This is a genomic window from Devosia enhydra, assembly GCF_900119845.1.
In the GTDB taxonomy this organism is placed as follows: domain Bacteria; phylum Pseudomonadota; class Alphaproteobacteria; order Rhizobiales; family Devosiaceae; genus FPKU01.
This window is the reverse complement of record NZ_FPKU01000002.1, coordinates 509,969-731,950: the sequence shown is the minus strand read 5'-3', so window position 1 is coordinate 731,950 and position 221,982 is coordinate 509,969. Positions and strand designations below refer to the sequence as shown.

Below are 221,982 nucleotides of genomic sequence, written 5' to 3'. Positions count from 1 at the left end.
TTATAGGATGTCAGGATATCGTGAATGCCAGCAATCTGCGAAAAGAAGATATTATCCCACAGGCGGACCGCGTTTGATGCAAGCCGATTGTTGAGAACGCTTTCGCTACCAGTTGCCTCTTCAGACCGCTCTTCGACACGCCAGAGTAACACTTCGGCGCCGACGCACAAGAGATCGCTGGAGCGGTAGATCGGTTGAGCCGCAAAGGGCGTCGAATACCTCTGCACCTGCGATGTTGAGCCTCCAACATGACCAATTGGGGCAACCACCGAGCCGCGGGACGCCCCTTGCAGAGCAAGAGACTCGACAATTTTGTTTAAATGCAATATAGAAAATGGCTTGGCCAGCAAACCCACGACTTCGACGGAGAGCGATTTCGTATAGACCGCCGCCGAGGAGAGCAGATCCTGCCCTCTTCCGCTGATGAACACAACCGTGGGACGGCATGCAGGGTCAACGGAATTGATGACGTCCACATAGCTCCAGCGATCAAGGTCGAGATCACAGATCACCAGATCCGCCCTGAGTTCTCCTCGCCACCCCTTCACGTCGTTCAGATCTGCAATCGATACGTCTAGGGAAGCAGACGTCAGCGCCGTCCGCATTTCATCGGCAAGTTCCGAATTGTCCTCAAATATTACGACTTTCATTTTTCCTCCGCCGTATGATCCGGCAGGTGCGCTCTGATGATTTCATCCAGTTCCAGGACCGAAACAGGCTTAAATAGCGTTCGGACTGGGCAGCACACAGATTTTGGAAGGCTGTAGACGATAGACCCTGTGACGAGGATAATCACATTTGGCTTCGGGATCGAACGGTTCCCTTCAAAGAACCGGACAATTTGCAAGAAATCGCCATCCGAGAAAGATCGGTCAACGATTAAAGCGGCCAAGCGATCCCTCCGGCGGCTAAGGTTTTCGAGGACGGAGAATACGCTGCTGCACGTCGTCGTCGACCATCCGAAGAGGCGAAGACCTAGAGAAACTTCATCGAGGAAATCGACTTCATCATCGGCTATTAGGACGTCAATTAACATGAGTATCGCCGGCTACGGGAAGGGTTACCAGTACCGCTACCCCGGTAGCGAAGGACCTTAGTCTGATGGTGCCGCCCATCGCGGTGACACCCGCCTTCGTGATCGCCAATCCGAGGCCCGAACCCGCCGACCCCTTGGTCGTGGCGAAGGGAGCGAACGGGTCTGCAGCAACCTGTGCGCTGAGGCCGCCGGCATTGTCGAGTATGGCGATGACCACGCGTCGGGAAACGCGCTTTAGCTTTATGGAGACGGTCTTGCCTTCACGAGGCCTTGCGCGAAACGCTTCCACCGCATTGTAGAGAATATTGACCAGCACCTGCTCGAAGAGGTGGCCATCTCCAAGAACCTTCGCGAACCGATCCCGGATATCCAGGTGCAGGGCGACCTGTTCAGCCCGCATGGTGTCGGCCACATAGCCTATGGCGTTGTTCAGGCGATCCTTGACGATAAACGGGGCATCGCCGTCATCCGGAGGCATGACGTAGCGTTGAATCTGCGAGACGATACGACCGGCCCGAGCCGCGTGGTTCGCTATACGCTCGAGCTTGGCCAGTGCCGCCTCCATGCTGTTTGGAGAATGCGACCTCAGGAGCAGCAGACCATTTTCAGCTGCTGCGCGAATTACGGCCAATGGCTGGTTCAGTTCATGCGCAACCGCACCCGTGATGTGCCCCAAGGTTATCATTCGCGCCGTCTCTGCCGCCTTGATGACCTCAACGCCGGTCGATCCCAGGTCCTGGACATAGACGACATACTTCTCAGTGGACCAATCGGGATAAACGACCCGTATGTTCAGGCGACGCCCCAAGCCCTCCTCGTTGACCAGCGTCAGCTGCGCTTCGCCCGAACTCATGGCCGGAACGGAGCCCTCCCCCGCCATTTTCTCTCGAATTTCGCCAACGCACCGCATCAGCTCATCCATCGATGGTCCGCCAAGCGCATCGACGCGAGCGTTCTTGGTGAGTGGCGTATCGCTGACTTGGCTGAGGATCATTACCCCGGAGGGTATGGTGTCGAGCAGGCGGTTCAAATCATTGATCGCATTGCGCTCATCGGCAATGGCTACCGCCAGCCTCTCGTTCAGGCGCTGCGATCTCCAGAGCTGAAGGAGGTTCAGGCCATATCCCAAAAACAGAGATGCGATGAGCAGTATCAGGGCCGGCCTAGTTCTTGAACCGGCAATGATCTCCTGACGACGTTGCATCTCCGTACTGTACAGGACCATATCAGCCAGCATCATGTTGATGGATGTTCCGATCGGTCTGAGACTCGTCGCGATCCTCTGGAGATCCGCTGGCGTCGAGGCTGAGTGTCGGGCAGCCCGCAATTCGGAAAGCATTGCACGCGAAACCTTGCTGTGCGTGCTCATCGTCTCCTGATAGCCATCGGGAATAGCAAGGGGCGCGTTGGCAGTGCGGACCGCCAGTATGTCGATACGAGACACAAAGATGGCGAGCCGCAACTCAGCATGATCGAGATCGTCATCGTCGATATCAGTCTGGCGGGTAACAAGCGCATCGAAGGCGCCCATCAGACGAGCATGCTCAAGAGAGGCCTGGTGCACATCCCACTGGGTGGACGTCTGTACATCCCGAAGCACATCGAGTTGTTCAGTGTGAGCTGTATAGCTCATATAGGCGACAAAGGCGAAAGGGATGACCTGCAGGACCGCCAAAGCCGGCAGGATGCGCCACAGAACGTTCAACGAACGCGGACCTCAATCAGCTGCCAAATCATCCAGGATGTCGTCTGGATCTGATGAGACTGAGGCGTATTGTCGAGATCAAAGATAAGCCAGTAGGGGCCCTTGTCTTCGACTGCCATCGGTGCGCCGTTCATGCGGGTCGAAACTATGGGCTCGAACGCGGCGACATCCTGAGCCCTCAGCGTGACGGAATAATCGTTAAGGGCCCGGAGGGTGATGCTCGAAAATGAACTTACTCCGGCTTGGGCAATCACCGCGCTCAACCTAGGTCCTGAGAAGGTATAAGGTTCTTCGGTCCATGGCGTGGATGTCTTGATCTCAGACTGGGTCAAGGCATCGAGGTCTTTGAGGGCGAACTCGGTGAGTGCTCCTGTCGCCTCGCTTGAAAGCGAAAGCGTAAGCGGCGAGGACAAAGCGCCCAAACCGCTGCCGAGGAGCAGGAAGGCAGCTAGAATAGTCAATTTCATAGTACTCTCCGATCCCTTTCAGTTACGATTGAGTTGTGCTGGGCGGATCACCCAGGCAGCCCGCTTACGTAGATTCTCGGAGCGCTACGAATTTGCTTTGCTTTTGCCGAGCCTCGCACGAGATCTCGAGTTATCCTTCCGTTGGCCTCGTTTGCTTTCGATGAGTATCTAGATCGATAACATTATTCGTTATTCCTCTCCGCGCGGTAGAGTCAAATAACTCCCGAGCGATCTCTTGTATAATCGATGGAACGTCGGATTCTGGGAAATCGCGCTGGAGTAATACGCCCCTCTGTATCATAGTTTCAGCCAGTGTTATAGTATCCGATTGTGAAAACCATAACGTATAAAGCAAATCCTCTAGGGATACCTTTATATAGGCCCGTTCTATAGCGTGTATATCCATGGTTAGTGCCTCTTGTACACCCGTGCTTAGTCGTTCTAACTCGACGGCGCGCTCTTGGCGCTACGTCCTGAAGTCCGGCTTCGCTAGGTGTCATTTTTAGTCGAGACGGAGCAGGTTTTCGGTTGGGTTCCCAATTATCAATGTCGACGCTTGCGGTGCGAGCTTTCGTTGCCAAATTGGCAGGAAATTTGAACCACTCGCCTTACGATCAGGATCATGAACCTTCGCTACCATTAACCGACTTGTGCCCAAGGGTGAGTGCCTTCGACGTCAGGAGCTTGGATCGAGCTCTTGGAAAACCAGCGCTGACGACTTAGAGAGGCGATCAACTGAGGTCCCGCGGCGGTTTGGTAAACGCAACGCCCAGCTTTTAACGCTTGGGCTGTCGTTGCTCCAATAGCATCTCACTTTAACGCAACATGTGACCTAAGACCTTAAAACTCCGCTCGCACTCCATCTGAAACCATATCGCCTAAGGGCGTTTTGGCGCGCTATATCCCTGCCGACGCAAAGGGTGTGCTTTTCATCTGTATAAGACTGGGCGCGAACTGAACGTCACTGTGACTTCGCGGGTGCCAGCATTGCGATCGCCGACTTAACAAGCCCAACCGAGAAGCTCTTTGCCGAGTCCCGCAGGGCAGCGTAAATGGTCAAGAGCGGCGCCGGTGTTACTCATTGGGCGTGGGTCACCGGCGCCGCCCACCGTGTGCACGGCGAGCGCATCTACGCTCAAGCAAACCGACCTATCAAGTCGCGCCATCCGGGAATTGAACCAATTTGGATGCTTCTCCGGGAGCATGTGTCAACCGGGCAGTTGCGACCTCTCGGACCGCTCGGGGCGTATTCACCTCAACCTCGGGCGCGTTGGGCCAAGCTGCGGACGCGCTCAGTACGCCCACAACAGTCCGGCCATATCCGCGCAGGTTATGGCGTTGTCCATCATTTGATACTGTTCCCGATGCTGCACAACTGATTGAACAGCAAAGAAGGGAGCGCGCCATATTACGATGAATCGCGCTATTATTAGCTGTCCACAAATCATACTATTTTGCCGTGGTCCAAATAGTGCGATTCTGATCAATTTGCATGCCATGGCACCGATCCTGCGACGGCGCTCAAGGACGATCAAACGTCCATTTTTAACGCGACCGCTCGGCTTGGAGTAAGTGTGATGGGCGTCTATATCAACAGAGCCTACGTCTATATTCCTGAACGACCAGGGGGCTATTGCTCAATTAATTCTTTAATGATTATCTCAGAAAGATGCGTGTCAATAGTCACTTTCTGGCGTTCTGTATCATTTTATAGTTGACATTGTCGCATATATAGTGCATACTCTTATTGCTCATCCAGGAGACAGGAAAGGAATTTGAATGAACGAAATTGTTTTTGATCGCCTAATTGACGAAAAAGAATGTCGAAAGCTGACGACGTTGGGGCGAACCACGCGGTATCGCCTGCGGGATATAGGCTTGTTCCCTGAACCTGTGGCCATTTCGCCAGGCCGGAGGGCTTATCGCCTCAGCGAGATCCAAGCATGGATTGCAGGTAAATGGGTACATAGAAGTAATAGGGGTAAATAGAGGAGCCACGATTATGTGTTTATAGCTATTTCAAGATATTCATGACGTTTAATCGTCATTTATAATAACATTGCATAGAAATCTAAATTATAGAGAACCATCTATGATCAATATCATATTAACAAAAAAACTTAAAGGAATAGAGAATGGGAATGGATGTATTTGGAAATAAGCCAAAAAGCGAAAATGGTGAGTACTTTCGGAACAATGTGTGGTTTTGGCACCCTCTGGCGGAATACGCATGCAAGGTAGCTCCGGAAATTACCTCGGCATGCCGCTATTGGCACACCAACGACGGCGACGGACTTGACGACGAAAGGTCGGTCGCACTCGCCGATACGCTAATGCTCCGAGTTGCCAGCGGCCACGCTGCTAATTGGGAGTTGGAGTTCGCAGCTCAACAAGCGAGGCTGCCAAGGGAGCCATGCCGGAGGTGCGGTGGAACCGGGACGCTTCCTGCCAGCATGCATCTCAACGGCAGCTACGCGAACGCCGGCGGCAGCGGGTGCGACAATTGCGAAGGCACCGGACAAGTCGACCCTTGGGAGGTAAACTACCAATTCACCACTGACAACGTCGTCAAATTTGTCGCGTTCCTTCGCGACTGCGGGGGCTTTGAGATTTGGTGACTATCTACGGGCAGCGCGCATAGCGCTGCCCATAACACATACTACAGCAGACGGGCTCCTCATGCAGACCACCTTCCCGGCTCAGCAGCTGAAGGTTCAGCATAGTACGTTCTTCCGGGATGCTGCGGCTTCGAGGAGGCGGCGTTGCTCCTCGCGGACAGGGGAATGTGCTACATCGCGGGATGTAAACCGCCAGGCCCTTGGGCGTCGTGGGCATCCACCTCAATGGCTTGAGCAATTATTGCCAACTCCCCGAGACGATCAAAGGGGCCTTAAACCATTTGATAAGCAAAGACTACGCAGTTTCTCCCCTTTCTCTTGGCCGCATAAAGCGCCCTGTCAGCTGCAGACAGCAAAGTAACGGTTGGCCCATTTCTTTCATGTAGCATGGCAATTCCTATGCTGGCGGTGATGGTCAGCCGATGACCTTCTGCCTCTATAGTCATATCTTCAATCGTCGCACGGACCCTAGACGCTATCGAAAAGGCGAGCTCAGCGGAGACCCCGGGAAGAATCATGCAAAATTCCTCACCGCCATAGCGTCCGACATAGTCGGACTTGCGAATAGTGCTTTCGAGCAAACGGCCCACGCTGGCCAAAACTGCGTCCCCGGTCCCATGCCCGTAAGTATCATTAATAGTCTTGAAGTGATCAAGGTCTACCATCAGCACCGCGAGGTTGGTCTGATGTTTTTCGGCATCCGCGATTTCCAGCTCCGCAACGCGCAATATGGTGGCTCTGTTGAGTGTCCCGGTGAGCGTGTCTATCGACGCTTGCCGGCGCAGCTCCAGATGATGAATCGCTAATGCGGCTAAGTTCTCAAGGCTGGAGAGCTGGTCGGGCGTCACCGATCTCGGGTTTGGATCGAAGACGCATAACGCTCCCAGTGGGTAGGCATCAGAACTGGCAAGGGGGACGCCAGCGTAAAACCGTACTTTAGGCGTATCGAGGACGAATGGATTGTTGGCGAAACGCGGATCGTGTTCTGCGTCATCGACTACCATTGGCCCTGCCGCCCGGATGGTATGAGTGCAAAAAGACGTTTGCCTTGGTGTTTCCGCCTCGGCAATTCCCCGGCGCGATATAAAGAACTGGCGGTCGCGATCAATGAGCGAAATGGCCGCCGATTCAGAACCCAGCAGCGTCTGTGCAAGCTTGACGATCCGATCTAGATCACTGTCGGTGGCGGCATCGAGCAACCCGTAGCGCCTGACAGCGGCAATTCGTTCGTCATCGTAGCTCGGCGCAATCATCATTGGCGTCCAGATCGCAGATTGATATTTGGGCTTCAGCGCAATACCCGGCGTCGTTTAAACGGTTGCTCCTTTTGCCGAGCGCCGGTGCGAGCTCAAACGCCGTGGCGCGCCACCAAGCGCTTCCGCGAGAAATCCCGCAACATCGTCCGGATGCATCGGCCTGCTGAAGAGATAGCCCTGTCCATAGTCACACCCCCAGGATGTCAGAAGAATCGCTTCTGCTTCCGTCTCGACCCCCTCAGCAACTGTCGAGAGCCCCATCGTTTTGGCAAGGCCGATCATCGCCCGCACGATCTCCTTTCCCTTATCATTCTTGCGCATGCCTGAGACGAAGGACCGATCGATTTTGAGCTCATCAACGGGGAGCGTCTGAAGATGCACCAGAGACGCATAACCGGTGCCAAAATCATCGAGCGACAGGCTAATGCCCTGATCCTTGAAGTCCTGCAGTTTCCAGAGAATAACGTCCTCGAGCTCATCAAGGAGAACACGCTCGGTAATCTCGAGCTTGACGCTCCAGCGGGGCAGACCGTTGCGGTCTAGGCGATCAAGCAGAGCGGCAGTAAACTCCGGATTGACAATATTGTCCGTTGCCATGTTGAGGGAGACCCTTTGGAAGGCCACACCAGCCTGTTGCCAACGCGCCATTTGATCAACAACGCACTCGACCATACGCAGCCCGATGGCATCGGCCAATCTAGGGTCATCTAGCGCAGATCTGATCGTTGTCGGAGGCAAGACGCCTTGCTTGGGATGACGAATCCGCAGGAGTGCTTCCCAACTGTGCGGCCTTCGCGTCTCCAGAGAAAGGATAGGTTGGAAATATGGCTCGACCCAACCTTCACGGAGGGACAATCTTGCAAACTCGAACTCCTCAGCGCGAGCTGTGGCGTTACTGCGGATTCTGGGGTCGAAAAGTTTAACGGAGCCTTTCCCCGAAGATTTAGCAGCGTACAGTGCTAGATCGGCTCGTTTAAAAACTTCATCAGCGTTCTCATCGGATCGCCCGAGCGCGCAGCCTACACTCGCCCGGCAGGATCGCGCCTTCTTATTGGCGCGCATCCGCACGTCGAGGCCAATACCGATCTCGTTGCCGCGCTTCATAAGGCAGTCATCGGAAAAGGCGAGTTCCGTGATGATGGCAAACTCATCTCCTCCTAGCCGAAAAACCTGCTCACCAGGCTCACAGACAGACATCAGATAGCGGGCGAATAGACGGAGCACCGCATCCCCTGTGCGGTGACCATGCCGGTCATTAACAAGCTTGAAGTCGTCCATATCCAGAACCATCAGCCCTACCGGATGTGAGGCTGTATCGAGGGAACGACGGAGCTGATCCACAAAGCGCCGGCGGTTAGGCAATCCCGTAAGGTCGTCGTAGTAGGCGTGCCGCTGAAGCCTTTGCTCGGCAACGAAACGGTCGTGAATGTCGTCCGCCGCACCATACCAGCGCAGAATCCGTCCATTGTCATCAAAGCGAGGAAAGGCGCGCGCCCTGACCCACCGATAGGAGCCATTTGCCAGACTTATACGGTAGGACGCATCGAGCGGGGTGCCCGACGCCAGCGCATGTTCCCATTTCTTAATCGTCGGCTCCACATCATCAGGATGGAGCGAGGAAAGCCAGCCGTCCCCAAGTGCCTTTTCACCGCTAATGCCAGTCGCCTCAGCCCATTTACTTGAGACACTGAGGATCTTCCCTGCAGGATCTGCAGTCCAGGGTATCTGGGGATTTAATTCAACTGTAACTCGGTAATGTTCCTCGCTCTCGCGCAAGGCCTCGAGGATGCGAGCCCGCTCGATGGCGAGCGACGCAAGCCGTCGGAGACGATCCATCTCTCTTTGCTCGTGGGAACCCGGCTGACGGCTATCCTTAAAGTAGAATCCAAACGAAGCGATGACCTTGCCGGCAGCGTCAAAAACAGGGCGTGACCAACAGGCCTTGTAGCCGAGGGCCAGAATGGGACCCCGCCAACCGTCCCATAAGGGGTCCGTCCCAATGTCCCAACTAATTACATCGCGATTTTCGTAGACAGCGGTCCCACAGGAGCCGGCCCGTGCGTCCACGCGCAGCGCCTTGATGTCTTTATACATGTCAGGCGGGAACTTGGGCGCGATGCCAGCCTCGAAATGCTCGACATCCTTGTCTACCAGCAAGATACTGGCAGCTGCACCCGGAAGCTGCTTTTCGGCTGCCCGGCAGAGCTCGGCCAGCACCTCACGCAACTCGGCACCTGAAGACACCAAATCAAGCACGCGGCTCTGCGCGGCGTCCCGCGTCTCCGTGGTCAGCCAATCATGGGCGTCGATAGCGCAGCCGATCCACTTCTCACCCCCGATGTGGCGAGCGTTGAGCACGTGTCGATGGTAGACGCCGTCGTAACGGCGCACGCGGATTTCGGCCTGGATCTCACTTCTGCCGGCGCTGTTAAGCGGAATCTGAGCATAAAATACAGCGACATCAGCGGGGTGAATGGCGTCGAGCCAGCCATGGCCGAGCCCCGCCTCACGCTGCATGCCGGTGAACTCGCGCCAGCGGTCATTATTGAACTCGACCATACCTTGAGAATCTGAAATCCAGACGATTCCAGGTATGGCGCGTGTCAGCGTTTCGAAGAGCCCATCAACCATCGTTCGACCTGTGCTCCAGCGTACTGCCTTCACAATGGGCACACTGGAGTTAATAGCGGCTTCAACCCAAGCGCAATGCTTTATGGAAGCAAGGTAGCGGAGAGAGCCAGGCCTGAAAGAGGCCGCGGTGCCCCAAGCTTGCCGCTATTGCATTCACCGAGCCGCCCTAGCTGGCGCGAGCGCGCGTACGAAAGTGACTGGACGCGCAAAAGGTGGGCGCTAACGCAAAGCGTGCACAGATGAGAGCGCAACGACTCTTTTTGCGGCACCAGTATGCAGTGTTGCTTGGCTCACCGCTAATTTCGTAGGGACGAACGACGCCCTCACGCGAAAAAGCTTGATGGCATCGCCACATCCTTGGAACGCCGGTGCCGGGAGGATCTCGGATATGCCCGCCATGAAATGACTGGGCAATCTATTCTCAAATCATCCCAGCCATCGTCGCAGCCTGAAGCCATGTGGATAGTTGTCGCCCCAGCATGAAAGTGCAATCTTGCCATTGCACCGTTGACAAAATCGTGCTCCGCAAATGGCCATGATCGAAGACGAGTTTGCGATAGCCGTAGCCGAGACCACACCTGCCATGCTGTGGATGGGCGATGCGCTTGGTCGTTGCGTTTTCCTGAACAGCGCCCTTCGGCGTTTCTGGGGCGTTGACCCCCAACATCTGGATCAGTTCGACTGGACGTCGACGCTCCATCCCGACGACATCGAGTTATTGAGCAAGCCGTTTGGCGAGGCCATGGCCGCCCATACCCCATTCACGATTGAGGCGCGCTACAAGCGGGCCGATGGAGTCTTTCGGATTATGCGGACGGAGGCCAATCCGCGCTTCGGCCATGACGGCGCCTTCCTCGGCATGACGGGGTTGAACATTGATGTCACCGAGCAACGACACGCGGAACAGCAGTCGCGGTACCTCATGGGTGAGTTGAACCATCGGACCAAGAACCTATTGGCGGTTGTCATGGCGATCGCGCGAGCGACGGCAAAGAGTACTGATCCCCAGCGCTTTCTGGATACCTTTTCGTCGAGACTATCTGGCCTTGCTTCCAGCAACGATCTGCTCGTCGCGAGAGATTGGAGTTCTGTGTCCTTAAGCGATCTTGTGACGAGCCAGCTGCAGACCATTTCCATGGAGAAAGATGAACGCGTGGCATTCGGCGGTCCGAATATTTCCGTCTGCCCACAGCACGCACAGACGGTTGGGATGGCACTCCATGAGTTGGCAACGAACAGCCTGAAATATGGTGCGCTGTCTGAACCGCATGGCCGTTTGAGGGTAGTCTGGCATACGACCGGCCGGGAGCACTGGCGGTTAGAATGGCGCGAGACTGTGAAGCGAACTTTGTCTGCTCCGGAAAGGAGGGGCTTCGGGCATGTTGTCATGGTCGACATGGTGGAGCACGCCGTCGGAGGTAAGGTTCATCTGCAGTTTGAGCCACACGGGGTGATATGGAGCTTGGATGTCTGAGACCGATGCGCGCAGCCGGGTCAACCATCGGGAGCTGCAACGTTCCCGTGTTTTTGCCGCATAGAGGCAGCTGCAAGTGTCTTCGCATCAGCTCGGCTATTTGAGGCCGCGCAAATGCAAAGTGCGATCAGTTCACGACGTTCAGCACCCTCAGCGTGTCGAAACAGGATGGAGAGCGAAAGTCCTTGATCAAGCTCCAAGATGAGGCAAATCTGGTTTTGCGCCCACCTCAGGGACCCGCGGTCAAAACTGGTCTCGTGACGCCCCCTAACCTCAGGAACACCGTTATGAAAGCCCTTTCATTCGCATTGGTAGCGGCATTCCTGCCCCTTCCAGCGCTGGCTCAAACCATAGGCAATTCAACTGCGGAAGCGCCGCTGATCAAGGCTAGCGCACCCGAGGACGTTGCCTCAGAGATGCAGCGGCTCGGCTACAGGGCGCAATTGACCACCGATAACGTTGGCGACCCGCAGATCAAGTCGGCCGCTGGTGGGTCAAATTTCCTCGTATGGTTCTATGACTGCCAAGATGGCAATGAGTGTGGCTCCATTCAGTTCTCGGTGGGATTTGATACGCCCAGCGGACTCGATCTCGCAGTCGCGAACGAATGGAACCAACAAAACCGATATGGGAAAGCGCACCTTGACGACGAGCGCGATCCCTATGTCCAAATGGACATCGCGATCAACGGAGGCATGAGCCCTGAACTGTTCGCCGATAATCTCAAGCTTTGGGAAGATATAGTCGCGCGATTTAAACAGCACATTGATTGGTGAAATGGGGCTAGGCTCACCCGCTTCAACGCGGGTGAGCCCAAGCGACCTGCTGGGAGGGATGCGCCAGGTTGACAAGTGCGGATCTGACTATAAGAACTGGCGCTGGCTGCGGGGAGATGGCATCAGCGATTGAGCCACCGCGCCCTCACTCGACAGCCCCACAATCACCGGCGTTGACAGTTTGGACCCGAGGCGGGACTAGGCTCAGCCTACCAAGCGATCACGCGGCGACGACGCATGAGAATGCTTACCAACACACTTCCTAAGCCTTCCTGATCACAAATCGCAGGCTCGCGGATTGCTGCGATTTCGACACCCAATCCATGGCCGCTAGTCGCCGCAAAGTGTGAAACATCTATCATTGCCAACAGATCCGTCCATATAACAGGCATTGTTTCCCCCGATTGCATTTCATCAGTGGGCTGCATTTTGATGAAGCCTATGCATCGTCACAGACTGATGAGATGTGCCGAGGTTAATTCCGTTTCCCCGAACCAGCGGTAGATGCAGGGTGTATTGGGGTAGTCGATGCTGGATGCCTTGGGATGCTGGATGCCGGGGTCGCCCTTCATCTTGTAGTGCCCAACCAGTACAGGTGGCGCATCCATCGGGTAGATCGCTGCGATCACATCCGAGGGCAGTTCCGACTGGGGGAGTTCATCGGGATTGGGAACTGACAGGGACGCTTGGGGCCATGTCCTGGCGCCGGCATTCCACCAGGCCAAGCGGACCTCCTTGCGCGGGTTTCCATGGTAATCATGGAAGAGGCAACCTTCTGGAAGCGGAACCTCCGGTCCCGTGACCAGAGATTTTACAGCTCTGCCGAAGGGAGTAGCGCCACTCGCAATCTCAGCAAGGTCTTCTCGTTTCAAGAACCCATCAGGTCTGCGCTTACGGATTTCCGATATGTGCAAATCAGACCAGCAGGCATGAGAAATGCGCAACCCGTCGACCTCGATCCACAGCGGGAGAGTCTCCAGGAACCAATCTGTCCATTCCAGTGCCTGTGGTGTGCCGACACCAAATGCCTCGATAAAGCTGCGGTGCTGCCTCTGGTTCTTTGAACTGTGAGCGCGCAGTGGGGAACCGTCGGGCCCTGCGGAGTGGTACAGGAGTGCGTTCAGTTCGTGATTGCCCATGACTGCACGCGCCCTAGCTTCCGCAATCAATTTGCGGGCAGTTTCGAGCACGCGAAGGTCTGACGCTGCTGTGACATCCTTGCTCGCATCCACGAAATCTCCGAGAAACAGGATCATGCTGTTCTTATGTGTGCGCTGCAGTGATACGTTCAGGCGCTCGATGTCTGCATGAATATCCGGGATGATTGTGAAGCGTACCAAATAGGTCTCTTGTCCGATGGACGATAGAGCTGAACGGAAGAATGTTTCAGAATTATGGAAACATCGCGAGTGTCAGGTGATGCCATTGCCTCAGATCGTGTTCTTGTGCAGTGAGTGCATCGATCGCGTTTTGCAGTTCACTGATCGTCGTGGCCTTTTTGACATAGGATTGAGCCACGTTAACACGGGATTCCGGTGCCCGCTTGCTCAGGTCATAGCCTCCCGCAAGCAAACCTTTTTGCAGTGATGTACGGAGTTGCTCCAGCTTCGTTGAGAGGCGAATGATCCGATGGGCACGGGACATGTTCGGAAACTGCTCAAGAAACCGTCTCTGCAAATAATCGTCCGAAAACAGCAACCAGTTGGAGTAGACAGCGGACTTTAGGGGAACGTAAGTTCGCGTCTCGATCAGGCGCCATGCATTATGCAAATCAGGCGTGGTGCTGAGCCATCGGTACTGGTGCCCTCCGATGACCTCTCTGATCTGGGCGAGGTCGGTAACAGCTCTTGCTTGACTGCTCTTGTCCGATTTTTCTATCGCAAAATACGGTATATTGAGGACTTTTCTCCGTCCAAATGCAATCATTGCATCTCCATATCTGATGACAAATTTGGGGTATTGATATTATAGGAAACCAGAAATGCTGCATAATCAGCATTCTGTACCTTTCTGCATCATGCAATAGAGTGATTATGTGCGAATGCACTAATGGGTGTTTTCGCCTTCATGCTGATGCGTTTGCATGAACTCCGCAAATGCGGCATCCGCCTTTTGATTGGTCAGGGCGACTGCTGCAATCAGATCTGCATAATGTTTAACCGTTTCGAGGCCATTGACCACATTGAGACGTATCGTCGTGCCCGTGGGATTGCTGCCTTCAAAATCAGTGGCGTGATGCCATCTGACGACCCGTTGGTCTGGCATTGGCAAGAACTGGAATGCACCGACGCGCATTTTTGAGTTTATGGTGGACAGCAGTAGCTGCATCTGTTCACTTTGTGACTCTTTCACGCTCATGTATCGCATATAGATATAGATATCGATCATGTCGTTGTTGTAGGCTTCAACGATCAGCAGGCAATAATTGCCACCGACTGAGACCGATGTGGTTACGTGGGCGAAATCCTGATCGAAATCATACGCGACCTCATCGTCCCACTCCATTTCCGCGAGAAAGGTCTTGAGGGCGATATCGTGTTTGAATGCGATGGTATTGCTCGTCATTAATGCTCCTGGTGCTGTTGAAGGGATTCGGTGAGAGGCATATCCATCATCCCCTGATGGATTTGCTGAACAGACGGTCTGCAATGAGGTGAAGTTCGCGACTTTTTGAGATGCTGTTGCGCCAGCGTAGCGGAATGGCGGAGTTGCCATAGAGTGCCCCAGAGAGCTGCCCTGTGATTGCTGCAGTGGTATCGGCATCTTCGCGCAAATTGGCAGCCATGAGCACCGCACTCTCGAAAGTGGTTGTCTGATCCACGCACCAGAGTGAGGCTTCGAGAGCATCGAGGACGTAGCCGGTGCCGCGTATTTCGGAGCGCCTCTTGGACGTCCAGCTGCCAGAGGCGATTTCGCTGACCTTGGTTGTGTAGGTGCCGGTTCGCGAGCGCAGGACCTCTGACTTGGGTTTGCCGGCGATCGCGTCAGCGAGGATTTCACAAAACAGGATGCAGGCCTCGATTGCTTCAGGAGCCCCATGGGTGACCCTGCTCTGATCGGCAGCAACCTGAGCCATGACGCCTGCGCTATTCCAGTATCGAATGGCCACAGGTGACACGCGCATCAGCGAGCCATTGCCTGCAGTTGAGGGATCAGTGGGCCCGGAGAACGGGTCTCCAGTGCGTTCATGATGATGCAGTGCCGAGCGTGTCGTCAGACCGATATCAAAGCATTGGCCCGTGCTGGAATACCTCCCCTGTCGCCACCAGGAGACAAATCGATCCGCCAGGTCATGGGGTTTGAAGGTCTCTGTGGATGCCAGACTGTCTGCCAGGGCCCAGGCCATCGCGGTGTCATCGGTCCACTGTCCGACCGCCAGACCAAAGGGTCCACCCCCCACCATGTCTGTCAGAGGTGGGGCATGATCATCTCGAGGAGCGAACTCGAGTGTGGTGCCAATGGCATCACCGACTGCCAGACCGATGAGGGCGCCAACTGCCCGGTCTCGATGCGCGTGTGTGTTCTGCGATACCGGGGGCACGCGGACAGTACTGAGGACGTGGTCCTCCTGTTGTCTCGTCTCGATGGCTCCGGGACGAACGGAGCGAACCAGTTCGATGGCAGACTGAGGGTCGACCCCAAGTTCGACCAGAAGCCGTGCAACTATTGTCCCTGCCCGACCAAGGCCTCCCTTGCAGTGCACCAGGACGTTGAGGCCATTGCGCAGTTTTGTCCGCAGGGCCTCGCCCACGCTCAACCAGGCCTCTTCAAAGGCCTCATCGGGAACTGAGACATCAACGATGGGGAGGTGGAACCAGTCTATGTCCCTTTGGGTCACCCGCTGCCCCAGATGAGGCACCTGCAGCTCATCAAGCTCGAAGGGCTCCAGGAGGGTCAGAACCGCTGCTGCGTTCCAGGCGACTATGATGTCGAGATCAGCATCCAGGTCTCGGTCCCAGGGACCGCTGACGCTGTCGCTCTGCTTTTTTCCTGGACAGAAGGTGATGCCAAGCGAACCGTGACCATGGCCAAGGCCTATTGTTGCAATCCGCAGGGGGGGTGTTTCGCTGGTTTTGATCGATGACCTCATGAATTGAATGGCATGGCCGTGCAGGGCAAATCACATGGACTTGCCTGCGCGCAAAGAGTGAAAATGGAGAAGACCTAAACGTAGCAGAAATAAGCGAATTTTGCAACGGGACGAGGCGCTGAAGGGAATGGATTTGGTGCTTGGTACCGTATGGTCCATGCAGAAAACGCCTGGAACAGAGTTGGCAGTGACTGTGAGGAACGGTCAAACCGATGATCTCGTAGAACGACGAGGTGATCGAGATCATGAGGAGGCGAGATGGGGGCGTTCACCAGAACTTATGAGGTCAAGATCCGGATTGCCGGTTTTGCCCAGGACGTGCGGGTCGATGCAGATTCACCACAAGTGGCACTCGAGATGGTCAAGAGGCAGTACGGTAACCCCCAGATCCTGATGCCGCCGCGTGTTGTTCGGTAACTCTGGATACGGAAGACCAGGAGCAACGATCGTTGGGGTTGTCCCTCGGTCATAGAGCGGAACCTGGATCTCAGGTCAGACGTGGTTCTGGCAGACTGGACTGTGGCGATGAGGGGAGTTCTGACCTGATCTCTGAACAGCAGAGATGGGGACGCACGCACCGTTCACAATCGAGGTGAACATTCGGGAGTCTGGTTGCGAACGAGACGGACTCAAGTGCCAGGGACCGTTCAGACCAGTGGTTTGTAGGTGTCCTGATCGCTAGCCAGCATAGAAATAGAAAATAAAAAAAGGGACGCCTATAGGCGCCCCCATTAGTAGAATTGCGAAAGCATATTACTAAAATACAAATATATGCCGCTCGCTTATGTAGGGCTACCGAGCGCCTTCGCAGATATATGGTCATTTACTGCAGTAAGCGACGCACCCCCAGCGTCGCTTTTTTACCGATAATCCGAATCTGCGTCTTCGATCGGTTCGGCGCCATAATTGGCAGAGGTCTTATTGTTTCCGATGGTGCCGCTGCCAATTACACCGATATAGAAGTCCGACCAATCATACGCTTCCGGGGCATCGGTCGCGGATTTCGACCATAGCAGGGCGAAAGTTAGTCCGAGAGTCGTACGCACTGACAGAGTCATGTTATTTGCCTTCGTCCAGCCAGTGCGTTTTCTTGCTAAATTTCTTGGAGTTGCCCGTCAATCGGGATACTCTTCCAATCTGGGCTGAATACGGGGTAATGAGCGCCATTCTGGCAGAAATTGTGATGGCGATTCTAGCGACGATAGTTCGGCAAGTCTTTTCAGGAACCACGCGTCTTGAGGTGCTCCCTCAAATCTCTTCCACCCATAAGTTGAGTACGGGGTTGTCATGAGCAGGCGCCCTGGCAAAGTGCTGCTCGAGGGACATTCGGTCACCGTGACCTTCGAGGTGCTCCTGAGGGAATGCTGTGCTGCGTTCGCCGGAGCCGTTGGTCAAACAGTGAGTGTGACGACCATTCATCATCCGATGCTGGTCATGGGGTAATCGACCTGTCTCAAAGGCGATTTCACCCACTGCAATCGATGACCAGACCCTTGAATTATGGGTGCGTCGCTGCGGCGCTTCGGCTTTGGCTATGCGGCATTTGGTCAAACAGCGTCGCGTTGCCGTTCAAGGCCATGATGCCGGTGGTGCGGAACAGCTTGGTTGCGTAGCTGACGACCCCGCCAAGGTTGTGGGTGATGGGACGTGCATCGACGCTCTTGAGAGGCAGCAAAGGTTGAGTGCCGTCGCTGTATCGGAAGCGTGTGATGCTCTGGAAGCGTTGCTGAGACAGCGTTTCGAACGATGGCAAGATGGTGGGGTCGATAAAGATGATCGAGTGGATATGGGGCCACTCGGACATTGCTAATTGCGATGGGCTCACGGATTGGCGGGAGCCAGGGATGTCTAGGAAATCGAAACTTCTGGGTTGAAGGTGACGTTTTCCTGGTCTCTGGTAATTTTTAATCAGGGCAGAAACGAGCCTGATATAAAACAGGGCATTAAGTTGGAAGATGCGATGGCACATCGTTGGTGCATCGCGATAACCGGTACTATAGAAATCTTTCGTCAAAAAGTATGGTCTTAATGTCGGTTTTTGTTGTGCGTAAGTGACGATATGTTGTTGGTAATGGTCGCGAAATCCGGGACCTTTCAGGTGAAGTGTCATTAATGAATCCATATGTTAAGTAATTATAGGTAATAGAAGACATTAGCGACGAAAAGTCGCTTTGGGCATATCAGAATAGGAATTATGAGAATGAAGAATTCCTCATTCTCTCTGTTCCAATAATTTCTTTGAATAGGACAATTATAAGGTATATTGTCAATCAAGTCAACATTATTTATAATACCGCGAGCCCGTGTTTGCGATTTCCGCAAAGCGATCGTGCCGGTGTCCGAATGGGGGGAGGCGGGGCAAGGCGACTCTGTCGTGCCCACCGCATGCATCGCGTTCGTTCAAAGAGCACGCGCAGGTGGCAAGCCAGTGGCCCTGCTCAGGGTAAACGGGGCGAATGTGGTATGAAATGTGGGTTGAAAATACGGGCCAAAACATAAGAAATTGTTTTGACTGCACAATCTTCAGATAGGTGGCGGAGAGGGAGGGATTCGAACCCCCGGTGGAGTTGCCCCCACGCCGCATTTCGAGTGCGGTGCATTCGACCACTCTGCCACCTCTCCGCGAGGTCTGCACTTGGCCCTGAAGGCCGGTCGAGACGGGGTGGCTTATGGCATAGCGCGACCGGCCCTGCAACACCCTTGCGCAGTCTCATGCCGATCTGGTGGATCGCCAGAGCCAGGCGGTCAATCCCCAACCGTCAGCTGCAAGGCCTCGCCTCAACTGCCGCATCAAAGAGCGCGAAAGGACCGTCTCCACAGGCGAGCTGCGCGTGGCGGTGGCGCAAACCAAGCCTTGGAACGGATGCCCGACGGCGCGTCCGATCCGCGCATGCGTCTGTGCTTTTTGGGGCCGTGCTCTGACTTTGAGCCGGGAGGTGGTGTAGCGTTGCCAGACACGAGGACAATCGAGCGCAATGGCCACACTGAACGCACAGCGCGACGAGCCGGCCCGCCTTTTCGTCTATGGCACGCTGCGCGACCCCGAACTGCTGATGCGGCTGCTCGGCAGGCCGGTGCCGCACACTGCGCTGCTGCCGGCCGCAGCGCCCGGCTGGCGGGCCGTCGCCCTTGCGCGCCACCCCTGGCCGGTGCTGGCGCGCAGCCCGGGCCACGCCGCCGAGGGTCTGCTGGTCCTCGGGCTCACGGCCTTCGAGCGCGACCTGCTCGATGCCTGGGAGGGGGAGGGCTACCGGCGGCTGCCCCTGCCCGTGATGGTGGAGGCCGAACTCTTCGAGGCCGATGCCTACCTGCCGGTGAGCCCGCCGTCGCTTTCGGCGCCGGACTGGGACTTCGCCCGATGGCAACTGAACCACCGGGCCGCCGCACTCGTTAGCGCAGGGGCGGAGGCCGAAACCCTGCGGCTGCGGCTCATCGCCCTGCGCCCGCACTGAACCCTGTTTGAGGACATGTCATGATCACACCCGATATCATCGCAACGGGCCTGGGTGATGTGGTGCTGCAGCCCGTCCATCATGCCACGTTCATGCTGAGCTGGGGCGAGAACAGCATCGTCTTCGATCCCGTCGGCGGGACAGCGCGGCTCGCGGGCCTGCCGCGGCCCGATCTCGTCATCCTCACCCATGAACACCCGGACCATTATGACGAGGCAACGCTGCTGGCGCTGGCCGAGCAGGGTCCTCTCGACATCATCGCTTCCCCCGGCACCCATGCGCTGCTGCCCGATGCCCTCAAAACACGGGCCACGCGGCTGGCCAATGGCGAGACGGTTGAAAAGCTCGGGGTCGTGATCGACGCGGTGCCGGCCTACAACACCACGCCCGAGCGGCTGCAATTCCATCCGCGCGGGCTGGTCAACGGCTATGTGCTCGATTTCGGCGGCACCCGCATCTACAATGCCAGCGACACCGAAGTGACGCCGGAACTGGCCGGCATGACCGACATCGCCGTCGCGCTGGTGCCGATGAACCTGCCCTATACCATGACGGGACCGCAGGCTGCCGAAGGCGTCAGGCAGTTCCGGCCGCGCATCGTCTACCCCTTCCATTATCTGGGTGGCAGGGAGGACGAGGTCTTCGCCAAAGCACTCGAAGGCGAGGCCGGCATCGAGGTGCGCCTGCGCGACTGGTACGAAGGCCAGTAGAGGGGTTCACATCCGCTGTCGCTCGGCGCCCCAAGGAGGCCGATCGACAGCGGATGGTATAAAGGCCTCAGACCCCGCCCATCCGGCAGACCACCGCCCACTCGGCCTCGGTGACAGGGGATACCGAGAGCCGGGAGAGCTTGACCAGCGCGATATTTTCGAGCTCGGGCGTCGCCTTGATCTCGGCCAGCGTGACAGGGCGGGCGAAAGGCTTGACGGCGGCGACATCGACGCACTCCCACACCACCTTGCCGTCCTTGAGCTCGGCGGTGGAATCGGGATGGGCCTCGGCCACCACTTTCATGATGCCGACGATCTCCTTGCCGATATTGGAGTGGTAGAAGAAGGCCTGGTCACCCGTCTTCATCGCCTTCATGTGGTTGCGGGCGGCATAATTGCGCACCCCATGCCACTCCTCGGTCTCGCCGCGACCGGTCTTGGCCACGAGGTCGTCGAAGGAAAAGACGTCCGGCTCGGACTTCATCAGCCAATAGGCCATTACTGCCCCCGGCCGGTGGGGTTGTTGATGCCCCAATTCCAGCGGCGCACCTGGTAGCTCTCGAACACGCCCTCGACCACGAAGGGATCCTGGGCGGCCATCGCCTCGGCCTCGGCCTGGCTCTGCGCCTCGATCACCATCAGCGAGCCGCAGGGCTGGCCGGCGCTGTCGATGAAGGGGCCGGCGAAGACCAGCTTGTCGCCCAGCGTATCGAGATGCTTGAGATGGGTGGGGCGAACCGCCATGCGATGGTCGACGCCATCGGGCTTGTCCTCGGCGATGATGGCGAAAAGCATCTCTCAGTCCTCTCTCTTGAGCGGCCGCGACATGAGGCCGGAAACGATATCTGCGATGGCGGCGCGGCCCGACAGCAGGAGCACCACGGCATCGATGAGCGGCACATCGACGCCCTGGCGCCGCGCGATGGCCTGCGCGACAGGCGCTGTGAAGACGCCCTCGGCCAGCGGCCGACGGCCTTCAACGAGGATTTCGCCGCGCCCCAGCGCGAGGCCGGTGGCATAGTTGCGCGATTGCGCCGAGGTGCAGGAAAGGGTGAGATCGCCGAGCCCGGCAAGCCCGGTCAGCGTTCCGGCATTGCCGCCCAGCGCCACCACCAGCCGCGCCATTTCGGCAAACGCCCGGGCGATCAGCGCCGCCCGTGCCGACGCCCCGAGCCCCGCGCCTTCGACGGCGCCGCAGGCCAGCGCATAGACGTTCTTGAGCCCGCCCGCGAGCTCGACACCGATCATGTCTCCCGCCGCATAGAGCCGCAGGCCGGGCCCGGCGAGAGCGGCGGCGACGGCATCGGCCATGGCCCCGTCCGGGCTCGCAAGCGTCACGGCCGTGGGCCGGCCGGCGGCCACATCCTCGGCAAAGCTCGGGCCCGAGAGCACCAGCGGGGTTGCCGTGGGCACGAGATCGAGCAGGATCTCGCTCTGGCGCCTCAGCGTTCCGGCCTCGAGGCCCTTGGCCGAAAGCACGACCGGCAGCCCGCCCAGCATCCGGCCATGCACCCCGAGCGCCGCCGCGCTCTGCTGGGCCGGCACGGCGAGAATGGCGAGATCGACATCGGCCGGAAGCGCCAGCGCCGCCACCAGCCCCGCATCGAGCGGCAGAGCGCCAAGCGCCCGGCTGTTGGTGTGGCGCGTATTGATCTCGGCGACCTGTTCGGGATCGCGGCAGACGAGGGTGACACGGCGCCCCGCCACCGCCGACGCCTGGGCGAGGGCGGTGCCCCATGAGCCGGCGCCGATCACCGCGACATTCTTGATTGCTTCAGGCTGCATGGGAAATCCGCATGCCGGGGTCATCGAGCGGCCAGCGCGGCCGTGCGGGCAGGTCGAGCCCGTCGCTGCGGCCCAGAGCCAGCCTCTCGGCCCCGGCCCAGGCGATCATCGCGCCATTGTCGGTGCAAAGCGCGATCGGGGGCACCACCAGCCGGGCGCCAGCCTTTTCGGCCACGGCGCCGAGCGCAGCGGCGATGGCCCGGTTTGCCGCGACCCCGCCGGCAACCACGAGGGTGGGCGTCGCATCAGGCAGGGCAGCGGCGAACCGCGCGAGCGCGGCAGCCGAGCGCTTCGCCACGATTTCGACCACGGCCGCCTGGAAGCTGGCGCAGAGATCGGCGGCATCCTGATCGGTGAGCGGCGCCGCGTCCTCGGCGGCGAGCCGCACCGCCGTCTTGAGGCCGGAAAAGGAAAAATCGAGCCGCGCCTCGCCCATCAGCGGGCGCGGCAGGCGGAAGCGCCGCGGATCGCCCGACCGCGCCAGCGCTTCGACGCGCGGACCGCCGGGCAGCCCGAGATCGAGCATCTTGGCGACCTTGTCGAAGGCTTCGCCCAGCGCATCGTCGATGGTGCCGCCCCAGCGCTCGTAATCGCCCACCCCGCGCACCAGCACGAACTGGCTGTGCCCCCCCGAGACCAGGAGCATGAGATAGGGGAACTCGACCCCGTCGGTCAGCCGCGCGGTCAGCGCATGGCCTTCGAGATGGTTGACCCCGATGAATTTCAGCCCTGCCGCCGCCGCCAGCGCCTTGCCGGTGGTCAGACCCACCAGCACGCCCCCGATCAGCCCCGGCCCGGCGGTGGCCGCGATGGCATCGAGATCGCCGAGCGCCACCCCGGCTTCGTCGAGCGCACGCGCGATGATGCCGTCGAGATGGCTGACATGGGCGCGCGCGGCCAGCTCCGGCACCACGCCGCCGAAGGCGGCATGTTCTTCCACCTGCGAGCGCACGATGTTGGAGAAGATGGTGCCCCGGCCGTCCGCATCGCGCAGAACCACCGAGGCGGCGGTTTCGTCGCAGCTGGTCTCGATGCCCAGAATCTTCATGCGCGCTTGCCCGCCGGGGGGGAACGGTCTACTGCGTCCCCGAAGACGATGGCCTACAATAGGATGGTACGGCTTTGCAATCGCCCCCGCCCTTCCTGCGCATCGGCACCCGCGGCTCGCCGCTCGCCCTGGCCCAGGCCCATCAGACGCGCGACCGGCTTTCGGCCCTGCACGGGGTGGAGCCCGATCGCATCGCGATCATCCCCATCAGCACCGGTGGAGATCGCCTCACCGACGTGCCGCTGTCGGCCTTTGGCGGCAAGGGCCTGTTCTCGCGCGAGATCGAGGCGGCGCTTGCCGAGGGCATCATCGATATCGGCGTGCATTCGAGCAAGGACATGGCGACGACCCTGCCGCCCGGGCTCGTGATGCCGGTCTTTCTCGAGCGCGAGGACGTGCGCGACGCCTTCATCTCGCTGGGTCACGCCAATCTCGAATCGCTGCCCGAGGGGGCGCTGTTCGGGACATCCTCCATCCGCCGCGCGGCGCAGATCCTGCGGGCCCGGCCCGACCTTGCGATCGTGCCGTTCCGGGGCAATGTGCAGACGCGCCTGCGCAAGCTCGGAGAGGGCGTGGCGGAGGCGACGCTGCTGGCCGGGGCCGGGCTCAACCGGCTCGACATGGCCGACCGCATCCGCCACTGGCTCGACCCCGAGATCTTCCTGCCGGCGCCGGCGCAGGGGGCCATCGGCATCGAGCATCGCGCCGACGACCACCGCACCGCCGATATCGTGGCGCCGCTCAATCACCCCGAAACCGCCCGCGCGGTGAAGGCCGAGCGCGCCATGCTGCAGATCCTCGACGGCTCCTGCCGCACACCTATCGGGGCGCTCACCACCTGGCGCGGGCCGCAGCTGATGCTGGTGGCCGAACTCGTATCGCCCGATGGCCGCATCACCATCAAGGCCGAGGGGCCTTTGGGCGAGGACACCGCCCAGGCCGATGGCGCGGCTGTCGGCCGCATGCTCAAGGATCGCGCCGGGCCTGACTTCGTTAAGGTGTTTTCGCCATAGTGACGTCATGGTCCGCATGCTGGTCACCCGCCCAGAGCCCGAAGCGAGCGACACCGCGCAACGGCTTGCCGCCCTCGATATCGAGGCGGTGATCGCCCCGTTGCTGCGGGCGCGCGTGCTCGCCACGAGCCTGCCCGACCCGCGCGGCTTTTCGGCCATCGCCGTGACCAGCGCCGCAGCCCTGCGCGCCCTCGCCGAACGCGATGCGATCGCGCCCTATCGCGGGCTGCCGCTCTTTGCCGTGGGTGAAAAAACCGCCCGAACCGCACGGGAGATGGGGTTTTCGTCGGTCGAGATCGCCGGCGGCACGCTCGGGCACCTCGTCGAAAAGCTCGCCCATGCCGGGCTCGGCGGGCCGGTATTCTATCCCGCTGCCCGCGATCTTTCGGGCGATCTCGCCCGGTCCCTGGCCCCTTATGGCGTGATGGTGATTACAACCCGCGTCTACGCCATGGATGCGGCCGATGCCCTGCCCGAGCCCGTCGCCGCCGATCTGGCGGGCGGCGCCATCGACGCGGCGCTGTTTTATTCGCGCCGCACGGCGGAAACCTTCGTCCGGCTGGCAGCCCCGATCATGGGTCCGGTGGAACGCAGGCGCCTTGGTGCGCTTTGTCTCTCCGAGGCCATTGCCGAACCGCTGATTGACGCCCATTTCGTCCGGGTCGGGCTTGCCGACAGCCCGGGCGAACAGGCCATGATGCGACTGGCCCTGTCGTTTTCGCGCGATGGGGGCCTGTCGTGACGGCCCGAACCGAAAGGACCTGACCCTATGGCCGAGCGCAAATCGGGGCCCGTCAAGCCTCCGATGATCGATCTGGAAGCCCGCCCGGCAAGCCCGAAGGGCAAGGACGCCATGGGCGGGGCAGCACCGACCCCGGAACCGGCTGCGCCGACCGCAGCGCCGGTCGAAACTGCGCACGAACCCGTCGCGGCGGAGAACGCCGTGCCGCCCGCCCCGCCGGCAGAACCGGCGGCGTCGCTTACGACTGACAAGCCTGCGCCTGAGGCGCCGGCGACCGCCCCTCGCCCGGAACCAGCTGCACCCCAAGAGACGGAAACCGCCTCTGCTGCGGATCGCGGCGATCGCAAGCGCACGCCACCGCCGCCGCCGCCTCCACCTCCGCCTCCGGTCGCACCGGCGCTCCGCCGCGAGGGCGTCGGCCCGGCGGGACTGGCCGCGACGGCGCTCGTTGGCGGCGTGCTAGGGCTCGCCATCAGCCTGGGCCTGGCCTCGGCCGGGCTCTGGCCGCAGCCCGAGCCCGATGCCCGCCTCGCGCAGCTCTATGGCGCGTTGCCCGAGATCGAGACTCTGCCACAGATCGATGAGCGACTGGGCGCCCTCGATGCCGGCCTTGCGGGCCAGACCGAGCAGCTCGGCGCGCTGTCATCGGCCCAATCGGCGCTCGAGACCGAGCTGAACGAGGGGCTCGCGCGGGTGACGGGGGTGGCCGAGGCGGCGCGCTTCGATCCCTCCACCCTGCCCCCGCCGGCCGATCTCTCGGGCCTGCGCAACGATCTCAATGCCCTCTCCGCCAGGCTCGATGCGATCGCGGCGGGCGCGTCCCCCGCCGACGCCACGGCGATGGGGGAAAGCCTTGCCGCCCTCGAACAGCGGCTAGCGGCGGCAGAGGCCGCCCTGGCTGCGAGCGCGGCACGGGCCGAGGAAACCGAGGCACGCCTCGCGGAGCTCACCCCCGCCGCTCCGCCGGCCGAGACAGCGCAGCAGAGCCTGGATGCACAACTGCGCCTGCCCCTGCTGCTTTCGGGGCTCGAGGCAGCGCTGGCAGCCGGCCGGCCCTTTGCCAGCGAACTCCAGGGCCTTGTCTCGATCAGAAGCGACCTGCCGGCCTCCGAGGCACTGACCGGGGCCGCCGCCATCGGCCTGCCCCGCCCCGACACCCTCTCGGCGCGGTTTGAATCGCTCCTGCCGGCCATCATTGCGGCCGGTACAAGGACTGAGACAGGCGACTGGGTGTCGGATGCCCTCGCATGGGGCCGGGCTCTGCTCGCCCTCCGCCCTGCCTCCGAACAGGCCGGCGATACGCCCGAGGCGGTGCTGAGCCGGCTCGAAGCCGCCATCGCCCGCCGCGACTATGCCGCCGCACGCGACCTCTTTGCGGCCCTGCCCGCGCCGATGCGGGAGGCAGCCGCGCCCCTGCCGGCCGAGATCGCAGCGCTGGCCGAGGCGGATGCGCTGATCGCCGCCCTGCGGGCCGGCGCCACGACGGAGACCGCCTCATGATCCGGCTCGCGCTCTGGATCGTCTTTTCGCTGGTCGTCGCCGCCGGCATCGCCTGGCTCATCGGCCTGCCCGGCACGATGACGCTCGAAGTGGCCGGGTATCGCATGCAGCCGCGTCTCGGGGTTGCGGCCGCCGTCTCGATCGGCCTCATCGCCCTGACCATCCTCGTCTGGACCATCGTCCGCCGCGTGATCGACGCGCCCCGCCATTTTGCCCGCATGGCGCGGGAACGGCGTCGCGAACGCGCCATGGTTGCTCTTTCCGATGGCTTCATCGCGCTGTCGGCCGGCGACGCGCATCGCGCCCGCCGCCTCGCCCGCGACGCCCGCTCCAGCCTGCCCGAAAATGCCGCAGCCCAGCTGCTCGAGGCCAAGGCCGACCTGGCGCTGGGCAACATGCACGCGGCCCGCGAGCACTATCGCGCGCTGATCGCCGACCGGCGGACCGCGCTTGCCGCCCTTTCGGGGCTCTACGAACAGGCCCGCGCGCAAGGGCGGCACGATGCGGCGCTGACCTTCGCGCAAAAGGCGGTGGCGATCGCGCCCGCCCCCTGGGCGAGCGAAGCGGTGCTCGACGATCTGACGCGGCGCGGCCAGTGGCAGGCGGCGCTCGATCATCTTTCAGCCGAACCGGCCGTGAGCCGCGAGGACAAGATGCGCAAGCGGCGCAAGCAGGCGCTGATCGAAACGGCCCGCGCCCGCGAGGCCGAGCCGAGCGAGCCGCTGCGGGCCCTCGATCATGCGCTGGCTGCCCTCAAGCTCCTGCCCGATTTCGTGCCGGCAGCGCTGATCGCCGCGCGCATCCAGTCCAACCGGGGCGAAGCCCGCCGCGCCATGAGCCTGCTGCGCCGGGTCTGGCGCGCCACCTCGCACCCCGATATCGCAGCCCTTTATGCGGCCGCCGTGCCCGGCGCCTCGGCCGTCGACCGGCTCAAGCGCGTCACCGAGCTCATCGACCAGCCGCCGCCCAACCGGGCTGCGGCCATCGTTCTGGCGCGTGCAGCGGTCGATGCCTTCGAATGGTCTACCGCCCGCAATGCCCTCGCCCCCTACGTCTCGAGCGATGCCACACAGGCGCTCTGCCTTTTGATGGCAGAGATCGAGGAAGGGCAGTCGGGCGACCATGGCAAGGCGCGTGAATGGCTCTCCCGCGCCGTGCGTGCACCGCGCGATCCCACCTGGACGGCAGACGGGCTCACCGCCGAGGAATGGGAGCCGGTCTCGCCGGTCACCGGTAAGCTCGATGCCTTCGAATGGCGCGTGCCCATCGGTGCCACCGGCCTGCAGCGCAGCCCCGCCCCGGTCGCGCCGCCCTCGGGCACCACCGTCGCCGTCCCGGCCGGAGACGCCACGGGCAGCACCGCACTCGCGCTCTCGACCCGCTGACCCCGCATGGAGCATTTCCGGGTGGAGGGACACCGGTCCGCGTCCGGGAGCGCGACGAGACAAGTCGGAACCGAGCTGGAGCTTTGCGCCGTTACAAGGAAACGGTGAGAGCTCTAGCCCCTTGCGTCGATGCCAGAGCGCGGTTACAAGACCGCCATTCCGGGCCCGCCCGGCGCCGCTTTAGCTCAGTTGGTAGAGCACATCATTCGTAATGATGGGGTCGCGTGTTCGAGTCACGCAAGCGGCACCACTTCCTTCTTTCAGCTTCAATATTGACCACCCTGAGCTCCGCTCGGGGCAGCCATAGGCTTGCCGATTTTCGTGATCGGCATGGTAAGCATATCATTGTTGATGCAGCATCGGAATTCTGCTTCCTCCTTTTCGGGGGACTTAAATGCCGAAACTTTTTTCCTGTTACATTAACCTTGCCACGCGTCCGGACCGAAGATCTTTCATCGAAGAGCAACTAACACTGCTTGGTCTTGAAGCCCGGCGCATCGAGGCCACCACGCCTGAACGCGTGCCTGCGGACATTGCCCGCAGGCACTGCGTTCCCGACAATCCTTTGGGCCTCGCGCGCTCCGAACTTGCCTGCACTATGAGTCATCTTGAGGCGTGGAGCCTGTTTCTGGTTTCCGATGCGGATCGATGCCTCGTTATCGAGGACGATGCCGACCTCTCCAATTGCTTCGTCGCGACACTGAGGGACCTGCTCAACGCAGATAACCTGCCCAGTCTCGTCAAACTGGATGCGGTCGATGGCCCCCGGCGGCTCGGCGAGCCCGAAGCGAGGTTAGGCCGCTTCCAGCTCCGGCGCATGTATTCTGTGACCCACAACACGACCTGCTACCTGATCGACCGCGCCACGGCGGCCAATCTTCTGGGCGAGCGATCCTATCTGGGGGTGCCGATCGACCTGGCCCTGTTCGATCCTTACGGTCCGTTGCGGCGCCGCCTCAGGCCCTACCAGCTCGTGCCGGGCATCGCGCGAGCCCGTATCGCCGAGCAGCGGCCGGGCGATCCCATCGCGCTCAGCGATATCGCCAGCACGCGGGCCAGCGCCGCCTTCCATGCACGCTCGGCCAAAGGATTGTCACTGACCTGGCGGCGGCTGGTGAAGGGCGCGGCGGCGGAGCTCAATGCGGGCTCCTCGAAATTCATGCAGGATTACGTGCTGGGCATCCGCAAGCACCACATCCTGTTCGTCGACGAGCAGTGACAGCGGCACCCTCGCCGCCGGCGGCAAAGGCGCTCAGCCCGCTGCCTGGCCGATCTCGGCGGCCAGCGCCAGGGCGCTCATGCAGACCTCCTCGATGCGGCTCGCGGAGGCCCAGTCGCCCGTGGCGGCGATGCCTGCGCCGAGATCGAGAAAAGGGCCGGGGCGCCGCGTGCGCGCAATGATCGCCGAGCGCCAGCGATGTGCCTTGACCGTTTCGGCCTGCGCCAGATCGAGATCGGGCAGCGCCGCCTGCAGCGCGGCAAGCAATGGCGCACTGAGCGTATCGGCCGCCGCATCCGCCATCGGGGCTGACCAGCCTGCCCTTGTATGAGCCACGAGCGTCGTGACCGATGCGTCGCGGCCCGGCTTGCTGGAATCGACCGAGATCCATTTGATCGGCCCGTCCATGACCTTGGCGGCGATCCAGTCGAGCGGCGAGGGGATGGGCAACCCCACCATCAGGGCATGGCAGGGCTTGAGCGAGGCACCTGCTCCGATTCCCGCCGCCTCTGGCCGCGCGGCGAACAGGGCGGCCGTCTGATGCGGCGTGGTGCTCGAGACAACCAGATCGAAGACGCCGAGCGCTACGCCGCGCGTGTCGAACAACTCCGTCGGGCCGCGCCCTGCCGCGAGCGGCGCGACATCGACGCCCGCCCGCAGATCGAGCCCGGAGGCGAGCCGCCGCGCCAAGCCATTCATGCCGGGCGCAAAAACGTGGTGCACCTCGCTCCAATGGCGCGGGCCGGTGACCCGCCCGCCCTCGATATTGACGACAGGGCCCGACCATCGGGCCACGCATCCTTCAGCTGCGAAGGGCACGAGCCAGTCGCGGAAGGCCGGCGTGCGGATGGTGAAGCACTGCGCGCCATGGTCGAAGGCGAAGCGCCCCTCGCGGCGCGTCGATGAGCGACCGCCGGGGCCGCGCCCTTTTTCGAAAACCACGACCTCGCAGCGATCGCGCAGCGCATGTGCCAGGGTGAGCCCGCCCAGCCCCGCACCGATCACGGCAATCCGCAGACCCATTCCACGCCCCCTGACACTCATGGCGCGGATAGCCGGCCTGTCGTTTGCCTTACGGCACCAGTCGCGAGGCCGATCACCCCCGCGCGAGCATCTGCGCGGGAGCCACGCGTGCGCCGGTGCGGGCCGCCTCCTCGATGGCAGCGACAGTGGCAAGCGCCATCATGCCATCAGCGCCGTCGACCAGAGGCTTTGCCTCGCCCCGCACCACGGCGAGGAAATTGTCGAGCTGGCGCACATAGCAGCTGGCATGGTCATGGGCGAGATGGGTGCGCGTCAGCGGATGGCGCCAGTCGCCATCGCCCTCGTGGCGCCAGAGATCCATGCTCGGCACCGACAATGTGGCCTTTTCGCCTCCGATGAAGAAGCAATCGCCCGGCTGATGGGCGAGATAGAGGGCCTGGCAGGCGGCCGTATCCCAGCCATAGGGCGAGGGCACTGCATCTGAGAGGGTGAAGGTGCCGAGCGCCCCCGATGCAAAGCGCATCAGCACGACCACCGTGTCTTCCACGGCAAAACCGCGCGCGCTGTTGGCGCTCATCGCCTGCACGCTCTCGATATCGCCGCAGAGATAGCGCAAGAGGTCGATGTCGTGGATGAGATTGATCAGCATCGGCCCGCCGCCGGCCTCGCGCCGCCAGGCGACATCGAAATAGTCGCGCGGCTTTTTCGCCATCCACATGCCGTTGACCGCAAGGATGCGGCCGAGCTGCCCCTCGGCGATGGTGGCCCGGGCACGCTGGATATCGGGCGCATGCCGACGATGGTGGCCAACCTGGATGGGTATGTCGGCTGCCGTGCCGGCGGCGACCAGCGCCTGTGCCGCAGTGATCGTATCGGCCACCGGCTTTTCCATGAAGAGCGGCAGGCCGGCGCCGATCACCGCCTGCCCTGCTGCGAGGTGAAGCGCATTGGGCAGGGCGACGATGACAGCATCAAGCCGGGCCTCGGCGAGGAGCGCCCGATAGTCCGAATAGAACGGCACGCCGAGCTCTGACGCGAAGCCGGCAGCGGCAGGGCCGATATCGGCGATCGCGGCGAGTTCGGCGCGGGGATGCGCGGTGATGAAGCGGGCATGCTCCCGCCCGATGAGCCCGGCCCCGAACAATCCGATGCGCACCCGGTCCATTGCGCCCTCCCCTCGAATATTGAGGAGAGAGTGCAATGGCGCGCGCCGTTTCACAATCGCCCGGCGTTCCGCCCCACGGTCCGCTGCGCGATGTGGGAAGGGCCGCCTTTCGGGCGACCCTTGCTGTCTAGCTGCCGGTGCGGCGTTCTTCGTCAGTGCCCAGCGCATCCTCGAGCGGCATATCCGCATCGCCGAGGCGCACTCGCGTGGGCAGGCCCATGCGTCCGAGCAGGTCGAGGAAGGGCGCGGGCGGCAATTCCTCGACATTGACCATGCGATGCGCATCCCAGGTGCCATCTGCGACGAGCATCGCCGCAGCCACGGGCGGCACGCCGGCGGTGTAGGAGATCGCCTGGCTGCCGGTCTCGCGATAGCAGTCGGCATGGTCGCAGATATTGTAGAGCAGCATCTCGCGCGGGGTTCCGTTCCAGCTGCCCCTCATCAGATTGCCGATCCACGTCTTGCCCTCATAGGTGGGGGCAAGCGAAGCCGGATCGGGCAGCACCGCCTTCACCAGCTTGAGCGGCACCACCTCGAGCCCCTCGGCGGTCTTCACGGGCTTTTCCGACAACAGGCCCAACGAGTTGAGCACGGTGAAGACATTGATGTAATGGGCGCCGAACCCCATCCAGAAGCGGATATTGGGCACATCGAGATTGGCCGAGAGCGAGTGCAGCTCGTCATGGCCGGTGAGATAGGTGGTCTGGTTGCCCACCACCGGTAGATCGTCCTGCCGGCTGACCTCGAACATCCGATTGGGCGTCCACTGGCCCTGCTGCCAGCTCCAGACCGTGCCGGTAAACTCGCGGAAATTGATCTCGGGGTCGAAATTGGTTGCGAAATAGCGGCCATGGCTGCCGGCATTGACATCGATGATGTCCATGCTCTCGATCGCGTCGAAATAGCGCTCGGCGGCCAGCGCCGCATAGGCATTGACCACGCCGGGATCGAAGCCCGCACCCAGAATGGCTGTCACCCCGCGCTGCTTGCAGGCCTGTTTCCGCTGCCATTCATGGTTGGCGTACCAGGGTGGGCTCTCGCAGACCTTGTCGGGATCTTCGTGGATGGCCGTGTCGATATAGGCCGCGCCGGTTTCAAGGCAGGCTTCGAGGATCGACATGTTGAGAAAGGCCGAACCCACATTGATGACGATCTGGGCGCGGGTGCGCTCGATCAGCGCGCGGGTCGCGGAAATATCGGTTGCATCGAGCGCATGGGCGGCAAGGATGCCGGGGCGCTTCAGCGCCTTGTGCTCGAGGATGGACTGAATGATACGGTGGCATTTTTCCACCGTACGGGAAGCGATGTGGATGTCGCCCAGCACGTCATTGTGCTGCGCCGCCTTATGCGCGACGACCTGGCCCACACCTCCGGCGCCGATGATGAGAATGTTCTTTTTCAATTGTCACGAGACACCTTCGCTAGCGGTTTCAGGACATGATCATGCCGCCCTCAGGAGAGGCTGGCGACATAATCCTCGAATGTGAACGCGCGCACGCGTTCGACCTCGCCACCGGGCCGCCTGATCGCGATGGCGGGCATGCGGACCCCGTTGAACCAGTTCTTCTTGACCATGGTGTAGCCGGCCGCGTTGAGGATCGAGACGCGGTCACCCACCCGGAGCGGCGCTTCGAAGCGGCCCTCCCCGAAGATGTCTCCGGCAAGGCAGGAGTTGCCGCACACCTGGTAGATATGATCCCCGCGCGCCGGCGCAATGGCAGCCTCCTGCTGGTACATCAGCAGGTCGAGCATATGCGCCTCGGCCGAGGCATCGACGATGGCGATGCGGCCCTCGTTCTCGACGATGTCGAGCACGCTGGTCTCGAGGGTCGCGGCATTGGTCACGAGCGTATCGCCCGGCTCGAGATAGACGGTGACGCCATAGCGCTCCGCAAAGCCCCTGAGCCGGTCCGCCAGCGCATCGAGATCATAGCCGGGCGCGGTGAAGTGGATGCCCCCGCCCAGGCTCACCCAGTCGAGCTGCGAGAGGATCGCGCCATAGCCTTCTTCGATCCGGCCGAGAAGCGCATCGAAGCTTTCGAACGCATCGTTCTCGCAATTGCAGTGCAGCATGACCCCGGTGATGCGATCGAGCACGGCGGCGATCCGCGCAGGATCGCGCTCGCCCAGCCGGCTCATCGGCCGCGCCGGATCGGCGAGGAGGAAATGGCTGTGGCTCACCCCCGGATTGACACGCAATCCCAGTGGCTTGCCCTGCGCCTGCGCGCCAAAGCGCTCGAGCTGGGCGATGGAATTGAAGATCACCTTGTCGGCGTGGTCGACCACCGCAGCGAATTCATCGTCCGCATAGGCCACGGAATAGGCGTGCGTTTCCTTGCCGAACTTCTCCCGACCCAGCCGCACCTCGTTGAGCGAGGATGAGGTGGTGCCATCGAGCGCCGGCGCCATGATGTCGAACACCGACCAGGTGGCAAAGCATTTGAGCGCGAGCAGGAGCCTCGCGCCCGAGCGTGCGCGCAGCCTTTCGGCGATGGCCAGATTGGCGCGCAGCGCCACTTCGTCGATGAGATAATAAGGCGTCGGAATGGACAGTTCCGGCTCCCCCTATCGGTGCTACGGGCGTTTGGAACGCTGGCCATCGCATATGGAGGCCCCCCCTGCAACCCCATCCGGCGCATGGAGGCTGTTCGCCGCGGCTCACCGCGCCGAGAGGGTCTCGCCCTGCCGTGGTTCGCCCCGGCGCACGACATAGTCGGTGAACTGGGCCGGCAGGCCTTCGCCATTGGCGAGATCGGGGGTCGTCTGCAGGTGGAAATGCAGGTGCGGCTAGCTGCTGTTGCCGCTGTTGCCGCAAAGCCCGAGCCGGTCGCCAACCGACACGCTGTCCCCGGCAGCCACCGCGACGCTCCCGGCCCGGAGATGCGCGAGAAAGGCGAATTCGCTGTTGCCCAGATCGAGCACCACGTGATTGCCGGCCGGATTGTGCGGATCCATCGTGCCGATGGGCTGGTCGGGCAGCCCATCGATCGCGGCCACCACCGTGCCGGCGGCGGGGGCCAGAATAGGCTCGCCCCAGCAATGATAGCTCTCGAGCCTGTCGGCCGGCCCTTCATGCGAAACCCCGTCGCGCAGGATCAGCGCATCGATAGCAAAGCGCTGCGCCGGGTCCGCGCCGTGATAATTCTCGGCAAGGCTGCGCCCACCCCAGACCAGCGTCCACTCACCCGCAAAGGGCAGGCGCAGGCTGGCCTTGGTCTGGTAGTCGAGAAAGCGGCTTTCAGCCAACACGGCGACGGGGCGGACATAAAAGCCCGAAACCTGCCCCTCGGGGGACAGCGCCCACTGCATGACGATATCGGGGTCGGCCTCCGACCAGCGGCCGGTGCGCAGATAGACGTCATGCCCCTCGACCTGCTCCACCTCTTCCGTCAACACCTCGGTCTCTTCGCCAAGGCTGCCGGAAAGCTGCTCGCGAAAGGCGGCCAGCGCTTCGAGCGTGCCGAAGGCGGACTGCATCTCGTCCGTCATGCGGCTCCACACCGCCTGATGCTCGCCCTCAAGGAAGGCCTCGCTGAGCGTGCGACCCTGCGAGAGGATATCGGCATCGGCGGCAAAGACCACGGAGGACAGGCAGAGGCTGGCGATCGCGACGAGGATGGACGAGCGGCGCATGGATACTCCCGATGGTGGTGAGGCCAATCGTCGGAGCGGCCGATCCGTTCTACTGGATGCTCGCGGCTTCGAGATAGCGCGAGAAGGCCCAGCCGCTGCGCCCATCGGGGGCGGTGATGCGCAGCCAGTTGCCCTGCACCTCGGCGACATCGACGACGCTGCCACGCGGCAGGCTGAAAAGCGTCCCGCCCTGGCCCGGCCGCGACCGGATATTGAGCGAAGACGCTACGATGCGGTGCGGGCGGGAGGGCTTTGCAGCCACTTCGGCGGCAGGGGCGGGCAAGGCCGCCTGCATGACGCTGGCGCGCGCCTCGACAACCGCCGGGGTGGCCCTTGCCACGTTGAAATCGGCAGCCTTCCGGTCGGGCAGGGGCATGGCATAGGACTGGCGCACATCGGCACGGGCCGCCGACTTGATGGACACCATCGACCCGGCCGCCTGGGCCGAAAACCCGACAGCCCCGCCGATAACGATCAGCGATGCCATGAGCACGCCGGCATAGCGCCCGGCCGAGAGGAGCCGCGCCCGGCGCAGATCCGGCGAAACGGAAGCGGTGGGAACCGACGCGGCCTGAGTGTCAGGCGCCTGAACATCCTGCGCCTGCGTGTCCGGCGCCTGACTGCCTTGCGTCTTGATGTCGGCCGTCTGGCTTGCCGGCTGCGTGTCCATGTCCCACCTCCTTGTTGACACAAGTAAGGCGGGACCGGGCAGAAAGTTCCGGAGCGATTACTCCGGAACGACGCGCACCGCGCCCTGGGCGGCGTTCGAGACCATCGCGGCATAGGCCCGCAATGCAGCCGAGACCTTGCGCGGGCGAGGTGCCGCCGGCTTCCAGCCTGCCGCATCCTGCCGGGTGCGGCGCTCGGCCAGCACCGCATCCTCGACGCGCAGGGAGATGGTGCGGGCGGGGATATCGATGTCGATCATGTCCCCTTCCTCGACGAGGCCGATGAGCCCGCCTTCGGCCGCCTCGGGCGAGACGTGCCCGATGGAAAGACCCGAGGTGCCGCCGGAGAAACGCCCATCGGTGATGAGCGCGCAGGCCTTGCCCAGCCCCATCGATTTCAGATAGCTCGTGGGGTAGAGCATTTCCTGCATGCCGGGCCCGCCCTTGGGACCCTCATAGCGGATCACCACCACATCGCCGGCCTTGATGTCCTTGGAAAGGATGCGCTTGACCGCATCGTCCTGGCTTTCGCAGACGCGCGCCGGGCCCGAGAATTTGAGGATCGATTCATCGACGCCCGCGGTCTTGACCACGCAACCCTCGAGCGCCAGGTTGCCGGTGAGCACCGCCAGCCCGCCATCCTTGGAGAAGGCATGCTCCACCGAGCGGATGGCGCCGGTCTCGCGATCGAGATCGAGCTCCTTGAACCGGCTCGCCTGGCTGAAAGCCACCTGTGTGCGCTTGCCGCCGGGCGCCGCCTTGAAGAGCGTCGCCGTCGCCTCGTCGTCGCGCACCCGCATGATGTCCCAGCGGTCGATGGCTTCGCCCAGCGTCGCCTCATGCACGGTGGGCACGTCGCGATGAAGGAGACCGCCGCGATCGAGTTCGCCCAATATGCCGAAGATGCCGCCGGCCCGGTGCACATCCTCGATATGCACGTCCTGCACCGCCGGGGCCACCTTGCAGACACAGGGCACCTGGCGCGACAGCCGGTCGATATCGTCCATGGTGAAATCCACCCCGCCCTCGCGCGCGATGGCGAGGATGTGCAGGATGGTGTTGGTCGAGCCGCCCATGGCGATGTCGAGCGTCATGGCGTTCTCGAACGCCGCCTTGGTGGCGATGGCGCGCGGGTTGAGGCCCTTTTCCTCGACCTCGTAATGGAGCCGCGCCATCTCGACGATGCGGCGGCCGGCCTGGCGGAAGAGCTTCTCGCGATCGGCATGGGTGGCAAGGATGGTGCCGTTGCCCGGCAGGCTCAGCCCCAGCGCCTCGGTGAGGCAGTTCATCGAGTTGGCGGTGAACATGCCCGAGCAGGAGCCGCAGGTGGGGCAGGCATTGCGCTCGAATTCGCTCACCTGCTCGTCGGTGTAGCGGCTGTCGGCAGCCACCACCATGGCATCGATGAGATCGACGGCATGCTCGATATTGTCGATGCGCACCTTGCCCGCTTCCATCGGCCCGCCCGAAACGAAGATCGCCGGAACGTCGAGCCGCATGGCGGCCATCAGCATGCCGGGGGTGATCTTGTCGCAATTGGAGATGCACACGATGGCGTCGGCGCAATGGGCATTGACCATGTATTCGACGCTGTCGGCGATGATCTCGCGGCTGGGCAGCGAATAGAGCATGCCGTCATGGCCCATGGCGATGCCGTCATCGACGGCAATGGTGTTGAATTCCTTGGCCACGCCGCCCGCTGCCTCGATCTCGCGGGCAACCAGCTGCCCGAGATCCTTGAGGTGCACATGGCCGGGCACGAACTGGGTGAAGGAATTGACCACCGCGATGATCGGCTTGCCGAAATCGCCATCCTTCATGCCCGTGGCGCGCCACAGGCTGCGGGCACCGGCCATGTTGCGGCCATGGGTGGTCGTGCGGGAGCGGTACTGGGGCATTCTCGTCATCCACCTGAGAGGGGGCGCAGCGCAAAGCGCCGCGGCGCCGAAATTTGAGGCAATGTTCTAGAGCGCAACGCCGCAGGCGCCAACCCCAGCCCGGGGCCGATCCGTCCACTGGCGGTCAATTTTTGGCGCGCGGACGCCGGGCAAAGAGCCAGACCCCGATGAGCACGAGCCCGGTTCCGGCAAGGTGAAAGGGGGTGAACGCCTCGCCCAGCACGAGCACGGCGAGCCCCACCGTCGCCACGGGCGAAATGTTGCCGACCACCGCGGTGCGTTCTGAGCCCACGAGCCCGATGGCCCAGGAGATGCAATAGGCGGGCAGCACGGTGGAAAAGAGCCCGATGCCGACCATCAGGCTCAACTCATAACCCGTCACCGCCAGCGCGGAGATGGGGTGGGTCAGAAGGAAATGAGCAAACACCAGTACGCCGGCCGCCGACATCGCGACCGAGGTGAAGAGCTGCGCGCCCATCCGATCAATCAGCGGCTTGGCGAGGATCTGGTAGCCGGCATAGGCGATGGCCGATCCCAGCGCCAGGGCCGACCCGAGCAGCACCGTATCGCCGGCCACCCGAAAATCATGCAGGAAGATCAGCATGATGCCGCAATAGCTCAGCACCAGCGCCAGCACCATCGGCAGGGTCACCTTGCGCCTGAACAGCACGACCCCGAACAGCACGACGAAGAAGGGATAGGTGAGCAGGATCAGCCGGTCGAGCTGGGCAGAGATATATTCGAGCGCGGCAAAATCGAAATAGGAGGCGAGGTAATAGCCCAGGACGCCGACCCCGCCGGCCTTGGCGAGGGTTGCCCGGTCGGGCAGCGCCGTGCCACCCCTGCCTGTCGCGCGCGCCCTTTGCCGCCAGCTCCAGAGCCCCACCCCGGCAAAGATTGGCACCGAGACCAGCATGCGCCAGGCCAGTGTCGTCACCGCGTCGATGCCCTCGGCCAGCGCCAGCTTGACGATGATGCCCTTGGTGGCAAAGAGCGCGGCGCCCGCAATGGCGAGGACGAGCCCGAGCGTCTGGCGGGAGGGTTCGGACTGGGGCTGGGCTGGCGCGGTCATGGGGTCTGCGGCAGCCTCGGCGGGCCGCCGCCCATCGGGGAGACGATCCTGCCTCTACACCCGCGCGCCTGATGATGAAAGCCGTCTCATCCCCTTGGATGGGCGCTGCGATAGGCCGAAAGCAGCCGATCGCTGTCGACGGCGGTATAGATCTGCGTGGTCGAGAGCGAGGCGTGGCCCAAAAGCTCCTGGATCGAGCGCAGGTCGCCGCCCTTGGCGAGGAGGTGGGTGGCAAAGGAATGGCGCAGGGCATGCGGGGTGGCCGAAGCCGGCAGGCCCAGGGCACCGCGCAATTGCTCCATCCGCAACTGGATGATGCGTGGCGACAGCACCCCGCCCTTGACGCCGCGAAAGAGCGGCTGGCGCGGGCCGGGCTTGAAGGGCGAAAGCCCCTGATAGCGCGCGATAGCGGCCTTGACCGGGGCGATCAGCGGCACGAGCCGCGTCTTGCCGCCCTTGCCCGTCACTCGGAGGGCGCTGCCCTCGAGATCGGCTGCGGTGATCGCCAGAGCCTCGGAAATACGCAGGCCCGCCCCGTAGCAGAGCGCGATCACCGCCATGTCGCGCGCCGCGACCCACTCCACGGGCTCAAGCTCGGCAACCACCGCGATGCTGGCCTTGGCCTCGGCCACAGACACCGGCTTGGGCAGGGATTTCTTCTGGCGCGGTGCCCGCACCAGATTGAGGGCTTCTCCGCTGCCCACCCCCTCGCGCTCGAGATAGCCGAAAAAGCTCTTGATGCCGGACAATTGCCGGGCGAGCGAGCGCGACCCGACTGCACCATTGCGCCGCTCGGCCATGAAGGCCCGAATATCGGGGGCGCCAATGGCTGCCAGCCCATCAAGCCCGACGGGGCCGCCGTGATACTCGGCCAGAAACGCAAGAAACTGCGCCACGTCGCGCCGATAGGCCTCGACGGTGAGGGGCGCCAGCCGGCGCACCGCGGAGAGGTGCCGCTCCCAGCCGGCAAGATGGGTCTGGACGGCGGCGTCGATGGCAAAGGCTGTCTCGGTCATGCGGCAAGTCTAGCCCCATCCGGTTGCCGATGTGTATCGGCGCCCGTGAAAACAGGTGTTGCAACTGTGCACCACCTCGGCCCGCCTCGGTGTCCGGGATGGAACACGCCCCCGTGAGGCGCCTTATCTCTGCCGAACCGCCACAGTATCGACGCTTCATGACCAATTGGCGCACATGGTTGCTTGCGGCTTTCGCCGTTATCCTCATGGCCGGGCCGAGCCTGACGCTCGGCGCGCGCACAGCCATGGCCGCGGCTCTGCAGCCCCAGCCCGTCGAGGCGGTCCGGCCCGTGCAGCCTCTCGTCAAGCCATGCCTCGTCTTCGGCGGCAGTCGCGTTTTCGGCTGCGTGCTGGGGATTGCGCCGGTGATGCCGCAGCTCGAGCGTCAGGCGGGCAGTGCGGGAGCGCCGTCGATCCGCACGACCCCGGCTGCCCTTGCCCAGCCGGCCCCCGCGGTCGAGTTGCCCCCGCCCCGAGGCCTCGCCTGACCCGACGCTTCCCTTTCGCCCTCTCTGCGCGGCTTCGGCCAGCGCCAAAGGACTTTCGATCATGACTTCCCCCCGCCTCGGCCGCCGCAGCTTCATGCTGGGCGCCGCCAGCCTCTCCGCCCTCGCCCTTGCCGGCTGCGCCTCGGGCAGCCGCCGGATCGCCGCCGTGCCGGTCGACCCCCGCGCGTCGATCCCGCCCGATGTGCTGGCCATGTATGGCGCCATGCCCGAGGAGCAGTTCCCCATTCCGGCGGCGCGTATCGAGCTCGTCGATCCCATGTATTGGCGCCAGGAGGTGGCCGACCCCACCGGCGAACGCCCGGGCACCGTGGTGGTCGATACGGCCAACCGCTTCCTCTACCATGTCGCCGAGGGCGGCCGGGCCATGCGCTATGGCGTTGGAATCGGGCGCGACGGCTTCTCCTGGTCGGGCCGCGCCCGCATCGCCTACAAGCGCAAATGGCCGACCTGGACACCGCCCGCAGAGATGATCGCGCGCGAACCCTATCTCGAGCCCTATCGCCGCGGCATGCCCCCGGGGATCGAGAACCCGCTCGGCGCAAGGGCGCTCTATATCTTCGAGGGCGGTCGCGACACCATCTATCGCCTGCACGGCAATCCCGACGAGCGTTCGATCGGGCAGGCCGTGTCCTCGGGCTGCGTGCGCCTGCTCAACCAGGACGTGATCGACCTCTACAACCGCGTCAAGGACGGGTCGCCGATCCTCGTCGCCTGATCGCGGGCTGCATCACGCTCCGGGCGGGTTGGCCGAATCGGCTGCCCGCCCCTATGGTTCGCCCGTGAACAAAACGGGCACCTCATGCTGATCGCCCCAGATATCGTCGCTGTCATGGTCGGGGTCGCCGTCGAGGGCCCCTACTCCTACCGCGTGCCCCACGGCATGGACGTGCGGCGCGGATCCATCGTCGCCGTGCCGCTCGGGCCACGCCTCGTCTTCGGCGTCGTCTGGGGCGAGCCCAAGGATCAGGTAGCCCATAACCGGCTGCGCGACATTGCCCATGTCTATGACGTGCCGCCCCTCTCCGAGGAGTTGCTGAGGACCATCGACTGGGTGGCCCGCTATACGCTGGCGCCTCCGGGCATGGTGCTGCGCGGCGTCTTGCGTTCAAGCGAGGCGCTCGACCCCGAAAAGCCGGTCACCGCCTATCGCAGGACGGAAACCGTCCCCGATCGCATGACCGACGCGCGGGCCCGTGTGCTCGAGCTTCTCGCCGATGGCCAGGCCTGGCCCAAGACGGCGCTGGTCGGGGCGTCGGGAGTGTCGCCTTCGGTGATCGAGGGGCTGGAGCGGTCGGGCGCGCTCGAAAGGCTGGCCCTGCCCGCCCCGCCGGTGGTGATGCCGCCCGATCCCGAGGCCGCCCCGGCTGCCCTTTCGCCCGACCAGCAGGGCGCGCTCGACACCATCCGCACCCTGTCCGCCGACGCCTTCGGGGTGGCGCTGCTCGATGGCGTCACCGGCAGCGGCAAGACCGAAGTGTTCTTCGAAACGGTGGCGGACACGCTGCGGGCCGGTCGGCAGGCGCTGATCCTGATGCCCGAGATCGCCCTGACCCATGCGTTTCTTGATCGATTCGCGCGCCGATTCGGCGCCAGACCCGCGGAATGGCATTCGGGCATGACGCCCATCCAGCGCGCCCGCACCTGGCGGGGGGTGATCGAGGGCAAGGTACGGGCCGTGGTCGGGGCGCGCTCTTCGCTCTTCCTGCCGTTTCGCGAGCTTGGCCTCATCGTGCTCGATGAAGAGCATGACGGCGCCTACAAGCAGGCCGAGGGCGTCAACTACCACGCCCGCGACATGGCGGTGGTCCGCGCCCGCTTCGCCGAGGCTCGCGTGGTGCTGGCCTCCGCCACCCCGTCGGTCGAATCGCGCAACAATGCCGACCAGGGCCGCTACGCTTATGTGCGCATGGCCTCGCGCTTCGCCGAGGCACGGCTGCCCGACATCAACGCCCTCGACATGCGCGAAGACCCGCCCGAGCCCGGCCAGTGGATCGCGCCGCGTCTTGCCCGCGAGGTCTTCGCCACGCTCGACCGGGGCGAACAGGCGCTGCTGTTCTTGAACCGGCGCGGCTATGCGCCGCTGACGCTCTGCAAGCAGTGCGGCCACCAGTACCAGTGCCCCGATTGCTCGACCTGGCTCGTGGAGCACCGCTTTCGCGGCGTGCTGATGTGCCACCATTGCGGCCATGAGCAGAAGACGCCGGTCAATTGCGGCGCCTGCGGGGCCGAAAAGAGCCTCGTGCCCATCGGCCCCGGCATCGAGCGTGTCGCCGAGGAGGCCGCCCTGCGCTTCCCCGATGCGCGGCGGGTGATCCTCTCCTCGGACATGGGCTCGAACGCGCAGTTGCGCGAGCGCTTCGTCGAGGTGGCGCGCGGCGACTACGACCTCATCATCGGCACGCAGTTGGTCGCCAAGGGCCATCATTTCGAAAAACTGACGCTGGTAGGCGTGCTCGACGCCGATCTGGGGCTCGCCCATGGCGATCCGCGCGCGGCCGAAAAGACCTTCCAGATCCTCACCCAGGTGACCGGGCGGGCAGGCCGGGTGGGCAGATCGGGCCGGGCCTTCCTCCAGACCTATCATCCGCACCACCCGGTGATGGAAGCCTTGGTCAAGGCCGATCGCGAGGCCTTCTACGCCCATGAAGTGGCGGCGCGGCGCGAGGGCGGGCTGCCGCCCTTCGGCAGGCTCGCCGCCCTCGTGGTCTCGGCCTCAGAGCATGACGTGGCGATGGCGCACGCAAAGCGGCTCCTCGCGCAAGCGCCGGCCGCGGAGGGCCTGAGGCTCTTCGGCCCCGCCGACGCCCCCCTCGCCATGATCCGCGGCCGCCACCGCGTGCGCCTGCTGGCCCAGAGCCCGCGCGACTTCGACCTGTCCGGCTATGTCCGCTTCTGGCTCACGGGTGCCGACCGACCGACCGGCAACCTCAAGGTCCAGGTGGATATCGATCCGCAAAGCTTCTTCTGAGGATTTTTGTATATACAGAAATTGCAACCGGATCGCGGACGCGCTATAAGGGGGGACGCGGCGTGGACTTCGAATGGGACGAAGCCAAGAACGCGAGCAACCGTGCCAAGCATGGCGTGGATTTCTCGCTGGCGCTGGAGTTTGATTGGAGCGAGGCGTTCGTCAGGCCCGATAGCCGGCTCGACTATGGCGAGGATCGCGCAGTGGCCTACGGCAAGGCCCGGGACGGCCTGCTTTATGTCATCGTATTCACCTGGCGCGGCACCATGATCCGCGTCATCAGCGTCAGGCGCTTCGGCAGGAAGGACCACCTCCATTATGGGAAAACATGAAAAGAATGCCGAGCTGGTCTATGGCGAACCCGATGAGGAAAGTCCGGAACTGACTGCCGAGACCGCAAGGCAGCTCGTACCCGCCAGCCAGTTCTTCGCAGAGCGCGGGCTGAAGCTGCCGGGGCGGCCGCCCTCGGCCGATGCCAAGCTGGCCGTTTCGCTGCGGCTCGACCGCGATATCGTGGAGGCCTTCAAGGCCGACGGGCCGGGCTGGCAGACGCGGATCAACGCCGCCCTGCGCCAGAGCCTTGGCCGCAAAGACGGACCCGCCTGAGCCTGCGCTCGCGTGTCCCGGCGGTGCGACATTTTCGCGCCCCGATGAAATGCCGGTGCAAGCCTTGCAGCCGCGCGGCCCCATGTGATAGTGGGGGCGCGACTTTCGAGGGCCCGGGGACGGCCCCCGTGCCTAATGACATCGTCACGTCACCGAGCCGCCCGGCATGAGCAATCCCCGCGGGCGTCCGGGCTACGTGAAACAAGGGGTAAAGCGGCATTGGCAGATCAGGTATCGATACTGGCCCAGATCGCCCGGCCCTACGCGGCCGCGCTGTTCGATCTGGCCGCGGCCGACGGGCGGATCGACGCCGTGGAGGCCGAGCTCAGCGCACTTGACCGTCTGGCTGCGGAAAGTGCCGACTTCGCGCGCTATCTGGCCTCTCCGGTCATCAAGGCCGAGGAGAAGTCCGCGGCCCTCGAGCCGATCCTCAGCGCCGCCGGCGCCGGCCCGCTGGTGGGCAATCTGCTGCGCGTCGTGGCCCGCAATGGCCGCCTCTTCGCGCTCCCCGCCATCGTCAGCGCGTACAGGAGCCTTGCCGCCGAAGCGCGCGGCGAGACCACCGCTGACGTCACCTCTGCCGCGCCGCTGACCAGCGACCAGCGCGCCGCCCTCGCCGAGACGCTGAAAGCCAGCATCGGCAAGACCGTTTCCCTCAATGAGCATGTCGACGCCTCGCTGATCGGCGGCCTTGTCGTCAAGGTCGGCTCCCGCATGATCGACAGCTCGCTCAAGACCAAACTGTCCCAGATGAAGATCGCCATGAAAGAGGTCGGATAATGGATATCAAAGCCGCGGAAATTTCTGCGATCCTCAAGGACCAGATCCGGAATTTCGGCCAGGAGGCCTCGGTATCCGAAGTCGGCCAGGTGCTGTCGGTGGGCGACGGTATCGCCCGCGTCTACGGCCTCGACCAGTGCCAGGCCGGTGAGCTCGTCGAGTTCCCGGGCGGCATCAAGGGCATGGCGCTGAACCTCGAGACCGACAATGTCGGCGTCGTGATCTTCGGCGACGACCGCTCGATCAAGGAAGGCGACACCGTCAAGCGCACCGGCGCCATCGTGGACACCCCGGTGGGCAAGGGTCTTCTGGGCCGCGTGGTCGATGGCCTGGGCAATCCGATCGACGGCAAGGGTCCGATCCAGTACACCGAGCGTCGCCGTGTCGACGTCAAGGCCCCCGGCATTCTGCCGCGCAAGTCGGTGCATGAGCCGATGTCGACCGGCCTCAAGGCCATCGATGCGATGATCCCGATCGGGCGCGGCCAGCGCGAGCTCGTCATCGGCGACCGCCAGACCGGCAAGACCGCCATCGTTCTTGACACCTTCCTCAACCAGAAGCCGGCCCACGACGCCAACGCGTCCGAAACCGACAAGCTCTACTGCATCTATGTCGCGGTGGGCCAGAAGCGCTCGACGGTTGCCCAGTTCGTGCGCCAGCTCGAAGAGGCCGGCGCGCTCGAATATTCCGTGGTGATCGCCGCCACCGCGTCGGACCCGGCGCCGCTCCAGTACATCGCGCCCTTCACCGGCTGCGCCATCGGCGAGTGGTTCCGCGACAACGGCATGCATGCCGTGATCGCCTATGACGATCTGACCAAACAGGCCGTCGCCTACCGCCAGATGTCGCTGCTGCTGCGCCGTCCGCCGGGCCGCGAAGCCTATCCGGGCGACGTGTTCTACCTGCATTCGCGCCTGCTCGAGCGTGCCGCCAAGCTCAACGAAGATCACGGGTTGGGCTCGCTCACCGCGCTGCCGATCATCGAGACGCAGGCCAACGACGTGTCGGCCTATATCCCGACCAACGTGATCTCGATCACCGACGGCCAGATCTTCCTCGAGACCAACCTCTTCTTCCAGGGCATTCGCCCCGCCGTGAACGTCGGTCTCTCGGTGTCGCGCGTAGGCTCCTCGGCCCAGATCAAGGCGATGAAGCAGGTGGCCGGCTCGATCAAGGGCGAGCTCAGCCAGTATCGCGAGATGGCGGCCTTCGCGCAGTTCGGTTCCGATCTCGACGCTGCGACCCAGCGCCTGCTCAACCGCGGCGCCCGCCTCACCGAGCTGCTCAAGCAGCCCCAGTTCTCCCCGCTCAAGACAGAAGAGCAGGTCGTGGTGATCTTTGCCGGCATCAACGGCTATCTCGACGACCTGCCGGTCTCCAAGGTCGGGGATTTCGAGCGCACCGTGCTCTCGGCCTTCCGCTCCAAGCATGCCGATATCCTCTCGGCCATCGCCACCCAGAAGGCGCTTTCGGACGATCTGCGCACGCAGGTCAAGACCGCGCTCGACGCCATCAAGAAGACCTACGCGGGCTGAGCCCCAGGGAGACGATGGGCTCATGCCGTCGCTGAAGGACCTAAAGAACCGGATTTCCTCGGTCAAATCGACCCAGAAGATCACCAAGGCCATGCAGATGGTCGCCGCCGCAAAACTGCGCCGCGCGCAGGAGGCTGCCACGGCCGCGCGCCCCTATGCGGATCGCATGGCCGAGGTCCTCTCGGCCCTGGGCGCCGCCTATGCCGGGCGCGATGGCGCTCCGGCGCTGCTTTCTGGCACGGGCCGCGACCAGGTGCACCTGCTCGTGGTCGCCACCGGCGAGCGCGGGCTTGCCGGCGGCTTCAACTCCTCTATCGTGCGGCTGGCGCGTGACCATGCGAGCCGCCTGATCAAGGACGGCAAGACGGTGAAGATCCTCACCGTCGGGCGCAAGGGCAACGACATCCTCAAGCGCACCTATGCCAGCAACATCGTGGGCACGGTGTCGTTCCGCGACGTCAAGTCGATCGGCTACGCCAATGCGCAGTCGGTGGGCGAGAAGATCCTGGCCATGTACGAGGCCGGTGAGTTCGACGTCGCCACGCTGTTCTATGCCGGGTTCCGCTCGGTGATCAGCCAGGTGCCGACGGCCACCCAGCTGATTCCGGCCAAGCTCGACACCGCGCCGGGCGCCGCAACCCCTGCCCCCTCGCTGGTCTATGAGTACGAGCCCGGCGAGGAGGAGATCCTCAAGGATCTCCTGCCGCGCAACATCTCGGTGCAGATCTTCCGGGCCATGCTCGAAAACCAGGCGTCGTTCTACGGCGCCCAGATGACGGCCATGGACAACGCCACGCGCAATGCCGGCGACATGATCCGCAAGCTTCAGCTGCTCTACAACCGGCAGCGCCAGGCCCAGATCACCAAGGAACTCATCGAAATCATTTCGGGCGCCGAGGCGCTCTAGTCAGACGAGGTACCAGAAAATGGCCCGAGAAGCCTCTGCAGCCACTCTTTCCGGCAATGGCCGCATCGCCCAGGTGATCGGCGCGGTCGTGGACGTCGCCTTCGATGGCGAACTTCCCGCGATTCTCACCGCTCTTGAAGTCGACAACAACGGCAATCGGGTCGTGCTCGAAGTCGCCCAGCACCTGGGCGGCAACACCGTGCGCACCATCGCCATGGACACCACCGAAGGCCTCGTGCGCGGCGCCCCGGTGACCAATACCGGTGCAGCCATCTCGGTGCCGGTCGGCGAATCGACGCTCGGCCGCATCATGAACGTCATCGGCGAGCCGATCGACGAAGCCGGCCCGGTTCCGGCCGCGCTGCGCCGCGAGATCCACCAGAAGGCGCCCGAATTCGTCGAGCAGAGCCCCGAGGCCGAAGTGCTCGTCACCGGCATCAAGGTGGTGGACCTGATCGCTCCCTACGCACGCGGCGGCAAGATCGGCCTCTTCGGCGGCGCCGGCGTGGGCAAGACGGTGCTGATCCAGGAGCTGATCAACAACGTCGCCAAGGCCCATGGTGGCTATTCGGTGTTCGCTGGCGTCGGTGAGCGTACCCGCGAGGGCAACGACCTCTACCACGAAATGATCGAATCGGGCGTGAACAAGGACCCCAAAGAGAACGGTGGCTCGACCGCCGGCTCCAAATGCGCCCTTGTGTTCGGCCAGATGAACGAGCCCCCGGGGGCCCGTGCCCGCGTGGCGCTGACCGGCCTCACCGTCGCCGAATATTTCCGCGACCAGGGCCAGGACGTGCTGTTCTTCGTGGACAACATCTTCCGCTTCACCCAGGCCGGTGCCGAGATGTCGGCGCTTCTGGGCCGCATTCCCTCCGCCGTGGGTTACCAGCCGACGCTGGCCACCGACATGGGCGCGATGCAGGAACGCATCACCACCACCACCAAGGGCTCGATCACCTCGGTGCAGGCCGTGTATGTGCCGGCCGACGACATCACCGACCCGGCCCCCGCCTCCACCTTCGCCCACCTCGATGCCACCACCGTGCTCGATCGCTCGATCTCGGAAAAGGGCATCTACCCGGCCGTGGACCCGCTCGGGTCGACCTCGCGCATTCTCGACCCGCAGGTCGTGGGCGAGGAGCACTACCAGGTGGCCCGTTCGGTGCAGCAGATCCTGCAGCGCTACAAGGCTCTCCAGGACATCATCGCGATCCTGGGCATGGACGAGCTCTCCGAAGAGGACAAGCTCACCGTGGCGCGCGCCCGCAAGATCGAGCGCTTCATGAGCCAGCCCTTCGACGTGGCCGAAGTGTTCACCGGCTCGCCGGGCGTGTTCGTGCAGCTCGCCGACACCATCAAGGGCTTCAAGGGCCTCGTGGCCGGCGAATACGACCACCTGCCCGAAGCGGCCTTCTACATGGTCGGCACCATCGAGGATGCCGTCAAAAAGGCCCAGAAGCTGGCTGCCCAGGCCGCCTGAGCCCGATAAGGCGGGGCGCCCTCCGGCGCCCCGATGATCTCTTCCGGGCGCGATGCCCGACATCTGGATGAGTGCAATGGCCGAAGGCTTCAAGATCGACATCGTCTCGCCCGAGCGCCTCGTGGTGTCGGCCACCGCCCAGGCGGTCACCGTGCCCGGTTCGGAAGGCTATCTCACCGTCATGGCGCAGCATTCCCCGCTGATGACGACGCTGAAGCCCGGCTTCATCACCGTCACCGAGCTGTCGGGCACGAGCCACCGCTTCTTCGTGACCGGCGGGTTCGCCGACGTGACCCCCGCTTCGCTCACCATCCTCGCCGAGGATGCGCGCCCGGCCGCCGAGTTCGACCGTGCCGAGATCGAAGCCAGGATCGCCGAGGCCCAGGCCGCCGCCAACGCCGCCCCGCCCGAGAGCCGCAACGCGCTGCAGGCCATCGCCGATGACTGGCGCAACCTGCTGCTCGACGCGTCGGTCAACACCAGCGTCGCTCACTGAGCGACAAAGGCAGATAGAATGACGAAGGCCGGCGCGAGCCGGCCTTTTGCTTTTGCCTCAAGCCAACGCCGCGGCGACAAGGGCCTTTGCGTGCAGCCCGGTGGTGTCGTAGGTGGGGATCGGTGAGACGGCGTCGTCGATGAGCATGCCGATCTCGGTGCATCCCAGGATGACGGCCTCGGCGCCTCGGGCCTTGAGGCGCTCGATCGCCGTGACATAGAGGCGGCGGGACTCGTCGCGGATGATGCCGCGACACAGCTCCTCATAGATGATGCCGTTGAGATTGGTGACATCGACCTCGGGCACGAGGACGGTGAAGCCGGCAGCTTCGAGCCGGGCGCGGTAGAAGGGCTGTTCGAGGGTGAAGCGCGTGCCTAAAAGGCCGACCGTTTCATAGCCATCCTCGGCAAGCGCTGCCGCCGTCGGGTCGGCGATGTGAAGAAACGGCACCGAAAGCCGCGCCGTGATCGCATCGGCAACGATATGCATGGTGTTGGTGGCAAGCCCGATGATTCCCGCCCCGGCCCGCTCGAGCCCGACCGCGACATCGGCCAGCTGCGCCCCCGCGCCCTGCCAGTCCCCTGCCCGCTGCATCGCCTCGATGGGGGCGAAATCGACCGAATGCAGGATGACGGGCGCCGAATGCAGGCCCCCGAGGCGGACAGCCGTCTCGCGGTTGAGCGCGGCGTAATAATGCGCGCTCGATTCCCAGCTCATGCCGCCGATGAGGCCGATAGTCTTCATGCGCCCTGCCGCACCAGTTCGGGCAGCCCGGCAAAGCCCGAGACGATTTTCTCGTAGGCCTCTCGCTTGAACGGCACGATGAGGTCCGGAAGGCTCGACAGGTCTTCCCAGCGCCAGGCATCGAACTCGGCGGGAAATTCGCCGCCGCCGGGCGCGAGCACGTCGATCTCGCTGTCGTCGCCGGTAAGCCTGAAGGCGAACCAGCGCTGGCGCTGGCCCCGATACTTGCCCTTGAGCGCGATGCCGAGATCGGCATCGGGCAGGTCGTAATAGATCCAGTCGGGCAATTCGGCGATGAACCGCACCGAGCGGACGGAGGTCTCCTCCCAGAGCTCGCGCAGCGCGGCCTCGCGCGCCGTCTCGCCCTTGTCCATGCCGCCCTGCGGCATCTGCCAGGGCCGCTGGGTCTCCTCCGCCCCTTCGGGCACCACTATGCCCTGCCGCCGGCCGATGAACACCTGCCCCTCTGCATTAAAGAGCGCGATGCCGACGCAATCGCGATAGGGCAGGGATTGGCGGTCGGGCGGGGTTTTGGGCATGCTCATCTCACTTCATCAGGGCGCTGGCGGGCACCAGTTCGAAACCGCGGGCTGACAGCCCGGCGGCCCATTCGCTGACCGCAGCGATCGAAACCGGCAGCGCCGAGAACACCCCCAGCGCCGCGCCTCCGGCCTGCGCGTCGGCCTCGAGCGCCGAGAGCGCGGCGGCGATGGCCGCGCGCGAGGGGTCGGAATCCACCGTCCGGCTGGCGCGAACGAAGGGCACGCCATTGGTCCCGGCCAGCTGCGGCGCGACGGTGCGGTTCGAGGCGCCGTCATCGATGTAGCCGAGCCCGCGCGTTGCGACCTCCTCCATGATCGGCCCGAGATCGGCGGCCGAGGCGGTGAAACGGGCGCCCATATTGTTGACGATGCCGGCATAGCCGCCAAAGCTCGCCATCACGGTATAGAGCTTGTCGATGCTCTGGCGCGGCGTCTGCCCGGTCAGGAGCGTATCGGGGCCCGGATCGTTGTTGGGATAGTCGAAGGGCTCCATCGGCACTTCGAGAAAGAGCTCATGCCCCTCGGCCCGGGCTGCGGCAACGGTGGTCGGGAGCGTGCGGCCATAGGGCGCAAAGCCGAGGCTCACCTCATCGGGCAAGGCCGAGATGGCATCGAGCGTGCCGCGCTCGTTGAGCCCGAGCCCGGTGACCAGCAGCGCCACGCGCGGCCGGCCGCCCTCCCCTGTTGCGGGAGCGGGCCGCCGATAGGCATCGAAGGGCCTGCGCCCGGCAGCGGCGCGCGGCAGGGGGCCCAGCGCGGTCTCCTCGACGAGATCGCCATAAAGGCCGCGCTCGTCGACGAGCTGAGGGGAGCCCGCCGGATCGGTAACAACGATATCAGCGTTCTCGCGCACGAGCAGGTCGACCGGCGTTTCGGGATCGGCCGTGATGGTGACGGGGCCCGACAGGGCCTGCTGCACGGGGTTGGTGCCGGTCTCGACGCTGACCGGCGCGCTCGCCTGCGGCCTTCCGCCCTGTGGATCATCGACGAGCACGATGCGGGCGGCAACGCCGGCTACGATCAGAACGCTGACACCAAGCATCAGCCGCCCCCAGGGTAAGCGCTGCATGCCGAGCCGCAAACCGGCCCGGTTCCGGCGACTGCGCGGTTTCAGCGGCGTATCGAGATCGCCCGCCATCACTCAGCTCCCTTTGCGGGCCCGAAACGCCTGACGATGGACGGCCGACCGCACCAGGCTCATGGCTTCTTCGCAGGTGAGAGCGGCAGGATCAAGCTTGTAGGGGCAGGAAGGCGGACCCGTTTGCGGGCCCGCCTCAATTGCGGGGCTCTCCTTGCGGATCAGCTGGCCGGCTTGGGCGGGAAGAGATCGCTCGTCTCTTCGCCATTGATCAGCCTGAGCGCATACTGGAGCTGAGCATCCTCGGCGCGATCGGCCGGGACATAGACCGAGGAGCCGGCGACTTCCGCCTCGGGATCCTCGTTCTCGCCGCTGATATGGCCGGCAAGCCCGGCCTCGCCCTTGATCTCGTCGCGGCCCTGCAACTCCTCGGGCACCACCTGGCGCACCTCGATGTCGGGGGTGATGCCAAGAGCCTGGATCGAGCGGTTGTTGGGCGTATAGTAGCGCGCCGTGGTCAGCCGCATGGCGCCATTGGGCCCGAGCGAAATGATCGACTGCACCGAGCCCTTGCCGAAGGAGCGCGTACCCACGAGCGTCGCGCGCTTGTGATCCTGCAACGCACCGGCGACGATCTCGGCGGCGGAGGCCGAACCGCCATTGATCAGCACCACCATCGGCACATCGGCGATGCGCTGGTCGATGGCGTCGGGGCGCGCGTCGTAGCGGGCGCTTTCCTGCGGTCCGCGACCGCGCGTCAGAACCACCGAGCCCTGCTTGAGGAAGGCATCGGCGACCTTGACCGACTGGTCGACGAGCCCGCCCGGATTGTTGCGCAGATCGAGGATGATGCCCTTGGGCGCCACGCCGTCGCGCTGGGCATAGGCGGCCGTGATGGCCTGCTCGATGCCGACATAGGCCTGCTCGGAGAAGCGCAGCAGCCGCAGCACGGCAACATCGCCCTCCATCGACCAGCGCACGGCGCGCATGGCGATGACGGCGCGTTCGAGCTCGAAGCTCAGGGGATCGGTGACCCCTTCGCGTACCACGGTGACCTTGATCTTGGAGCCGACCGGCCCGCGCATCTTCTTGACGGCGTCATCGAGGCTGAGGCCCATGACCTGTTGGCCATCGAGCTCGACGATGAAGTCGTTGGCAAGGATGCCGGCGCGTGCGGCAGGCGTCTCGTCGATGGGCGAAACCACCTTGATCACGCCTTCTTCCATCGTGACCTCGATGCCCAGGCCACCGAACTCGCCGGAGGTATCCTCCTGCACGTCTTCATAGCTCGTGGGCGAGAGATAGCCCGAATGCGGGTCGAGCGAGGTCAGCATGCCCTGGATGGCGGCGCGGATCAGCTCGCGCTCGTCGGGGGCCTCGACATATTCGGAGCGGATGCGATCGAACACTTCGCCGAACAGGCTGAGATCGGAATAGATCTCGTCGGGCGCGCGCGTCGTGGCAGCCGCTTCCTGCTGCTGCGCCAGAAGATGCGGCGCAAAGGGCACGAGAAGGGCGAGCGCGGCAACAGCCGCTGCGGCACGAATGGGCGTCAGGCGCATGAGGTTTTATCCACTCTCGATCTCGGTCTGGGCGCGGGCCCACCATCCGCTGGGATCAACGGGGGCGCTGTTCCGTCGCAATTCAATATAGAGCGTCGGACGGGAGACGCCAGCGCTCGTGGCCACGGTTCGGCCAATTGTGCGTGAACCCATCACGCCCACCGGCTCGCCCATCATTACGAACTGACCCACCGATACGGTTGTCTCGGCAAGGCCCGCAAGCAATATGGTGTAGTCCTGACCGGCATTGAGAATGACGATCTGGCCATAATTGAGGTAATCGCCGACATAGAGCACATGGCCATCGGCGGGGGCCACCACCTGCGCATCGGGGCGCGTAACCACCGAGACGCCGCTCGAAATGCCGCCGAACCCGTCGCCCGCGCCATATTCGATGACCGTCACACCGCTCGCGGGCAGGGGCATGTAGCCGCGCAGGGCGGCGAAGGGCACGGCGGGGGCCTGCCGGTCGGTATTGGCGAGCGCGGTGCGGATCGTTTCGGCATCGAGCCGCGGCGCGCTGGCGCCGGCCTCTGCGGCAGCCGTGGCCGAGGCGGCGGTGGCGAGCGCGCTGGCGCGCTGGGCCAGCGCGTCGATAGCCTGCCGCAGCGTTGCCGCCTGCGCCACGAGGGCGTTGGCCGCCTCTTCCTCGGCGGCGAGTTCGGCGGTCTTTTGCTCCTCGCCCTGCCGCCGCGCCGCGATCAGCGTGCCGATGCGCAGCTGTTCTTCTTCGAGAATGGTGAAATTGGCGCGCAGCGTCGCCTCTTCCTCCTGGGCAGCAGCCTTGATGTCGGAAAGACGGACGAGATCGGCGGTGACCGCTTCGGCCTGGGCCTTGAGCTGGGGCAGGATGGCGGAAATGAGGATTGCCGAGCGCGCCGAACCCAGCGCATCGGAGGGATCGACGATGAGCGCCGGCGGGGGATTGCGCGAGATCCGCTCGAGTGCGGCGAGCACGCTCGCGACATTGCGGTCGGCCCCGTCGAGCCGGCCGCGCACCTCAAGCTCGGCGGCGATCAGTTCGCCCAGCCGCTGCTCCATGGCGCCGATCTCGATTTCGGCAAGGCGCACGCGCTGGGCGGCGGCGATGAGGGCGGCATTCTGCTGGGCGCGGTCGCCCTGCATCTGGGCGATTTCAGCACGCAGGGCATCGACCCGCTCCTGGCTGAGCGAAATGGAAGCCTCGATCTCCTCGAGCGCCGTCTCGCGGGCGGCAAGCTCGGCCTCAGGGCCGGCGGGGACGGCTGGCGCGATCTCATTGGCCGGCGATGGCGCGGCGTCAGGGGCGACCGGCGCCGGGTTGGAAATTTCGGGCACGGGTGCACCGGCGGCGTCCGGCCCCGAAGTCTGGGCAAGGAGCGGCAGGCTCGCCCACCCCGTCGCGAGGGCGAGCAAGAGAGCCTTGAGAACGGGTGCGGTGGCCTTGCGCATCTGGCCCTTGAGGAGAATCGTGCCCCGAACCCTATCAGGTCCATGGTTAACGAGATGTGGAGCGCGGCTTTGCCCGGCCAATGTGACCGGGATGGGGCGACAGAGCCCCGGAGTGCTCACGCCCGGTGATAGGGATGGCCAGAGAGAATGGTCGTCGTGCGATAGAGCTGCTCGGCCAGCATGATGCGCACGAGCTGATGGGGCCAGGTCAGGGGCGAGAACGAAAGCTTCATTTCGGCCTCGGCCATGAGCGCGGGGTCGAGCCCGTCCGCCCCGCCGATGACGAAGGCGAGGCCGGGCCGGCTGGCATCGCGCCATGAAGCGATCCGGCGGGCGAGCGTTTCCGAGCCGATGGCCTCGCCGCGCTCGTCGAGCACCACCAGCATCCCGCCCTCGGGCCGGAAGCGCCGCAATGCCTGCGCTTCCTCGGCCTTGCGCTGCGGGGCACTGCCGGCCCGCGATTCCGGGGCCTCGTGGACGGAGAAGTCGCTGAGCCCGAGCGCCCGGCCGGTGGCGCGCGCCCGCTCGAGATAGCGCTCGACGAGCAGGCGCTCCGGCCCGTCCTTCATCCGCCCGATGGCGAGGATCTGCGCCTTCACCGGTCGGTGAGGCCCAGCTGCATGTGCACCACGTCGAGCCAGCGATCGAATTTGAGGCCGAGCCCGGTGAAGCGCCCGGCGATGCGGAAGCCCAGCTTTTCGTGCAGCGCGATCGAGCCGGCACTGTCGGCGGTGATGACGCCCAGCATCTGGGTGAAGCCGAAGGCCTTGCTCTCGGCGATCAGCTGCTCGAGCAGCGCCCGGCCGATCCCCTGCCCGTGATGGCCGTCGCGCACATAGACGGAATCCTCGCAGGTGAACCGATAGGCCGGCCGGTCGCGATAGGTGGAGGCATAGGCATAGCCTAAAAGCGTGCCGTCCTCGCTTTCCGCGACGATGATGGGATGGCCCAGCGACCCCATCTTGGCGAATTTTTCGGCCATGGCCGATTGCGGGGGACAGGTGAGATCGAAGGTCGCCACCGAGGTCAGGACGTAATGGTGGTAGATCTCGGTGATCGCCGCGATGTCCTCGGGGCGATAGGGGCGGAGCGTGAAGGCGGGCACGACGGTTTATCCTGAAAAGACAAGGGCCGCGGTCACATTAGACCGCGGCCCCGAGGACTGCCAATCGGTGTTTATGATGAGATTATTCGCGGTTGCCGAACAGGCGCAGCAGCATCATGAACAGGTTGATGAAGTCCAGGTAGAGGCTCAGCGCGCCCATGATGGCGCCCTTGGCGAGGCTTTCAGCCGAGAAGGCGTCCGAATAGCTCTCCTTGATCTTCTGGGTGTCATAGGCGGTGAGGCCGGTGAAGATCAGCACGCCGATGACCGAGATCGCGAAATCGAGCATGGTGGAACCCATGAAGATGTTCACGATCGAGGCGATGATGATGCCGATCAGGCCCATCATCAGGAAGTTGCCCATGCCCGTCAGGTCGCGCTTGGTGGTGTAGCCGTAAAGGCTCATCGCGCCGAAGGTGGCGGCGGTGATGAAGAACACCTTGGCGATCGAGGCGCCGGTATAGACGAGGAAGATCGACGAGAGCGACAGCCCCATCACGGCAGCGAAGGCCCAGAAGGTGGCCTGTGCGGCGGGCACCGAGAGCTTGTTGATGCCAAAGCTCAGCACCAGCACGAAGGCCAGCGGCGACAGCATGATGACCCAGGCCAGCGGGCTGCCATAGAGCAGCTCGGCATTGGCCGGGCTCGACATGGCCCACTGGCTGGTGAAATAGGCAACAAGGCCGGTGACCACGAGGCCCAGGCCCATATAGTTGTAGACCTTCAGCATATAGCCGCGAAGGCCTTCATCGATGACCGCGGCGGATCCAGTCCTCGCGGCAATTGTCGGTCGGTCGAATTGTGCCATGGTCGTCAGTTTCCCTTCGGTAGACGCAGTGCCTGGCAAGCATGTCAGCCATGCATCCAGAGTTATGGGGAATATGAGGACATCCCGGCCCCAATACAAGAGAAACCGGCAGCGCTTTCCGAACGTTAATGTCGCACGGCACTGTGTCGCGGCGGTACGTTCCAGCCGCGTCGGCACCGCCCTCCCAACGCCACGACGCGGGCGCCGTGCTTGCCGGTCGCGGAGGGGGCCGTTACGGTCTGGCTCATGCGTCGGCGAATCGGCCCGGCGCCAAAGGAGGATGGACGAAATGCCCAGACTCTTTACCGGCATCGAGGTGCCGCCGGAGGTGGCGTTCCTTCTCTCGCTCAAGCGCGGCGGGCTGCCGGGCGCCCGCTGGATCGACCCTGACAACTACCACATCACCCTGCGCTTTATCGGCGATGTCGACCGCATCACCGCCAATGAGGTGGTCGACAGCCTCGACCGGCTCGCCATGAGCGAGGCCTTTTCGATCAGGCTCGATCATCTGGGCGTCTTTGGCGGCGACAAGCCCCGCGCGCTTTATGCCGGGGTCGAGAACAACGCCGCTCTCCACCACCTGCAGGCGGCTCAGGAGCGGGTGCTGCAACGGCTCGGGCTGGCGCCCGATGGCCGGCGCTTCGTGCCGCATGTCTCGCTGGCGCGCCTCAAGGGCATAAGCGCCACGGACATGGCGCAGTTCATCGCCGCAGGCGGGCAGTTCCAGCCCATGAGCTTCGAGGTCAGGCGCTTCGTGCTCTATTCGAGCCGGGATTCCGTCGGCGGCGGCCCCTATCGGGTCGAGGAGACTTACCCGCTCGCCGCCTGCCCGGACGCTGCCGACGACCCCGCGCACATGCCGGCTTGAGCCTCTCTTTCGGCTGCGTTAAGCCTTGCTTAAGCATGGCGGGGCAAACAGGAAGCGGGCGCGTCCGCGGGCGTCAAATTGCCGTCACGATTGGCGCTAATGTCGCCAATTAAATCAAATGCGGGCGGGCCTTGAGAGCTTGATAACGATGACGTGTCAGGCTGAAGGCGCTCGGGATCATTCGCGGATCCTGACAACAAAGAAGAGTGGGCGATGACAACCAAGTCGATCGGGCCGGCGAAGGCCTTGTTTGCAGGCCTTGTCATGTTGGCGGGCGTGGCCCCTGCCGGCGCGCAGGAGGCAACCAATCTGGGGACCTTCACCAACTGGACGGTGTGGCGCGCCCAGGACAGCAGCGGCACCCTCTGCTACATTTCGAGCCAGCCGCAATCGACCCAGCCGGCCAATGTGCGACGCGACCCCATTCACTTCCTCGTGGTGATGCGCAAGGGCCTGGGCACCCGCAACGAAGTGCAGAGCCTTCTGGGCTACCCGCTCGCCAGCGAGCCCCTGCCCACCGCCGAGGTCGACGGGCGCAGCTACAACATGCTGCCCGAAGGCGAGGCGGCTTGGCTCGCAAGCGAAGCCGACGAAAGCAGCTTCGTGGCAGCGCTCAAGGCCGGCTCGCGCCTCGTGGTCAAGGGCCGCTCGCAGCGCGGCACCAACACAGCCGACACCTATTCGCTTTCGGGCGTTACCGCCGCGATCACCGAGATGGAGAAGGCCTGCGCCTGACGGGGCAAGCCTCGGCGCGGCAACCTTTATCGGCCAGAGCCGTTGCCATGGCTGTGCCTCGCGCAATGGCGCAGTGTCGTCCGACAGATGGCATCCGGCGGCGGACCGGGTGACACGGGGGCGGCAAGGCTGATAGTCGAGGCATGACGGCGCTGTCGGCTTAAGGCGGGCAGGCCAGTCATTGGCGCCCCTGATCCGTGTGGGGCGCTGCATGGAGTTGAAAGACAGCATGACGCCCAGCCTTCGCGACCTCGCCCTTGCCCTTGTTGCGGCCTCCTTTGCCGGCCTGGCCCTTGCCAGCCCCGCCTCGGCGCAATCGGCCCGGCTTCTGGGCGAATTCCGCGACTGGTCGTCCTTTTCCGCTTCCGAAGGAGCGGGCGCCATGTGCTTCATGATGACCCGCCCCATCGAGACCACGCCGCTGCCCGACGGCATGGGCGAGGCCTATCTCTATCTCACCAACCGCTCGTCGGAAGGCGTGCGCAACGAGTTCAACCTCGTGGCCGGTTTCCCCCTCGCGCCCGATGCCGGAGCGACAGTGAGCGTGGGCGGCCAGATCTTCGACCTCTTCACCGAGCGCGACGCGGCCTGGCTGCTCGATCCGAGCCAGGGGTCCAACTTGGCAAGCGCCATAAGGGCCGGCAGTTCGCTGGTGGTCGATGCCACGAGCGAGCGCGGCATCAAGATCCGCCAGACCTATTCGCTTTCGGGCGCCACCGCCGCCTCGCGGGCTCTAGACGGCTGCTGACGGACATCCCTGGAAGCTCTCTCCGGTCAGGCAAGGCTTGCCTCTGCGCCCTGCGCATCCCATATGCGCGCGGCGCGCTTTGTGCTTTTTTTCGGATCATGCTATGGGCGCGGCATGAGGCCGTAGGCGATCCGCCCGCGGTGCCCACCCCCTCCCACGATCGAGACCGCCCATGAGCATCGCCCTCGACCTGAGCCATATCGCCCGCCCGGCCGCCAGCCCGGCGCCGTTGCGGACCGGCCTTGTGGGTCTTGATCGCTCTGGCCTGCGCAGCGCCCTCGGCACGATCGGGCTCGACGAGCGCGAAGCCCGCATGCGCGCCAGCCAATTGTGGAACTGGATCTATCATCGCGGCGTCACCGATTTCGACGCCATGACCAACATCGCCAAGCCGGTGCGCCAGAAGCTGGCCGACGCCTTCGACATCGCGCGACCCGAAATCGTCACTGAGCAGGTGTCGATGGATGGCACGCGCAAATGGCTGTTCCGCTATCGCGATGCGCAGAAGCCCAACATGCCGCCCGTCGAGATCGAGACGGTCTATATCCCCGAGGAGGATCGCGGCACGCTCTGCGTCTCCTCGCAGGTGGGCTGCACGCTGACCTGCTCGTTCTGCCACACCGGCACGCAGAAGCTGGTGCGCAACCTGACGGCGGGCGAGATTCTCGGCCAGATCCTGATGGCGCGCGAGCGGCTGGGCGATTTCCCCGGCGGCGAGCGGCCCGATGATGGCGGCCTCGTGCCCTCGGGCGAAAGCCGCGCCATCACCAATATCGTGATGATGGGCATGGGCGAGCCGCTCTACAATTACGACAATGTGAAACAGGCGTTGCTGATCGCGTCTGACGAAGCCGGCATCTCGCTCTCCAAGCGCCGCATCACGCTCTCGACCTCGGGCGTCGTGCCGCAGATCGAGCCGACCGGGCGCGAGATCGGGGTGATGCTGGCGATTTCGCTGCATGCGGTGCGCGACGAGCTGCGCGACATTCTCGTGCCGATCAACAAGAAGTGGCCGCTGGCCGAGCTTCTCGCCGCCTGCCGCGCCTATCCGGGCCTCTCGAACGCCCGCCGCATCACCTTCGAATATGTGATGCTCAAGGACATCAACGACAGCGACGCCGATGCGCGCGAACTGGTGCGGCTGCTCGCCGGTATTCCGGCCAAGATCAACCTCATCCCGTTCAACCCCTGGCCGGGCACCAATTACGATTGCTCGAGCTCCTCGCGCATCGAGCGCTTCGCCGACATCGTCAATCGCGCCGGCTATGCCAGCCCCGTCCGCACCCCGCGCGGCCGCGACATCTTCGCCGCCTGCGGGCAATTGAAGAGCGAGACCGAGCGGCTGAGCAAGAAGGAGCGCGAGGCGCTGGAGGCCTAGATGGCAGAAACGGGCGCGGGCGATCCGCTCTGTCCGCTCTGCCTCAGGCCCATTCCGAAGGGCGCCCGCGCCAGCCGCCACCACCTCGTGCCGCGGCTGAGGGGCGGCACGCACAAGGGCACGGTGCTCTTGCACCAGATCTGCCACAGCGCCATCCACGCCCGTTTCACGGAAACCGAACTCGCCCGCGAACTCGCCGATATCGAGGCGCTGCGCGCCCATCCCTCAATGGCGGAATTTCTCGCCTGGGTGGCAGGCCGCCCGCCTGATTTCCATGCCCGCACTCGGATCAGGGGCGGCGGCTGGCGGGCGCGGCGCTGACAATTACTTCCGCAGAATGACCCACACCGCGTGGATGAGGCCGGGGAAATAGCCCAGCAGGGTCAGGAGGATGTTGAGCCAGAACTGCAGGCCGAGCCCGACCTGGAGGAAGACCCCCACCGGCGGGATGATAACCGACAGGATGATGCGCAGAACGTCCATGAGACAGGCCCCCGTGTTTTGAAGGGCATGCAACGCGATGACCGGCGCAATCGTTCCACCGGGTCGGCCTATTCCCCCGTTATCCAGTCGATGCGGCTGCGCCCCCGACCCTCGTCCGAAAGAAGATCGGCGAGGATCGGCAGAAGGCTCGCCATCTCATCCTCGAGCACGAAGGGCGGATTGACCACCACCATCCCGGTGCCGTGGAGGCGCGGCGGGTCGGATGGCGGGCGCAATGTCAGCTCGAGCCGGAGGATGCGCGGGATGGCGGTCGCTTCAAGCGACCGGACATAGGCCGAGACCTCCGCCGGATCCTTGATCGGATACCAGAAGGCATAGATGCCGCCCGGCCAGCGCTTGTGCGCCTTGACCAGCCCCGAAACCATGCGCGCGAACTCGCCCTTTTCCTCGAAGGGCGGATCGACGAGCACCAGCCCGCGCTTTTCCTTGGGCGGCAGATGCGTGCCGAGCGCCGCCCAGCCATCGAGATGGGTGACGCGCGTCTGGATATCGCCGGCAAAGTTATCGCGCAGCGCCTCGGCATCGGCGGGGTGCAGCTCGAGCGCCATCAGCCGGTCCTGCGCGCGCAGCAGGCGGCGGGTGATCATCGGCGAGCCGGGATAGAACCGCAGATCGCCATCGGGGTTGAAGCCGCGCACCACATCGAGATAGGGGGCGAGCAGGGCTGCCGGCGCCTCGGGCAAATCTGCCGCCATCAGCCGGCCGATACCCTCGCGCCATTCCCCGGTGCGGTTGGCGTCATCGCCAAAAAGATCGTAGAGCCCGATGCCGGCATGGGTATCGATGACCCGGAACGCCGCCTCCTTGCGCATCAGATAGGCGAGGATGCGGGTGAGGATCACATGCTTGACGACATCGGCGAAATTGCCGGCATGGAAGCTGTGGCGATAATTCATCGGCTCACTTGCGCGCTTCGGCAAACAGGATCGTGGCGGCAAAGGCGGTGAACACGGCCGCGAACGTCCAGTTCAACGCCCGCTGCACCACCACGTTGCGGGTGAGGATGCCGGCCAGCGCGCCGGCCGCCAGGACGGTCGCCACCGCCAGCGGGATCGAGACGATGATGAATTCGAGCCCCAGAAAGATGAGCTTCTGCGGCGCCGCCGGATCGTGCCGATCGACGAACTGGGGCAGGAAGGTGATGAAGAACAGCACGACCTTCGGGTTGAGCAGGTTGATGCCCACCCCGGTCAGATAGCTCTCCAGCACCGAAGGCGTGCGCGGCGCCTTCTGCGCCACGCGGATGCCCCCGCCATGGCGCAGCGCCTGCCAGGCCAGCCACAGCAGATAACCGGCCCCGACGATCTTGAGCACGAAGAAGGCAGCCGGCGCCGCCACGATCAGCACCGAGATACCGAGCGCCACCAGCATGGTGTGCACGAGAATGCCCGACATCGCCCCCGCCGCCGTTGCCATACCATGGGCCCGCCCGTAATTGACGGCGCGCGAAATCTGCAGCGCCATGTCCGGGCCCGGCGTGATGGCGAGCACGATGGTGGCGAGCGCGAAGGCGAGGATGACCGACAGGTCGGGCAGGAAGGTCGGCATGGCGGGGTCCGGAATTTTGCGGCCGGACAATTGCACGCGCGCGGCTTGCTGACTAGGGTGCCGCCGAATTCCGGGGCCGGCGCGCCCCCTCAAACGGGCTGAACCAAACCATGGCCAAAGATATCAAGAAAATCGTGCTGTCCTATTCGGGCGGCCTCGACACCTCGATCATGCTGAAGTGGCTGCAGGAGCACTACCAGGCCGAGATCGTCACCTTCACCGCCGACCTCGGCCAGGGCGAGGAACTCGAGCCGGCCCGCAAGAAGGCCGAGATGTTCGGCCTCAAGGATATCCGCATCGTCGATGTGCGCGAGGAATTCGTGCGCGACTTCGTGTTCCCGATGTTCCGCGCCAACGCGCTTTATGAGGGCCAGTACCTGCTCGGCACCTCGATCGCCCGCCCGGTGATCGCCAAGCACCTCGTCGAGATCGCGCGCGAGACCGGCGCCGACGCCATCGCCCATGGCGCTACCGGCAAGGGCAACGACCAGGTGCGGTTCGAACTGACAGCCAATGCGCTGATGCCGGGCCTCAAGGTCATCGCACCGTGGCGCGAATGGGATCTGCGCTCGCGCACCGCGCTTCTGAGCTATGCCGAGCAGCACCAGATCCCCATCGCCAAGGACAAGCGCGGCGAGGCGCCCTTCTCGGTGGATGCCAACCTCTTGCACACCTCCTCCGAAGGCATGGTGCTCGAAGACCCGGCCGTGCCCTTCCCCGACTATGTGCCCCAGCGCACCGTCGATCCGGAAAAGGCGCCCGACCAGCCCGAAATCATCACCATCGGGTTCGAGAAGGGCGATGCCGTCTCGGTCAATGGCGTGGCGCTGTCGCCGGCCGAGCTGCTCACCAAGCTCAACGAGCTGGGCGGCAAGCATGGCGTGGGCCGGCTCGACCTCGTCGAAAACCGCTTCGTGGGCATGAAGAGCCGCGGGCTCTACGAAACCCCGGGCGGCACTATCCTGCTGGCGGCGCATCGCGGCATCGAATCGATCACGCTCGATCGCGGTGAGGCGCATCTCAAGGATGAGCTGATGCCCAAATATGCCGAGCTCATCTATAACGGCTTCTGGTTCAGCCCTGAGCGCGAGATGCTGCAGGCGCTCATCGACAAGAGCCAGGAGTATGTGGCGGGCGAAGTGACGGTCAAGCTCTACAAGGGTTCGGCCAGCGTCATCGCGCGCACCTCGCCCAACTCGCTCTACTCGATGGATCTCGTGACCTTCGAGGAAGGCGCGGTGGCCTATGACCATCACGATGCTGAAGGCTTCATCCGCCTCAATGGCCTGAGGCTCAAGACCTGGGCGGCCCGCAACGCCGCTGCCGCGCGCAAGTAAAGTCAATCAAGTCGATCGCGCTCTTCCGCTGGGAGGGCGCGATCAACTTCGCTGTCTTGCTTTAAGCCTTCTTAAGCGACGCTCCTTAGCGTAAATTCCATCATGCCCACGGCCATGAGGACGCCCCCACGGTGATCGCGACGGAGCTCGGCACCGCCTTCCGGTCCGATGAAGCGCTGCTGCTCGATGCCGCGCTCGAAACCATGCCTTATGGCTTTTGCGTGTGGAGCCCGGATTTCCGGCTCGTCATGTGGAACCGCAATTATTGCAGCCTTTATGGCTTCCCGCCGGATCGCATCACGCTCGGCATGCCGCTCGATGCCGTGGTCCGGCTCTCGATCGAGCTTGGCAACCATCCCGGCCTCAGCGCCGAGGCGTTCCTCACCGCCTACAAAAAGGAATTGCTCGACAATCGCGGCGGCGCGCGCGCCAAGAGCCAGGAGCGGGCTTCGGGCGGCCGCGTCATCGAGACCGGCCATGTCTTCGCGCCGGGCCTGGGCTGGGTCGTGACCCATGAGGACGTGACCGAGGAGATCGCCACCAGCGAACTCGTCCAGCGCCGCAAGCGCGAGCTCGAACGGCAGAACATGCGGCTCGACGCAGCGGTCAACAACATCTCTCAGGGCCTCTCGATGTTCGATGCCATGGGGCGGCTGGTGATATCGAACCAGCCCTTCCAGCGCATCTACGAGCTGCCCGAGACGCTCCTTGCCCCCGGCACCACCTTCGATGCGATCATGGCGTATCTGTTCGCCCAGGGCATGAACCCCGGCACCGCGCCCGATGCCTATCTGCGCTGGCGCCGGACGATGATCGCCAATGGCGAGTTCGGCAAGACGGTGCACGAGTTCAGGAACCGCACCATCATGGTGCAGCACCACCCCACCCGCGATGGCGGCTGGGTCACCACTCATGAGGACATCACCGAGCAGCGGCAGCAGGAAGCCCGCATCCGCCACCTCGCGCGCCACGACGCACTGACGGAGCTGCCCAACCGCATCCAGTTCCTCGAGGAGATGGCGGCGATCGAGCCGCTGATCGAGCGGGGGGAGAAAGCGGCGGTGCTGTGCGTCGATCTCGACCATTTCAAGCTCATCAACGACACGCTGGGCCATGCGGTGGGCGATGCGCTGCTCAAGCAGGCCTCGGCGCGACTCTGGGGCACGACGCGCGAAAACGACGTGCTGGCCCGCATCGGGGGCGACGAGTTCACCCTGCTGATCCGCCCCATCGAGCGCCCCTCGGACGCGGCCGCCGTGGCCGACCGCATCGTCAAGGCGATGGCGATGCCGTTTTCCATCGAGGGCAACCTCGTGTCGATCGGCGCCAGCGTCGGCATCGCGCTGGCGCCCGACGATGGGTCGGACGCCGATACGCTGATGAAGAATGCCGATCTGGCCCTCTACAAGGCCAAGTCCGAGGGCCGCTCGACCTTTCACTTCTTCGAGCCGGGCATGGATGCCGCCATCCAGAAGCGCCGCACCATCGAGACGGGGCTGCGCACGGCGCTCGAGGACAAGAGCTTCCGCCTCGCCTTCCAGCCGCTCTTCGGGCTGCGGGAAAACCGCATCACCGGCTTCGAGGCGCTGCTGCGCTGGCACCATCCCGAGCGCGGCGAAATCTCGCCCGGCGAATTCATTCCCGCCGCCGAGGAGACGGGGCTGATCGTGCCGATCGGGGACTGGGTCTTGCGCGAGGCGTGCAAGGTGGCGGCCGGCTGGCCGGGCCGGCAGCGCGTGGCGGTCAACCTCTCGCCCGTGCAGTTCAAGAACCCCCAGCTCTACGAAACCGTGCAGCAGGCCCTTGCCGACAGCGGGCTGTCGCCGAGCCGGCTCGAGCTCGAAATCACCGAATCGCTGCTGCTCATCGACAATGACAGCAACGCCCGCACCCTCCATCGCCTGCGGGCGCTGGGCGTACGCGTCTCGATGGACGATTTCGGCACCGGCTATTCCTCGCTCTCTTACCTGCGGAGCTTCCCGTTCGACCGCATCAAGATCGACCGCTCCTTCATGCGCGATCTCGAAAGCCGGCCCGACAGCCGCGCCATCATCCGCGCCGTCATCGGGCTCGGCCGCAGCCTGGGCATGCAGGTCACCGCCGAGGGCGTCGAGACACGCGAGCAGCTCGACGCCATGCGCGAGGACGGCATGACCGAGATCCAGGGATTTCTCATCTCTGCCGCCGTCCCACCCGAGGCCATTGCCGGCCTGCTCGCCCGCGATCCCCTCGCATCGGCACGCTAGGGGCTCGTGAAGCGAAGGCGACACCGGTTCGCTGCCTCGAAACGGGGGACGAGTTCCGGCGCCGGATCCGCCGCTGCGACGGCCGGCGAGCCCCTGCTGACGCGCTTGTGCAAGCGAGCCCTGCGCCGGGCACGCTTGTGGGAAAGGGCGACTTCCTGTAAGGCAGCGCGCGAATGGGCCGCCGGAGGTGGCCTCGCCCTTACCCAGCATGGTGCCGCGACCGCCCTGACCCCCGATCATCGGACGGCCGGACCCATCCCAATCGGGCAGACGCCCGGGACAAAGACATGAGCCTCAGGAACATCGCCATCATCGCGCACGTCGACCATGGCAAGACGACCCTGATCGACGTGCTGCTCAAGCAATCCGGCGCCTTCCGTGACAATCAGCGCGTCGAAGAGCGCGCCATGGACAGCAACGACCTCGAGCGCGAGCGCGGCATCACCATCCTTGCCAAGGTCACCTCGCTGGTCTGGAAGGACACACGCATCAACATCGTGGATACACCCGGCCACGCCGATTTCGGCGGCGAGGTGGAGCGCATCCTCTCGATGGTGGATGGCGTGGTGATCCTCGTGGACGCCGCCGAAGGCCCGATGCCGCAGACCAAGTTCGTTCTGGGCAAGGCCCTGGCGCAGGGCCTGCGCCCCATCGTTGCGATCAACAAGATCGACCGCCCCGACGAGCGCCATCTCGAAGTGCTAGAGGAGATCTTCGATCTCTTCATCGCGCTCGATGCCAGCCCCGAGCAGCTCGATTTCCCCGTGCTCTACGGCGCCGCCAAGCATGGCTGGATGTCGGCCCAGCCCGAGGGCCCCAAGGAAAGCCTGGCGCCGCTCCTCGACAAGGTCATCGAATACGTGCCCGAGCCCAAGGTGGAAGAGGGCCCGTTCCGCATGCTGGTCACCACCATCGAGCGCAACCCGTTCCTCGGCCGCGTGCTGACCGGGCGGGTGTTCTCCGGTTCGGTCAAGGCCGGCGATGCCATCCATTCGCTCGGCCGTGACGGCAAGGAAGTGGAAAAGGGCCGCGTCTCCAAGGTGCTGGCCTTCCGCGGCCTCGAGCGCACTCCGGTGGATGTGGCCGAAGCCGGCGATATCGTCGCCATCGCCGGGCTCGAGACCACCACCGTGGCCGACACCCTGACCATCCCCTCGGTCAACACCCCGCTGCCCTCGCTGCCCATCGACCCGCCCACCCTCTCGGTCACCTTCCGCATCAATGACGGTCCGCTGGCCGGCCGCGAAGGCGACAAGGTGCAGTCCCGCGTCATCCGCGAGCGCCTGATGCGCGAGGCCGAAGGCAATGTCGCCATCAAGATCACCGAAGGCGAGGACAATGACAGCTTCGAGGTCGCCGGCCGCGGCGAACTCCAGCTCGCCGTGCTCATCGAGAACATGCGCCGCGAAGGCTTCGAGCTGACCATCGGCCGTCCGCGCGTCGTGATCCGCGAGGAAAACGGCCAGAAGCTCGAGCCGATCGAGGAAGTCATCATCGACGTCGATGACGAGCATTCGGGCGTCGTCGTCCAGAAGCTCACCGAGCGCAAGGGCGAACTTGCCGACATGCGCCCCTCGGGCGTCGGCCGTACGCGCCTGCGCTTTTACGTGCCCACCCGCTCGCTGATCGGCTACCAGCCCGAGCTGCTCTCGGACACCCGCGGCACGGCGATCTTCAACCGCCTGTTCCACGAATACCAGCCCTACAAGGGCGCCCTGCCCGGCCGCCGCACCGGCGTGCTGATCTCGAACGGCACCGGCCAGTCGGTGGCCTATGCCATGTGGAACCTCGAAGATCGCGGGCCGATGATGATCGACCCCGGCGTCGACATCTACGAGGGCATGATCATCGGCGAGCACACGCGCGAGAACGACCTCGAGGTCAACGCGCTCAAGGGCAAGCAGCTGACCAATATCCGCACCACCTCCAAGGACGAGGCGGTGCGCCTGACCCCGCCCAAGAAGCTCACGCTTGAGCAGTCGCTGGGCTATATCGCCGACGACGAATATGTCGAGGTGACGCCCAAGTCGATCCGCCTGCGCAAGATCGCGCTCGACCCCAATGAGCGCAAGAAGCTGATGCGCGCCTCCAAGGCGAGCTGAGCTTTTCCACACCTTCGGGAAGGCCCTTTCGGGGCCTTCCTCCGGGGCCGTGCGAGGCTCCGGCCTGTCGTCCAAATCCGCATGAGGCTCAATGACCGACTGGATCATCGGAACCATCACCGAGCTCGGCTATCTCGGCATCTTCCTCGTGATGCTGGCCGAGTCGCTCTTTCCGCCGATCCCGTCGGAGTTGATCATCCCCTTTGCCGGCTATGCCGCCGCCAATGGCGATCTGAGCCTTTTTGGCGTACTCGCGACCGCGACGCTGGGAGCGGTGATCGGCATGCTGCCCTGGTATTTCGCCGGCCGCATCTTCGGGCTTACCCGGGTGCAATGGCTGGCCGACCGCTTCGGGCGGTTCATGGCGATGAATTCCGACGAGATCGACATCGCCGTCGCCTGGTTCAAGCGCTATGGCCCGATCATCGTGCTTTTCGGGCGCCTGGTGCCCCTGATCCGCACGCTGATCTCGATCCCGGCCGGCCTGTCGCGCATGCCACTGCCGCTCTTTCTCCTCGCCTCGACCGCCGGCGCGCTCATCTGGAACACCTTCCTCACCATGGCGGGGTTCCTGCTGCACGAGCATTACCATGTGATCGAGGTGGTGCTCGATCCCTTGAGCTACATCGTGCTCGGCCTCGTGGTGCTGCTCTATCTCTTCCGCGTCATCACCTGGAAGCCGGCCCGCGCTGAGCGCGAACAGCCTTAACGCATCAGAAATGCCGCGGACGCGCGCTTCGCAGTCTGCAACGCCGTTCGCATTGTGCAAACGCGGCGCCGGGCGCGTTAACGCCTCTGCCCATCCGTCAGACCCCGTTATGCCCCGGCTGCCGGGGCCCCGACGGAATTACCCCCAAAGCCATGGTTAATGGCACGCTTCGTGCATTTGAGAGGACGTGCCCGGAAAAGGTTGTGCGTACCGGGCACCAGTCAGTCTTTTGAGGCCCGTCAGCTTGACCCCTGGCGGGCCTTTCTCTTTCCGCCTCCGCGCCAACGGCCCCAGGATGTTTGCCCTTTGGCCGGCGAGCCCCTAAATAGGGTCAGTTGTGGCCGGAGCCTTCCATGCGCGTCATTCTCGAACTCATCCTCATCATCCTCGACATCTACGGGTGGGTGCTGCTGGCCATGATCATCATGAGCTGGCTGATCTCCTTCAACGTCGTCAACACGCGCAACCAGTTCGTCGCGACGGTGTGGCGCATCCTCAACCAGCTGACCGAGCCGGTGCTGGGGCCGATCCGCCGGGCGCTGCCGAATTTCTCGGGGCTCGATCTCTCCCCGATCGTCGTGTTCCTCGGCATTTTCCTCATCCGCCGGGTGATCGAGCTCTATATCTATCCCAATGTGTTCTAGGCCTGGGCGGCGCGCCTGTCGGTAATCCCCCCTCACCCGTTCCGCCTGTTGCCGGACGGGCTTCGGCTTGTCCTGCGCGTCACCCCCAATGCCGGGGCGGACCGGATCGAGGCCATCGAGACGCGTGACGATGGCACATGCGTGCTGCGCGTGCGCGTCCGGGCCGTGCCGGATCGCGGCCGCGCCAACGCCGCCGTGCTTGCGCTGCTTGCCGAGAGGCTCGGACTCACCCGCACCAGCCTTGCGATCGTCTCGGGCGAGACGGCGCGCATCAAGCAGGTCGCCATCACCGGCGATCCCACGATGCTGGCGGAGCGGATCATGGCGCTCGTCACCCCGGACTGAGCCGCCGCCCGACGCTGCGGCAAATCATCGCGATTCCAATTGCGTAGCCGGCAATGATTCGGCACTCTCAAACCTGGAGGGACGCTGGGAGGCGATTCACCGCCGCCCATCGGCCTGGGGAGACAGGGACCGAGGGGGTTCTAGGTGACTTTATTGCTCTGGCTGATCGTGGGCGCAGGCGCGCTTTCGATTGTTTATGGCGTGGTGACGACCCGCGCCCTCATGGCAGCGGATGCCGGCTCGGCCCGCATGCAGGAGATTTCGGCGGCGGTGCGCGAAGGCGCCTCGGCCTATCTCCGGCGCCAGTACATCACCATCGCCATCGTCGGCGTCGTGATCTTCATTCTGGCCTTCGTGCTTTTAGGCGGTCACGCCGCCATCGGCTTCCTCATCGGCGCCGTGCTCTCGGGCGTGGCGGGCTTCATCGGCATGAACGTCTCGGTGCGTGCCAATGTGCGCGTGGCCCAGGCGGCGACGAAATCGCTCGCCGGCGGGCTCGATCTCGCCTTCAAGTCCGGCGCGGTCACCGGCCTGCTGGTCGCCGGCCTCGGCCTTCTGGGCGTGACGCTCTATTTCATCGTGCTCACCCAGTTCATGGGCATCGCACCCACCAGCCGCACCGTGATCGATGCGCTGGTGGCTCTGGGCTTCGGCGCCTCGCTGATCTCGATCTTCGCGCGACTGGGCGGCGGCATCTTCACCAAGGGCGCCGATGTCGGCGGCGACATGGTGGGCAAGGTGGAAGCCGGCATCCCCGAGGATGATCCGCGCAACCCCGCCACCATCGCCGACAATGTGGGCGACAATGTCGGGGACTGCGCCGGCATGGCCGCTGACCTGTTCGAGACCTATGTGGTCACCGCCGTCGCCACCATGGTGCTGGCAGCCATCGTGCTGCCCGAGGAATTCCGCCTCATGGGCATGGTTCTGCCTCTCGCCATCGGCGGGGCCTGCGTCATCACCTCGATCATCGGCACCTATTTCGTCAAGCTGGGTGGCGACAACAACATCATGAACGCCCTCTACAAGGGGCTCATCGCCACCGGCGTGCTCTCGCTCGTGGCGCTGGTGCCAGTGCTCTGGATGGTGTTCGGCAACATGAATGCCGCGATCGCCACCTCGACCGCGACCTTCACGCCCTGGAGCTTGTTCTGGTGCGGGGTGGCCGGTCTCGTGATCACCGGCCTCATCATCGTCATCACCGAATATTACACCGGCACCAACAAGCGGCCGGTCAACTCCATCGCCGAGGCCTCGGTGACCGGGCACGGCACCAACGTCATCCAGGGCCTCGCCGTCTCACTCGAATCCACCGCCCTGCCGGCGCTGGTCATCATCGTCGGCATCATCGTCACCTACAATCTGGCGGGGCTCTTCGGCATCGCCTTTGCCGTCACCACCATGCTGGCGCTGGCCGGCATGATCGTGGCGCTCGACGCCTTCGGCCCGGTGACCGACAATGCCGGCGGCATCGCCGAAATGGCCGGCCTGCCCAAGGAGGTGCGCAAGAACACCGATGCGCTCGATGCCGTGGGCAACACCACCAAGGCCGTCACCAAGGGCTATGCCATCGGTTCGGCAGGCCTCGGGGCGCTCGTGCTCTTTGCCGCCTATACGCAGGACCTGATCTACTTCGCCGGCCTGCCCGATGCCCCGGCGATCTTTGCCGGCATGGGCACGCTCACCTTCTCGCTGGCCGACCCCTATGTCGTGGTGGGCCTGCTGTTCGGCGGGCTCCTGCCCTTCCTCTTCGGAGGCATGTCGATGACCGCCGTGGGCCGCGCCGCCCAGTCGGTGGTGGTCGAGGTGCGGCGCCAGTTCAAGGCCGATCCCGGCATCATGGCGGGCACATCCAAGCCCGACTATGCCCGCGCCGTGGATATGCTGACCAAGGCCGCGATCAAGGAAATGATCGTGCCCTCGCTGCTGCCGGTGCTCTCGCCCATCGCGATCTTTGCCGCGATCTACTGGATCGCCGGGGCCGCCGCGGCCTTCTCGGCGCTCGGGGCCATGCTCATGGGCGTGATCGTCACCGGCCTTTTCGTCGCCATCTCGATGACGGCGGGCGGCGGCGCCTGGGACAATGCCAAGAAGAGCTTCGAGGATGGCTTCACCGACAGCCAGGGGGTGACCCATTACAAGGGTTCGGACGCCCACAAGGCCTCGGTGACCGGCGACACCGTCGGCGATCCCTACAAGGACACGGCCGGCCCGGCCGTCAACCCGATGATCAAGATCACCAACATCGTGGCCCTGCTGCTCATCGCCGTGCTCGCCCATCTGGGGTGAGCCGGACTCTGCGCCTGAGGGAGAGGGCCGGTCGCCGACCGGCTCTCTTCTTGTATTCAGAGCTCCGCGAAAGATCGCGGAAGCCGCTCCGCCATCCGGAAACGTGACACGACCGAGGATTGGGCTTTAACGCGCCAGCACCTGGATTTCCCGATTGGCGCGGGCAAGGCGGTCGGCGAGGCTGCGGCCCACGGCCAGGGCGAGCGCCAGGTGCAGGCGGGGATCGCTGGCCTCGATATCGGCGAGGGTGGCGCCGGACAGAAGCAGCACCTCGCCATCGGTCTGGGCGATGACATCGGCTGTGCGCCGCGCGCTGCCGAACAGCGCCAGCTCCCCGAAGACATTGCCCGGATCGATCGTGCTGATGCGTCGCCGCTTGCCGCCATCCACGGCGATCGACACGGTCACCCGGCCTGATGTGAGGAAAAACAGCGCTGTCGCCTGCGAGCCGGCGGCAATCAGCACCTCCCCCGCCTTGACCGCGCGTGGACAGAGGATGCCCGCGAGCCTGGCCCGCAGATCATCGGGCCATTCCGCCAGCAGCGCGAAGCTTTCGATCGGCACCTGCTCGGGTGCCGCCTGCTCCTGGGGTATGACGCGGGCGAGCAGCACGTCCTCGAAATGCTCCAGCGCTTCGTCCACTGCCGGAAAGCCATTGGCCCCGCCCAACTCCCGCAGGCGGGGCGATCCACTCACCACCGCCAGCTCGGTTGCAGAGCCGGCAAAGGCTGCGGCAAAGCTCGCCAGCAGCGCCTCGGCCACCCCATCCACCCGGCGCACGCGCGACATGTCGAGAATGATGCAGGCAAGGCTGCCGAGGTCGGTGCGGATGCGGCGGGTGATCGCCTCGGCTTCCATGAAATGCACGTCCCCCTGCAGCTCGACCACCCCGATGGCATGCCCGTAATGATCGAGCGCATCGATCTCGGCCCTGCGCCGCACTCGGCTGGAGCGGATATCGGTGCCCCGATAGATGCGGCGGATCGGGCTCTGGCGCTGCCCCCTATCCTCGAACAGATGCAGCCGGAAGCTGCGCGAGATATCCTCGCAGACCTTGACCCCGCGCTCGGAATTGCCCACCGCATCGAGCCGGGGCGAGAAGGTGCCGATGCCCAGATGGCCGGGCAGCACCGCCGCGATGCCGCCCCCGACGCCGCTCTTGGCCGGCAGGCCGACATCGAACTGCCAGCCCCCGGCATAATCATACATGCCGCAGGTGTTCATCACCGAAAGCACGGCGCGCACATTGTCAGACGAAAGCGCGCGCTCCCCGGTCACCGGATTGACCCCGCCATTGGCGAGCGTCGCCCCGATCAGTGCCAGGTCCACCGTATCCACCAGCAGCGAGCATTGCCGGAAATAGAGATCGAGATGGGCATCGACATCCCCGTCGATCATGCCGAAATTGAGCTCGAGATAGGCGATGGCGCGGTTGCGGTGGCCTGTGAGGCTTTCGGAGCGATAGACATCCTCGTCGATCTCGAGCCGGCGGCCCACGAAGCGCTCGAAAGTCTCGAGGATGCGCGCGAAACGCTCGGCATGGTCGGCGCCCTTGACCAGCGCGGTCGCCGCGATCGCCCCGGCATTGACCATCGGGTTGAAAGGGCGGTTGTTGCGCTCGTCAAAGGCGATGGAGTTGAAGGCTTCGCCCGAGGGCTCCACCCCGATGCGCTTGAGCACCGCCTCGCGGCCATGCTCCTCGAGCGCCATGCCGTAGATCAGCGGCTTGGAGATGGACTGGATGGTGAAGCGCGCCTTGGTGTCGCCAGCCTCGTAGATGTGCCCGTCCATGGTGACGAAGGCGAGCCCGAAGAGATCGGGCGCGATGCGCGTCAGTTCCGGGATGTAATCGGCCAGCTTGCCGGTTCGGTTCGCCTTGTGCCTGTCGTGAAGTGTCTGCAGATAGGAATCGACCGGCAAGGCAAATGCCATGGTGCTCAAATCCGTCCGTTGCCCCCAAATGGGGGACGTTAGGGGACGGCGCGCGGCGAGGCAATCACCGAGGATGGCCCGGCCGGCGGATGGCAGCCATTCGCCGCCGGCAGGGCCCTGAAGACCGCGATCGCTTCGGCTCAATGAGGCTCATGCGCGTCGGCGACACCCAGGAGCCAGTAGCCGGCCGCCTTGACCCATTCGGGGTTGAAGCCGCGCACCTCTACGAGATGGGCGCGCAGCGCCCTTGCAGCATTGGCTTCGCCGGCAATAAAGCCATAGGCATCGCCCTGCGGCAGCGCGCCGAGCGCGGCCACCGCATCGAGCAGATGCGTCCCCGTTCCCGCCGGCGCTCCATTGCGATGCACCCAGATGAGGGCAAGATCGGCGCGCGTGGCAATCGGCTGCTCCTCGCCGGCATCGGCCACCTCGATCACGGCCACCGCCTTTGCCCCTTGCGGCAACTCCTCGAGGCGGCGCGCTATGGCGGGAAGCCCCGCCTCGTCGCCGGCGAGGAAATACCAGTCAAAGGCAAAAGGCACGATCAGCGAGCCGCGCGGCCCGCCGATAACGAGCTTCTGCCCGATCGCGGCATTGGCCGCCCAGCTTGCCGCCGGACCATCGCCATGCAGCACGAAATCGATGGCGAGGGTGTTGGCGACAGGATCGTGGAGGCGCGGCGTATAATCGCGCATCTGCGGACGCGGCTGGCCTGCGGGAAACTGCAGCCCGTTGGGCCCCAGCTCGGGCAGCACCGGTGCCTTGCCGGGCTCGGGGAAGAACACTTTCACATGGTCGGCATGGCCGGGGCTCGAAAATCCGGCAAGATCGGCGCCCGACAGCGTGATGCGGCGCATGCGCGGGGTGATGTCGTGGACCCCGACGACCTCGAGAATGCGGATGCGGGTATCGTGGCGCAGGCGCTGGAGGGTGCGGTCCATCATCTTTTTCCTGATTGTCATGATCAGGATTTAGCGCTCCCCTCAGGCCGCGACAAGGGCCACCCCGTGCCCTCCGGTCCGTGTGGGGGCTGTCCCCGCCTGCCCGGGGCGGCTATCCTTGTCCGCGACACGAACAGGAGGATGCTGCCCCGATGACGCCGCACAACCACGCCAAGCCCGGTGATTATGCCCCGGCCGTTCTTTTGCCGGGCGATCCGCTGCGCGCCAAATGGATCGCCGAGACGTTCCTTGCCGATGTGCGGCAGGTCAACAGCGTGCGCAACTGCCTCGGCTTCACCGGCACCTGGCAGGGCAAGCCCGTCTCGGTGCAGGCCACGGGCATGGGCCAGCCCTCGCTCTCGATCTATGTGCATGAGCTGATCAACAGTTATGGCGTCGAAACGCTGATCCGCGTCGGAACCTGCGGCGGGCTCAACGCCAGGGTCAAGGTGCGAGACCTGATCCTGGCGCAGGCGGCCACCACCGACAGCAGCATCGTACGCGACCGGTTCGGGCCCTATAATTTCGCCCCCATCGGCGATTTCGGCCTCCTGCGCGATGCCGCCGCGCGGGCCGAGGCCAAGGGCATGCGCTACCATGTGGGCAACATGCTCTCGTCCGATATCTTCTACCATGCCGAGCCGGGTCTCGAAGGCTATGGCACGCTGCCGGCCCATGGCATCATCGGGGTGGAGATGGAGGCGGCCGCCCTCTACACGCTGGCCGCGCGCTTCGACAAGCGGGCGCTGACCATCTGCACCATGACCGACTGCCTCATCACCAAGGCCGAGATCGACGCCGAGCAGCGCCAGACTTCGCTCAGGGACATGGTCACCATCGCCCTCGACGTCGCCATCGCCGCCTGAGGGCCAGGAAGGCCTCGACAAAGAGTCCTCAAGGTGAGGAGCGCCTGTCGGCGCGTCTTGAACCATGGGGGCGGGCAGCGCCGTACTTGTCCACCCACCGGGTCGTCCATGCGAAAGCAGGAACATCTGTTCATAGGCGAGCCCTGCGAAACGGGGTCCCTGCTTCTCACAAGCGGCAAGACCCCTCACCCTGACCCTCTCCCTGGCGGGGAGAGGGACGCAGGAGCCAGAGAATGCCGGACGATGGCGATCTTAATGTGGGACGCAACCCCATCACCCGGTAAACCCACCATCATCACCTCTCTCGTCACGCAAACGTCAGCGAGGGTGTCTTAACCCTCGCTGCGGCTGCCGCTTTCTTGCCGGCATCGGCGTGTTAACGTCGGGGTAAGGTCCGGTCCCGGGCCGGGGGCGAGAAAGGGCCGTGCCGATGCAGCTCAAGAGCAATGTGGTGCGCCTCGGCGAAACGGTGCGCGGCGTCGAGACCATGACGCGGTTTGCCCTCGCGGTGCTCGCCCTTGCCTCGGGCGTCTACACCTATCTTGGCGTGCGCAGCCTGCTCGACGGGTCCGCCACCTTCGTGTTTTTCGCCGCCATCATCTATTCGGCCGCCGTGTCGGTCGCGATCTATGCGTTCTGGAGCTTCATGCTGCGCTTCGTGCCCCTCGTGGTCGATGCGGCGCAGCGGGCGGCGATGTTCCTCGTCATGGCCATCGGCTGCGTGATGATCGTGGCGATGTCGAGCTGGCTCAATGCCGCCGCGCTCGCCGGATCCGCGGCGCTCGAGCAGCATCTGGCCGTGACGCTCGAGGGCTATGTCGGGGATCTCGATGCCGCCCATGGCAATGCGCTTGCCGCCCAGTCGCTGCTGCCCGACGTGCAGCGCGCCTCCGAGCGCTTCACCCGTCTTGCCGCCGACGAGCGGGCCTCGGGCGCTCTGACCGGTACCTCCGGGTCCGGCAGCGTTGTGCAGCTGCTCTCGCAGATGAGCGCGCAGATGAACGAGCTCGGCGCCTCGATCACCGGCTCGCGCCCCGAGGTTGCAGCCCTGTTCGAGACCGGCTCGGGGCATCTGGCGCGCATGCGCGAGCTGGTCTCCGCACCCGGCCCGGTCGAGCCCCGCGCCGACCAGTTCGCCGCAGAAGTGGTGCAGTTGACGGCAGTGATTTCGGCCCTGCAGGAAACCGGCGTCGCCCCCTCGGTCAAGCGCGCCGCGCAGGATCTGTCACTGGGCTTCATCGCGCCGGTGGCCGATGGCGGGGATGCGAGCCTCGTGGTGCGGCAGGATCAGGTGATGCAGACCGTGCGCGATTCCGTCACCGCGCAATCGGCCGCGCTCTCGCAGGCCGCCGACGAAATCCTCGCCGAACCCCGCGTCGAACCGCGCCGCTTCGTGCCGCTCTCCACCGCCGAAGCGGTGCTGCGCTACTGGAGCGACTTCCTGCCCTCCTGGGCCGGTGCCATCTCGATCGACCTGCTGCCCGTGGTGCTCGTGCTGGTGCTGATGCTGGTCAACGATGCCATGCGCCGCGAGGCCAATGCGGTCGATGATGCCGATACCGTCTCTGCCGGCGAGATGCTGCGGGCCCTGCGGCTCTATCAGGACATGACGGGGCAGAAGCCCGGGGAGGCCAATCTCGGCGCCCTTGCCGCCATCGCGCAACCGGCGCCCCCGCGCGATGCGGTGGTGGCCGAGCCGACCCCCGTCCCTCCCCCGGCCGCGCCGGTTGCAGCACAGACGCCCCCCGCCGCCCATCCTGTCGCCGAGGCCAGCGAAGCCGTGGTGACCCCCATCGATGTCAACCAGCGCAAGCGCAGCGATGGCCCGGTCCGCTCCTGAGGCCTTCGACGGCGTCGAGGAGGCTCCGCCGCGGCGGGGTCTGGCGCGGCTCGCCGACATCGATGATGGCGCCATCCTGCGGGTCGCGTTCTTCGCGCTCCTCGCCGGAACCGCCGGCGTGCTGTGGCTCGATTATGGCGAGTTGACCGGGCTTGAGCCCGCCAGCCTCTTTGCGCCGCAGACCCCGATCCTGCCCGCCTTCGAGACCGAGGGGCCCGAAAGCCCTGACGGCCCGAGCGTCACCACCGACCCGGAAACCCTGCGCGCCCCGGCCCAGATCGCCCTCACTGCCGGCGGGCTCCTCACCGTTATCGGCACCATCGATCCGGGCGCCGCGGAGCGCTTTGCCGCGGAAGTCGAGGCGCGCGGTGAATATGTCGAGGCGGTGGTGCTCGATTCCCCCGGCGGCTCGGTGGTCGATGCCCTGGCCATGGGCCGGCTCATCCGCGAAAAGGGCTTTATCACCCGCGTCGCTGCCGGCAGCCTCTGCGCCTCGTCCTGCCCGCTGGTGCTTGCGGGGGGCGCCGAGCGCGAGGCCTCGCCCGAAGCGGCGATCGGGGTACACCAGATCTACGCGGCCGAAGCGCCCGATCCGGCCACCGACAGCCTGCGTTCGAGCCGGCGGGCCATGGCCGACGCCCAGGCCACCACCGCCCGCATCTCGCGCTATCTCGACGATATGGGCATTGCCCCAACCCTCTGGGTCCACGCCCTCGAGACCCCGCCCGATCGCCTTTACTATTTCTCCCCTGAAGAACTCGTCGATCTGAAGCTCGTGACAAGGCTCGACCAGCGTTTCGCCGGTTTGCCGAGCCGTTGAGGATCTGCACCTCGTTGTGGTGCTGCGCCCCCGGACGACGAGCCTTGTCGTCTCCGCCAGGGTGTAGGCTGCTTTACATGACTGCTGCCGCATGCGCCAAACGACCGTCACCTTACGCTTCGGGCAACGCGCCACTATTGATCCGCGGACAAAGCGCTGCATAGTGTGCTCTGGAGGGAGATTGCCAGTGGATGATGGTCGCATTGCATCGCTTACGCTGAAACAGCTGGAGATACTCGCCGCAGTGGGCACGGCCGGCTCCATTACGCAGGCGGCGCGTCGAACGGGTCTGTCGCAGCCCACCGTGTCCCATCATATCAGCCGGCTGGAGGCGGTTCTGGGCGCCCAGCTGATCATACGCGGCCGAGGCAACGAGCTCGAACTGACCCCGGCGGGCGAATACTGGCTGCGCTGCGCGCGCGAGGTGCTGGGATCTCTTAACCAGATGGTCGAGCATCATTCAGGCCAGTTTGCTCCCGACCAGGTGGTGCTTCGTTTCGGGGCCACTCCGACATTGCGCGGGCGCTTTCTCGGGGCAGCCGCCCGAATGGCCGTCTCGGACCCTCGTTTCAAGCGTTTCGAATCGGTCTGGGCGCTCAACTCCGAAGATGTCGTCGAGCAGTTGCACCTTCACCAGATCAATTGCGCCGTGGTCTCCGCCCGCAGCATCAGGAGCGATGAGGCGACGCTGTCCATAACCCCGCTTTTTTTCGACAAGGTCGCGCTGGTCTCCCCGCGTGCGATCTCGCGCGACCTGATGACCGAGGCCTTCATGTGCCGGCGGGCGCCTCCACCGGGGCCGGGCGATGCGCTGACCCGCTATGTCGATGTGGGTAGGGGCGCGCTGGTTTCGTCGCGGGAAGACGAGCACTGGTATCGGACCAATTTGCCGTTCGCGATGCCCTATTTCGCGACCCCCACGCATCTGGCGGCCATCGAATTCGTCGCCGAAGGGCTCGCGACCTGCCTCACGCCCCTGAGCCAGTTGCCGGGCCTGCAAGCCGGCACGCTCAACCGTCTCAACATCTTCGAGCTGGACCACATGGGAGAGGATATCGTGCTGGCCATGCCGCGGCATCTGCTGAGCATTCCCGCCTTTTCGGCGTTTCGCGACGCTCTGGTCTCCTTCGCCCGGATGGAATTCAGCACGCACATGATGCCGACATCCGTGATCACGGCTGCCGACTGCAAGGCCAATCTCGCGCAGTGGCGCCGCGAAAGGCAGGCTTCTCTGCTGCCCACCGGAGAGCTGCAGCGCTAGAGACCAGTCCGCCGATCAGGCGGGCAGGAGCGTCAGTTCGGCCTCTTCGCGGTAGACCCTGCCGCCCGTCTCCAGCCATTCGAAGCCGACGGGGCCAGTCCGGAGTGGCCGGATCTCGAAGGCGAAATAGGGATTGGTGGAAACCGCCGGCTCGGGATTGATGCGGACCGCTTCCTGCCCGTCGACAAGACATGACATGCGCTCGATGATGCGCAGGGGCACCCACTGATTGTTGGGACCGAGCCGCAGGCCGGTTTCCATGGGATGGGATATGAGCGACCGTACCGTCGCAGCATCGCCGGCGCGTGCCGTAGCGGGCACCGAGATGCGCGGCCGGGGAACGAAATCATCGGCAAGGGCAGATCCCGGCCCGGCATTGGCGCAGGCCCCGAATGTGACGCCGATGCTGGCTTCCGCCTGCCGGAAGCTGCCATCGGGCATCCCCGCCAGCACCACGACACGCTGCGAGCCATCGAGCCTGATACGCGTCGAGAGCACGGGACGCGCGGCACCTGCCATGAATCGGGCCGACAGCACCTTCGGCCGGGGGTTTTCTGTGGCAAAGACATGCACGGCGACAGGGCCCCGGGCCGGATCGGCGTCGATCTCGAAGCCGAACGGCACCACCGTGCCGGCATCGCTATGGGCGGGCAGCTGGATGCTGATGGCGCCCTCCGCCACCGGCGCGCCACGGGTGATCTGGCGGATCTCGTAGGCGACATCGCTCTCTCTGGCGCGTGCGGGCTGCGGTGCGGCCAGCAGCGCGGCGCCGGTCCCGAGCAGGAACCGGCGCCGTGACATCTGCGGGATCAAGGCCATCGGGCTCTCCGGTGGAGGGCCGGAGCGGGGCCGGCCTCCATGGGTGCTGTCACGCCAGATTCTGCCGGCCGAACGGCATGCGGTTGAGCCACTGTCCGGTCAGCTTGTAGACGGCATGGGCGAGTGCCGGAGGCGGCGGTCCCATGGGCGGCTCGCCGGCCTCCGAGAAGCGCTCGCCATTGGAAAGCCCCTCGAAATGGACATGGATCTCGAGCGGCAGGGAGGGATCGTTCTGCCGGGCCAGGCGATAGCTGTCGAGATTGCCTTCGACCACGCGGCCATTATTGAGGTTGATCTCCTCATGCATGGCCGCGCCAAGGGTCATGACCACGCCCCCTTCCAGCATCTGGCGCACCGCATCCTCATTGATCAGGCTGCCCAGATCGACGGCCAGATCGACGCGCGGAATGTAGATATCGCCGCGTCTCGAGACTTCGGCGGTAACGACCGTCGCGACCGTGGTGCCCGAGAAGCCGACCGGCGCGGTCGATGAATACCCGCCCATGCCCCAGTTGCCGATGGCCACGCCCTGCGCAATACCGCGACCCTGATCGGTGCCCCAGCCGGACTTTTCCTTGACGAGGTCCAGAAGCCTGATCCAGGCGGGATCCTCGAATTCCGCCAGGAGCGTCTTGCGGTATTCGATGGCGTCGATTCCCGCCTTTTCGGCGCACTGGTTGATGAAGCTTTCCAGCATGAAGCAGTTCGAGTTCCAGCCCGGCCCGCGCCAGGGCCCGGTCAGAAGGTTCGAGTTGACGTTCTGGGTCTGGATCAGCCAGTTGGGTACGGCGAGCCTGTAGGGCGAGTTGGCGATGCCCATATGGCCAGCCCCGGCGCCGGCGATGCTCGATTTGATTGCCTTTGGCATGCCGCTCTCGTCGAGCTTTGCGGTAAACCGCCCCGCCATTACCTGGCGGTAACGCCCCTGCCGCATCGATTCCTCGCGCGACCAGACGACCTTGACCGGGACCCCGGGCATCGTCTTGGCCACGGCCACGACCATGCGGGTGTCATCATTGTAGACACGCCGACCGAAGCCGGTTCCGACCCAGGTCTGGTTGACCAGCACCTTCTCGGGATGGAGCCCGGTTTCGTCGGCACCCACGAACAGAGCCTGCTGGGTGTGCTGGGTGGGCAGCCACATCTCGAGGCGATCGGCCTCGACGAGCGCCGTTCCGTTCAGCGGCTCCATGGTGAAGTGGTCCATGTAGGGCGTCAGGAATTCGGCCTCCACATCGGCCGCGTCGCCGATCTCGGCCTCCGCATCGCCCTCGGCAACCACGATGTTGGGGTCGACCGGATTGGTCAGCCGATCCGAGAGGTGGTCATAGAAGGTCTGGGTGCTGGTCCAGCGCGCGCCCTCGCCCGCCTCCCACTCGACGGGCATCAGGTCGAGGGCGGTCTGGGCTTCCCAGTAGCTGTCGGCGATCACCGCGATGGCGGCCTGCGGGCCATTCTGGCTGGCCGTGAGACCAAACGGCGCACGAAAGCCCTCGGGCAGGCCGGCCCGGGGTTCGTCGGGGTCGACCACCGCGACGCCGCGCACGCCGGACAGGCCACGCACCGCTTCGAAATCATAGCTCTTGAGGCGCCCGCCCTGCACCGGCGACTGCCGGAGGGCCGCATAGACCATGCCGGGCAATTTGAGGTCGATGCCATAGACGGTCGAGCCGTTCATGATCATCGGCATCTGCAGCTTGTTGCGAGACTGCTTGCCAAGGACGGCCCAGTCGGCGCGTGGCTTGGGCGCCGGCTCCTCGGCCAGTTCCACGGTGGCGGCCTTTTCGGCCACCTCGCCATAGGTGAGGGTGCGGCCGTCGGCATGCCGCAGCCTGCCCTCTTCCACCGTCACGTCGGCGACCGCGGCGCTCCACTCCTCGGCCGCCGCCTGCCGCAGCCGCTCGCGGGTGCTGGCGGCAAGCTGAAGGAGTTCATGCAGTTTCTCGGGCTCCGTCGACCGGCCGGAGAAATAGGCGAGATAGCCCGAGGTCGAATATTTTCCACCTTCGGCGAGATCGCGCTCGGGGGGAATGTACTCGCCCCGGACCAGCGACCAGTCGAGCGGCAATTCCTCCGATATGATCATCGGGTTGGCCGTGAACGTCCCGTTGCCGATGTCGGGCGTCGTGGACCGCACCGTGACGATATTGTCCGGGCCGATGGAGAGATAGGCGGTGAACTCCGTGCCCTCACCGCCTTCCCAGGGCTTGGCGCTGGTCGCGGCCATGCTCTCGCGATAGGGCGTAAGCCCGATCATCAGCCCGCCGCCAAGAGCGAGCGTCGAGAGAACAAACTGCCGACGGTTGACCGAAAGCGGGCGGTGGCGGATTGCAAGTTTTCCCATGAGTGCCATCGGGTCCTCCTCAGGCCAGTTCCGCGGCGCGATGCACCGCCGAACGAATGCGCAGATAGGTGCCGCACCGGCACACATTGTCCATCGCCTGGTCGATCTGGGCGTCGGTTGGATTGGGGCTTTGCGCCAGAAGCGCCGCGGCGGCCATCATCTGACCCGATTGGCAATAGCCGCATTGCGCCACGTTGAGCTCGGTCCACGCCCGCTGCACGGGATGGCTGGAATCGGCCGACAGGCCCTCGATGGTAACGACCGACTGCCCGACGGCGCGGGCAAGCGGGGTGTTGCAGGAGCGGACCGCCTGCCCGTCTATATGCACGGTACAGGCGCCGCACTGGTTGATGCCGCAGCCATATTTGGTGCCGGTCAGGCCGATCTTGTCACGCAATACCCACAGAAGCGGCATTGATGGATCAGCATCGACCTCGTGCGACTGGCCATTGACATTGATTGTTACTGCCATCCCCTCACTCCCTTTACGACGATTATGGCGATGAATGCGCGTTGGAGCCTTTCACAGCTTCATCAAGATGTCTTCGATGCGCGGCATAGCTCTTCTCGATAGGGCTGAGCCTGCGCGTCGTCGCGGCATAAGATTTCGATGGGCGCGCGGAACGGCCTGTGGAGATCAACGTTAGCTTTCATATTGGCGCTCAATGCGCCTTCTGAGGGGAGGATGAAATGGACAAGGCAAGAGGTGGGGACAAGCACAGAGTTCTGACGCGGCCCGGCGACATTCAGGCCTGGGTGACGGCACGCCGGGGTTTGCCGGCGATCCGGCGGGTGCCCGACCATACCGGGGCCGTGCGCGCCAAGCTGGCGCTGCGTTTCGGATCCCTGCCGGTGCGGCCCCAGCAGGCCCCCAGCCTCGACGATGGCATGAGCCCCTGCTCGTGGTCGGCCTGGCTGGCCGAACTCGAACGCCAGCAGCTGGCCCTCAAGGTCGGCGGTCAGGCGCCCGAAGGCTGCGAGATCGTCGACCGCAAGAGCCTCAACTGAGGCGTTCCGGGTAAAGCCGATACTGCCTCACCCGCGGCAAAAAGCGACGGCCGATCAGGCCGCCAGCGCGGGGGCGCGCGCTTCGAGCCCGAAGGCCTCGGCGACCAGTTCATACGACCGGCGGCGCTTGGCATAAGAGTGCAGCGTCGTCGTGATCATCACCTCGTCGGCGCCGGTCTCTGCCAGCTTGGCCTCGATCTCGGCCTTGACCGTCTGCGGCCCGCCGATGATCCAGAGCGGCCGCTGGTTGGCGATGATGGCCTTTTCGCGCTCGGTATAAGGATGGGCGGCCGCCTCTTCGGGCGAGACCAGCTTGCGGATCTGGCCCGAATGGAAGAGCGCCCAGCTCAGGGCCTGCGAGCCGGCCAGGAACTCGGCCTCCTCATCGGTTTCCGCGCAGATCACCGAGAGGCAGACGATGGCGTGCGGCGCCTTCAGCTGCCGGCTGGCCTCGAAACCCCGCCGATAGGCTGCAATCGCCGGTCCGCCGGGCGTTGCCGAAAAATGCGCCGCAAAGGCATAGCCCAGCCCCATCTGGCCGGCCGCATGGGCGCTCGATCCCGATGATCCCAAAAGATGGATGGGCGGCAGGCTGACCCCGCCGGGCGAGGCGAGAAGCCGCGAGAACGGATGGTCGGGCGGAAAGCCTTCCTCGTCAAAGGCGATCATCTCGGCGAAATAGGCCGAAAACTCCTCGCCCCCGCCGGTGCGCAGCGCCTGCATGGCGAGCCGGTCACCCCCCGGCGCCCGCCCCAGTCCCAGATCGATGCGCCCGGGATGCAGCGCCTCGAGGGTGCGGAACGCTTCGACGATGCGCAGCGGCTGATGGTTGAGCAGCATGATGCCGCCCGACCCCACCCGGATCGTCGAGGTGGCGGCCGCCGAATTGGCGATGAGGAGCTCGGGCGCCGCCGAACCGATCGACGGCATGCCGTGATGCTCGGCATACCAGACGCGGGTATAGCCCAGCGCCTCGGCTGTCTGCGCGAGCCGCGCGGTCTCCCTCAGCGCTTCGGGCGTGGAAACGCCCTCCGCAATGGGCGCGAGATCGAGGACCGAAAGGGCGACGGACATGGGCAGGCTCCAGACCAGTATGACCCTCGCTATATCGGCACTCGACGATGAAAGACAACCTCCGGCGCGCTAAAAGCTGCTGGCCGGTAGTCTGGCGTTACGGGTGGTCGTTGCGCGCAGGTGACGCAATGGCAGCGGAATTCACCCTTGGGATCGGCTGCGATTGACAGACCGCCACGGCCGGGGCTTTGATCGCTCGAGCTCAGGGGCAGTGTCATGATCATGCGTATCCTCGTCCAGACGGCCATCGCGGCCCTTTTCGCGCTTGCGATGCCGCTGGCGGTGCAGGCTCAGGCCCTGCCAATCGACGAGATCCGGGGCGGGCTCTTCGCGCACAGCGTCGACGAGCCGGGCCCCGACGATGCCTTCTGGAACGTGACGCGCATCCAGGATGCCAATGTCGAGCTGCTCTTCACGCCGCTGCAGGGCGATATCTGGAGCGTGATCGGCTCGCCCCGCCCGCATCTGGGCGCGACGATCAATCTGGGCGGGCTCGAAAGCATGGTCTATGGCGGCCTCTCCTGGACCTGGCACGTCTTCGATACCCCGCTCTTTGTCGAAGGCACCTTCGGCGCGGCACTGAGCAATGGCGCCGAGACCGGCGCGATCTATCCGGCGCGCAATCTGGGCTGCCCCTTCCTCTTCCGCGAAAGCGCCAGCCTCGGCTACCAGGTCACCCAGGAAGCAAGCGTGATGCTCACCCTCGAGCATGCCTCGCACGCCTATCTCTGCGGCGAGGAAAATCGCGGCCTCACCAATCTGGGCGTCCGCTTCGGCATGAAGTTCTGATGCGCCATATCGGCACCGTGCCGATCCTGCGCAGTTTCGATGCGGCCAAGGCACGCGAGTTCTATCTCGGCTTTCTGGGCATGAGCCTCGACTGGGAGCATCGCTTCGCGCCCGAGGCCCCGCTCTACATGCAGGTGAGCCGCAACGGCCTCGTCCTGCACCTGTCCGAGCATCATGGCGATGCGACCCCCGGCTCCCATATCCGGGTCGAGATCGAGGGGGTCGAGGCTCTCCATCGCGAGCTCCTCGAAAAGCGCTATGCCAGCAACCGGCCCGGGCTCGAACGGCCCGAATGGGGTGGGCTCGAAGTGACGGTCACCGACCCTGCGAGCAACTGCATCACCTTCTTTTCCCGCTGAACCCCGGCCGACAAAGACCTAAGCCGCCTCGCCGGCGACAAAGCCCGAGGCCCAGGCCCACTGGAAGTTGTAGCCGCCAAGCCAGCCGGTCACATCGACAGCCTCGCCGATGAAATGGAGCCCCGGCACGCCCTTGGCTTCCATCGTCCGGGCATCGAGCCCGTCGGTGTTGATGCCGCCAAGGGTCACCTCGGCGGTGCGATAGCCCTCGGTTCCGACGGGCTTCAGCGACCAGCGGTTGACCCGCTCCATCACCGCCATCAGCTTCTTGTCGGAAAAATCGCCCACCATGCCGGGCATTTCGAGATCTTCGCCCACGAGCTGGGCCAGCCGCTTGGGCAGGAAGGCGCTGAGCACGGTCTGGATGGCGAGGCGCGGCGTATCGCGCCTCGCGGCCTTCAAGCGATCGAGCCCGTTGCCGTCGGGCATGAGGTCGACGCCGATCGCCTCGCCCTCGCGCCAATAGGATGAAATCTGCAGGATCGCCGGGCCCGAGAGCCCACGATGGGTAAAGAGCAGCGCCTCGGTGAAGCCGGTCTTGCCATGGCTCACCCGCGCCTCGGTGGAAACCCCGGCGAGCGGCGACAGCCTTGCGAGGGCGCCGGGCTCGAAGGTCAAGGGCACGAGGGCCGGCCGCGTTTCGGTGACGGCCAGGCCGAACTGTTCGGCGAGGCGATAGGCAAAGCCCGTCGCGCCCATCTTGGGGATCGACTTGCCGCCGGTGGCGATGATCAGCCGGTCGGTCGCCAGCACGCCCGCGCCGGTCCGCACGAGAAAGCCCTCGCCCGCGCGCTCCACCGCCTCGATGGGCGTCGAGAGCCGGAGCGCGCCGCCTGCGGCACGCAGATCCTCGACCAGCATGCCGACGATCTGGGTGGCCGAGCCATCACAGAAGAGCTGGCCCAGCGCCTTTTCGTGCCAGGCGATGCCGCGCCGGTCGACCATGGCAATGAAATCGGCGGGGGTGAAGCGCGACAGGGCCGAGAGCGCGAAACGCGGGTTCTGCGACAGGAACCGGTCGCGCCCGAGCTTGCCCGTGGCGTTGACATTGGTGAAGTTGCAGCGCCCGCCCCCGGAGATGCGGATCTTTTCGCCCGGATCGCGGGCGTGGTCGAGCACCAGCACCCGGCGACCGCGCCGCCCGGCCCGGATCCCGGCCATGAGGCCGGCAGCGCCGGCTCCGATGATGATGACTTCGTGCTTGTCCATGCGATCCCGTATCCTGCCTGTCCGTCGCGGCGACGCGCCCCGGTCGGGGGCCGCATTTACCATCCGCGCTGAGGGTTCGTTCACCAGAACCGCCTAGGCTCATGCTGGGCTATGGCAAAAGCGTCGCATCGGCAAGCCACATGAGAGCCTTGCCGAATTTGCGCTTGAACCGCACCATGGGCTCGGGTGATATCCGCCGGGCATATTAAGGCATAAGGGGTGACGATCATGGTCAGGACATCGGCAGCGCTGGTCGGAGCCCTCATGGTTTGCGCCACCCCCGCCCTGGCACAGGATTTCGGGCAGGATTTCGGCCTCTCGGAAATCCGCGTCGGCCCGATGTTCCACGGGCTCGAAGCCACGAGCGAATCGCTGCTCAACCCCTTCGAGACCGGCCAGCTCGAGGATGTCAGCTTCGAGATCCTGTGGCGCACCCCGGATATCGATGCGCTCTACTGGCTCGGCTCGCCGCGCCCCGCCGTCGGGGGCACGCTCAATCTCAAGGGCCGCGAGCAGATGGTGCATGCCGGGCTCAACTGGCATCTGCCGATCTTTGACACACCGTTCTGGGTCGAAGGCGGCCTCGGGCTCGCCGCCATCAGCGGCTATACCCATGATGCCCCGCCCGGCTACCGCAATCTGGGCTGCCACGTCACCGGCTATTTCCAGGGCAGCATCGGCGCCGATATCGGGGACGACTGGACGGCGATGCTGACGGTCGAGCATTCGAGCCATGCCTGGCTCTGTAATCCGGAAAATTCGGGGCTCAACTCCCTGGGCGTCCGCATCGGCTACAAGTTCTGAGACGACGCGCCTGACGAGGGACACCGGACCTTCGAGCGGCCTTTGAGGCAGAGGCATTGCCACGCGCTGCATTGACACGCGGGCGGAAACCGCTAGAAACGCCATCGTCGATGCGGAAAGGGCCCCTCATGGCCACGGGATCGTTCTCGAACACTGCCCAGGGCATCCGGATCGCCATCCGGACCGGGCTTGCGTTCGTCCCGCCGCTTCCGGTCAAAACCACCGCCAAAACCCGCTAGCCGATCCCCGGGCCGTGCCCCTGCCGGGGAGCGGCTCAAGCCATGTGGCCGGGGACCTCAAAGGTCCGCGCGGGGCAACAAGGCAAAAAGGAACATCCCATGGGCTATCGTGTCGCCGTCGTCGGTGCCACCGGCAATGTCGGGCGTGAAATGCTCAACATTCTGGATGAGCGCAAGTTTCCCGCCAGCGAAGTCATCGCACTGGCCTCCTCGCGCTCGACCGGGCAGGAGGTGAGCTTCGGCGACAGGCGCCTCAAGTGCCGCAACCTCGCCGATTTCGATTTTTCAGGCGTCGATTTCGCCCTGATGAGCGCCGGCTCGACGGTCTCGAAGGAATACGCCACCCGCATCGGTGAAACCGGCTGCATGGTGATCGATAATTCGAGCTACTGGCGCTACCATTCCGATGTTCCGCTCATCGTGCCGGAAGTGAACGGCCATGTGCTCGACGCCTATATGGCGCAGGCCAACCGCCGCAACATCATCGCCAACCCCAATTGCTCCACCGCCCAGATGGTGGTGGCATTGAAGCCCCTGCATGATCTGGCGACCATCAAGCGCGTCGTGGTCTCGACCTACCAGTCGGTCTCGGGCGCCGGCAAGGAAGGCATCGACGAGCTCTACGACCAGACCAAGGGCATGTTCGTTACCGACAAGCCCAGCCCCAGGAAGTTCCCCAAGCAGATCGCCTTCAACGTCATCCCCCATATCGATGTGTTCATGGAGGATGGCTACACCAAGGAAGAGTGGAAGATGCTGGCCGAGACCAAGAAGATCCTCGATCCCAAGATCAAGGTGACGGCGACGGCGGTGCGCGTGCCGGTCTTTGTGGGGCATTCGGAGGCCATCAACCTCGAATTCGAAAACCCGATCAGCCCCGACGAGGCCCGCGATGCGCTGCGCGAGGCGCCCGGCATCATGGTCGTCGACAAGCGCGAGCCCGGTGGCTACATCACGCCGGTCGAATGCGTAGGTGACTACAACACCTTCGTCTCCCGCATCCGTGAGGATGTGACGGTGGAAAACGGCCTCGCCCTGTGGGTGGTCAGCGATAATCTGCGCAAGGGCGCGGCACTCAACGCCATCCAGATCGCCGAGACGCTGATCGAACGCGGGCTGATCAAGCGCGCCGCCTGATCGCCATCCCTCATTCTGCGCAGACAAAAAAGGCCGCCCGTGAGGGCGGCCTTTCGTTCAGGCTCAGCGAACCGATCAGTTCGAGGTGTTGCTCGGGGTCGATTCGCGGCTTTCGTTGGTGGTCGGCGCCTCGGCAGACCCCGTGGCGAGGGCGAGGAACGCCTCGAACTCGGTCTCATCGAGATTGCCGTCCGCATTGGCGTCAGCCTGGGTGAAGAAATCAGGCGCGATGCCGGGCGCAGCGGCCTCAGCTTCTTCGAGCGAGATCATGCCATCGCCATTGGTGTCAGCACCGGCGAAGGTCATCGTGTCGGCGGCGGGCGCCGGGGCGGTCGTGGCCATCTGGGCATAGGCCGGGGCGGCCAGACCAGCGAGAAGTCCGATAGCGGCGACGGAGCCGAGAATCTTCTTCATTTTTGTTTCCTTTCTCTGTTGCTTAAAAGACAGGGAATGCCTGTCTCACAGTCGCAGGGAGGAAACAGCGACAGCGCCACCTAAGTTCCAGGAGCGCGCGAAATTATGCAGTCGAAACAATGTGATCGCTGAAGGCGGCGCTTTTTGGGAACAGCAAAGGGTTCCGCCGAAGTGATCAGGTCTCGTGGTCGTGAACGAGCGACCGATCTTCGGGCTCGGGGCTGGGGCGGGTGAAATCGCCGCTCTCGCTATCCATCACCCAGAGCTCGCCGGTCGAAATATCGAACCAGGCGCCATGCACCTTGAGCGCGCCCTGCGCCTCGAGCGCCCGCACATAGGGAAACGTCCTGAGATTGGCGATAGAATTGCGGATCGAATGGCGCTCGAGCAGGGTCTGCCGTTCGGCGGTGGTGAGGAAGCTGTAGCGGCTCACCTCCTCGGCCACCGGACCCAGAAGGCTCATCCACTTGCCGATGAAGTCGCCTTCATCGAGCGGATCGGGGCTGGTGAGGGCGGCATGGATGCCCCCGCACCGGCCATGGCCCATGATCACCACATCCGTAATGCCCAGTCCCTTGACGGCGAACTCGATCGCCGCCGACGTGCCGTGCTGGCCGCCATCGGGCGCATAGGGCGGCACGAGATTGGCGACGTTGCGCAGCACGAACAGCTCGCCGGGGCCGCAATCGAAGATCGTCTCGGGCGCCGCCCGGCTGTCGCAGCAGGCGATGACCATGGTCGTCGGCTTCTGGCCGGAGGCAGCCAGTTCGCGATATTGCTCGTTGCGGTTCCGGTAGACGCCCGCCATGAAGGTGCGGTAACCGGAGAGAAGGCGCGTCGGGAAGCTGTGCATGGCTCTCGATTAGTGCCAGAGCAGCAAAACTTCAACTCCTCCCTTCGGCGCGACAAGCAGAGCGGACATGCAGATTTACAGGTTCCTGACCGGCGACGATGATTCGGCCTTCTGCCATAAGGTGACCAAGGCCCTGTCGGAAGGCTGGGTGCTGCAGGGCTCGCCCACCTATGCCTATGACCCCACCTCAAAGAAAATGCGCTGCGGGCAGGCGGTGACGCGGGTGGTCGCCGACCAGCCCTACGACCCGGACAAGAAGCTCATCGACTATCGCTGAACCCGGCGCTCGTCCCGGTCATCTCGCCCGAAAGCGCCAGGTGCTGGAGCAGCAGGATGGTCTTGGCATCGATGATGCGGCCATGGGCGATCATCGTCATCGCCTCGGCAAAGGCCATTTCCACCACTTCGATCGCCTCGGTTTCCTCGGCCAGCCCCCCGCCCGGCCCGATGCGATCGGCGGCGGTGTAGGGCGCGATATAGCAGCTGACCTTCTCGGTCAGCGAGCCAGGGCTCGGATAGGTCGCGAACGCAAGGCGCATCGGCCCCAGAGCGAGCCCGGTCTCCTCGGCCGCCTCGCGGCGGGCGGCGGCTTCTGGCGCATCGGCATCCAGAAGTCCCGCCGGCACCTCGAGCAGCCAGCCCTCATCACCGCACAGATGCGGCGGCAGCCGGAACTGGCGCACCAGCATCACGCAGCCGCTTGCCCTGTCATAGGGCAGCACGCAGGCGGCATGGCCATGGTCATAGATCTCGCGCACCTGCCGGACCGTGGCGCCATCGCCCGTCGCAAGATCGATGGTGGTGCTGGTGATCCGGCCCCAGCCCACAAAGACCTCGGCATGGGCGATGATGGTTACCCCGTCGCGCGTCTTGTCCCCAAAATCAGAACTGGTCATGGCGCTGCGCCCCTGGGTTTTCGCGACAGACCCATGCCATGGCGGGATGCCGGGCACCAGATGAACCGGGTGTGAATCCTGCCTTCAGCCGGGGTCAACCCGCACTCTGCCAAAACGGTCCCAGACAGCGGCAGCCCTCCTTGGCAGACCGCATGGACGACGGAGGCCGATCATGGATGGGATTGCGATGAGGAATGCCCCGGCCATGACCCTTGCGCCCTGTCGCACCGGCAGCGGGGGCACGGCCCCCGCGCCGATCCCCCCGGCGACAGAGACTGTGGCAAAAGAAATCGGGGCGCCCGAAATGCGCCACCGGGTCATCGGGCTCCTGGTCGGGCTCTCGCTTCTTGCAACGAGCGCTGCTGGTCGTCCCGACGATACGCCGCCGACGGCATCGCCGGATCGCCATATTCTGGCCTAAAGTTTACCTCCGCGCGACCTTTCTGCCTTTGACGCGCCGGTCCGGCATCGCTAGAAGTCTCGAACCTTTCCAAACTGGCGCGGAGCCAAGGCGCTCCCCGCTCGGCTCGCGAGGCCTCATGTCGGCTCGACCCCGTCCCCTTTCTCCTCACCTGCAGGTCTATCGCTGGACCATCACCATGGCCATGTCGATCGTGCATCGCGCGACGGGCATCGCCAATGCGGCGGGCTTCGTGCTGCTGGTCCTCTGGCTCGTGGCGGCAGCCGCCGGCGACCCGATGTTCGGCGCCGTCAACGGCCTCTTCGGCAGCTGGTTCGGGCAGCTTGTGCTCTTTGGCTTCACATGGAGCCTCACCCACCACATGCTGGGCGGCATCCGTCATTTCATCTGGGATACCGGCGCCATGATGGAGCCCGGCCGCCGCGAGGCCATCGCCTGGGCGACGCTTGTCGGCTCGGTGGTGATCACCCTCGTCATCTGGCTCGTATTCGTGTGGGTAGGCTGAGATGCGCGAACAGTTGATCACCAAGGACACCATCGCCGATCCGCGCACCCGCTATGGCGCGGCCAAGGCGTCGACGCGACATTTCATGACCCAGCGCGTGACGGGGGCGATCAACATCGTCTTCCTGCTGCTGCTGCTGTTCGTGGTCGTGCGCCTTGCCGGCGCCGACCGGGCGGGCGCGGTCGCGCTCATCGGCACGCCATGGATCGGCCTGCCTCTGGCCCTGCTCATCGTCAACGTCGCGATCCACATCCGCAACGGCATGCGCGACGTGCTCGAGGATTATTTTGCGGGCAGCACCTACACTCTCTTGATGACACTCACCACGCTGTTCAGCGTCGTGGTCGGCGCGCTCGGCGCCCTCTGCGTGCTCAAGCTGGTGTTCTGGGGTTAGTCTGAGCATGGCAAGTTACGAACTCATCGACCATGAATTCGATGTGGTGGTCGTCGGCGCCGGTGGCGCCGGCCTTCGCGCGACGCTCGGCATGGCCGAACAGGGGTTCAATACCGCCTGCGTCACCAAGGTGTTCCCCACCCGCAGCCACACCGTCGCGGCCCAGGGCGGCATCGCCGCCTCGCTCAAGAACATGGGGCCCGACAGCTGGCAGTGGCACATGTACGACACCGTCAAGGGGTCGGACTGGCTGGGCGACAACGACGCGATGGAATATCTGGCGCGCGAGGCGCCCGCCGCCGTCTACGAGCTCGAGCATTACGGCGTGCCGTTTTCGCGCACCGAAGACGGACGCATCTACCAGCGGCCCTTTGGCGGGCACATGACCGAATTCGGAGACGGGCCGCCGGTGCAGCGCACCTGCGCGGCCGCCGACCGCACCGGCCACGCCATCCTCCACACGCTCTATGGCCAGTCGCTGCGGCACAACGCCCAGTTCTTCATCGAATATTTCGCCATCGACCTGATCATGGGCGATGACGGCGCCTGCCAGGGCATCATCGCCTGGAAGCTCGACGATGGCACGCTGCACCGGTTCCGCGCCAAGCTCGTGGTGCTGGCGACGGGCGGCTATGGACGCGCCTATTTCTCGGCGACCTCGGCCCATACCTGCACCGGCGACGGCAACGGAATGGTGGCGCGCGCCGGCCTGCCCTTGCAGGACATGGAATTCGTGCAGTTCCACCCCACCGGCATCTACGGGGCCGGCTGCCTCATCACCGAGGGCGCGCGTGGCGAAGGCGGCTATCTCGTCAATTCCGAGGGCGAGCGCTTCATGGAGCGGTATGCGCCAAACGCCAAGGATCTGGCGAGCCGCGACGTGGTTTCGCGCTGCATGACGCTCGAGATCCGCGAAGGCCGCGGCGTGGGCCCCAAGAAGGACCACATCTTCCTCCATCTCGACCATCTCGATCCCAAGGTGCTGCATGAGCGTCTGCCGGGCATCTCGGAATCGGCCAAGATCTTCGCCGGCGTCGACCTCACCCGCGAGCCCATCCCGGTGCTGCCCACCGTGCACTACAATATGGGCGGCATCCCCGCGAACTATCATGGCGAGGTCATCGACCCTGCCCGCGGTGGCCCCGATGCGACCGTGCCGGGCCTGATGGCCGTGGGCGAAGCTGCCTGCGCCTCGGTGCACGGCGCCAACCGCCTGGGCTCGAATTCGCTGACCGACCTCGTGGTCTTCGGGCGCGCCGCAGCCCTTCGCGCCGGCAAGGTGCTCGACCGCAAGGCGAGGATCCCCTCCGTCAACCGCCTCGCCGACGAGCGCATCCTCGCCCGCTTCGACCGGCTGCGCCACGCCAATGGCTCGGTGCCGACCGCCGAGCTGCGCGAGACCATGCAGCGCAGCATGCAGGAGGATGCGGCCGTGTTCCGCACCGCCGAAAGCCTCAAGTCGGGCGTCGAGCGCATGAGCGCGCTCTATCCGGGCCTCAAGGACCTCAAGGTGCATGACCGCTCGCTGATCTGGAACTCCGACCTCGTGGAAACCCTCGAGCTCGAGAACCTGATGGCTTCGGCGATCACCACTGTGGTTTCGGCGGAGGCGCGCAAGGAAAGCCGTGGCGCCCACGCCCATGAGGACTTCCCCGATCGCGACGACGTCAACTGGCGCAAGCATACCCTCGCCTGGGTCGACGATGACGGCCGCGTGCGCCTCGACTACCGCCCCGTGCATGTCGATCCGCTGACCCCGGAAGCCGAAGGCGGCATCCCCCTCAAGAAGATCGCGCCCAAGGCGCGCGTCTACTAGGGAGATCCCGATGTGCCAGATGTGCGAGGAATACGAAGCGGAGCTCCGCCGGATGGAGGCTGCAAGGCTTTCCCGTGCAAAAGAGGCGCAGGCCGCCAAGGCAACGCCGCTGGCCGCCGCACCGCCTGCAAGTCCGGAAGATCAGCGATGAAACACGCGCTACCCGTTTCGCTGATTGCTGGCGTCGCCCTGTGGCCATTGGCTGCCGTTGCTGCCCCCACCGCGGCGCAGAAGGCGGAATTCTACTCCGTCTGCATGGGCATCAGCGGCGACGCGGCCTTGTGTGGCTGCAAGGCCGATGCGGCGATGACGCTCGTCGATGAGCGCATGATGGGTTATGTGATCGCCGGCATGAAGGGCGCGGGCAATGCGCCCGCCGATATCCAGAAGCGGTGGAACGGCTACGTCGCCGAGAGCAACCGCGTCTGCAAGCCGGGTTATTGAGAAGGTAGGTCGGGCCATGGTCGAGTTGAGGCTTCCCAAGAATTCGCAGATCCGCACGGGCAAGACCTGGCCGAAACCGGCCGGCGCCACGCGGCTGCGCGAGTTCAAGATCTACCGCTACGATCCCGATACCGGTGACAATCCGCGCACCGATACCTATTTCGTCGATCTCGACGATTGCGGACCGATGGTGCTCGACGGGCTCTTGTGGATCAAGAACAAGGTCGACCCCACGCTCACGCTGCGCCGTTCGTGCCGCGAGGGCATCTGCGGGTCGTGCTCGATGAATATCGACGGGCTCAACACGCTCGCCTGCACCAAGGGCATGTCCGAGATTTCGGGCACCATCGCGATCTATCCGCTGCCGCACATGCCGGTGATCAAGGATCTGGTGCCCGATCTCTCCACCTTCTACGCCCAGCACCGGTCGGTCGAGCCCTGGCTCAAGACCACCGATGCCGCCCCGGACAAGGAATGGCTGCAGTCGCGCGCCGATCGCGAGAAGCTCGACGGGCTCTATGAGTGCATCCTGTGCGCCTGCTGCTCCACCTCCTGCCCCTCCTATTGGTGGAATGGCGAGAAATATCTCGGCCCTGCCGTTCTGCTGCAGGCCTATCGCTGGCTGATCGACAGCCGCGACCAGACCACGTCCGAGCGGCTCGACAATCTTGAAGACCCCTTCAAGCTCTATCGCTGCCACACCATCATGAACTGCTCGAAGGCCTGCCCCAAGGGCCTCAACCCGGCCAAGGCCATTGCCGAGATCAAGAAGATGATGATCGAGCGCAAGGCCGCCTGAGGCCTGGCAGCATGTACGAAACCGTCGCCGAGATCGCAGATCCCTCGCAGGCCCGCGTGCTGATCACGGCGCTCAAGGCGCATGGTTTTCATCCCCTTGAAGGCGGCGAGAACGGGCTGCCCGGCCTGCCGGGCGTCTACGGTCCGAGGGGCATCGCGATCGCCGTGCCAGACGCCGAGGCGAGCGACGCGCGGCTGCTGCTGGCCGATCTCATTGCGGACATGGGCGGCCCGGAAACGGGCGGAGTCGTAACTTAGCCACATTGATCGGACCAAAAGGCCACGAGCCCCGTCTGTTTCGGGGCGGCAGGCGCATCATTGGCCGGTTGAACGACACGGACGCTTCGCGCTATATGCGAAATCCGAGTGCGAGGCCAAGTTGCGGTGGCGGCGGACCCTAGTCCTTTGTGGAGCAGTGCATGACCAGACTGGCGCGCAACAGCGCAGCGCTCGCGACCCTCCTCGTTGCGGCGGTCACGCTTTCGGCCTGCAGCAGCACCGGTTCGGGTGCGGTGACGGCCCATAACATGGCGCCCGAGCCGGCAATGCCGGTCATCGATTCGGCCGTGGCCACCGCCAGCCTTCCGCCCATCGGGCCGGATGGGCAGGTGACGCAGGCGCCGCTTGGCCAACCCATGCAGCAGGGCGCCATCGGCACGCCGGTCTATGGCCAGCAATTCCCGCAGAACCCGCAGGCCTATCCGCAGCAATATCCGCCGCAGGTGGCGGGCGGCCAGCCGGTCTATGGCCAGCCCACGATCTCGAGCCTCCCCAACCCGGGCGCGCCGGTGGTCTATCCGCCGATGGGCGATCCGCTCGCGCCGGCACCGGGCGTGGCGAGCGCCGATCCCTCCTTCGTTACGCTTGATGCGGTGGGCAGCATGCCCAATACCGGGGCGCGCGACCTTTCGGGCGGCCTCACCGTCGCCAAGCTCCTTGGTGGCTGGACCATCGTTTCAGGCCCCGACCAGTGCCGGCTGAACCTGACGCAGACCGCGAAATCGGGCACCAGCCGCTATCGGGCCTCGAGCCCGGGCTGCACCATGCCCGGCCTCAAGGTCGTCGCGTCCTGGCAGCTGGCCGGCAACCAAGTGCAGCTGTTCGATGAAAACAACGACATCGTCGCTCAGCTGATGCTGTCGGGCAACCGCTTCATCGGCGTGCTCTCGGGCGGCCAGGGCATCTCGATGGTCGGCTGACCGGTGGCCTCCCCGGAGGGTCCCGTAGGCTCGGCGCTTGCGCGCCTTGTCGCCGATGGCGTGCTGACGCCCGATCCAAAACAGGCCGAGGCCGCGCGCCTTCTCGACAGTATCGAGGCGGGGCTTTCGGCGCCGGGCAGAATGCTGTTCGGCTTTTCCCTGGGCTCGAAAGACCCGGTCAGGGGCGCCTATCTCGTCGGCGATGTGGGGCGCGGCAAGACGCTCCTAATGGATCTCTTCGTTGCCCATACGCGTGAAAAGCGCGTGCGGCGCGTGCATTTCCATCATTTCATGGATGAGGTGCATGCCGAAATCGCCGCCTTCCGCGCCACCCCGCGCGGCAAGGATGGCAAGGCCGACCCCATCGCCCATGTGGTCAAAGGCATTCTCGCCCGCACGCGACTCCTCTGCCTCGATGAATTCCAGGTCACCGACATCACCAATGCGATGATCCTGGGACGGCTGTTCGAGCAGCTCTTTGCCGGCGGCGTCGTGCTCGTCACCACCTCCAACGTCCTGCCGCGCGAGCTCTACCGCAACGGGCTCAACCGCCAGCTCTTTTTGCCCTTTATCGGCCTGCTCGAAGCCCATGTCAGCGTCATGACGCTCGATGGCGAGACCGACTACCGCCGGCTCAAATTTGCCGGCCGCGCCGTGTTCCATATCGGCAGGGGCCCGGAAGCGCGGGCGGCGATGGACCGGCTCTGGCAGGCCTTCACCGGCGGTGCGGACAGCGCGCCCACCACGGTGGAATCGTTGGGCCGCAAGATCCCCGTGCCCGAAGCGGCCCTCGGGGTGGCGCGGTTTCCGTTTTCGGCGCTGTGCGAAACCCCGCTCGGGGCGCGCGACTATATCCGCCTCGCCGAGCGCTTCGACGCGCTGGTGATCGACGATGTGCCGCAGTTCGACCGCACCCGCTCGAACGCTGCCAAGCGCTTCATCCTGCTCGTCGATACGCTCTACGACATGGGCATCAAGCTCGCCGCCAGCTTTGCCACTCCGCTCGAAGCGCTGGGCGCCGACCGCGACACGCAGTTCGAATTTGCCCGCACCCTGTCCCGGCTCCTCGAAATGCAGTCAGAAACCTATCTCGAAGCGCCGCGTCGTGATGCCGTCACCGCCGAGAGCCCGGCCGAGCCCGCCGCAGCATCCTGAGGCCCGAACGCCCCCTGCGACACTAAGCCCTACGGCTGACTTGCGCAGGTCATGTCTTGGCATTATGAGGGGCCGCAATTTCCACACTATGTGACGGGACGACGGCTCATGGCGCGCAAGAAGATCGCACTCATCGGAGCGGGGCAGATCGGGGGCACTCTGGCGCATCTGGTTGCGCTCAAGGAACTCGGCGACGTTGTTCTGTTCGACATCGTCGATGGCGTGCCGCAGGGCAAGGCGCTCGACCTGTCGCAGTCGGGCCCGGTCGATGGCTTCAACTCCACCATCAAGGGCACCTCCGAATACAAGGACATCGAAGGCGCCGACGTGGTGATCGTCACCGCCGGCGTGCCGCGCAAGCCCGGCATGAGCCGCGATGACCTGCTCGAGATCAACCTCAAGGTGATGGAGCAGGTGGGCGCCGGCATCGCCAAATACGCCCCCAACGCCTTCGTCATCTGCATCACCAACCCGCTCGATGCCATGGTCTGGGCGCTGCAGAAGTTCTCGGGCCTGCCGGCGAGCCGCGTCATCGGCATGGCGGGCGTGCTGGATTCGGCGCGTTTCCGCCACTTCATCGCCGACGAGCTCAAGGTCTCGGTCGAAGACGTCTCGGCCTTCGTGCTCGGCGGCCATGGCGACACCATGGTGCCCTTGGCCCGCTACTCCACCGTCGCCGGCATTCCGCTCACCGACCTCGTCAAGATGGGTTGGATGAGCAAGGAAAAGCTCGAGCAGATCATCCAGCGCACCCGTGATGGCGGCGCCGAGATCGTCGGGCTGCTCAAGACCGGTTCGGCCTTCTATGCCCCGGCCGCCTCCGCCATCGCCATGGCCGAGAGCTATCTCAAGGACAAGAAGCGCGTGCTGCCCGCCGCCGCCTATCTTTCGGGCGAATATGGCGTCAAGGACACCTATGTCGGCGTGCCGGTGGTGATCGGCGCCAACGGGGCCGAAAAGATCGTCGAGATCGCGCTCAACGGCGCCGAGCAGAAGGCTTTCGACAAATCCGTCGCCTCGGTGCACGGGCTGGTCGAAGCCTGCAAGAAGATCGCGCCCAAGCTGGCGTAACACCCAGGGCGCGTACGGCCCCCTCACCCGACGCGGCGCGTCGGCCTCTCCTTCCAAGGAGGGGCGCAGGGGGAACCGGATCGCGCCTCCAGCCCCGCCTCTCTTTCCAAAAGGAGAGGTCGGATCGCATCGCGATCCCGGTGAGGGGCCCTTGAACACTTCGCGTCGGGAGACGGTCAAATGAACATCCACGAACACCAGGCCAAGGCGCTGCTCAAGGATTATGGCGCGCCCGTCGCGGCCGGCGTCGCCATCTTCTCGGCCGACGAGGCCGAGGCTGCCGCCCGCTCACTTCCCGGCCCGCTCTATGTGGTCAAGAGCCAGATCCATGCCGGCGGCCGTGGCAAGGGCAAGTTCAAGGAACTGGGTCCCGATGCCAAGGGCGGCGTGCGCCTTGCCCGCTCAGTTGAGGATGTCGTGGCTGCGGCCCGCGAGATGCTGGGCAACACGCTCGTGACCAAGCAGACCGGCCCGGCCGGCAAGCAGGTCAACCGCCTTTATATCGAGGACGGCGCCGATATCGCCCGCGAGCTCTACTGCTCGCTCCTGGTCGATCGCGGCACCGGCCGCGTCTCCTTCGTCGTCTCCACCGAAGGCGGCATGGATATCGAGGCGGTGGCCGAGCATACGCCTGAAAAGATCATCACGGTCGCCATCGACCCGACAGCCGGCGTCACCGCCGCCGATATCGCCGCCATCAATGCGGCGCTCAAGCTCGAGGGCGCTGCCGCCGAGGACGCCAAGTCGCTGTTCCCGGCCCTCTACAAGGCCTTCACCGACAAGGACATGAGCCTTCTCGAGGTGAACCCGCTGATCGTGCTCACGGACGGGCATCTGCGCGTTCTCGATGCCAAGGTCAGCTTCGACAACAATGCCGGCTTCCGCCACGAGGAATTGAAGCCGCTGCGCGACATGTCCGAAGAGGACGACAAGGAGATCGAGGCGTCCAAATACGACCTCGCCTATGTCGCGCTCGAAGGCAATATCGGCTGCATGGTCAATGGCGCCGGCCTTGCCATGGCGACCATGGACATCATCAAGCTCTATGGCGCCGAGCCGGCGAACTTCCTCGATGTGGGCGGCGGCGCCTCCAAGGAGAAGGTCACCGCGGCGTTCAAGATCATCACCGCCGACCCCAACGTCAAAGGCATCCTCGTCAACATCTTCGGCGGCATCATGCGCTGCGACGTCATTGCCGAGGGCGTCATCGCCGCGGTCAAGGAAGTCGGGCTCACCGTGCCGCTGGTGGTTCGCCTCGAAGGCACCCGCGTCAAGGAAGGCAAGGCCATTCTCGACCAGTCGGGCCTCAACGTCATCTCGGCCGATGATCTCGACGATGCGGCCCAGAAGATCGTCAAGGCGGTGGGGAGCCAGGGCTGATGCAATGGGGCGGGGCAGGCGCGGTTGGCCTTCTGGCGGCTCTTGCCGCCATGCCCGCTGCCGCCCAGCCGGCCCCGTCCGCCTATGACCTGGCCTTCGTGGCGGAATTCGAGCAGGCCTGCGTTCCGGGCCGCCTCGGCTACCAGACGAGCCTCGATGCCGCCCGCGATGCCGGCTGGACCCCGACCACCGCAGACGCCCATCCCGAACTCGCCGCCGTGATGGCGGTGGGCGAGGCGGCGGCGCTCGACCCCGAGCTCGAGGCGACCTTCGCCTATACCGTCCACGCCAAATCCATCGAGGGCCTGCCGCATTTCCTCGTGGTCAGCACCACCTCCGCGGTGATCAGCGATCCCGACGATCCCTGGATCCAGACCGGGTGCTATCTCTATAATTTCGATGCCACCTCCCCGCTCGACCCGGCCCCCGTCACCGCGCTCATCGGCAATCCGATCAGCGCCACGCGCGAGGGTGAAGGCGCCACAAGCGTCATCTGGGGCCCGCCCTGCCCGATGCCGATGACCGGCGACACCTATCTGAGCTACATCGCCGAGGGCAGCCCGCTGACTGCGCAGGTTCCCATGACCGGCATCGCGCTCAACTTCACGACCACCGCGCTTGCCGAAGGCGAGCCGGTTCCCGAACCCTATTGCTGAAGGCACCCGCCTCCAGCCCCAAAGCCTCCAGCCCAAGCGAGCCAGCCCATGTCCATTCTCGTCAACAAAGACACCAAGGTCCTCGTACAGGGTCTGACCGGCAAGACCGGCACGTTCCATACCGAACAGGCGCTGGCCTATTACGGCACCCAGATGGTCGGGGGCACCCACCCCAAGAAGGGCGGCGAGACCTGGCAGTCGGGCCTTGACGGCACCGAACTGCCGATCTTCGCCTCGGTCGCCGAGGGCAAGGCGCGCACCGGCGCCAATGCCTCGGTGATCTACGTGCCCCCCGCAGGCGCCGCCGCCGCCATCGAGGAAGCCATCGATGCGGAAATTCCGCTCATCGTCTGCATCACCGAAGGCGTGCCGGTGCTCGACATGGTGCGGGTCAAGGCCAAGCTCGAAAAAAGCAAGTCGCGCCTCATCGGCCCCAACTGCCCCGGCGTGCTGACGCCCGAGGAATGCAAGATCGGCATCATGCCGGGCTCGATCTTCTCGAAGGGCTCGGTGGGCATCGTCTCGCGCTCGGGCACGCTGACCTATGAGGCGGTGTTCCAGACCACCAATGTCGGCCTTGGCCAGACCACCGCGGTCGGCATCGGCGGCGACCCGGTCAAAGGCACCGAATTCATCGACATGCTCGAAATGTTCCTCGCCGACGAGGCCACCAAGTCGATCATCATGATCGGCGAGATCGGCGGCTCGGCCGAGGAGGACGCGGCGCAGTTCCTCATCGACGAGGCAAAGAAGGGCCGCAAGAAGCCGATGGCGGGCTTCATTGCCGGCGTCACCGCGCCTCCGGGCCGCACCATGGGCCATGCCGGCGCGGTCATTTCGGGCGGCAAGGGCGGGGCTGCCGACAAGATTGCGGCGATGGAAGCGGCCGGCATCAAGGTTTCGCCATCTCCGGCGCGGATAGGTGCAACGCTCGCCGAAGTCCTCAAGGGCTGAGAGCCGGGCCGATCGCGGTTGCAATCACCGTGGTCATTGACGACATTCTAACCCGAGGCGGCGACAGTGCCGCCCTGCCGGCGAGTTCACGAGCCGGCGCATAAAGAAGGACGCGGGGTGGGCGACCCCCGGCAGGACCATGACACGACAGGACCAGAACGACGCGTTCTTGCGCACTTCCTTCCTCTATGGCGGCAATGCCGCCTATATCGAGGATCTCTATGCGCGGTTCAAAGCCGACCCCAAGAGCATCGACCCGACCTGGGCCCAGTTCTTCGAGGGGCTGTCCGATACCGGGGCTGATGCGAAGGCCAATGCCGAGGGCCCGTCCTGGCAGCGGCGCGACTGGCCGCAGGCCGCCGGTGGCGACCTCGTCGCCGCGCTCGACGGCAATTGGGGCGAAATCGCCGTGAAGGCCGAAAAGGCGCTGGTCAAGAAGGCCGCCGCCGAGAAGGCCCCCGCTCCCGATCCGGTCGACGTGTTGCGCGCCACCCGCGACTCGATCCGCGCCATCATGATGATCCGCGCCTTCCGCATGCGCGGGCACCTGCATGCCGATCTCGATCCGCTGAAGCTGCGCAAGGAGGAGCCGGCCTCCGAGCTCGATCCGCGCAGCTACGGCTTTTCGGAAGCCGATTACGACCGCAAGATCTTCATCGACAACTATCTCGGGCTCGAATACGCGACCCTGCCCGAGATGCTCACCATCCTGCAGCGCACCTATTGCGGCACGGTGGGCGTGGAATTCATGCACATCTCCGATCCCGAGGCCAAGCAGTGGCTGCAGGAGCGGATCGAGGGGCCGGACAAGGAAATCTCCTTCACCCCCGAGGGCAAGAAGGCCATCCTCAACAAGCTCGTCGAGGCCGAGGGCTTCGAGAAGTTCATCGACGTCAAATATACCGGCACCAAGCGTTTCGGCCTCGATGGCGGTGAATCGCTCATTCCGGCCCTCGAGCAGATCATCAAGCGCGGCGGCGCGCTGGGGGTTAAGGACATCGTCCTGGGCATGGCCCATCGCGGCCGCCTCAACGTTCTGACCCAGGTGCTGGCCAAGCCGCACCGCGCGCTCTTCCACGAATTCAAGGGCGGCGCCTTCTACCCCGAGGAAGTCGAGGGTTCGGGCGACGTCAAATACCACCTGGGCGCCTCGGCCGACCGGAGCTTCGACGACAACGAAGTGCACCTGTCGCTCACCGCCAACCCCTCCCATCTCGAGATCGTCGATCCCGTGGTGCTGGGCAAGGCGCGCGCCAAGCAGGACCAGCGCTCCTCGGTCGATGGCCGCTTCATCTTCGATACGCGCCAGACCGACCGTTCGGTGGTGCTGCCGCTGCTCATCCATGGCGATGCGGCCTTTGCCGGCCAGGGCGTCGTGGCCGAATGCCTCGGCCTTTCGGGCCTCAAGGGACACCGGACCGGCGGGTCGATCCATTTCGTGATCAACAACCAGATCGGCTTTACCACCTCGCCGATCTATTCGCGCTCCTCGCCCTACCCCACCGATGTCGCCAAGATGATCGAGGCGCCGGTGTTCCACGTCAATGGCGACGATCCGGAAGCGGTGGTGTTCGTGGCCAAGGTGGCCACCGAATTCCGTCAGCGCTTCGGCCGGCCGGTGGTGATCGACATGATCTGCTACCGCCGCTTCGGGCACAATGAGGGCGACGAGCCCAGCTTCACCCAGCCCCTGATGTACTCCAAGATCCGCTCGCACAAGTCGACGCTGGAGCTCTATTCGGAGCGGCTGATGGCCGAAGGCCTTTTGACCCAGGCCGAGATCGACCAGATGAAGGCCGACTGGCGCGCCCATCTCGAGGCCGAGTTCGAGGCCGGCCAGAACTTCCGCCCCAACAAGGCCGACTGGCTCGATGGCGTCTGGAAGGACATCAAGACCGCTGAGCTTGATGGTCCGCGTCGCGGCCAGACGGGCCTGCCCATCGAGGATCTGGTGAGCCTCGGCACCCGGCTTTCGCGCGTGCCCGAGGGGTTCAACATCCACCGCACCGTCAAGCGCTTCATGGACAATCGCCTCGCGGCGATCGAGTCCGGCGAGGGCATCGACTGGGCCACGGCCGAGGCGCTGGCCTTCGGTTCGCTGCTCGAGCAGGGCGCCCCGGTGCGTCTTTCGGGGCAGGATGTGGAGCGCGGCACCTTCAGCCAGCGCCATTCGGTGCTCTACGACCAGCAGACCGACGAGACCTATGTGCCGCTCAACAGCCTGTCCGAAGGCCAGGCGCGTTACGAGGTCATCAATTCGATGCTCTCGGAAGAGGCGGTGCTGGGCTTCGAATATGGCTATTCGCTCGCCGAGCCGCGCGCGCTGACGCTGTGGGAAGCCCAGTTCGGCGACTTCGTCAACGGCGCCCAGGTGGTCATCGACCAGTTCATCTCCTCGGGCGAGCGCAAGTGGTTCCGCATGTCGGGCCTAGTGATGCTCCTGCCCCATGGCTATGAGGGTCAGGGCCCCGAGCATTCCTCGGCGCGCCCCGAGCGCTTCCTGCAGTCCTGCGCCGAAGACAACATGCAGGTCGCCAACTGCACGACGCCGGCCAACTACTTCCACATCCTGCGCCGGCAGCTCAATCGCGACTTCCGCAAGCCGCTCGTGCTGTTCACGCCCAAGAGCCTCCTGCGCCACAAGCGTGCGGTCTCCGGCCTCGTCGAACTGGGCCCGGACTCCTGCTTCCATCGCCTGCTCTGGGACGATGCCGAAGCCCCGGGCGCGCCCAAGACCACCATCAAGCTCGCCGCCGACGAGAAGATCCGCCGCGTCGTGCTGTGCACCGGCAAGGTCTATTACGACCTGCTCGAGGACCGCGAGAAGAAGGGCATCGACGATGTCTATCTGCTGCGCGTCGAGCAGCTCTATCCCTTCCCGGCCAAGGCGCTGCTCGACGAGCTCAACCGTTTCCCCGGCGCCGAGATTTTCTGGTGCCAGGAAGAGCCCAAGAATATGGGCGCCTGGGCTTTCGTGCAGCCCTATGTCGACTGGGTGATGGACCAGATGGGTCGCGGCGGCGAGCGGCTCCATTATGTCGGCCGGCCGGCCGCGGCATCACCTGCCACCGGGCTCATGCGCACCCATTTGCAGCAATTGCAGACCTTCCTCGACGAAGCGTTTGCGCAGTAAGGAACGAACGGCGATGTCCACCGAAATCCGCGTGCCCACGCTGGGCGAGAGCGTCACCGAAGCCACCATCGGGCAGTGGTTCAAGAAGGTCGGCGACACTGTTTCCGCCGATGAGCCGGTGGTCGAACTCGAGACCGACAAGGTCACCATCGAAGTCCCGGCCCCGGCCTCGGGCGTGCTCGAAGCCATCGCCGCCAATCCGGGCGATACCGTCAATGTCGGGGCGCTGATTGGCGCCATCTCCGCCGGTGGCGCCAAGCCTGCGGCGGCTCCGGCACCTGCTACCGAAAAGCCGGCTCCCGCCGCTGCCGCCCCGCAGGTCGCGCAGGCGGCCCCGGCTTCGGCGCCTGCCGCTCCGGCCACAAGCATGCCGGCCGCCCCTGCCGCCGCCAAGATCGCCGCCGATAACGGGCTCGACACCGCCGCCATCGCCGGTTCGGGCAAGCGCGGCCAGGTGCTGAAGGAAGACGTTCTGGCTGCCGCGCGCCAACCGGCTCCCGCCGCCGCGCCCCAAGCTGCCGCACCCCAGCCCGCTCCGGCTGCGGCAAAGGCCGCCCCGGCTCCGGCCCCCGCTGCTGTCCCCGCCCAGGCCCCGCGCGCCACCGACGAGGCCGGTCGCGAGGAGCGGGTCAAGATGACCCGCCTGCGCCAGACCATCGCGCGTCGCCTCAAGGATGCGCAGAACACCGCCGCCATGCTCACCACCTTCAACGAGGTGGACATGAAGCCGGTGATGGAGCTGCGCAACCGCTACAAGGACCTGTTCGAGAAAAAGCATGGCGTGAAGCTCGGCTTCATGGGCTTTTTCACCAAGGCCGTCGTGCATGCGCTCAAGGAGATCCCGGCGGTCAATGCCGAGATCGATGGCGATGCCATCATCTACAAGAACTACGCCCATATCGGGGTCGCCGTCGGCACCGAGAAGGGCCTCGTCGTGCCGGTGGTGCGCGATGCCGACCAGATGTCGATCGCCGAGATCGAAAAGGACATCACCCGGCTGGGCAAGGCCGCCCGCGATGGCGCCCTCACCATGGCCGACATGCAGGGCGGCACCTTCACCATCTCCAATGGCGGCGTCTATGGCTCGCTGATGTCGACGCCCATCCTCAATGCCCCGCAATCGGGCATTCTGGGCATGCACAAGATCCAGGAGCGGCCGGTGGTGGTCGAGGGCCAGATCGTGGTCCGCCCGATGATGTATCTGGCCTTGAGCTACGATCACCGCATCGTCGACGGCAAGGAAGCGGTGACCTTCCTCGTCCGCGTTAAGGAAAGCCTCGAATCCCCCGAGCGCCTCGTGCTCGACCTCTGATCTGCCGAAGGGCCCGCGTGTTGCGGGCCCTTCGTTTTTGCGCCAAGCTTTTCCCTCGGGCCGGCGTCACAGATGCTGCCGGATATCGGGGGAACAGAATGCGCGCCATGCTTTTTGCTGCGCTGTCGATGCTTGCAGCCGGGCCCGCGCTGGCCCAGACCGACGATCGCATCCTCAATGATGTCTTCGCGGTGCTGCGCGGCGAGGCCATCCTCGATCAGACGCGCCAGCTTTGCCTCGATTTCGCCGATACCGACCTCTCGGCCGATTTCGTCGACTGGCGCGCCCGCAATGACGAGACGCTGCGCCTCGCCAATCTCCTCCTCATCCGCCGCCCCGGCCTCGAACCGGGCATGCTCGACACGCTGCGCGCGGAGGCCGAGAGCGAAGCGGGCGCCAGCTTCGGGCGCGAAGCCGACCGTCCCGCCTTCTGCGAAGAGATGGGCGAGGCCATGGCGCTCGAGGCGCTCGACCTCAAGGCCTGGTTCCCGCGCCAGACCACCCGCATGTCCGAAGCACTCGCCGGCAAATGGCCACCCCTCGATCTCACCGATGTGCCACCTGTTGAAGACGCCATCGAGGTCAAGCAGCTGTTCTTTGCCATGCAGGACGGGCTCGTGCGCTGCGGCGTGCTGTTTCCCCCGGCCGCGCCCTACGATGCAGCCTATGCCGAGTGGGAGGCGCGCAATTCCTACACACGCGATCTCGCCGATCGCGTGCTCGAGAACTGGGGCGCGCTCCATCCACAGCGCTGGGCCGATGCCCGCGACGAAGCCGGCGCCATCGTCGATGAAACCTTCGCCGACAAGGACGCCGCCCGCGCCCAGTGCGAACGCACCCTGACCCAGGTGCCTTCGGGCGAACTCGATATCGACCAGCAACGCCCCGAACTCTTCGACAGCGTCCGCCGCAACGCCGAGATCATGCCGTGACCCGCTTCACGCGCCGGTGGCGCTCACAGGGGCGCGCAGGGATGGCGGCATGGGCGGCGGTCAGTCTCATGCTGTTCGGGCTCGCGGTGTGGTCCGGCCCCGCCGAGGCCCAGACCGATGATCGCGTGATGAACGACGTGCTGCTTTTGATCAAGGAGGATGCCGCGCTCGCGGCTCTCGATACGGAATGCGCGCAGCTTCTGGGGGATGCGGACATTGCCCGTTCCTTTGCCGCCCAACGCGAGCGCATGGCGCCCTGGCGTATCGTTTCAGCCGCGCTGATCGGCACGCGTGGAACCCTGCCGCCGGGCGGCGCGGAGGCCGCGCGCGAAGCGGGACAGGCGGTTTTTGCAGCCGACTGGGCGCGGCGCGAGGATAAGCCCGGCCATTGCCGCACCATGGCGCTCGCGCTCGACGCCGGCGTACTCGATCATCCTTCGGCCTATCCGGCCGAAACCGCGCGCCTGCTCGAGGCGCATGCCGGCAGGCTGCCGGTTCTCGATGTCGCGGGCTCGCCCGCCGTCGCCCATGCCGCCGAAATCAAGGCGATGTTTTATCGCGAGGAGGCGCTGTTCGCGCGCTGCGGCGCTCTCGACCCGCCGGCCGAACCCTATCGCAAGGCCGGCAGGACGTGGGCGATAGAGAATTCCCATGCCGAAATCCTCGTCGACCAGATCCTCGACAATTGGGGTGCCAAGGCGCCCGGGCGCGTTGCCGAGGGGCGCAGGCGTGCCGAGGCCGAGGCAGAAGCGCAACTGACCGGAAGCGAGCCTGCAGCATTTTGCGCCGAACTCATGCGCGCCGCTGCGGCCGGGGAGCGCGATATCGCGGTCACCCACTACGATGCCATCCTCCGCCTGCAACGCGATGCCGAGGTGATACCGTGAAAACTCCGATGGCCCTTGCGCTGGCCGCCCTGCTGGCCGGCGCTGTGCCCGCCCTCGCCCTCGATTGCGGCTTCGATCATGCCATTTACGGGCAGGATGACAGCAGCAGCGAACTCTGGTTCGAGCCTGTCGATCCCGCCATGGGCGACGGCCAGGCCAATGCCTTTACCCTGAGGCTCGCCGATTTCCGTCGCCCGCTGGTGGGCGCCGTCGTCTGGCCCGACGAGGAGGCCGAGCGCCCCGTCGCCAGCCTCACGCTCGATTGCCCGGCCGAGGCGGCGCCCGATGCGTCCTGCCCCATCTGGCAGGGAACGCTCTATGCGGTTTTCGCCGATGGCGGGGTGCTGCTCGCCCCCGATGCGCGCGACCCCGCCCCCCCAACCCTCATCCTCGCCGATCTCGGCCCCGCGATCCGCGCCGGCAACGGCCGGTTCGGCTATGAGACCGACGAGCCGGTCTGGGATGTCTTCACCCTCAAGGCCTGCGGCACATGAAAAGCACCCTCACCGCTCTCGCTGTCACCCTCGCCCTCACCGCCCCGGTCTTTGCCGAGGACGTCTGCCCCATGGAGCGCGCCCTTTATACCGAGCGCGACCAGGGCTATGGGCTGAGCTTCTTTGCCCCCACCAATCGCGACATGGCCAACACCTCGCTGCGCTTTTTCGTGGTGCGGCCGGGCGATGACCGCAATCTCTCGGGCACCATCAGCGGCAATATGGGGGTGAGCCGCGATACCGGCGTCGTCCGCCGCGATTGCCCGGAGGACAAGGCGCCCGCCGACATCACCGACGCCGAATGGGAGGCCTGCACCTACTGGACAGGCGTGGTCTACGCGCTGGTCGATGGCGGCGCCGAAATGCTGCCCTTTGGCGACGAGCCGGCGCCGCCCGCCATCCTCCTCACCGATTTCGGCCGCCAGATCCGCTATTCCGGGCTGCTCGACGGGCCGGCCGAGACGCCATGGGATGTCTTCACCCTCAATGGCTGCCGCTGGTAGTGCTTTCTGGTGAGCCGCGCGGTTTCGACTTTCTTCCGCGCCCCGGCTGGGTTAACCGAGAACCACGCCCCATATAGGGGTAATCGACGGAAAGGGTGCCGGTTGAGAGGGCGCCCATGACGGGGCTCGGAACAGATGGCGGAACAGTTTGACCTCACGGTAATCGGCAGCGGCCCGGGCGGCTATGTCTGCGCAATCCGCGCGGCGCAGCTGGGCATGAAGGTCGCAGTGGTCGAGAAGTGGCCGACGCTGGGCGGCACCTGCCTCAATATCGGCTGCATTCCCTCCAAGGCGCTGCTGCATGCGTCCGAACTGTTCGAGGAAGCCACGCACTCCTTTGCCAGCCTCGGCATCGATGTCGGGGCCCCGCGCCTCGATCTCAAGCGCATGTTGGGCCACAAGGACGATACCGTCGCCGCAAATGTCAGCGGCGTCGAATTCCTGTTCAAGAAGAACAAGATCACCCGCTTTACCGGCATGGGCTCCATCGAGACGGCCGGCAAGGTCATCGTCACCTCGGGCGAGGGCGAGCGCCAGACCATCGAGACCAAGTCGATCGTCATCGCCTCGGGCTCGGTTTCGGCCAGCCTGCCCGGCATCGTGATCGACGAGGACAAGATCGTCTCCTCCACCGGCGCCATCGCGCTCCCCGAAGTGCCGGCGCGGCTCCTCGTCATCGGGGCCGGCGTCATCGGGCTCGAGCTCGGCTCGGTCTGGGGCCGGCTCGGCGCCAAGGTCACCGTGGTGGAATATTTCGACCGCATCCTGCCCGGCATGGATGGCGAAGTGGCCCGGCAGATGCAGCGCATCCTGCAAAAGCAGGGCATGGCCTTCAAGCTCTCGAGCAAGGTGTCGGGCCTCACCCGCAGCGATACCGGCACGGTCGTCGCCGAAATCCAGCCCGCCGCCGGCGGCGCAGCGGAAGCCCATGAGTTCGACGTGGCGCTCGTGGCCATCGGCCGCAAGCCCTATACCGAGGGGCTGGGGCTGGCCGAAGCCGGCGTCGCGCTCGACGAGCGCGGCCGCGTGCGGACGGACGCGCACTACAAGACCTCGGTGGATGGCATCTATGCCATCGGCGACGTCATCGTCGGCCCCATGCTGGCCCACAAGGCCGAAGACGAGGGCATCGCGGTGGCCGAAATCCTCGCCGGTCAGCATGGCCACGTCAATTACGGCGTGATCCCTGCCGTGGTCTACACCAACCCGGAAGTGGCCTCGGTCGGCAAGACCGAAGAGGAACTCAAGGCCGAGGGCATCGACTACAAGGTCGGCAAGTTCCCCTTCACCGCCAATGGCCGCGCCAAGGCGATGCAGGCGAGCCAGGGCTTCGTCAAGATCCTCGCCGATGTCGCGACCGATCGGGTGTTGGGCGCCCATATCGTGGCCAAGAACGCCGGCGAGATCATCCACGAGCTGGCCGTGCTGATGGAGTTCGGCGGATCCGCCGAGGATCTGGCGCGCACCACCCATGCCCATCCCACCCTCTCCGAGGCGGTGCGCGAAGCCGCGCTGATGTGCGGGGATGGCGCCATCCATATCTGACGCCGAAAAGGCGCGCGCCGCACGGATCGCGGGGCGCCTTCCGCTCGGGCCCGTGCCGGCCGTGCCCGGGCTTTTGCTCCACCTCGCAACGCCGCAGAGCCGACTCTCCGATCTCCTCGGCCCCGGTGGCCAAACGCCCTATTGGGCCTATCTCTGGGCCGGTGGGCTGGCGCTCGCGGCCCATATCCTGGCCCACCCCGAAACGGTCGCTGATCGTGACGTTGTCGATTTCGGCGCCGGCAGCGGGCTTGTGGGGCTGGTGGCGGCCCGTGCCGGCGCTGCCTCGGTCACCGCCATCGAACCCGATGTCCTGGCGCGCGCAGCCATCGCGCTCAACGCGGCGGCCAATAACGCCCGTCTCCGCATCGTGCCGCCGGCCGACTGGGTGCCCGAGCCAGGCAGCCTAATTCTGGCCGGCGACGTCTTTTACGCCCCCGCCGTCGCGCGCCAAAGCCTCGCCACCCTCCGCCGCGCCGCCCATGCCGGCGCCGATATCCTCATCGGCGACCCCGGCCGCCGCGACCTGCCGCTGAACCACCTCACCCCCGTCGCCGCCTACCCGGTCCCCGATTTCGGCAGCGGCAACACCCTTGTGGAAGCTACCCTCTACCGCCTGGGCGGCCGATTGCCGTCGTAAGCCCGTCGAACCACGCGGGTGGGATGAGCGCCCGCCGATTCCACTGGGGACAGGTACGGCGCTGCCCCGCCCCCATGGTTCGAGACGCGGCTAAAGCCGCTCCTCTCCATGAGGTCTCTCCCGCACTTCAAAGCGGCCCTCATCCTGAGGAGCCCCGCAGGGGCGTCTCGAAGGACGAGGGCCAGGCGCAAATGCCTCGGCCTCTGCGTCCCCTCTCCCCGCCGGGGAGAGGGACAGGGTAAGGGGGCCCGCGATCTCGCGTATGGCAAGGCCCCCTCACCCGGCGCTCCGCGCCGACCTCTCCCCCAAAGGGAGAGGTGAAGGGCGCACGCCGCCCGCTCCCGGCCGCCCCGACCTTCCCCCACCCCCAAATGCGTCACGCCCCTCCGGCTGCACCCCCGCCGGCACCAATGGCGCTTGTGCGCGTTGCCTCACGGGGCGCATGCTCCTATATGGACGAAATCGTGAGACCGAGGAGCTTCCCAGCATGAGCACGCGCATCTTCATCGACGGGGAAGCCGGCACCACCGGCCTGCAGATCCGCGAGCGGCTGGCCGGGCGCAGCGACCTCACCCTGCTTTCCATCGACCACGACAGGCGCAAGGACCTGTCCGAGCGCAAGCGGCTGCTCAATGCCGCCGACATCGCCATTCTCTGCCTGCCCGACGATGCGGCAAAAGAGAGCGTGGCGATGATCGAGAACGGCACCACGCGCGTCATCGATGCCTCGACCGCCCATCGGGTCGCCGAGGGCTGGACCTATGGCTTTGCCGAGATGGACAAGGCCCAGGGCGCCGCCATCGCCGCCGCGCGCTTCATCGCCAATCCCGGGTGCTGGCCGCAGGGGCTGATCGCCGCCATGCGGCCGCTGATCGGGGCCGGGCTCGTGCCGGCCGACCAGCCGATCGCCTATCACGGCATTTCGGGCTATTCGGGCGGCGGGCGCTCGATGATCGAGGAGTATGAGGCGGCCGGCACTTCGGCCAGCCAGTACATGCCCTATGCGCTGACCTTCGGGCACAAGCACCTGCCCGAAATGACCGCCTATGGCCGCCTCGCCCGCACGCCGCTGTTCGAACCCGTGGTGGGCAATTTTGCGCAGGGGATGACCACCTCGGTGCCGCTGCTGCTCGAAACCCTGCCGCGCGTGCCCACGGGCGCCGAGCTGCATGCGGCGCTGGCCGATCATTTCGCCGCCATTCCGGGCAGCTTCGTCACGGTCGCCCCCTATGATTCGGCGCTGGGCAAGACGGCGGCACTCGACCCGCAGGCCCATAACGGCACCAACGCCATGACCCTGCACGTCTTTGCCAATGACAGGCGAGCCCAGGCGGTGATCGTTGCGGTCTACGACAATCTGGGCAAGGGCGCTTCGGGCGCGGCCGTGCAGAACCTCAACCTGATGATCGGCGCCGATCCGGCCCTCGGGCTCTGAAGCGGGCTCGCGCCCCGTTTGACCGGGGCGCCACAGCCATGCGAGGCTGGATGGTACCAAGGGGGCCCTGCCGATGACGCATGTCGAGACTTCCCTCCGCTCGGTCCTCGTCCACTGCGAGGGGCTGCCCCGCACCGCCTTCGCAGCGGACGAGACGCTGATCGGCGAAGGCCCGGCAACGGGCCGGATGTTCATCCTCGCCTCGGGCACCATCGCGGTGCTGCGCAACGAGACCGTCGTGGCGCGGATCGCCGAGCCAGGCGCGGTGTTTGGCGAGATGGCGGCGTTTCTCGGCGGCGACCACACCGCGACGGTGCGGGCGGAAACGCCCGTCGAAGCCTTCGTGATCGAGGATGCCCGCGCCTATCTGCAGGGTCATCCCGAAATCGTCTTCCACGTCGCTTCGATCCTTGCCGGCCGCCTGCAGCAGGCCACCACCTATCTCGCCGACCTCAAGCGGCAGTTCGCCGACCGCGACGATCATTTCGGCATGGTCGACGAAGTGCTCGAAGCGCTCGTGCAGCGCCAGCGCCCCCGGGCGCGCGTCGGGTCGGAGCTCGCCGAGGATCCGCGGCTCTAAAGGCGCTCAAGCCCCGGCCGGCAGGCGCGGCGCCATCCAGGCCGGCATGGCGGTCAGCATGTCGAGCGGCCGCACCAAGGGCTTGTCGAGCCGCACCGTCTCGGCGCCCTCGAGGGAGAACCACGCCGCTTCCCCGGCTACAAGGTCGATGGCCACGGTACAGGGCGTGGGGCCGATCTGCCGGCCGGCATTGAAGAGCCAGGTCTCCCCGATGCGATCGACCCACGAGCCGTTGCGCGAGAACGGCGCTTCGTGCACATGGCCCGAAAGCACCATCTGCGGCGCGAAGCGCTCGACCCATTCGGCAAGCTCGCGATCGCCATAGGAGCGGCTGCCGTTCCAGCTGGTCTGGCTGCCGCTGGGCGGGGCGTGGTTGACCCAGATCCACTGCCGGCCCCGCCGCTGCGTCCGGGCCGCCTCGATCTGCGCCCCGATCTCGGCCAGCGTCAGGGGGCCATCCCACCAGGGACAGAGGGTGAAGTCGGCGTCCCCGATGGTGATCGTCTCGCCATCGGCCGGCACGTCGAGATCGGCGAGCGCCGAGAGCCACCCTGCCTGGCGTTCGCCATTGGCGCCGATGACGTCGAGATCGTGGTTGCCCGAGCACACGATGAGCCGCGTCCGTGCCCGGATGCGCTTGAGATAGGCCAGCACCACCACGATCTGCGCTTCGGGATCGACCATCGAGGAGAGCTCGAGCAGGTCGCCGGAAATGACCACCAGATCATACTCGGCGGCGACCTTGAGCACCCAGTCGAGCTGGGGCAGCGTGTAATGGAGATCGGCCACCAGCAACAGCTTCATCATCGCCCCCCAAACATCGCCGCACTTGACCCGGGCCCGCCAGATGCGTCATTAGACGCCCTCGGTACCAGTCATCCTTTTCGCAGTCCGCCGCGCCTGAAGCCTCGGCCTCGCCGCGCCGGTCCCCCGGGGAACGCCATGGAAAAGTTCACGACCCTCACGGGTGTAGCCGCCCCGCTGCCGATCATCAATGTCGATACCGACATGATCATCCCCAAGCAGTACCTCAAGACCATCAAGCGCACCGGCCTGGGCACCGCCCTCTTTTCCGAGATGCGCTACAATGAGGATGGCAGCGAGAACCCCGATTTCGTGCTCAACAAGCCTGGCTATCGCGGCGCGCAGATCATCGTGGCGGGTGACAATTTCGGCTGCGGCTCGAGCCGCGAGCACGCGCCCTGGGCGCTGCTGGATTTCGGCGTGCGCTGCGTGATTTCCACGAGTTTCGCCGACATCTTCTACAACAACTGCTTCAAGAACGGCATCCTGCCGATCGTCGTCTCGCCCGAGCAGCTGGCGCTGCTGATGGATGATGCCGAGCGCGGCGCCAACGCCACGATGACGGTCGACCTCGAAGCCCAGACCATTCGCGGCCCCGATGGCGGCGAGATCCGTTTCGATATCGATCCGGCCCGCAAGCAGGTGCTGCTCGAAGGGCTCGACGACATCGCCGCGACCCTCAAGAGCAACGCCTCCATCGCGGGCTTTGAGCAGACCATGGCGGCCCAGCGCCCCTGGCTCTGAGCGCCGAGCCGAGCCTGACGCATAAAAAGGCGGGTCGCCCCTCGGCGCCCGCCTTTTGCACGTCTGGTCTTTGCCAAGCCCTCAGCGGCCAAGACCTCAGCGGCCAAGACCTGCGCGCAGGTTGAGCTGCGGCTGGAAGACATATGGAGTGGGGTGCACTTCGTCGCACTGGTTCATGCCGTTCTCGGCACAACTCTGGGCGTGATTGGTCTTGTTGCAGGACGAAATGACGCGGTCATAGCACTTGGCGAGGTCCCCGGCGGCGGCCTGCGCCGAGCCATAGCTCACAAGGGTAAAGAGCGCGAAGGCGGCGATACGGATGGTGGTGGTCATGACTGTCTCTCCTCTTTGACGCCGGGCTCGTTGTCCCGGTCTGATGGAGAGACCTTGCCCCACCGGCCTTGAACTCCTCCTGAGCTGCCCGTTCACGCCGGATTTACCTGCTCGCTTGCGTCCCCCCTCCGATTGGCGCTAAGGGGTCGCAAGAGCTAAAAGGCGCGCGCAAAGGACGGTCATGGCCCACTCCCTGTTTCTGCTTCCCGGCGACGGCATCGGCACCGAGATCATGGCAGAGGTCGAAAAGATCATCGCCTGGCTCAACAGCCAGGGCGAAACCGATTTCACCCTCGATACCGGTCTGGCCGGCGGTGCCGCCTACGACGCCCATGGCGTGGCGATCTCCGAAGAGGACATGCAGAAGGCGCTGGCCGCCGATGCCGTGATCTTCGGCGCGGTCGGGGGCCCCAAGTGGGACAATGTGCCCTATGAGCACCGGCCCGAGGCGGCGCTGCTGCGCCTGCGCAAGGAGCTCGGCGTCTTTGCCAATCTGCGCCCCGCCATCTGCTATCCGGCCCTCGCCGATGCCTCCTCGCTCAAGCGCGAGCTGGTCGAAGGCCTCGACATCCTCATCGTGCGCGAGCTCACCGGCGGGGTCTATTTCGGCGAGCCCAAGCAGATCATCGATCTGGGCAACGGCCAGAAGCGCGCCATCGATACCCAGGTCTACGAGACCTACGAGATCGACCGCATCGCGCGGGTCGCCTTCGACCTCGCCCGCACCCGCAAGAACAAGGTGCATTCGGCCGACAAGAAGAACGTCATGAAGTCCGGCGTGTTCTGGGACGAAGTGGTGCGCTCGGTCGGCAAGGAATATCCCGACGTGCAGCTCAACCACATCCTGGCCGACAATGCCGCGATGCAGCTGGTGCGCAACCCCAAGCAGTTCGACGTGATGGTCACCGATAATCTCTTCGGCGATATCCTGTCGGACGTTGCCGCCATGCTCACCGGCTCGCTCGGCATGCTGCCCTCGGCCTCGCTCGGGGCGCCCGATCCGGTCAGCGGCAAGCGCAAGGCCTTCTACGAGCCCGTGCATGGCTCGGCCCCCGACATCGCCGGCAAGGGCATCGCCAACCCCATCGCCATGGTGGCGAGCTTTGCCATGGCGCTGCGCTATTCCTTCGGCATGATCGAACTGGCCAACCGCGTCGAGGCTGCGATCTCGGCTGTTCTGGCCGATGGCCTCCGCACCGGCGATATCGCCCAGGACAATCGCCGCACCGTCGGCACCGAGGAAATGGGCGCCGCCATTCTCGGCAAGCTCAAGGCCTGATCGTCACAACGGCCGGCAGGCCGCTCAGGCCTGCCGCAGCTTGATCGTCGGCGTTGGTTCGGCGTTCGCCTCGGGCACCACAGCGGGGGCGGCAACCGCGGTCGCGACGCGGTCGCGGCCCTGGCTCTTGGCGCGATAGAGCGCCGCGTCGGCCCGGCGCCTCAGATCGGCCAGGCTCGTTTCGCCGTCGCCTTCCGATACACCGAAACTGGCTGTGACCCTGAGGGTATCCGGCAGGGTCTCGGGCATCAGCCCCGCCATGGCACTGCGGACGCTTTCGGCAAAAAGCCGCGCCGTGGTCAGATTGGCGCCGGAGAGGAAGATGGCGAACTCCTCGCCCCCCATCCGCCCCACCACCCAGCGGTCCGAGGCCGTGCCGCGCAGCACGGCGCCGAACCACTCTATCACCCGGTCGCCCGCCTCATGGCCATGGGTATCGTTGATCGACTTGAAGTGGTCGAGGTCTGCCACCACCATCGCGGTCGGCACCCCGGTGCGCTGGGCTGCATCGAGCAAGGCGCTGGCATGGGCATCAAAGCCCCGACGGTTGTAGAGGCCCGAAAGCGCATCGGTCTCCGAGCGCAGGGTGATTTCCACGAGCATGTCACGCACGAGGATGAGCAGCAGCATGAGCCCTGTGGTCAGCGCCACGATGGTGCCCATGGTCTGGGAGTAAAGGGCGTAGGTGGTGGCGATGTAATCCTGCGGGCTCGTGCCGGCGCCCCCGGTGAACGTCGCGACGAACGGTTTTGAGAGATATTGCAGTGCGCCCATGACCATCAGCCCGGCAAGCACCATGTCGAGCCGGTCGATGCGGCGGCTGGTGAGGATCATGATGGCAATGGCGATATGCATCGCGGCAAAAGGCGCCTGGTAGAGCATCATGCGCGCAAACGAGCCGCGCTCGAAATCGTAGCTGATGGCCCCGGAGGCGATGCCGAGCACGACAAGCGCAGCCAGCAGTTCCCAGGGAATGGCCTTGCGATAGCGCTCGGCAATGCCGGCCACCGCCGCCGCGAGGCTGAGGTGAAAAAGCGAGAAGCCTATCGAATAGGTCAGACGCGGATCGCCCTGGAAGGGCAGGATGAACTCGCTGACCACATAGAGCGAGGCGACGAGATAGGTGAGGCCGAACCACAAGGGAACGCGGGATCGCCCACGCCATGCAAGCACCATGAAGGTGATGGCGAACAGGCCCGCGACGAACACGTTGATGGCGAGAACAAAACTGGCCGCACCCATGAGGCACATCCTTCCATTCGTGCGCGGACATTAGGCTCGCGCACAGAACACCCCGTTAATGCGTCGTGACAATTTAGCGGATGGGCTCGAAAACGATGAGATCGTGAACGGATTCGAAACGGGGGAACGGCTCTTCGAGCACGAGCGTGCCCGCCTCGCCCAGCGCTGCGAGACACCCTACGATGTCGCGCTCAGGATCATCGCCATAGCCATTGGGCGGATCCTGGTTGTAGTGGCCGGCCCCGACCATCAGCACACCCTCGCCGCCCGCATGGAGGGCGCCGGTAAAGTTCTGCGAGCCGGTGAGCTTGACCACCGACAATGCGTCTCCCTCGGCCCGTATGGCGCAGCGGAACCAGCCATAGACCGTGAGGTCCGTGATGCCGCCGAGCTTGATGGTGCGGCAGCGATAATCGCCGGGCAGGGTTTCGAGGGCAGGGCGAGAGGGCGCCGTCGACAGCAGGCCCGCAACGAGGTCGCGGTCGGCAGCCGAGGTGGCGCGCAGGGCCTGGGCCAGCCCGCGGCTGCGCGCCTCGGCCAGACTGGATATGCGGTCCTTGTCGGTGTCGGAAAGCCTTATGCCCTCTGGTACGGCGCAGGCGGCAAAGGCGGGCAGCACGGACCCGAGCATGAGGCTGGCCGTGACCACGGACCGGAAAAAGGGGTTCATCATCGTCGACTCCTTGCTTGCACGTCTTTCGGACAGCTCTAGTCGGCCTTGATCAGGGTCAAGGCTGAAACTTCATCACCGTGAGAGCGTTGAGGTGAACCCGACCTGAACACCTGGAGCGTCCCCATGTCCAAGATCCTCACCGACCGCACCGCCATCCGCCAATGGGCCGAAGCCCGGGCCGGCAGCCCCGTCGTGATGGAAGCACCCGATGGCACGGGCACGCGCACCGTGGTGCAGCTGGCCTTTGGACAGGAGGCGCTCAACACCGGGGAAAGCCAGTACCAGGATCGGCCCGGTGGGTTCGAGCTCGTATCCTGGGACGACTGGTTCGCAGCCCTCGAGGCCGAGGGGCTCGCCATCCGCGTTTCGGACGACGAGGCGGGCGGGAGCGAGGCCGAATATGACTTCGTGCCGCGCGAGGAAGCCTGAGAGCCCTGGAGGCGAAGCGGCCACCGCTTCGCCATCCGCAAAGGCGACGGACGGGCGGTTCCCCCTTCAGTCCGTCGCGAACCGCACCATCACCGGCACGTGGTCGGAGGGCTTGTCGCTCCAGCCCCTGGCCTCGCGGATGATCTGCGCATGCTCGGCATGCTCGGCAAGGTCGGGGGTGGACCAGATATGGTCGAGCCGCCGGCCGCGATCTGAGGCATCCCAGTCCTTGGCCCGATAGCTCCACCACGAATAGAGCTTCTGGTCGAACGGAATATGCTTGCGCACGAGGTCGACCCAGCCACTGCCCCCGGTCAGCAGCGCGTTGAGCGCCTCGGTCTCGACCGGGGTGTGACTCACCACATTGAGCAGCTGCTTGTGGCTCCACACGTCGTTCTCATGCGGGGCGACGTTAAAATCGCCCACGATGATATGGCCGCGCGCAAAGACCGGCTCGCAGAACCAGGTGCCCAGCTCCGAGAGAAAGCCGAGCTTGTGCCTGAACTTGGGATTGATCTCGGGATCGGGCTCGTCCCCGCCGGCGGGAATATAGAAATTGTGCACCGTCACCGGCCCGCGCCCGAAATCGAGCAGCGCCGACACATGGCGCGAATCCGGGATTTCGCAGAACATCCGGCTTGAAATGTCGGTCAAGGGGAAGCGCGAGACGATCGCCACCCCGTGATAGCCCTTCTGCCCATGCACGGCCTGGTGGACATAGCCGGCAGCCGCGAAAGCATCGCGCGGGAACTGGTCGTTCTGGCACTTGATCTCCTGCAGGCACAGGATATCGGGGCCGAACCGGTCGATGAAATCGAGCACCAGCGGCAGCCTGAGGCGGACCGAATTGATGTTCCAGGTGGCAAGGGTTGTGGGCATGAAGACGCCGGTTTGAGGTGGGCGCACCCTTTATGGCGAGGCGGGGCGCGATTGCAACCCCGCCATCCCGCTCAGCGCGAGCCCGGCTCGACAGCCTTGTAGGTCGCCGGCCAGGCAAAGAAATTGGCCGGGATATCGACATCCTTCTGCACGTCATAGAGCGAGAAGGTCAGCTCCGCCCCCGACGGCTCCACCAGCGTCCATTGCTTGAGATCGAGGCTCGCCTCGTCGAACACCAGCGACACGCGCACAAGGCCGGCCGGCGTCTGGTCCTCGAGCGTGACGATCACATAGCCCTCCGAGCGATCGAACGCGACGATGTTGGTCGTCATCAGGTTGATCGCCGAATCGAGGAAACTGCGCAGCGGGATGGCATCCTGCGGATAGGCGTATTGCGTCTCTTCCTGCCGGTTGATGACGTAGAAGCCACGCCCCACCGAGATGATTTCCTCGCGGCTCGGCGGATTGTAGCGGAAGCGCACCTTGCCCGGCCGCTCGATGAAGAACGTGCCCTCGATCCGGTCGCCGCGCGTATCGATCTGCAGGAAGCGCCCCGCCATGGTGCGGATGGCGCTGTTATGGGCGCTGATATCGTTGATGGTCCCGACATCCTCGGCGGCCAGCGGAATGCTCGGCTGGGCCATCGCCGTGGCGGGCAGAAGGGTGAAGGCGGCGGCAAAAGCGAGGAGATCGCGTCTTTTCATGATGTCTGGCCTCAACGAGAAGGGCATGCTGCAATCGGGTAGGGTGCAATTGCGGCAGGAGCACGAAGGTTCCCGCCCCCATCGCGCTATGGCTTGGCACGAGCCGCACCCAGGTCGTGAAAGTCGATGAAGTCATCGACAAGGAGCCTGAGGAAGGCCGCGATATCGGGCAGCCGTGCGACCAGTTCCCACCCCTCCGAGGCATAGTCGTGGATGATCAGCACCTCACCCGCTTTGCCGGCATACAGGCACGCGACATCGTCATTGTCCTGGCGCCGGGCGAAGGGCACGAGCCCGCCATAGCGCGGATAGCGCTCGTTGATGCCGAAATAGACGGCGTAGAGCAGATTGTCCTCGAGGGGATACCAGGGCACGAAATCGGTCATGCCATGGGCGAGAATGGTGTGGAAGGCCTCCGGATAGCGGAAGCCTGAAGGCAGGTCGGACGCTGAAACGAGCAATTCTGGCATGGACCCTTCCCCGATAAGGGGCCGAGCCTGCCGCGATTTGCCGCCCGGCACAAGCGCGCCGGGATCAGCTCCCGGCGTCGCTTGCGTTCTTGACGCGCTGCCGCTTGCCGCGAGCGATCTCGGTATCGAGTGCTGAAAGCTTGTGGTCCCAGAAGACGCGGAAGCACGAAAGCCAGTCGTCGATATCGCGCAAAGGGCTCGTGTCGAGCTGGTAGATCCGCCGCGTGCCCTCGGCCCTCACCGTGGCAAAGCCGCTCTCGCGCAGAACCTTGAGATGCTGGCTGACCCCGGCCTGCGAGATGCCGAACTCGGCGACGATCACCTCCACCACCTGCCCCGAACTGCTCTCGCCCTCGGCGAGCAGTTCGAGGATGCGGCGGCGCACCGGATCGCCGAGAACGTCGAAAGCGTGCATCAGGCCTCCAGCGGTGGCTCGCCCGAGTAGAAGCGCCGCGTCGCCTCGGCGGCACGCATCGCCTGATCGGGCTCGTCCCCGCCATCGATTGAGGCGCGGCCCCAATCGGCGCTCGCTTCGCGAACGAGCTCCTTGGCTTCGGGCGAAGTCTCCCAGCCGCCAGGGCCTTCGGCCCGCACATCGTCCGCGGGGCGCTGCAGATGCTCGGAAAGCCCGAGCAGCCCGAGTTCCCAGCCCACCCCGCCGGCACCGGCGCCATATTGATCCCAATGCGGATTGGGATGGGGCGCGATATGGTGGATCTCGAGGCGCGTGCCATTGCCCTCCGGCCTGAGATGGACCTCGATCCAGCTGACATGGCCCATGAATTCCCAGGTGCCGGCATAATGCCGCGGCGCCTCGCAGGCCGTGATCGTGCCCGAGGCATTGCCCTCGACCGCGAAGCGCCCGCCCAGCGTGAGCTCGCCGGTGACGGGCGAGAACCAGCGTGCAAGACGTCCGGCATCGGTCACCGCATCCCAGAGATCCTCGATATCGGTGTCATAGACCCGCGAGGCGATGAGGTCCTTGGCGGTCTGCCCGTCACGGGTGACGTTGCGGACCTCGCGATGCATGGCGCCTAGATGGGCGGCGATGTCGAAGCTCATGCGGCTCTCCCTACTTCAATTGAGGCTTATATAAGCCTAAACTTAAATAGAGTCAAGGGCGTTGGATGCCGCCAGCGACGATGGGGGTATCGCTGCCGCAGGTTTCGACGGCGGCGCGGATCACCTGGCTGTGCTCGGCGGTGGTCAGCGAGAAGCCCTCACCGGTGCCGCCGGCTGCAAAGAGCACGGTGGCGCCATAGGGCATCAGCCATTCGAGACGGCTGCGATAGCTGCCTTCGTTGAAATCGCCATTCTCATGAAAATCGGTGAGCGGAAAGCTCATCAGCCCCGACGAGAGCAGGGTGCGCAGTTCGGTGGGGCTGAAGGCGGAGCGGCCCGTTCTGGTGGTGGCTGGCGCGGCGCTGGCAAGATCGAGGGTCACAGGAAAACGTCCTTGTGGCGGCCGGCTCGAAGGCGCGAGAGCCCGGCCGGGACGGGAGAGGGATCAGCCCAGCAAATGGGCGTCGATGTAATCGAAATCGATGTCCTGCCCGAGCCCGGGCAGGGTCGGCAGGGCGACATTGCCATCGGCATCGAGCGGATCGACCGGCGCCTTGAGATAGGCGGGCGCGCTGTCGTAATCGAAATGCGGATGCAGCAGGCCGCGCTCATACCAGCGGCAGTTCTTGGCGATGGCGGTGCAGATCAGGTTGACGATGCCATTGCCATGCACCTCGCAATCCATGCCGAAGGCTTCGGCCAGATGCATCGACTTGATCGCCGGGGTGATGCCGCCGACGTCATAAGGGCCGGATCGCAGGATGTCGCAGGCCTTGTAGAGGATCCAGTCGGCACGGGAGAAATTCTTGCCGCCTGCCGATTCCGGCCCGAGGATCGGGATATCGAGATTTTCGGTGAGCCAGGCATAGGACGCGATGGAATCTTCCTCCATCGGCTCCTCGAACCAGGCGAAGCCCAGCTTTTCGAGCCCGCGTCCGAGTTCATAGGCCTCCATGCGGGAGTACCAGTGATAAGGATCGAGCATCAGCGCGATATCGGGGCCGACGGCCTCGCGCACGGCGGCGCAGGCGGTGAGGTCGCGCTTGACGTCGGGAGCGCCGGCCAAAGGCGGCATCCAGGTATGGAGCTTGATGCCCTTGTAGCCGCGGGCCACGAGCTGCTCGGCAAAGCGCGCATAGTCTTCGGGGGTCGCAAGCCCGCCGGGAATATCGTCGCCGCACATGGTCGAGGCATAGGCGGGCACGCTGTCGCGATAGGCGCCGATGAGCTTGTGCACCGGCAGGCCGAGCTTGCGGCCGGCCAGATCCCAGAGCGCGGCATCGACAATGGCCAGGGTCCGGTCGGAAAGCTGCATGCCCGACCCACGCTGCCAATGCGCCAGATCCTGCCACAGCCGCTCGCGATCGAACGGGTTCTGGCCCAGCAGCACCTTCTTGACGAATTTTTCGATGAGGAAGGGCCGCACCGGCTCGGGCGCCGAGAAATGATGGCCTTCCGACCCGTCATCGCAAACGATGGTGAGAAGGGCGAGCTGGGCCGGGGTTTCAGGCCCCGGATGGGAATGGCCGGCGCTGTCGGGCACCTTGCGCGTGGTGTAACGGAACACCCTGACCCTGACATCGACGATCTTCACCGCCCCAACTCCTCATGTTCACGACATGCGGATGTTGTATGATGACTGATGACGACGGGTCAAGCCTCGGCGAGCGCGTAATGCCTGAGCTTGTCGGGATCGAACGAGAACCCCCAGCCCGGCCGGTCGGGAACGACCACCGCGCCATCGACCATGTCGAGGCTTTCACGGTAGAGCGGGGCATACCAGTCGACATGCTCAAGGCTGTGCACGCCATCGATGGCGCCCAGCAGCTGCAGGCTCTGCTCGGGGAAGAGGTGTGACGAGATCGGCAGGCCGTGGGACGCGGCCAGCGCCGCCACCTTGAGGAATTCGCTGGGGCCGCCGACGCGTTGCAGATCGGGCATCAGGATATCGGCCGCGCCCGTCTCGATAAGACGGCGAAAGCCGAAGCGCGTATAATCGTTCTCACCCGAAGCCAACGGCATGGAGAGCGCGCGCCGCACTTCGGCGGAGGCTTCGAGATCATGGGCCGGCACCGGCTCCTCGAACCAGGCGACGTCATAGGCCTCCATCTGCCGGGCGAGCGCGATAGCGCCCTTGACGGACATGCCCTGATTGGCATCGACCATCAGCCCGATATGGGGGCCGACGGCCTTACGCAGCGCGGCAAGCCGGGGAAGATCGATGCCTGCATCGCCCGCGAGCCGCAGCTTCATCGCGGTGAAGCCTTCGGCGCAGAAGCGCTCGGCTTCGGCCACGAGTTCGGGGATCGACTGTGTGAGCCAGAGCCCGCCACTGGCATAGGTGGGCACGCGCGCGCGCCGCCGGCCGATGAGCCGTGAGATGGAGAGGCCGTGGCGGCGTCCGCGCAGATCCCACATCGCGCCATCGAGCGCCGAAATGCCCATGATCGAGACGCCGGAAAAGCCGATGAAATTGATGCGCTTCCACGCCTCGGCCCAGAAGCCTTCGGTATCGTCGGGGTCGCGCCCGACAATGGCGCCTTCAAGCACATGCACCATCGCATCGAGGAGCTTGAGCTGCTCGGGGCGGATGGTGAAGATGAGGTTTTCTCCGCTCAGCCCCTCGTCGGTATCGAGGAAGATGGCGAGATAGGAGAAGGCCGAGATGGTGGCGGTGGCATTGCCGATGGGCCGCTCGAGGGTTCGCCGCAACGGCACGGTCCTGATCCCGGTTATCTTCACGCTCTGGCTCCCTTGCCCTCAAGTCGTACTATGTCTTACATCTGCCGCGCCCCGTCGCCAACGGGGTGGAGATGCCGGGCAGGGAGTTTTACAGCATGCGCATTCTGGTTACCGGCGGCAGTGGCCGCGTCGGCCGCTTCGTGGTCCGCGAGCTGGCTTCGGCCGGCCATGAGGTGACGAGCCTCGATTTTTCGGTCAGCCAGCGGATCGCCGGGGTGCGGCACATGACCGGCGATGTCTCGCGCTTCGAGGATATCCATGGCGCGCTAGCCTATGCGCGGGCTGAGGCGGTGGTGCATCTGGCCGCCTGGAGCGACCCCGGCATCGTGGCCGATACGCGCACCTATCGCGACAATGTGGCGGGGGCGTTCAACGTGCTCGAAGCCGCGCACGGGCTGGGGCTCAAGCGCGTGATCCTCGCCTCGAGCGCGCAGGTTTATGGCTTTGCCGGGCAGGGCCCGCTCTATGCGCCGGTGGATGAGGAGCATCCGCTGCGGCCGCTCAACTCCTATGCGCTGGCCAAGATCGCCTCCGAGCAGGCCGGCGCCTATTTCGCGACCCAGAAGGGGCTCAACGTCCTCTCGTTCCGCATCATGGGGGCGCGCGACCCGGCCGACCTGCCCGCCGAGATGGACACCGCCGCCGCCGATCCGGAGGGCGGCCGGTTCCTGCTCTGGACGCGCTCGGACGGGCGCGACATCGCGCTCGCCTGCCGGCTGGCGCTGGAGGCTGATGCCGTGCCGTCGGGGGTCTACAACATCACTGGGGCGGTCAATCTGATGGAGGAGGATGCCGCGGCGCTCGTTGCGCGCTGGTGCCCCGAGGCCGAAATCCGGCCGGGTCTCAAAGGCGCGATCTCGCCGATGAGCATAGAGAAGGCGCGAAACGCCTTCGGCTACCAGCCGCGCTACAATTGGACGCGCAACCGACGCCCGGAGTGAGGATCGGGGCTGACCCTACCGGCCCTCGGCCTCGGCTTCCGCCTCGAGGGCTTCCATGTCGTCGTCGGAAAAGCCGAAATGGTGACCGATCTCGTGGATCAGCACATGGCTGACCACGGCGCCGAGCGTTTCCTCATGCTCGGCCCAGTAGTCGAGGATGGCGCGGCGATAGAGCACGACATGGTTGGGCATCTGCCCCGTGGCCGGCACCGCGCCAGCCTCATGCATGCCGATACCCTGGAAGAGCCCCATGAGGTCGAACGGGCTCTCGATGCCCAGCTCTTCCAGCACCTCGTCCTCGGCAAATTCGGCAACGGCGCAGGTCACCCCGGCGGAGAGCCCGCGAAACGGCTCCGGCAGGCTCTCGAGCGCCGCGATCGCCAAGGCCTCGATATCATCGAGCGATGGCGCCATGGTTTGGGACCAGCGGTTGAGGTCAGCATCGGGCATGGGAGCTCCTGTCGAAGGGAAGCGCCGGGGCACAAACGGAGGTCCCCGTTTTCACGGGGGACGACCCGGTGGCGGGCCGGGACGCCGGATGGATAACCCGGCGCTGACAGGCTCAGCTCAGCCCTTGGGCCACTCGCGGATATCGACGAAATGCCCCGAGACCGCGGCGGCGGCGGCCATGGCGGGGGAGACCAGGTGCGTCCGCCCTTTGAAGCCCTGGCGGCCCTCGAAATTGCGGTTGGAGGTCGAGGCGCAGCGTTCCTGCGGCTTGAGCTTGTCGGGGTTCATGGCGAGGCACATCGAGCAGCCCGGTTCCCGCCACTCGAAGCCGGCGGCCTTGAAGATCTGATCGAGCCCTTCGGCCTCGGCCTGTTCCTTGACCAGCCCCGAACCCGGCACCACCATGGCGCTGACACTGGCCGCCACGCTGCGGCCCTTGACCACGGCGGCGGCGGCGCGCAGGTCCTCGATCCGGCCATTGGTGCACGAGCCGATGAAGACCCGGTCGATGGCGATATCGGTGATCTTCGTGCCGGGCTTCAGGCCCATATAGTCGAGCGCGCGCCATTTGGACTTGCGGCGGTTCTCGTCGGCGATCTGGTCGGGATCGGGCACGGCCCCGGTCACCGAGATCACGTCCTCGGGCGAGGAGCCCCAGGAGACGATGGGCGGCAGGTTCGCGGCGTCGAGCACCACCACCTTGTCGAAATGGGCGCCCTCATCGGTATAGAGCGTCTTCCAGTAGTCGAGCGCCATGTCCCACGCCTTGCCCTTGGGGGCGCGCGGGCGATCCTTCACATAGGCGAAGGTCTTCTCGTCGGGGGCGATGAGCCCGGCGCGGGCGCCGCCCTCGATGGTCATGTTGCAGACCGTCATGCGGCCTTCCATCGAGAGCGAACGGATGGCTTCGCCGGCGAATTCTATGACATGGCCGGTGCCGCCCGCCGTGCCGATCTCCCCGATGATGGCGAGGATGATGTCCTTGGCGGTGACGCCTTCGGGCAATTGCCCGTCGACGCGCACCAGCATGTTCTTGGCCTTCTGCTGGATCAGCGTCTGGGTGGCGAGCACATGCTCCACCTCCGAGGTGCCGATGCCATGGGCCAGCGCGCCGAACGCGCCATGGGTCGAGGTATGGCTGTCCCCGCACACGATGGTCATGCCGGGCAGGGTGAAGCCCTGTTCCGGGCCCACGATGTGCACGATGCCCTGCCGCTTGTCGAAGGGGTCGTAATATTCGATGCCGAAATCGCGGGTGTTCTCGGCCAGCGTCTCGATCTGGATGGCGCTTTCCGGGTCCGGATTGGGCAGCGAGCGATCGGTGGTGGGCACGTTGTGGTCGACCACCGCCAGCGTACGCTCGGGCGCCCGTACCTTGCGGCCATTGAGGCGCAGGCCCTCGAAGGCCTGCGGGCTCGTCACCTCATGGACCAGATGGCGGTCAATATAGAGAAGGCCCGTGCCGTCTTCGTTGATGCCGACCAGGTGATCGTCCCAGATCTTGTCATAAAGCGTACGTGCCATCGGAGCGCAGGTCCCAAATTTGGCTGGGGAAAAGTCAGAGTTGGCTATCTAAGCCGCAGGGTCGGGCCGGTCAAGGACGCCGGGGCGCCAAACCGGCCAGTGCGGCAGGGATATCGCGGTCCATTGCGCGATCCTTAGTGGGGTGCGCAGCCCGCCCTCCGGCACGGGCACGCCCTTATGCCTACTCGACTTTCCGGCGCCGACGGGCCAGTGTGGGCATCGGGGAACGGGGCGATCAGAACGACGAGGCTTGGGATGGCGAGCATGGAGCCGCCCTTCGAGACACGCGCGGCGCTGATCGCGCGGACGCGGCGGCTCGTCGACAGCGAGCCCAATTTCGCGCGCTTTCTGCTGGCCACCGTCAAGGCCACCGACCCGGCGGACCTCTCGCTCTATTCGGCTGAGGCGCTCGAAGCCTATCTGCGCCAGACCTATGCCCGCATCGGCAAGCGCGACGGGGCCCAGCGGCGCGTCTATGTGCTGCCCGGCCGCCATCCGGGCGATCCCGATATCGTTGAGGCCTTCACCACCGACGCGCCCTTCATCGTCGACAGCGTGCTGGCCGCGATCCGCGCCCTGGGCGGGGTCATCCGCTACATGTCGCATCCGGTGCTCAATCTCGATCCGCAGTCGCACCGGCTGCTCGATGCGCCCTCGGGCGATTCGGTCGCCGAAAGCGTGCTTACCGTGCATATCGATCCTCTGGGCGACGATGCGCGGCGGGCGGCGCTCGGGGCAGAGCTCGAGCAGGTCCTCGCCGATGTGGCGCTTGCCGTTACCGGCTGGAAGCCGATGCTGGCGCGCCTCACCGGGCTCGTTGAGGGCCTCAGGACCAGCCCGCCCCGCGTGCCCTCCGCGGTTCTGGCCGAAGCCATCGATTTCCTCGGCTGGCTGGCCGAGGGCAATTTCATCTTCCTCGGCCTGCGCGAATACCGGCTCGAAGGCCTCGCCGAGGAGGCGCGCCTCGTGCCCATCGAGGGCAGCGGGCTTGGGATCCTCGCCGACCCCGCCCGGCGCTTCCTGCGCGCGGGCGCCGACTGGGTCGAGATGACCCCGCAGCACGCGGCTTTCCTTGTCGAGCCCGACCCGGTGATGGTCACCAAGGCCAATATCCGCTCGCGCGTGCACCGGCGGGTCCATCTCGATTATATCGGGGTCAAGCTCTACGGGGCCGACGGGCGCGCCACGGGCGAGTTGCGCATCGTGGGGCTCTTCACCTCCGCATCGCTCGCCACCCATCCCGCCGAGATCCCGCTCGTGCGCCGCAAGGTCGCCGAGGTCAAGCGGCGGGCCGGGCACGATCCGGCGAGCCATTCGGGCAAGGCGCTGCATTACGCCCTCGATACCTATCCGCGTGAGGAGCTCTTCCAGATCGCGGAGGACCAGCTCTTCGAATTCGCCGCCGAGATCGCGGCTCTGGCCGACCGCCCCCGCGTGCGCGTGCTGCCGCGGCCCGATCGGTTCGACAATTTCGTCTCCGTGCTGGTCTATGTGCCGCGCGAGCGCTTCTCCTCGGAGCTGCGCGAGCGCATCGGGGCCTTGCTCGCCGAGGCCTATGGCGGGCGCGTATCGGCCTTCGTGCCGCATTTCCCCGAAAGCGACCTCGTCCGGGTGCATTTCATCATCGGGCGCGATGGCGGCCCGGCACCCACGCCGCGGCGCGAGGCGCTCGAGGCCGGCGTCACCGCGCTGATGGCAGGCTTTGGCGAGCGGCTCGCCGCCGAGCGCCAGGCGCCGCCCGATGTCGCCGACTATGCCGAGGCCTTCACCCCCGCCTACCAGTCGCGCCACAGCCCGGCCGAAGCCTTGGCCGATATCGCGACCATCCGCGCGCTGGGCGACCGCTTCGATGCCGACCGCACCATCGCGCTGCGGCTGATTGCCGGTGAGGCGGGTTCGGCGCGCATCGGCCTCAGGCTCTTTCACCGCAGCACCCCGGTGCCGCTTTCGGACCGGGTGCCGATGCTGGAGCATTTCGGCTTCCGCGTCATCGACGAGCGCACCTATGTGATCACCCCGCGCGGGCAGCCCGAATGCTACCTGCACGACATGGATCTCGATCTGCCGGCCGCTCTTGCCTCAGGGGGGCTTGCCGCAGAGGGTCTTCCAGACACCGGCCTTGTCGAGGAAGCCATCCTCGCCGTGTGGTCGGGAGAGGCCGAAAATGACGGGCTCAACGCCCTCACCCTCCTTGCCGGCCTTCCCTTTGTCGATGTGGCGATCCTGCGCGCCCTCGCCCGCTATCTCCGGCAGGTGGGCGTCACCTATTCGCGCGCCTATTTCGCCCAGGTGCTGGCCAGCCATCACGAGGCCGCCTCGGCCCTCGTCACGCTCTTTCACACCCTTCACGACGAAGGCTTTGCCGGCAATCGCGAGCGCGCCGAACATCAGGCGCGTGAAACGCTCGGAGCGATCCTGTCGCGCATCAGCGTGCTCGACGAGGATCGCATCGTGCGCCGCCTCGCCAATCTCGTCGAAGCCACCTTGCGCACCAATGCCTTCCAGCGCGGCCCCGACGGCGCGCGTCGCCCGGCGCTGAGCTTCAAGTTCGATTGCAACAAGCTCTCGGACCTGCCCGAGCCACGGCCCTATCGCGAGATCTTCGTTTCATCCCCGCGTGTGGAAGGCATCCACCTGCGCATGGGCGCCATCGCGCGCGGCGGCATCCGCTGGTCCGATCGCCCGGAGGATTTCCGCACCGAGGTCCTGGCTCTGGCCAAAGCCCAGCAGGAAAAGAACGCCATCATCGTGCCGGTCGGCGCCAAGGGCGCCTTCGTGCCCCGCCTGCCGGTGCCGCCGGGCGATCGCGACGCGGTGCTCCGCGAGGGCATGGAGTGCTACCGTATCTTCATTTCCAGCCTTCTCGATCTCACCGACACTCTCGATGGTGAGACCGTGGTGCCCCCGCCCGATATCGTGCGCCATGATGGCGACGATCCGTACCTGGTGGTTGCGGCCGACAAGGGCACGGCGCGGTTTTCCGACCTCGCCAATGCGATTGCCGCCGAGCACGGCTTCTGGCTCGGGGATGCCTTCGCCTCGGGCGGCTCGGCCGGCTACGACCACAAGGCGATGGGCATCACCGCGCGCGGCGGCTGGGAGGCGGTCAAGCGCCATTTCCGCGAGATGGACCGCGATATCGCCGCCTCGAGCTTCTCGGTGGCCGGGGTGGGTGACATGTCGGGCGATGTCTTCGGCAACGCCATGCTGCTTTCCGATCGCATCCGGCTCGTCGCCGCCTTCGATCATCGCGACATCTTCATCGATCCCGACCCCGATCCCGAACGCAGCTTCGCCGAAAGGCGGCGCCTGTTCGACCTGCCGCGCTCGAGCTGGCAGGATTACGACAAGTCGGTGCTCTCCCATGGCGGGGGCATCTATCCGCGCAGCGCCAAGACGGTGCCGCTGTTTGCCGAGGCCCGCAGGCTCCTGGGGCTGGGGCAAGGCGATCTCACCCCCAACCAGGTGATGCGCGCCATATTGCGCGCGCCTGTCGACCTCATGTGGTTCGGGGGGATCGGCACCTATGTCCGGGGCGATGCCGAGACCGATGCGGAGGCCGGCGACAAGACCAACGACGCCATCCGCGTCGCAGCTTCCGAACTGGGCGCCAAGGTGGTGGGCGAGGGTGCCAATCTCGCCGTCACCCAGCAGGGCCGCATCGATTTCGCGCGGGCCGGTGGCCGCATCAACACCGATGCCATCGACAATTCGGCCGGGGTCAATTCCTCCGATCTCGAGGTCAACATCAAGATTGCCTTCGGGCCGCTCCTGCGCTCGGGCTCGATGAGCCGGGCCGAGCGCAACGACCTTCTGGTGCAGATGACCGATGAGGTGAGGGCGCTGTGCCTCGCCAACACCTATCAGCAGACCCTCGCCCTCTCGATCGCCCGGCATCGCGGGCTTTCCGTCTTCCCCGATCATCGCGCGCTGATCGCGGCGCTCGAGACCGAGGGCAGGCTCAACCGCCGCGTCTCCGTGCTGCCCGAGGATGCGGCTCTGGGCCAGCGCGCCGCAGCGGGCGAAGGTCTCTCCCGGCCCGAGCTTGCCGTGCTGCTGGCCAATGCCAAGCTCTCCCTGCACGACCAGCTGCTCGAAAGCGACGTGCCCGACGAGCCCTATCTCGCCCGCCAGCTGCTCGCCTATTTCCCCACCCTTCTCGTGCGCAAGCATGAGGATCTGGTGACCGGCCACCGGCTGCGCCGCGAGATCATCGCCACCGTGCTCGCCAACGCCATGATCAATCGCGGCGGGCCGTCCTTCCTGTTCGAGATGACGAGGGCCACCAGCGCCAATGCGGGCCGGGTGGCGCGCGCCTTCGCGGTGGCGCGCGATGCCTTCGGCATCGAGGATCTCTGGCGGCAGGTGGACGGGCTCGATGGCGCGCTGTCGGGGGAGACCCAGCTCGCCCTTTATGCCGAAATCCAGCGTCTTCTCGCCCGCACCACCTTATGGTTCCTGCGCAATGGCGATCTGGCGCAGCCGCTTGCCGAACTGGTGCTCGTCTATGCCGAAGGCGTCACCGACGTCCTCAACCTCCTGCCGACGCTCCTGCCCCCCAGCCTGGCCCGTCCCATCGCCGAGGCAGCCGGCCGCTTCGAGGCCGGCGGGGCCGGCAAGACCATCGCCCGCCGCATCGCCGAACTGCCCGCCCTTGCCATGAGCGCCGATATCGCGCTGGTGGCGGCGCGCTGCGGCGTCCGCGTCGGAGAGGCGGCGCAGGCCTTTTTCGGCGTGCTCGAGACCTTCGGGCTCGGCAAGGTACTCATCGAGGGCGACGGCATCGTTCTGGCCGACCGCTTCGACCGCATGGCGCTCGACCGGGCCTTGGCCAATCTCATGCGCGCCTTGCGCGATCTCTCCGCCGATGTCCTTGATGAAGCCGACGGGCGCGTCCCCGTGCCCACGCGCCTTGCGGCCTGGGCCGAGCGCCAGCCCGAGACCATAGCCCGGCTCGCCGAGCAGGTGCGCGGCCTCACCCAGGGCGAAATGACCGTCTCGCGCCTCTCGGTGGCGGCTGGGCTTCTCTCAGATCTGGCTCGCAGCGCCTGAGGCGCGGCGCAGGGCCAGCCGTTCGGCCTTGCGCTTGCGGGCCTTGGTCACCAGCGTTCGCGTCACGAGGTAGAATGTCGCGAAGGTCACCAGCGCCACCGGGATCGCGCCGATGATCATCGCGTGCAGGACCGGCCAGAGCCCGGCAAAGCCTTCGGAAAACATCTGCGCCACGAGATCGGTGACATTGGCATCAGCCATGATGCTGTCGGCGGTCCGCTGGTCGCCAGGCAGGATGACCTTGCCGATCTGGTAGCTCAAGGCAAAGAAGATCGGGAAGGTAAAGGGGTTGCCGAACGCCGTTCCGATGGCCGCCGCCAGCATGTTGCCGCGCATGAAGAAGGCGAGCACGAACCCGAGAATGAAGTGGAAGCCGATGAAGGGGAAGACGGAGACCGCGGCGCCCGAAGCGATGCCTGCGGCGATCGCGTGCGGGCTCGCCCGGAGCCGCTGGGCACGCCGGGCCAGGTAGATCGTGTAGCGTTTAGGGCCCATGCTGGGCCAGATGAACTCCTTGAGCCGCTCCAGCCTTGAACCCATGAATCTCTCCCCGTGATGGTCGAACCTTACCGACCGGGACCGGGCAGGGGCAAACGCCATCTCGTCGCGGGCCTGGGCGAAGCTGTCAGCGCACCACCGCCAGCTTGGGCTCCAGCACGCGCAGCACCTGCGCGAGGTCGTGACCGCGCCTCAGGATGCGCCCATCCTGCCCGGTGACGACATACTGGCCCTGCCGGTTCCTCAGGCGCGGGTTCTTCTCGATGACATAGAGCGGGCGTTCCGAATTGCGCCGGTAGATCGAGAACAGGGCCCGCTCGCGCAGGAAATCCATGGCATAGTCGCGCCACTCGCCGGCCGCGACATGGCGGCCATAAAGGTTGAGGATCTGCATCAGCTCCTGTCGGTTGAAACTGACCGCCTCGGGCGCGCGCGATCCCCCGAACCCCACGGCATTGGGAAATTCGACCAGCTGCCCGGCTGGCCGCTGCGGATTGTCCACCGATCCGGCACTCCGTTACACGATCGTCATGATTGCGAGTTTCGCATACGGATGCAAGCCGGACGGGTTACGGGCCACGAGCCTTCCGAGGCTCAGGTGCGCCGGATGGGCAGAGCGCCCAGAATCTTCCCCTCAAGATTCCCCAGTTCCGTCACAATCCGTCCCTTGTCCCGCCAGAATGGGCCGGCATCTTCTCATCATTGCCAATCGAGAGGCACCCGGGCCGACCGAGCCCCCAATCAGACGCCCGGGTGCCGCTCGACCTCCAAAGACCCATGCACACGTCTTTCAGACCCCCGCCAAGCCCCCGGCGGGGGTTTTGTTTTGCAGAGGCCTGCATCGGATGGGAGGGAAAAGGAGAGGCGGCCGGCGTTCAGTGAACGAAGCTGGCTGCGCCGAGAATGGAGCCGGGCAGGCCGTTCTCTTCCGATTGCACCAGCACCGCCGCGCCATCGGCACGCGCGCCCAGCACTTCGGCCAGCGGCAGTTTCAGATGCGTGCCGGTCTCGGGCTCCCACATGCCCAGAAGCTGCCGCCCGGTAACGATGTGGGTATAGTCCATGCGCTTGCCGCTGTTTTCCCCGCGCTCGATCTCGACACTCTCGCGCGCCTTGAAGGTCACGAGCCAGATCACCCCCTCGGGCGCGCCGGGACGCTCCTCGATATCGACATGCAGCATGCCCGAGGCTTCGATCATGGTGACGGGCACGGAAAGGCTGGCCTTGCCCAGCGCCGCCTCAACCTCGCCCTTGCGGGAGGCGACGACGCCCTCGCGGCCATTGACCACCATCTGCGGGGTATAGATGCGGGTCGAGCCCCAGCTTTCGGCATAGGCCCGCTGCCGGTCCGAATGCGCCTTCTGCCCGAACGTATCGGGCCAGCCGATATAGTCCCAGTAATCGACGTGATAGGCCAGCGCGATGATCTCGGGCCGTTCCCCCAGCGTCGACAGCATGGCATCGGCGGGCGGACAGGACGAGCAGCCCTGGCTCGTGAACAGCTCCACCACCGCCTTGGGCGCCGTGCGGATCTCGCCGGCAAGCGCGGGCTGCGCAGCGCCAAGGGCGAGCATCAGCAGAATGGGGCGAAAAAGGGCTGCGGGACGGGATCTCATGCGCCGAAGTCTTAGGCGCGCCATCCGGGTCGGGCGAGTCAATTCGTCGTGTGAGCGGCCCGGGCTGACCCCGGGCCGTCACAGGTCGATCAGGCCGCGACGAGGTTGCGCAGCACGTAGTGCAGGATGCCGCCATGGCGGTAGTAGTCGAGCTCGTTGATCGTATCGATGCGGCAGAGCGTGCGGATCTCGTCGATGCGGCCATCGGGGCGCACCACCTTGACGATCACCTCCGACCGGGGGGTCAGCCCTTCCAGCCCCTCGATCGAGACGCTTTCGGCGCCCTCGATCTTGTGGCTCTGCCAGCTCTCGCCATCGGCGAACTGCAGGGGCAGCACGCCCATGCCGATGAGGTTGGAGCGGTGGATGCGCTCGAAGCTCTGCGCGATCACGGCGCGCACGCCCAGAAGGCGCGTGCCCTTGGCCGCCCAGTCGCGCGACGAGCCGGTGCCGTATTCCTTGCCGGCAAAGATCACCAGCGGGGTCTCGGACTTCATGTACGACATGGCCGCATCATAGATCGGCATCACATCGCCATTGGGGCCCTTGGTGAAGCCGCCCTCGACGCCGGGCACCATCTGGTTCTTGATGCGGATATTGGCAAACGTGCCGCGCATCATCACTTCATGGTTGCCGCGACGGGCGCCATAGGAGTTGAAATCGCGCGGGGCGACCTGCCGCTCCACCAGATACTTGCCCGCCGGGGTGCCGGCCTTGAACGAACCGGCCGGGGAGATGTGGTCGGTGGTGATGGAATCGAGGAAGAGCCCGAGGACGCGTGCGTCCTTGATGTCGGTCACCGCATCGGGCTCCATCTTCAGCCCCTCGAAATAGGGCGGGTTCTGGACATAGGTGGAGCTGGAATTCCAGCCATAGGTCTCCCCGCCTTCCACGGCGATGTTCTGCCACATCTGGTCGCCCTTGAAGACGTCCGAATAGCGGCCGGTGAACATCTGCGGAGTGATCACCTTGCGCACGATCTCGGCCACCTCGGCATTGCTTGGCCAGATGTCCTTGAGATAGACCGGCTTGCCATCGGTGCTCGTGCCGATGGGGTCGGTGGTGAGGTTGACATCGAGCGAGCCGGCGATCGCATAGGCCACCACCAGCGGGGGGCTGGCGAGATAGTTGGCCCGCACGTCCGGGTTCACGCGGCCTTCGAAATTGCGGTTGCCCGACAGCACCGAGGCGGCGACCAGGTCGTGTTCGGTGATGGCCTCGGAGATGGCCTGCGGCAGCGGCCCGGAATTGCCGATGCAGGTGGTGCAACCATAACCCACAAGGTTGAACCCGAGCGCGTCGAGGTCCTCCTGCAGGCCCGAAGCGGTCAGATAGTCGGTCACAACCTGCGATCCGGGCGCCAGCGAGGTCTTGACCCACGGCTTGCGGTTGAGCCCGAGCGCGCGGGCCTTGCGGGCCACGAGGCCAGCGGCGACCAGCACGTTGGGGTTCGAGGTGTTGGTGCAGGAGGTGATCGCGGCAATCACCACGTCGCCATCGGCGAGCCCGTGATCGGCACCCTTGACCGGCACGCGCGCTTCTTCGGGGATGTCGTGGACGCCGGTGGCGCCCTCATCGACGAAGCGCGATTCGTCCTTGCTGGTCGGCAGCTTGGTGCGGTCCTTGCGGCCGCCGGCGATCTCCTTGAGCGCCTCGGCGAATTTCGGCGCCGCATCGGTCAGGGCCACGCGGTCCTGCGGGCGCTTGGGGCCCGAAAGCGAGGGCACCACGGTGGTGAGATCGAGTTCGAGCGTGTCGGTGAACACCGGATCGGGCGAGCTCGTCTCGCGGAACATGCCCTGGGCGCGCGAATAGGCCTCGACGAGCGCGATGCGGTCGGCATCGCGGCCCGAGGTGGTGAGATAGGCCAGCGTATCGGCATCCACCGGGAAGAAACCGCAGGTGGCGCCATATTCGGGGGCCATGTTGGCGATCGTCGCCTGGTCCTCGAGGCTGAGATAATCGAGGCCGGGGCCGTAGAATTCGACGAACTTGCCGACCACGCCCTTCTTGCGCAGCATCTCGGTGACGGTCAGCACCAGGTCGGTGGCGGTGATGCCCTCGTTGATGCGGCCCGTCATGCGGAAGCCGACGACTTCGGGGATCAGCATGGTGATGGGCTGGCCCAGCATCGCCGCCTCGGCCTCGATGCCGCCCACGCCCCAGCCGAGCACGGCAAGGCCGTTGACCATGGTGGTGTGGCTGTCCGTGCCCACCAGCGTATCGGGATAGGCGATGGTCTCGCCATTTTCCGTCTTGGTCCAAACCGTCTGGGCCAGGTATTCGAGATTGACCTGGTGGCAGATGCCGGTGCCGGGGGGCACGACGCGGAAGTTGTCGAAGGCTTTCTGCCCCCAGCGCAGGAATTCGTAGCGCTCGCCATTGCGCTCGTATTCGAGCTCCACATTCTCGGAGAAGGCGGTGGGCGTGCCGAACAGGTCCACCATCACCGAATGGTCGATGACGAGGTCGACCGGCACCAGCGGGTTGATCTTCTGCGGGTCGGCGCCGAGCTTGGCGGTGGCATCGCGCATGGCGGCAAGATCGACCACCGCCGGAACGCCGGTGAAATCCTGCATCAGCACACGCGCGGGGCGGTAGGAAATTTCATGGTCGGAGGTGCGCGTCTCGAGCCATTTGGCCACCGCCAGGATGTCCTCGCGGGTAACGGTGCGGCCATCCTCGAAGCGCAGGAGGTTTTCCAGCACCACCTTCATCGAGTGGGGCAGGCGGGAAATGCCGGCAAGACCGTTCTTCTCTGCGTCGGGCAGCGAGAAATAGGTGTAGGTCTTGCCCCCCACGTTAAGGGTCTTGCGGGACTTGAAGCTGTCGAGGGATGTGCCTGTCACGGGAGAGCCTGCCATCGCTAGGGTTTTTGCCGAGGGCGTCTCTCTTGGGGACCAGGCCGGTAGGGGCCGTGGCGATCAGCGGACGCCTTAGTCTTTGCTGGAAACATTCCAATCTCCCGGGCTTATAGAGAAACAATTTCGCCCTTGCCAGTGCCGACGTGATGGCTCACCAAGTCGGCCCATGCCGAATGCCCATCCAAAGCCCCTGCAATTGCCGCCCATCCGCCTCGCCGCCGCCGGCCTTGCTGCCCGGCGGGGCGAGCGGCTGCTGTTTTCCGGGCTCGATTTCACCCTCGCCCCCGGCCAGTTGCTGCTGATCACCGGGCCCAATGGCGCGGGCAAGACGACGCTTTTGCGGCTCGTGGCTGGCGCGCTCACCCCCGAGGACGGCACGCTCGTCTGGCAGGGCATCGACGAGGACGCGCGCCCGCAGGCCCTCATGCACCTTCTCTCCCACCGCACCGCCATCAAGCCGCGCCTGACGCTGAGCGAGGACCTCGCCTTCTGGCAGGCGGTCAACGGGCCGGGCCCCGATGCGTTCGAGGCGCTCGATCGGGTCGGCCTCGGCGGTCTCGACTGGCTCGAAGCCGGCCTGCTCTCGGCCGGCCAGCAGAGGCGGCTGGCGCTGGCCCGCCTGATCGTCTCGCCGCGGCCGGTCTGGCTGCTCGACGAACCCACCGCCGCCCTCGATGCGGAGGGCGATGCCATGGTCGCGGCACTTCTGGCCGATCATCTCGGCCAGGGCGGGCTGGCGCTTTGCGCCACACATCTGCCCCTCGCGCTCGAGGGCGCCGATATTGTGAGGCTGCGGCTGGGGGCGCCGCGATGACCGGGTTTTTTGCCCTCATCGCCCGCGAGATCCGCCTCTCCACACGGCGCGGCGGCGAGGCGCTGACCCTCGTGATGTTCTTTGTCATGGTGACGGCGCTCTTTCCCTTCGCGGTCGGCCCCGATCGCGAACTGCTCGCCCGCCTCGCGCCCGGCATCGTCTGGACGTCGGCGCTGCTCGCCATGCTGCTCGGGCTCGACCGCATCTTTCGCGACGATCACGCGGATGGCTCGCTCGCGCTGCTCAATCATGGGCAACTGCCGCTCGAAGCGGTGGTTGGCGCAAAAGTGATCGCGCACTGGCTGCTCACCGCCCTGCCACTGATCGTCGCCACCCCGGTGCTCGCCGTGCTGCTCGGCATGGATGTCGAAGGCTGGGGGCGCTCGGCGCTGTCGCTCTTGTGCGGCACCCCGGCGCTGACGGGGCTCGGCGTTCTGGGCGCGGCGACCACCGCCGGGCTCAGGCGTGGCGGGCTGGTGGCGCCGATCCTCATCCTGCCGCTCGCCGTGCCGGTGCTGATCTTCGGGGTGGCCGCGGCCGAGGGCGGCATTCTCGCGCCGACGCTGTTTCTCCTCGCCATCAGCCTCCTGACCTGCGCGCTTTCGCCCTTCCTGGGGGCGCTTGCCTTGCGCGCGGGCGACGATTAAGTCTGCGCCGTCATGACCGCTCCACTCCGCGATGCCCGATCCGCAGCGCCCCGGCCCGCAACGGGCTTTCTGGGCTGGCTCGATCGCATCGGCCATCCCGGCCGCTTTCTCGGCTGGTCGGGCCGGCTCGTGCTGCCCCTCACGGTTCTCACCCTGCTCGGCCTCGGGCTCGGGCTCTGGCTCGCCTTCTTCGGCTCGCCGGCCGACTACCAGATGGGCGATACGGTGCGCATCATGTATGTGCATGTGCCCAGCGCCTGGCTCAGCCAGTTCGTCTATGGCGGCATGGCGGTTGCGGCTCTCGGCACGCTGGTCTGGCGACATCCCCTCGCCGATGTCGCGGCCAGGACCTCCGCCCCGCTCGGCGCCGCCTTCACCGCGCTGGCGCTCTATACCGGGTCGCTCTGGGGCCGGCCGACCTGGGGCACGTTCTGGGAGTGGGACGGGCGGATGACCTCCACCCTCCTGATGCTGTTCATCTATCTGGGGCTGATCGCGCTCTGGCGCGCCTTCGACGATCCGCTGCGCGCCGGCCGCGTCGTCGCCGTCGCCACCCTGATCGGGGCGCTGAACATCCCCATCGTCAAATTCTCGGTGGATTGGTGGAGTTCGCTGCACCAGCCCGCCAGCGTCTTCGTTGCCGGGGGCCCGCGCATGCCCGGCTCGATCCTCGCCCCGCTGCTGGTGATGACGCTGAGCTTTACCCTGCTCTTTGTCGTCCTGCAGATTTCCGGCATGCGCAGCGAGATCCTCGCCCGCCGCGCCGATGGCATGGCCCGTCGTGCCGCCCGTCCCGAGCCCGACGCACAGGCAACCCCATGATCGCGCTCGGCGAACACGCTCAGTACATCGCCTTCGCCTATGCCGGGGTCGCGCTGGTGCTCGGCGGGCTCGTCGCCCGCGCCATCCTCGCCGATCGCTCGGTCAGGCGCCGCATCGCCGCGCTCGAGGCGCGCGGCATCCGCCGTCGCTCCGAAGAGGGCTGATCCGATGCGCTTCCTTCTGCTGCTCGCGCCGCTGGCGGTTCTCCTGCTGCTGGTGGGGGTCTTCGCCATCAGCCTCGATCGCGATCCCGGCCTCGTGCGTTCGGTGCTCATCGATCGCCCGGCCCCGCAATTTTCGCTCGCGCCAGTCGAGGGGCTTGCGACCCCGGGTTTCGATCGCGCTGCGCTGCTGGGCGAAGCCTCCGTGGTCAACGTCTTTGCCAGCTGGTGCATTCCCTGCCGCGACGAGCATCCCCAGCTGATCCGTCTGGCCGAGGAGACCGGCGTTCGCCTGTTCGGGCTCAACCAGAAGGATGCGCCCGAAAACGCCCGCGCCTTCCTCACCGAACTCGGCAATCCCTATGCCGCCATCGGCGCCGATGGCGACGGGCGCGCCTCGATCGAATGGGGCGTCTATGGCGTGCCCGAAACCTTCGTGGTCAATGCCCAGGGCATCGTCACCTTCAAGCATGTGGGCCCCATCACGCCGCAGAGCCTTGTCGAGGATGTCATCCCCGCCGTGCGCGCGGCCCAGGCTGCGCGCTGAAGCAGGCCCGGCCGGGAACCGCAGGGCCCGCCCGGCCGTTCCTCCTCCACAAGAACACTGGAGGACGACATGTACGGCAATCTGTTGCGCGACATTCGCGAAGGCATGAACGTTTACGATCGTGACCAGCACAAGATCGGCACCGTCGAGTGGGTCAAGTTCGGCGACGACGACCCATCCACCCCGGAAGTCGAGGCCACCACGTCGAGCGAGCCGCCGCGCCGCGACAGCCTCATCGACAATATCGCCGAGGCCTTTTCACCCGACGAGATCCCCGAGCCGCTGCGCCAGAAGCTGCTTCAGCAGGGCTTCGTGCGTCTCGATACCAGCGGCCTCTTCGCCTCAGACCGCTACATCCTGCCCGACCAGATCCTCGGGGTCACCGACGACAAGGTGACGCTCAACGTCACCAAGGACGAACTGGTCAAGCGCTGACCTCGCCCTTGCGGGGCGTTTCCGGGCGAAGGGGAAACGCGAGAGAGCAAAGACATGGAGCTTTTCGCCGTTTCAAGGAAACGGTGGAAAGCTCTGGATGCAACTGGGCGCCGCAGGACGGCGCCCTTTTTCGTGGCCGATAGGACCATCATCCCGGCCCATCCGGTGTCTGGCTCCCGACAGACGAGAGCACGCCAACGGGGGCACAGGCCCTCAGACGCTTGGCGTCAGCGGCGGGATGGCCGGTTCTTCGGGGTCCGGGGCGTATTTCGTCAGAAGCGGCAGTTGCAGCATCGAGAACACGATGGTCAGCGGCATGATGCCCCAGACCTTGAAGGCGACCCAGAAATCGGTCGAAAAATACCGCCAGACCACTTCGTTGAGCACGGCCAGAACGAAGAAGAAAATCCCCCAGCGCAGCGTCAGCTGATACCAGCCGGCCGGCTTGAGCTTGTAGACATCCCCGAACACATAGCGCAGCAGCGACTGGCCAAAAAGCAGCCCGCCCAGCAGCACCGAGCCGAACAGCACATTGGTGATGGTGGGCTTCATCTTGATGAAGGTGTCGTCCTGCAGCCAGAGCGTCAGCCCGCCGAACACCAGCACCACCGCGCCGGTGACGAGCGGCATCACCGCCACGCGCTTGAGGATGAGCCAGGAGGCGATGAGCGAGATCACCATCGCGCCCATGAACCACGCCGTGGCCACGAAGATATCGGCCCGCGCGTTCATGAAGAAGAACACCACCAGCGGCCCGAGTTCGAGCCCGAGCTTGGTCAGCTGGGGGCGCAATTCGGCCCAGTTGACGTCATCGCTGCCGGCCCCGCCCTTGCCTGCCGTCGCGCTGTCGGGTTTCGTGCTCATGCATGCTCCTTTGCCGGCTGGTGCGGCATCAGCCCGAGGATTGGGCCGATTTTGTGTTGGCCCGTCACCGCGCCGCAGTCCCGGCGATGGCGCGGGCAAAATCCTCAGCCGAGAACGGCTCGATATTGTCGACGCCCTCGCCGACCCCGATGAAATGCACCGGCAGCCGGTGCTTTTGCGCAATCGCAACGAGAATGCCGCCCCGCGCCGTGCCATCGAGCTTGGTCATCACCAGCCCGGTGACCCCGGCGCGCCGGCCGAAGATCTCCACCTGGTTGAGCGCGTTCTGCCCCGTGGTCGCGTCCAGCGTCAGAAGCGTGGCATGCGGGGCTTCGGGATCGATCTTCTTGATCACCCGGATGATCTTTTCGAGCTCGGCCATCAGCTCGTCGCGGTTCTGCAGGCGCCCGGCGGTGTCGATCACCAGCACGTCGGCGCCATCGGCGCGGGCCTTTTCCATCGCGTCATAGGCAAGGCCCGAGGCATCCGAGCCGGGCGCGCGCGCAATCACTTCGGCGCCGGTGCGCCGGCCCCACACCTGCAACTGCTCGATGGCCGCGGCGCGGAAGGTATCGCCCGCCGCCAGCACCACCTTCCGCCCCTCGCGGGCAAAAAGCTGGCTGAGCTTGCCGATCGTCGTGGTCTTGCCCGAGCCGTTGACCCCAACCATCAGGATCACGAAGGGCTTCTTGCCGGCATCGATCACCAGTGGCAGCGCCACCGGTTCGAGCGCCCGCGCCACCTCGGCGGCAAGCACGGCACGCACCTCGTCAGGAGAGATCTCGCGATCGAAACGGGATTCGGCCAGCGCGTCGGTGACGCGCGAGGCGGTGTCGAGCCCGAGATCGGCCTGGATCAGAATGTCCTCGAGCTCGTCCAGCATCCCCTGGTCGAGCTTGCGCTTGGTGAAGATCGCCGCGATGCCACCGGTCAGCTGGTCCGACGAGCGCTTGAGGCCCGTGGCCAGCCGCTGGAACCAGCCCAGCTTCTTGTCCGGCTCCGCCGCAGGCTGAGGCGCTGGCGCAACCACCGGGGGCAGGGTCGGAGCCGGGTGGGTCTCGGCTTCAAGATCTTCAATGAAATCGATGCTGGCCTCGGGCGGGCCGGCAAGCGGACCATCCTGGATCTGCACATGATCGGCCGGCGCAGGCGGCGCATCGGGCACCGGCTCTGTTGGCGCATCGGCATCTGCCGGCGCCATCGGCAAGGGCTCATGCGCCTCGCGCGTCGGGTCAGAGGGAGCCGGAGATGCCTCCTCGACGCCGAACAGGCGCCGCCAGAATCCGGATTTCTTTTCGGTCATGCCGCTGCCAGTACCGGTTCGGCGACGAGCCCGCGCGGCTCGCTGCCCGTTACACGGGCCGGCAGGATCTGGCCGGGCGCGCCGCCCGCGATCACCACCGGCACGAATTGCTCGGATCGCCCGAGCCCGGCCCGCTCGACCAGAACCGATTCCACCGCCCCGATGCGGCTCTCGATCAGGCGCCGATAGGCCGCCTCGCCCTCGGCGCGCAGCATCGCAGCCCGCGCCTTGACCACGGCGCGCTCCACCTGCGGCATGCGCGCCGCTGGCGTTCCGGGCCTCGGCGAAAACGGAAAGACATGGAGGAAGGAGAGCCCGGCTTCCGCGATGATGGCGCGCGAATTCTCGAACATGGCGTCGGTTTCGGTCGGAAAGCCCGCGATGAGATCGGCCCCGAACACCATGTCGGGCCGGATCGACCGCAGCCGGGCGACGAAGTCGAGCGTCTGGGCCCGGTCATGCCGGCGCTTCATGCGCTTCAAAATCATGTCATCGCCCGCCTGCAGCGAGAGGTGCAGATGCGGCATCAGGCGCTTTTCGCCCATCGCCTCGATCAGCGCCGGATCGGCCTCCACCGAATCGATCGAGGAGATGCGGATGCGCGGCAGATCGGGCACGTGGCGCAAAAGCGCCTGCACGAGTTTCCCGAGGGTCGGCGTGCCTGGCAGGTCCGGGCCATAGGAGGTGATGTCGACCCCCGTCAGCACCAGTTCGGCATAGCCATTGGCGACGAGCTTCTTGGCCTGCTCCACCACCAGTCCCATCGGCACCGAGCGCGACGGGCCGCGGCCATAGGGAATGACGCAGAAGGTGCAGCGATGGTCGCAGCCGTTCTGCACCTGCACGAAGGCCCGCGTGCGGCCCTCCAGCCCCTCGATGAGGTGGCCGGCGGTCTCGGTCACGCTCATGATGTCGTTGACCTGCACCTTGTCGTTGAGCGGCACCCCGAAGGCCAGCGGCGCATAGGTCTCGGCCTTCATCTTGTCGGCATTGCCGATGACGAGATCGACCTCGGCCATCTCGGCGAAGGCGCGCGGCTCGGTCTGGGCCGCGCAGCCGGTGACGATGATACGGCGCTCCGGGGCCTCGCGGCGGGCCTTGCGGATCGCCTGCTTGGCCTGGCGCACCGCCTCCGCCGTCACCGCGCAGGTGTTGACGATGAGCGCATCTTCGAGCCCGGCCTTTTCGGCCTCGGCCCGCATCACCTCGGATTCGTGCGTATTGAGCCGGCAACCGAAGGTGAGGGTCGAAACGCTCATGCCGGGGTGCCCTCGAGAAGCTCGGCGGGCAGCACGCCCTCGCCATCGAGCGACCAGGCCCCGGTCATCAGGATATGGTTGTCGCTCTCGCGCCACCGGATGGTCAGGGGCCCGCCCGGCAGCTCCACCGTCACGGTGCGGCCCGTCAGCCCCTTGCGGGCTGCCGCGACACCCACCGCGCAGGCCGCCGTGCCGCAGGCCTGGGTGATGCCGGCGCCGCGCTCCCACACCCGCACGCGCACGCGGTTGGGCGCGATCACCTGGGCCAGCGAGATATTGGCGCGCTCGGGAAAGATCGGATGATTTTCCAGCATCGGCCCGATGCGCGCGAGGTCGAAGCGCGCGACATCGTCGACCCAGAAGATCGCATGCGGATTGCCGACATTGGCCACCGATGGCGTGTGCAGGATGGGCGCATCGATCGGGCCGATCTGCAATTCGATGCCGGTGGTGTCGGCAAAGGGCTCGGCCAGCGGGATCTGGTCCCAGTCGAAACGCGGCCGCCCCATGTCGACGGTCGCCACCGGCCCCGAAACCTCCGAAGCCAGGAGCCCGGCATTGGTTTCGATGGTCACCTCGGGTCGGCCGCTTTCCTCCGAGACGATGGCGGCGATGCAGCGGCTGGCATTGCCGCAGGCGTCCACTTCCCCGCCCTCGGCATTGTAGATGCGCATGAAGACGTCGGCGCCCTGCGTGCGCGGCGTTTCGAGCACGATGAACTGGTCGCAGCCGATGCCGCGGGCCCGGTCCGATATGCGGCGCACGGCAGCCCGGTCATAGCGACGGCCGGTCTCGCGGGAATCGACCACGACGAAATCGTTGCCGAGCCCGTTCATCTTGAGAAAGGGGACGTCGCCCATAAAATGCGCCTTTCGCCCGCGCCGCATGGCCATTGGCGCCCTATATGGCGCAGACGCGCGCCAATTGCCAGTATTGCGGTCGCGGTGCATCCCGGAGGACGAACCAATGGCGATCGGCTTGCGGCACAGGGTGGGCGTTGCCGCGCTCGAACTCGAAGGCGACGAACAGGTGCTCGAAATCGGCTGCGGGCCGGGCGTGGCGACCCGCCTTTTGGCAAAAGCGCTGCCGCGCGGCCGCGTGGTGGCGCTCGACCAATCCGCCAAGGCGATCGCCCAGTTGACCGCAGGCGCGAGCGATGAGATCGCCGCAGGCCGCATCGTCCCCCGCACCGCAGCCCTCGAGGACGCCGGACTGGCGCCGCAAAGCTTCGATGCCATCCTCGCCATCAATGTCGATCTCAACCGCCGGCTGGGCGATCGCTGGCCGCGGCTGCTCGCCCGGTTCCTCAAACCCTCAGGCCGCCTCGTCCTTGCCTTCGAGGCGCCACCCGGGTCGCGCAATGGCGATCTTTTCACCCGGAACGCCACCGCCGCCCTGACAGGCTTCGGCTTTTCGGTTTCCGAAACCCGCCATGACGAGGATGGCCAGTCGGTCACCGTGCTGCACGCAGTTTCGACCTGATGGACGGGAGCCGCAGACACACCTATATCTGCGACATCGTAAAGGAGCGGGCCCATGACCGTAACCTTCCAGCTGCCCCCGGCGCTCGAGGCCCGGATCGAGGCCATCATCCACCGCACCGGCCGCAACCGTGATGCGGTGATCGAGGACATACTCACCCAAGGTATCGAGGACGTCGAAGACTATCATCGCGGCGCCGAGGTGCTCGAGCGCATCCGCAACGGTGACGAAGAGCTCCTGAGCGCGTCGGACATGAGGCGCGAGCTTGGGCTGGACGATTGAGTTTTCAGCGAGTGCGCGAAAGTCCTTAAAGAAGCTCGACCGACAGGCCGCGTGCGAGATTCTCGACTATCTCGACGAACGCATCGCTGGATCCGAGGACCCTCGCCGCTTCGGCAAGGCCTTGGTCGGCCCGTTGGCTGGCCTGTGGCGATACCGGGTCCGTGATTTCCGTATCATCTGCTCGATCGAGGATGGTCGCCTGATCGTTCTCGTCCTCGATATAGGCCATCGCAGCGAGGTCTACCGCTGAGCTTTCCTTGACTCCCCCGTCCATGCGGCCTATGAAGCCGCGTTTCCATCAGGCCCAGCCCTGATCCGCCGACCGGGACCCGCAGAGGTATAAAGAGATCCCGGAGGCCAACATCCGCCAGCGCCATGCGCCCGCGGGTGCCCTTGGTGTTTTCGTTTTTCCTCCATCCGGGGGGAAGGCAGGGCCGGTGGAAGCGCCTATATCCGGAAGCGACCCCCGCCTCCGGACAAAGGATGATGAGATGTTCGAAAGCCTTTCCGACCGGCTCGGAAAAATCTTCGAGGGCCTGCGCGGCCGCGGTGCCCTGTCGGAAGCCGACGTCACGGCGGCGCTGCGCGAGGTGCGGCGCGCCCTGATCGAGGCCGACGTATCGCTCGAAGTGGTGCGCGCTTTCGTCGAGCAGGTGCGCGAGCGGGCCGTCGGCGCCGAGGTCACGCGCTCCATCACGCCGGGCCAGCAGGTCGTCAAGATCGTTCATGACGAGCTGGTCGCGGTGCTCGGCGATGCCGCCGTCCCCATCGATCTCAACGCGCCCGCGCCCGTCACCCTCCTGATGGTGGGCCTGCAGGGCTCGGGCAAGACCACCACCACCGCCAAGATCGCCAAGCGCCTCAAGGAGCGGCAAGGCAAGAAGGTCCTTCTCGCCTCCCTCGATACGCGCCGCCCCGCCGCCATGGAGCAGCTCAAGGTGCTGGGCGAGCAGGTGGGCGTGGCAACCCTGCCCATCGTCACCACCGAGGATCCCGTTGCGATTGCCCGGCGTGCGGCGCGCGAGGCGCGGCTCGGCGGCTTTGACGTGCTGATCCTCGATACGGCGGGTCGCACCCATATCGATGAAGAGCTGATGGACGAGACGGCCCGGATCAAGGCCGTTTCCAACCCGCATGAAGTGCTCCTCGTTGCCGATGCGCTCACCGGTCAGGATGCGGTCAACCTGGCGCGCTCCTTCGACAGCCGCGTCGATCTCACCGGCATCGTGCTCACCCGCGTCGATGGCGACGGGCGCGGCGGCGCCGCGCTCTCGATGCGCGCGGCAACCGGCAAGCCGATCAAGCTCGTGGGCGTGGGCGAGCGCATGGATGCGCTCGAGGATTTCCATCCCGGCCGCGTCGCAGACCGCATCCTGGGCATGGGCGACATCGTCTCGCTGGTCGAAAAGGCCGCGCAGACGGTTTCGGCCGAAGACGCCCAGAAGATGGCCAAAAAGCTCAAGAAGGGCGTCTTCGACCTCGAGGATCTGCGCAACCAGTTGCAGCAGATGAAGAAGATGGGCGGCATGGGCGGGCTCATGTCGCTGATGCCCGGCATGGGCCAGATGAAGAAGGCGTTGGCCGGCGCCAATCTCGACGAAAAGGTCTTCGACCGGCAGATCGCCATCATCAATTCCATGACGCTGGCCGAACGCACCAATCCCGACCTGCTCAACGCCAAGCGCCGCATCCGCATCGCCAAGGGCTCGGGCACCAAGGTCGAGGACGTCAACAAGCTGATGAAGCAGCACCGCCAGATGGCGGACATGATGAAAAAGGTCGGCAAGGGCGGGCTCGGCGCGCTTTCGGGCATGCTCGGGGGCAAGATGGGCGGCATGATGCCGGGCGGAATGCCCGGGGGCATGCCCGATCTCTCCAAGATGGATCCCGCCGAAATCGAGCGCATGGCGCGCCAGATGGGCATCGATCCCAAGGCGCTCGACACGAGCGGCCTGCCCCCGCCGCCGGCCCAGCTCACCGAAAAGCTGCCCTCCGATGTCGGCAAGCTGTTGAAATCGGGCTCCGTCCCCGGCCTGCCCGGCCTTGGCGGCGCCCCCCGTTTCCCCGGTCTTCCGGGCCTGGGCACGCCCAGGAAGAAATAACTCATCCCTCAGGACATTTTTCAGGAGAACCCGATGTCCCTCAAGCTCCGTCTCGCCCGCGCCGGCACCAAGAAGCGCCCCTACTACCACGTCGTCGTCGCCGATGCGCGCTCCCCGCGCGATGGCCGCTTCATCGAGAAGATCGGCACCTATGATCCGCGCCTTGCCGACAAGTCGGCCCGCGTCAGCCTCGTGGCGGAGCGCGCCCAGCATTGGCTCGGCGTCGGCGCCCAGCCGACCGATCGCGTCGCCCGCTTCCTTGATGCCGCCGGCCTCCTGAAGCGTGAGCCGCGCAACAATCCCGAGCGCGCCGTGCCCGGTGCCAAGGCCACCGAACGCGCCGAAGCCCGCGCCAAGGCCGCCGAAGCCGCTGCCGCCGCCGGCGACGCCGCCTGATCGCGATGGCGGGGTCAGAAACGCCTGGCAAGGGCGGTCCCATCCCCGCCCGCAAGCTTGTCATGGGCCGCATCGGCGCGGCCCATGGCGTGCGCGGCGAGGTGCGCATCCAGTCCTTCACCGAGGACCCGATGGCGCTGCTCGCCTATAAATCCTTCGAGACCGCGCGCCCCGGCGTGTCGCTCGTGCTCCTGGGTCTCAAGACCGTGGGCAAGGGGCTCGTGGGGCGCTTCCAGTCCATTTCCGACCGAAACGCCGCCGAGCGCCTCAACGGGCTCGAACTGCTGGTCGATCGCTCGCGCCTGCCCGAGGCCGAGGATGAGGACGAATTCTATCTCGCCGATCTCGTGGGGCTCTCGGCCCGGCTGAGCGACGGGCGCAATCTGGGCATGGTGACGGCGGTGCACAATCACGGCGCCGGCGACATCATCGAAGTGGGCGATGCCCGCTCGGGCGACAATTTCCTTTATCCCTTCACCCGCGCCGTCGTGCCCGAAGTCCATATCGCCGAGGGCTATCTCGTCATCGAGCCGCCCATCGAGACCGAGGCCGATCCCGATGAAGCCAACGAGGATGGCTATATCGCCGACGGATCGGACGGAGGGACGGCGGATTGAGCTTTTCCGCCGATGTGGTGACGCTTTTCCCCGAGCTCTTTCCCGGCCCGCTCGGGGCCTCCGTCATCGGACGGGGCCTTTCCGAAGGGCTCTGGAGCCTCAGGACCACGCAGATCCGCGATTTCGCCACCGACCGGCATCGCACCGTCGATGACACGCCGGCCGGCGGCGGCGCTGGCATGGTACTGCGCGCCGACATTCTCGCCCGCGCCATCGACGCCGTCTCTCCCCCCGATGATCCGCGCCCGCGCCTGCTGATGAGCCCGCGCGGCACCCCGCTTGAGCAGAAGCGCGTGCGCGCGCTGGCCGCCGGTCCGGGCGCCGTCATCGTCTGCGGGCGCTTCGAGGGCGTCGACCAGCGCGTCATCGAAGCCCGCGGGCTCGAGGAGGTCTCGATCGGCGATTATGTGCTGGCGGGCGGCGAAGTGGCCGCCATGGTGCTGCTCGAAGCGGTCGTGCGCCTCATTCCCGGGGTGCTGGGCGCCAGCGCCAGCGAAATCGAGGAAAGCTTCGAGGATGGGCTCCTCGAATATCCGCACTACACCCGTCCGGCGCTGTTCGAGGACCGCGAGATCCCGTCCGTGCTCGTTTCGGGCGACCATGGTCGCATCGCCCGCTGGCGCCGGGCGGAGGCCGAAGCCCTGACCCGCGCCCGCCGGCCGGATCTCCTCATCGACCGATCGTCGCCAAAGGCCGGCTGAACGGGCCACCCCAACCGATTGCGTTTCGCTATCAGTGTGCTGTAGCCTCACGCCCAGCGGCGGGGAGGATCAGCATGGCGACGTTCATCTACGCGCTCAACCAATCGCTCGACGGCTATGTCGACCACATGGCCTTCGCGCCCGATCCGGCGCTCTTTGCCCATTTCATCGCCGATGTCGAAGGGCTGGCCGGCATGATCTATGGCCGCACCATGTATGAGATCATGGCCTATTGGGATGAGGATCGACCCGAATGGGACGAGCCCAGATGGGCCTATGCGCGGGCCTGGCGCAACTGCCACAAATGGGTGGTTTCAACCAGCCTCTCCACGGTAGGGCCCAACGCCACCCTCGTCTCGAAAGACGTCGAAGAGACCCTGCGCCGGCTCAAGGCCCAGCGCGACGGCCTCTTCGAGGTGGCCGGGCCTACCCTTGTGGGCCGGCTGTCGGGCACCGGCCTCATCGACGAATATCATATCTACCTCAGCCCGGCGGTCACCGGCGGAGGCACCCGCTATTTCGCGGTTCCGCCGCCCCCGCTGCGCCTCGAAAGCACCAGACGGTTCGGCGAGACCGCGATCCGCCTTGTCTACGTGCCGGCCTGAGGCGCTTTCTCTACCCCCGCCTGCCTTCATGCAACCCAACCGCCGCGCATGACTGGACTTGCGTGCCCGATTGCTCTATAGGCCCGCCCAAGCCGATGGTCTCCGGGACCGGTCGGTGTCTCCGCCAAACAAGACCGGGCGGTCGGGAAACCGGCGAAACGCCCCTGCGAAAAGATCGGAACGATCATGAATATCATCGAACAGCTCAATGCCGAGCAGCTCCAGACGCTGACCGAAAAGAACGCCCGCCCCGACTTCACTCATGGCGATACCGTTAAGGTGTGGGTCAAGGTGCGTGAAGGCGAAAAGGAGCGTCTGCAGGCCTATGAGGGCGTCGTCATCGCCCGCTCCGGCCAGGGCATCATGGAAAGCTTCACCGTCCGCAAGATTTCCTATGGCGAGGGTGTCGAGCGCGTCTTCCCGCTCCATTCTCCCAATGTCGATCGCATCGAAGTGCTGAAGCGCGGCAAGGTGCGTCGCGCCAAGCTCTATTACCTGCGCGATCGTCGCGGCAAGTCGGCCCGTATCTTCGAATCGACCAACGCCCGCACCAAGAAGATCGAGGCCGGCGAGCGCGAGGCCGCACAGGCTGCCAAGTCCGCGCGCGAGGCCGAGAAGGTCGCCGCTGCCGAGGCTCTGGCCGCTGAAAAGGCCGCCGCGGAAGCCAAGACCGAATAAGAACGCGCGCCGGATCGGCTTCCGATCCATCGCAGAGATTGAGAAGGCCCGGTCCCCGCGACCGGGCCTTTGCTTTTTGCCATCAGACCCGAGAAGCCTATCGCAGACACAAAAAGATATTCTGCGATATATCTTGTACCACCCTCCCGTCGTCCCGATCTGTCATTCAGTGACGAAAACGGAGACACGCCATGTATGACAACGGGCACAATTTCGACCCCGAGAACCGCTTCGAGCGCCAGTGGCACCGCTTCGAGCAGCAGGCGCGGCGCGCCCTGCGCGGCATTCCCGGCATGGGCCGGCTCGACTGGGAGGGCTTTTCCGACAATTTCCGTATTGGCCGCATGCTGGCCGGGGGCGATCTCAGGCTCGTGGCGCTCTATCTCATCGAGCAGCAGCCGCGCCATGGCTATGACCTCATCAAGGCCATCGAAGACAAGACCTCGGGCTTTTATGCCCCGAGCCCCGGCGTCGTCTATCCGGCCCTGACCTATCTCGAGGAAGCCGGCCACGTGACCGCCAGCGCCGAGGCAAACAAGCGGCTCTATACCATCACCGAGGCCGGCCGCGCCTATCTCGCCGACAATCGCGAAGCCGTCGAGGCGACCCTCGACTATCTCGGCCGCGTCGGTCGCCGCATGGGCGAGATCAGGCAGAAATTCTCGGAGTTCGACGACAAGCTGCGCCGCGCCCCCGATGCCGACCGGCCGATGGATGGCGTCGTGCCCGAGCTCGACGCCGCCCGCCGCACCGTCAAGTCGGCGCTGCGCGAGGTGCAGTCGGCCGAGGCCGAGACCCAGCGCCGCGCCGCCGCGATCCTCGAAAAGGCCGCCGGCGACATCAGGGCCCTGCGGAGTGCCGCCGAGCCCGATGACGGCATCGATCTCTAGAGCGCTTCACGTTTGGGCTGATGCCCGGCGTTGCAGTCGTCACCCTCCCCCTTTGCGGGGAGGGATCAAGGGTGGGGCGGAGAGCCACCAGACACTCCGTCGATTCACTGGCTCCCATCACCCCACCCCGGCCCTCCCCGTCCAAGGGGAGGGAGGCCGACTGAGAGCTCAGTTCGTCATGAGAGGCGACTCACCCGCAGAGTGAAGCGTTTTGGATCGGCATCGGTAGCCGCGATCACGAGATCGGGCAGCGTACGGGGGAGGCCAAATCGGGCCTCCCCCTCGCCTTCATAAAAATGGTATTGAGGCCCCGAGCCGAAAAAGAGGAGCTCCGGACATGAACAGCATGGCGCCGCTGGCCAGGGACAGGAGTGCCGCCACATCCGGAGTGGTGTCGCGCCTTTCGGGTCTCGTCCGTCCCGACCGGATCATGACCGATCCGCTCTACACCTATGCCTATTCGGGCGATGCCAGCTCCTACCGCCTCATTCCGGCGGTGGTGGTCATCGTCAACACCGAGGCCGAGGTCAAGGCGGTGATCGAGGCGGCCCGCGCCGAAGGCCTGCCGGTCACGTTCCGCGCGGCCGGCACCTCGCTGTCGGGCCAGGCGGTGACCGATGGGGTGCTCGCCGTTCTGGGCGATGGCTGGCGCAAGCTCGTCATCCATGAGGGCGCCGACCAGATCACGCTCGGGCCCGCCATCATCGTGGCCAACGCCAACAAGGCGCTGAAACCCTTCAACCGCAAGATCGGGCCGGATCCGGCCAGCCAGGCCACCTGCAAGATCGGCGGGGTCGTGGCCAACAATTCCTCGGGCATGTGCTGCGGGGTGGCGCAGAACACCTACCACACCATGGCCCGCATCCGCTGCATGCTCTCGGATGGCACGGTGCTCGATTCGGGCGATCCGGCCTCGCGCGAAGCCTTCGCGCAAAAGCGCGGCGACGTGCTCGACGCGCTCCATGCGCTCCATCACGAGGTGATGGCCGATGCCGAGCTCGTGGCGCTCATCCGCAGGAAATACCGCATCAAGAACACCGTGGGCTATTCGCTCAACGCGCTGGTCGATTTCCACGACCCCTTCGACATCCTCACCCACCTGCTGGTGGGGTCCGAGGGCACGCTCGCCTTCACCTCCGAGGTCACCTACAACACGGTGCCCGAGCATCCGTTCAAATCCACCGCGCTCGTGCCCTTCCCCGATCCGCAATCGGCCGGCCGGGCCATCATCAAGATGGCCAATGGCGGGGTGCAGCTGACCACCGGGGTCAATGCCGCCGAATATATCGAGCGCCGGGCGCTGGCGACGGTGGAACACCTGCCCCCCATGCAGCCGCTGCTGCCCTATCTCACCGACACTTCGCCGGCCGTGCTCATCGACGTGACGGCGCCCGATCCCGAAACCCTCGACATCGAGGTCGAAAAGGCCCGCGCCATCCTTGCGAGCGAAGGCGCCGTCCATATCGATTTTTCCACCGACGAGGAGCGCAGCCACGCCCTCTGGGATATCCGCAAGGGGTTTTTCGCCTCGGCCGGCGCCATGCGGCCCAAGGGCACCGCCATGCTCACCGAGGATGTCGCGGCTCCCATCGACCGGCTCGCCGATTTCGTCATCGATTTGCGGCAGCTTCTCGACGACCATGGCTATGAGGATGCGGTGATCTTCGGCCACGCGCTGGCCGGCAATCTGCATTTCCAGATGGGCGATGATTTCTCCAAGCCCGGCCAGGACGAGAAGTTCGACCAGTTCTCCCGCGACCTGTCCGACCTCGTCTCTGTGCGCTATGGCGGCTCGCTCAAGGCCGAACACGGCACCGGCCGCGCCATCGCGCCCTTCGTCGAGGCCGAATGGGGCGCCAAGGCCTATGCCGTCATGCACAGGATCAAGCAGATCTTCGATCCCGAAGGCCTGCTTAATCCCGGCGTGCTGCTCAACGCCGACGATCGCATCCACGTCAAGAATCTGAAGCTCATGCCGCTGGCCGATCCGGTGGTCGATCTCTGCATCGAATGCGGCTTCTGCGAGCCCGCCTGCCCCTCGGCCCAGATGACGCTCACCCCGCGCCAGCGCATCGCGGTCACCCGCGAGCGCGCCCGGCTGCGCCGCACCGGCGAGGATCCCGAACGCCTCAAGGCGCTCGATGATGGCTTCCAGCATGCCGGGCTCGATACCTGCGCGGCCTGCAACCTCTGCTCGCTGCGCTGCCCTGTGGGCATCGAGACCGGCACCATGATCATCGGCGAGCGTGGCCGCCGCCGCGGCGATGCCGGCCATCGCATCGCCAGCCTCGCCGCCGGCAATACCGGGCTCGTCGAAGCCGGCATGAAACTCGGCGTCGGCACCCAGGCGCTCGCCCGCCGCGTGGTGGGCGACGGTCTCGTCGACAGCGTCGCCGACGGCATGCGCCGCGCCTCTGGCCGCCGCATTCCGCGCGTCAGCCGGGCGCTCAGGCCCGGCCCCGGCGCACCGTCCCGAACCCATGCGCTGGCCGATGCGCCACGCGGGGAGGTCGTCTATTTCCCCTCCTGCGCCACCCGCATGTTCGGCGCGCCCGAGCGCATCGAGCTGGCCGATGGCCGGGTGCTGAAGCTCCTGCCCACCCCCGAGGCGATGCTCAAGCTCCTCGAACGGGCCGGCTTTGCGCCCATCATGCCGGCCCATGTCGATGGCGCCTGCTGCGGTCAGCCCTTCACCTCCAAGGGCTTCCCCGAAGAGGCGGCCAGGGTCGGGGGCCGGCTCGAGGCAGAGCTTGCCACCGCCTCGCGCGGCGGTGCCGTACCGGTTCTGACCGATGCCTCGACCTGCGCCAAGCATCTGCGCGAGCATCACAAGGCGGTGCCCGTGGCGGACAGCGCCGAGTTCCTCGTCAGCGAAATCCTGCCCTACATCACCGTCACCACGCCGGTCCCCGTCGTGGCCGTGCACCACAACTGCTCGGCCCAGCGCCTCAAGGAGCAGCCCTCCACCGAGGCGGTCGCTGCCGCCTGCGCCGAGCGGGTCGCCGTGCTCACCTCCATCACCTGCTGCGGCTATGCCGGGGACAAGGGGCTGTTCGTGCCCGAGCTCAACGCCCATGCTACGCGCTTTGCGAAAAACGACGTGCCCGAGGATTGCCGGATCGGCGTCTCGACGGTCTCCACCTGCGCCTCCGGGCTCAGCGAGCATGCCGGGGTGCCCTTCGTGTCGCTCGCCAGCCTGCTCGAGGCGGTGAGCCGGCCCGTATGATCGAAACCACCATCATCGGCCTCGGCGCCCGGGGCGACGGCATTGCCGAAATCGAGGGCGCGCGCATCCACATCCCCTTCGCCCTGCCCGGCGAGCGGGTGCAATTGAGCCGCGACGGTGCGCGCGGCACGCTTGAAGCGCTGCTCACCACAGCACCGGAACGCATCGCGCCCTTCTGCCCCTATTTCGGCAGCTGCGGGGGCTGCCAGCTGCAGCATCTTGCGCCCTCAACCCAGCTCGCCTTCAAGCATGGGCTGGTGGTGGATGCGCTGACCCGTGCCGGGCTCGATACCGAAATCGCCCCGACGCTTCCGGCGCTGGGCGGGCGGCAGCGCGCCACGCTTCATGTGCGCGATGGCAAGGCGGGCTACATGCGCCCGCGCAGCCATGACATCCTCGATATCGAGGCCTGCCCCATCCTCGTGCCCAGCCTTGCCGGGGTGCCTGCAATGGCCCGCGCCTTCGGCCGGCTGGCGGGCGATTGCGAGGTGCATGCGGTCATGGCCGACGGCATCGACCTCGCCATCCGCGCCAAGCGCCGCATCAAGCCCGAAATGCTCGTGGCGCTGGTGCGCAAGCTGCCCGGCGTGGCGCGGCTGGCCTTCAATGGGGAGGTGGTCTACCAGAACGCCGAGCCCTTCTACACCATCGGCCGGGCCCGCGTGCCGCTGCCGGTCGAGGGCTTCCTGCAACCGAGCCGGGAGGGCGAGGCCGCTCTGGCCGGGCTCGTCATCGCCGCACTGCCCAGGGCGAAACGCGTCGCCGACCTCTTTTCAGGCATCGGCACCTTCGCCCTGCGCATCGCCGAAACCGCGCAGGTCTATGCCGCCGATGGCGAAAAATCCGCCATCCTGGCGCTCGAACGCGCCGTGCGCCACACCTCCGGCCTCAAAAAGGTCACCGCCAAGGCCCGCGATCTCTTCCGCGAGCCGCTGGTGCCCGTCGAGCTCAAGGATTTCGACGCCGTGGTCTTTGATCCGCCTCGTGCCGGGGCCGAGGCGCAGGCCCGCGAACTGGCGCGCTCGAAGGTGCCGCTGGTCGTCGGCGTTTCCTGCGATCCGGTCACCTTCGCGCGCGACGCCCAGATCCTGATTGCCGGCGGCTACCGCCTCACCCGCGTCACGCCCGTCGACCAGTTCGCCCATTCCCCGCATGTCGAACTCGTCGGCATCTTCGAACGTTGAGTTCGATGTCTCGGCCACGAGCTGTCTGCTGGCTCAAGCGACATTGACGCCTTCATCCTGAGGTGCTTTGCGTCAAGCAAAGCCTCGAAGGACGAGGGCGGGGTACACCGATCAAGCGCCCTTCTCTCCAGACGGCCTCACCCTGAGGAGCGCCGAAGGCGCGTCTCGAAGGGCGAGGACCCGCCAACTCCCGCTGCCCGGCGATGACCCCAAGGACCCTGAAAATGCCCCCATCGCCAAGCTTTCGCCCCGCCACCACCCACGCCGCGCTCGGGCCCGATTTCTACGATCCGGTCCAGCCCGCCCGTTTCCCCGAGACCATCCTGCGTCACCGCAACCAGCGCTGGGCCGAACGGGTAGGGCTCGGCACCCTCGATGATGGTGAATGGATCGCCCATTTCGGGCGGTTCGCGCCCCTGCCGGGCAGTTTCGACACGCCCCTGGCGCTGCGCTATCACGGCCACCAGTTCCGCAGCTACAATCCCGACCTCGGCGACGGGCGCGGCTTTCTCTTTGCGCAGCTCGTCGATCCTGAGGATGGCCGGCTGCTCGATCTTGCCACCAAGGGCTCGGGCCGCACGCCCTGGTCGCGCGGGGCCGATGGGCGTCTGACCCTCAAGGGCGGGGTGCGCGAGGTGCTCGCCACCACGATGCTCGAGGCTTTGGGCGTCGATACCTCAAAGAGTTTCTCGCTCATCGAGACCGGTGAGGAACTGGAACGCCATGACGAGCCCTCGCCCACCCGCGGCGCCGTGCTCGTGCGGCTCTCCCACTCCCACATCCGCATCGGCACCTTCCAGCGCCTCGCCTATGAGGGCGACACCGCCAATCTCGGGCGGCTGCTCGAGCATTGCGTCACCCATTACCGCCCGGATTGCCGGGGCGCCGATACTGCCGCCACCGCAGCGCTCTTTCTCGAACGCGTCGCCGCCGATGTCGCGCGCACCGGCGCCCGCTGGCTTGCGACGGGCTTCGTGCATGGCGTGCTCAACACCGACAACATCAACATCACAGGCGAGAGCTTCGACTATGGCCCGTGGCGCTTCCTGCCCAGCCATGATCCGGCCTTCACCGCCGCCTATTTCGACGAAACGGGCCTTTACGCCTTCGGCCGCCAGCCCGATACGCTGGCCTGGAACCTGACGCGGCTGGCCGAATGCCTGTTGCCGCTGGGCGATCACGCCGCGCTCGAAGCCGCGCTCAACAGCTTCTGGCCGGGCTTCCAGCGCGAGATGGCCTCAGCCATCCTCGACCGGCTGGCGCTCGTCCCCACCGGACCCGAAGAGGATGCCGAGCTCCTCACCGCGCTCTTTACTGCGCTGTTCGACACCAAAATCGGCTATGAGCGCTTCTTTTTCGACTGGCGCGGCGGCGCCGACGAGCGCGCGCTGTCGGGTCCAGCGGGCGCCATCTACCGCAGCGAAGCCTTCGCGCCGCTCGCCCGGTTGTTGAGGGACCGCGAAGCCTCCCCCTCGGCCAATCTCGATCATCCCTATTTCGCCCGGCCCGCCCCCCGCACCATGCTCATCGACGAGATGGAGGCGCTCTGGGCCCCCATCGCCGCGCGCGACGACTGGAGCGCCCTCGAGGCGGCCTTGGCTGAAATTGAAGAGATGCGGCAGGCCTATGCCGGAACGGCCGCCGCGAAATCCTCGACCCGCCCGGGCAGCAGCGCGTAGAACTGCACGAGCCCCGGCTCGATGCCGGGCGCCAGCACGCGGCAGCGCGCGAGCGGCACGGCGGGATCGGTGCCCGCGCGCAGCGCGCTTACGAGACGCTGGTGCTCGGCTGAAAGCTCGATAAAGCCCTCGCTCGTGGCCAGTGCGCCATCGCCCACCAGCACATGGATCGGCTGGGCGCGACTCTTGCCCTTCAGGTGAATGGCGCCCGCCTCGAGAAAGGCAAAGCCCGCCGCGCCCTGCCGCGTGCCCTCGACCACCACGATATCGTAGCCCACCTGCTTGCAGGCGCCTTCGACGCGGCTTGCGACGTTCACCGTGTCCCCGATGCAGGAATAGTCGAAGCGCGTCTCGAGCCCCATATTGCCCACCACCGCCTCGCCCGTGGCGATGCCGATGCCGATGGCCACCGTATCGCCGGCCCCGAGCCCGAAGCCATCGCTCGCATTAAGCCGCGAAAGCGTTGCCCGCATTCCGAGCGCCGCCTCGCAGGCGAGCCGGGCATGGCCGGGCACGTCGACCGGCGCGTTCCAGAACGCCATGATGGCGTCGCCCATGAACTTGTCGATCGTGCCCGAGCGGGTGACGATATTGCGCCCCAGGGCCGAAAACAGCGTGTTGAGCAGCGCCAGCAGCGGCACCGGCCCGAGCTTTTCGGAAAGCGGGGTGAAACCGCGCACATCCGAGAACATCACCGTCAGCTCGCGCAGATCCCCGCCCAGCTTGAGATCGGCCCCCGATTTCTCGATTTCGGCCAGAAGCGAGGGCGCCACATAATAGCCGAAGGCCCGGCGGATCTGCCGCCGGTCGGCATCGGTGGTGGCAAAGCGGAAAAATGCCATCACGGCATAAACCAGCGTCACCGCCGCCAGCGAGAAGGTGGCATCGACCAGCACGCCGCTCTGCGAAAACAGATACCACGAGGACGCAAAGGTCAGCCCCGCCAGCCCGATCACCGCCACGAGCCCGGCCCGCGGCCCCAGCCGCAGCACCACCGCCACCTGCAAGAGACCAAAGAACGCAAACAGCAGGATTTCGAGCCCCTGCACCCCATCGGTGCGGGTCAGGTACTGGCGCGACAGGATCTGGTCGATGGCCTGCGCATGGATCGACACGCCCGGCACATTGTCGCCCAAAGTCGTCGAATGCAGGTCGAGCAGCCCGCTGGCCGAGGTGCCGAACAGCACGATATGCCCCGACACCAGCGGCGCAAGGCTCTGGTAATCGGCCTCCAGCAACCTGTAGGCCGGCACATAGAGGTCGGGATCGGGACGGCTGTAATAGAGCCAGAGATCGCCCGTCGCCGTGGTGGGAATGGTGAATTCCCCCAGCCGCAACCCCTCCATCCGGCCCGGCTGCCCGACATCGCCCAGAACCACATAGGTGGAAATGCCGAGCGCGATCCGCAGCGTTTCGATCGAAAAGCCCGGGTGCAGCGCCGTGCCGTCGTTCCAGAGCAGTGGCAGGCGCCGCACCGCGCTGACCGCATCCTCGGTGCGCAGGCTCAGCGCCCCGAGCCCTGCGGCGGCGTCCGAAAGCTGCGGCAACGGTACCACTGCGCCAGGCAACAGCGCCAGCGACGGCCGCGGATCGGGCCCCGATACGGCAAAGCCGGCCTTGGGCGGGGGTGGCATCGTCTTTGCGAAGGGGGAGCGCGCAAAGCCGAGGATGCTGGGCGCGCGCCCCAGCGCCTCGGCAAAGATCGCGTCATAATCGGGCAGGGCGGCGGCATCGACCTCGGGCAGCGTCGCCGCGATGCGCGAAGGCGAAAGCCTGTCGGGCTCGGCGAACAGCGCGTCGAACGCGATGGTGGCGGCGCCCATCTCGGTCAGCCGATCGACGATGGTCGCCAGCCGGTCGCGCGGCCAGGGCCATTGCCCCACCGCCGACAGCGACGCCTCGTCGAGATCGATGACGCGGATGGGCCAGCCCGGGCTCTCCCGGGGCTTGGCCCGCTGATAGGCATCGAACGCGATCTCGCGCAGGGTGGCGACCGGATAGGGATCGGCCACCCGCAGCAGCGTCAGCCCGAGCACGAGAGCGACGCCGATCAGCGCCGGCAGAAATCGGCGCCGGATCATGCGTCAGGACCCGCCGGCACTCAGCCGCACGAATACTCGTAGAAGGAGCAGGAATTGTAGTCATCGACCGGGGCATCGCCATCGCCCAGTATCGTGTCCAAGGCCGGAACGTCCTCGGAAGCCGGGCGGTTGAGGCAGCGTAGCGCGCTGTCGAAGCGGAATTCCGACATCAGCCCGCTCTGGTTGACGGCATAGAGGAACTGGCTCCGCAGGTCGGCGCGGGCCTGCCCGGTGATGGCATCGGGATGCCCGAGCACCTGGGCCAGTGCGGTATCGAAGCTGCCCAGATCGCAGGTCTCGGTCAGCTCGGCGCACTGCCCGCCGGCATTGCACATCTGCACGCCGCCCGAAAACAGCAGCACCTGGGTATTCTGCGGGGTCACGACGAAGTCGAATTCGGTGCCGCGCACACCGATGGTGCCGGTGGGCGTCGAGATCTGGTAGCGATCCTTGGGGCCGGTTCCGGTGGCGAAACGGAAGGTGCCGGCCAGCGCATTGACCGACAGCTTGCCGATGGAGTTGTCGGCGCGCAGCAGATAATCGTCGATCACCAGCGCCGAGCGCGGGCCCACCACCAGCTCGGTCTGGTCGGCGAACTTGATCTGCACGAGGCCCTTGTCGCCGGTTTCCACCCGGTCGCCGATGAACACGTCCGATCCCACCACCAGCTGGCGGGTCTGGTTCTGGATCGTCGCGGAGGCTTGCGGATCAACCCCCCGCGCCGTACCGGTGGCCGACTGGGCCAGCACGGGCGATGCCAAGAGCATCAGCGCGGTGCCGGCAAGAGCGGGAAGCAATCTGGAAAACATGAGGGGCCTCATTGAACGGCGCTGCAACGGGTGCGGGACCCCTGCGCGCGGATCAGCGTGCCGGGTGCCTGCCAGAAAAAACCTGAACCATGGCTGAACACTAACACCATTGTGGCGCTCAATTCAAAGACAGACTGCTTGCGCAACGCATCGGGCGCTGCCAGCATCATCCCATGGGCGCCGTCGGCACAGCCACGCCGCCATCTTGCCATGCGCGCCGTCCCGGCCCGCACCCGCTGAAGGAGGAACCCTGCGCCGATGATCGCCACGGTCTTCATCCTGTTCCTCGGCCTCGAGATCAAGCACTACGTCGCCGACTATTTCCTCCAGCCCGGCTGGATCCTGGCCGGCAAGGGCGATCTCAGGCATCCAGGCGGCTATGTGCATGCCGGCATCCATGCCGGCCTTTCCGGCCTCGTGCTGCTCGCCGCTGCAACGCCGCTGCCCGTGCTGGTCGGCCTGGTGCTGGCCGAATGGGTCGTCCATTACGGGCTCGACTATGCCAAGATCCACTACTCCAAGGGCGTCCATGTCGACGGCAACCCCCGCCGCTTCTGGGTGCTGCACGGGGTCGACCAGGTCGCCCACCAACTGACCTATGCCGCCATCATCTACGCCGTGCTCGCGGCCAAGGGTTTTGCCTGAAATCGGCCCCGTCCGATGCAAGAGGTGTCTTCGGCACCTCACCCAGGTCCTCATCCTGAGGCTTCGAGGCGACCCACAAGGTCCGAGCGCTCCTGTGGATCGACTGGCGCGCAAGGTCTTTTTCGTAAGTGGCAGATGTCCTCATCCTGAGGAGCCCCGCAGGGGCGTCTCGAAGGACGAGGACCGGGCACAAATCCCTCGGCTCCTGCGTCCCCTCTCCCTTTGGGGGCTTCGAGCCGTGCCGCAGGCCAAATCGCTCCGGCGGAGCGATTTGAGGGGAGAAGGCCAGAGAGCTATGCTCGAATGGCGTGAGAGCCAGGGTGAGGGGGCCTTGCCCCACGCGAGATCGCGAGGCCCCCTCACCCGGCGCTCCGCGCCGACCTCTCCCCCAAAGGGAGAGGTGAAGGGCGCACCAGCCCCTGCCACCGTCGTTCCTGCGAAAGTGTAGTGTTCCGTTTGGGCTGAGGGTGCGATCAACAGAGGTTCCTGCATTCGCAGGAACGACGGGTGTGCAGGTGGCTAACCCGGCGCGCCCAGCCCCATGGTTCGAGACGCGGCCAAGGCCGCTCCTCACCATGAGGTCTCTCTATGGTCCGCGCCCGTATGCAGACGACCCGACGATCAGGCCACCCCAGCCCCTATTTCTTCTTGCCGGCCTTTTCCTCGGGCTTTTTCACCAGCTGGGCGAGGATACGGTCGACGAGGTCGAGATCCTCGCGCTTGCCGGCCGCCTGCTGCTGCAGGTCCACAAGGTACGATGTGGTGTAATAGAGCCGCCGCGCCAGGAGTTGGGCCACATGCAGCGCGATCTCGGGCCGCGAGCCGAGAAAATTGAGCGCATCCTCGATCACATAGGCGCGCACATCGCTCAGCGCCTTCACATTGGCGCTGTAGGGCATGTCGAGCAGCACCGACATTTCGCCGAACAGCGAGCCCGGTTCGTCGACATAGCTCACCTGCGTGTCCTTGCGCAGCACCTCGACCTGGCCTTCGATCAGCACCAGCAGCTGCCCATCGCGGCCGCCCTCGGGCACCATCAGTTCGCCGGCCTCGAAGCTCCTGACTTCGCGTCCTTCGCAATAGTCCAGAATATCGGCCATGTCCTGCAACCCCCGCACCGTGCCCCGCCACCCCGATTAGTGCCCACCACGCAGGCCGGCGTCAATTGATCCCTTGCGGAGGACCGGAGGGCAGGGCGCAAATCCGTGCAGAAATACAACGGCACGGGCGCAACGAAGGCCGCATGCAAAAGGGGCCGGCGCGAGCCGACCCCTTTCATAGATGCGATGCCGGCGATCAGCGCCGGCTGTCGATCAGTGATTGTCGCGCGGTACGCCGTTGGTCTGGGCGATCTTCTGGTAGTTGACTGCCGGCTTCAGCACGCCGCCATTGCCGAGCTGGTCGACCAGCCCGCGCTGGATTTCCTGCCACGGGGTCTGGTGGGCGGGATATTTGTAGCCGCCCCCGGCCGCCAGCGCCGCCCGCCGCTCGGCGATTTCGGCGTCGGAGATCAGGATATTGGCCGAGCCCTTGTTGAGGTCGATACGCACCCTGTCGCCCGTGCGCAGGATGGCGAGATTGCCGCCGGCCGCCGCCTCGGGCGAGGCGTTGAGGATCGAGGGCGACCCCGACGTGCCCGACTGCCGGCCATCCCCGATACAGGCCAGCGCATGCACGCCCTTTTCGATGAGATAGGCGGGGGGCCGCATGTTCACCACTTCGGCCGCGCCGGGATAGCCGATGGGGCCGGCCCCGCGCATGAACAGCAGCGTGTGCTCGGTGATCCCGAGGCTCGGGTCATCGATGCGGTGGTGGTAATCCTCCGGCCCGTCGAAGACCACCGCCGGGCCCTCGAAGGCCTCCGGATCATCGGGATTGGAGAGATAGCGCTCGCGGAATTCGGGCGAGATCACGCTGGTCTTCATGATGGCATTGTCGAAGAGATTGCCGCGCAGCACCACGAAGCCGGCGCGCTCCATCATCGGGGTGTCGATGGGGCGGATGACCTTGTCGTCCTGCACAATGGTATTGCGGCAGTTCTCTCCGATGGTCCTGCCATTGACGGTCATGGCGCCTTCGCGGATCAGCCCCTTGCTCATCAGCTGGTTGACCACCGCCGGCACGCCGCCGGCATGGTAGTAATCCTCGCCCAGATATTCGCCGGCCGGCTGCATGTTGACGAGGAACGGCACGTCATGCCCGATCGTCTGCCAGTCGTCGATCGAAAGCTCCACGCCCATGTGGCGGGCGATGGCGTTGATGTGGATCGGCGCATTGGTCGAGCCGCCGATGGCCGAGGTCACCACGATGGCGTTCTCGAAGGCTTCGCGCGTCATGATGTCGGAGGGCTTCAGATCCTCATGCACCATGTCGACGATGCGCTTGCCGGTGCGCCACGACATTTCCTGCCGGTCGCGATAGGGCGCGGGGATGGCGGCCGAGCCGGGCAGCTGCATGCCCAGCGCTTCGGCCAGCGAGTTCATCGTGGTGGCCGTGCCCATGGTGTTGCAATAGCCCGTTGAGGGGGCCGAGGTCGCCACGAGGTCGATGAAGTCCGAATAGCCGATCTCGCCGGTGGCGAGCATTTCGCGCGCTTTCCACACGATGGTGCCCGAACCGGTGCGCTCGCCCTTGAACCAGCCATTGAGCATCGGCCCCACCGAGAGCGCGATGGCGGGAATATTGACCGTCGCCGCCGCCATCAGGCAGGCCGGCGTGGTCTTGTCGCAGCCGATCGTCAGCACCACCCCGTCGATGGGGTAGCCATAAAGCACCTCCACGAGGCTGAGATAGGCGAGGTTGCGGTCGAGCCCGGCGGTCGGGCGTTTGCCGGTTTCCTGGATCGGATGGATCGGGAACTCGAGCGGAATGCCGCCGGCTTCGCGAATGCCGTCGCGCACGCGCTGCGCCAGCACGATATGATGGCGGTTGCACGGGGAAATGTCGGACCCGGTCTGGGCGATGCCGATGATCGGCTTGCCCGACATCAGCTCCTCGCGCGACAGGCCGAAATTGAGATAGCGCTCGAGATAAAGCGCCGTCATGTCGGCATTGTCGGGATTGTCGAACCAGGCGCGTGACCTGAGCCTGCGGGACGCGGCCCCGTCCGTGCTCCCATGTGCGCCAGTGCCGCTCGTCATCTTGGTCTCCATGTGCATTCCGCAGTGATGTGCAGTCAGAGTGTCGGGCCCCTCGGTCCGCTGCGCCAAGCCATAGCGCAAATCGCGCCCGAGCAGGAGCGGATTCGTGCGCCCTCGCGCCCGTCCGGTCAGTGCCTGAGGGTGCTTTCGCGCACCTGCAGCGACACATCGAGCAGCACCCGGTTGCGCACGCTGTCGCCATTTTCGAGCCGGGCGCGGATCATCCTGCCGGCAATGGAACCGATTTCATAGGCCGGAATCCGCACCGACGTCAGGGGCACGTGCATCTGCTTGGAAAATTCGAGGTCCCCGCAGCCAGCCACCGCGATGTCGCGCGGCACGCGCAGGCCGCGATTGCGCGCCTCGAGCAGGCCGCCGACCGCGAGGGTGTCGGTGGCAAAGAACACAGCGTCGCAATCGGGTATGGCGTCGAGGATCTGCGCCATGGCATCGCGGCCCCGGCCCACCGACTGGCTGTCGGGCGTTTCGACCACCATCACCGGCTCGACCCCCTTGGCCGCCAGCCCCTCGCGGAACCCGGCGAGCCGCTCGGGCGCCCGCCCGTCGAGCCGCCCGGCATAAGCGATGCGCTTGAAGCCCTGCTCGATGAAATGCTCGGCCACCAGCCGCCCGCTCTCATGGAGCGAGATGCCCACCTGCATGTCGATGGGGTCGTCGCGATAATCCCACAGCTCCACCACCGGCAGGTTGAGCTGGGAGACCGTCTCGCGCAGTTCGGGGCTGCGAACGAACCCCATGAACATCATCGCGGCCGGCTGGAAGGGCAGCACCGAGCGCAGCAATTCCCCCTGCGCCGAGGCGGCCAGCCCGCTCTGGCCCATCAGGATATGATAGCGGCTGCCCTCGATGGCATCGGCGGCCCCCTGCATGGCGGTGGCGAAATGCTGGTTGCGCAGATTGTAGATGAACACCGAGATCATCGAGGATCGGCCCGAGCGCAGGCTCGAGGCCAATGTATTGATGACATAGCCGGTCTTTTCGACCGCCTCTTCCACCTTGCGGCGGGTTTCGGGACGCACCTTGTCCGGCGTATTGAGCGCCCGCGAGACTGTTATCGGGGATACGCCCGCGACGCGCGCCACATCCTCCACGCGCACCGTCTTGCCCGAACCCGACCGCTGCACCGCCACAATAGATCGCCTTTTTTGAATCCGCTCATCCAATAAGCTATTGTATTGCTTGGCTTCGCGAGAATGCCAAGAGAAATTGACGAATTTCGTAACGGCAGGGACCAACGCAGCTGCTGGCAGGCCCGCGCGAATCGTCTTAAGCGGAGGCGGGCTCGTGAGGGGCCCGGACCGAGGAGATGAGCATGACGATCGAGCGGCTTCAGCCGGGCAAGCGCATGAGCCAGGCCGTGCGCCACAATGGTGTGGTGTATCTCGCCGGCCAGGTGGCAAAAGACTATAACGGCACCATCGAGCAGCAGACCCGCGAAGTGCTCGACGCCATCGACACGCTTCTGGCCGAGGCTGGCACCGACAAGTCGCGCGTGCTCACCTGCCAGGTGATCCTCAACAACATCGCCGATTTCGCCGCGATGAACACCGTCTATGACGCGTGGATCGACCCGGCCAATCCCCCGGCCCGCGCCTGCATCGAGGCTCGCCTCGCCCATCCGGCGCTCAAGGTCGAGATCATCGCCGTCGCGGCGCTCGACTAGGTCCGTGCAAGGGGCGGCATCGCATGGGCGGCCCTAAGGACGATGATGGCGGACACGGCGGCGGCTGCTGCGGCCCCGTGCCTCCACTCCGCCTGCCCGATGCGGCTGCGCGCCCGAGCGCGCCGGCCGTCCCCGCTGCCGCCCGAACACAGGGCATCCCCGACCGCTTCGTGCGCCTGCCGCCCGGCCGGGCCCGCATCGGCACCGATCATCCGCTTCTGGCCATCGATGGCGAAGCCCCCTTGCGCGAGCAGCGCGTCGGCGGTTTCGCGATCGATCCCTTCACCGTCACCAATGCCTGGTTCGGCCGGTTCGTCGCCGCAACCGGCTATGTCACCGAGGCCGAGCGGTTCGGCTGGTCCTTCGTCTTCTACCTGCTGATGCCCGAGCATCTGGGTCCGACCCAGGGCGTCGTCGGTGCCACATGGTGGCGCAACGTGCCGGGCGCCGATTGGCGCCACCCCGAAGGTCCGGGCTCCTCCATCGCGGAGCGCGAGAACCATCCCGTCGTGCAGGTCTCGCTCAACGATGCGCGCGCCTTCTGCCGCTGGGCCGGGGCGCGCCTGCCCAGCGAGGCGGAATGGGAACACGCCGCGCGCGGCGGGCTTTCAGGCGATGTCCGCTATCCCTGGGGCGATCGCGAGCCCGACGATCTCGACTTCATGCCCTGCAACATCTGGCAGGGCGCCTTCCCCGAGCGCAACACCAGGGCCGATGGCTATCTGGGCACCGCGCCCGTCGATGCCTTCGCCCCCAATGGCTACGGGCTCTACAACATGTGCGGCAATGTCTGGGAATGGTGCGACCAGCCCATGCGCATCCGCTCCAACAAGAAGCTCCTGCGCCAGGCCGACGAGGATGTGGTGAAAAAGGGCTTCTACCTCACCAAGGGCGGCTCCTATCTCTGCCACCGCTCCTATTGCCATCGCTACCGCATCGCCGCGCGCACCGGCAACACGCCCGACAGCGCCACCGGCCATATCGGCTTCCGCGTGGTCTACGACCTCCCGTGAGCCTGGTCATCCCACATAGCGGGATAATGTCGCCCGCAGCGTCGCTCGAAGACAAGAAGTTCCGCCGAACGCCCTAGCAAATCAATATCAGCCACCCAAAGCTGCGGCTTTTGCGCGCTGCGCCCGTTGACACGATCGTTCGTTCCGGTAGACAGTTCCGCATAGCGGGAGTTTGTCCGCCTGTCTGCGGTGTGGTCCACAAGAGACCAGCCGCTTCCGAACGAGGGAGATCTACCTGATGCTCAAGCGCATCCTCGCCGGCCTTGCGGTCGGTGCCGTCAGCGCCATTGCCCTGTCCAGCGCCGTTACGGCGCAGGAATTCACGCTCCGGCTGCCCAATGTCGATCCGCCCTATTCGTCTGTGGGCGAGCTGCGCTACCCCAACCACATCTACGCCATGATGCGCACCTTCGAGGATGCGCTCGAGGGCCTGTCGGGTGGCCGCATCGCCGTCGAGCTCTATCCCAATGGCACGCTGGGCGACCTGCGCGAGAACGTCGAATCCGTGCAGGCGGGCATTCTCGAGGCGGCCACCCCCAATGAGGGCACGCTGTCGGGCTTCTTCCCCAAGATCCAGGTGCTGACCGTCCCCTACGTCTTCTCCAACCCGGTCGTCGCCTGGGAGGTGCTCGATGGCCCCTGGGGCAAGGCGCTGTTCAAGGAGATGACCGAGACCACCGGCATCCGCGCTGTCGCCGTGGGCGAAAATGCCGGCTTCCGCATCTGGGCCAACAATACCCGCCCCGTCGCCGGCCCCGCCGACATGTCGGGCCTCAAGATCCGCACTATGGAAATCACCGCCCATCAGGAGATGGTCAAGAGCCTCGGCGCCTCCCCCACCGCCATTCCGTGGCTCGAAGTTTATGGCGCGCTGCAGACGGGCGTGGTCGATGGCGCCGAGCTGCCCATCATCGGGGCCCTGCAGCAGAACCTGCAGGAAGTGCTCAAATACGCCACCATCGACCAGCACGTCTATTCGCTCGGCTTCATCGTGGTCTCCGAGCAATGGTTCCAGAGCCTGCCCGATGACCTCAAGCAGGCCGTGATCGTCGCCGGCAAGCAGGCCGAGATCGCCGGCCGCGGCGTCTCGCAGGCACTCGTGGGCGATGTCACCTCCGAATTCCGCAAGCGCGGCGTCGAGGTCACGGTGGCAAGCCCGGCCCAGCAGGCCGAGTTCAAGGCCACCGCCCAACCCGGCGTCATCACCTGGGCCTCGGGCCAGTTCGGGCAGGATTACGTCACGAGCTTCCTTGATGCCGTCGAGGCGGCCGAGGCCGAACTCGCCAGCTTCTGATCGCGCTCCGGCCGGCGCCGCTCTTCCTTCATCAGGAAGATCCGGTGCCGGCCCGACCGCTCCTGCGGCCAAGGGGGAAGGCCATGCGGCTCTTTTTCAAATTCGCCGATGCGCTTCTGGCGCTCGCCAAGCTCATGACCATCCTGATCATGGCGGGCATGACCATCTCGGTGCTGATCGGGGTGTTCTTCCGCTATGTCATCCCCCTGCCCATGGCCTGGCCGCCCGAGGCGGCCCGCTTCATGATGGTCGCGGTCACCATGTTCGCCTCGAGCATCGCCATCCGCCAGCTCGAGCATGTGGGCATCACCATCATCGTTGATGCGCTGCCGCGCGCGTTGCGCACCGGGCTCTACCTCCTCGGCATGGCGCTGACGGCCGCCTTCCTCGTCGTCTTCATCGCCTTTAGCTATCGCCTCACCTTCGAGATGGGCCCTCGCCAGATCTCCTCCTCGCTCGGGCTCTCGATGGTTGCCGCCTATGTCGCCATGCCGCTGGGCGGGGTGATGATGCTGGTCCAGCTCGTCGCCGCCACCATCGAGGCCATGCGCCGCGCCCGCGCCGGGCAATCGCCCTTCGTCGCCGGCAGCGGCATCAGCTGAGTTCAGGGACCAGTTTCGCCATGCTCATCGCCGGCCTCGTCTTCGTCATCCTGCTCGTCATCGGCCTGCCCATCGCCTTTGCCGTCGGCATTCTCTCCACCGGGCTGATCTTTTCGGCCGGCGGCATGAATTTCCTCATGCTGGTGCCCCAGCGCATGTTCGCCGGGCTCAACGTCTTCACCATCATGGCAATCCCCTTCTTCTTTCTCGCCGCCGAGCTGATGACGGCGGCAAAGATCGTCGAGGACCTGATGGAGTTCGCCGACGCCGTCGTGGGGCGGCTGCGCGGCGGGCTTGCCCATGTCAACGTTCTGGCCAGCGCCTTTTTCGCCGGCATTTCGGGCTCGGCCATCGCCGATGTGGCGAGCCTCGGGGCCATCGAGATCCGCGCCATGGAAGCCCATGGCTATGACAAGCGCTTTGCCGCCGCCCTCACCGTCGCCTCATCGCTGATCGGGCCGATCATCCCGCCCTCGATCATCATCATGCTCTATGCGTCCATCGCGCAGGTCTCGGTGGCCGCGATGTTCCTAGCCGCCTTCGTCCCCGGCCTGCTGCTCACCGCCCTCTTGATGCTCTTGGTCGCCTATCTCGCCAAGAAGAACAATTTCCCGCGTCGCGAGCACCGCATCGCCCCGCGCGAATTCCTCGCCATCTCGCTGCGCGCCGGCGCCGCGCTCGCCATGCCCGGCATCATCATGGGCGGCATTCTCTCAGGCATCTTCACCGCCACCGAGGCGGCGGCCGTGGCGGTGCTCTACGTCCTTCTCATCGGGCTTTTCGTCAAGCGCACGCTGACCTTCAAGATGATTCCCGGCTGCCTCCTGCGTGCTGGCATCATGACCTCGGTGATCTTCATGGTGCTGGCCACCGCCAGCATCTTCGCCTGGTTCATCGGCCTCGAGCGCCTGCCCGAGCGCATGGCCGGCGGCCTTCTGCTGATCACCTCCGACCCCACCATCCTGCTGCTGCTCATTGCCGGCATGCTGATCCTTGTCGGCATGTTCATGGATGTGGGCGCCGCCCTCATCGTCATGGCCCCCATTCTCGCGCCGGCCGCCGTCAGCGCCGGCATCGATCCCATCCATTTCGGCATCGTCATGTCGCTGACCCTCGTGATGGGGCTCGCCACCCCGCCCGTCGGCCCGTGCCTCTTTGCCGCCGCCAGTGTCAGCCGCCTCAAGATCGAGAGCATCAGCCGCGCCATGCTGCCCTTTTATGCGCTGCAGATGCTCTTTCTGCTGATCCTCATCCTCGTGCCGCAAATCTCGCTGACGCTGCCGCAGCTTATGGGTTACATCCGCTAGGCCTACCCATCAGCCTGCCGCGCCTTTGCCTCGCCTAACCAAGGACCGATCATGAAAAAGCTCATCAACGATCCCCGCAACATCGTGCGCGAAATGCTGGAAGGGCTCGTCGACCTCGCGCCCGGCCAGGCGCTGCTCGAGGGCGAGGCGGTGATCCTGCGGTCCGATCTGCCCGAGCCCGCCGCCCGTCCGGTCGCGATCATCTCCGGGGGCGGCAGCGGGCACGAGCCGGCTCATGCCGGCTATGTCGGGGCCGGCATGCTGTCGGCTGCCGTGGCCGGCGATGTCTTCACCTCGCCCTCGGTCGATGCTGTGCTCGCCGCCATCCGCGCCTCGGCCGGGCCCGCCGGCTGCGTGCTCGTGGTCAAGAACTACACCGGCGACCGGATCAATTTCGGCCTCGCCGCCGAACTCGCCACCCTCGAGGGCATCCCCACCGAGGTCGTCGTCGTCGCCGATGACGTGGCCCTGGCCGGTGTCGTCGAAAAATCCCGCCGCCGCGGCATTGCCGGCACCGTGCTCATCCACAAGCTCGCCGGCGCCGCCGCTGCCTCGGGCCTGCCCGTCGCCGAAGTCGCCCGCATCGCCCGCGAGGGCGCCACAGCGCTCGGCTCGATGGGCGTGGCGCTCGGGGCCTGCACGGTTCCGGCCGCCGGCAAGCCCGGCTTCGAACTCGGCGAAAGCGAGATCGAACTTGGGCTCGGCATCCATGGCGAAAAGGGCGTCGAGCGCACCACCATCAAGCCGGCCGACGACCTCACGGCCATCCTAGTTGCGCGCATCGTCGCCGATCTTGGCCTCAAATCGGGCGATCGCGTCGCGCTGCTCATCAACGGGCTCGGCGCCACCCCGCCCATGGAGCTGGCGATCGTCGGGCGAAAGGCGCTGGCGGACCTACGCGCTTTGGGCATCGTCGTCGAACGCGCCTGGAACGGGGTCTTCCTCTCGGCGCTTGAAATGCCGGGCGTCTCGCTCTCGCTGATCGGGCTCGACGATGCGCGCCTCGCGCTGCTCGATGCGCAAGCCTCGGCCCCCGCCTGGCCCGGCCCCGGCCGCATTCCCGCCGCCCGGCAGACCGTCAGCGTGCCGCAATCCGCCCTCGCCGAGGAGGCGGTGCCCTCGGCCGGGGCTTTGGCCGGCAAGACCAGATCGCTGCTCGAAGCCGTTGCCGCCCGCCTCGCTGCCGCCGAAGCCGAGCTCACCGACCTCGACGCCAAGACCGGCGACGGTGATCTCGGCGCCTCCATGGCGCGCGGCGCCGAAGCCATCCGCGCTTTGCCCGAAACCGCCTGGGTCCGCCCCGGCCGGTCGATGGTGGCCATGGGCGGGGCCCTGCGCCGCGCCATCGCCGGCAGCTCGGGCCCGTTCTACGCCACGGCGCTGACCCGCGCCGGCCGGCTCCTCGCCGATGCCGAAGCCCCCGCGCTCTCGGCCTGGGCCGATGCGTTTGATGAAGCGGTAATGGCCGTCGCCACCATCGGCGGGGCCAAGCCCAATGATCGCACCATGCTCGATGCGCTCGAGCCCGCCCGCCTCGCCTTCCGCGACGCCATCGCCGCCGGCCGTTCGGGCAAGGACGCCCTCATCGCCGCAGCCGACGCCGCCGAAAAGGGCGCAGCCGCTACCGCGCAGATGCTGCCCAGGCTCGGCCGTGCCAGCTATCTCGGCCAGCGGGCGCTGGGCACCCCCGATGGCGGGGCCGTCGCCGTATCGCTCTGGCTGCGGGCGCTCGCCGAAGCGCTCTGAGGGCACGAGAGGCCAGCACTGCTTTAGACCCTGCGCGCTCGCTCGAGAGCGGGCAGGGCCCAAGCCCCTCGGTGCGGCCGGGTCAGGCCGAAACCGTCACCGTGTCGGCGGTGTTGCGGGCAATGAAATCCCAGTCATAGCTGACCCCGATGCCCGGCAGGTCCGAGACCGGCACATGGCCATTGGCATCGATGGCCTCGGGGCTTTCCGAATAGCCGCAGGTGTAGATCGGCGGCTTGGGGTTGCCGATGCCGGGGGCGCAGAGCGTCAGCTCGTAATAATTGGCATTGCGGGTCGCCGCCATGCACTGGCGCTGGCTGGGCCCACACCCGTGATATTCGACATCGAGCCCATGCGCCTCGGCCAGATGCGCGATCTTCATGGTGCCGGTGATGCCCATGTCGAGGGTCGGGTTCACCCGCACGAAATCGGTGGCCTCGGTGGTGATGGTGTCGGCCTTGGCCTCGAGCCCGCGGATATGCTCGCCCATCAGGATCGGCGTCTTGATCATCTGGCGCAGCTTCTTGTGGGCGTGGCGCGAGAAGCCGCCATCGCGGAAGGGGTCTTCGTACCAGAAGTAATTGCCCTCGTCGCAGGCCCGCCCCACATAGAGCGCATCCCCGAAGGTCTTGAGCTCGCAGGCCGGGTCGAGCATCAGATCCATCCGCCCCCCGACCCGCTCGGCGACATGGAGCACGTTTTCGGCCTCCTCGCGCCGGTCGCCGGCCGACCAGCCATGGATCTTGAAGCCCTTGAACCCCTGTTCGAGGCTCCATTGCGCATAATCGGCAAAGGCCTCCTTGGAGGAAAGCCCGCCATTGCGGTCGCCATGGAAGGTGGAGACATAGGCCGGCAGGCTCTTGCGATAGCCACCCAGCAGCTTCCAGATCGGCATGCCGGCGCGCTGGCCGGCGAGATCCCAGAGCGCGATGTCGAGATTGGGATAGCCGAAGGCGCCGATCTTGCGCTGGATGCGCTTGACGTCGTCATACATCTGCTCGCGCGTATCGACGTCGCGGCCCACCAGCAGTTTCGCGATCGCGATGGTCTGGGCCGTGGTGGCGGTGTCGTTGTCGATATTGACGAAACGGCCGCGCGCCCCCTCGCTGTCTTCGACCGTGACGGTGATGCCCCGCCGCGTGACGCTCGAGCCCTTCTTGAACACGGTGTTGGAGAACTCGTCCACCGCCAGCCCGTCGAGCTGGTAGTCGAAGGTGGAGATGATGAAGCGCGTGATGGTGGCCATGAAGGAGCTGCGGTCTTTCGGGAAGGTCAGGTGATGTCCGGCCGGGGAGCGGCCGGTTCGGCGGGCGGGGTCGGCAGCGGGCCCGGCCGGCCATCGGGGCCGGCGGCCTCGAGCCGCATCTTGGAACTGACGAGATGGAGCCGCATGGCCGCGCGGGCGCTGTCGCTGTCGCCGCGCTTGATGGCCTCGAAGATGTTGCCGTGCTCGCGGTTGAAGAGGTTAAGATAATCCTGCCGCACCTTGCCCGAGAGCATGGCGTTCTTGAGCCGCGTGCGGGGAAACAGCAATTCCCCCAGATAGTTGAAGAGCCCGAGGAAATAGGGGTTGCCGGTGGCCTCGGCGACGCTGCGGTGGAAGTCGAGATCGGCCTGCACCGAATCCTCGCCCGTCTCGATGACCCGCACGATCTCGGCATAGGCGGCCTCGATCTGGGCGAGCGCCTTGGCATCGCGGCGGCTGGCGGCGAGGGCGGCGGCCTCCACTTCGAGCGCGATGCGCAGCTCCAGCACGCGGGTCGCCTCCTTCACGAGGTCCATATTGGCCTCGGAGATGAAGAACGGGCGGATCGGGGCATCGCGCTGCACGAACACCCCGACGCCCTGGCGCACCGAGACCAGCCCGCTGGCCTTGAGATTGGCGATGGCCTCGCGCACCACGGTGCGCGAAACCTTGAACTCCTCGATCAGCACCTGCTCGGTCGGCAGCTGCTCGCCCCGCTTGTAGACGCCCTCATGGATGCGCCCGGACACGACCGTGACGATCTGGTCGGACAGGCTGCCGCGGCGGGTGAGCTCGACCATCTCTTGAAAATCCTCAGGGCTTGGCGGCGATGAAATCGGCGCGATGCGGGGTAAAGCAGTCGATCATCGAACCGGCCTCGATGCACACCACCCCATGCAGCACGTCCGGGTCAACGACATAAGCCGACCCCGGCCCGAGCCGGCGGGTGACGCCATCGATGGTCATGTCGAAGACGCCCTTTTCCACATAGGCGCACTGCGAATGGGGATGCCGGTGCGGCTCGCCCACCGAGCCCGCGGCGAATTCGAAGCGCACCATCATCAGATCGTCGCGGTAAGCGAGAATCTGCTGGCGGCGGCCTTCGCCGAAATCGCGCCACGGAATGTCCTTGCCCTCGTTGAAGGTGGGGGAATGGGCCTCGGCCATTGCAGTCGTCTCCTTCTTGCCGCGACGTGAGAAGGCGCGGCTCTTGCGTGTCGTCAGTCCTCGCGCGCCAGAACGCCCGCCAGTTCCCGATCATAGCGCTCGGAGGCCTTGATCAGGGCGGCGGTATAGGACGCTTCCGGCGTGCCATGGGCCAGGGTCTCGCGGCTCAGCGTCTCCACGATACGCCCGGCGCGCATGATCGCAAGGGAGTGGCACATATGCTCGATCACCGCCAGATCATGGCTGACGAGCAGGAAGGTGAGATCGAGCTCGGTGCGCAGGTCGGCCAGCAGGTTGAGGATCTCGGCCTGGATCGAGACGTCGAGCGCCGAGGTCGGCTCGTCGAGCAGAAGAATGCGCGGCTCGAGCATCAGCGCCCGGGCAATGGCGACGCGCTGGCGCTGCCCGCCCGAGAGCTGGTGGGGATAGCGATAGCGAAAGCGCGGGCCCAGCCCCACCTGCGTCAGGATACGGTCGACACGGCGATCGACATCCCCCATGCCGTGGATGCGCAGCGGTTCGGCGAGGATGGTATCGATCTTGTGCCGTGGATGCAGCGAGCCATAGGGGTCCTGGAAGACCATCTGCACGAGCCGGCAGCGATCCTTTTCCGGCCGGGCGGCGAGGGGCTCGCCATCAAGCCTGATGGTGCCGGTCCAGTGCCGGTAGAGCCCGGCGATGCAGCGCAGCACGGTGGATTTGCCCGACCCCGATTCGCCCGCCAGCCCGAAGCTTTCGCCGGGTTTGAGGGAAAACGACACGCCATCGAGGATGAGCCGGCGGCGGGTGCCTTCACCCAGATGGAGTGAGAGGTTCTCGACCTCGAGCATGGGCGCGGTCATCGGGAGGCTCCCTCGATGAGCCATTCGGGCTTGCGCTCGAGCACCGAGAGGCGCTCGCGCCGCTCGCCCAGCCGCGGCAGCGAGGCGAGCAGGCCGCGCGAATAGGGATGCTTGGCCTCGTCGAGCTCGGAGCCCTTCAATTCCTCCACCACCTGCCCGGCATACATGATCAGCACCCGGTCGCAGAAGCTTTTGACGAGGTTGAGATCGTGGCTGATGAAAATCAGCCCCAGCCCGCGCTCCTTGACGAGATCATCGAGAATGGCGAGCACCTGCATGCGCACGGTGACATCGAGCGCGGAGGTGGGTTCGTCGGCGATGATCAGCGCCGGATCGGGGATCAGCATCATGGCGATCATCACGCGCTGGCCCATGCCGCCCGAAATCTCGTGCGGGTAGAGCCCGTAGACATGCTCGGGATCGCGGATCTTGACCGCCGCCAGTTGGGCGAGGGCCCGCTCGCGCGCCTCGGCGCGGGCGCCGGGATGGTGCACGCGATAGGCCTCGGCCACTTGCTCACCCACCGTCATCAGCGGGTTGAGCGAATATTTGGGGTCCTGCAGGATCATGGAGATGCGATGTCCGCGCACCTTGCGCATGGCCTTGGGCGAAAGATCGAGCAGGTGCGTGCCCTCGAAGCGGCAGGTGTCGGCGGTTACCTTGGCCGAGCCGGGCAGGAGCTTGAGCAGGGCGCGGCCGACGGTGGACTTGCCCGAACCCGATTCGCCGACGATGGCGAGCTTTTCGCGCCCGAGGTCGAAGCTCACGCCGCGCACGGCGTCCATCACCCCGCGCGAGGAGACGTAGCGCACGCGCAAATTCTTGACCGACAGCAGCGGATCGGTGGACGTCGTCATTTGGAATGCCTCGGATCGAGGAGGTCGCGTAAGCCATCGCCGAAGAGGTTGAAGGCGAGGCTGACGATGAGGATGGCCGAACCCGGCATGGTCACCACCCACCAGCTGTCGAGCATGAAGCGGCGGCCCGCCGAGGTCATCGCGCCCCATTCGGGCGAGGGCGGCTGGGCGCCCAGCCCGAGGAAGCCGAGCCCGGCGGCGGTAAGGATGATGCCCGCCATGTTGAGGCAGAGCCGGACGATCACCGAGGGCAGGCAGAGCGGCAGCACATGGCGGAACAGCAGCCGCAGCCGCGAGGCGCCGACGAGCCGCGCCGCAGCGATGAAGTCCGACGAGCGGATGGTGAGGGTTTCGGCGCGTGCCAGCCGCGCGATCGGCGGCCAGGCGGTCAGCGCAATCGCGATGACGGCATTTTCGAGCCCCGGCCCCAGCGCTGCGGCGAAGGCCAGCGCCAGCACGAGGCTGGGGAAGGAAAGGAAGATATCGGTGATGCGCATCAGGATGCGATCGGTCCATCCCCCGACGAACCCGGCCAGCATGCCCACGAAGAGCCCGATGGGGCCCACGATCACCGACACCAGCACCACGATGGTGAGGGTGATGCGCGCGCCATAGACGATGCGCGAATAGATGTCGCGGCCAAGCTCGTCGGTACCAAACCAGTTGGCGGCGCTGGGCGGCTGCAGGGCGGCGCGCAGGTTCTGCGCGATCGGATCATGGGTGGCGACGAGGGGGGCGAAGGCCGCCGAGATGATCAGCAGCAGGATGATCAGCGCGCCGATCACCGCGAGCGGATTGCCCATGAAGCCGACAAAGCCCCAGTAGGCGCGCTGGGCGGCGGCCTGCCGGCCCGAGGTGATCTCGTCGGTCGATAGCCAGTGCGAAAGGCCGCGGCGGGGCGCGGAGGAGAGGTCGGTGCTCATTGGGCTTTGGTCCGCGGGTCGAAGACGCGATAGAGCACATCCGAGAGCAGGTTGAGCCCGATGAAGATGACGCCCACCAGCAGCACGCAGGCCATCACCGCGTTCATGTCGCCGATCATCAGGTTGGAGGTGAGATAGCCTCCAAAGCCGGGCCAGGAGAACACCGTCTCGATCAGCACGGCGCCTTCGAGCAGGCTGCCATAGGCGAGCGCCACGATGGTGACGAGCTGCACGCGGATGTTGCGGAAGGCGTGGCGCCAGATCACGGCGCTCTCGGACATGCCCTTGATGCGGGCGGTAAGAATATATTCCTGCCCCAGCTGCTCGATCATGAAGCTGCGCGTCATGCGGCTGATATAGGCCATCGAGGAAAGACCGAGGATCGCGGCCGGCAGCCAGATGTTGCGCAGGGCGCTCCAGAACACATCCATATTGCCGGTGATGAGGCTGTCGATCAAAAGGAAGCCGGTGATGGGCGGCACGATGCCGGTATAGAAGATCTCGACGCGGCCAGTGCCGCCCGACCAGCCCAGCATGGCGTAAAACACAATCAGCCCGATCAGCCCGAGCCAGAACACCGGCGTCGAATAGCTGATCAGCGTGATGAAGCGCACCGCATGGTCCTCGATCCGGTCGCGGCGGGTGGCAGCGAGCACGCCGAGCGGCACGCCGATGCCGGCGCCGATCAGGATCGAGAGGGTGGCGAGTTCCACCGTCGCCGGGAACACCCGTATGATGTCTTCGATCACCGGCCGGCCGGTGAGGATCGCAACACCGAAATCGCCGCGCAGGATGTCCGACACGTAGCGGAAGAACTGCACATAGACCGGCTGGTCGAGCCCCAGCTGCTGGTAGACCCGGTCATAGGTCGCCTGCGTCGCCTCATCCCCGATGATGGCGAGCACGGGATCGACCGGCATCAGCCGCCCGATGGCAAAGGTCAGGAACAAAAGCCCGATCAGGGTGGCCACCACCGAGCCGACCGCACCCAGCCCCGACAGCAGGCGGGGGCCGAAGCTCGAAGCAGGCGGCGGTGCGGCTTGCGGGGTCATGGGTCGGTTCCCTGAGGCACTGGGCAGAGCGAGGATGGCGGCGCTCCGCCGCGTCCGTCAATTGAGGAGGCCGGCGAAGCGCGTTGCTCCGCCGGCCTGTTGCATCAGCGCGACTTGGTCACGTCCTCGAGCCGCGTCGTCCAGCCGTAATGGGTCTGGTAGTTCTCGACATCGGCGCGGAACACGGCGGTATCGACGGCCTGCGAGAACACATGCAGGGCCGGGATCACCTCGTCCACCCGCTGCTGGATGGCCTCATAGGCGGCGGCCTGCTCGGCCGGATCGCGGACCAGCAGGGCATCGGCGGCCATCTGGTTGGCCTGTTCGTCCTGCCACGAGGTGCGCCATACGATGACGCCGGAAAGCCCGGCATCGTCGGCATTGTTGGGGTTGATCACCATGGCGCGCAGGTTGGAATGCGGATGCGGCTCCTGGCCGCCGCCGCCACGACCCACGATGAGCTCGAAATTGCGCTCGCGCATCGGCCCGTAGACCTGGTTGCCGCCGCCGGTGACGATCTCGGCGGTGATGCCCGCCTGGGCCAGCGTGCCCTGGATGGCGGTCGCCGCATCGAGGAACGGGGCCTCGTTGAGCGAGAGCAGCTGCACGGGGAAGCCATCGGCATAGCCGGCTTCGGCGAGCAGCGCCTTGGCCTTCTCGATATCGAGGTCGAAGCCGGGATCCTCGAGCGCGCCGAGCACGCCCAGCGCCACCGGCCGCTGCCGCTTGACGCCATAGTTCGGCATGATGGTCTCGTTGATGCCATCATAGTCGATGAGGTGGCGCAGCGCCTCGCGCACCTTGGGGTTGGCGAAGCGCTCGTCCTTCATCGACATGCCGAGGAAGTAGAAGCCCGCCGCCGGCACCGCCTGCACCTCGACATCCGGGTTGGTCGAAAGCGCGTTGATGTCGGGCACCGAGAGGGCGAGGCCGACATCGATGTCGCCGCGCTCGAGCATCAGGCGCTTGGTCTGGCTTTCCGGCATGTGGCGGAAGAGCACGCGGGTCATCGCCGCCGGATCGTCCCAGTAATTGGGGTTGCGGTCGATGACCAAGAGGTCGTTGGCGGCAAAGCTCACGAGCTTGTAGGGGCCCGAGCCGGCCGTGTTGGTGGTGAGCCAGCCCTTGGCATAGTCGTTGTCAACCACATGCTCGAGCGCGGTCTTGCTGTCGATCACCGCTGCCGTGTCGGGCTTGCCGAACATGTAGAGCACCAGCTGCGGATCGCCTGCCTGGGGCAGGTTGACGGTCAGCGTGTTGCCCTCGGCCGTCACCAGTTCGTCGAAATTCTCGGCGGTGAAGCCGAAGCCCAGCCAGATGCCGGCGCCCACGAGGCCCAGTTCGATGTTCCGCTTGTATGACCACAGGACGTCTTCGGCGGTCACCGGATTGCCGGAGGCGAACTTGGCGCCCTCGCGCAGCGTGAAGGTGATGGTGCGGCCATCCTCGGAAATCTCCCAGCTTTCGGCGAGGCCGGGATTGACCTGGGTGCGCTCGACCGGATCGAGGCGGACGAGGGTGTCGTAGATATTGGTCACCACGCCCGTCGTCTCGCGGCCGGTCATTGCGGCGGGATCGAAGGTGATGATGTTGTTCATGCTCATGCCGATGACGAGCTGGTCGGCCGGCGTCGCGGCCATGGCGATGCCCGAAGTCCCGGCCAGAGCGGCTGCCATCAGGGCAGCCAGGATCGTCTTTCTCATCGCAAGAGTCCTCCCATTTGCGAAGCAAGAAGTCGGCGTCTGTTATTAGACATCATACAACTGGAGTCAAGGTTGTCCGATGCCCTTCGCGCGCACCTCGCTCTGCTGTGAACCGGCATAATCGGAACCGGCATGACCTGAACCGGCATGACCTTGCCGAATGAGGGCATGGCAAAAGAGCATGAGGCAGGGCCGCGGCGTCGCTTGCGCGACAGGCGGCCGGCACGGCATGGTCGCCGCACCCGGCCCGGGCGAGCGCCGGGCCTTTGTGCTTTCGCCTCGAGGACTATCTGACCATGGCCCCTTCCCCCCTTCAGCCGGTCGAGCGGACCGGTGCCGAACATCTGGTGGCCGCGCTCGAGACCGAAGGGGTCGACCGCATCTTCTGCGTGCCCGGCGAAAGCTATCTCGCCGTGCTCGATGCCCTGCACGATGCCCGGATCGAGGTCATAACCACCCGCCATGAGGGCGGCGCCGCGATGATGGCCGAGGCCGACGGCAAGATGACCGGGCGGCCCGGCATCTGCTTTGCCACCCGCGGGCCCGGCGCCACCAATGCCAGCGCCGGGGTGCATGTCGCCCATCAGGACGCGACCCCTATGATCCTCTTCGTCGGCCAGGTGGCGCGCGGCTTTCTCGGCCGCGAAGCCTTCCAGGAAGTCGATTATGTGCAGATGTTTTCGGGGCTGGCCAAATGGGTGGCCCAGATCGAGGATGCCGCGCGCATGCCCGAGATGATCGCCCGGGCCTTCGCCATCGCCATGTCCGGCCGGCCCGGCCCGGTGGTTCTGGCCCTGCCCGAGGACATGCTGACAGATGTGGTTTCGGCGATCCCCGCCCGGCGCACCGAGGTGCCCGAGATTCACCCGGCGCCCGAGCAGATCGCCGCGCTCAAGGCCCTTCTGGCCAGGGCCGAGCGCCCCATCCTCATTCCCGGCGGCAGCCGCTGGACGGACGACGCCCTCGCCGCCCTCACCCGCTTCGCCGAACGCTGGGATCTGCCGGTGGCGGCGGCCTGGCGCCGGCAGGATCTCTTTTCCAACGCCCATCGCTGCTATGCCGGCGAAGCCGGGCTCGGCATCAACCCAAAGCTCAAGGCCCGGATCCGGGAGGCCGATCTCGTCATCCTGTTCGGCGACCGGCTGAGCGAGGTGCCTTCGGACAGCTACGAGCTGCTCGGCGTGCCGCGCTCCGCCCAGACTCTCGTGCACATCCATTGCGATGCCAACGAACTGGGCCGGGTCTATCAGGCCGATCTTGCCATCAACGCCACCCCGCTCGGCATGGCGCCCCATATCGATGCGCTCGTTCCCGACGCGCCTGTGCGCTGGGCCGAGCGCCGCGCCGAAGCGCGGTCCCAATACGAGGCTTGGCAGACCCCGCGCCTCCTGCCGGGCAATGTGCAGATGCCCGAAGTGATCCTGGCGCTGCGTGAAAAGCTGCCCGAGACCGCCATCCTGACCAATGGCGCCGGCAATTTCGCGGCCTTCCTCCACCGCTTTTACCGCCACCGCCGCTATGGCACGCAGCTGGCGCCCGGGTCGGGGTCGATGGGCTATGGCGTGCCGGCGGCGATCGCGGCGGCCCTGCGCCATCCCGACCGGCCGGTGGTGTGCATCGCCGGCGATGGCGATTTCATGATGACGGGGCAGGAGCTTGCCACCGCCATGCAGTTCGGCGGGGCGCCGATCTTCGTGGTCGTCGACAATGGCATGCTGGGCACCATCCGCATGCATCAGGAACGCCATTATCCGGCGCGCATGGTGGCGACCGAGCTGCGCAACCCCGATTTCGCCGCTTTCGGCCGGGCCTTCGGGGCACGCGGCGAATATGTTGACCGCACCGAGGATTTCATGCCCGCATTCAAGCGCGCACTCGAGGCCAGGGTGCCCACCGTGATCCACCTCAAGGTCGATCCCGAGGCGCTGACCGCCGGCCAGTCGCTGTCTGAAATCCGCGCGGCCGCCCAGAAGGCGTGAGGGGCCGGAGACCTACCGCGCCGTCCAGCCCCCATCGATGGCAAGCGAGGCCCCGGTGATCGAGCGGGCCAGCGGGGTGGTGAGGTAATGGGCCAGTTCCGCCACTTCCTCGGGCGCGATGAAGGCCTTGTTGGGCTGGGGCGCGAGGATCACCTCGCGGATCACCCGATCCTCGGGCAGGTTATGGGCGCGGGCCTGGTCGGCGATCTGTTTTTTGACCAGCGGGGTCAGCACATAGCCCGGGCAGATGGCGTTGCAGGTCACCCCGGCTTCGGCCGTCTCGAGCGCCACGGTCTTTGTCAGCCCCACCAGCGCGTGCTTTGATGCGACATAGGCCGATTTGAACGGGCTGGCCACCAGCCCATGGGCCGAAGCGATGTTGACGATGCGGCCCCATTGCCGCGCCACCATGCCCGGCACCGCCGCCTGCGTGGCGTGGAAGGCGGCATCGAGATTGATCGCGAGAATGCGCTGCCAGTCCTCGACGGGGAAGTCGCCGATGGGCGAGACCTTCTGCACCCCGGCGGTGTTGACGAGAATGTCGAGCCGGCCGTGCCCGCGCTCCACCTCGCGCACCAGCTCGCCGGCTTCGGCGGGGCGGCTGAGATCGGCGCGCAGATACTGCGTCGCGGCCCGGCCGAGAATGGTTTCCGCAACCCCCTCGGCTTCGACGCCATGGGCGATGACCGTGTAGCCGGCAAAGGCGAAGCGCTGGGCAATCGCCAATCCGATGCCTCCGGTGGCCCCGGTCACGAGCGCGATGCGGGTCTGGGTCGTCATGGCGGTCTCCCTGTCGGCGTTTCCCAAGCGGCCGGAGTGCAACCCGCAGGCTTTTCCGCACACCTCCGAAACGGTGGCGAACCCTAGCATGGGCGTGCCCAGCAGGGGAGCGGGCCCCCGCGAGAACCATCGTCCCCGCGATCTGGACGAAGCGGCCGGGGCGGTGCTAGCTCATCGGGTCGCCAGCAGGTTGCCCCGATGCGCCTTGATCCCCTCGCCTCCAAGCACGTCATCGCGCCTATCGCGCTCGCCGAGGACCTGCTGCTGGCCGGCGCCCCCGACCAGCGCGCCGCCTTCGAACGCGTCCGCCACGGCGCGCGCTACCGCCCCCGCCTCCTCAAGGAACATGGGCGCAGCCGCTTCCCCGCAACGCTCGACCACTCGGCGCTGCTGTTTCTGCGCCGCTATTTCCCCATAGCGCGGCGCAAACCCTGCACCATCGCCTGCGACCGCGATCTCAAGGCGGCGATGCGCGAAAACGGCCCGGTGATGTTCGTGCACACCCATCAGGGCGGCATGTTCCTCAGCACCCTGTTCCACCAGATCGACCTGCAGGCCGTTCGTCCCGTCGAAAAGCCCGAGGGGGTGGCCGAGAGCTTGGAGCGCCTTGGGATCAGCCGTGATCACCAGATGCCGGTGCGCTCGGACGCGGTGTCCCTGGCAAAAGCGATGCGGCTCATGGGCCCGGACCGGTGCATGCTCGTCGCCATAGATTATTGCAACGCCGCCGGCGCCTTCGGGGTCATCAACCCCAACTGCCTCGAGCTTGCAGCGCGGCGCGGCATCGCCACCTGCTTTCTCTATATCGCCGTCGATGGCGAGGGGCAGGTCATGGTGAAGGCATCGCCCATCCGGCACCGCCCGCAGGGGCATGCCGCCGCCGAGGAAATGATCGCCTTTCTCGCCCGCTTCGACGCCCGCTTCGCAGGCTGGGAAATTGCCCGCAGGCTGCCGGTCGTTGCGCCCACGGCCTGAACGGGGCCGCGAGGTCGGGCTCAGCGCAGCTGGCCCGACACCCACACGGCAAACGCCCGCAGGCTCATCCCGTCATCCATCTGCTCGATGGGCAGGCTCGCCTCATATTCGGTTTCGAGCGACAGCAGCAGGTCGACGAAATCGAGCGAATCGATACCCACCGCGCTGAGCGAAGCATCCGGATCGACGTCGGGGCCGAGCCGGGCCGCGCTCGCAATAAAGGCGATCACCTCGTCCGGGGTGGCGGTTCTGCTCATCACGCGGCCCTGTATTCCTCGAAAACACCCGGCATCCGCCTGTCCGCGACAAGGCTCTGCCAGGGGATGCTGTCGCAGCTTTTCCTCAGGTCGTCGAGCCATATGCCCAGCATCTGGTAGGCCAGGGCCTTGCCCGCACAGCGATGCGCGCCGTGCCCGAAGCTCAGATCGGGTCCGCCCTGCGGCCCGTTCAGCGGCGGCAGGATCACCAGCACCGCATCCCCCGGCATGATGTCGAGCCCGTCCCGCGCAAACGCCGCGGCGGCGCGCCGCCCGGTATAGTTGACGCTCGCCGCCTTGCGAAAAACCTCGCGCGGGCTCGCCCCGGCGATTGCCGCCCGCCGCTGCTCCGGGTCGAGAGCAAGAAGGTGGTTGAGAAACGCCGCCATGGTGCCCACCATCGGGTCGCGACCCTGGACGATGAGGCTCAAAAGCATCGGCATCACTCCGTCCGGCCCCGTACCCTCGCGCCCCATCGCCCCGACAAGCCCGACAAGGCTCGCCTCCTCAGCCGCGAGCCGGGCCGGCGAATGCAGATAGCCGAAAACCGATTTGGCCGATGGCTTGTCTGCCCCTGCCAGCGCACCGGCCGGAAAGTCAGGCGCATGCAGCCCGATCACCGCCTCGATGAACCGGTCCGCCGAAAGCCGGGCGAACTCGGCAGGGCTCGCGACATGGCCTTTGGCGAATTCGGCGAGATTGGCCGCCGAAATTGCCCGCCAGGCCCCATCGAGCCTGCGGGAGGCGTCCGCAAAGACGGTGAGAAAGGCCTCGCGCGACGCCTTGTGGGCCGGCCCGTCATGCTGGATGGGGTTGTGGCTGATGAAATACCGCACCCAGTGCCACGCGCTCTCCCGATCGACCGCCGAGATCGCGGCGTGGAAATCCGCCTGCAGGAACATATCGCCAGCGCCGAGCACCGCCTCCACGAGCCCAGGGGCCAGCACCACATGGGTGGCCGGTCCGTCGCGGCGGAAGCTGCGGTGATCGGGCAGCGCGGGCGCGACCTGGGGCGGGCCATAGCCGCTCCGTGCCCGCGCGATCTCGCCGAGGAAAGCATTCACTTCAAGCGCAAGCATCGATCGCTGATCCGTTGAATCACAAGAGGATAGCGGACGCACGAAAGCTGCGGCAGGGTTTGGCGGCAACAGATGCGCGACAATGCGCAGAAAAACAAAAAGGGCCTCGCGGCCCTTTGTCTCCCGGATCACCGAACCGGAATATTGGAGCGGGCGATGGGATTCGAACCCACGACCCTAACCTTGGCAAGGTTATGCTCTACCCCTGAGCTACACCCGCGCTCCACATCGGCGACTGCACTTGGCAGCGCCCCGACGCGCGCCTATATGCCCAATCGCACGGAGCATTGCAACCCCATTCTCCTCATCTTTGCAAAAGGCTATGAGGGGGTGTCCGTGGCTGCCCTATCAGGTGGACGGGGACGGCCCCGAACAGGACCAGGATCGACATGAACCTCAATGGCTTGACCCCCAATGGCAGCACCGCGCCCGCACCTGCGGGGCTGATCAAGGATTCCTCGACCGCGGCCTTCAAGGCCGATGTCATCGATGCCTCGCGCGATGCTCCGGTCCTGGTCGATTTCTGGGCGCCCTGGTGCGGGCCCTGCCGCCAGCTGACCCCGGCGCTCGAAAAGGTGGTCAAGGAAAAGGCCGGGCAGATCCGGCTGGTCAAGATCAATATCGACGAGAATCAGGCGCTGGCCGGCCAGATGGGCATCCAGTCCATTCCCGCCGTCTTCGCCTTTGCCGGCGGCCGTCCCGTGGATGGCTTCATGGGCGCTCTGCCCGAAAGCGAAGTGCGCCGCTTCGCCGAGCGCGTCATTGCGGCGGCCCCGCCGGCCGAGGGCGCGGGCGGGCTCGACGAGGAGCTCAAGCAGGCCCTCGAAGCCGCCCATGCGGCGCTCGCCGCCGGCGATCTCAACCGCGCCGCGCAGATCTATGGCCTTGTGCTCCAGCACGCGCCCGAAACCGTGGCTGCGCTCGTGGGCATGGCGAAGGTCTATCTCGCCGCCGGCCAGCCCGAGCGGGCGCAGGAAGCCCTCGACATGGTGCCCGAGGCCGACCGCAAGGGCGAGGATTACCTCGGCGCCATCGCCTCGATCCGCCTCTTGCAGGAGGCCGCCGAGCTCTCCGAATCGGCCGAGCTCGAACAGGCCGTCGCCGCCAACCCCGATGATCACGATGCCCGCTTCGAGCTCGCCGTGGTGCTCAATGCCGAGGGCCGCCGCATCGAGGCGGCAGAGCAGCTGGTGGCGCTGATGAAGCGCGATCGCGCCTGGAACGAGGATGGCGCGCGCAAGAAGCTGCTCGAACTCTTCGAAGCCTGGGGCCCCAAGGATCCCGCCACCCTCAAGGGCCGGCGGATGCTGTCGGCGGTTCTCTTTTCCTGACCTCACTTTCCCGGTGAGGGGCGCTCGCGCCTCTCCTGCAGTATCGATCGGACCCTGATGGCGCATCGCCCCGAAAGCCTCGCCGACCTGCCCGAAACGCTCCCGATCTTTCCGTTGACGGGCGTGCTGCTGCTGCCGTTCGGGCAACGGCCGCTCAATATCTTCGAGCCCCGCTATATCGACATGGTCGATGATGCGCTGGCCGGCAATCGCCTCATCGGGCTCATCCAGCCGGTCGAGACGGATGAAGAAAGCCCGAAGGGCCGCGCCTCCCTGCGCGAGGTCGGCTGCATCGGGCGCATCACCCATTTCGAGGAGCAGCCGGACGGGCGATATTTCGTCATCCTCTCGGGCATCTGCCGCTTCCGCGTCAGAACCGAGCGCCGGCTCAGCCTGCCCTATCGCGTCGTCGAGATCGAGACGTCCGGTTTCGAGCGCGATTTCGAGCGCACCCATGGCGAGGAGGCGGTCGATCGCGCCAAATTCCTCAAGATGATGCATGATTATGCCGCCTTCGCCGAGATCGACCTCAACTGGGACGAGATCAAGCAGACGGGCACGGCCGACCTCGTCAATTTCTGCTCGATGGTCTCCCCTTACGGGCCGGCGGAAAAGCAGGTGCTGCTCGAGGCCACCAGCCTCAACGAGCGGGCCGAAACCCTCATCGCCATGGCCGAATACGAGATGGCGCGCGGCGGCACCGGCGCCGCTCCGCTGCAATGAACGTGCCCGACACCGGTCAGCCGCCGCGCCAGCCGGACCGGCAGATGGAGCGACAGGTCGATCCGCGCGTGCTCGAAATGCTGGTCTGTCCCCTGACCAAGACGCGCCTCTCGCTCTCGCAGGATCGGCGCGAACTGATCTCGCAGGTAGCGCGGCTGGCCTTTCCCATCCGGCAGGGCGTGCCGCTGCTCAGCCTCGACGAGGCGCGGGAGTTGAGCGAGGACGAAACCGGCCAGCTTCTCGCTCGCCGCCCGTCCTCCCCGTGAGCCCCCGTCCTCCCCGTGAGCCCCCGTCCTCCTCGTCAGCCCTTGCCTCTTAGGCCGGCAGGCCCCGCAGCAGCCGCGGCCCCTGCGCGTCGAGGCCGGCCGCCCGCGCCATCAGCGCGCCCTTGACCGGCGGCAACCGGTCCACCACCCCGAGCCCCAGGTCGCGGATGGCGCGCAACGGCGCGACATCGTTGGAAAACAGCCGGTTCATCCCGTCTGTCACCATGGCCATCAGCGCGGTATCGAGCCTGCGCCAGCGCTGGTAGCGCTCGAGCGTATCGGCCTGGCCGGGGTCGAGCCCCAGCCGCAGGGCATCGAGCACCGTCTCGGCCAGCGCCGCGACATCCTTCAGCCCCAGATTGAGCCCCTGCCCCGCGATGGGGTGCACCACATGGGCGGCATCGCCCACCAGCGCCAGGCGCTCGGCAATGAAACTGCGGGCAAGGATCAGTCGCAGCGGATAGGATTGCAGCGCGCCCTCGAGCGTCACCGCGCCGAGCGCCGAGCCCATGGCCGCCTCGATGGCCGATGCGGCCTCCGCGAGTGGCAGCGCCGCGAGCCGCGCTGCTTCGGGTGCGCTTTCGGTCCACACCAGCGACGAGCGCAGGCCGCGCCCGTCACTATCGAGCAGCGGCAGGCTGGCAAACGGACCTGCGGGGCGGAAATGCTCATAGGCAATGCCCTCATGGTCGTGCTCATGGCCGATAGTGGCCACCAGCCCCGTCTGCCTATAGTCATGGGTCACGACCCCGATGCCGGCCATGCCGCGCAGGCCCGACATCGCGCCATCGGCGGCGACCACCAGCGCGGCCGAAATCGTCCGGCCATCCGCCAGCGTCAGGCGGCCCCGCTGCCGGTCCGCGGCAAAGCCCGCGATGGTGACCGGTGCGATGATCTCGGCCCTGTCGCCAAGCCGCGCCAAGAGCGCTTCGGCCAGCGCGGTATTGGGCACCAGATGCGCGAAGGGTTCGCCGGGCGCGACATCGCCCGAAAAGCTCAAGAAGAGTGGCCGGGCGATATCACCCGTCCCCGAATCGGTGATGCGCATGGCCCGCACCGGCGAGGCCACGCCCGCAACGCCGGGCCAGACGCCGAGCCCGTCGAGCACCTTGCGTACGCCCGCCGCGATGGTCGAGGCTCGCTGGTCGCGCGGCACCGAAAGCGGGCGCCGGTCGAGCAGCGCGATGCGGATACCGTCCATGCCGTCCGCCAGCGCGATGGCGAGCGCCAGGCCCACCGGCCCGCCGCCGACGATCGCGACATCATAGTCTGCATCGGTGTTGGCCGGCATGGCGTCCTCGTTAACTGGAAATCGCCTTCTATGTCGCGCTTTGCCGGGGCCGGTGCAAGGCACGCGGTGACGCACGGCATCTGCTCAAAATATCAGCTACAGTCCGATCATCGCGCATTTTTTCATCATTTTGCGGTCGGCGATAGTGATGGCCTGTCGACGGATCCAGCGCCTTTGGAAGAAAAAACTCTTTACCGACAGTGACTTGCTAACTTTCTCGACAGTTTGGCACGGCACTTGACTCTGCAACGGCGACACAAGGACCGACAGCAGAAGGAAAGGGGCGCCCATGAAGCTTATCGTCGCCATCATCAAACCATCGCGGCTCGAGGAGGTGCGGCAGGCCCTCAACTCCCTCGACGTCCATGGCATGACCGTCACGGAAGTGAAGGGCTATGGCCGCCAGAAGGGCCATTCCGAGATCTATCGCGGCACCGAATATGCCGTGCACTTCCTGCCCAAGCTCAAGGTCGAGATCGCCGTCGACGAGGCCCAGTCCGACGCCGTGGTCTCCGCCATCCGCGAGGCCGCCCAGACCGGCCGCATCGGGGACGGCAAGATCTTCGTCTTCGACCTCCTCGCCGTCACCCGCATCCGCACCGGCGAAACCGGCGCCTCCGCCCTCTGATGCCGCACCATCACGGAGTTCCTGCGATGATTTCCAAGTTTTCCCCGAAGCTCTGCGGCACTGCGGCGCTGGCTTCTCTCGTCCTTGCCTTCCCCGTCCTCGCCCAGGAGGCCACTGCCCCCGCCGAGGCTGCCGAAGCCGCCGAAGCCGTGCTCACCGGCGTGTCGGTCGATGTGGTGTTCATTCTCAATTCGCTGCTGATGCTGATCGGCGGCTTCCTCGTGTTCTTCATGGCGGCCGGCTTCGCCATGGTCGAAGCGGGCATGGTGCGCACCAAGAACGTCTCCATGCAGCTCTTGAAGAACATCTCGCTCTTCGGGGTGGCGGTGCTGATGTATTACCTCATCGGCTACAACCTCATGTATCCGGGCGACAACTGGTTGATCGGCACCTCCGATGGGGGCGGCTATCTCGGCGCCTTCGGCATCGCCATCCTCGAAGCGGTCGGCATCACCGCCGAGCAGGCGAGCGACATCTCCTATGCCGCCACCAGCTCGGATTTCTTCTTCCAGGTGATGTTCTGCGCCACCGCCGCCTCCATCGTCTCGGGCACGCTGGCCGAACGCATCCGCATCTGGCCGTTCCTGATCTTCACGGTCGTCCTGACCGGGCTGATCTACCCCATCCAGGCCTCCTGGAAGTGGGGCGGCGGCTTCCTCGATACCCAGTTCGGCTTCCTCGATTTCGCCGGTTCGACGGTGGTTCACTCGGTGGGTGGCTGGGCGGCGCTCGCCGGCGCCATCCTGCTGGGCGCGCGTCGGGGCAAGTACAACGCCAATGGCACGGTCAACGCCATGCCGGGTTCGTCCATGCCGCTGGCGACGCTGGGCATGTTCATCCTCTGGCTCGGCTGGTTCGGCTTCAACGGCGCCTCGCAGCTGGCCATGGGCTCGGTGGGTGATGTTGCCGATGTCGGCCGCATCATGGCCAACACCAATGCCGGCGCCGTGGGCGGTGCCCTTGCCGCCATGGTCTGTGCCGCAATCGTCTACAAGAAGGTCGACCTGACCTTCGTGATCAACGGCGCGCTGGCGGGCCTCGTCTCGATCACGGCCGAACCGCTGACGCCGGGCCTTGGCACTGCCATGCTGATCGGCGGCGTGGGCGGCATCATCGTGGTCTTCGCCGTGCCGCTGCTCGACCGGTTCAAGATCGACGACGTGGTGGGCGCCATCCCCGTCCACCTCTTCGCCGGCATCTGGGGCACCATCGCCGTGGTCTTCACCAATGGCGAGGCCAACCTCATCAACCAGCTGATCTCCATCGTCATCGTGGGCGTCTTCGTCTTCGTCGTCAGCTTCGTGGTCTGGTTCATCATCAAGGCCACCATCGGCCTGCGTCCGAGCGAGGAAGATGAGGAACTTGGGCTCGACAAGGCCGAAGTCGGCATCGAGGCCTATCCCGAGTTCAGGTGATATCGACCCTGGTGGCCCGGCATCGTGCCGGGCTGCCGATCTCCGCCTCCGGGTCCGGCACGCTGCCGGACCCAACCCTGCCGCTTGCCGGCGGCGTGCAGCCCATGCTCCTCTTGGCCCGCCACAGAGGCTTCCCACTCGCAAACCGCATGGGCTGCACACCCCCGCCAAGCGCCCCGGACCGACCGGAGCCAGCCTCCGTCTGCCGCCCAAATGAGCGGCAAACGCTTGCCGAATTGCCCAATATTTAGGCGCGCCAATGCCCGCCTCGCGCGCCTCCTGCAGCCGCGATGGGCAAGGCCCTGACTCTCAACGCAAATTCGCCTCGGCACGAACTGGCACGCGGCTTGACTCTCTGAAGTCGACCAAACCGCCACCTGCGAGGCATCCATGAAGTTCGTCGTCGCCATCATAAAGCCGTCCCGGCTCGAGGAGGTGCGGCAGGCCCTCAACTCCCTCGACGTCCATGGCATGACCGTCACGGAAGTGAAGGGCTATGGCCGCCAGAAGGGCCATTCCGAGATCTATCGCGGCACCGAATACGCCGTGCATTTCCTCCCCAAGCTCAAGGTCGAGATCGCCGTCGACGAGGCCCAGTCCGACGCCGTGGTCTCCGCCATCCGCGAGGCCGCCCAGACCGGCCGCATCGGGGACGGCAAGATCTTCGTCTTCGACCTCCTCGCCGTCACCCGCATCCGCACCGGCGAAACCGGCGCCTCCGCCCTCTGATGCTTCCTATCCGGAGTTCTCTTGCTATGTTCAAAACCAAGACCCTTCTGGGCGTGGGCGCGGGGCTTGCGGCCCTGACCCTGCCCGCTCTGGGGCAGGAAGCCTCCGCCCCCGCGGCCGAGGCCGCCGCCGCCGTCGTGCCTGTCATCGACAAGGGCGACACGGCCTGGATGCTGGTGTGCACCCTGCTCGTCATCCTGATGACCATCCCCGGCCTCGCGCTGTTCTATGGCGGCCTGGTGCGCTCCAAGAACATGCTCTCGATCCTCACCCAGGTGCTGGCGGGCTTCGCCATGATCGCGCTCTTGTGGGTGATCTACGGCTATTCGCTGGCCTTTGCCGGCCCCAGCGAGGGCGGCCTTTCGGCCTTTATCGGGGATCTCTCCAAGCTCTTCCTCGCCGGCGTCACGCCCGACAGCACCTCCCCCACCTTCTCGGCGGCCTTCGAGCTGCCCGAGCTCGTGTTCGTGTGCTTCCAGCTCACGTTTGCGGCCATCACCGCCACGCTGATCACCGGCGCCATCGCCGAGCGCATGAAGTTCGGCGCGGTCATGGCCTTCCTCGCCCTCTGGTTCACCTTCTCCTACCTGCCCATCGCCCACATGGTCTGGGCCGGTCCGGGCCTGCTCTTTGGCATGGGCGCCTATGACTTTGCCGGCGGCACGGTGGTGCACATCAATTCGGGCGTCGCAGCCCTTGTCGCCTGCATCGTGCTTGGGCCGCGCCGGGGCTTCCTCAAGGAGCCGCAGCCGCCCCACAACCTGCCCTTCACCTTCATCGGCGCCTGCCTGCTGTGGGTGGGCTGGTTCGGCTTCAATGCCGGCTCCAACCTCGAGGCCAACGGGCTGACGGCGCAGGCCTTCCTCAACACCATCACCGCCCCGGCGGCGGCGGCCCTGGCCTGGGCCCTGGCCGAAAAGGTGCTGCGCGGCCATGCCAGCCTTCTGGGCGCGGCATCGGGCGCGGTGGCCGGCCTCGTGGCCATCACCCCGGCGGCCGGCTTTTCGGGCACCATGGGCGCAATTGTCCTCGGTGCCGTGGCCGGCGTCGTCTGCCTCTGGGCGGTCATCACCCTCAAGCCGATGCTGAAATATGACGACAGCCTCGATGTCTTCGGCATCCATGGCGTCGGCGGCATCGTGGGCGCCATCGGCACGGCCATCGTGGCGAGCCCCTCGCTCGGCGGCTACCCGCTCGATGGCTATGCGATGGGCAGCCAGCTCGTGACCCAGATCACCGCCGTGGTCATCGCCGTGGTGTGGTCGGCCGTCGTCACCCTCGTGGCGCTCTTGATCGTCAAAGCGCTGTTCGGCGGGCTTCGGGTCTCCGAGCAGGCCGAGAGCGACGGTCTCGATCTCGCCACCCATGGCGAGCGCGCCTACAACTGATCCTGCAATCCAAAGGCTCCTCCCGGAAAGGCCGTCGGCATCATGCCGGCGGCCTTTTCGTTCGATGGAGTTGCCGATGCCGGGGATTAGGCCGGGGTTAACCATGGACCCCTAGCATGGCGCATTGGATGGGGCTCCCGCGCCCTGCGTCATGATGAAAAGTCCTCCCATGCCCAGCCAGAATCTCGCCCAAGACCTTCGCCAGGACCCGGCACCGGCCATCGCCATCACCATCCCGGTGCGTCTCATCGGGCTCGTGGTGCTGGGGCTCGTGGCGATCGTCATGCTGTCCCTGGCGTCCTGGTCGGTGGATGATCCGAGCTTTTCCTACGCCACCGACAAGCCGGCGGCGAACTGGCTCGGCTTTCCCGGCGCGGTGATCGCCGATATTTCCTTCCAGGTCTTCGGGCTCGGCATCATCGCGCTCTTGGTGCCGCCCGCGCTCTGGGGCTGGACGCTGATGCGCCGCAAGGTGCCCTCGCGCCTACCGCTCCGGCTCATCGCCTGGCTCGGTGCCGGCATTCTGGCCACGGGCGCCCTGGCCTTCCTCGCCGTGCCCGAAAGCTGGCCCCTGCCCACCGGGCTCGGCGGTCTCATCGGCACGGGTTTCCTGAGCCTTTCAACCATGCTCACCGGCGAGGCGCCAGCCGGCCTGACGGCGATGCTCTTTGCCGTGCTCGTCGCCGCGCCCAGCCTTGCGCTCTTCTTCATCGCCATGGGCTTCGGATTTTCCGCCCCCGCCGCCAGAACGCGGCCGGCCGAGGCCAAGGCGCGCAGCCGGGTCGGCACCCGTGGTGCCCACGAGCCCGAGGCTGACGCCGATGACGGGCGGGCCGGGCTGTTCGACGTGGCGCTCGGCGCCGCCGTCCATCTCGGGTTTTCCGCCCGCAGCGCCATCAAGCGTGCCAGGGCAGCGATTCTCGCCCGCAAGGCAGCCGAAGCCGATGACGGCGCCTGGCGCGACAGCCGGGCCGAGCCCAGCCTCGTTTCTGCCCCCGCCATCGCCCCCGCCCATGCCTCTGCCCCAGAGCGGCGCGAGCCGGTGGTGGTGCATGCCCGCCGCTCGGCCGAACCGGTTTCGGATGCGCCCGATCCCGACGAACTCTATCCCGAAGATGCGCCCTTCGATCTCGACGACGATCCGGCTGCCGTCATGCCCGAGCCGCCGCCGGTCTCGCGCGTCGTGCCGCCCCAGCGCGGTCCCGCCGCACGGCGCGCGCCCGTCGAGCCGGTGGCAGCCCCGGCCGCCGCGCCGCGCGTCACGGCCCCTGCGCCGCGTTCGGCCCCCGGCCAGCGCGCCACGCGCGAGGCCCAGTCCTCGCTGCTCGATGATCCCTTCGGCTTCCAGCTGCCCGAGCTCAGCCTTCTCGCCGAGCCGCGCCAGAGCGGGGTGCCCGAGGAGCACCAGCCCGAGCGGCTCGAAGCCATGGCCCGCAGGCTCGAAGGCGTGCTCGAGGATTTCGGCGTCAAGGGCGACATCATCAACGTCCGGCCCGGGCCGGTCGTGACCCTTTACGAACTCGAGCCCGCCCCCGGCATCAAGTCCTCGCGCGTCATTTCGCTCGCCGACGACATCGCCCGCTCGATGAGCGCCCATTCGGCCCGCGTCGCCGTGGTGCCGGGGCGCAACGCCATCGGCATCGAATTGCCCAACAAGACGCGCGAGACCGTCTATCTGCGCGAAATGCTGGCCTCCTCCGATTTCGAGAAGATGAAGGGCAAGCTGCCCATCTGCCTCGGCAAGACCATCGGTGGCGAACCGGTGATCGCCGATCTCGCGCGCATGCCGCATCTGCTCATCGCCGGCACCACCGGCTCGGGCAAGTCGGTGGGCATCAACACCATGATCCTCTCCATCCTCTACCGGATGACCCCGGCCGAATGCCGCCTGATCATGATCGATCCCAAGATGCTCGAGCTCTCGATCTATGACGGCATCCCGCACCTTCTGACCCCCGTGGTCACCGATCCCTCCAAGGCCGTCGTGGCGCTCAAATGGGCCGTCCGCGAGATGGAGGATCGCTATCGCAAGATGAGCAAGATCGGCGTCCGCAATATCGACGGGTTCAACCAGCGCGTCAGCGAAGCCAAGAAGAAGGGCGAGGTCATCACCCGCACCGTGCAGACCGGCTTTGATCGCGAGACCGGTGAACCGATCTTCGAGAGCGAGGAATTCGATCTCGAGCCCTTGCCCTTCATCGTCGTCATCGTCGACGAGATGGCCGACCTGATGATGGTGGCCGGCAAGGAGATCGAAGGCGCCATCCAGCGCCTCGCCCAGATGGCGCGCGCCGCCGGCATCCACATGGTCACCGCCACCCAGCGCCCCTCGGTGGACGTGATCACCGGCACCATCAAGGCCAATTTCCCCACCCGCATCTCCTTCATGGTCACCTCCAAGATCGATTCGCGCACCATCCTGGGCGAGCAGGGTGCCGAACAGCTCTTGGGCAATGGCGATATGCTCTACATGGCCGGTGGCGGCCGCATCCGCCGCCTGCACGGGCCCTTCGTGGCCGACAGCGAGGTGGAGAGCATCGTCAGCCATCTCAAGGCACAGGGCTCGCCCGACTATCTCGAATCGATCACCGAGGAAGAAGAAGACTTCGATCCCGCCACCGCGACGGGCGACGATCAGGGCGGCGGTTCGGGCGACGAGCTCTATGACAAGGCCGTGCATGTGGTGCTCACCGACAAGAAGGCCTCGACCTCTTATGTCCAGCGCCGCTTGGGCATCGGCTACAACAAGGCCGCGACGCTCATCGAGCGGATGGAACGCGAAGGCGTGATCTCGGCCGCCAACCACGCCGGCAAGCGCGAGATTCTCGTCGGCAACAATGCGGACGGGTATTGAGGGCACGAGCCCTCAGCCCGCACTCTCCCAACCGGCGTGAGGCGAAGCGGCACACGCTTCGCCGCCCGGCAGCGGGACGGACTGAATACAGCCCGACGGAGCGGCGAATTTCTACGATGTGAATGATAACAACGCCAACGCCGCGCGTCGGTCTAATGCCGCCGCTGGCCGGCGGCGATAGGCGTCAGGCCCCGCCGATCCGGCCGCGCACGCCGGCGATCGCACCCAGATAGCTCAGCAATTCCTCGCGGATGCGGCTGGCTGCCCGCGCCGCGAGACCGGGATCGCCGTCGATGAGCTTCTTGAACGCACTGCGCGGCACGAACAGCGTCTCGGCATAATCGATGCTCTTGAGCGTCACCGGGCGCGGCTTGGCCACCACCAGCGCCATCGCGCCGAACACGGTGCCCACCTTCGAGACCACATGCGGGTCGCCCTGTCCCTCGAGATCGGCGGTGGTCGCCACCGTGCCCGATACCAGCACATGGGCGCCCGCCGCCGTGTCGCCGACCTTGTAGATCAGCGCGCCGGGCTTGTGGCGCATCCGCTCGGCCGCGAAGGCGAGGAGACGGCGCTGCTCGGCGTCGCAGATTTCGAAGAAATCCGCCTTGCCCAGGATCGTCGCGACGTCGTCCAGCTGCATCCTGCCCCAGTTCCCGGCCCGCCCCAAACCCGGCCTCATGCCGGCGGCGGGGGCCGCAAACTGTGCATATAGAGCAATTCCATTAAGGAACTGGAAGCGTTAACGACCGATCGCTCACGGCACCAGCCGGTAGCCCCCGTCGTCCGTCACGAGAATGCGGGCATGCGAGGGATCGCGCTCGATCTTCTGGCGCAGCCGGTAGATGTGGGTTTCGAGCGTGTGTGTGGTCACCCGGTTGTTGTAGCCCCACACCTCCTTGAGCAGCACTTCGCGGCTCATGGTCTTGGGGCCCTGCCGGTAGAGGAACTTGAGGATCGAGGTTTCCTTGTCGGTCAGCCGGATTTTGGCGCCATCGGTGGATTCCATCATCTTGGCCGCCGGCTGGAAGCTGTAGGGCCCGATGGTGAACACCACGTCCTCGCTCTGGTCGTGCTGGCGCAGCGCCGCGCGGATGCGCGCGAGCAGCACCGAGAACCGGAAGGGCTTGGTGACATAGTCATTCGCCCCGGCCTCGAGCCCCAGGATCTCGTCGGCCTCGGCCGACTGGCCGGTGAGCATTAGGATCGGGCTCTTGAACCCCTCGCGCCGCAGGATCTTCACCGCCTCGCGCCCGTCCATGTCGGGCAGCCCGACATCGAGGATCATCAGGTCCACATGGGCGTTGCGCACCTTGGAGATCGCGTCCTGCGCCGTCCCGCCCTCGACGATATCGAACTCGCGATACTGGTCGAGCTGTTCCACCAGCGTCCGGCGCAGCTCCGCATCGTCGTCAACCATAAGAATGCGGCGCTTGTTCATGGCCCTACCCTTCATGCGACAGTCACTGGCCCGAATACGGCCGAGACGCCGGATCGGGCCAATCAAATAGCCGTTACGGTCGGGGAACGTGATTTGACTTGCGAAAGTTTCGTTTGCGCGGCGATTTACCGCTGATCCATCCCTTGCGGTGGCCGTGAGCCGAACAACGCCGAGCCCACCCGCACATGCGTCGCGCCCATCGCGATCGCCGTCGCGAAATCCCCGCTCATCCCCATCGACAGCGCCTTGACCCCCGCCTCGCGCCCCAGCTGCGCCAGATGCGCGAAATAGGGCCCCGCCGGCTGGCCCTCGGGCGGAATGCACATCAGCCCGCGCACATCGAGCCCATAAGTCGTCCGGCACGTCTTCACAAACGCCACCGCCTCGGATGGCGCGATGCCGGCCTTCTGCTCTTCTTCCCCGATATTGACCTGCACGAAAACCGGCAGCTGCTTGCCCGCCCGCGCCATCTCCTCGGACAGCACCCGCGCCAGCTTCTCGCGATCCACCGACTGGATCACATCGAACAGCATCACAGCATCGCGCGCCTTGTTGGTCTGCAACGGCCCGATCAGGTGCAGTTCGAGATCGGGAAACGCCTCCCGCAGCGCCGGCCACTTCTCCTTGGCCTCCTGCACGCGGTTCTCCCCGAACACCCGCTGCCCGGCCACAAGATAGGGCCGCACCGCTTCCGCCGCGAAGGTCTTGGACACCGCCACCAGCGTCACCTCTTCGGCCGGCGGGCCGAACCGCGCCCTCGCCCGCGCGATCTCGCGCGTGATGATGGCAAGCCGCTCGGCCGCTGCCGCCGAGGCATCGAGACGCGTGTCGTCCATGGCTTAGGGGCCCCGACTGTTGACCGCAAAGGGGATTTCTGATGATGGTCCGGGTAACCCAACGCCCCCCGGAATACAACAGCAAGCCCGCAGAAGGACGCTATCGTGACCGCCCCATTGGCCGAGCGCTACAATCCGCGCGTCGAGGAACCCCGCTGGCAGAAGGCATGGGACGAAGCCGGCGCCTTCACCGTCCATAACGACGATCCGCGCCCGCGCTACTACGTCCTCGAGATGTTCCCCTACCCCTCCGGCCGCATCCATATGGGCCATGTGCGCAATTACACGCTGGGCGATGTCGTCGCCCGCTTCCAGCGCGCCCGGGGCTTCAACGTGCTGCATCCCATGGGCTGGGATGCCTTCGGCCTGCCGGCTGAAAACGCCGCCATGGAGCGTAAGCTCAACCCCGGCACCTGGACGCGCCAGAACATCGCGACCATGAAGGCCCAGCTCAAGTCGATGGGCCTCTCGATCGACTGGTCGCGCGAGGTCGCCACCTGCGAGCCCGAATATTACCGCCACCAGCAGGCGATGTTCCTCGACATGCTGGACAAGGGGCTGATCACCCGCAAGAATTCCAAGGTCAACTGGGACCCGGTGGACCTGACCGTTCTCGCCAACGAGCAGGTGATCGACGGGCGCGGCTGGCGCTCGGGCGCCGTGGTCGAGCAGCGCGAGCTGACCCAGTGGTTCTTCAAGATCTCCGACTATGCCGATGAGCTCTTGTCGGCGCTCGACGGGCTCGACCAGTGGCCCGAAAAAGTGCGGCTCATGCAGCGCAACTGGATCGGCCGGTCCGAAGGCCTGCGCCTGCTCTTTGCGCTCGAGCCCTCCGCGGCCACCACGGCCACCAGCATCGAGGTCTTCACCACCCGGCCCGACACGATTTTCGGCGCCTCCTTCATCGCGCTCTCGCCCGATCATCCGCTGACCACTGAGCTTGCCGCCGACGATCCGGCGCTGGCCGAATTCGTCGCCGAATGCCATCGCCAGGGCACAGCCACCGAGACCATCGAAAAGGCCGAAAAGCGCGGCCATTTCACCGGCCTGCGCGTGCGCCATCCGGTCAATGCGGGCGAGACCTTGCCCGTCTATGTCGCCAATTTCGTGCTGATGGATTACGGCACCGGCGCCATTTTCGGCTGCCCGGCGCATGATCAGCGCGATCTCGATTTCGCCCGCAAATACGATCTGCCGGTGCTGCCGGTCGTGCTGCCGCAGGGCGCCGATCCGGCAAGCTTCTCGGTCGCCAACGATGCCTTCACCGATGATGGCACGCTGTTCAATTCCGGCTTCCTTAATGGTCTTTCCATCGAAGCGGGCAAGAAAGCCATCGCCGAATACTTCGCCGCGCGCCAGGTCGATGGCCAGCCGCAGGGCAAGGTCGAGGTCAATTTCCGCCTGCGCGACTGGGGCATTTCGCGCCAGCGCTATTGGGGCTGCCCGATCCCGGTCATTCACTGCGAAAGCTGCGGCACGGTTCCCGTCCCCAAGAAGGACCTGCCGGTGGTGCTCCCCGAGGATGTCACCTTCGACAAGCCCGGCAACGCGCTCGACCATCATCCCACCTGGAAGCATGTCGATTGCCCGCAATGCGGCCGCCCGGCCCGTCGCGAGACCGACACGATGGATACCTTCGTCGATTCCTCGTGGTATTTCGCCCGCTTCACGGCGCCCGATGCCGATACGCCCACCGTGCCGGCCGAGGCCAACAGCTGGCTTCCGGTCGACCAGTATATCGGCGGCGTCGAGCACGCGATCCTGCACCTGCTCTATTCGCGCTTCTTCACCCGCGCAATGAAGGCCACCGGCCATCTCGATCTCGATGAGCCGTTCAAGGGCATGTTTACCCAGGGCATGGTGACCCACGAGACCTACAAGTCCGAGGATGGCCGCTGGCTCTCGCCGGAAGAGGTGCGCTTCGAGACCGTCGCCGGCCAGCGCAACGGCTATGAGATCGCCAGCAATGCGCCCATCCGCATCGGCGCCGTCGAGAAAATCTCGAAGTCCAAGCGCAACGGCACCGACCCCGACGACATCCTGAAGGTCTATGGGGCCGACGCCGCACGCTGGTTCATCCTGTCCGATTCCCCGCCCGAGCGCGATGTCGAGTGGACCGAAGCCGGCGTCGAGGGTGCGGGCCGCTTCCAGCAGCGCGTCTGGCGGCTCGTCGGCGAGGCTCTGGCCCATCCGCCGGTCATCGCCGGCGCGCCTGACGACGAGGCGCAGGCCATCCGCCGCATCGTCCATCGGGCCGTTCATGCCGTCGGTGGCGACATCGAAGGCCTGCGCTTCAACCGCGCCGTGGCGCAGATCTACGAGTTGGCCAACGCCCTCTCCCGCTATGTCGGGCTGGTTTCGGTTGCTCCCGAAGCCCGCCAGGCCGCCCTGCTCGAAGGCGTCACTCGCCTCGTCCAACTCATCGCCCCGATGATGCCGCATTTGGCCGAAACCTGCTGGCAGGCACTGGGCCATTCCGGCATGGCCTGCGATGCCGCCTGGCCCGAAGTCGATCCTGCCCTGCTCGTCGACGACAGCGTCGTCGTCCCGGTGCAGGTCAACGGCAAGAAGCGCGGCGAACTGGTGTTGCCCAAGGGCTGCGATCCGGCAGAAGCCGAACGCCAGGCCTTGTCACTGGACGCCGTTGCCCGCATGCTGGATGGCAAGCCCCCGCGCAAGGTGGTGGTCGTGCCCGACAGGATCGTCAATGTGGTGGTTTGAAGTTTCCAAGGCAGCGCAGTCTAGTCCTAGGGCAAAAGTCAAAGGACGGCTCACCGCAGGCACGACACCATCAGTTCTGGCGTCCCCTCTCCCCTCAGGGGAGAGGGTCAGGGTGAGGGGTGCAGTCTCTCGGCAGAAACCCGTTCTTCCCACGTCCGCTCAGCTTCGCCCAACGAGAAGCCCAACCACCCTCCTCAAAGCCCTCGCCCTGACCGCAGCCCTCATCGCCCCGCTCGCCGCCTGCTCCAGCCTCACCCCCGTCTACAGCGACGGCCAGATCGGCGCGCGCCAGATGAGCTTTGCCTATGCCGAGCCGCGCAACCGGCTCGAACAGGTTATCTACCAGGAACTCGGCCTGCGACTGGGCAAGACCACCGATCCCTCCGCCCCGCTGATCCAGGTCACCGCCTCGGTCTATAGCCGCGACCTCACCTTGGGCAGTAACCCCGCACCAGCCGATGCGCGCGAGGCAACCGTCACCGCCACGGCGAAGGTTCTCGACGGACCCGGCGGACGCGAACTTCTGCAGGTGCGGCGGAACGCCTCGGCCTCGTACACCGAAAACGCCCAGGGGCTGGCGAACTTTTCAGCCCGAACGGAAGCGGAGGAGCGCGCCGCCAAAGCCGCCGCCGAATCCCTCCGCCTCGCCCTCCTCGGGGCCCTGTCGCGCTGACGCATAGACGTGCATTCCCGGCGGGTCTTGGCATACCGACTGCGGAGTCCTCCCCTTGATCCTCCAAGCCCTCCCGCTGAGCCCTCCAAGCCCTCACCCTGCCCCCTCAAGCCCTCACCCTGAGCCCTCAAAGCCCTCACCCTGAGCCTGTCGAAGGGCGAGGGCGGGCACTCCGGGATCTTAACCCTTCCCCTACGAGCCGCAATGACCGCCCTCAAAGCCCATGAAGTCGAGCGCTACATCATCCGCCCGGACATCAGGGTAGGTGTCTACCTCGCCTATGGTCCCGACGCCGGCCTCGTCAACGAGGTTGCCACCCGCCTTGTCGCAACGCTCGCCGGCGAAGGCAGCGACCAAGCCGAGATCGTCACGCTCGACCAGGCCGTCCTCGACGGCGACGCTCAGCGGCTGGCGGTGGAAGCGCGCAGCACCTCGCTGTTCGGCGAACGTCGCGTCCTGCATCTGCGTAGCCCCGGCAAGGGCACCGTGCTGGCCCTCGCTGAACTGATCGACGATCTCGCTGTCCCCATCATCATCGAAGCCGGCAACCTTGCGGCCAAGGACCCGCTGCGGGCCTTTGCCGAAGCCCAGAAGCTGGGGCGGGCCTTGCCCTGCTACGCGGACAGCGATGAAGCCGTCGCCCGGCTGATCTCAGATACATTCTCCAAGGCCGGCATTCGGGCCGATGCCGATGCCATGGCCGCCATCCGCGACAGTCTCGGCAACGACCGGGCTGTCACCCGCGCCGAATTGGAAAAGCTCGTATTGTTCGCCGGCCCCGGCGGAACGGTGACCCGAGACGACGTGCTCGCGCTTTGCGCTGACAACGCCGCGCTCATGCTCGATGCCATTCTCGACAATGCCGGCTCAGGCCATGCCGAGAATATGGAGCGAGCCCTCAACCGCGCCATCGCCGCCAAGGTCGATCCTCAGCAAATATTAACCATGGCGCTTAACCATTTCACTACACTGCGCCGCTGGAGGCTGGCAGTCGATGGCGGCCAGCCCGCTCGCGCCGTGCTGGATAGCGCGCGCCCCCGTCCGCACTTTTCTCGTCGCGCTGCTTTCGAGCGTCAGCTCCGCTCATGGGATGAAGAGCGTCTCGCGTCCGCAACCGATCGCGTCCTGACCGGCATCAACGAGAGCCGACGCAACGCCCCGCTCTCCGAGGCGATCGCGCGCCGAACATTTCTGGCACTGTGTTACATGGGATCGGCCGCGTGATTTAGCGGCTTTCGCACGATATCTCACGTGCCTGCGTGGATGTTTCACGTGAATCCCGAAGCAGCAGAAGTCGTCCGCTTCACGTGAAACAGCCCGCTTTTACGTGCTAAATCAAACGCTTAGCTCTGGCCAGCCAGCTTCATGCAAATGGCATCGAGCTGCTCCAGCGTCGAATACCGGATCTCCATCCGCCCGCCCTTTTCCCCATGCGCAATGGCCACATTGAGCCCCAGCATGTTGGACAGGCGCTTTTCGAGTGCGGTCGTATCGGCATCCTTGACCTTGGGCGCACTCTGTTTAGGCGACTTCCGGGGCGTCTCCTCGGCCTGACCCAGCGCCTCGGCCTCACGCACCGATAGACCCTTTTCCACGATGATTCGGGCCAAAGCCTCAGGATCACCGGCCGTGATCAGCGCCCGCGCATGCCCCGCCGTCAGGTCGCCCTTGGCCACCATGGCTTTGACCGGCTCCGGCAGTTTCAGCAGCCGCATGGTATTGGCGACATGCGACCGGCTCTTGCCGATCACTTGCGCAAGGTCCTGCTGCGTATAGTCAAATTGCTCGATCAGCTGGCCATAACCCTGCGCCTCTTCCAACGCATTGAGATCCACCCGCTGCACGTTTTCGATGATCGCAAGCTCGAGCGCTTCCTTGTCGCCCACATCGCGAATGAGCACCGGAACATCATGCAGCCCGGCCCTCTGCGCCGCCCGCCACCTCCGCTCGCCCGCGATCAGTTCGAACTGGTTCGGATCCCGTGTCGGCCGAACCAGCAGGGGCTGCATGATGCCCTTTTCGCGAATCGAGTTCGCAAGGTCCGCAAGCTGCTCGTCGTTGAATTCCCGCCGCGGATTGGCGCGATTGGCGATGATGAAATCGACCGGCAACCGCTTCAACCCATTGGATGATTCCGCCACCCGGGGGCTGTCGATCGTATTCATGTCGCCGATCAGGGCCGCAAGCCCACGTCCCAGGCGGCTCGGTCGTTCCGTCATCTTCGCCTCCTCAGGCCGCCTGCAGGCGCCGCTCGCGCCGGATCACTTCAGTCGCCAATCGCAGATACGCCTGGCTGCCAGCGCATTTCAAATCATAAAGCAGCGCCGGCTTGCCGTAGGACGGAGCCTCGCTCAGACGCACATTGCGCGGAATGACGGTGTCGTAAACGAGATCGCCCATTTCGGACCGCACGTCGGTCAGCACCTGCTCCGACAGATTATTCCGCTTATCGAACATCGTCATCACCACGCCCTGGATCGATAGCCGCGGATTGAGCGTCGACCGGATGTGTTCGATGGTCTGAAGCAGCTGGCTCAGCCCTTCGAGCGCGAAAAACTCGCATTGCAGCGGCACCAACACCGCATCTGCGGCGACAAGGGCATTGATTGTCAAGAGATTGAGAGACGGCGGGCAATCGATCAGGACATAGGTCACGGGCTTGCCGGCAACCAGGAACCCGTCCATTCCGCGCAACGCATCGCGAAGCCGGAAGGCACGGTCTGATGAAGCCGCGATCGCAAGCTCCACGCCCAGCAGATCCATTGTCGACGGAACAATGGCCACATTCGGCACATCCGTCATCACGGCCGCCCCAGCCACGTCCGACTCTCCGACGAGAAGGTCATAGCTGGAAATTTCACGACCGGCCCGCGATATGCCGAGCCCCGTCGACGCATTGCCCTGCGGATCAACGTCGATGATCAGCACGCGCTCGCCAATCGCCGCAAGGGCGGTCGCGAGGTTTATGGCGGTGGTGGTCTTGCCGACCCCGCCCTTCTGGTTCGCCAAGGTCAAGATGCGTGGCACCGCTGCCTCCTGCCCGATGGTTCAGAGAGGCCGGATGGAACTGACCTCAAGAATCACGCCATCGCCATCGATGTCGCTTGGATGCACTATCACATCGAACGCCCACTTGGCACGCGCGGCAGCGATCTCGTCAACATGTTCGCGGCCCTTGTGGAGCAAGGCTCGCCCGGTCGGCGCCATCACCTGCGCAACAAGTCCGAGAAGCGGCGTCAGCGCAGTGACGGCGCGCGCTGTCACCAAATCTGCCTGTAGAAGGGTGTCTTCAATCCGTGACGTCAGAACCTCGACCCCGTCGAGACCGAGCTCGCGGCGGACTTGGCGGAGAAACGCGGCCTTCTTGGCGATGGGCTCCACCAGGTAATGACGCCGGTTGCTCCCCTTTAGGGCGGTCGCTAGTGGGATTGCCGGGATACCGCCGCCGCTCCCGATGTCGCACAGGATGCGTTCGTGCGTTTGGATGTAGCGGACGAGCTGGACGCCGTCGATCAGGTGCCTATCCCAGAGATCGGTGGTTTCACGTGAAACAAGATTCTGTGCTGCGTTCCATTTTCGGATCAGCGAGGCATAAGATTCCAGGTCGCGAGTTACCTCACCAACCGACCGCGTGAGGAAACCGGAATAGCGCGATAGATCACCCCGCACGACGTAAACCGCTCCGTCGCAGAGCCGCGACAATCAGCGTCAGCGCGGCGGGCGTCATTCCCTCGAGCATCTGAGCCTGGGCGATCGTAGCTGGCCTGAATGTCGTGAGCTTCTGCTTCAGTTCTGACGACAGGCCCGGGATCGCGGCGAAATCGAAATCCGCTGGCAGGATTTCGCCCTCCGCGCGCTTGACCGAGGCAATGTCGGCACGCTGCCTGTCAAGGTAGACTGCATATTGAGCATCGATGGCCAGCTGATCAAGTGTGGGTCGTTCGATTGTTGCGAGCTCGGGGAAGGCGGCAACCATCGCGTTCGCATCAATGTCCGGATACGACAGGAGCGTGAACACCGAACGGCGACGACCGTCGGCATTAACCGTAATGCCTGCAGCCGCTGCCTCGCCGGGTGTCACCATGCGCGATTCCAACTTCACCCGTGCGGTATCCAGCTCCGCCTTCTTGCGCCGATACTGATCGAGACGCTCCGGGGAGATCAGCCCGATCGATGCGCCAACATCAGTGAGCCGCTGGTCTGCGTTATCGCTGCGGAGATGAAGACGGAATTCTGCACGGGAGGTGAACATCCGGTAGGGCTCGGTGACGCCCCGGCTGACGAGATCATCAATCATCACCCCGATATAGCTTTCCGTGCGGGACAGAACCCATTCGAGTTCACCCCGCGCTTTTCGCGCAGCGTTTGCTCCAGCCACCAGGCCCTGGGCCGCGGCCTCCTCGTAGCCCGTTGTGCCATTGATCTGACCGGCCAGAAACAGGCCGGGCACGGCGCGCAGTTCAAGCCCATGCGTCAGTTCGCGGGGATCCACATAGTCATATTCAATGGCGTAGCCGGCACGGAGAATCCTCACGTCTTCAAGACCGGGCAGCGTCTGCAGAAACTGCAGCTGCACGTCTTCGGGTAGAGAGGTCGACAGTCCGTTGGGATAGATCGTCGCGTCGTCAAGACCTTCCGGCTCGAGGAAGATCTGATGGCTGTCGCGATCGGCAAAGCGGACCACCTTGTCCTCGATCGATGGACAATAGCGGGGGCCACGCCCGGTGATCTTGCCGGAGTACATCGCCGACCGATGCAGATTATCCGTGATGACACGGTGCGTCTCGTCCGTGGTCCTCGTGATATGGCAGGGGACTTGCCGATTGAGGAGCTGCGTGGTCAGCGCCGAAAACGGTTCTGGCGGATCATCGCCGTGCTGGATTTCCAGCTCGTCGAAGCGGATCGAATTGGCGTCAAGTCGCGCCGGTGTGCCCGTCTTCAGCCTCCCGAGGTGCAGGTTGAGCGCCATCAGGCGCTCGGACAACCCCAGCGCCGGACCCTCGCCGAAACGACCGCCCGGCGTGGTGACGTCGCCGCGATGGATGAGACCGCGCAGGAAGGTACCAGTCGTCAGGACCACGGATGACGCTGTCAAAACCCGGCCGTCACGAAGACGGACGCCCGACACGGTACCATCGTCGAGCACCAGATCATCGACCTCACCTTCTATGATGTCGAGATCCGGTGTACCGCGCATCTTCCTCTGCATGGCACTGCGATAGAGCCGCCTGTCGGCTTGAGCGCGAGGCCCGCGCACGGCTGGACCTTTCCTTCGATTGAGCACGCGAAACTGGATGCCGGCAGCATCGGCGACCACGCCCATGACGCCGTCGAGCGCATCGATCTCTCGCACCAGATGGCCTTTGCCAAGGCCTCCAATGGCCGGGTTGCAGCTCATCTCGCCGATGGTATCGAAGCGATGGGTGACGAGGGCCGTCGGTACGCCCATACGGGCGGAAGCGGCCGCAGCTTCGCAGCCGGCATGGCCGCCACCGACGATGATCACCCCGAAATCAGTCATGACCGCCACCTGCGTTTCACGTGAATCATCGGCCAGTCACTTCCCGATGCAGAACCGCGAAAAGAGTGCATCGAGCACATGTTCGGGGTCGACGCGGCCGATCAGGCGATCGAGCGATGTCGTCGCCGTGCCGATCAAGCTGGCTGCGATCTCTGGCCGGTCAAGACACGAGAGTGCTTCCCTAAGTCCGCTCGCCGCCGAACTCAAGGCCTGCCTGTCGCGCTCATGGCTGATGAGTACGGATTGCCCGGCATCGAAATCGGCTAGAAACGCTGTCAGGCGCAACAGGAGAGGATCGAGACCGTCGGCGTTAAGTGTTGAAATTGGGAGGGTTCCGGGTGCAGATGCACCCAGGTCCGCCTTGCTCGATATCGTCCAGACTTCCGGATGGTGCGGTGCAACGAGATCCGTAGGGACGTCGGGTGCCTGGAGCCAGAGCACGACATCGGCGGTGTCTATGGCGAGGTGCGCGCGCCGGATGCCCTCCGCCTCGGCGAGGCTGTCCGTTGTCCTCAGGCCAGCCGTGTCGACGAGAACAACCAGTTGCCCCTCGAGATCGATGGGGACTTCCCGAACGTCTCGGGTTGTGCCGGCTTCCGCCGTGACGATGGCGATGTCTGAGCGTGCAAGAGCATTGATAAGGCTGGATTTTCCGGCATTTGGCGGGCCGGCGATGACGACGCGCAGGCCCTCTCGTATGATCCGCCCGCGACCATAGGTATCGGCACTCTGCTCAAAGGCCCGCGCCAGATCGGCAACGCGCTCGGCAAAATCGGGCGGCAGGAACTCTCCGACGTCACCTTCGTCCGAGAAGTCCAGCGCACCCTCGAGCTCGGCGCGAAGATCGAGGAGCCGCTCGCGCCAACCCTCGAGACGTTCTGACAGTCCGCCCTCGAAGCGGCTCTGTGCCAGGCGCCGCTGGTTCTCGGTCTCGGCGCCTAAAAGATCAGCCAGCCCATCGGCCGCCACGAGGTCGAGTTTCCCGGCCTCAAACGCGCGCTGGGTAAATTCGCCCGGCCTCGCCAGACGTAAGCCGTGCCTGCCGCCCAGTTCGCCCAGAATCTTACGGACCAGCGCGGGAGACCCATGCAGGTGCAACTCGGCAGTATCTTCGCCGGTAAAGCTCCCCGGAGCGGGCATCCAGACAATCAGCGCGCGATCGAGTGTCGCCGAGCCGACGCGGACGTCCCGCAGGACGAGCCGCCGCGGCGGGGGCAGGGGGCCCGTCATGTCGATGAGCGCGGACCCAGCCGCAGGGCCCGACAGACGAATGACGGCAACGCCAGCCGGCAGGGCCCCGCTCGACAGCGCGAAGATCGTGTCGCGCACCAGGGACACCCGTCAGGTGTTCATCGAATCGAAGAAGTCGCTGTTCGTCTTGGTCTGCCGCAGCTTGTCGAGCAGGAACTCGATCGCGTCCACCGTGCCCATGGGGTTGAGGATGCGGCGCAGCACATACATCTTGCGCAGGATATCGGGTTCGACGAGCAGCTCTTCCTTGCGCGTACCGGACTTGGTGACGTCGATCGAGGGGAAGACACGCTTATCCGCCACCTTGCGATCGAGCACGATTTCCGAGTTACCCGTGCCCTTGAATTCTTCGAAGATCACTTCATCCATACGGCTGCCCGTATCGATCAGCGCCGTCGAAATGATGGTCAGAGAGCCGCCATCCTCGATATTGCGCGCGGCGCCGAAAAAGCGCTTGGGACGCTGCAGGGCATTGGCGTCGACGCCACCCGTCAACACCTTGCCCGAGCTCGGAACCACAGTGTTGTAGGCGCGGCCAAGACGCGTGATGGAATCGAGGAGGATAACCACATCCCGCTTGTGCTCGACCAGCCGCTTGGCCTTCTCGATCACCATCTCGGCCACCTGGACGTGGCGCGAGGCGGGCTCGTCGAAGGTTGAGGAAATAACCTCGCCTTTGACTGACCGCTGCATGTCGGTCACTTCCTCAGGCCGCTCGTCGATGAGCAGCACGATAAGGTAGCACTCGGGATGGTTGATCGCGATCGACTGGGCGATGTTCTGCAACAGAACGGTCTTGCCGGTCCGTGGCGGCGCCACGATCAGCGCGCGCTGGCCCTTACCGAGCGGCGCCACCAGGTCGATAACGCGGGCGCTGCGATCCTTGAGGGTAGGATCGGCAATTTCCATGCGCAGCCGCTCATCGGGATAGAGCGGGGTGAGATTGTCGAAATTGATCTTGTGCCGGACGGTCTCGGGATCTTCGAAATTGATCGTGTTGACCTTGAGAAGGGCGAAATAGCGCTCGCCCTCCTTGGGAGACCGGATCTGGCCTTCGACGGTGTCGCCTGTCCTGAGGCCGAAGCGACGGATCTGGCTGGGGCTGACATAGATATCGTCGGGGCCCGGAAGGTAATTGGCATCGGGTGAACGCAGGAAGCCGAACCCGTCGGGCAGGACCTCGACTACGCCCTCGCCGGTGATATCCACCTCGCGCGCCGCCAGCTCCTTGAGGATGGCAAACATGAGCTCCTGCTTGCGCATGGTCGAGGCGTTCTCGACCTCGTGTTCCTCGGCAAAGGCGAGGAGCTCGGCCGGAGATTTTGCCTTAAGCTCACTGAGCTTCATGTTTTCCATGGAGTGAAGAGACCCTTGGGCGAATGCGATGGGAATGGACGGCGGGGAAAGGACAAGGCGTGTCGACGCTGGGGAAGCGCGAGCCTTAGAAAAGGCGAACCCGTCGCTGCACCGTTAGCGCAATCATGCCCGCGGTTCAAGCGGCAAAGCGGTGCGGCTCAGAACGGCTTGACGATCACAGCGATGACGATGCCGATCATCAGCACGGTTGGAACTTCGTTGATCAGCCGGAAATAGCGGGCGGGCCTCGTGTTGCTGTCGGTGGCAAAGGCCTTGCGATGCCGGGCAAGAAGGCCGTGATAGCCGGAGAGCACGAGCACGAGGGCTAGCTTGAGCCAGATCCAGCCCATCGAGAAGATGGCGCTGCCATAAAGATGGATGAGCCAGAGCCCGAAGATCCAGCTCGCGATCATCGCCGGTGTGGTGATGGCACGCAGCAGCCGCCGTTCCATAATCTTGAAGGTCTCGGACTGGACCGATCCGACCTCTGCATCGGCGTGATAGACATAGAGGCGCGGCAGGTAGAAAAGCCCGGCCATCCAGGCGATGACCGAAATCACATGCGCGGCCTTGACCCATTCCATGGTGCTTATCCGTTGTGAACGAGGTTGATCAGCTCTTCGACATGCGCGATCGGCGTTTCGGGCACGATGCCGTGCCCGAGATTGAAAATATGGCGCCGGCCGGAGAACCCGGCAATGATGCTCCGGGCCCGCTCACGCATCTGCTCGCCGCCCACCACGACCCGCAGCGGATCGAGATTGCCCTGCACACCGACAGAAGCCGGCAGCGCTGTGTTGGCGAAGTCCACCGGCATGCCGTAATCGAGCCCGACCATGTCGACGCCCGTCTCCTCGACATAGCGCGCGACGAGCCCCGCCGCGCCGCGTGGAAAACCGATGATCGGAGCACCGGGAATAGCGGCGCGCACCCCTTCGACGATCCGGCGATTGGGGGCAATCACCCGCTCGGCAAACGCCACCTCATCAAGGTTCATGGCCCAGCTCTCGAACAGCTGCACCACATCGCAACCAGCACGGAACTGCTCAACGAGATAAGCGATGCTGAAATCAACCAGCCGATCGATCAGCGCCGCAAAGGCCTCCGGATGCTGCAGCGCAAAAAGCCTCGCAGGACCCTGATCGGTCGTGCCGCGGCCGGCAATCATGTAGGTCGCCACCGTCCAGGGTGAGCCACAAAAGCCGATCAGGGTCTTTTCCGGCGAGAGGCCAGCCCGCACCAGCCGAACGGTCTCAAACACCGGCGCGAGGTGGGCAAGCCCCTCCTCACCCTTGAGATTAGCCACGTCCTCAGGTCTGATCGGTTCGAGCCGTGGGCCTTCGCCCTGCTCGAAGCGCACGGTGCGGCCCATCGCGTCGGGCACGACGAGGATATCGGAAAAGAGGATTGCCGCATCGAGGGGAAAGCGCCGCAGCGGCTGGAGTGTTACCTCCGCTGCGAGCTCCGGTGTGTAGCAAAGATCGAGAAAGCTGCCGGCCGTCTGCCGCAGGGCGCGATACTCAGGGAGGTAGCGCCCGGCCTGTCGCATAATCCAGACAGGCGGCCTTTCCTGCTCATGGCCCAAAACCAGGTCGAGCAGGCGCTTCCCCGTCCGCGATGCGGGCAGTCGCCTATCCCCCTGAAAAGAATCTAGATTCTGTATTTTCATTATCATGACGGTGTTTTGCCCCAATTCACGTCTGCCCACAATCGGGACCCACAGCGGCATGCGCGCGCAGACGGCGTCGTTAACGGCTTGTTAAGGGATGTGGCGGCATAGAGTCAGTAACGGCTGATTAAGATTGGTAAACAAAGTCTTAACGGCAGGTCTTGAGAGGATATCTCGTGTATGGCGGCGCTGCGCCGCGCCCCTTCACCGCCAGGGTTATCCCCATTATCGACTCCCATCCCTCGCGCCCACCGCTGCGCCGGAGGTTGGGGACGCAATTGGGGATGGATATGAACAACTCCCTCGCTCCTCGAAATGCCGGCCTCTAGGCTGATCTTGAGGCTTGAGCCTTGGACAAGTGTGTGGAAAACCACCTGCCATGCTCATTCTCGCCAGCCAGAGTCGTACGCGGATCAACCTTCTCAGCGGGGCAGGCCTGTCCTTCCGGGCAGAGCCCGCGGCTGTGGATGAACGTCTGCTCGAAGCGCAGATGCCCGACCAGTCGCCCGGTGCGATCGCGGAAGGGCTTGCCATCGCCAAGGCGCGCGCCGTGAGCATGCTTGTCCCCAATGCGGTGGTCATTGGCGCCGATCAGGTGCTGGCACTGGATGGCGCGGTGCTGCACAAGGCCAGCGACCTCGAGGCGGCCCGCGCGCGGCTCGATGCCCTGCGCGATCGTACCCACGCGCTTCATGCCGGCGTGGCACTGGTGCGTGACGGCATGGTGCTTTGGTCGACGCTCGACACGGCCCGACTTGCGATGCGCGACTTTTCTGCCGACGAGCGCGATGAGGTGCTTGCGCTCGAAGGCGAGGGCGTATTGGGCTCGGTGGGCGCCTACAGGCTCGAGGGACCATCCATCCGGCTGTTTTCCCGCGTGGAAGGCGATTATTTCACCATTCTGGGGCTGCCGCTTTTGCCTCTGCTCGCTGCCCTGCGTGTCCATGCTCCCCAAACGCTCAGCCCGGTAAAGACGTGACCAGAGCCTTCGTCATCGGCCATCCCATAGCCCATTCGCGCTCTCCGCTGATCCATGGTCACTGGCTCAAGACCTATGGCATCCCCGGCAGCTATGAAGCCATCGACGTCACCCCCGAAGCCCTGCCGCAGTTTTTCGATCGGATCCGCGCAGGAGAATTCGCCGGCGGAAACGTCACGGTGCCGCACAAGGAGGCCGCATTCGCCCTCTGCGATTTCCAGGATGTCGATACCTGCCACCTCAAGGCCTTCAACACGCTTTCGACCCTGCCCACAAGCGACGGACTGATGGTCTATGGCCAGAACACCGACCTCGTGGGCTTTCTAGCCAATCTCGATGCAGCTGCGCCGGGTTGGGATGAGGGCAGGGGGCGCGCCATCGTGCTCGGGGCCGGCGGGGCCGCCCGCGCCGTAGCCGCAGGTCTGGCCCTGCGCATGGGCGAGGTCCATGTGCTCAACCGCACCCGGGCCCGCGCCGAGGCCCTCGTCGATGATCTGGCAGGCGGATTGCGGGCAGGTGACCTCGATGACTTCGCCCACCTTGCCGAAAGCGCGCGCCTCGTCGTCAACACCACGACGCTCGGCATGCATGGCACGCGCTTCGAGGGCATCGACTTTTCCCGACTGCCGCGTGATGCCGTGGTGACCGACATCGTCTATGTGCCGCTCGAAACTCCCTTCCTTGCCGAGGCCCGTCGCCTCGGGCTCCGCACCGTGGATGGTCTCGGCATGCTCCTGCATCAGGCGGCGCCCGGGTTTGCGCTGTGGTTCGGGGTCGAGCCCGAGGTTACAGCGGATCTGCGCCGGCTGATCGAGGCCACCCTGTGATGCGGCGTCTCGGACTCACTGGCTCGATCGCCACCGGCAAGTCGACGGCCCTGGCGGAATTTAAGGCTCAAGGCATTCCGGTCTTTTCGGCCGACGCGGCCGTCCATGCGCTCTATGCCGGGGCGGCCCGCCGGCCCATCGAAGCGCTGTTCCCCGGTATGGTACGGGATGGAGAGGTCGATCGTGCCGCCCTCGCCCATAAAGTGCTGGGCCAGCCGCAGAACCTTGCGGCGCTCGAACGCCTTGTTCACCCCATGGTGCGGAGCGAAATCGGGGATTTTTTGAACCGAGCGGACGCTTCGGGCGCAGACCTGGCCGTGGTCGATATTCCGCTGCTCTTTGAAAGCGGCCATGACTGGGGCTTCGATGCCGTGATCGTCACCATCTGCACGCCAGAGATCCAGCGTCAGCGGGCGCTGGCCCGGCCGGGGATGACACCGGACAAGCTCGATGCCATCCTCGCGCGCCAGATGCCCCAAGGGGAAAAGCTTGCGCGCGCCGACCATGTGGTCGATACCTCGGGCAGTTTCGATGAGACGCGTGCGGCCGTGAACGCCATCATCGCGCAGGAAAGAGCCAAGGCCCAGGCCCGACCATGATCCGTGAAATCGTCCTTGATACTGAAACCACCGGCCTCGAGGCGCTGCGCGGCGACCGCATCGTCGAGATCGGCTGCGTCGAGCTTCTGAACCACATCCCGACGGGCAAGCATTTTCACGTCTATATCAATCCTCAGCGCGACATGCCCGAGGAGGCCTTCAAGGTGCATGGCCTCTCCGAGGCCTTCCTCTCGGACAAGCCGCTGTTCAAGGATGTTGCCGACGACTTCCGGCGCTTTATCGGCGACGCCCGGCTCATCATCCACAATGCAGCCTTCGACATGGGTTTCCTTAACGCCGAGTTGCAGCGCGCCGGCCTGCCGACGCTGGGCAATGAGGTCATCGATACGGTGTTCGTTGCGCGTCAGCGTCATCCGGGCGCGCGGGTCAGCCTCGATGCGCTCTGCAAGCATTATGGCATCGACAATTCCAAGCGCACGCTGCATGGCGCGCTGCTCGACTCCGAGATCCTTGCCGAGGTCTATCTCGAGCTCATCGGCGGTCGCCAGGTCGCGCTCAGCCTCGTGGCCGAAATGCGCGAGACCCATCAGCGCCAGGGCGAGGCGATCGTCGCGACCCCGGCCCGTCCGCGCCCCGTGCCGCTGGCGCCGCGCCTCGACGAGGCTGCGCTGCTTGCCCATGCCGCCATGATCGAGAGCCTGGGCGAAGCGGCCCTCTGGCGCAGTTATGAAGAAGGGGCCGGCTGAGCCGACCCCTTCGCAATTCTCGACGTTGGACCGATAAGGGTCTGTATCAGTTGGGCTTGGGCGCGTCGCCATTGGCCGGCGCCGGCGCACCGCCCTTGGCCGCCTGCTGGGCAGCGAGAGCCTGAAGATTCTGGCGATAAATCGCCATGAAGTCGACCGGCTCCATCATCAGGGGCGGGAAGCCGCCCTGCTGGGTGACGCTGGCGAGCACCTGGCGGGCGAACGGGAAGATCAGCCGCGGGCATTCCACCATCAGGAGCGGAGCCAGCTGCGATTCCGGCACGTTGCGCAGGCGGAAGACGCCGCCATAGACCAGCTCGACCGCAAACAGCGTCTTGGCGTCGCGTTCGGCCTTGGCGTTGAGCGTCAGCTCGATGGCATAGACATCGTCGGACTGCTTCTTGACCCCGACATTGATGTTGACCTGGAAGTTCGGGTTTGGCCCGCCCGCCATGATCGATGCCGGCGCACCCGGATTTTCGAAGGAGAGGTCGCGGATATACTGACCGATGAGATTCATGGAGGGGGCGTTAGCCGCCTGCTGAGCGGGGGTGTCGGCAGTCTCGTCGGCCATCTCTCGATCCTCTGTTCTTAAGCGCTTGATGGGCTTTCGTGTGGGGCGCTGGCTAGCATCTTTGCGCCCGAGCGACAAGGCGGGGCGCCCATTGCCCGGTGATTGCGGCCGATGGGTTCAGCGTTGCCGCCAGTTCTCGTCATCCAGATCGATGGTGCCCTCGTCCTCGATCCGCTTGGGTCCGCCGGTGCGATACGAGGTGGTGGTGTAGACGCCGGGCGTCGCCACCACGACCTTCATGCGTGCGCCCATGAACCGATAAAGCGCGGTGCGGACGGCTGGTATCAGAAGCAACAGCGCCAGGATGTCGGTGAAAAAGCCCGGAAGAAACAGCAGCACGCCGGCAATCCCGATCAGCATGGTATCGGCGATGGCCCGGGCCGGCAGTTCGCCCTGGCTCATCGTCATGCGCATGCGGGAGAGGACCGAAAGCCCCTGAAGGCGCAGGACGATCGCGCCCCCGATCGCCGCCGCGACCACGAGAAGCAATGTCGGCACCAATCCGATCGCCTGCCCCACGAGTATGAAGAGGGCGATTTCGACGAGCGGCAGGAGCACGATAAAGAGCAGTAACGCGGGGGCCATTCCGGTCCTTTCCGGCTGTGGTCCTCGACAAAGCGTGAACTGGCTTTGAGGTGAACCATTCCCTATATCGGATCAGCACCCTATATAGGGTGCCACACCGGGTCCCGTAAGGCGCCCTCGACATTTCTCCCGCATGGTGCAGAAGACCGATGGCCGAGTTTCTCGATCTCCCCACCCTCATCGTCATAGGTCTGGCGATCGTCATCCTGTTCCGGCTCCGCTCGGTGCTGGGGACACGGACCGGCACGGAAAAACCGCCCGTCGACCGGTTTCGCCGCGATGCGGCCAAGGACGGCGTGAAAGCCGACGATACGGTCGTTCCCATGCGGCCACGTCCTGTCGAAACACCCAGTGATGATGATGCCGAACGGCGGGCGAGGAAGCTCGAAAGCGAGATCGAGACCTTCTCGCGCGGCGATGCCGGACTGGCCCAATCGCTGCGCCAGGTGGTCGAGGTCGATCCGTCTTTCAGCCCCAAGGGCTTCCTCGAAGGCGCCAAGGCTGCCTATGAGATGATCGTCACTGCCTTTGCCGCGGGCGACAAGAAGACGCTGCGCAACCTTCTTGAGAAGGACGTCTATGACGGCTTCGAGCGCGTCATCGACGAGCGGGAAGCTGCCGGCCACAGCATCGACTTCACCTTTGTGGGCCTGCCGCGCATCGAGATCTCCGACGCTTCCGCTGACAAGAAGCTCGAGCAGGTCACCGTGCGGTTCTACGCCGAAGTTGTGTCGGCCACCCGCGCCAAGGACGGCACGCTCATCGAGGGCAATGCCGACCAGGTCGCCAATATCGCCGACGAATGGACCTTTGCACGCAGCCCGAAGTCGCGCGATCCCAATTGGAAGCTCGCGGCCACCAGCCAGCTCGAATAGCGGTGCCGGGACGGTCCTATGTCGAAACGCGGACCGGCGCGGCCGTCCCTGCCCGATTGGCATTTGTGGTCAGAGGTCGCCCGATCGATCACCCCCTTGCGGTTTGCGGCGGTTGTCGAGCCTGAGCCGGCCGCGGAGTTGACGCTACCGATCCCCGAGCCTGTGGCGCGCAAGGCGCCGCCACGGTTCACGCGCATCCCCAAGGCACCGTTTCTGCCGCCTTACCGCCCCGACCATCCTTCTGCCCAGACCCCACCGGGCACGGTGATCGAGCCCAAGCTCAAAAAGAAGCTCGGGCGGGGACGGATCGGCATCGATGCGCGCATCGACCTGCATGGCATGCGCCAGTCCGAAGCGCATGCCGCGCTCTCCCGCTTCATTCATGCGCGCGCCGCGCGCGGCGACCGCACCCTGCTGGTGATCACCGGCAAGGGCGGCCGCGTGCCGCTGCGTGATGAGGATCTTCTCGTTTCCTTCGAGCGCGGCGTGCTGCGCGGCATGCTGCCGATCTGGCTGTCATCGCCAGACTTGGCGCCGCTCGTCGCCGGCTGGGACAGCGCGGTGCAGGGCCATGGCGGGGACGGCGCGTTCTATGTGCGGCTCAAGGCGCCGGGGCGGATCGCTCCGGGGCGCGTAAAGCCATGACCCCGCTCGGCGCAAAGCTCAGGGCTCTCCGGGAGGAGCGGGGCGTGACGCTCAAGGATATGGCGACCGCCCTGCGGGTCTCGAGCGCCTATCTGTCGGCGCTCGAGCACGGCAAGCGCGGCAAGCCGACCTGGCTGCTGCTGCAGCGCATCATCGCCTATTTCAACGTCATCTGGGACGAAGCCGAAGAGTTGCAGCGCCTCGCCGAGATGAGCGACCCCAGGGTCACGATCGATACGGCCGGCCTTGCGCCCGAGGCAACCGAACTCGCCAACCGCCTGGCCCGCGATATCGCCCGGCTCTCCCCTGAGGATCTGGTGGCCCTCAATCGGGAAGTGATGCGCCGGGTCAGCTGATCCGGCGCGCGTTAGACGCTGCTCTTACAGAACGAAGCGGGACAGGTCGGCATCGGCCGCCATCTTGCCGATATGCTCGGCGACGAAAGCGGCATCGATGGTGATCGACTGACCCGACCGGTCGGGCGCATCGAACGAAATGTCCTCAACCAGCCGCTCCATGACGGTGGCAAGGCGCCGTGCCCCGATATTTTCCACCGTCGAGTTGACCCGTACCGCGGCGTCGGCAAGAGCCGCGATGGCATCCTCGGTGAACTCCAGCGTCAGCCCTTCGGTCTGCATCAGCGCGATATACTGGCGGATGAGGCTGACTTCGGTATCGGACAGGATGCGGATGAAGTCGGCCCGCGTCAGCGCCTTGAGCTCGACGCGGATCGGCAGGCGGCCTTGAAGTTCGGGCAAAAGGTCCGAGGGCTTGGAGACATGGAAGGCGCCCGAGGCGATGAAGAGGATATGGTCGGTCTTGACCGGTCCGTACTTGGTCGCAACCGTCGTGCCTTCGATAAGCGGCAGTAGGTCGCGCTGGACGCCCTCGCGCGATGGCCCGCCCTGCACGCCGCCTTCACGGGCTGCCACCTTGTCGATCTCGTCGATGAAGACGATGCCGTGGTTTTCCACGAGCTCGATCGCTTCGGTCTTGAGCTGGTCCTGGTCGAGAAGCTTGTCGGCCTCCTCGGCGATCAGCGGCTCATAGGCATCCTTGACGCGCAGCTTGCGCTTGACGCCGCGCCCACCCATGGCCTGCTTGAACATGTCGGAAATGTTGATCATGCCGATGCCGCCATTGGGCATGCCCGGCATTTCGAAGCCGGAGGGACCGGTGGGCTGCAGTTCGATCTCGATTTCCTTGTCATCGAGCTCGTTGCCCCGCAGTTTCCTGCGGAAGCTGTCGCGCGTGGAAGGCGTGGCCGAGGTGCCGACCAGCGCATCGAGCACGCGCTCCTCGGCATTGTGATGGGCCTGCGCCTGCACGTCGCGGCGGCGCTGGTCGCGCAACACCGTGATGCCGGCTTCCACGAGATCGCGGACGATCTGTTCGACGTCGCGACCCACATAGCCGACTTCGGTGAACTTGGTGGCCTCGACCTTGACGAAGGGCGCCTGCGCCAGCTTTGCGAGGCGGCGCGAAATCTCGGTCTTGCCCACGCCCGTGGGCCCGATCATCAGGATGTTCTTGGGCGTCACTTCCTGGCGCAGCTCTGGGGCGAGCTGCTGGCGCCGCCAGCGGTTGCGCAGGGCGATGGCGACGGCGCGCTTGGCATCGGCCTGGCCCACGATATAGCGGTCGAGCTCGGAAACGATCTCCCGCGGCGAAAAATTCCTCTCGGTCACTCTGCTGTTCCTTCCGGAGCCGCCCGGTATGGCGCGGTCTCCCAGTCTGGAGGGGCCCGCCGCTCTGGAGCCGGCGGGCAGGGGGGATGGGCTCAGGCGGTCTCGAGGCTTTCGACCGTCACATTGCCGTTGGTGTAGACGCAGATTTCTTCTGCGATCTTCATGGCCGCGCGGGCGATGGCCTCGGCGTCCATCTCGGTGTTCTCCGAAAGCGCAAGCGCGGCCGAGAGGGCGTAATTACCGCCCGAGCCGATTGCGGTGACGCCGTGATCGGGCGTCAGCACGTCGCCCGTGCCGGTGAGCACGAGCGTTTCCTTGGCATCGGCCACGATCATCAGCGCCTCGAGCCGGCGAAGATAGCGGTCGGTCCGCCAGTCCTTGGCCAGTTCCACGGCCGCCCGCATCAGCTGGTCGGGATATTGCTCGAGCTTGGCTTCGAGCCGCTCGAAGAGGGTGAACGCATCGGCGGTGGCCCCGGCGAAGCCGCCGATCACCTTGCCGCCGGCCAGTTTGCGCACCTTGCGCGCGCCATGCTTCATGACGGTCTGGCCCATCGAGACCTGGCCGTCGCCGGCGATCACCACCTTGCCGCCCTTTCTGACCGATACGATGGTGGTACCGTGCCAGCCGGGAAAGTCATTGTCCTTCGACATCAAACGCTCCAAAAGGATTTGCTCCTATTTAGGTCTCGGCAGCCCGAATGCAATGATCGCGCCTTTGCCAGCGATGGGGCTGCCTGCTATGGAGCGCCGAACCAAGGAGAGCCCCGATGCGCAAGGCCGAACTGAGCCGCAGGACCAACGAGACCGAGATCGCCGTCGCGATCGACCTCGACGGCACCGGCCGGCACGAAATGGCAACGGGCATCGGCTTTCTCGATCACATGCTCGACCAGCTCTCGCGCCATTCGCTCATCGACATGAGCGTCACCGCCAAGGGTGACCTGCATATCGACATGCACCACACGGCCGAGGATGTCGGCATTGCGCTCGGGCAGGCGGTTCAGAAGGCCTTGGGCGACAAGGCCGGCATCAGGCGCTATGCGAGCTCGGACCTCGCCATGGATGGCACGCTGACCCGCGTGGCGCTCGATGTTTCGGGTCGGCCCTTCCTCGTCTGGAAGGTGGCCTTCACGCATGGAAAGGTCGGCGAGTTCGACACCCAGCTGTTCCGCGAGTGGTTCCAGGCTTTTGCGATGAATGCCGGCATCACCCTTCATGTCGAATGCTTTTATGGCGACAACGACCACCACATCGCCGAGAGCGCCTTCAAGGCGCTCGCCCGGGCCTTGCGCGACGCCGTCGAGATCGATCCGCGCGCGGCCAATCGTGTGCCCTCGACCAAGGGGACCCTTGCGGGATGACGCCATGCAGCTGATATCTCTGTTCGAAAAATCACCCTCTGCGGTCCCCGCCGCGGCCGAGCCGTTCGGAGCCCTTCCGGTAGCCGTGGCCGACCGCTTCAGCTGGCCGGCTTTTGTCTTTGCGCCGGTCTGGCTGCTGGTCAACCGGCTGTGGCTCATCGGTCTGGGGTTCATCGGGCTTGTCGTGCTCCTCGGTCTTGCCAGTCGGTGGATCGGGGGGGATGCCGCGTTTCTGGCCTATGCCTGCCTGTGCCTGCTCGTGGGGCTCGAAGCGGCGGCTCTGCGGCGCGTGGCTCTCGCACGGCGCGGGTACTTATCGGTAGGCGAGCGCATGGCAGCAGATGCCGATGCGGCGCTGCTCGCCTGGCTCGATACCCCAGCGAAGGGAGTTGAGCCATGAGCCGCGTTGCCATCATTGACTATGGTTCGGGCAATCTGCGCTCGGCCGCCAATGCCTTCGAAAAGGCTGCGGCCGGGCTCGACAACGGCCCCGAGATCGTCGTCACCGCCGATCCTCAGGTCGTTCGTCACGCCGACCGCATCGTGCTGCCGGGCGTCGGGGCCTTCGCCGATTGTCGCGCCGGCCTCGATGCCGTCTCCGGCATGGTCGAGGTGCTCGAGGAAAAGGTGCGCCGGGGCGGAACGCCATTTATCGGCATCTGCGTCGGCATGCAGCTTCTGGCGACCGAAGGCCGTGAGAAGACCGTGACGCGGGGGCTGGGCTGGATCCCGGGCGCCGTCGAACGCATCATGCCCGAAGGCGGTCTCAAGGTGCCGCATATGGGCTGGAACACGCTCACTGTGCTGCGCGACCACCCGGTGCTCGCGGGCATTCCCGATGGGCCGGATGGCTTGCACGCTTATTTCGTGCACTCCTATCATCTGCATGCCGAGAGTACCGAGCATGTGGTGGCGACGGCCGACTATGGCGGGACCATAACGGCGGCGGTGGCGCGCGACACGGTGTTCGGCACCCAGTTCCATCCCGAAAAGAGCCAGGCGCTGGGCCAGCGCATCATCACCAATTTCCTGCGGTGGCAGCCATGATCCTTTTTCCCGCCATCGACCTCAAGGATGGCCAGTGCGTGCGCCTCAAGCTCGGCGACATGGCACAGGCCACGACCTTCAACGAGTCTCCCGCCGACCAGGCTCGGCAGTTCGAGCAGCAGGGCTTCGAGTACCTGCATGTCGTCGACCTCAACGGCGCCTTCGCCGGCCAGTCGGTAAACGGGGCTGCGGTCGAGGCCATTCTCGATACCGTGTCGTTTCCGGTGCAGCTCGGCGGCGGCATTCGGACGCTCGAGCATATCGAGGGCTGGCTGGAGAAGGGCCTCGCCCGCGTGATCCTCGGCACGGTGGCCGTGCGGGACCCGGCCCTGGTGAAGGAAGCGGCGCGACGGTTTCCCGGACAGGTGGCCGTGGGCATCGATGCACGCGGCGGCATGGTGGCCGTCGAGGGCTGGGCCGAAACCTCGTCGCTCGATGTCATCGAACTGGCGAAGCGCTTCGAGGGGGCAGGGGTTGCGGCCATCATCTATACCGATATCGACCGCGACGGCATCCTGACCGGCATCAACTGGGAGGCGACGCTGGCGCTGGCGCAATCGGTCTCGATCCCGGTCATTGCGTCTGGAGGCCTTGCCTCCATGGACGATATCCGCAC

Annotated in this window: 222 protein-coding genes and 3 tRNA genes (2 of these 225 only partly in view); 123 read left to right on the top strand and 102 right to left on the bottom strand. The window is 65.5% G+C overall.

Features of this window, described 5'->3' with window-relative positions:
* The 4 genes in view from BT183_RS12690 to BT183_RS12680 are tightly spaced (each overlapping or abutting the next) and all read right to left on the bottom strand, a layout consistent with a single transcriptional unit that may run on beyond the window.
* Window positions 1-650 carry the 5' portion of an EAL domain-containing response regulator gene (locus BT183_RS12690; protein ID WP_072343596.1) on the bottom strand. Its footprint begins 529 nt before the window's first position, so only the first 650 of its 1,179 coding nucleotides appear in the window; it begins with the start codon at window positions 648-650; its stop codon lies beyond the left edge, outside the window.
* Window positions 647-1,036, bottom strand: a complete 390-nt coding sequence (locus tag BT183_RS20525; protein WP_143145788.1) for a DNA-binding transcriptional response regulator — start codon at window positions 1,034-1,036, stop codon at window positions 647-649. The genes BT183_RS12690 and BT183_RS20525 overlap by 4 nt, the downstream gene beginning before the upstream one ends.
* The gene (locus BT183_RS12685; RefSeq protein WP_072343593.1) at window positions 1,026-2,741 is read right to left on the bottom strand and encodes a sensor histidine kinase; all 1,716 of its coding nucleotides are present in this window, start codon (window positions 2,739-2,741) and stop codon (window positions 1,026-1,028) included. Before BT183_RS12685 ends, BT183_RS20525 begins: the two co-directional genes overlap by 11 nt.
* Window positions 2,738-3,208 carry a putative pterin-binding protein gene (locus BT183_RS12680; RefSeq protein ID WP_072343591.1) on the bottom strand — a complete coding sequence of 157 codons (471 nt, stop codon included), beginning with the start codon at window positions 3,206-3,208 and terminating at the stop codon, window positions 2,738-2,740. The genes BT183_RS12685 and BT183_RS12680 overlap by 4 nt, the downstream gene beginning before the upstream one ends.
* A 1,779-nt stretch (window positions 3,209-4,987) precedes the next feature.
* Between BT183_RS12680 and BT183_RS21285 the strand changes: the two genes are divergently transcribed.
* A complete protein-coding gene (locus tag BT183_RS21285) occupies window positions 4,988-5,197 on the top strand; it encodes a helix-turn-helix transcriptional regulator (RefSeq protein ID WP_072343588.1) in 210 nt (69 codons plus the stop codon).
* A 901-nt stretch (window positions 5,198-6,098) separates the two neighbouring features.
* On the opposite strand, the gene BT183_RS12665 is transcribed toward BT183_RS21285, so the two are convergent.
* Together BT183_RS12665 and BT183_RS12660 are read right to left on the bottom strand one after the other, a co-directional pair.
* Window positions 6,099-7,082, bottom strand: a complete 984-nt coding sequence (locus tag BT183_RS12665; RefSeq protein WP_084603502.1) for a sensor domain-containing diguanylate cyclase — start codon at window positions 7,080-7,082, stop codon at window positions 6,099-6,101.
* Between the two features lie 54 nt (window positions 7,083-7,136).
* Entirely contained in the window at window positions 7,137-9,713 is a 2,577-nt protein-coding gene (locus tag BT183_RS12660; protein ID WP_072343583.1) for an EAL domain-containing protein, read from the bottom strand.
* 529 nt (window positions 9,714-10,242) lie between these two features.
* Here BT183_RS12660 and BT183_RS12655 point away from each other — a divergent pair.
* Together BT183_RS12655 and BT183_RS20265 are read left to right on the top strand one after the other, a co-directional pair.
* Window positions 10,243-11,187, top strand: coding sequence for a sensor histidine kinase (locus tag BT183_RS12655; RefSeq protein ID WP_072343580.1), 945 nt, complete (start codon window positions 10,243-10,245; stop codon window positions 11,185-11,187).
* 287 nt (window positions 11,188-11,474) lie between these two features.
* Entirely contained in the window at window positions 11,475-11,963 is a 489-nt protein-coding gene (locus BT183_RS20265) for a YbjN domain-containing protein (protein ID WP_177282513.1), read from the top strand.
* 449 nt (window positions 11,964-12,412) lie between these two features.
* Here BT183_RS20265 and BT183_RS12645 read toward each other — a convergent pair whose 3' ends face one another.
* The 4 genes from BT183_RS12645 to BT183_RS12630 all read right to left on the bottom strand — a co-directional run bounded on the left by BT183_RS12645 (window position 12,413) and on the right by BT183_RS12630 (window position 16,053).
* Window positions 12,413-13,303: a metallophosphoesterase gene (locus BT183_RS12645; protein WP_072343574.1), complete on the bottom strand. Its 891-nt coding sequence runs from the start codon at window positions 13,301-13,303 to the stop codon at window positions 12,413-12,415.
* Window positions 13,304-13,355: 52 nt separating this feature from the next.
* A complete protein-coding gene (locus BT183_RS12640) occupies window positions 13,356-13,889 on the bottom strand; it encodes a hypothetical protein (RefSeq protein WP_072343571.1) in 534 nt (177 codons plus the stop codon).
* 120 nt (window positions 13,890-14,009) lie between these two features.
* Window positions 14,010-14,528 carry a type III secretion system chaperone family protein gene (locus BT183_RS12635; protein WP_072343568.1) on the bottom strand — a complete coding sequence of 173 codons (519 nt, stop codon included), beginning with the start codon at window positions 14,526-14,528 and terminating at the stop codon, window positions 14,010-14,012.
* Window positions 14,529-14,574: 46 nt separating this feature from the next.
* Window positions 14,575-16,053 carry an ADP-ribosylglycohydrolase family protein gene (locus BT183_RS12630; protein ID WP_210185470.1) on the bottom strand — a complete coding sequence of 493 codons (1,479 nt, stop codon included), beginning with the start codon at window positions 16,051-16,053 and terminating at the stop codon, window positions 14,575-14,577.
* 258 nt (window positions 16,054-16,311) lie between these two features.
* Between BT183_RS12630 and BT183_RS20780 the strand changes: the two genes are divergently transcribed.
* On the top strand, window positions 16,312-16,470 hold the full coding sequence (locus BT183_RS20780) for a hypothetical protein (protein ID WP_177282511.1): 159 nt from the start codon (window positions 16,312-16,314) through the stop codon (window positions 16,468-16,470).
* 1,081 nt (window positions 16,471-17,551) lie between these two features.
* Here BT183_RS20780 and BT183_RS20520 read toward each other — a convergent pair.
* Both BT183_RS20520 and BT183_RS12620 read right to left on the bottom strand, forming a co-directional pair.
* Window positions 17,552-18,163, bottom strand: a complete 612-nt coding sequence (locus BT183_RS20520) for a hypothetical protein (RefSeq protein WP_143145786.1) — start codon at window positions 18,161-18,163, stop codon at window positions 17,552-17,554.
* Between the two features lie 422 nt (window positions 18,164-18,585).
* Window positions 18,586-18,675, bottom strand: a tRNA-Ser gene (locus tag BT183_RS12620).
* 353 nt (window positions 18,676-19,028) lie between these two features.
* Between BT183_RS12620 and BT183_RS12615 the strand changes: the two genes are divergently transcribed.
* The gene (locus BT183_RS12615; RefSeq protein ID WP_072343562.1) at window positions 19,029-19,505 is read left to right on the top strand and encodes a gamma-glutamylcyclotransferase family protein; all 477 of its coding nucleotides are present in this window, start codon (window positions 19,029-19,031) and stop codon (window positions 19,503-19,505) included.
* Window positions 19,506-19,525: 20 nt separating this feature from the next.
* Window positions 19,526-20,215 (top strand): MBL fold metallo-hydrolase, encoded by a 690-nt coding sequence (locus tag BT183_RS12610; RefSeq protein ID WP_072343559.1) that lies wholly within the window; start codon window positions 19,526-19,528, stop codon window positions 20,213-20,215.
* Between the two features lie 67 nt (window positions 20,216-20,282).
* Here BT183_RS12610 and BT183_RS12605 read toward each other — a convergent pair whose 3' ends face one another.
* Genes BT183_RS12605 through tsaD form a run of 4 tightly spaced genes read right to left on the bottom strand, consistent with a single transcriptional unit; the run spans window position 20,283 to window position 23,048 of the window.
* Entirely contained in the window at window positions 20,283-20,714 is a 432-nt protein-coding gene (locus BT183_RS12605) for an EVE domain-containing protein (RefSeq protein WP_072343556.1), read from the bottom strand.
* The gene (locus tag BT183_RS12600; RefSeq protein ID WP_072343553.1) at window positions 20,714-21,010 is read right to left on the bottom strand and encodes a YciI family protein; all 297 of its coding nucleotides are present in this window, start codon (window positions 21,008-21,010) and stop codon (window positions 20,714-20,716) included. The genes BT183_RS12605 and BT183_RS12600 overlap by 1 nt, the downstream gene beginning before the upstream one ends.
* Window positions 21,011-21,013: 3 nt before the next feature.
* Window positions 21,014-22,000: an NAD(P)H-dependent glycerol-3-phosphate dehydrogenase gene (locus tag BT183_RS12595; RefSeq protein ID WP_072343550.1), complete on the bottom strand. Its 987-nt coding sequence runs from the start codon at window positions 21,998-22,000 to the stop codon at window positions 21,014-21,016.
* A complete protein-coding gene (tsaD, locus tag BT183_RS12590) occupies window positions 21,990-23,048 on the bottom strand; it encodes a tRNA (adenosine(37)-N6)-threonylcarbamoyltransferase complex transferase subunit TsaD (protein WP_072343547.1) in 1,059 nt (352 codons plus the stop codon). The genes BT183_RS12595 and tsaD overlap by 11 nt, the downstream gene beginning before the upstream one ends.
* A gap of 74 nt (window positions 23,049-23,122) precedes the next feature.
* On the opposite strand from tsaD, the gene hemC reads away from it, so the two are divergent.
* The 6 genes from hemC to BT183_RS12560 all read left to right on the top strand — a co-directional run bounded on the left by hemC (window position 23,123) and on the right by BT183_RS12560 (window position 28,907).
* Window positions 23,123-24,061 (top strand): hydroxymethylbilane synthase, encoded by a 939-nt coding sequence (hemC, locus tag BT183_RS12585; protein WP_072343544.1) that lies wholly within the window; start codon window positions 23,123-23,125, stop codon window positions 24,059-24,061.
* 7 nt (window positions 24,062-24,068) lie between these two features.
* On the top strand, window positions 24,069-24,803 hold the full coding sequence (locus tag BT183_RS12580; RefSeq protein ID WP_072343541.1) for a uroporphyrinogen-III synthase: 735 nt from the start codon (window positions 24,069-24,071) through the stop codon (window positions 24,801-24,803).
* Between the two features lie 27 nt (window positions 24,804-24,830).
* Window positions 24,831-26,303, top strand: coding sequence for a COG4223 family protein (locus BT183_RS20775; RefSeq protein WP_072343538.1), 1,473 nt, complete (start codon window positions 24,831-24,833; stop codon window positions 26,301-26,303).
* Entirely contained in the window at window positions 26,300-27,688 is a 1,389-nt protein-coding gene (locus BT183_RS12570; RefSeq protein ID WP_072343535.1) for a heme biosynthesis protein HemY, read from the top strand. Before BT183_RS20775 ends, BT183_RS12570 begins: the two co-directional genes overlap by 4 nt.
* 174 nt (window positions 27,689-27,862) lie before the next feature.
* Window positions 27,863-27,938 (top strand) — tRNA-Thr (locus BT183_RS12565).
* A 144-nt stretch (window positions 27,939-28,082) separates the two neighbouring features.
* Window positions 28,083-28,907 (top strand): glycosyltransferase family 25 protein, encoded by an 825-nt coding sequence (locus BT183_RS12560; protein ID WP_072343532.1) that lies wholly within the window; start codon window positions 28,083-28,085, stop codon window positions 28,905-28,907.
* A 33-nt stretch (window positions 28,908-28,940) separates the two neighbouring features.
* On the opposite strand, the gene BT183_RS12555 is transcribed toward BT183_RS12560, so the two are convergent.
* From BT183_RS12555 to BT183_RS12515, 9 genes are all read right to left on the bottom strand, one after another.
* Entirely contained in the window at window positions 28,941-29,930 is a 990-nt protein-coding gene (locus tag BT183_RS12555; protein ID WP_072343529.1) for an NAD(P)/FAD-dependent oxidoreductase, read from the bottom strand.
* Window positions 29,931-30,003: 73 nt separating this feature from the next.
* Complete coding sequence (locus tag BT183_RS12550; protein WP_072343526.1) at window positions 30,004-31,056, bottom strand: Gfo/Idh/MocA family protein; 1,053 nt, start codon at window positions 31,054-31,056, stop codon at window positions 30,004-30,006.
* Window positions 31,057-31,183: 127 nt separating this feature from the next.
* On the bottom strand, window positions 31,184-32,458 hold the full coding sequence (locus BT183_RS12545; RefSeq protein WP_072343523.1) for a saccharopine dehydrogenase family protein: 1,275 nt from the start codon (window positions 32,456-32,458) through the stop codon (window positions 31,184-31,186).
* A gap of 50 nt (window positions 32,459-32,508) precedes the next feature.
* Window positions 32,509-33,603 (bottom strand): carboxynorspermidine decarboxylase, encoded by a 1,095-nt coding sequence (locus BT183_RS12540; RefSeq protein ID WP_084603497.1) that lies wholly within the window; start codon window positions 33,601-33,603, stop codon window positions 32,509-32,511.
* A gap of 240 nt (window positions 33,604-33,843) precedes the next feature.
* Entirely contained in the window at window positions 33,844-34,689 is an 846-nt protein-coding gene (locus BT183_RS12535) for a M23 family metallopeptidase (protein WP_244545325.1), read from the bottom strand.
* 49 nt (window positions 34,690-34,738) lie between these two features.
* Complete coding sequence (locus BT183_RS12530; protein ID WP_072343517.1) at window positions 34,739-35,359, bottom strand: SH3 domain-containing protein; 621 nt, start codon at window positions 35,357-35,359, stop codon at window positions 34,739-34,741.
* Between the two features lie 57 nt (window positions 35,360-35,416).
* A complete protein-coding gene (ilvD, locus tag BT183_RS12525) occupies window positions 35,417-37,255 on the bottom strand; it encodes a dihydroxy-acid dehydratase (protein WP_072343514.1) in 1,839 nt (612 codons plus the stop codon).
* 124 nt (window positions 37,256-37,379) lie between these two features.
* Window positions 37,380-38,327 (bottom strand): DMT family transporter, encoded by a 948-nt coding sequence (locus BT183_RS12520; RefSeq protein WP_072343511.1) that lies wholly within the window; start codon window positions 38,325-38,327, stop codon window positions 37,380-37,382.
* Between the two features lie 86 nt (window positions 38,328-38,413).
* Window positions 38,414-39,343, bottom strand: a complete 930-nt coding sequence (locus tag BT183_RS12515; RefSeq protein ID WP_072343509.1) for a tyrosine recombinase XerC — start codon at window positions 39,341-39,343, stop codon at window positions 38,414-38,416.
* Window positions 39,344-39,501: 158 nt separating this feature from the next.
* Here BT183_RS12515 and BT183_RS12510 point away from each other — a divergent pair, with 158 nt between their 5' ends.
* The 10 genes from BT183_RS12510 (at window position 39,502) to BT183_RS12465 (ending at window position 48,624) form a co-directional block, all read left to right on the top strand.
* Window positions 39,502-39,831, top strand: coding sequence for a hypothetical protein (locus tag BT183_RS12510; protein ID WP_072343506.1), 330 nt, complete (start codon window positions 39,502-39,504; stop codon window positions 39,829-39,831).
* A 61-nt stretch (window positions 39,832-39,892) separates the two neighbouring features.
* On the top strand, window positions 39,893-40,567 hold the full coding sequence (locus BT183_RS12505) for a L,D-transpeptidase (RefSeq protein WP_072343504.1): 675 nt from the start codon (window positions 39,893-39,895) through the stop codon (window positions 40,565-40,567).
* An 84-nt stretch (window positions 40,568-40,651) separates the two neighbouring features.
* Window positions 40,652-42,820, top strand: a complete 2,169-nt coding sequence (locus BT183_RS12500) for a primosomal protein N' (protein ID WP_072343503.1) — start codon at window positions 40,652-40,654, stop codon at window positions 42,818-42,820.
* Window positions 42,821-42,882: 62 nt separating this feature from the next.
* On the top strand, window positions 42,883-43,152 hold the full coding sequence (locus BT183_RS12495) for a BrnT family toxin (protein WP_072343500.1): 270 nt from the start codon (window positions 42,883-42,885) through the stop codon (window positions 43,150-43,152).
* Window positions 43,139-43,426, top strand: coding sequence for a BrnA antitoxin family protein (locus tag BT183_RS12490; RefSeq protein WP_072343497.1), 288 nt, complete (start codon window positions 43,139-43,141; stop codon window positions 43,424-43,426). Before BT183_RS12495 ends, BT183_RS12490 begins: the two co-directional genes overlap by 14 nt.
* A 219-nt stretch (window positions 43,427-43,645) precedes the next feature.
* Window positions 43,646-44,206, top strand: a complete 561-nt coding sequence (locus tag BT183_RS12485; protein WP_072343494.1) for a F0F1 ATP synthase subunit delta — start codon at window positions 43,646-43,648, stop codon at window positions 44,204-44,206.
* On the top strand, window positions 44,206-45,741 hold the full coding sequence (atpA, locus tag BT183_RS12480; protein WP_072343491.1) for a F0F1 ATP synthase subunit alpha: 1,536 nt from the start codon (window positions 44,206-44,208) through the stop codon (window positions 45,739-45,741). Before BT183_RS12485 ends, atpA begins: the two co-directional genes overlap by 1 nt.
* A 22-nt stretch (window positions 45,742-45,763) precedes the next feature.
* Window positions 45,764-46,648, top strand: a complete 885-nt coding sequence (locus tag BT183_RS12475; RefSeq protein ID WP_072343488.1) for a F0F1 ATP synthase subunit gamma — start codon at window positions 45,764-45,766, stop codon at window positions 46,646-46,648.
* Between the two features lie 19 nt (window positions 46,649-46,667).
* Window positions 46,668-48,128, top strand: coding sequence for a F0F1 ATP synthase subunit beta (atpD, locus tag BT183_RS12470; protein WP_072343485.1), 1,461 nt, complete (start codon window positions 46,668-46,670; stop codon window positions 48,126-48,128).
* Between the two features lie 76 nt (window positions 48,129-48,204).
* Window positions 48,205-48,624, top strand: coding sequence for a F0F1 ATP synthase subunit epsilon (locus BT183_RS12465; RefSeq protein WP_072344719.1), 420 nt, complete (start codon window positions 48,205-48,207; stop codon window positions 48,622-48,624).
* A 57-nt stretch (window positions 48,625-48,681) separates the two neighbouring features.
* Here BT183_RS12465 and BT183_RS12460 read toward each other — a convergent pair whose 3' ends face one another.
* The 8 genes from BT183_RS12460 to BT183_RS12425 form a co-directional block, all read right to left on the bottom strand.
* Complete coding sequence (locus BT183_RS12460; protein WP_072343482.1) at window positions 48,682-49,368, bottom strand: aspartate/glutamate racemase family protein; 687 nt, start codon at window positions 49,366-49,368, stop codon at window positions 48,682-48,684.
* Window positions 49,365-49,913 carry an RNA pyrophosphohydrolase gene (locus BT183_RS12455; RefSeq protein WP_072343478.1) on the bottom strand — a complete coding sequence of 183 codons (549 nt, stop codon included), beginning with the start codon at window positions 49,911-49,913 and terminating at the stop codon, window positions 49,365-49,367. The genes BT183_RS12460 and BT183_RS12455 overlap by 4 nt, the downstream gene beginning before the upstream one ends.
* 1 nt (window position 49,914) lies before the next feature.
* Complete coding sequence (locus BT183_RS12450) at window positions 49,915-51,048, bottom strand: divergent polysaccharide deacetylase family protein (RefSeq protein ID WP_072343475.1); 1,134 nt, start codon at window positions 51,046-51,048, stop codon at window positions 49,915-49,917.
* Between the two features lie 161 nt (window positions 51,049-51,209).
* On the bottom strand, window positions 51,210-52,550 hold the full coding sequence (locus BT183_RS12445; protein WP_072343471.1) for a S41 family peptidase: 1,341 nt from the start codon (window positions 52,548-52,550) through the stop codon (window positions 51,210-51,212).
* 6 nt (window positions 52,551-52,556) lie between these two features.
* Window positions 52,557-53,981 carry a murein hydrolase activator EnvC family protein gene (locus tag BT183_RS12440; RefSeq protein ID WP_072343469.1) on the bottom strand — a complete coding sequence of 475 codons (1,425 nt, stop codon included), beginning with the start codon at window positions 53,979-53,981 and terminating at the stop codon, window positions 52,557-52,559.
* A 116-nt stretch (window positions 53,982-54,097) separates the two neighbouring features.
* Complete coding sequence (rlmH, locus tag BT183_RS12435) at window positions 54,098-54,580, bottom strand: 23S rRNA (pseudouridine(1915)-N(3))-methyltransferase RlmH (RefSeq protein ID WP_072343466.1); 483 nt, start codon at window positions 54,578-54,580, stop codon at window positions 54,098-54,100.
* Window positions 54,577-55,086 carry a GNAT family N-acetyltransferase gene (locus BT183_RS12430; RefSeq protein WP_072343464.1) on the bottom strand — a complete coding sequence of 170 codons (510 nt, stop codon included), beginning with the start codon at window positions 55,084-55,086 and terminating at the stop codon, window positions 54,577-54,579. The genes rlmH and BT183_RS12430 overlap by 4 nt, the downstream gene beginning before the upstream one ends.
* Window positions 55,087-55,168: 82 nt before the next feature.
* Window positions 55,169-55,894, bottom strand: a complete 726-nt coding sequence (locus BT183_RS12425) for a Bax inhibitor-1/YccA family protein (protein ID WP_072343462.1) — start codon at window positions 55,892-55,894, stop codon at window positions 55,169-55,171.
* 289 nt (window positions 55,895-56,183) lie between these two features.
* Between BT183_RS12425 and thpR the strand changes: the two genes are divergently transcribed.
* The 5 genes from thpR to BT183_RS12400 all read left to right on the top strand — a co-directional run bounded on the left by thpR (window position 56,184) and on the right by BT183_RS12400 (window position 59,944).
* Window positions 56,184-56,762: an RNA 2',3'-cyclic phosphodiesterase gene (gene thpR, locus BT183_RS12420; RefSeq protein ID WP_072344717.1), complete on the top strand. Its 579-nt coding sequence runs from the start codon at window positions 56,184-56,186 to the stop codon at window positions 56,760-56,762.
* Between the two features lie 213 nt (window positions 56,763-56,975).
* A complete protein-coding gene (locus tag BT183_RS12415) occupies window positions 56,976-57,497 on the top strand; it encodes an invasion associated locus B family protein (protein WP_072343459.1) in 522 nt (173 codons plus the stop codon).
* Between the two features lie 229 nt (window positions 57,498-57,726).
* Window positions 57,727-58,245, top strand: a complete 519-nt coding sequence (locus BT183_RS12410; RefSeq protein WP_143145784.1) for an invasion associated locus B family protein — start codon at window positions 57,727-57,729, stop codon at window positions 58,243-58,245.
* Between the two features lie 172 nt (window positions 58,246-58,417).
* The gene (rlmN, locus tag BT183_RS12405; RefSeq protein WP_072343452.1) at window positions 58,418-59,623 is read left to right on the top strand and encodes a dual-specificity RNA methyltransferase RlmN; all 1,206 of its coding nucleotides are present in this window, start codon (window positions 58,418-58,420) and stop codon (window positions 59,621-59,623) included.
* The gene (locus tag BT183_RS12400; protein ID WP_072343449.1) at window positions 59,624-59,944 is read left to right on the top strand and encodes an HNH endonuclease signature motif containing protein; all 321 of its coding nucleotides are present in this window, start codon (window positions 59,624-59,626) and stop codon (window positions 59,942-59,944) included.
* Between the two features lie 3 nt (window positions 59,945-59,947).
* Here the strand turns inward: BT183_RS12400 and BT183_RS12395 are convergent, their stop codons facing one another.
* The 3 genes from BT183_RS12395 to BT183_RS12385 form a co-directional block, all read right to left on the bottom strand.
* Window positions 59,948-60,106 carry a YqaE/Pmp3 family membrane protein gene (locus BT183_RS12395; RefSeq protein WP_072343446.1) on the bottom strand — a complete coding sequence of 53 codons (159 nt, stop codon included), beginning with the start codon at window positions 60,104-60,106 and terminating at the stop codon, window positions 59,948-59,950.
* A 68-nt stretch (window positions 60,107-60,174) separates the two neighbouring features.
* Window positions 60,175-61,023: a 23S rRNA (adenine(2030)-N(6))-methyltransferase RlmJ gene (locus BT183_RS12390; protein WP_072343443.1), complete on the bottom strand. Its 849-nt coding sequence runs from the start codon at window positions 61,021-61,023 to the stop codon at window positions 60,175-60,177.
* A 4-nt stretch (window positions 61,024-61,027) separates the two neighbouring features.
* Window positions 61,028-61,675 (bottom strand): LysE family translocator, encoded by a 648-nt coding sequence (locus tag BT183_RS12385; protein ID WP_072343440.1) that lies wholly within the window; start codon window positions 61,673-61,675, stop codon window positions 61,028-61,030.
* 110 nt (window positions 61,676-61,785) lie between these two features.
* Here BT183_RS12385 and BT183_RS12380 point away from each other — a divergent pair, with 110 nt between their 5' ends.
* From BT183_RS12380 to BT183_RS12350, 7 genes are all read left to right on the top strand, one after another.
* Window positions 61,786-63,012 (top strand): argininosuccinate synthase, encoded by a 1,227-nt coding sequence (locus BT183_RS12380; protein WP_072343437.1) that lies wholly within the window; start codon window positions 61,786-61,788, stop codon window positions 63,010-63,012.
* A 131-nt stretch (window positions 63,013-63,143) separates the two neighbouring features.
* Complete coding sequence (locus BT183_RS12375) at window positions 63,144-65,258, top strand: EAL domain-containing protein (protein WP_072343434.1); 2,115 nt, start codon at window positions 63,144-63,146, stop codon at window positions 65,256-65,258.
* 287 nt (window positions 65,259-65,545) lie between these two features.
* Window positions 65,546-67,360, top strand: a complete 1,815-nt coding sequence (typA, locus tag BT183_RS12370; protein ID WP_072343431.1) for a translational GTPase TypA — start codon at window positions 65,546-65,548, stop codon at window positions 67,358-67,360.
* A 91-nt stretch (window positions 67,361-67,451) separates the two neighbouring features.
* Window positions 67,452-68,069, top strand: a complete 618-nt coding sequence (locus tag BT183_RS12365; RefSeq protein WP_072343429.1) for a DedA family protein — start codon at window positions 67,452-67,454, stop codon at window positions 68,067-68,069.
* 353 nt (window positions 68,070-68,422) lie between these two features.
* On the top strand, window positions 68,423-68,713 hold the full coding sequence (locus BT183_RS12360) for a YggT family protein (protein WP_072343427.1): 291 nt from the start codon (window positions 68,423-68,425) through the stop codon (window positions 68,711-68,713).
* Between the two features lie 15 nt (window positions 68,714-68,728).
* The gene (locus BT183_RS12355) at window positions 68,729-69,058 is read left to right on the top strand and encodes a DUF167 family protein (protein ID WP_425290575.1); all 330 of its coding nucleotides are present in this window, start codon (window positions 68,729-68,731) and stop codon (window positions 69,056-69,058) included.
* Between the two features lie 144 nt (window positions 69,059-69,202).
* On the top strand, window positions 69,203-71,347 hold the full coding sequence (locus BT183_RS12350) for a sodium-translocating pyrophosphatase (RefSeq protein WP_072343422.1): 2,145 nt from the start codon (window positions 69,203-69,205) through the stop codon (window positions 71,345-71,347).
* 126 nt (window positions 71,348-71,473) lie between these two features.
* On the opposite strand, the gene glsA is transcribed toward BT183_RS12350, so the two are convergent.
* Both glsA and BT183_RS12340 read right to left on the bottom strand, forming a co-directional pair.
* Window positions 71,474-73,279: a glutaminase A gene (gene glsA / locus BT183_RS12345; protein WP_072343419.1), complete on the bottom strand. Its 1,806-nt coding sequence runs from the start codon at window positions 73,277-73,279 to the stop codon at window positions 71,474-71,476.
* Window positions 73,280-73,419: 140 nt separating this feature from the next.
* Window positions 73,420-74,220 carry a siderophore-interacting protein gene (locus BT183_RS12340; RefSeq protein WP_244545323.1) on the bottom strand — a complete coding sequence of 267 codons (801 nt, stop codon included), beginning with the start codon at window positions 74,218-74,220 and terminating at the stop codon, window positions 73,420-73,422.
* Window positions 74,221-74,372: 152 nt separating this feature from the next.
* On the opposite strand from BT183_RS12340, the gene deoD reads away from it, so the two are divergent.
* The 4 genes from deoD (at window position 74,373) to BT183_RS12320 (ending at window position 79,007) form a co-directional block, all read left to right on the top strand.
* Complete coding sequence (gene deoD / locus BT183_RS12335; RefSeq protein WP_072343414.1) at window positions 74,373-75,086, top strand: purine-nucleoside phosphorylase; 714 nt, start codon at window positions 74,373-74,375, stop codon at window positions 75,084-75,086.
* A 430-nt stretch (window positions 75,087-75,516) separates the two neighbouring features.
* Window positions 75,517-76,926, top strand: coding sequence for a hypothetical protein (locus tag BT183_RS12330; protein ID WP_072343412.1), 1,410 nt, complete (start codon window positions 75,517-75,519; stop codon window positions 76,924-76,926).
* Complete coding sequence (locus BT183_RS12325; protein WP_244545322.1) at window positions 76,907-77,746, top strand: COG3904 family protein; 840 nt, start codon at window positions 76,907-76,909, stop codon at window positions 77,744-77,746. The genes BT183_RS12330 and BT183_RS12325 overlap by 20 nt, the downstream gene beginning before the upstream one ends.
* A gap of 91 nt (window positions 77,747-77,837) precedes the next feature.
* Window positions 77,838-79,007 (top strand): LysR family transcriptional regulator, encoded by a 1,170-nt coding sequence (locus tag BT183_RS12320; protein ID WP_084603496.1) that lies wholly within the window; start codon window positions 77,838-77,840, stop codon window positions 79,005-79,007.
* Window positions 79,008-79,022: 15 nt separating this feature from the next.
* Here BT183_RS12320 and BT183_RS20260 read toward each other — a convergent pair whose 3' ends face one another.
* From BT183_RS20260 to BT183_RS12300, 3 genes are read right to left on the bottom strand one after another with little or no spacing between them, the layout of a single operon-like run.
* On the bottom strand, window positions 79,023-79,826 hold the full coding sequence (locus BT183_RS20260; RefSeq protein WP_084603495.1) for a thiosulfate oxidation carrier protein SoxY: 804 nt from the start codon (window positions 79,824-79,826) through the stop codon (window positions 79,023-79,025).
* Window positions 79,827-79,875: 49 nt separating this feature from the next.
* On the bottom strand, window positions 79,876-82,179 hold the full coding sequence (locus tag BT183_RS12305) for a xanthine dehydrogenase family protein molybdopterin-binding subunit (RefSeq protein ID WP_072343407.1): 2,304 nt from the start codon (window positions 82,177-82,179) through the stop codon (window positions 79,876-79,878).
* Between the two features lie 10 nt (window positions 82,180-82,189).
* Window positions 82,190-82,642 (bottom strand): (2Fe-2S)-binding protein, encoded by a 453-nt coding sequence (locus tag BT183_RS12300; protein ID WP_072343404.1) that lies wholly within the window; start codon window positions 82,640-82,642, stop codon window positions 82,190-82,192.
* Between the two features lie 218 nt (window positions 82,643-82,860).
* Between BT183_RS12300 and BT183_RS12295 the strand changes: the two genes are divergently transcribed.
* Window positions 82,861-83,178: a hypothetical protein gene (locus tag BT183_RS12295; protein ID WP_143145783.1), complete on the top strand. Its 318-nt coding sequence runs from the start codon at window positions 82,861-82,863 to the stop codon at window positions 83,176-83,178.
* A gap of 54 nt (window positions 83,179-83,232) precedes the next feature.
* Here the strand turns inward: BT183_RS12295 and BT183_RS12290 are convergent, their stop codons facing one another.
* On the bottom strand, window positions 83,233-84,252 hold the full coding sequence (locus BT183_RS12290; protein WP_072343399.1) for an LLM class flavin-dependent oxidoreductase: 1,020 nt from the start codon (window positions 84,250-84,252) through the stop codon (window positions 83,233-83,235).
* Between the two features lie 216 nt (window positions 84,253-84,468).
* Here BT183_RS12290 and BT183_RS20770 point away from each other — a divergent pair, with 216 nt between their 5' ends.
* Both BT183_RS20770 and BT183_RS12280 read left to right on the top strand, forming a co-directional pair.
* The gene (locus BT183_RS20770) at window positions 84,469-85,041 is read left to right on the top strand and encodes an acyloxyacyl hydrolase (RefSeq protein WP_072343397.1); all 573 of its coding nucleotides are present in this window, start codon (window positions 84,469-84,471) and stop codon (window positions 85,039-85,041) included.
* Entirely contained in the window at window positions 85,041-85,400 is a 360-nt protein-coding gene (locus BT183_RS12280; protein ID WP_072343394.1) for a glyoxalase superfamily protein, read from the top strand. The genes BT183_RS20770 and BT183_RS12280 overlap by 1 nt, the downstream gene beginning before the upstream one ends.
* A gap of 18 nt (window positions 85,401-85,418) precedes the next feature.
* On the opposite strand, the gene BT183_RS12275 is transcribed toward BT183_RS12280, so the two are convergent.
* Window positions 85,419-86,609, bottom strand: a complete 1,191-nt coding sequence (locus BT183_RS12275; protein ID WP_072343392.1) for a BaiN/RdsA family NAD(P)/FAD-dependent oxidoreductase — start codon at window positions 86,607-86,609, stop codon at window positions 85,419-85,421.
* Window positions 86,610-86,837: 228 nt separating this feature from the next.
* On the opposite strand from BT183_RS12275, the gene BT183_RS12270 reads away from it, so the two are divergent.
* Window positions 86,838-87,413, top strand: a complete 576-nt coding sequence (locus BT183_RS12270) for an acyloxyacyl hydrolase (protein ID WP_143145781.1) — start codon at window positions 86,838-86,840, stop codon at window positions 87,411-87,413.
* Window positions 87,414-87,751: 338 nt separating this feature from the next.
* Window positions 87,752-88,789 carry an aspartate-semialdehyde dehydrogenase gene (locus BT183_RS12265; RefSeq protein ID WP_072344709.1) on the top strand — a complete coding sequence of 346 codons (1,038 nt, stop codon included), beginning with the start codon at window positions 87,752-87,754 and terminating at the stop codon, window positions 88,787-88,789.
* A 75-nt stretch (window positions 88,790-88,864) separates the two neighbouring features.
* Here the strand turns inward: BT183_RS12265 and BT183_RS12260 are convergent, their stop codons facing one another.
* Both BT183_RS12260 and BT183_RS12255 read right to left on the bottom strand, forming a co-directional pair.
* On the bottom strand, window positions 88,865-89,203 hold the full coding sequence (locus BT183_RS12260; RefSeq protein ID WP_072343387.1) for an EF-hand domain-containing protein: 339 nt from the start codon (window positions 89,201-89,203) through the stop codon (window positions 88,865-88,867).
* Window positions 89,204-89,378: 175 nt separating this feature from the next.
* Entirely contained in the window at window positions 89,379-90,056 is a 678-nt protein-coding gene (locus BT183_RS12255) for a carbonic anhydrase (protein WP_072343385.1), read from the bottom strand.
* A 67-nt stretch (window positions 90,057-90,123) separates the two neighbouring features.
* On the opposite strand from BT183_RS12255, the gene BT183_RS12250 reads away from it, so the two are divergent.
* Entirely contained in the window at window positions 90,124-90,333 is a 210-nt protein-coding gene (locus tag BT183_RS12250) for a DUF1737 domain-containing protein (RefSeq protein WP_072343383.1), read from the top strand.
* Here the strand turns inward: BT183_RS12250 and BT183_RS12245 are convergent.
* Window positions 90,317-90,952 carry an NUDIX domain-containing protein gene (locus BT183_RS12245; protein ID WP_072343380.1) on the bottom strand — a complete coding sequence of 212 codons (636 nt, stop codon included), beginning with the start codon at window positions 90,950-90,952 and terminating at the stop codon, window positions 90,317-90,319. The two genes, BT183_RS12250 and BT183_RS12245, sit on opposite strands and share 17 nt — an antisense overlap.
* 205 nt (window positions 90,953-91,157) lie before the next feature.
* On the opposite strand from BT183_RS12245, the gene BT183_RS20960 reads away from it, so the two are divergent.
* From BT183_RS20960 to BT183_RS12130, 23 genes are all read left to right on the top strand, one after another.
* Complete coding sequence (locus BT183_RS20960; protein ID WP_143145780.1) at window positions 91,158-91,373, top strand: hypothetical protein; 216 nt, start codon at window positions 91,158-91,160, stop codon at window positions 91,371-91,373.
* Window positions 91,374-91,491: 118 nt separating this feature from the next.
* Window positions 91,492-91,878 (top strand): succinate dehydrogenase, cytochrome b556 subunit, encoded by a 387-nt coding sequence (gene sdhC, locus BT183_RS12235; protein ID WP_072343375.1) that lies wholly within the window; start codon window positions 91,492-91,494, stop codon window positions 91,876-91,878.
* A 1-nt stretch (window position 91,879) separates the two neighbouring features.
* On the top strand, window positions 91,880-92,272 hold the full coding sequence (gene sdhD, locus BT183_RS12230) for a succinate dehydrogenase, hydrophobic membrane anchor protein (RefSeq protein ID WP_072343373.1): 393 nt from the start codon (window positions 91,880-91,882) through the stop codon (window positions 92,270-92,272).
* A gap of 7 nt (window positions 92,273-92,279) precedes the next feature.
* Window positions 92,280-94,088: a succinate dehydrogenase flavoprotein subunit gene (gene sdhA, locus BT183_RS12225; protein ID WP_072343371.1), complete on the top strand. Its 1,809-nt coding sequence runs from the start codon at window positions 92,280-92,282 to the stop codon at window positions 94,086-94,088.
* 147 nt (window positions 94,089-94,235) lie between these two features.
* Complete coding sequence (locus BT183_RS12220; protein ID WP_143145779.1) at window positions 94,236-94,532, top strand: hypothetical protein; 297 nt, start codon at window positions 94,236-94,238, stop codon at window positions 94,530-94,532.
* Between the two features lie 16 nt (window positions 94,533-94,548).
* On the top strand, window positions 94,549-95,331 hold the full coding sequence (locus tag BT183_RS12215) for a succinate dehydrogenase iron-sulfur subunit (protein WP_072343365.1): 783 nt from the start codon (window positions 94,549-94,551) through the stop codon (window positions 95,329-95,331).
* 11 nt (window positions 95,332-95,342) lie between these two features.
* Complete coding sequence (locus BT183_RS12210; RefSeq protein ID WP_072343362.1) at window positions 95,343-95,588, top strand: hypothetical protein; 246 nt, start codon at window positions 95,343-95,345, stop codon at window positions 95,586-95,588.
* Between the two features lie 161 nt (window positions 95,589-95,749).
* On the top strand, window positions 95,750-96,529 hold the full coding sequence (locus tag BT183_RS12205; RefSeq protein WP_072343360.1) for an AprI/Inh family metalloprotease inhibitor: 780 nt from the start codon (window positions 95,750-95,752) through the stop codon (window positions 96,527-96,529).
* A 3-nt stretch (window positions 96,530-96,532) separates the two neighbouring features.
* Window positions 96,533-97,684: a cell division protein ZapE gene (zapE, locus tag BT183_RS12200; RefSeq protein WP_072343357.1), complete on the top strand. Its 1,152-nt coding sequence runs from the start codon at window positions 96,533-96,535 to the stop codon at window positions 97,682-97,684.
* Between the two features lie 108 nt (window positions 97,685-97,792).
* Complete coding sequence (gene mdh / locus BT183_RS12195) at window positions 97,793-98,755, top strand: malate dehydrogenase (protein ID WP_072343354.1); 963 nt, start codon at window positions 97,793-97,795, stop codon at window positions 98,753-98,755.
* Window positions 98,756-98,935: 180 nt separating this feature from the next.
* On the top strand, window positions 98,936-100,135 hold the full coding sequence (gene sucC, locus BT183_RS12190; RefSeq protein WP_072343351.1) for an ADP-forming succinate--CoA ligase subunit beta: 1,200 nt from the start codon (window positions 98,936-98,938) through the stop codon (window positions 100,133-100,135).
* Window positions 100,135-100,791, top strand: a complete 657-nt coding sequence (locus BT183_RS12185; protein ID WP_072343348.1) for a hypothetical protein — start codon at window positions 100,135-100,137, stop codon at window positions 100,789-100,791. Before sucC ends, BT183_RS12185 begins: the two co-directional genes overlap by 1 nt.
* Window positions 100,792-100,839: 48 nt before the next feature.
* Window positions 100,840-101,745 (top strand): succinate--CoA ligase subunit alpha, encoded by a 906-nt coding sequence (gene sucD, locus BT183_RS12180; protein ID WP_072343345.1) that lies wholly within the window; start codon window positions 100,840-100,842, stop codon window positions 101,743-101,745.
* Between the two features lie 139 nt (window positions 101,746-101,884).
* Window positions 101,885-104,878, top strand: a complete 2,994-nt coding sequence (locus BT183_RS12175; RefSeq protein WP_072343342.1) for a 2-oxoglutarate dehydrogenase E1 component — start codon at window positions 101,885-101,887, stop codon at window positions 104,876-104,878.
* A 13-nt stretch (window positions 104,879-104,891) separates the two neighbouring features.
* Window positions 104,892-106,190: a 2-oxoglutarate dehydrogenase complex dihydrolipoyllysine-residue succinyltransferase gene (odhB, locus tag BT183_RS12170; protein ID WP_072343337.1), complete on the top strand. Its 1,299-nt coding sequence runs from the start codon at window positions 104,892-104,894 to the stop codon at window positions 106,188-106,190.
* Between the two features lie 98 nt (window positions 106,191-106,288).
* A complete protein-coding gene (locus tag BT183_RS12165) occupies window positions 106,289-107,122 on the top strand; it encodes a hypothetical protein (protein WP_072343334.1) in 834 nt (277 codons plus the stop codon).
* Between the two features lie 41 nt (window positions 107,123-107,163).
* Window positions 107,164-108,009 carry a hypothetical protein gene (locus BT183_RS12160; RefSeq protein WP_072343331.1) on the top strand — a complete coding sequence of 282 codons (846 nt, stop codon included), beginning with the start codon at window positions 107,164-107,166 and terminating at the stop codon, window positions 108,007-108,009.
* A complete protein-coding gene (locus BT183_RS12155) occupies window positions 108,006-108,503 on the top strand; it encodes a hypothetical protein (RefSeq protein ID WP_143145778.1) in 498 nt (165 codons plus the stop codon). The genes BT183_RS12160 and BT183_RS12155 overlap by 4 nt, the downstream gene beginning before the upstream one ends.
* Window positions 108,500-109,006 carry a hypothetical protein gene (locus tag BT183_RS12150; RefSeq protein WP_072343326.1) on the top strand — a complete coding sequence of 169 codons (507 nt, stop codon included), beginning with the start codon at window positions 108,500-108,502 and terminating at the stop codon, window positions 109,004-109,006. The genes BT183_RS12155 and BT183_RS12150 overlap by 4 nt, the downstream gene beginning before the upstream one ends.
* A 135-nt stretch (window positions 109,007-109,141) precedes the next feature.
* Window positions 109,142-110,551 (top strand): dihydrolipoyl dehydrogenase, encoded by a 1,410-nt coding sequence (lpdA, locus tag BT183_RS12145; protein WP_072343324.1) that lies wholly within the window; start codon window positions 109,142-109,144, stop codon window positions 110,549-110,551.
* Window positions 110,532-111,188, top strand: coding sequence for a class I SAM-dependent methyltransferase (locus BT183_RS12140; RefSeq protein WP_072343321.1), 657 nt, complete (start codon window positions 110,532-110,534; stop codon window positions 111,186-111,188). The genes lpdA and BT183_RS12140 overlap by 20 nt, the downstream gene beginning before the upstream one ends.
* A gap of 487 nt (window positions 111,189-111,675) precedes the next feature.
* Complete coding sequence (gene argC, locus BT183_RS12135; protein WP_072343319.1) at window positions 111,676-112,623, top strand: N-acetyl-gamma-glutamyl-phosphate reductase; 948 nt, start codon at window positions 111,676-111,678, stop codon at window positions 112,621-112,623.
* Window positions 112,624-112,696: 73 nt separating this feature from the next.
* Window positions 112,697-113,203 carry a Crp/Fnr family transcriptional regulator gene (locus BT183_RS12130; RefSeq protein ID WP_072343315.1) on the top strand — a complete coding sequence of 169 codons (507 nt, stop codon included), beginning with the start codon at window positions 112,697-112,699 and terminating at the stop codon, window positions 113,201-113,203.
* 6 nt (window positions 113,204-113,209) lie between these two features.
* On the opposite strand, the gene BT183_RS12125 is transcribed toward BT183_RS12130, so the two are convergent.
* Window positions 113,210-114,007, bottom strand: coding sequence for a metallophosphoesterase family protein (locus BT183_RS12125; RefSeq protein WP_072344706.1), 798 nt, complete (start codon window positions 114,005-114,007; stop codon window positions 113,210-113,212).
* A gap of 138 nt (window positions 114,008-114,145) precedes the next feature.
* Between BT183_RS12125 and leuD the strand changes: the two genes are divergently transcribed.
* Window positions 114,146-114,751 carry a 3-isopropylmalate dehydratase small subunit gene (leuD, locus tag BT183_RS12120; protein WP_072343312.1) on the top strand — a complete coding sequence of 202 codons (606 nt, stop codon included), beginning with the start codon at window positions 114,146-114,148 and terminating at the stop codon, window positions 114,749-114,751.
* Window positions 114,752-114,847: 96 nt separating this feature from the next.
* Here the strand turns inward: leuD and BT183_RS12115 are convergent, their stop codons facing one another.
* Window positions 114,848-115,084 carry a hypothetical protein gene (locus BT183_RS12115; protein WP_072343310.1) on the bottom strand — a complete coding sequence of 79 codons (237 nt, stop codon included), beginning with the start codon at window positions 115,082-115,084 and terminating at the stop codon, window positions 114,848-114,850.
* A gap of 181 nt (window positions 115,085-115,265) precedes the next feature.
* Here BT183_RS12115 and leuB point away from each other — a divergent pair, with 181 nt between their 5' ends.
* The gene (gene leuB, locus BT183_RS12110; RefSeq protein ID WP_072343307.1) at window positions 115,266-116,363 is read left to right on the top strand and encodes a 3-isopropylmalate dehydrogenase; all 1,098 of its coding nucleotides are present in this window, start codon (window positions 115,266-115,268) and stop codon (window positions 116,361-116,363) included.
* Between the two features lie 24 nt (window positions 116,364-116,387).
* Here leuB and BT183_RS12105 read toward each other — a convergent pair whose 3' ends face one another.
* Both BT183_RS12105 and BT183_RS12100 read right to left on the bottom strand, forming a co-directional pair.
* The gene (locus BT183_RS12105) at window positions 116,388-117,605 is read right to left on the bottom strand and encodes a GGDEF domain-containing protein (RefSeq protein ID WP_072343305.1); all 1,218 of its coding nucleotides are present in this window, start codon (window positions 117,603-117,605) and stop codon (window positions 116,388-116,390) included.
* Window positions 117,606-117,678: 73 nt separating this feature from the next.
* Entirely contained in the window at window positions 117,679-118,278 is a 600-nt protein-coding gene (locus BT183_RS12100) for a DUF4893 domain-containing protein (RefSeq protein WP_072343302.1), read from the bottom strand.
* A 123-nt stretch (window positions 118,279-118,401) separates the two neighbouring features.
* On the opposite strand from BT183_RS12100, the gene BT183_RS12095 reads away from it, so the two are divergent.
* Window positions 118,402-118,707 carry a hypothetical protein gene (locus BT183_RS12095; RefSeq protein WP_072343299.1) on the top strand — a complete coding sequence of 102 codons (306 nt, stop codon included), beginning with the start codon at window positions 118,402-118,404 and terminating at the stop codon, window positions 118,705-118,707.
* Between the two features lie 66 nt (window positions 118,708-118,773).
* Here BT183_RS12095 and BT183_RS12090 read toward each other — a convergent pair whose 3' ends face one another.
* From BT183_RS12090 to BT183_RS12055, 8 genes are all read right to left on the bottom strand, one after another.
* Window positions 118,774-119,586 carry an exodeoxyribonuclease III gene (locus tag BT183_RS12090; RefSeq protein ID WP_072343296.1) on the bottom strand — a complete coding sequence of 271 codons (813 nt, stop codon included), beginning with the start codon at window positions 119,584-119,586 and terminating at the stop codon, window positions 118,774-118,776.
* A 71-nt stretch (window positions 119,587-119,657) separates the two neighbouring features.
* Window positions 119,658-120,290, bottom strand: coding sequence for a LolA family protein (locus tag BT183_RS12085; RefSeq protein ID WP_072343293.1), 633 nt, complete (start codon window positions 120,288-120,290; stop codon window positions 119,658-119,660).
* Between the two features lie 86 nt (window positions 120,291-120,376).
* Window positions 120,377-120,760 (bottom strand): hypothetical protein, encoded by a 384-nt coding sequence (locus BT183_RS12080; RefSeq protein ID WP_072343272.1) that lies wholly within the window; start codon window positions 120,758-120,760, stop codon window positions 120,377-120,379.
* A gap of 64 nt (window positions 120,761-120,824) precedes the next feature.
* Window positions 120,825-121,175, bottom strand: coding sequence for an ArsR/SmtB family transcription factor (locus BT183_RS12075; RefSeq protein ID WP_072343269.1), 351 nt, complete (start codon window positions 121,173-121,175; stop codon window positions 120,825-120,827).
* Window positions 121,175-121,822: an SRPBCC family protein gene (locus BT183_RS12070; protein WP_072343266.1), complete on the bottom strand. Its 648-nt coding sequence runs from the start codon at window positions 121,820-121,822 to the stop codon at window positions 121,175-121,177. The genes BT183_RS12075 and BT183_RS12070 overlap by 1 nt, the downstream gene beginning before the upstream one ends.
* A gap of 52 nt (window positions 121,823-121,874) precedes the next feature.
* Window positions 121,875-122,204: a dihydrodipicolinate synthase family protein gene (locus BT183_RS12065; RefSeq protein ID WP_072343263.1), complete on the bottom strand. Its 330-nt coding sequence runs from the start codon at window positions 122,202-122,204 to the stop codon at window positions 121,875-121,877.
* Between the two features lie 63 nt (window positions 122,205-122,267).
* Window positions 122,268-123,416 carry a mandelate racemase family protein gene (locus tag BT183_RS12060; RefSeq protein ID WP_072343260.1) on the bottom strand — a complete coding sequence of 383 codons (1,149 nt, stop codon included), beginning with the start codon at window positions 123,414-123,416 and terminating at the stop codon, window positions 122,268-122,270.
* Window positions 123,417-123,475: 59 nt separating this feature from the next.
* Entirely contained in the window at window positions 123,476-124,564 is a 1,089-nt protein-coding gene (locus tag BT183_RS12055) for a mandelate racemase/muconate lactonizing enzyme family protein (RefSeq protein WP_072343257.1), read from the bottom strand.
* A 95-nt stretch (window positions 124,565-124,659) separates the two neighbouring features.
* Between BT183_RS12055 and BT183_RS12050 the strand changes: the two genes are divergently transcribed.
* The gene (locus BT183_RS12050; RefSeq protein WP_177282508.1) at window positions 124,660-125,505 is read left to right on the top strand and encodes an NAD-dependent epimerase/dehydratase family protein; all 846 of its coding nucleotides are present in this window, start codon (window positions 124,660-124,662) and stop codon (window positions 125,503-125,505) included.
* A 15-nt stretch (window positions 125,506-125,520) separates the two neighbouring features.
* Here BT183_RS12050 and BT183_RS12045 read toward each other — a convergent pair whose 3' ends face one another.
* Together BT183_RS12045 and leuC are read right to left on the bottom strand one after the other, a co-directional pair.
* A complete protein-coding gene (locus tag BT183_RS12045) occupies window positions 125,521-125,955 on the bottom strand; it encodes a metallopeptidase family protein (RefSeq protein ID WP_072343251.1) in 435 nt (144 codons plus the stop codon).
* A 117-nt stretch (window positions 125,956-126,072) separates the two neighbouring features.
* Window positions 126,073-127,479: a 3-isopropylmalate dehydratase large subunit gene (gene leuC / locus BT183_RS12040; protein WP_072343235.1), complete on the bottom strand. Its 1,407-nt coding sequence runs from the start codon at window positions 127,477-127,479 to the stop codon at window positions 126,073-126,075.
* 264 nt (window positions 127,480-127,743) lie between these two features.
* Between leuC and BT183_RS12035 the strand changes: the two genes are divergently transcribed.
* A complete protein-coding gene (locus tag BT183_RS12035; protein WP_177282506.1) occupies window positions 127,744-132,531 on the top strand; it encodes an NAD-glutamate dehydrogenase in 4,788 nt (1,595 codons plus the stop codon).
* On the opposite strand, the gene BT183_RS12030 is transcribed toward BT183_RS12035, so the two are convergent.
* The 4 genes from BT183_RS12030 to acnA all read right to left on the bottom strand — a co-directional run bounded on the left by BT183_RS12030 (window position 132,508) and on the right by acnA (window position 137,509).
* Window positions 132,508-133,071, bottom strand: coding sequence for a DUF2062 domain-containing protein (locus tag BT183_RS12030; protein ID WP_072343228.1), 564 nt, complete (start codon window positions 133,069-133,071; stop codon window positions 132,508-132,510). The two genes, BT183_RS12035 and BT183_RS12030, sit on opposite strands and share 24 nt — an antisense overlap.
* Window positions 133,072-133,156: 85 nt before the next feature.
* Window positions 133,157-133,501, bottom strand: a complete 345-nt coding sequence (locus BT183_RS12025) for a DUF2794 domain-containing protein (protein WP_244545349.1) — start codon at window positions 133,499-133,501, stop codon at window positions 133,157-133,159.
* Window positions 133,502-133,904: 403 nt separating this feature from the next.
* Entirely contained in the window at window positions 133,905-134,645 is a 741-nt protein-coding gene (locus BT183_RS12020; protein WP_084603488.1) for a DUF1223 domain-containing protein, read from the bottom strand.
* Window positions 134,646-134,734: 89 nt separating this feature from the next.
* Entirely contained in the window at window positions 134,735-137,509 is a 2,775-nt protein-coding gene (acnA, locus tag BT183_RS12015) for an aconitate hydratase AcnA (RefSeq protein WP_072343222.1), read from the bottom strand.
* A 205-nt stretch (window positions 137,510-137,714) separates the two neighbouring features.
* Here acnA and ccmA point away from each other — a divergent pair, with 205 nt between their 5' ends.
* From ccmA to BT183_RS11985, 6 genes are all read left to right on the top strand, one after another.
* A complete protein-coding gene (gene ccmA, locus BT183_RS12010) occupies window positions 137,715-138,323 on the top strand; it encodes a heme ABC exporter ATP-binding protein CcmA (protein WP_072344701.1) in 609 nt (202 codons plus the stop codon).
* Complete coding sequence (ccmB, locus tag BT183_RS12005; protein WP_072343219.1) at window positions 138,320-138,970, top strand: heme exporter protein CcmB; 651 nt, start codon at window positions 138,320-138,322, stop codon at window positions 138,968-138,970. The genes ccmA and ccmB overlap by 4 nt, the downstream gene beginning before the upstream one ends.
* Before the next feature lie 12 nt (window positions 138,971-138,982).
* Window positions 138,983-139,792: a heme ABC transporter permease gene (locus BT183_RS12000; protein WP_084603487.1), complete on the top strand. Its 810-nt coding sequence runs from the start codon at window positions 138,983-138,985 to the stop codon at window positions 139,790-139,792.
* Complete coding sequence (gene ccmD, locus BT183_RS20505; protein ID WP_072343216.1) at window positions 139,789-139,956, top strand: heme exporter protein CcmD; 168 nt, start codon at window positions 139,789-139,791, stop codon at window positions 139,954-139,956. The genes BT183_RS12000 and ccmD overlap by 4 nt, the downstream gene beginning before the upstream one ends.
* Before the next feature lie 4 nt (window positions 139,957-139,960).
* Window positions 139,961-140,500, top strand: coding sequence for a DsbE family thiol:disulfide interchange protein (locus BT183_RS11990; RefSeq protein WP_072343213.1), 540 nt, complete (start codon window positions 139,961-139,963; stop codon window positions 140,498-140,500).
* 69 nt (window positions 140,501-140,569) lie between these two features.
* The gene (locus BT183_RS11985; RefSeq protein WP_072343210.1) at window positions 140,570-140,935 is read left to right on the top strand and encodes a hypothetical protein; all 366 of its coding nucleotides are present in this window, start codon (window positions 140,570-140,572) and stop codon (window positions 140,933-140,935) included.
* A 213-nt stretch (window positions 140,936-141,148) separates the two neighbouring features.
* Here the strand turns inward: BT183_RS11985 and BT183_RS11980 are convergent, their stop codons facing one another.
* From BT183_RS11980 to dapF, 4 genes are all read right to left on the bottom strand, one after another.
* Window positions 141,149-141,799 (bottom strand): septation protein A, encoded by a 651-nt coding sequence (locus BT183_RS11980; protein ID WP_084603485.1) that lies wholly within the window; start codon window positions 141,797-141,799, stop codon window positions 141,149-141,151.
* Between the two features lie 64 nt (window positions 141,800-141,863).
* Complete coding sequence (ftsY, locus tag BT183_RS11975) at window positions 141,864-143,102, bottom strand: signal recognition particle-docking protein FtsY (RefSeq protein ID WP_072343207.1); 1,239 nt, start codon at window positions 143,100-143,102, stop codon at window positions 141,864-141,866.
* Window positions 143,099-144,361, bottom strand: coding sequence for a tRNA (N(6)-L-threonylcarbamoyladenosine(37)-C(2))-methylthiotransferase MtaB (gene mtaB / locus BT183_RS11970; RefSeq protein WP_072343204.1), 1,263 nt, complete (start codon window positions 144,359-144,361; stop codon window positions 143,099-143,101). Before mtaB ends, ftsY begins: the two co-directional genes overlap by 4 nt.
* The gene (gene dapF, locus BT183_RS11965) at window positions 144,358-145,221 is read right to left on the bottom strand and encodes a diaminopimelate epimerase (RefSeq protein WP_072344692.1); all 864 of its coding nucleotides are present in this window, start codon (window positions 145,219-145,221) and stop codon (window positions 144,358-144,360) included. The genes mtaB and dapF overlap by 4 nt, the downstream gene beginning before the upstream one ends.
* 106 nt (window positions 145,222-145,327) lie before the next feature.
* Between dapF and BT183_RS11960 the strand changes: the two genes are divergently transcribed.
* The 13 genes from BT183_RS11960 (at window position 145,328) to BT183_RS11900 (ending at window position 158,203) form a co-directional block, all read left to right on the top strand.
* The gene (locus BT183_RS11960) at window positions 145,328-145,843 is read left to right on the top strand and encodes a class I SAM-dependent methyltransferase (RefSeq protein ID WP_072343201.1); all 516 of its coding nucleotides are present in this window, start codon (window positions 145,328-145,330) and stop codon (window positions 145,841-145,843) included.
* Window positions 145,844-145,897: 54 nt separating this feature from the next.
* A complete protein-coding gene (gene relB, locus BT183_RS11955) occupies window positions 145,898-146,125 on the top strand; it encodes a type II toxin-antitoxin system RelB family antitoxin (protein ID WP_072343199.1) in 228 nt (75 codons plus the stop codon).
* Window positions 146,109-146,375 (top strand): type II toxin-antitoxin system RelE family toxin, encoded by a 267-nt coding sequence (locus tag BT183_RS11950; protein ID WP_072343197.1) that lies wholly within the window; start codon window positions 146,109-146,111, stop codon window positions 146,373-146,375. The genes relB and BT183_RS11950 overlap by 17 nt, the downstream gene beginning before the upstream one ends.
* A 241-nt stretch (window positions 146,376-146,616) precedes the next feature.
* The gene (gene ffh, locus BT183_RS11945) at window positions 146,617-148,227 is read left to right on the top strand and encodes a signal recognition particle protein (RefSeq protein WP_072343194.1); all 1,611 of its coding nucleotides are present in this window, start codon (window positions 146,617-146,619) and stop codon (window positions 148,225-148,227) included.
* 33 nt (window positions 148,228-148,260) lie between these two features.
* Window positions 148,261-148,623 (top strand): 30S ribosomal protein S16, encoded by a 363-nt coding sequence (gene rpsP, locus BT183_RS11940; protein WP_072343191.1) that lies wholly within the window; start codon window positions 148,261-148,263, stop codon window positions 148,621-148,623.
* Window positions 148,624-148,685: 62 nt separating this feature from the next.
* The gene (rimM, locus tag BT183_RS11935) at window positions 148,686-149,240 is read left to right on the top strand and encodes a ribosome maturation factor RimM (RefSeq protein WP_244545321.1); all 555 of its coding nucleotides are present in this window, start codon (window positions 148,686-148,688) and stop codon (window positions 149,238-149,240) included.
* Window positions 149,237-149,941: a tRNA (guanosine(37)-N1)-methyltransferase TrmD gene (gene trmD, locus BT183_RS11930; protein WP_072343186.1), complete on the top strand. Its 705-nt coding sequence runs from the start codon at window positions 149,237-149,239 to the stop codon at window positions 149,939-149,941. The genes rimM and trmD overlap by 4 nt, the downstream gene beginning before the upstream one ends.
* 74 nt (window positions 149,942-150,015) lie before the next feature.
* Entirely contained in the window at window positions 150,016-150,546 is a 531-nt protein-coding gene (locus BT183_RS11925) for a dihydrofolate reductase family protein (RefSeq protein ID WP_072343184.1), read from the top strand.
* Window positions 150,547-150,732: 186 nt separating this feature from the next.
* Entirely contained in the window at window positions 150,733-151,224 is a 492-nt protein-coding gene (gene rplS, locus BT183_RS11920; protein ID WP_072343181.1) for a 50S ribosomal protein L19, read from the top strand.
* Window positions 151,225-151,415: 191 nt separating this feature from the next.
* Window positions 151,416-152,114 carry a PadR family transcriptional regulator gene (locus tag BT183_RS11915; protein WP_143145776.1) on the top strand — a complete coding sequence of 233 codons (699 nt, stop codon included), beginning with the start codon at window positions 151,416-151,418 and terminating at the stop codon, window positions 152,112-152,114.
* A gap of 337 nt (window positions 152,115-152,451) precedes the next feature.
* Window positions 152,452-155,340 (top strand): FAD-binding and (Fe-S)-binding domain-containing protein, encoded by a 2,889-nt coding sequence (locus BT183_RS11910; protein WP_084603483.1) that lies wholly within the window; start codon window positions 152,452-152,454, stop codon window positions 155,338-155,340.
* Window positions 155,337-156,524 (top strand): class I SAM-dependent RNA methyltransferase, encoded by a 1,188-nt coding sequence (locus BT183_RS11905; RefSeq protein ID WP_072343179.1) that lies wholly within the window; start codon window positions 155,337-155,339, stop codon window positions 156,522-156,524. The genes BT183_RS11910 and BT183_RS11905 overlap by 4 nt, the downstream gene beginning before the upstream one ends.
* Before the next feature lie 224 nt (window positions 156,525-156,748).
* The gene (locus tag BT183_RS11900) at window positions 156,749-158,203 is read left to right on the top strand and encodes a protein adenylyltransferase SelO (protein ID WP_143145775.1); all 1,455 of its coding nucleotides are present in this window, start codon (window positions 156,749-156,751) and stop codon (window positions 158,201-158,203) included.
* On the opposite strand, the gene BT183_RS11895 is transcribed toward BT183_RS11900, so the two are convergent.
* The 3 genes from BT183_RS11895 to BT183_RS11885 are packed head-to-tail and all read right to left on the bottom strand — an operon-like array spanning window position 158,149 to window position 161,362.
* The gene (locus tag BT183_RS11895) at window positions 158,149-160,284 is read right to left on the bottom strand and encodes a CHASE2 domain-containing protein (protein ID WP_072343174.1); all 2,136 of its coding nucleotides are present in this window, start codon (window positions 160,282-160,284) and stop codon (window positions 158,149-158,151) included. The genes BT183_RS11900 and BT183_RS11895 overlap by 55 nt on opposite strands.
* Window positions 160,285-160,304: 20 nt before the next feature.
* Window positions 160,305-161,093 carry a FecR family protein gene (locus tag BT183_RS11890; RefSeq protein ID WP_072343171.1) on the bottom strand — a complete coding sequence of 263 codons (789 nt, stop codon included), beginning with the start codon at window positions 161,091-161,093 and terminating at the stop codon, window positions 160,305-160,307.
* An 8-nt stretch (window positions 161,094-161,101) separates the two neighbouring features.
* The gene (locus BT183_RS11885) at window positions 161,102-161,362 is read right to left on the bottom strand and encodes a hypothetical protein (protein WP_143145774.1); all 261 of its coding nucleotides are present in this window, start codon (window positions 161,360-161,362) and stop codon (window positions 161,102-161,104) included.
* Between BT183_RS11885 and BT183_RS11880 the strand changes: the two genes are divergently transcribed.
* Window positions 161,352-161,738 carry a DUF3307 domain-containing protein gene (locus BT183_RS11880; protein ID WP_072343167.1) on the top strand — a complete coding sequence of 129 codons (387 nt, stop codon included), beginning with the start codon at window positions 161,352-161,354 and terminating at the stop codon, window positions 161,736-161,738. The genes BT183_RS11885 and BT183_RS11880 overlap by 11 nt on opposite strands.
* Window positions 161,739-162,376: 638 nt before the next feature.
* Here the strand turns inward: BT183_RS11880 and BT183_RS11875 are convergent.
* The 3 genes from BT183_RS11875 to BT183_RS11865 form a co-directional block, all read right to left on the bottom strand.
* Window positions 162,377-162,838 (bottom strand): Crp/Fnr family transcriptional regulator, encoded by a 462-nt coding sequence (locus BT183_RS11875; RefSeq protein WP_072343165.1) that lies wholly within the window; start codon window positions 162,836-162,838, stop codon window positions 162,377-162,379.
* A 213-nt stretch (window positions 162,839-163,051) separates the two neighbouring features.
* Window positions 163,052-164,878, bottom strand: coding sequence for an IlvD/Edd family dehydratase (locus BT183_RS11870; protein ID WP_072344684.1), 1,827 nt, complete (start codon window positions 164,876-164,878; stop codon window positions 163,052-163,054).
* Window positions 164,879-165,006: 128 nt separating this feature from the next.
* Window positions 165,007-166,029 (bottom strand): LacI family DNA-binding transcriptional regulator, encoded by a 1,023-nt coding sequence (locus BT183_RS11865; protein ID WP_072343163.1) that lies wholly within the window; start codon window positions 166,027-166,029, stop codon window positions 165,007-165,009.
* Window positions 166,030-166,211: 182 nt separating this feature from the next.
* On the opposite strand from BT183_RS11865, the gene BT183_RS11860 reads away from it, so the two are divergent.
* From BT183_RS11860 to BT183_RS11830, 6 genes are all read left to right on the top strand, one after another.
* Entirely contained in the window at window positions 166,212-166,562 is a 351-nt protein-coding gene (locus tag BT183_RS11860) for a RidA family protein (protein ID WP_072343160.1), read from the top strand.
* A 23-nt stretch (window positions 166,563-166,585) separates the two neighbouring features.
* Window positions 166,586-167,575 carry a formylglycine-generating enzyme family protein gene (locus BT183_RS11850; RefSeq protein WP_084603480.1) on the top strand — a complete coding sequence of 330 codons (990 nt, stop codon included), beginning with the start codon at window positions 166,586-166,588 and terminating at the stop codon, window positions 167,573-167,575.
* Between the two features lie 238 nt (window positions 167,576-167,813).
* Window positions 167,814-168,869, top strand: a complete 1,056-nt coding sequence (locus tag BT183_RS11845) for a DctP family TRAP transporter solute-binding subunit (RefSeq protein WP_072343154.1) — start codon at window positions 167,814-167,816, stop codon at window positions 168,867-168,869.
* 83 nt (window positions 168,870-168,952) lie between these two features.
* On the top strand, window positions 168,953-169,471 hold the full coding sequence (locus BT183_RS11840) for a TRAP transporter small permease (RefSeq protein ID WP_072343152.1): 519 nt from the start codon (window positions 168,953-168,955) through the stop codon (window positions 169,469-169,471).
* Window positions 169,472-169,491: 20 nt separating this feature from the next.
* Entirely contained in the window at window positions 169,492-170,778 is a 1,287-nt protein-coding gene (locus BT183_RS11835; RefSeq protein WP_072343149.1) for a TRAP transporter large permease, read from the top strand.
* Window positions 170,779-170,829: 51 nt separating this feature from the next.
* Window positions 170,830-172,524, top strand: a complete 1,695-nt coding sequence (locus tag BT183_RS11830; protein ID WP_072343147.1) for a dihydroxyacetone kinase family protein — start codon at window positions 170,830-170,832, stop codon at window positions 172,522-172,524.
* Window positions 172,525-172,606: 82 nt separating this feature from the next.
* Here BT183_RS11830 and BT183_RS11825 read toward each other — a convergent pair whose 3' ends face one another.
* The 8 genes from BT183_RS11825 to BT183_RS11790 form a co-directional block, all read right to left on the bottom strand.
* On the bottom strand, window positions 172,607-173,770 hold the full coding sequence (locus BT183_RS11825; RefSeq protein ID WP_072343145.1) for an enolase C-terminal domain-like protein: 1,164 nt from the start codon (window positions 173,768-173,770) through the stop codon (window positions 172,607-172,609).
* Between the two features lie 26 nt (window positions 173,771-173,796).
* Window positions 173,797-174,570 (bottom strand): FadR/GntR family transcriptional regulator, encoded by a 774-nt coding sequence (locus BT183_RS11820; protein WP_072343142.1) that lies wholly within the window; start codon window positions 174,568-174,570, stop codon window positions 173,797-173,799.
* Window positions 174,571-174,583: 13 nt separating this feature from the next.
* A complete protein-coding gene (locus BT183_RS11815; RefSeq protein ID WP_072343140.1) occupies window positions 174,584-174,937 on the bottom strand; it encodes a cupin domain-containing protein in 354 nt (117 codons plus the stop codon).
* Window positions 174,938-174,990: 53 nt separating this feature from the next.
* Window positions 174,991-175,779 (bottom strand): ABC transporter ATP-binding protein, encoded by a 789-nt coding sequence (locus BT183_RS11810; RefSeq protein ID WP_210185468.1) that lies wholly within the window; start codon window positions 175,777-175,779, stop codon window positions 174,991-174,993.
* Complete coding sequence (locus BT183_RS11805; RefSeq protein ID WP_072343138.1) at window positions 175,776-176,636, bottom strand: ABC transporter ATP-binding protein; 861 nt, start codon at window positions 176,634-176,636, stop codon at window positions 175,776-175,778. Before BT183_RS11805 ends, BT183_RS11810 begins: the two co-directional genes overlap by 4 nt.
* Entirely contained in the window at window positions 176,633-177,559 is a 927-nt protein-coding gene (locus BT183_RS11800; protein WP_084603479.1) for an ABC transporter permease, read from the bottom strand. The genes BT183_RS11805 and BT183_RS11800 overlap by 4 nt, the downstream gene beginning before the upstream one ends.
* A complete protein-coding gene (locus BT183_RS11795; protein WP_072343135.1) occupies window positions 177,556-178,611 on the bottom strand; it encodes an ABC transporter permease in 1,056 nt (351 codons plus the stop codon). Before BT183_RS11795 ends, BT183_RS11800 begins: the two co-directional genes overlap by 4 nt.
* A 104-nt stretch (window positions 178,612-178,715) precedes the next feature.
* On the bottom strand, window positions 178,716-180,314 hold the full coding sequence (locus tag BT183_RS11790) for an ABC transporter substrate-binding protein (RefSeq protein WP_072343133.1): 1,599 nt from the start codon (window positions 180,312-180,314) through the stop codon (window positions 178,716-178,718).
* A 296-nt stretch (window positions 180,315-180,610) separates the two neighbouring features.
* On the opposite strand from BT183_RS11790, the gene BT183_RS11785 reads away from it, so the two are divergent.
* A complete protein-coding gene (locus tag BT183_RS11785; RefSeq protein ID WP_072344671.1) occupies window positions 180,611-182,293 on the top strand; it encodes a thiamine pyrophosphate-binding protein in 1,683 nt (560 codons plus the stop codon).
* Between the two features lie 12 nt (window positions 182,294-182,305).
* Here BT183_RS11785 and BT183_RS11780 read toward each other — a convergent pair whose 3' ends face one another.
* Window positions 182,306-183,073 (bottom strand): 3-hydroxybutyrate dehydrogenase, encoded by a 768-nt coding sequence (locus BT183_RS11780; protein ID WP_072343130.1) that lies wholly within the window; start codon window positions 183,071-183,073, stop codon window positions 182,306-182,308.
* Window positions 183,074-183,271: 198 nt separating this feature from the next.
* Between BT183_RS11780 and BT183_RS11775 the strand changes: the two genes are divergently transcribed.
* On the top strand, window positions 183,272-184,048 hold the full coding sequence (locus BT183_RS11775; RefSeq protein ID WP_072343127.1) for a hypothetical protein: 777 nt from the start codon (window positions 183,272-183,274) through the stop codon (window positions 184,046-184,048).
* 20 nt (window positions 184,049-184,068) lie between these two features.
* On the opposite strand, the gene BT183_RS11770 is transcribed toward BT183_RS11775, so the two are convergent.
* From BT183_RS11770 to BT183_RS11760, 3 genes are all read right to left on the bottom strand, one after another.
* Entirely contained in the window at window positions 184,069-184,305 is a 237-nt protein-coding gene (locus tag BT183_RS11770) for an acyl carrier protein (RefSeq protein WP_072343124.1), read from the bottom strand.
* Complete coding sequence (locus BT183_RS11765) at window positions 184,305-185,384, bottom strand: cytochrome P450 family protein (protein ID WP_072343121.1); 1,080 nt, start codon at window positions 185,382-185,384, stop codon at window positions 184,305-184,307. Before BT183_RS11765 ends, BT183_RS11770 begins: the two co-directional genes overlap by 1 nt.
* A gap of 145 nt (window positions 185,385-185,529) precedes the next feature.
* Window positions 185,530-185,604, bottom strand: a tRNA-Gly gene (locus BT183_RS11760).
* 169 nt (window positions 185,605-185,773) lie between these two features.
* Here BT183_RS11760 and trxA point away from each other — a divergent pair.
* From trxA to BT183_RS11745, 3 genes are read left to right on the top strand one after another with little or no spacing between them, the layout of a single operon-like run.
* Window positions 185,774-186,715 carry a thioredoxin gene (trxA, locus tag BT183_RS11755; RefSeq protein WP_072343118.1) on the top strand — a complete coding sequence of 314 codons (942 nt, stop codon included), beginning with the start codon at window positions 185,774-185,776 and terminating at the stop codon, window positions 186,713-186,715.
* A 57-nt stretch (window positions 186,716-186,772) separates the two neighbouring features.
* On the top strand, window positions 186,773-187,438 hold the full coding sequence (locus BT183_RS11750; RefSeq protein ID WP_072343116.1) for an LON peptidase substrate-binding domain-containing protein: 666 nt from the start codon (window positions 186,773-186,775) through the stop codon (window positions 187,436-187,438).
* A gap of 44 nt (window positions 187,439-187,482) precedes the next feature.
* Window positions 187,483-187,704 carry a Trm112 family protein gene (locus BT183_RS11745; RefSeq protein WP_072344668.1) on the top strand — a complete coding sequence of 74 codons (222 nt, stop codon included), beginning with the start codon at window positions 187,483-187,485 and terminating at the stop codon, window positions 187,702-187,704.
* A 49-nt stretch (window positions 187,705-187,753) separates the two neighbouring features.
* Here BT183_RS11745 and BT183_RS11740 read toward each other — a convergent pair whose 3' ends face one another.
* On the bottom strand, window positions 187,754-188,995 hold the full coding sequence (locus BT183_RS11740; RefSeq protein ID WP_072343113.1) for an FAD-dependent monooxygenase: 1,242 nt from the start codon (window positions 188,993-188,995) through the stop codon (window positions 187,754-187,756).
* Between the two features lie 30 nt (window positions 188,996-189,025).
* On the opposite strand from BT183_RS11740, the gene BT183_RS20765 reads away from it, so the two are divergent.
* The 6 genes from BT183_RS20765 to BT183_RS11710 all read left to right on the top strand — a co-directional run bounded on the left by BT183_RS20765 (window position 189,026) and on the right by BT183_RS11710 (window position 196,009).
* Window positions 189,026-189,199, top strand: coding sequence for a hypothetical protein (locus BT183_RS20765; RefSeq protein WP_177282499.1), 174 nt, complete (start codon window positions 189,026-189,028; stop codon window positions 189,197-189,199).
* 85 nt (window positions 189,200-189,284) lie between these two features.
* Window positions 189,285-189,623, top strand: a complete 339-nt coding sequence (locus BT183_RS11730; protein ID WP_072343107.1) for a P-II family nitrogen regulator — start codon at window positions 189,285-189,287, stop codon at window positions 189,621-189,623.
* A gap of 26 nt (window positions 189,624-189,649) precedes the next feature.
* Window positions 189,650-191,038 carry an ammonium transporter family protein gene (locus BT183_RS11725; protein ID WP_072343104.1) on the top strand — a complete coding sequence of 463 codons (1,389 nt, stop codon included), beginning with the start codon at window positions 189,650-189,652 and terminating at the stop codon, window positions 191,036-191,038.
* A gap of 390 nt (window positions 191,039-191,428) precedes the next feature.
* A complete protein-coding gene (locus BT183_RS11720) occupies window positions 191,429-191,767 on the top strand; it encodes a P-II family nitrogen regulator (protein WP_072343101.1) in 339 nt (112 codons plus the stop codon).
* A 26-nt stretch (window positions 191,768-191,793) separates the two neighbouring features.
* A complete protein-coding gene (locus tag BT183_RS11715; RefSeq protein WP_072343098.1) occupies window positions 191,794-193,155 on the top strand; it encodes an ammonium transporter in 1,362 nt (453 codons plus the stop codon).
* A gap of 169 nt (window positions 193,156-193,324) precedes the next feature.
* Complete coding sequence (locus BT183_RS11710; protein ID WP_084603477.1) at window positions 193,325-196,009, top strand: DNA translocase FtsK; 2,685 nt, start codon at window positions 193,325-193,327, stop codon at window positions 196,007-196,009.
* A 184-nt stretch (window positions 196,010-196,193) separates the two neighbouring features.
* Here BT183_RS11710 and BT183_RS11705 read toward each other — a convergent pair whose 3' ends face one another.
* From BT183_RS11705 to BT183_RS11695, 3 genes are all read right to left on the bottom strand, one after another.
* Complete coding sequence (locus tag BT183_RS11705) at window positions 196,194-196,652, bottom strand: cyclic nucleotide-binding domain-containing protein (protein WP_072343095.1); 459 nt, start codon at window positions 196,650-196,652, stop codon at window positions 196,194-196,196.
* 114 nt (window positions 196,653-196,766) lie between these two features.
* Window positions 196,767-197,450, bottom strand: a complete 684-nt coding sequence (locus BT183_RS11700) for a response regulator transcription factor (RefSeq protein WP_072343092.1) — start codon at window positions 197,448-197,450, stop codon at window positions 196,767-196,769.
* A 125-nt stretch (window positions 197,451-197,575) separates the two neighbouring features.
* Window positions 197,576-198,286 (bottom strand): YggS family pyridoxal phosphate-dependent enzyme, encoded by a 711-nt coding sequence (locus tag BT183_RS11695; protein ID WP_072343088.1) that lies wholly within the window; start codon window positions 198,284-198,286, stop codon window positions 197,576-197,578.
* 105 nt (window positions 198,287-198,391) lie between these two features.
* Between BT183_RS11695 and leuS the strand changes: the two genes are divergently transcribed.
* From leuS to holA, 3 genes are all read left to right on the top strand, one after another.
* Entirely contained in the window at window positions 198,392-201,007 is a 2,616-nt protein-coding gene (gene leuS / locus BT183_RS11690; RefSeq protein WP_244545320.1) for a leucine--tRNA ligase, read from the top strand.
* Window positions 201,008-201,299: 292 nt separating this feature from the next.
* On the top strand, window positions 201,300-201,680 hold the full coding sequence (locus BT183_RS11685) for an LPS assembly lipoprotein LptE (RefSeq protein ID WP_072343082.1): 381 nt from the start codon (window positions 201,300-201,302) through the stop codon (window positions 201,678-201,680).
* 204 nt (window positions 201,681-201,884) lie between these two features.
* Entirely contained in the window at window positions 201,885-202,904 is a 1,020-nt protein-coding gene (gene holA / locus BT183_RS11680; protein ID WP_072343079.1) for a DNA polymerase III subunit delta, read from the top strand.
* 119 nt (window positions 202,905-203,023) lie between these two features.
* Here holA and BT183_RS11675 read toward each other — a convergent pair whose 3' ends face one another.
* From BT183_RS11675 to hemE, 8 genes are all read right to left on the bottom strand, one after another.
* Window positions 203,024-203,899, bottom strand: coding sequence for a ParB/RepB/Spo0J family partition protein (locus tag BT183_RS11675; RefSeq protein WP_072343076.1), 876 nt, complete (start codon window positions 203,897-203,899; stop codon window positions 203,024-203,026).
* Window positions 203,900-203,909: 10 nt separating this feature from the next.
* A complete protein-coding gene (locus BT183_RS11670; protein ID WP_143145773.1) occupies window positions 203,910-204,707 on the bottom strand; it encodes a ParA family protein in 798 nt (265 codons plus the stop codon).
* Window positions 204,708-204,728: 21 nt separating this feature from the next.
* Window positions 204,729-205,349 carry a 16S rRNA (guanine(527)-N(7))-methyltransferase RsmG gene (gene rsmG / locus BT183_RS11665; RefSeq protein ID WP_072343070.1) on the bottom strand — a complete coding sequence of 207 codons (621 nt, stop codon included), beginning with the start codon at window positions 205,347-205,349 and terminating at the stop codon, window positions 204,729-204,731.
* On the bottom strand, window positions 205,339-207,201 hold the full coding sequence (gene mnmG / locus BT183_RS11660; RefSeq protein ID WP_072343067.1) for a tRNA uridine-5-carboxymethylaminomethyl(34) synthesis enzyme MnmG: 1,863 nt from the start codon (window positions 207,199-207,201) through the stop codon (window positions 205,339-205,341). Before mnmG ends, rsmG begins: the two co-directional genes overlap by 11 nt.
* 36 nt (window positions 207,202-207,237) lie before the next feature.
* Window positions 207,238-208,530: a tRNA uridine-5-carboxymethylaminomethyl(34) synthesis GTPase MnmE gene (gene mnmE / locus BT183_RS11655; RefSeq protein ID WP_244545319.1), complete on the bottom strand. Its 1,293-nt coding sequence runs from the start codon at window positions 208,528-208,530 to the stop codon at window positions 207,238-207,240.
* Window positions 208,531-208,542: 12 nt separating this feature from the next.
* Window positions 208,543-209,808 (bottom strand): transcription termination factor Rho, encoded by a 1,266-nt coding sequence (gene rho / locus BT183_RS11650; protein WP_072343063.1) that lies wholly within the window; start codon window positions 209,806-209,808, stop codon window positions 208,543-208,545.
* A gap of 158 nt (window positions 209,809-209,966) precedes the next feature.
* The gene (gene hemJ, locus BT183_RS11645; RefSeq protein WP_072343060.1) at window positions 209,967-210,392 is read right to left on the bottom strand and encodes a protoporphyrinogen oxidase HemJ; all 426 of its coding nucleotides are present in this window, start codon (window positions 210,390-210,392) and stop codon (window positions 209,967-209,969) included.
* A 5-nt stretch (window positions 210,393-210,397) separates the two neighbouring features.
* Window positions 210,398-211,483 carry a uroporphyrinogen decarboxylase gene (gene hemE / locus BT183_RS11640; RefSeq protein WP_084603474.1) on the bottom strand — a complete coding sequence of 362 codons (1,086 nt, stop codon included), beginning with the start codon at window positions 211,481-211,483 and terminating at the stop codon, window positions 210,398-210,400.
* Between the two features lie 373 nt (window positions 211,484-211,856).
* On the opposite strand from hemE, the gene BT183_RS11635 reads away from it, so the two are divergent.
* Genes BT183_RS11635 through dnaQ form a run of 4 tightly spaced genes read left to right on the top strand, consistent with a single transcriptional unit; the run spans window position 211,857 to window position 214,589 of the window.
* Entirely contained in the window at window positions 211,857-212,456 is a 600-nt protein-coding gene (locus tag BT183_RS11635; protein ID WP_072343054.1) for a Maf family protein, read from the top strand.
* Window positions 212,453-213,283, top strand: a complete 831-nt coding sequence (locus tag BT183_RS11630) for a shikimate dehydrogenase (protein WP_072343051.1) — start codon at window positions 212,453-212,455, stop codon at window positions 213,281-213,283. The genes BT183_RS11635 and BT183_RS11630 overlap by 4 nt, the downstream gene beginning before the upstream one ends.
* Window positions 213,283-213,882, top strand: a complete 600-nt coding sequence (coaE, locus tag BT183_RS11625) for a dephospho-CoA kinase (RefSeq protein ID WP_072343048.1) — start codon at window positions 213,283-213,285, stop codon at window positions 213,880-213,882. Before BT183_RS11630 ends, coaE begins: the two co-directional genes overlap by 1 nt.
* Window positions 213,882-214,589 (top strand): DNA polymerase III subunit epsilon, encoded by a 708-nt coding sequence (gene dnaQ / locus BT183_RS11620; protein ID WP_072344662.1) that lies wholly within the window; start codon window positions 213,882-213,884, stop codon window positions 214,587-214,589. The genes coaE and dnaQ overlap by 1 nt, the downstream gene beginning before the upstream one ends.
* A gap of 46 nt (window positions 214,590-214,635) precedes the next feature.
* Here dnaQ and secB read toward each other — a convergent pair whose 3' ends face one another.
* Entirely contained in the window at window positions 214,636-215,163 is a 528-nt protein-coding gene (gene secB, locus BT183_RS11615) for a protein-export chaperone SecB (protein WP_072343045.1), read from the bottom strand.
* A gap of 117 nt (window positions 215,164-215,280) precedes the next feature.
* A complete protein-coding gene (locus BT183_RS11610; protein ID WP_072343042.1) occupies window positions 215,281-215,748 on the bottom strand; it encodes an FxsA family protein in 468 nt (155 codons plus the stop codon).
* A gap of 149 nt (window positions 215,749-215,897) precedes the next feature.
* On the opposite strand from BT183_RS11610, the gene BT183_RS11605 reads away from it, so the two are divergent.
* The 3 genes from BT183_RS11605 (at window position 215,898) to BT183_RS11595 (ending at window position 217,624) form a co-directional block, all read left to right on the top strand.
* Window positions 215,898-216,623 (top strand): Tim44/TimA family putative adaptor protein, encoded by a 726-nt coding sequence (locus BT183_RS11605; RefSeq protein WP_072343039.1) that lies wholly within the window; start codon window positions 215,898-215,900, stop codon window positions 216,621-216,623.
* A gap of 138 nt (window positions 216,624-216,761) precedes the next feature.
* Window positions 216,762-217,268, top strand: a complete 507-nt coding sequence (locus BT183_RS11600) for a Smr/MutS family protein (protein WP_177282497.1) — start codon at window positions 216,762-216,764, stop codon at window positions 217,266-217,268.
* Window positions 217,265-217,624: a helix-turn-helix domain-containing protein gene (locus BT183_RS11595; RefSeq protein WP_072343033.1), complete on the top strand. Its 360-nt coding sequence runs from the start codon at window positions 217,265-217,267 to the stop codon at window positions 217,622-217,624. Before BT183_RS11600 ends, BT183_RS11595 begins: the two co-directional genes overlap by 4 nt.
* Window positions 217,625-217,648: 24 nt before the next feature.
* Here the strand turns inward: BT183_RS11595 and hslU are convergent, their stop codons facing one another.
* Window positions 217,649-218,956, bottom strand: coding sequence for an ATP-dependent protease ATPase subunit HslU (gene hslU, locus BT183_RS11590; protein ID WP_072343030.1), 1,308 nt, complete (start codon window positions 218,954-218,956; stop codon window positions 217,649-217,651).
* Window positions 218,957-219,048: 92 nt separating this feature from the next.
* A complete protein-coding gene (hslV, locus tag BT183_RS11585) occupies window positions 219,049-219,609 on the bottom strand; it encodes an ATP-dependent protease subunit HslV (protein ID WP_072343027.1) in 561 nt (186 codons plus the stop codon).
* A 116-nt stretch (window positions 219,610-219,725) separates the two neighbouring features.
* Here hslV and hisB point away from each other — a divergent pair, with 116 nt between their 5' ends.
* The 4 genes in view from hisB to hisA are tightly spaced (at most 4 nt apart) and all read left to right on the top strand, a layout consistent with a single transcriptional unit that may run on beyond the window.
* Window positions 219,726-220,319 (top strand): imidazoleglycerol-phosphate dehydratase HisB, encoded by a 594-nt coding sequence (hisB, locus tag BT183_RS11580; protein ID WP_072343025.1) that lies wholly within the window; start codon window positions 219,726-219,728, stop codon window positions 220,317-220,319.
* Between the two features lie 4 nt (window positions 220,320-220,323).
* Window positions 220,324-220,719, top strand: coding sequence for a DUF2628 domain-containing protein (locus BT183_RS11575; RefSeq protein WP_072343022.1), 396 nt, complete (start codon window positions 220,324-220,326; stop codon window positions 220,717-220,719).
* Window positions 220,716-221,366, top strand: coding sequence for an imidazole glycerol phosphate synthase subunit HisH (hisH, locus tag BT183_RS11570; RefSeq protein ID WP_072343019.1), 651 nt, complete (start codon window positions 220,716-220,718; stop codon window positions 221,364-221,366). The genes BT183_RS11575 and hisH overlap by 4 nt, the downstream gene beginning before the upstream one ends.
* Window positions 221,363-221,982, top strand: partial view of a 1-(5-phosphoribosyl)-5-[(5-phosphoribosylamino)methylideneamino]imidazole-4-carboxamide isomerase gene (hisA, locus tag BT183_RS11565; RefSeq protein WP_072343016.1) — the 5' portion only. Its footprint extends 121 nt past the window's final position; 620 of the gene's 741 nt are visible here — the first part of the coding sequence; it begins with the start codon at window positions 221,363-221,365; the stop codon falls past the right edge of the window. Before hisH ends, hisA begins: the two co-directional genes overlap by 4 nt.

What these genes read in the sequence shown, in the direction of transcription:
- BT183_RS12560 (WP_072343532.1), top strand. Translation starts at nt 28,083, where the DNA reads ATGCCGAAACTTTTTTCCTGTTACATTAACCTTGCCACGCGTCCGGAC.
- BT183_RS12160 (WP_072343331.1), top strand. Translation starts at nt 107,164, where the DNA reads ATGGCGGCATGGGCGGCGGTCAGTCTCATGCTGTTCGGGCTCGCGGTG.
- sdhD (WP_072343373.1), top strand. Translation starts at nt 91,880, where the DNA reads ATGCGCGAACAGTTGATCACCAAGGACACCATCGCCGATCCGCGCACC.
- sdhA (WP_072343371.1), top strand. Translation starts at nt 92,280, where the DNA reads ATGGCAAGTTACGAACTCATCGACCATGAATTCGATGTGGTGGTCGTC.
- BT183_RS12030 (WP_072343228.1), bottom strand. Translation starts at nt 133,071, where the DNA reads ATGGGTTCAAGGCTGGAGCGGCTCAAGGAGTTCATCTGGCCCAGCATG.
- mdh (WP_072343354.1), top strand. Translation starts at nt 97,793, where the DNA reads ATGGCGCGCAAGAAGATCGCACTCATCGGAGCGGGGCAGATCGGGGGC.
- BT183_RS11960 (WP_072343201.1), top strand. Translation starts at nt 145,328, where the DNA reads ATGGCGATCGGCTTGCGGCACAGGGTGGGCGTTGCCGCGCTCGAACTC.
- BT183_RS12330 (WP_072343412.1), top strand. Translation starts at nt 75,517, where the DNA reads ATGCAGCTCAAGAGCAATGTGGTGCGCCTCGGCGAAACGGTGCGCGGC.
- ffh (WP_072343194.1), top strand. Translation starts at nt 146,617, where the DNA reads ATGTTCGAAAGCCTTTCCGACCGGCTCGGAAAAATCTTCGAGGGCCTG.
- hslV (WP_072343027.1), bottom strand. Translation starts at nt 219,609, where the DNA reads ATGTCGAAGGACAATGACTTTCCCGGCTGGCACGGTACCACCATCGTA.
- hemJ (WP_072343060.1), bottom strand. Translation starts at nt 210,392, where the DNA reads ATGGAATGGGTCAAGGCCGCGCATGTGATTTCGGTCATCGCCTGGATG.
- argC (WP_072343319.1), top strand. Translation starts at nt 111,676, where the DNA reads ATGAGCACGCGCATCTTCATCGACGGGGAAGCCGGCACCACCGGCCTG.
- BT183_RS11900 (WP_143145775.1), top strand. Translation starts at nt 156,749, where the DNA reads ATGCCCCCATCGCCAAGCTTTCGCCCCGCCACCACCCACGCCGCGCTC.
- BT183_RS11750 (WP_072343116.1), top strand. Translation starts at nt 186,773, where the DNA reads ATGGCGCATCGCCCCGAAAGCCTCGCCGACCTGCCCGAAACGCTCCCG.
- BT183_RS11905 (WP_072343179.1), top strand. Translation starts at nt 155,337, where the DNA reads ATGATCGAAACCACCATCATCGGCCTCGGCGCCCGGGGCGACGGCATT.
- sucD (WP_072343345.1), top strand. Translation starts at nt 100,840, where the DNA reads ATGTCCATTCTCGTCAACAAAGACACCAAGGTCCTCGTACAGGGTCTG.
- BT183_RS12320 (WP_084603496.1), top strand. Translation starts at nt 77,838, where the DNA reads ATGCGCCAAACGACCGTCACCTTACGCTTCGGGCAACGCGCCACTATT.
- BT183_RS11740 (WP_072343113.1), bottom strand. Translation starts at nt 188,995, where the DNA reads ATGCCGGCCAACACCGATGCAGACTATGATGTCGCGATCGTCGGCGGC.
- BT183_RS20775 (WP_072343538.1), top strand. Translation starts at nt 24,831, where the DNA reads ATGGCCGAGCGCAAATCGGGGCCCGTCAAGCCTCCGATGATCGATCTG.
- lpdA (WP_072343324.1), top strand. Translation starts at nt 109,142, where the DNA reads ATGGCGGAACAGTTTGACCTCACGGTAATCGGCAGCGGCCCGGGCGGC.
- atpD (WP_072343485.1), top strand. Translation starts at nt 46,668, where the DNA reads ATGGCCCGAGAAGCCTCTGCAGCCACTCTTTCCGGCAATGGCCGCATC.
- BT183_RS12445 (WP_072343471.1), bottom strand. Translation starts at nt 52,550, where the DNA reads ATGCGCCTGACGCCCATTCGTGCCGCAGCGGCTGTTGCCGCGCTCGCC.
- thpR (WP_072344717.1), top strand. Translation starts at nt 56,184, where the DNA reads ATGCCCAGACTCTTTACCGGCATCGAGGTGCCGCCGGAGGTGGCGTTC.
- BT183_RS12515 (WP_072343509.1), bottom strand. Translation starts at nt 39,343, where the DNA reads ATGACCGAGACAGCCTTTGCCATCGACGCCGCCGTCCAGACCCATCTT.
- BT183_RS12050 (WP_177282508.1), top strand. Translation starts at nt 124,660, where the DNA reads ATGCGCATTCTGGTTACCGGCGGCAGTGGCCGCGTCGGCCGCTTCGTG.
- BT183_RS11860 (WP_072343160.1), top strand. Translation starts at nt 166,212, where the DNA reads ATGACGATCGAGCGGCTTCAGCCGGGCAAGCGCATGAGCCAGGCCGTG.
- BT183_RS12505 (WP_072343504.1), top strand. Translation starts at nt 39,893, where the DNA reads ATGACTTCCCCCCGCCTCGGCCGCCGCAGCTTCATGCTGGGCGCCGCC.
- BT183_RS21285 (WP_072343588.1), top strand. Translation starts at nt 4,988, where the DNA reads ATGAACGAAATTGTTTTTGATCGCCTAATTGACGAAAAAGAATGTCGA.
- BT183_RS11830 (WP_072343147.1), top strand. Translation starts at nt 170,830, where the DNA reads ATGAAAAAGCTCATCAACGATCCCCGCAACATCGTGCGCGAAATGCTG.
- BT183_RS11980 (WP_084603485.1), bottom strand. Translation starts at nt 141,799, where the DNA reads ATGAGCACGAAACCCGACAGCGCGACGGCAGGCAAGGGCGGGGCCGGC.
- BT183_RS11795 (WP_072343135.1), bottom strand. Translation starts at nt 178,611, where the DNA reads ATGACCCCGCAAGCCGCACCGCCGCCTGCTTCGAGCTTCGGCCCCCGC.
- dapF (WP_072344692.1), bottom strand. Translation starts at nt 145,221, where the DNA reads ATGGGCGACGTCCCCTTTCTCAAGATGAACGGGCTCGGCAACGATTTC.
- BT183_RS11710 (WP_084603477.1), top strand. Translation starts at nt 193,325, where the DNA reads ATGCCCAGCCAGAATCTCGCCCAAGACCTTCGCCAGGACCCGGCACCG.
- BT183_RS11800 (WP_084603479.1), bottom strand. Translation starts at nt 177,559, where the DNA reads ATGAGCACCGACCTCTCCTCCGCGCCCCGCCGCGGCCTTTCGCACTGG.
- BT183_RS12295 (WP_143145783.1), top strand. Translation starts at nt 82,861, where the DNA reads ATGGACAAGGCAAGAGGTGGGGACAAGCACAGAGTTCTGACGCGGCCC.
- BT183_RS12460 (WP_072343482.1), bottom strand. Translation starts at nt 49,368, where the DNA reads ATGAAGACTATCGGCCTCATCGGCGGCATGAGCTGGGAATCGAGCGCG.
- BT183_RS12185 (WP_072343348.1), top strand. Translation starts at nt 100,135, where the DNA reads ATGCAATGGGGCGGGGCAGGCGCGGTTGGCCTTCTGGCGGCTCTTGCC.
- BT183_RS12020 (WP_084603488.1), bottom strand. Translation starts at nt 134,645, where the DNA reads ATGAGATCCCGTCCCGCAGCCCTTTTTCGCCCCATTCTGCTGATGCTC.
- acnA (WP_072343222.1), bottom strand. Translation starts at nt 137,509, where the DNA reads ATGGCAGGCTCTCCCGTGACAGGCACATCCCTCGACAGCTTCAAGTCC.
- BT183_RS12305 (WP_072343407.1), bottom strand. Translation starts at nt 82,179, where the DNA reads ATGGCACTCATGGGAAAACTTGCAATCCGCCACCGCCCGCTTTCGGTC.
- BT183_RS11835 (WP_072343149.1), top strand. Translation starts at nt 169,492, where the DNA reads ATGCTCATCGCCGGCCTCGTCTTCGTCATCCTGCTCGTCATCGGCCTG.
- deoD (WP_072343414.1), top strand. Translation starts at nt 74,373, where the DNA reads ATGACGCCGCACAACCACGCCAAGCCCGGTGATTATGCCCCGGCCGTT.
- BT183_RS11805 (WP_072343138.1), bottom strand. Translation starts at nt 176,636, where the DNA reads ATGACGACGTCCACCGATCCGCTGCTGTCGGTCAAGAATTTGCGCGTG.
- BT183_RS12660 (WP_072343583.1), bottom strand. Translation starts at nt 9,713, where the DNA reads ATGGTTGATGGGCTCTTCGAAACGCTGACACGCGCCATACCTGGAATC.
- trxA (WP_072343118.1), top strand. Translation starts at nt 185,774, where the DNA reads ATGAACCTCAATGGCTTGACCCCCAATGGCAGCACCGCGCCCGCACCT.
- BT183_RS12530 (WP_072343517.1), bottom strand. Translation starts at nt 35,359, where the DNA reads ATGGACACGCAGCCGGCAAGCCAGACGGCCGACATCAAGACGCAAGGC.
- BT183_RS11925 (WP_072343184.1), top strand. Translation starts at nt 150,016, where the DNA reads ATGGCGACGTTCATCTACGCGCTCAACCAATCGCTCGACGGCTATGTC.
- BT183_RS11575 (WP_072343022.1), top strand. Translation starts at nt 220,324, where the DNA reads ATGCAGCTGATATCTCTGTTCGAAAAATCACCCTCTGCGGTCCCCGCC.
- BT183_RS12425 (WP_072343462.1), bottom strand. Translation starts at nt 55,894, where the DNA reads ATGGCACAATTCGACCGACCGACAATTGCCGCGAGGACTGGATCCGCC.
- BT183_RS11915 (WP_143145776.1), top strand. Translation starts at nt 151,416, where the DNA reads ATGTATGACAACGGGCACAATTTCGACCCCGAGAACCGCTTCGAGCGC.
- BT183_RS12125 (WP_072344706.1), bottom strand. Translation starts at nt 114,007, where the DNA reads ATGAAGCTGTTGCTGGTGGCCGATCTCCATTACACGCTGCCCCAGCTC.
- relB (WP_072343199.1), top strand. Translation starts at nt 145,898, where the DNA reads ATGACCGTAACCTTCCAGCTGCCCCCGGCGCTCGAGGCCCGGATCGAG.
- BT183_RS12570 (WP_072343535.1), top strand. Translation starts at nt 26,300, where the DNA reads ATGATCCGGCTCGCGCTCTGGATCGTCTTTTCGCTGGTCGTCGCCGCC.
- BT183_RS11790 (WP_072343133.1), bottom strand. Translation starts at nt 180,314, where the DNA reads ATGAGAAAGACGATCCTGGCTGCCCTGATGGCAGCCGCTCTGGCCGGG.
- BT183_RS11890 (WP_072343171.1), bottom strand. Translation starts at nt 161,093, where the DNA reads ATGTTTTCCAGATTGCTTCCCGCTCTTGCCGGCACCGCGCTGATGCTC.
- rplS (WP_072343181.1), top strand. Translation starts at nt 150,733, where the DNA reads ATGAATATCATCGAACAGCTCAATGCCGAGCAGCTCCAGACGCTGACC.
- BT183_RS12400 (WP_072343449.1), top strand. Translation starts at nt 59,624, where the DNA reads ATGGCAGAAACGGGCGCGGGCGATCCGCTCTGTCCGCTCTGCCTCAGG.
- BT183_RS11815 (WP_072343140.1), bottom strand. Translation starts at nt 174,937, where the DNA reads ATGGCCGAGGCCCATTCCCCCACCTTCAACGAGGGCAAGGACATTCCG.
- rpsP (WP_072343191.1), top strand. Translation starts at nt 148,261, where the DNA reads ATGTCCCTCAAGCTCCGTCTCGCCCGCGCCGGCACCAAGAAGCGCCCC.
- BT183_RS11675 (WP_072343076.1), bottom strand. Translation starts at nt 203,899, where the DNA reads ATGACGGAACGACCGAGCCGCCTGGGACGTGGGCTTGCGGCCCTGATC.
- BT183_RS12070 (WP_072343266.1), bottom strand. Translation starts at nt 121,822, where the DNA reads ATGAGCTTCGACATCGCCGCCCATCTAGGCGCCATGCATCGCGAGGTC.
- BT183_RS11610 (WP_072343042.1), bottom strand. Translation starts at nt 215,748, where the DNA reads ATGGCCCCCGCGTTACTGCTCTTTATCGTGCTCCTGCCGCTCGTCGAA.
- BT183_RS11720 (WP_072343101.1), top strand. Translation starts at nt 191,429, where the DNA reads ATGAAGTTCGTCGTCGCCATCATAAAGCCGTCCCGGCTCGAGGAGGTG.
- holA (WP_072343079.1), top strand. Translation starts at nt 201,885, where the DNA reads ATGACCGCCCTCAAAGCCCATGAAGTCGAGCGCTACATCATCCGCCCG.
- rimM (WP_244545321.1), top strand. Translation starts at nt 148,686, where the DNA reads ATGGGCCGCATCGGCGCGGCCCATGGCGTGCGCGGCGAGGTGCGCATC.
- BT183_RS12635 (WP_072343568.1), bottom strand. Translation starts at nt 14,528, where the DNA reads ATGACGAGCAATACCATCGCATTCAAACACGATATCGCCCTCAAGACC.
- BT183_RS12535 (WP_244545325.1), bottom strand. Translation starts at nt 34,689, where the DNA reads ATGCGCCGCTCGTCCATCCTCGTCGCGATCGCCAGCCTCTGCCTGTCC.
- BT183_RS12615 (WP_072343562.1), top strand. Translation starts at nt 19,029, where the DNA reads ATGGCCACACTGAACGCACAGCGCGACGAGCCGGCCCGCCTTTTCGTC.
- BT183_RS12655 (WP_072343580.1), top strand. Translation starts at nt 10,243, where the DNA reads ATGGCCATGATCGAAGACGAGTTTGCGATAGCCGTAGCCGAGACCACA.
- BT183_RS12595 (WP_072343550.1), bottom strand. Translation starts at nt 22,000, where the DNA reads ATGCAGCCTGAAGCAATCAAGAATGTCGCGGTGATCGGCGCCGGCTCA.
- ftsY (WP_072343207.1), bottom strand. Translation starts at nt 143,102, where the DNA reads ATGACCGAAAAGAAATCCGGATTCTGGCGGCGCCTGTTCGGCGTCGAG.
- ilvD (WP_072343514.1), bottom strand. Translation starts at nt 37,255, where the DNA reads ATGCCCCAGTACCGCTCCCGCACGACCACCCATGGCCGCAACATGGCC.
- secB (WP_072343045.1), bottom strand. Translation starts at nt 215,163, where the DNA reads ATGGCCGACGAGACTGCCGACACCCCCGCTCAGCAGGCGGCTAACGCC.
- BT183_RS12245 (WP_072343380.1), bottom strand. Translation starts at nt 90,952, where the DNA reads ATGACCAGTTCTGATTTTGGGGACAAGACGCGCGACGGGGTAACCATC.
- BT183_RS11695 (WP_072343088.1), bottom strand. Translation starts at nt 198,286, where the DNA reads ATGGACGACACGCGTCTCGATGCCTCGGCGGCAGCGGCCGAGCGGCTT.
- BT183_RS12175 (WP_072343342.1), top strand. Translation starts at nt 101,885, where the DNA reads ATGACACGACAGGACCAGAACGACGCGTTCTTGCGCACTTCCTTCCTC.
- hisH (WP_072343019.1), top strand. Translation starts at nt 220,716, where the DNA reads ATGAGCCGCGTTGCCATCATTGACTATGGTTCGGGCAATCTGCGCTCG.
- BT183_RS20260 (WP_084603495.1), bottom strand. Translation starts at nt 79,826, where the DNA reads ATGGCCTTGATCCCGCAGATGTCACGGCGCCGGTTCCTGCTCGGGACC.
- BT183_RS11910 (WP_084603483.1), top strand. Translation starts at nt 152,452, where the DNA reads ATGAACAGCATGGCGCCGCTGGCCAGGGACAGGAGTGCCGCCACATCC.
- BT183_RS20770 (WP_072343397.1), top strand. Translation starts at nt 84,469, where the DNA reads ATGATCATGCGTATCCTCGTCCAGACGGCCATCGCGGCCCTTTTCGCG.
- BT183_RS12340 (WP_244545323.1), bottom strand. Translation starts at nt 74,220, where the DNA reads ATGGACCGCACCCTCCAGCGCCTGCGCCACGATACCCGCATCCGCATT.
- BT183_RS11850 (WP_084603480.1), top strand. Translation starts at nt 166,586, where the DNA reads ATGGGCGGCCCTAAGGACGATGATGGCGGACACGGCGGCGGCTGCTGC.
- hemE (WP_084603474.1), bottom strand. Translation starts at nt 211,483, where the DNA reads ATGATAATGAAAATACAGAATCTAGATTCTTTTCAGGGGGATAGGCGA.
- BT183_RS12550 (WP_072343526.1), bottom strand. Translation starts at nt 31,056, where the DNA reads ATGGACCGGGTGCGCATCGGATTGTTCGGGGCCGGGCTCATCGGGCGG.
- typA (WP_072343431.1), top strand. Translation starts at nt 65,546, where the DNA reads ATGAGCCTCAGGAACATCGCCATCATCGCGCACGTCGACCATGGCAAG.
- BT183_RS12475 (WP_072343488.1), top strand. Translation starts at nt 45,764, where the DNA reads ATGCCGTCGCTGAAGGACCTAAAGAACCGGATTTCCTCGGTCAAATCG.
- BT183_RS11785 (WP_072344671.1), top strand. Translation starts at nt 180,611, where the DNA reads ATGGCCCCTTCCCCCCTTCAGCCGGTCGAGCGGACCGGTGCCGAACAT.
- BT183_RS12455 (WP_072343478.1), bottom strand. Translation starts at nt 49,913, where the DNA reads ATGAGCATGCCCAAAACCCCGCCCGACCGCCAATCCCTGCCCTATCGC.
- BT183_RS12385 (WP_072343440.1), bottom strand. Translation starts at nt 61,675, where the DNA reads ATGCCGACCTTCCTGCCCGACCTGTCGGTCATCCTCGCCTTCGCGCTC.
- BT183_RS12105 (WP_072343305.1), bottom strand. Translation starts at nt 117,605, where the DNA reads ATGGGTGCGGCCAGTTTTGTTCTCGCCATCAACGTGTTCGTCGCGGGC.
- BT183_RS11605 (WP_072343039.1), top strand. Translation starts at nt 215,898, where the DNA reads ATGGCCGAGTTTCTCGATCTCCCCACCCTCATCGTCATAGGTCTGGCG.
- BT183_RS12325 (WP_244545322.1), top strand. Translation starts at nt 76,907, where the DNA reads ATGGCCCGGTCCGCTCCTGAGGCCTTCGACGGCGTCGAGGAGGCTCCG.
- BT183_RS11715 (WP_072343098.1), top strand. Translation starts at nt 191,794, where the DNA reads ATGTTCAAAACCAAGACCCTTCTGGGCGTGGGCGCGGGGCTTGCGGCC.
- BT183_RS11820 (WP_072343142.1), bottom strand. Translation starts at nt 174,570, where the DNA reads ATGGTCGAGCTCACCCGCCGCGGCAGCCTGTCCGACCAGATCGTCACG.
- atpA (WP_072343491.1), top strand. Translation starts at nt 44,206, where the DNA reads ATGGATATCAAAGCCGCGGAAATTTCTGCGATCCTCAAGGACCAGATC.
- BT183_RS11990 (WP_072343213.1), top strand. Translation starts at nt 139,961, where the DNA reads ATGCGCTTCCTTCTGCTGCTCGCGCCGCTGGCGGTTCTCCTGCTGCTG.
- BT183_RS12555 (WP_072343529.1), bottom strand. Translation starts at nt 29,930, where the DNA reads ATGGGTCTGCGGATTGCCGTGATCGGTGCGGGGCTGGGCGGGCTCACC.
- mtaB (WP_072343204.1), bottom strand. Translation starts at nt 144,361, where the DNA reads ATGAGCGTTTCGACCCTCACCTTCGGTTGCCGGCTCAATACGCACGAA.
- hisB (WP_072343025.1), top strand. Translation starts at nt 219,726, where the DNA reads ATGCGCAAGGCCGAACTGAGCCGCAGGACCAACGAGACCGAGATCGCC.
- BT183_RS20525 (WP_143145788.1), bottom strand. Translation starts at nt 1,036, where the DNA reads ATGTTAATTGACGTCCTAATAGCCGATGATGAAGTCGATTTCCTCGAT.
- BT183_RS12115 (WP_072343310.1), bottom strand. Translation starts at nt 115,084, where the DNA reads ATGACCACCACCATCCGTATCGCCGCCTTCGCGCTCTTTACCCTTGTG.
- BT183_RS12210 (WP_072343362.1), top strand. Translation starts at nt 95,343, where the DNA reads ATGTACGAAACCGTCGCCGAGATCGCAGATCCCTCGCAGGCCCGCGTG.
- BT183_RS11780 (WP_072343130.1), bottom strand. Translation starts at nt 183,073, where the DNA reads ATGACGACCCAGACCCGCATCGCGCTCGTGACCGGGGCCACCGGAGGC.
- BT183_RS12580 (WP_072343541.1), top strand. Translation starts at nt 24,069, where the DNA reads ATGGTCCGCATGCTGGTCACCCGCCCAGAGCCCGAAGCGAGCGACACC.
- BT183_RS12630 (WP_210185470.1), bottom strand. Translation starts at nt 16,053, where the DNA reads ATGAGGTCATCGATCAAAACCAGCGAAACACCCCCCCTGCGGATTGCA.
- BT183_RS11635 (WP_072343054.1), top strand. Translation starts at nt 211,857, where the DNA reads ATGCTCATTCTCGCCAGCCAGAGTCGTACGCGGATCAACCTTCTCAGC.
- BT183_RS12380 (WP_072343437.1), top strand. Translation starts at nt 61,786, where the DNA reads ATGGCCAAAGATATCAAGAAAATCGTGCTGTCCTATTCGGGCGGCCTC.
- BT183_RS12100 (WP_072343302.1), bottom strand. Translation starts at nt 118,278, where the DNA reads ATGATGAACCCCTTTTTCCGGTCCGTGGTCACGGCCAGCCTCATGCTC.
- BT183_RS11730 (WP_072343107.1), top strand. Translation starts at nt 189,285, where the DNA reads ATGAAGCTTATCGTCGCCATCATCAAACCATCGCGGCTCGAGGAGGTG.
- leuD (WP_072343312.1), top strand. Translation starts at nt 114,146, where the DNA reads ATGGAAAAGTTCACGACCCTCACGGGTGTAGCCGCCCCGCTGCCGATC.
- BT183_RS12610 (WP_072343559.1), top strand. Translation starts at nt 19,526, where the DNA reads ATGATCACACCCGATATCATCGCAACGGGCCTGGGTGATGTGGTGCTG.
- BT183_RS12390 (WP_072343443.1), bottom strand. Translation starts at nt 61,023, where the DNA reads ATGAATTATCGCCACAGCTTCCATGCCGGCAATTTCGCCGATGTCGTC.
- BT183_RS12290 (WP_072343399.1), bottom strand. Translation starts at nt 84,252, where the DNA reads ATGTCCGTCGCCCTTTCGGTCCTCGATCTCGCGCCCATTGCGGAGGGC.
- ccmD (WP_072343216.1), top strand. Translation starts at nt 139,789, where the DNA reads ATGATCGCGCTCGGCGAACACGCTCAGTACATCGCCTTCGCCTATGCC.
- BT183_RS12140 (WP_072343321.1), top strand. Translation starts at nt 110,532, where the DNA reads ATGGCGCCATCCATATCTGACGCCGAAAAGGCGCGCGCCGCACGGATC.
- BT183_RS11775 (WP_072343127.1), top strand. Translation starts at nt 183,272, where the DNA reads ATGCGCCTTGATCCCCTCGCCTCCAAGCACGTCATCGCGCCTATCGCG.
- BT183_RS11595 (WP_072343033.1), top strand. Translation starts at nt 217,265, where the DNA reads ATGACCCCGCTCGGCGCAAAGCTCAGGGCTCTCCGGGAGGAGCGGGGC.
- BT183_RS12490 (WP_072343497.1), top strand. Translation starts at nt 43,139, where the DNA reads ATGGGAAAACATGAAAAGAATGCCGAGCTGGTCTATGGCGAACCCGAT.
- BT183_RS11685 (WP_072343082.1), top strand. Translation starts at nt 201,300, where the DNA reads ATGAGCTTTGCCTATGCCGAGCCGCGCAACCGGCTCGAACAGGTTATC.
- BT183_RS11700 (WP_072343092.1), bottom strand. Translation starts at nt 197,450, where the DNA reads ATGAACAAGCGCCGCATTCTTATGGTTGACGACGATGCGGAGCTGCGC.
- BT183_RS20960 (WP_143145780.1), top strand. Translation starts at nt 91,158, where the DNA reads ATGACCCTTGCGCCCTGTCGCACCGGCAGCGGGGGCACGGCCCCCGCG.
- ccmB (WP_072343219.1), top strand. Translation starts at nt 138,320, where the DNA reads ATGACCGGGTTTTTTGCCCTCATCGCCCGCGAGATCCGCCTCTCCACA.
- BT183_RS12000 (WP_084603487.1), top strand. Translation starts at nt 138,983, where the DNA reads ATGACCGCTCCACTCCGCGATGCCCGATCCGCAGCGCCCCGGCCCGCA.
- BT183_RS11870 (WP_072344684.1), bottom strand. Translation starts at nt 164,878, where the DNA reads ATGACGAGCGGCACTGGCGCACATGGGAGCACGGACGGGGCCGCGTCC.
- BT183_RS11825 (WP_072343145.1), bottom strand. Translation starts at nt 173,770, where the DNA reads ATGGCCACCATCACGCGCTTCATCATCTCCACCTTCGACTACCAGCTC.
- BT183_RS12415 (WP_072343459.1), top strand. Translation starts at nt 56,976, where the DNA reads ATGACAACCAAGTCGATCGGGCCGGCGAAGGCCTTGTTTGCAGGCCTT.
- BT183_RS11840 (WP_072343152.1), top strand. Translation starts at nt 168,953, where the DNA reads ATGCGGCTCTTTTTCAAATTCGCCGATGCGCTTCTGGCGCTCGCCAAG.
- BT183_RS12680 (WP_072343591.1), bottom strand. Translation starts at nt 3,208, where the DNA reads ATGAAATTGACTATTCTAGCTGCCTTCCTGCTCCTCGGCAGCGGTTTG.
- BT183_RS12510 (WP_072343506.1), top strand. Translation starts at nt 39,502, where the DNA reads ATGACCAATTGGCGCACATGGTTGCTTGCGGCTTTCGCCGTTATCCTC.
- BT183_RS12085 (WP_072343293.1), bottom strand. Translation starts at nt 120,290, where the DNA reads ATGAAAAGACGCGATCTCCTCGCTTTTGCCGCCGCCTTCACCCTTCTG.
- BT183_RS11770 (WP_072343124.1), bottom strand. Translation starts at nt 184,305, where the DNA reads ATGAGCAGAACCGCCACCCCGGACGAGGTGATCGCCTTTATTGCGAGC.
- rlmN (WP_072343452.1), top strand. Translation starts at nt 58,418, where the DNA reads ATGAGCATCGCCCTCGACCTGAGCCATATCGCCCGCCCGGCCGCCAGC.
- BT183_RS20265 (WP_177282513.1), top strand. Translation starts at nt 11,475, where the DNA reads ATGAAAGCCCTTTCATTCGCATTGGTAGCGGCATTCCTGCCCCTTCCA.
- BT183_RS12640 (WP_072343571.1), bottom strand. Translation starts at nt 13,889, where the DNA reads ATGATTGCATTTGGACGGAGAAAAGTCCTCAATATACCGTATTTTGCG.
- BT183_RS12260 (WP_072343387.1), bottom strand. Translation starts at nt 89,203, where the DNA reads ATGAAGAAGATTCTCGGCTCCGTCGCCGCTATCGGACTTCTCGCTGGT.
- BT183_RS11725 (WP_072343104.1), top strand. Translation starts at nt 189,650, where the DNA reads ATGATTTCCAAGTTTTCCCCGAAGCTCTGCGGCACTGCGGCGCTGGCT.
- BT183_RS12465 (WP_072344719.1), top strand. Translation starts at nt 48,205, where the DNA reads ATGGCCGAAGGCTTCAAGATCGACATCGTCTCGCCCGAGCGCCTCGTG.
- BT183_RS20780 (WP_177282511.1), top strand. Translation starts at nt 16,312, where the DNA reads ATGGGGGCGTTCACCAGAACTTATGAGGTCAAGATCCGGATTGCCGGT.
- tsaD (WP_072343547.1), bottom strand. Translation starts at nt 23,048, where the DNA reads ATGAAGATTCTGGGCATCGAGACCAGCTGCGACGAAACCGCCGCCTCG.
- BT183_RS12665 (WP_084603502.1), bottom strand. Translation starts at nt 7,082, where the DNA reads ATGATGATTGCGCCGAGCTACGATGACGAACGAATTGCCGCTGTCAGG.
- leuC (WP_072343235.1), bottom strand. Translation starts at nt 127,479, where the DNA reads ATGGCACGTACGCTTTATGACAAGATCTGGGACGATCACCTGGTCGGC.
- BT183_RS20520 (WP_143145786.1), bottom strand. Translation starts at nt 18,163, where the DNA reads ATGACACTTCACCTGAAAGGTCCCGGATTTCGCGACCATTACCAACAA.
- BT183_RS12360 (WP_072343427.1), top strand. Translation starts at nt 68,423, where the DNA reads ATGCGCGTCATTCTCGAACTCATCCTCATCATCCTCGACATCTACGGG.
- BT183_RS12275 (WP_072343392.1), bottom strand. Translation starts at nt 86,609, where the DNA reads ATGGACAAGCACGAAGTCATCATCATCGGAGCCGGCGCTGCCGGCCTC.
- glsA (WP_072343419.1), bottom strand. Translation starts at nt 73,279, where the DNA reads ATGGCATTTGCCTTGCCGGTCGATTCCTATCTGCAGACACTTCACGAC.
- BT183_RS12150 (WP_072343326.1), top strand. Translation starts at nt 108,500, where the DNA reads ATGAAAAGCACCCTCACCGCTCTCGCTGTCACCCTCGCCCTCACCGCC.
- BT183_RS12600 (WP_072343553.1), bottom strand. Translation starts at nt 21,010, where the DNA reads ATGCTTTTCGCCATCATCGCCGAGGACAAGCCCGATGGCGTCGACCAT.
- BT183_RS11875 (WP_072343165.1), bottom strand. Translation starts at nt 162,838, where the DNA reads ATGGCCGATATTCTGGACTATTGCGAAGGACGCGAAGTCAGGAGCTTC.
- BT183_RS12520 (WP_072343511.1), bottom strand. Translation starts at nt 38,327, where the DNA reads ATGACCGCGCCAGCCCAGCCCCAGTCCGAACCCTCCCGCCAGACGCTC.
- BT183_RS12130 (WP_072343315.1), top strand. Translation starts at nt 112,697, where the DNA reads ATGACGCATGTCGAGACTTCCCTCCGCTCGGTCCTCGTCCACTGCGAG.
- BT183_RS11810 (WP_210185468.1), bottom strand. Translation starts at nt 175,779, where the DNA reads ATGACCGCGCCCATGCTCGAGGTCGAGAACCTCTCACTCCATCTGGGT.
- BT183_RS12205 (WP_072343360.1), top strand. Translation starts at nt 95,750, where the DNA reads ATGACCAGACTGGCGCGCAACAGCGCAGCGCTCGCGACCCTCCTCGTT.
- BT183_RS12440 (WP_072343469.1), bottom strand. Translation starts at nt 53,981, where the DNA reads ATGCGCAAGGCCACCGCACCCGTTCTCAAGGCTCTCTTGCTCGCCCTC.
- BT183_RS12500 (WP_072343503.1), top strand. Translation starts at nt 40,652, where the DNA reads ATGCTGATCGCCCCAGATATCGTCGCTGTCATGGTCGGGGTCGCCGTC.
- BT183_RS12265 (WP_072344709.1), top strand. Translation starts at nt 87,752, where the DNA reads ATGGGCTATCGTGTCGCCGTCGTCGGTGCCACCGGCAATGTCGGGCGT.
- BT183_RS12365 (WP_072343429.1), top strand. Translation starts at nt 67,452, where the DNA reads ATGACCGACTGGATCATCGGAACCATCACCGAGCTCGGCTATCTCGGC.
- BT183_RS12255 (WP_072343385.1), bottom strand. Translation starts at nt 90,056, where the DNA reads ATGCACAGCTTCCCGACGCGCCTTCTCTCCGGTTACCGCACCTTCATG.
- BT183_RS12410 (WP_143145784.1), top strand. Translation starts at nt 57,727, where the DNA reads ATGACGCCCAGCCTTCGCGACCTCGCCCTTGCCCTTGTTGCGGCCTCC.
- sucC (WP_072343351.1), top strand. Translation starts at nt 98,936, where the DNA reads ATGAACATCCACGAACACCAGGCCAAGGCGCTGCTCAAGGATTATGGC.
- BT183_RS12280 (WP_072343394.1), top strand. Translation starts at nt 85,041, where the DNA reads ATGCGCCATATCGGCACCGTGCCGATCCTGCGCAGTTTCGATGCGGCC.
- BT183_RS12080 (WP_072343272.1), bottom strand. Translation starts at nt 120,760, where the DNA reads ATGCCAGAATTGCTCGTTTCAGCGTCCGACCTGCCTTCAGGCTTCCGC.
- BT183_RS12270 (WP_143145781.1), top strand. Translation starts at nt 86,838, where the DNA reads ATGGTCAGGACATCGGCAGCGCTGGTCGGAGCCCTCATGGTTTGCGCC.
- BT183_RS12450 (WP_072343475.1), bottom strand. Translation starts at nt 51,048, where the DNA reads ATGGCGGGCGATCTCGATACGCCGCTGAAACCGCGCAGTCGCCGGAAC.
- BT183_RS11985 (WP_072343210.1), top strand. Translation starts at nt 140,570, where the DNA reads ATGTACGGCAATCTGTTGCGCGACATTCGCGAAGGCATGAACGTTTAC.
- BT183_RS11880 (WP_072343167.1), top strand. Translation starts at nt 161,352, where the DNA reads ATGATCGCCACGGTCTTCATCCTGTTCCTCGGCCTCGAGATCAAGCAC.
- rho (WP_072343063.1), bottom strand. Translation starts at nt 209,808, where the DNA reads ATGGAAAACATGAAGCTCAGTGAGCTTAAGGCAAAATCTCCGGCCGAG.
- BT183_RS12300 (WP_072343404.1), bottom strand. Translation starts at nt 82,642, where the DNA reads ATGGCAGTAACAATCAATGTCAATGGCCAGTCGCACGAGGTCGATGCT.
- odhB (WP_072343337.1), top strand. Translation starts at nt 104,892, where the DNA reads ATGTCCACCGAAATCCGCGTGCCCACGCTGGGCGAGAGCGTCACCGAA.
- BT183_RS12035 (WP_177282506.1), top strand. Translation starts at nt 127,744, where the DNA reads ATGGAGCCGCCCTTCGAGACACGCGCGGCGCTGATCGCGCGGACGCGG.
- mnmG (WP_072343067.1), bottom strand. Translation starts at nt 207,201, where the DNA reads ATGACTGATTTCGGGGTGATCATCGTCGGTGGCGGCCATGCCGGCTGC.
- BT183_RS12605 (WP_072343556.1), bottom strand. Translation starts at nt 20,714, where the DNA reads ATGGCCTATTGGCTGATGAAGTCCGAGCCGGACGTCTTTTCCTTCGAC.
- BT183_RS12165 (WP_072343334.1), top strand. Translation starts at nt 106,289, where the DNA reads ATGCGCGCCATGCTTTTTGCTGCGCTGTCGATGCTTGCAGCCGGGCCC.
- leuB (WP_072343307.1), top strand. Translation starts at nt 115,266, where the DNA reads ATGGCCCACTCCCTGTTTCTGCTTCCCGGCGACGGCATCGGCACCGAG.
- BT183_RS12075 (WP_072343269.1), bottom strand. Translation starts at nt 121,175, where the DNA reads ATGCACGCTTTCGACGTTCTCGGCGATCCGGTGCGCCGCCGCATCCTC.
- coaE (WP_072343048.1), top strand. Translation starts at nt 213,283, where the DNA reads ATGCGGCGTCTCGGACTCACTGGCTCGATCGCCACCGGCAAGTCGACG.
- BT183_RS12215 (WP_072343365.1), top strand. Translation starts at nt 94,549, where the DNA reads ATGGTCGAGTTGAGGCTTCCCAAGAATTCGCAGATCCGCACGGGCAAG.
- BT183_RS11895 (WP_072343174.1), bottom strand. Translation starts at nt 160,284, where the DNA reads ATGATCCGGCGCCGATTTCTGCCGGCGCTGATCGGCGTCGCTCTCGTG.
- BT183_RS20765 (WP_177282499.1), top strand. Translation starts at nt 189,026, where the DNA reads ATGTCGCGCTTTGCCGGGGCCGGTGCAAGGCACGCGGTGACGCACGGC.
- BT183_RS12220 (WP_143145779.1), top strand. Translation starts at nt 94,236, where the DNA reads ATGAAACACGCGCTACCCGTTTCGCTGATTGCTGGCGTCGCCCTGTGG.
- BT183_RS12045 (WP_072343251.1), bottom strand. Translation starts at nt 125,955, where the DNA reads ATGCCCGATGCTGACCTCAACCGCTGGTCCCAAACCATGGCGCCATCG.
- BT183_RS11765 (WP_072343121.1), bottom strand. Translation starts at nt 185,384, where the DNA reads ATGCTTGCGCTTGAAGTGAATGCTTTCCTCGGCGAGATCGCGCGGGCA.
- sdhC (WP_072343375.1), top strand. Translation starts at nt 91,492, where the DNA reads ATGTCGGCTCGACCCCGTCCCCTTTCTCCTCACCTGCAGGTCTATCGC.
- BT183_RS12095 (WP_072343299.1), top strand. Translation starts at nt 118,402, where the DNA reads ATGTCCAAGATCCTCACCGACCGCACCGCCATCCGCCAATGGGCCGAA.
- BT183_RS11705 (WP_072343095.1), bottom strand. Translation starts at nt 196,652, where the DNA reads ATGCAGCTGGACGACGTCGCGACGATCCTGGGCAAGGCGGATTTCTTC.
- BT183_RS11845 (WP_072343154.1), top strand. Translation starts at nt 167,814, where the DNA reads ATGCTCAAGCGCATCCTCGCCGGCCTTGCGGTCGGTGCCGTCAGCGCC.
- BT183_RS12090 (WP_072343296.1), bottom strand. Translation starts at nt 119,586, where the DNA reads ATGCCCACAACCCTTGCCACCTGGAACATCAATTCGGTCCGCCTCAGG.
- BT183_RS11745 (WP_072344668.1), top strand. Translation starts at nt 187,483, where the DNA reads ATGGAGCGACAGGTCGATCCGCGCGTGCTCGAAATGCTGGTCTGTCCC.
- BT183_RS12250 (WP_072343383.1), top strand. Translation starts at nt 90,124, where the DNA reads ATGCAGATTTACAGGTTCCTGACCGGCGACGATGATTCGGCCTTCTGC.
- BT183_RS12395 (WP_072343446.1), bottom strand. Translation starts at nt 60,106, where the DNA reads ATGGACGTTCTGCGCATCATCCTGTCGGTTATCATCCCGCCGGTGGGG.